We start from the raw sequence: 230,686 nt of genomic DNA on the forward strand, positions 1-230,686 counted from the left end.
GAGATGCGATCAGTCATGCGGTTCTCCCAGGTATTGCGATTGCTTTCCTGTGGAGCGGTTCACGTGATTCGTTATGGATGCTGCTTGGGGCAACCGTATTTGGATTACTGACAGTGTTCTTTATTCAAAGCTTACAGGCTGGAGGATTATCATCGGATGCTTCTATCGGAATAGTGTTCACGGCACTCTTCGCAGTGGGTGTGATTTTGATCAGTTTGAATGCCGGGCATATTGATCTGGATCTCGATTGTGTCTTGTTCGGTGAGATCGCTTATGTCCAGTGGGATACCTTAACGCTTGGGGGGACGGATGTAGGCCCAAGGGCGGTTTGGATGCTGGGCATCACCTTGCTGGTCATCCTCCTTGTAATCGGCCTGTTCTACAAGCAGTTCAAGTTGTGCGCTTTTGATCCGGCGCTGGCTGCGGCCTGCGGTATTCCGGTGGTGTTGTTCCACTATTTGCTTATGGGGCTCGTTTCCATGACATCTGTGGCTTCATTTGAGAGCGTAGGGTCTATTCTCGTGGTAGGCATGTTGATTGTACCTGCAGCGACGGCTTACTTACTCACGGATCGATTGGGCAAAATGATTCTGTACAGCGTGCTCGTAGGAGCAGCTTCCTCGGTAGGAGGCTACATCATGGCTTACGCGTTGGATGCTTCCATTGCAGGTTGTATGGTGGCCGTAGCAGGAATTCTGTTTGTGCTAGCGCTGCTGCTGTCTCCAAAGCATGGTATTGTCTTTCGGTATGCTCGTCGCAAATTCGCGGCACGTTAATGGATAAAAAAAGTAGCAGCCGCCTGCATCGCAGGCGGTTTTTTCATGGCTACGGGTAATTTTATTACATACCAGACTCTTACATGAATTGGAACAGACCCCTGTTGCCATGTTGTAAAGGTTCACCCGTATCGCGGGTTACTTTGTTGCAGGCCGACAATCTGTGGTAAAATGTCGTTAGCTGTGACGTCCGGAGCATCCGCCTACGCGAATGCCGGGCGATCTTTTTGTGAGAGTATGTTAGATAAGATATAAAGAGCATATAAGTTGAACTGGAGATACATTGGGAAACGGAGAGGACAGAAAAGTCCTGAAGAAGCGATTACTTGGTTTTATAAATTTTGTTTTTCCAAACAGGTATATTGGGTTTTATAAATAACAGGCGTAGTGGAGGGAACGGAATCGATCTGAAGAAGCGAAGCGTTCGCCTTTGTATCCAAATTACAACTATTAGAAAGTTGGTTCAAGAAAATTTGGATACAACAGCGATCGGAAGACGATCCGTCCCCGTAACGTTCACCCTGCAGACCCTTAGGAATACCAATGTTGTAGCTATAAAGGAAATATATAAAATCAAAGATAACAGCGATCGAAAGGTTTTCTGTCCACATAGTGTCTATATGTATATCCATGAGTTCAACTTGGAGAGAGACAACTGAGGAGGAAATACGGCATGAGTGAACTAAAATACAAATTGCTTGCATTGGATATGGATGGAACATTGCTTAACGATAATCATGAGATCACACAGGAAACCGCCAAATGGATTCAGATCGCCATTCGCCGGGGAGTGCATGTGTGCCTTTCGACGGGAAGAGCTGTTTTTCATGCGATGCCTTATGCGGTACAGCTTGGGCTGGAGACCCCGATGGTAACGGTCAATGGCAGTGAAGTCTGGAAAGCTCCGCATGATCTGCATATGCGCCATCTGATGGACCCGGCATTGATCCGCAAAATGCAGGAGATTGGCGAAAAATATAATAGCTGGTACTGGGCATATTCCGTGGAAGAGCTGTTTAACCGGGATCGCTGGACGGACAATATTGAAGGTCTGGAATGGCTGAAATTCGGATTCAATACCGAAGTAGATGAAGTCCGTCACCAGATTATGATGGAGCTGCAACAAATGGGCGGCTTGCAAATGACGAACTCATCACCTGTTAATATTGAGATTAACCCTGGTGGTGTATCCAAAGCGAGCGGCGTAGCTGAAGTCTGCAAGCTTCTGGGTATAGAGATGTCCGAAGTGGTTGCTGTTGGAGACAGCTTGAATGATCTGGCTGTTATTGAAGCCGTGGGTCTTGGTGTTGCCATGGGCAACGCGCAGGAACAAGTGAAGGAAGCGGCTGACCTGATCGTAGCGAGCAACAACGAAGATGGCATAGTCGAAGTCATCCGTGATCATATTTTGAAGGGGGAGTAACCTTTGCTCGCAACCGTTGGCTGGATTTTAATTGTACTGCTGTTTGCGGTGGGGATGGCCGGAACGGTATATCCCATACTGCCTGGTGCTGTAGCGATTTTCTTCGCGTTTCTGGTCTATGGCTGGTTCTTCAGCTTTGTTCCGTTCGGTGTATGGTTCTGGATTTTCCAGATATTGATCGTAGTGGTGCTGTTTGTGGCTGATTATGTCGTCAGTGCCTGGGGTGTGAAGAAATTCGGCGGCTCCAAATTATCGACGACTCTCAGTACGATTGGTGTCATCATTGGCCCATTTGTCATTCCGGCATTCGGACTTGTACTGGGGCCATTTATCGGTGCTTTTATCGGGGAACTGATCGGAGGTTCTTCACCAGCCAAAGCTTCTAAAGTCGGATTTGGCTCCGTGGTGGGGCTGTTTACGAGCACCGTAATGAAAATTATTTTGCAAATCGTCATGATTGTTCTGTTTATTATCTGGGTGGTAAGATTCGCATAGACGTTCGGGAGCGGCTTCATCTGGATGTACGTCGGTGTGGGGGAAAGAAGGGGAATTGGCTTGTCTAAGAAGGAAACATTTATTAGAGGTACGCTCATCTTGGCGGCAGCTGCGCTGATTGCGAGGGTACTCGGATTGGTTCAACGGGTGCCGCTGGAGCATATCCTCGGCGATATCGGTAACGCATCGTTTACCATCTCCAACACGGTATATTTAATGCTGTTAACCGTTGCTACAGCAGGCATACCGAGTACACTTAGCAAAATGGTCTCGGAACGTTATGCACTGGGACGCGCAGGTGAAGCTCAACAAATCTACCGTGCAGCCCTGATCTTTGCGGCTGTAGCCGGGGTAGTGATGTCTGCTTTATTATGGTTCGCAGCACCTTATTATGCGACGTACGTATCCAAAGTGCCGGAATCGGTGAGCGCCATTCGGGCCTTGGCTCCAGCGCTGCTTCTCTTCCCGGCCATCGCAATGATGCGTGGATATTTCCAGGGTCGTGGCAATATGACGGCAGGCGGCATTTCACAGATTGTGGAGCAGTTTGCACGTGTAGGTACAGCGATCATCGTGGCGTTTGTTATGCTGCAATGGAATTATGATGATCAAACCATTGCGGCAGGGGCTTCATTTGGGGGCGTATTCGGAAGTATTGGCGCTTTTGCTGTCATGTTGTACTTCACCTTGAAGCTTCGCAAAAATGACCGTGCGGCTCAATTGAATTACGAACGTGCGGAGCAATTGCCCATGCGGGGTATTTACAGCGATATATTCAAACTTTCGATTCCAATCGTATTATCTTCACTCGCTGTTCCAGCGATTAACTTTATCGATTCATCGTTGGTAGTTCCACTGCTTAGCGGACGAATCGGACTGGAAGAAGCGACAGGAGTTCTTGCCATTCTCGGTGCCAAGGCCCAAAGTATTGCAGGCATTCCTCCGATTTTGGCTATCGCACTGAGTCAATCACTTGTGCCAGTCATTTCGGCAGCTTTTGCACGCAAGGATGAAGTTCATCTGAAAAACCAGGTGACGCTTGCTTTGCGCATTTCGATTCTGACCGGGATGCCAATCGTTATCGCTCTATGCGCGGCAGCGTATTCCGTTAACGGCTTGCTGTTTACCAGCCCAGACGGGACACCAATCATTACATTGCTGACGTTTGGTACTATTTTTCAAATTACAATGATGACCACGAACTCCATTTTGCTTGGGGTGGGTAAACCACGGATTACAATGATCAGTGTAGCTGCGGGTATCGTAGTCAAACTCATAGCGAGTTTAATCCTGGCTCCGATTTTTGGCATTTACGGAATCATTATTGCGACCGCATTGTGTTTCTTGGTTATTACGTACCTCAATCTGCGGGTACTTCGCAAAATTGTTGATTTCTCGATCATGGGTGATCGTTGGAAAGGATTCATCATTACCGTGCTGCTTGCAGCAGGTGTTGGTTTTGCAGCGAACTGGGCTGGGAACTCCATCTTTGATTTATTCCTGCCAGCACGTGTATCATTCCTCGTTACCTGTCTGTTTGTGGGTGCGCTTGTGGTTGTCGTGTATCTGGTACTCATGGTTGTTCTACGTGTACTTCGTAAAGACGAACTGGGCAGTTACCCTCGTATTTTGCAAAAAATACTCCGTCCGCTCATGCGTCTACAACGTGGAGCCGGGCAACGTGGCTAATCGTTTCAACACATAATACACACTTCGTTATATTGTTTGAAATAAGTACAAGCTCTGTCTGCTTTCATAGCGGACAGGGCTTTTTTATTTATACCAATAAAGGTAGTCCATTTTTTTCTACTAGACGAGTCCTCGACAAAGCCTCTGTCCTTAATGCGTCAAGGTTTTTGCATCATGGGCCAATGCAGTTTTCAGCATGCCGTACCGATGTTCATGGCTCATCTCAAACAGCCAGGGGCGGCGCGGGGCAGTGAGATGAACGAGGCAATCTCGATTTTGCAGCCAATCCTGCCTTGTAATCGGTTCATACGGCGTATCACCCCATACAGCCAGCAATTCAGGACTATATAACCTTTGTCCTACTGGTAGCCATTCTTGATCCAGTAGCTCCTGACTATAGAGCTCATTTTCTCCGGCTTCATCTTTATGTGCGGTGAACAGACCAGGCCAGTATTCAGCACGTGAGCCACGGTGGGGAACCGAGCGTGCAAACTCCAATACTTGAGTAAACACTTGTTCCACGCCAAACAGCATCGCATATAAACCTTTGCCAAACATAATCCGCTCATCCAGTTTGCCAAAATGTTCAATAACCCGGCCTGCAAGACCTTTTTCCCGTCCGAGTGGAAATACGATATGATTCAGCCCAGCCAGATTATGCAGATGGAATGCGGGTTTGGACAGCACTTGTTTTTGAAAATAGGGATGCTGCACGACCCGGCTCTCGATATAGTTCTGCTCATTAATAATTAATGCCACACTAAGCAGCGAGCTGCATCGCTCCAGCCAAAATCTTTCCCAAAATGGCGTCATGAACGCCGATACATGAAAATGGGACAACAAATGAAAACAGCTCCGGCCGATCCGGCGGCTATTCATATACAACAGAAGCTGGGGATAAGCATCCTGGAAAATGAGGGCATTGCATCGCTCCAGTAGTCGATACATATGCTCACGATCTGTTTGATTTTGCAGATTGTGCATAAGGTCACTCTGGAGATCGGTCATGTGATATCCGCCGTTGCGGGATACCATATGGGCAAGCAGGGCCCAATGCAGCTCTGGATACTGTTCGTAACATTCCAGGTATGCTGCTGTGCGAGTGATGTTACTCCGGTTGTTTTCTTGCGTTAATGTCTTGATTTCTTCCAGAATGATGCAGTCCTCTTCACAGACCAGTGCACTGAGCGTATTTCGGGCAAAAGCATTCTCGTTTCCAGGCAACAGGCGCTCCACTTCAGCTTGTAAGGTAGCAGCCATGTCAGAGTCCCAAGCCATATCACGCAAGGGATGACGAAGCTGTGCAGAAGCCTGCCAAGCCGCCTGTTTGCCCCTCCACACTTCCCGGGCCGCACCGGGGATGGATCGAACCATCTGTAATATTGACCCATGATGGGCAGACTCGGAGGAATCCGATTTAACGGAAGTCATGACATGACCTCCTTTCCTGATATTCTGATTACGGTTTTAGTTTAAGAAGCTGTTGATGTCAGTATGCGCCGAATATTTGACTTCCACTCCGCAATTTGCTTCACTTAGAGGATAAGACAAGGTATAGAAAGGAAGATGTTGTAATGGAAAAGATTACATCGAAACCGGAATTTGATGTGGCAATCCAATCTCCGCGTTTGACTGTAGCTGTATTTAAGGCAGATTGGTGTGGTGATTGCAAGTACATCGATCCGTTTATGCCTGAAGTTGAAGAGAAGTTTGCTCGTGAACTGAAGTTGGTTGAGGTCGACGTAGATCAGGTGGGTACAGTGAGCGAAGAGCAAAATATTCTCGGCATCCCCAGCTTTGTAGCTTACACAGATGGCCGGGAACTTGTTCGTTATGTGAACAAACTGCGCAAGTCGAGAGAAGAGATTGAGCAATTCCTGCAGCGTGCAGTTGAGGTGTATAACACGATTCATAAATAAAACATGACAGGTTAACCATGTTAAAGGTTATAATTAAAGGAACGCCATTTCTCTTGAAATAGGGAAGTGGCGTTTGTATTTTCCGAGTTTTCGGGAGAAACTAAGGTTGTAATAATGTACATATTTGCCGATGACCTGTGGGTCAACTTCTCGACAGACGTTAACATTTTGTCACAAAGCGCGGCGTCAATGACACATTTATCCGGTATAATGAATTTAGTTGTGAAATAAGTGTCAAAGTAACGAATCAAGCGGAGGATGTAGTTCTTCGCCATCTTAAACCAACAGCGGGTGAGAAAAAAATTGAAGCACATAACCTTGTTTAAATGGTTAACCGTATTAACCTGTCTTGTCATGTTTCTGGCCACATTTGGCGGAGGCGTAGTGACCCGAACGGAATCGGGCCTCGGCTGCGGCGCAGAATGGCCTTTATGTAACGGAAAACTTGTGCCTGCACATACTGTTGCCTCACTAATTGAATTTTCCCATCGCGCAGTCAGCGCACTGGCAGGGCTTTTGTCCATAGCCTCTTTTGTAGCATTTTTGCGGTTTGGCAAATCACGCCGTGATCTGCAATTGTTTTCATTGTTAACGCTGATATTTGTTATTGTCCAGGGAATTATGGGGGCTTTTGCCGTCGTATTCTCCCAATCTTCCGCAGTCATGGCACTGCATTTCGGATTTGCCTTAATTGCTTTTGCCAGCTCCTTGATGATGGCGCTTGGTATTCGGCAGGAAGCTCGCCATGGTGGATTGGAAAGACTGAATCGATATCCGCGAGTTAGCAAAGGCTTCCGAAATCTGGTGTGGTTTTCCACGATCTATACGTACCTCGTGGTATATACTGGAGCATTTGTGAGCCATACGGATTCTGCTGGAGGATGTTCAGGCTTTCCGCTCTGTAACGGGCAGATTATTCCTGAGCTCTCGGGAGGCGTAGCTGTTGCTTTTGCTCACCGGGTGGCGGCTGTTTCATTAGTAATCGTCATTGCAATTCTTGGTCATTTTGCGTATCGCAAACATCCGGATAACACGGAATTAAGAGCGTTAGGAGTCATTTCTGTTGTACTGGTTTTGTTGCAAGTGGTGATTGGTTTTGGTTTGATGCTCACGATGAACCGTCCGGAAGTGTATATGTTCGTAGCGCTGGCGCATATGCTTGATATTGCCATTTTATTCGGTGTATTAACGTATATGAGTTTCCTGGTGTACAAGTTGCATCGGCCCGTTAACCGTTTCTAATATATCCGAATTATTGTAGTTCAGGGGATGAATCCAGTGAAGTTCACCATCCGATGATGTACATCATTGGACAGGTGAACTTTGTTTGATGTCAGGCGTGTCAGGGCACCCTATTGTAAGCAGCGGTCATACGTTTACTCTGATTCCGATTTTGTTTAATATGATGAATTATTATTAATTTGATGATCTGCAGAGTGGAAAGAGGAGGCTATATATGCTGCGAACGTTGCTGGGTGAAAAGCCGCGTAAGAACGAAGGCATACTAAAGGACGCGATGGAAGCGATGGCGGATACACTTGAGCTATTTCAGCGACAGATGCATGTGGACCATGATCCTACCCATGATTTTCGTAAACTGTATATATGGACCCAGGGACTGATCTCTTCGCTGGATGAATTGGAACAAAGCTGTTTTGCAGCTTCCCATTTCCGTCAGAAAGTCAAAGCGGGCTCTACGGATGATATGACATTATTAGAAAAAGCGGAGTATGCCCGTTACGTCTATTTTTATAAGGATGGCTTCATCCGATGTTTTGCCATTTTGGATAAATTAGGTACAGTGTTGAATGAAATATTTGAGCTGAATACAACCAATGTTAAAACTCATTATTCATATTTCACCGTATTAAGACAGTTCGGATATGATAAGCTGCATTATGTTCTTGCCAAAGAACTAATTCGGATCAAGGACTCTTACCGTGAGCCAATGAGCAAATTGCGCAGACGACGAAACATGGAGATTCATTACATGAACTCCGAAATGCAGGATGATCTGTGGCAGTTGCACCAGACTTTGCAAGGGAAAGTGAAGCTGGAGGATCTGGATCAACATGTCGTGGAACTCCGGCAGGGTGTGGATATGGTATGTGAGACGTTAAAAGCAGCGTATGGCTACATCAATGAGAAATGGCATAAGCAGGTATTGCATCAACCGAAGAACTGATTGGATAGTAATATTTGCCTTTGACAAATCGGAATACTTGGATTATACTGAGTTCCTGATCGACAGTTAGATGGAATTAACATTTATGACATTAACATTATAACTACTACTGAACTTATAAATTAAATATTTCTTATCGAGAGCGGCGGAGGGACAGGCCCGATGAAGCCCGGCAACCGATTTATAACTGCATGACAGCTGTGTCATACTTTATAGATGTTAGGTGCTAATTCCTACAAAATGGTGCAAGGCACGATTTTGGCAGATGAGAAGGTATAATCTTTCACGTGAAGAGCCCTTTTTGTTTCTGCAAAAGGGGCTCTTTTTTTGTACGATGAAGGGGAGTTTTCCTTTCATTCGGGTAAAGATACATGTAGGCAGTGGGAAGGAGCAGTAATTTTGATTGAATTAAAAGGTTTAACCAAGACGTACGGTAAAGGTTCAAAAAGTACGACGGCCTTATCCGATCTAAATTTGAATATCCGCAAGGGTGAAATATTCGGAGTTATCGGACATTCCGGTGCAGGCAAGAGTACATTGATCCGTTGTATCAATTTGCTCGAACGCCCCACGGCAGGCGAGGTTTGGGTTGATGGAATCAACCTAACCAATCTCAATAAGTCCGATCTACAACAACAACGGCGTAAGATCGGCATGATTTTCCAACACTTTAATCTGTTATCCTCAGCTACGGTATATGATAATGTGGCTTTTCCTTTGAAGCTCGTTAATACGCCCAAGGCTGCAATTGATCGGAAAGTGAAGGAAATGCTTGCATTGGTTGGACTGGAGGACCACAGCAATAAATATCCGGCCCAGCTGTCAGGCGGACAGAAGCAAAGGGTAGGTATAGCAAGAGCACTCGCGAGTGATCCGAACGTTCTGCTGTGTGATGAGGCCACATCGGCACTTGATCCCCAGACAACCGATTCGATTCTGAAGTTATTGCTGGATATCAATGAAAAGTATAACCTGACGATTGTTCTAATTACCCATGAGATGCACGTGATCCAGAATATCTGTGATCAGGTGGCGGTTATCCATCAGGGAGGCATCGTGGAGCAAGGCCCAGTGACGGAAGTGTTCCTCAAGCCGCAGCATGCCATTACGCGTGACTTTATGATGCGGGACCATGAGGTTGGAATTGCATTAGAAGAGACTGCTCTGGCGAGTGCAGATGTCTCATTACAGACGAACGGAGCTTCTAAGCTTGTGAAAATATCCTTCCTGGGCAATAAAACCTATGAGGCGATTTTGTCCAGAACGGTTCGTAAAACAGGAGTGGATTTCGCCATTTTGCAAGGCACCATTTCAACGATCAAACAAGTTCCCTATGGACAGCTGACCGTTCGGTTTGAGGGGCAGTTAGATGAGATTAATCTCACCATTAAAGAGTTAGTGGATCAGGGACTTGATGTGGAGGTGCTTCGTTAAATGGATTTTTCGACGGTACGTTGGGAAGAAATCGGTAAGGCTTCAATTGAAACGCTGCAAATCCTGGGAGCATCGGGCCTATTCACGATCATCATTGGTTTGCCGTTAGGCGTATTGCTGTTTATGACGGCAAGGTCGACTTCAATTCAGTCTCAAGTGGTGTACACGATACTATCGTTTATTGTAAACATTCTGCGATCAGTGCCATTTATCATTCTGATTGTTGCACTCATTCCGTTTACCCGTTCACTGGTTGGCACAGCTACAGGGGTGCTGGGTGTTATACCTCCGCTCGTCATTGCCGCAGCTCCATACTTTGCCCGGTTGGTGGAAACTACACTGCGTGAAGTGGATCGTGGCGTCATTGAAGCGGCACAGGCGATGGGAGCTTCAACCGGACAGATTGTAAGGCGTGTGCTTCTGCCAGAGGCATTGCCGGGTCTGCTAGCCGGGATCACCATTACAATCGTTACCCTTGTTTCCTACACGGCGATGGCGGGAATGGTTGGTGGTGGAGGTCTGGGAACATTGGCAATCAACTACGGATACTTCCGTTATCAGAATGAAATTATGATTATATCCGTAGTATTTATGATCATTCTGGTGCAAGTGCTTCAGATGGCGGGCGATCGTTTGGTTAAATGGTTCACCAGGAAATAACACATATATAGCATTTGCCTGATTCGGTATCGATTTGGGGCAAAATGCAAAAAAAATTTATTGGAGAAGGGGTTTTACACATGAAAAAATGGTCTTTTGCTCTACTTAGCATTATGCTGATTGCGGTTCTAGCGGCTTGCGGAAACAACAAGGATTCCGACAGCGGCGCTGACAATGCTGGAGGCGCACCGCGCACCGTAGAATTGAAAGTGGGAGCATCACCTACACCGCATGCGGAAATTTTGGAAAGCATCAAGCCTGAACTCGAAGCTGAAGGCATTCGCTTGCAAATCGTGACTTTCAATGATTATGTTCAACCTAACCAACAGCTTGAAGATAAACAACTGGATGCGAACTTTTTCCAACACCAGCCTTACCTGGATACAGAGAACAAAGAACGTGGTTTCCACCTCGTTGCTGTAACACCTGTTCATGTTGAGCCATTTGCTGGCTATTCCAAAAAAATCAAATCATTGGATGAGTTGAAAGACGGCGCAAAAGTAGCCATTCCTAATGACCCATCCAACGGTGGTCGTGGACTGTTGTTGCTTGCAAAAGAAGGACTTATCACGCTAAAAGACAACACAAATATCACTTCTACGATTCAAGATATTACAGCCAATCCGAAAAACCTGAATATCATCGAGCTTGATGCAGCCATGATGCCTCGTCAACTGGATGAAGCAGATCTGGTATTCATTAACGCCAACTACGCGCTGGAAGCCAATCTGAACCCAGAGAAGGATGCGCTGCTGATCGAGGACCTGCAAGGTAACCCATATGCAAACATCCTCGTATCCCGTGAAGATAACAAAGATGCAGATGCCATCCAAAAACTGGCTGCAGCTCTGCATTCCGAAGAGGTTAAAAAATTCATCAAAGATCGTTATCAAGGTGCTGTAGAACCTGCGTTTTAAGCTGAACGCTTAAGCTGAAAATAAGTTGTACTCGGAGCCACTTCTTACGGCGTTACTAAAGAAAGCCCTGCATCCTCTTTATAGAGAATGCAGGGCTTTGTTTTGTACATCATGTTATAGAACGTTTTGATGTAAGGGCACTTCGATGTAGTACTTATTATTATAAGTACATTAATTATAAGCTTAACGCTTATTCGGATCAGTATCCGAATGTCCATTTGTCTGTTGGCTATCAGAGCCTGCGGACTCCTGTCCAGCAGCATGCTGTTGGTAAGCTTCCTCTACAGGAGACAGCGAATTCTGATCTCCTGGTTCAGCATCCTTTTTGCGTCCAGTCAGCTTGCGACGAATCCATCCGAAAGCACCAACAATGGCGGCTACGATGACAAACCACCCTTTTTTGAGCAAAAGCAATAATCCGACTTTCTTAGCTACAGCTACACCAGCACCACCGAGAATCAGACTGGTCAGGCCGAGTTCTGATTTTTTGTCAACGGATGCATCAAACTCTTCATAGGTGTTTCCTTTGATCACGTTGAGCTGGTTAAGCACGGAGTTTTCAAACTGTTTGCGGTTTTCTTCAAAATTGGCACTATCCGTAACGAGGATAACACCGATGTATCCTTCACGGGTGAGTACATTCACATTGTAATTGACGAGTTTTTCCCGTTCTGCATCCTCAAGACCAAGAGAATAGATCAATTGATGTTTGCTGCTGTCATAGGCGGGCTCAATTTCCCATCCGGTGATAAACAGCTGATTTTCCGGTGTCGTTTTCTCATTTTGTTCTTCTGTACCTCTTTTGTAGCTATCGAGCAGTTCATCGGCGTCCAGATCGTCTTTTTCACTGTCATCGACATGACCGGTATCGTTATATTCAAAGATAACATACCAGTTGGAGTTTTCGCCGGCGCCATAGATACTTCCGATTTCCGTTCCATTGGGGAAGGATTCCGTGTCTTCAAGGAACCTTTGGGTGTTAGCTGCATCGAGATAGGAGAGATTTTCAGCTACGTTTAATGTTGCTTTGTTATCAAGTACTACGTTTGAAGGCCCGTCAATCCATTGATAATCTTCGGTGGAGCTATTGCTTTCACTTTCTGCAGATGCTGTGGTCGAGAATGGAGCTTGAAATGAGGCGATAAGCAAAATTGCAAGTAGAGAGGCTAACCATCTTTTCATTTACGCTGTATTCCTTTCGAAGTTGTCATGCAATGTTGTCATTTACATGAACATATGTATTGTGTCGTTATATTCATAAGAAAATAAGGACTTATCGACAGTACCATAGGTACTCAAACCCGACAAGGGGAATATGGATATAAAGGGTTATTTTTCCTCCAAAAGACCTAATTCATTTTATTTCAGTGGTTTGAAAGCTAAGTATTTAGTCCTTATTTTACACTTTCTTGCAAATGGTACAGATTGGTGGGAAACGCGAGTTGTGGGGGGATGATAAATCTTTTATACTGGATGAGTGACTGCTCTTTGAAGAGGGGGATGAACGTGAAGGGAAAGATTGCCCTCATAACGGGAAGTGCCAAAGGTCTTGGTAAAATGACGGCCCTCAGTCTGGCGGATCAGGGTTGTCATATTGCTCTGAATTACGTACATAGCCGTACGGAAGCTGAGGCATTACAGGCTCAGATTATCGCCAAAGGAGTGCGGTGTATTGCCATTCAGGCCGATATTTCCAAGACAGAAGAGATCACCATGCTCGTTGCACAGGTTGAAGAGAAACTGGGCAGCATTGATATTCTTGTGAACAACGCAGGCCCTTTTGTCCGTGAACGACGACTGTTTGCCGAGTATTCCGAAGATGAGGTTCAGATGCTTGTGCAAGGAAACCTGCTTGGACCGATGCTGCTGGATCAGCGTGTATTGCCGGAGATGCGGCGCAAGCAGTGGGGACGAATTATACATTTTGGCTTCAGTCATGCGGGAGAAGCGAGGTCATGGCCTCATCGGGCGGTATATGCTGCTGCGAAGGTAGGTCTGGTTTCATTTACAAAGACACTTGCTGTGGAGGAAGCTCCCTACGGCATTACGGTTAATATGGTCTGTCCAGGTGATATTCGCGGTGCCAACAAAGAGAAAACGATTGATGAGATGGCAGGTATAACCGACGAGGAAACGCCGAGAGGACGTCCTGGGAGCGGTGAAGATATTGCGCGGGTGATCACTTATCTGTGTCTGGATCATTCCGATTTTATAACAGGTAACATTATGGATGTATCTGGAGGACTTGACCCGATTCGTCCTAACATACAGCGTGAGGATGCATAGCACAAAAAAAGAGCCCTCCGCTTCATGCGAAGCGAAAGGCTCTTGAGGTTTATTTCGTGAAGGATTGATTAGAATACTTGTACGACTTCTTCGACACCCTCAACTTCTTCGAGAAGGGCGCGTTCAATCCCGGCTTTTAAGGTAATGGTGGAGCTTGGGCAGCTGCCGCAGGCACCGACCAGTTTCAGCTTAATAATGCCGTCCTCCACGTCGACCAGTTCCACGTCACCGCCATCGCGTTGCAGGAACGGACGAAGTTTGTCAAGCACTTCAGATACCTCATCATACATGGTGCTTTGTGCGTTTTCGCTCATTTTTTTCAACTCCTTTCCTCACTATAGTATATTACAATTGGCCACAAATTAAAATGGTCAAACAAAGCAGGTGAACCTACATGAGACCGATTATTGAATTTTGTGCCAATAATATGCATTTTGGCACAGATGAAGTCATGGATCAACTGGAAGAAAATCCAGACTATGATGTGATAGAATACGGCTGCCTCAGCAATTGCGGCCAATGTTACATGACTCCATTTGCACTAGTGAATGGTGAGTTAGTTATCACCGACAAAGTGGAGGATTTATATAACGCCATCTTGGCCAAAATTGCCGAAGCCGATGCCTGGGATGAGTTGGATCTCGATTAACCGAGATGACGCTTGGACATCCAGAGCACACCGCTTTTTAGAATACGTGGAACACGTCCCATCATGGACGTTTTGCCCATCAGCCCAAATCCAGCCTTCTTGCCGAGTGCACCGAGTGTGCCACGAAGCTTGAGTGGCTGCGGATTGGGCTTTTCGCCTTTCCAGAGGGCATGCTGAATATGGGCGATTTGTTCACCCTGTACTTCGGCAGCCTGACCGCTTGGTGCATAAGGCACGCTGGCGCAGTCACCTACTACATAGACATCGGTATATTCCGGAATTTGATAATATTCGTTCAGTACAACACGACCTTGTGGATCCTTGGTCACATCGAGATCCTGTACGACTTTTACGGGCTGAATGCCGGCTGTCCAGACTACCGCATCCGTTAAAATTTCTTCATCCCGGTTGAAAATGGCATTTGGTTCAAGTCGGGAAATAGCAATATGTCCGCGTGTCTCGACCTGATGTTCACCAAACCATTCATGAACATAAGCGGACAAGCGCTGGGGAAAAGCGGATAATACTCGTTCACCACGGTCCAGAATACTGATGTTCAGGTCCGGTCTGCTCTCACGAAGCTCGGCAGCCATCTCGACGCCGCTCAATCCACCGCCGACGATATGCACATTACCATAAGCTTTAACTTCGTTAAGACGAAGGTAGGTTTCCCGTGTTTTGCTGAAGCTTTGAATTGTACAGCTATATTCCTCGGCTCCCGGCGTATTGTGGAATCGGTCTGTACATCCAAGTCCAATTACGAGCTTGTCATACTCCAACGGGTCCTGGCCTTCAAATTCAATCTGACGCTGTTCCAAGTCAATCGAAGTTACTTCTCCGTAACGATAAGTGACTTTGTCGCTGACTGGGAATTGGATACGCAGGTCATAATCGGATACGGTCCCTGCTGCGAGTGCGTAATATTCAGTTTTCAATCCTTGGAAGGGACTGCGGTCCACCAACACGATTTGTGTATCTGACGGGATCTTGCCTTCCAGAAGTTCCTTGATAATCGTGAGGCCACCGTAGCCGCCTCCGAGAATGACGAAATTTTTCATGACTCGGCTTCCTTTCTGCATCAGTCCCGTGTGAACGGGGCTGTAACCTGTGGAGCAGCTATGCAATAACATAGCTGCTCCTGTTTTTTAATCTGGATTTGAAATAATTGAAAATAGGCATTTAAAATTACAGATATGCTTCAGCAATCTGCACCACTCCATGCCAAACGCTCCCGGGTAGAATGAAAGTCGCTTATGGGAATGATGCTCATGCTAACATGTTATTCGTACACTTGAATTTCATTGTAGAACGTATCACGTTCAACCGGAATGCGTCCAGCACCCTTAATTAACCATATAAGCTCTTTACGTGTGAGACCTTCAGGTGTTAGTGCACCTGCAGCATGACTAATCCGTTCGCGAACGATCGTGCCGTGTGCATCCGAAGCACCGAATCCCAGAGCGACTTGAGTCAGCTGTGGACCGATGTTAATAAAGTAGGCTTTGATATGATCAATGTTATCCAGCATCAGACGGCTAATCGCAATCGTTTTGAGATCCTCGTATGCAGAGTTACGACGCATGATGCTGGCGTTTTTGCTTTTCGGCTGCATGGAAAGCGGGATAAAGACCATGAATCCGTTGGTTTCATCTTGCAATTCACGAATCTGTACCATATGGTTCACACGATCTTCATAGGATTCAATGGATCCATAAAGCATCGTGGTATGGGTACGCATGCCCAGATTATGAGCAGTACGGTGCACTTCCAGATAACGGTCAACGTTCGCTTTGTTTACGCGCATTTTTTTGCGGTATTCATCGGACAGGATCTCAGCGCCGCCACCAGTCAGTGATTTCAGACCTGCTTTTTGCAGTTCTTGTAGTACTTCCTTGATGCTCAGTCCGCTGATGCGAGTGAAGAAATCAATCTCGGCAGCCGTGTAGGCTTTCAGCGTAACGTCCGGATATTTCTCGTTTAAAGCACGCAAGGAATCGACATAATATTGAAAAGGAACATGGTTGTTATGTCCGCCTACAATATGGAACTCGCGTACACCTGGGTGAATATGCTGTTCTACGTAATCAATCATTTCCTGACCGGACAATGTGTAAGAGCCATCTTCGCCCTGATCTTTACGGAAGTTACAGAAGGCACAGTGGGCTTCGCATACGTTGGTAAAATAAAGGCTCATGTTTTCAATAAAATAAACTTTCTTGCCATTCTTACGCAAGTTGGCCTCATTGGCCAGTTGGCCCAAAGTCAGCAGATCATCCGATTCATACAGATAAACGCCGTCTTCTACGGTCAGCCTTACGCCGTTCTGCACTTTCTCAACGATCTCAGCCATTCTTTTGTCTGTGAACGGTGTTACCAATGTAGACATTTTGTATCCTCCTATTCTTAACCGGAATTGAGTTGTGTGTAGGACTTACTTACAGAACTACATAGAAAAGATGCGGTCATCTGCCGCTTCTTATATGGACTAACTCTTATTTACCCGGTGCAGCCTGTGCTGCGTACGTAAAGCTAATTTTTCATCAAAATGAGTCTTTTGACTCTATATGCATTGGGGACTGCGTACAGTCTCGAAATGTGAAAAAAATTACAACTCTATATATGATCATCACCTGAATAAGTCATGACAAAAAATCGACATTTCAAAGCGATCACCTACTCATTATAAACCTCGTATCCCGGGGGTTCAATACACTGGGAAGAAAAAGGAGTTAAGGGGGAACGCGGAAACAGGCAAAGATGACTTGAGCCCCTTGACGGGGTGGAGTATAATTTAAAGAAGAGTTAACGAAAAGTTGTTCAAAAAGTACGCTTTTGATTACGAAGGATGCCTAGCGGCATCTCAGCGTCGAATATGGGATTCAGCCGAAATGTCCGTTGCTCACGTAGTTTTGCCTACGCTCCGCTACTCCATTTCTATCTTCATCCCATCTTCTTGGTACTGAAAAGCGCCCTTTTTGAACATGATTTTATATGAAAAAGGAGAGTGACCTGGCATGATTAGCATCAGCGAAACGGCTGCAGACAGATTGAAAGAAATGCTTGCACAGCAAGAGACACCTGGTATGTTCTTGCGTCTTGGAGTAGCACCGGGCGGTTGTACCGGATTTTCGTACGCCATGGGCTTTGACGATAAAGAGTCCGATGAGGACCTCTATATGGATATTCAGAATATGAAGGTTGTTGTAGAGAAGGAGAACCTGAAATATTTGAATGGACTGGAAATTGATTTTGAAGAATCCGGCATGTCCGGCGGTTTCACCATTCACAACCCGAACGCAGTGGCAACATGCGGCTGTGGATCATCTTTCCGTACGAGGGAAGAAGCGGGTGTACCTGATAAGGATTGTTAATCGGGTGCGGGTTTGAGCCTTTCAGTAGTTGATTTTAATCTGTGGGCAAAAGTTGTGAATTGGAATGTTAATTGTATTTGTGGAAAATACAATTCATAATCATTTACTTAGGTGAACTCAACCCTATAATTTATGATTTTGGATTGTTGATTACACCTTCTGAACTTGAGTATAACGAAAATTATACTTAATTCAGGAGGTTTTTTTGTGCTAAAAAAACGTGAGCGAAGAATGGCAATCAATAATAAGGTTTATCCAGCTTACACCTTTGAACAAGGAATAAACTATGTAATTACAACTAAGAAGTCGGAGGGCTTAAGAGAGCGTACTTTAATTGATTATGCTAAGCATTGGGGTTATTTTATAACTTGGGTCGAGAAGAATTATGAAATTCATGAAGTAGGACAGATAACAACTGAAATGATTAGAAATCATGTGAACTATATGAAACATGATGCCAAACGTTACGAAGGACACAAGCACATAATTGGAGAACATGGAACAGGACATAGTGATACCACAATAAATATTCGCTTACGTACTTTAAAAGCAATTTTTAATCAGTTAGAACGAGATGAGATTATTGAGATGAATCCGACAAACAGTATTAAATTAATACGGACTGATGAGGACTTAGTGGAAGCTTTAACCTCAGAACAAATAAAAATCTTACTTAGCCAGCCTAATCAAAAAGATTTTGTTGGGTATCGTGATTATGTAGCTATGGTTCTCCTTCTGGATACAGGAATGCGTGCTAATGAACTGATGAGCTTAAAATGTGAGGACATTGATTTTCAATCAAGACTTATAACATTATCAGGGCAGCAAAATAAAAACAGGAAGCCGCGGATTGTTCCTATGTCTCATCTAACCGTAAAACTCCTGCATCAATTAGTTTCTGAGAACAGAAGAAGTTTTGCGTCGAGTAGACTGTTCTTATCTTGTTACGGTGACCCTTTAGGCCAGAATCATTTTAATAAAAGGTTAAAATATTATGGGCAAAAAGCAGGATTTGGTCGTGATATCAAATGTACTGCTCATATTTTCAGACATACTATGGCGAAAAATTATATTCTTAACGGAGGAGACCCATTTACTCTACAGAGGATTTTAGGCCATTATGACCTAAGAATGACTAGAAGATACATTCAAATGGATAGTCAGGACTTGCTCAAGCAACATGGTGATTTCAGCCTTATTAAAACATTAAGAGGAGGGAATAGAGTTTATTGATTTCTTCTTCCAAGAAATGTTATAATAAGGAGGGACAGCACCTTATAATTTATTTATAATTCAACACCCCCAATTTTGATAAAGGGGGTGTTTTTTGTGCTTTTAAGCGTTTCTTTAACTTATCAAGACAATAACATAGGTGAATTTACAAAAGCCTTTTTAAAGTCTTATTGGTTTGTTATCGGAGCTATATTTGGAATCGTCGTTTATCTTATAGAACAGAAATTTAGGAAGTGAGGTGTTGAACTAATAATGAGTGAAAAAAGGACCCAGATTATCCAATTTGACGAATACAGAAGAGCAAAAGCATTACAGAAGTATGCACTTATGAGACCAAAACCTATTAAGAGACTTACAGAGGAACAAATGAAGTCCTCAAATGAGAAGAAAAGACGAGAAGATTGAAGTCAGCGGAACAACGAATATATTAATTATTAGGAGTGGGCGCCATGAGCACAAAAAAGCCTTTAGAGCAAATTATCGAAGATAAAACAGCTTTGATGTGCTTGAAGATGGCTGGTGATTTTAATCAATATACTGAAAATACTCGCACAAAATTAAACCATTTGATAAAAATGGTTTTTGGGCAATATAGATTTGGGGGAGACGCTAACTACGAGTTAGTTCGTAGATTAGATAGGGTCATTCAAGGATGGGAGACAACGGAAGAGCTCATTGAATTTATTAAAAATCGTGAGGACAAGCAGGACTAAAATTTATCTTTCCCGCCGCCGCAAAGTCCTCGGATTTCAGCAGGAAAGAAAAGACTGTACTTCTCTTTATAATCTAATATTTGATTGTATAGGCGACTTTCTAGACTGAGGTCGTCTTTTTTTGTTTCTGTAACTTTGGCAGTATCAGCATTCCAGATGTTTTGTTCCCGCCTCCCTCTCCAGCATCAATTATGAGTTTGAATTTCATTCGACTATGTGGGGATTTTTGAAGCTGTCTTCTTAAATATATAGATGTGTCCGAATAAGGCATATTAAGTCAGAATCAAAGCTCTTATAGTAGATTATTCAAAGGAGAAGTGGTAATGGAAAGTTTAGTGAGTTCAAATATAGTGTGTGACAAGTACAGCATTTCTAAGCGCACGCTATGCAGATGGAAACATGAGGGATTACCTTCTGTCAAATTATCATACAACATGGTCAGGTATCAGCTTGCTGAAGTGGCTAAATGGATTGAATCTAACAAAGTTATGGCGGCAGGAGCGGGAAAAGAATGAGTATAGCGCGTGGGCTACTCGAAGAAGCAGACAAAAGATTAAAAAGAAGTAGAGTTAATAGAGTAATAGATGGGAATGGGGAAGAACGAACCGATTGCATAGTTATAACCCCTGAAATGCGGGAAGCGGCTAGAAGGAGGGGGAAGCTGGAGACTTACAGGAACAGGACGGAAAATCCATTTACAATGGTGAATATGGAAGGGGCAAGACAAGTAACGACAATGGGAAGGTTGAGTACAAAGGAGCTGGGGTATTTCTTGGTGCTTCAATCATATATAGGATATGACAACATGTTAAAAATGTCGTTAGATGCAAGAATACCTATGACGGAGAAGGGACTAGCGGAAGTACTAAGGATAAGAGATAAGAGAACATATTCCAACTTGCTCAGAAAGTTCATGGAACTAGGCTTAATACAAAGCCAAAGGGTTTCTTTATTTAAGAAAGAATATGAAGCGCTTTACATCAGTAAAGCCTATTGCCTAAGGGGAACAAGCAAAGAGAACAAGCTAGTCAAGATTTTCATTGAAGCTATGCATGAACTGTACTGTCAACAGGATATAAAGCCCGCTGATATTGGTTTCTTATATCGCATACTCCCATATATGCACTTTGAAAGTAATCACCTTGTAAGGCATCCTTACGAAAAGGATTTATCCAGTGCAGAAGCATTATCTCTAAGGGATGTAGTAGAAATCACTGGTATGGATGAAAAGAATGTCAAGGAACATCTTAGAATTAAGCTGTCTGGCGAGCATGTTTTTGGCTCTTTTAAGGCTGGGAAGAACAGTGTTTACAAAGTCAATCCATCATTATTCTATCGAGGTATTGCATCGGAACTAGTGAAAGCAGACTTTACTTTGACGGAACAGAGCCGTAATTAATGCGCTCAATCGAGGGGTGTTTTTGCAGGAATATTGAACAACCGAGGGGTATTTTTGCAAACTTTAAAGTGGTCTCAGCCTTAGAGCCATAAGGGTTTCAGGGATTTTCCGAAAGTAGTATCTCTCTTATCTTAGAAGATATATATAATTATTAAAGTTATAACCCTAGGCAAAGGTGTTAGGTTGTTTGTTACCAAAAAAATCCTTTTACCGCGAAGCGAAGCAAGCAATCGTCAATCTTATTCAAAATGTCCCTGTTGACGATTCAAATTATAGGCATTAGCAAAGAATATATTTGCCGCCTGAACTGGAATGAATTATATGCCGCATGTGTAAAATCAAATTTACATTGGCAGAGGAATAGACAATAAGACGTATTAATATCAAAACAATACTCTACTTGCCAATGGAAGATATATCTTATGCAAGTCGTCGTCTAATCTAAGCGCTCACGTAATCACTCCTATGGGTGACGGGCGCTAAGATTCAGATAGAAGGATGTTATGAGCTTGTCAAAATATTGCCAACCAAAATGTTGCTTAGCAGTATATTGCTTAGCAGAATGTTGTCGTTGGAACCGATGGATACATAATCATGACTTATACTTCATCCAAATAAAGTGCGCTTGGTAAACCGGAGTTTTTGTGTGTGACCCTGCGTAGCCCTAACTTCCTCGTTCTGATTCCGTTCCGGCGAATATCCCCCTCCCCCACTTCAGATAAGGTATATTATCAGAATAAAATCATACTTCTTTCTCACTATCGTAAAAATAGCAAAATCATATCCTATCTATGAGGGGATTTAGAGGATTCGGTTGAAATTACAAATAAAATAATTTAATCCCCATAAAAGCATTTATGGGGAGAATTATTCTTAGATATTCTATTTAGATATATATTTGCTACAAACTAGCTACCATAAATCTTTTGGAGATTTATAATTATTGGAAAGAATAGTTTGATAATTTTCAATCACTAGTAGCATTGATTCTAAGTCAGCAATTATATTTTCAAGAATAGGTTTCTGAACATTTTGTTCATCTTCTGCTAATTTTAACAGAGATAATTTGTTAAATAATGACAGAAACTGTTTAATTTTATCTTCCTCCAAAAGAAGTATGTTTTCGTTTCTTAATCTTTCAATAGCGTTAAAACTTAAGTGTTTTTTTAATTCTAAGTACTTAACATTACGCTCAAGACATTTATTTAATAGTTTTATTATATATTCTATTTCATACTTGGCTAGCAAACATTGAGCTAGATTTTGTTTTATATTTTTTAATTCCTCACTTTGTTTGTTTGCCTTAATTTGTATATAACTTGCATAAAAAGCGATATAACCTCCAATTATTGAAGTACCTAGGGCAGTGAATATTGATAATATAGAATTTAATTTATTAAAATCCTTATCCCCAGATAATAAGGTATAGGCACAAAAAGAAATACCGACAGAGAGAGTTAATATAATAAAAGCACTTGAATTGATTCTGTTCCTAAACATCTTGTATTAAGTCCCCCCACAGACCACTTTCAATTAAGCCTGCAACATCAGCGGTCAGTGGGGGAACCGTAGAGGGGATATTATAAATGTCTGAAATCTTAGCTTGAATTACTGGTCTTTCCAACAATTCAAAGTAAATTTCAATCCTCTCTGGATGACGTAGTGGATAGAAGCCATCGCAATCATCATTACAGTAAACATATTCTCGTGGAAGTTCCTCTAAAGAATAGAAGGTCTGATAAGGTTGATGACAATTTGGACAACTTACAATGTATCTTACTTTAAGTAATGGAGTTGCTTCATACTTTTTGAATATTTTTTCATTACTACAAATTGAAAATAAATTTAATGCTATCTTTTCGTTAATAGAAACATGATAACTAAAGTCTAAAGGATTTAAATAATCAGTTGACATCTGAGGTTTTAGAGCAAGCCATTCGTCTAATTTTTCAACGGCTGAAAAAATCACCTCAGTCTCCTTGCGCAAGTGTTCTAATTTTGGAAAGTACATGGTCAAGTTCATCCTTATTTAAGATATAGTTAAAGAAATGAATTTCATAATATTCTTGTGTGCATTCAATTCTAGTATCAATAATCCGTTTTCCCTCTCCGAACCAATTAATCCATATTTTATCAAAAGTTCTTACCTTATCTATGGTATCCTTTGTATCATAATATAACTCTGATAATTCAATTGCCCTGCCATTTTCTTTTGTTGAGGATTTAATTTTCCCTCCTGAGTTATCTGAAAAAACAAAACTTGAAACCCAACCTAGCTTTCCTTCCTCTTTCTTCTTTAATTCTTCAAAATTACTTTGAATTAGAGCACGTTCTAAAAGCCGAGTTAGTCTAAATTCTAAATCAAATTCTTCTTGTTTAATATCAGGCAGCTTGCTCGATAATGTTTTAGATATTGTTACGACATCATCTTTAATTGCTTCTACTTGCTTTCTCCACTTCTTTTCAGCTCTTTCAGTAAGTTTGATACCAATGTTGTACATACTTCTCTTGAAATGTACAGACTTAATTAAATCCAATCCGATAAATATTTTTTTTATTACATCTTCAAGAATATAAAAATATGCATTCTGGTTGACTTTTATAAGCTTGGAGCCTTCTTGGTCAACAATTCCACCGCGTGGTCTTATTCTAACTGTAAATGTACTCTCCTCGAAGTTAATAGTAACAAAGGCAAAATCAGTCTCTCTTCTAATTACTCCATCATAGTTACAGGAAATAGTTCTAGCAAAGGTTAGAGTGAGTTGGTCCTCATCAAGTTTCAACTCACAGATTTGTAATCCTGTTGGATAATGAACATCTGCAATGAAATTACTCTCCGGTAATGAGTACCCCTTAGTTTTTATTAACCGCTGTACTTCCTCATAAGTTAATGATTTCATATAAGCAATTGAGTTCTTCTCAATGTCTTTTACAAACAATAATCGATGGTGTCCATATCTTATTTCAGAATCAATAAACTGCCCTAGTTGCTCTTTACTAAGCGTTCCTTCATTTACAGCTTCGTTAATGGTATCAACCATTGCGGTTTTAGCTCCATAAGCCTTGAGCTCTAATTCTTTCAAGAATCTGCTAAAAGCAGGATTAGATATATTTCGCACATGCTCTTCGTGGAGAAAGTACATACTTTCAACTTCTAACATAATTTTCACCCCTATGTAATAACAAACTTTAGTTTATGTAGTTCGATTGTACCAGAATTTAACCGGAATTTTTATCCTTTTCTATAAAACAAATCTGTTTAATACTTGTTACTATATAGCAAGTGATTACAATTTCGAAAAGAGGGATATCTATCCGTAGTCAGAGAGATTTACTCTGATGAGGAGATGGAAACTTGTTATAAGTTAAAAAGTACATTAGCGTATTAGAAAGGGCCATGTCAGAGATATAAAAGCTTCACAGTTACATAATTTTAAGAGTTGTTTCTATACATTAAACTATTCTCTTGCTCATCATCTACAAGTTGTATAAAATAAAATTAACGTTATACTCAGTTTAAAAAGAGGGCAGTTAACAATCTATATAACAATCCACAGTATTTAAAAATCAACTCATTGATAGCTAAATTCCTTGGTATATCTCGGTCTTGGAATTGATTTTGAAGAATCCGGCATGTCCGGTGGTTTCACCATTCACAACCCGAACGCAGTGGCAACATGCGGCTGTGGATCATCTTTCCGTACGAGGGAAGAAGCAGGCGTACCGGATAAAGATTGTTAATAGTTGCGAATCGCGACCTCTATAGCGGATTAGTCTTGTGCTAATCCTGTTATGGAGGTCTTTTTTTGCGTGGTGGTTTGGTATGTACTTTGGTTGTTCATATTAAGTGGGAACCTGGACGCTTTTTTATAGAAAGGTTAAGTTGACAAGTTATGTTGTAACTAATATAGTTACATTATGAAATTTAACAGAGCCTAATTACAAAGGAGAGATTATGATGAAGATTGGAATTATTGGCGCGACAGGCAAAGCAGGGAATTTGATTTTGAAAGAAGCATTGGATAGAGGGCATGAAGTGACAGCGATCGTTCGTAGTGCATCTAAGGTAGAAGATAAAAGTCTGAATGTACTTGAAAAAGATGTATTCGACCTCACGGAAGAGGATGCCAAATCATTCGACGTGATCGTCAATGCATTTGGTGCACCAGCCGGTAAAGAGAATCTGCATGTGGAAGCAGGACAAGCCCTGATTAATATTCTGAAAGAGGCGCCGAATACTCGTCTGATCGTTGTTGGTGGTGCAGGCAGTCTGTTCACAGATGAAACCCAAACCTTGCGGGTAGTAGACTCCCCTGGGTTCCCTGATGCATACAAAGCAACAGCAACCAACCAGGGTAAAAACTTGCAGGATCTGCAAGCTTCCTCAGGTATCCAATGGACGTTCCTGAGCCCGGCTGGATTCTTTAATCCAGAGGGTGTACGCACAGGTAAGTACCAGTCCGGTAAAGACCAGATTTTGGTGAACAGTGAAGGCAACAGCTACATTAGCTATGCTGACTATGCCATCGCTTTGGTCGATGAGATCGAAAACCCGCAGCATAAGAACGAACGCTTTACGGTTGTAGGCGAAGCGAAGTAATTGAATTGAACTTGAAGATGAAAAATGGACGCCAATCATTATACTGATTAGCGTCCAATTTTTTTCGTATGAAGTTGAAGCTCTAATATCCTCGATGCTAGTGAAATGTAACGTCATCTGTATTTGGATTTTCTATCAATTCTACGGACTCTGCCGACTCCATACTTTCAACACCATCTACAACCTCAACGAGTCCTACAGCCAATGTAGTGACTGCCGCAGCGGCAATTAGATTCTTGGCCCCGAGCTTTACTCTCTCCATGTCCTCGTCTTTCATGCCGACAACCACATCTTTGCCGCCGTTATACACATACTGAGCTGATACCACTACGCCTTTAGCTGTATTAGAAACAGCACCTCCAATATCGGCAAGTCCCGCATCTAACGTTGTATTGTCTTTTCTGATCACACCACTCGCCATATCATATGTACCGCTGGCAAGTTGTCCTACCGTTTTCCCTGTATTAATCGTAGCTTTTTCTACGCCATTACCAATTTCTTTAATGAATGGACTTCCTGTAAGTTCTCCAGCCACTCGGACGGTGCCGCCCAGTACTTTTCCGGTAACTTCTCCAGCAAACTGACCCAGTTCTTTTAAAAATCCCATATATATTCCCCACCTTTGAAATAAGGTTGCACATGTGTTGTCTGAATCTTTTATCTTTATTATATAAGTATATGAGCGATAAGACTATTTACGTTCAGATTCATCAAGCGTTCCTAATTAACATGAACCAATTCAACAAATTCGATCTAACCTATCTAACCCAACTAGCCGAACCGAAGAAGCTAATCTACCTTCCTAGCTTAACGCAACTACCCAAACAACTAACTACAACCCCCAAAAAAGCGCTACTCCCTAACGGAAGTAGCGCCTTTTTCTTTTATTACCCCAAATTCCTACTAAACACATTTTAGAAGTATCTCATAAGCAACTAGCGTAGTGGAGGGACGGAATCGATTCTGAAGAAGCGGTAGCGTTCGCCTTTATCCCCGGATTTTGTCCTATGAAATAGGACATTCAAAAAAATCCGGGGATAACAGCGATCAGAAGAACGATCCGTACCCGTAACGCCAACCTGCTGCTTACCACTCACTTATCCCCGTGTTTAGTCGATAAATCCTTCCAACATTACAGTCGGCAAGCCGTTAGACTGCCATGCACCTTTACTGTAGCCGCCGTTATAGCCCGGCGTTGCTTCAGGCTCCCAATAGAATACACCTTTACCTTTGCTGCTCGGCAGGTTGCGGAATTGCGTTTTCATCGCTGCGACGAAACTTTTACCAGCTGCCGGTTGGGTATTATCCATCCCGATTTCCGATACGATAATCTCCTTACCATACCGGTTGATCAGATCCTTGGCATTATTCACAGCATTGGTGACAGCCGTGTTCCAGCCGGAAGCGGAAGGATAGAGGGACATGGCAATCATGTCAAAGTTGGCACCGTTATCGATCAGACCACCGATATTCCATACATAGAGGGCATTATCGTCCCCACCTGCGAGGTGAACAATTGTTTTGGTGTTGGTGCTGATGGATTTTACGGCATTATGGCCCGTGTTCACCAGCCACGCATAATTTTTCATGTTGGTGGATGCTTTTCCATCCTCCCATAACATACCGTTGCTTGTTTCGTTACCAATTTGTACCCAGTCCGGGGTTACGCCTTTGCTCTGCATGGCCGTCATGACTTCACGCGTGTGATTCCATACAGCATCCATCAGCTGTTGGAACGTGTAGTTTTTCCAAGCCGCAGGTTTCGTTTGCTGACCCGGATCAGCCCAGGAATCACTGTAGTGTAGGGTCAGCATGACACTCATACCTGCATTTTTGGCACGCAGGGCCAGAGCAGCTGCACGATCTTTATTCATGTAACCGTTACCATAATCATTCGAAGGATTAACAAAGACACGAATACGAACGGAGTTGATCTGGTAATCATTTTTCAAAATATCAATAATATCACGCTGTACGCCGTTTTTGTCTTTCCATTTGTAACCTTGCGCTTCCATCCCAGGCACCCAACTGATGTCGGCTCCTTTGGCGAAGCTCGGTGCAGCACTGGCATGCTGGCCTGCCGGCAGCATAATGGAGGTGAATAACAAAACAAAGACCAGAGCGATGGATGTTTTGAAACCCCTTACATTTTTGAACATTACAATATGCCTCCTCGAATATGGGTTGAGTTGCAACCTAATTATAGCGAGCATCGTTTACTCAGCTACAGGGTCTATTTCCAATATTTTGGTTGTTTTTTTAACCTCTCCCGAAAAAAGACAAAACAAAAAGCCGTCCGAAGACGGCTTTTCTACCCGTGGCGCTTTTTGAAACCTTGATCCGTATCCCGCGCCTCCACCAGAATCAGTTTATTTTGAGCTAGTGGATCGGGTAAGGGACACGTTCAACATGTGATTAGATATGTTGACGCACCTCCTTTCCTTGTGCCAAGAGTATACAACACTCTTTTCCGGAAAGCTAGTCTTTTTTTCATATATACGCAAAATTATTTTTCGGTTTGGAACATCGTGATATCCCGGTCATAATGACTCTTCGTACCGTTGTCGTTGCGAATTCTCACACTGTCTTCGCTGATCTGTTCTACGATGCCACGGCCCACTTCACAATATACGCCAGCCGGATCTTCCTGCCATGCAGTTACCGTGCATTGGGAAAGTGCAGCCGTGAAAAACTCTATATTTTTTTGTAACGTTCTAGGTTTGTTCGATTTCATTATATACTCCTTTAACAAAAACAATTTTAGAATGTGGACAGCAACCGGACATTTTACACTGTAAATCACTTTACTCTGTCTCCTGCTCTTTGTAAAGGGATGGAAAAAGTTATCGTCATGAGGTATCATTTACATAAATTTTACATAGCGTTTACACTACGCTGACGCTTGTAGCCAATCACGAATAGTACAATTAGTTCAGAACATCTAACCAAGAATAGATATGTAACAAATTCGGAGGCCATACATGCATAGAGATGTCAAAACAGGTAACTACGTTAATCGTGATTTAAGTTGGGTAGAATTCAATCGTCGTGTGCTTCAGGAGGCGCAAGATCCAACAACACCTCTGCTGGAACGCATGAGGTTTCTTGGTATTGTCGCCAGTAATCTGGACGAGTTCGTAAGTGTAAGGGTAGCGGAGACGAAAGAGAAGATCAAGGCTGGATTTACGCAAAAGGATTTTACGGGCTACACCCCTGCTGGCTTGTACCGTAGATTAATTAAACGAACGGGGACCATGGTCGCCGAGCAATATAAAACCTATCGAGAGCTGATTCGTCTTCTCGCCAAGAAAGGCGTCCATTTTCAGGAATATACAGATCTGAATATGACCCAACAGCGAGCAATGGACCAGTACTTTCACGAGATCATTTTTCCCGTTTTAACACCGATGGCTATTGATTCGAGCCGGCCATTCCCACTGGTACACAATAAGTCTGTATATCTGTCCGTAATGCTGCAGAAGGAAGAAGAGCAGGAGGGCGAGCCATTTTTGGCTATTGTGCAGGTTCCCTCTAATCTGCCGCGGGTCGTTCAGGTGCCTTTAAGGGCGAATAGTAAAAAGAAAACGTTCATTCTGATCGAAGATCTCATCAAGCATCATATTCATACCTTATTCAGCGGTTATGTTCCGCTGGCTGTTCAGGAGTTCAGAGTTACTCGCAATGCGGATCTTTCCATTAATGAAGAAGAAGCTGAGGATTTACTTGAGGCGATTGAGAAGGAGCTGCGGCGCAGACGCCGGGGAGCACCGGTACGGTTGGAAATTTGCAAGGATTTCCGCCCGGATGCGTTGCTAGAGTTACAGGAAGAGTTCGATATTCAAGACCCTGTGTACGAGATCGATGGACCGCTGGATTTGAGCTTTTTGGCCGGGTTTGTAGATAGTTTAGATGGCTTTTCTCATCTGAAATATAGTCCGGTGCAGCCGGTGTATCCTCTGGAGTTCCTCCCTCGGGAAAGTCACTTCGAACTGCTGCGTAAACGGGACGTGCTTGTGCATCATCCATACGAATCGTTTGAACCGGTAACGGACTTTATTGTGGAAGCTTCGGAAGATCCGCGCGTGATGGCGATCAAAATGACGTTATATCGGGTGAATGGTGATTCCCGTCTTATCCCCGCACTGGCTCATGCGGCCGAGAGCGGCAAACAGGTAACGGTTGTTGTTGAATTAAAAGCCAGATTTGATGAAGAACGGAACATTGCATGGGCCCGCACGCTGGAGAAGGCAGGTTGTCATGTCGTATATGGATTGGTCGGATTAAAGACGCATGCCAAGATTATTCTCGTCGTACGCAGGGAGCAGAGTGGTCTGAGAAGGTACGTGCATGTCGGAACAGGTAACTATAATGAAAGTACAGCCAAAGTGTACACCGATGTGGGGCTGTTTACCTCCAATCCCATCATTGGTGAAGACGCATCGGAATTGTTTAATGAGATTACCGGTTATTCAGGACCCAAAGCGTTGCAGGCATTCCGCGTCGCCCCTGACGGCATGAAGGATGAACTGTTCGCGCTCATTCGTCGGGAAAGGGAACATGCCTTCAAGGGAAGACCGTCCAGGATTATTGCCAAAATCAATTCTTTATCCCATCAGGATATCATTGATGAATTGTATCTGGCATCTCAAGCTGGAGTACAGATCGATCTGATCGTGCGCGGTGTATGCTGCTTGCGTCCGGGGGTAGAGGGACTTAGCGAGAATATTCGGGTGATCAGCATCGTGGACCGGTTTCTGGAACACTCCAGATTGTTTTATTTTGAAAATAGCGGGAACCCGGATGTGTATCTGTCCAGCGCAGACTGGATGACCCGTAATTTGAAGCGGAGAATAGAACTGATGTGTCCCGTGTTTGATCCAGAGCTAAAGAAGATGTTGGTCGACATATTGAATCTGTCACTCATGGATAATGTGAAGGCCAGAGAGCTCATGCCTGGCGGCAATTATGTTTTTGTACAAAATGAAAAGCCCCCGCTGAGAAGTCAGACGGAGGCGATGGGCATTATTCCCTGGAAGCCTGCTGAATGGAGTGCGTTAACGTAACTCCCCAAGCTTCCTGTAAATCCTTGACGGCATCGTCAAGGCCACTGAGTTCCAGTAACGGCTCGGCTGTACAGATCAATTGCATCTGCAGCGAGTCGTTTTCTTTTGCCGCCTTTATGGCGGTTATACTTTCAGAACGATTAATCGCTTCAGTCACGCGCAGTAGAGAGCCCAAACGATGGGCATGCCGTTCGTCCGAATCCTTGAGAATGTCCCTGTGCTTATGCAGCAGCTGGGGCGTTCTTTTTTTTGGATGATAATCGGCTGCAATGGCACTCAGGATGGTCTCCCGGTGAGATAGTCCGTAGATGCTTGCATTCATGATCCAATAAGCCGAGTGCTGCGGATACCGGAAGTAGTTAATCTGTTTTCCAGCCATGTGCAGCATGGAGACCGTGTACAGAATCCGGGCATCCGCTGGATCGGGGGCACTACCTTGTAAGGCGGTATACAGGGTAAGCGCATCATGGTGAATCCGATTCAGACGTTTCTCCGGAATGGGTGGACCAAAATGAATGAAGTTGCGAATGCTGTCCCGCAGCGCATCTGGCACGACTGGCTTACCTTGAGCCAGGAGGTCCCTTAGCAAACCATCCCGTAATCCCGCTCCGCTCACAACATAGCGATCCCCCTGGATGATTCGGAAGACCGTCCGCAATATGAGTACACCTGGAACAATAATGTCGGCACGATCCTTGGCAAGTCCGGGTACTTTCTTGCGTTGTGCCGAGGTTAGATGTGGCAAAGAACGAGCGATATTTTCCATCTCTTCTGCACCGATTTCATAATGATGCGTAACCGGTAGTGAGTATTGTGTTCTCTTCTGCTCCACTTTGGCCAGTGTACGCATGGTGCCACCAAGTCCAATGAGAGGTAGTCCGGGATGCTGTGTAACCCAATCCTGATCGCTTAATGCCTGTATAACTTCATTACATAGTGCAGTCGCATTTGCCTCAGTCCACTGATCTTCGCCACCATAACGGCCATGTGAGTTAACCGCACCAATAGGCAGAGAGATGCTGTGCAGTCTTTTTCGATCACGGAATACAGTGATCTCGGTACTGCCGCCGCCAATATCTACGACATAACCATCTGCCAGATCAATCGATTGAGTGACACCTAGGAAACCGTAATAGGCTTCCTGATCACCGGATACACATTCGATGGTAAGTCCCGTCTCGGCTTCCAACCAACCTATAATTTCTGGGGCATTGCCTGCATTCCGAATGGCAGCCGTAGCTGCAGCCCGGATAAGCTTGGTTTGATATGCTTCGCAAGTAGCCCTGAATTGTCGCAAAATCGTAATGGCCTTGTCCAGTGAATGTCGCAGGATGGTTCCGTCTTGTTCAACCACATTGCTTAGACGAGCGGCATATTTGTCTTCATGAATGATGCGATAGGCTTCATCCTGGTCGAGTTCATAAATAACCAGACGAATGGAATTGGAGCCGATATCGATGATTCCGAGTTTTTCGTTATGTGTCATAAGCATCTCCTTCTACAGAGGTTAATCTACCCGACTTTCAGCAAGGCAGCCATGGCTTCCGGTGAACCCGGAGGCGTCGAGGAGAAGGGCGTGGTCAGCATGACCACAATGATGAAGACGATAAAGCAGGCAAACAGAATACAACTTACAGCAAAACCGCGATTGCTTTTCTTCATAAACAGTCGAATACCTGTAACGAATAGAAGTACCGTAATGGCTACCAGAACGATAGAAATTGCAAAATAGGCTACGCCATACAGTGATTTGAAAAATGATTCCATGTCTTCTGAACGCTCCTTAGATCCTCATATTTAAGCCTCTCCAAACTATTCCTTAGTAGCATACGATAGATTGATGCGTTTGAAAAGCAAACCGGGCGCCTGTTCCGGCCTTGAACCAAGCTGATGGACTATATCAACGGAAAAGGGGCCCTAGCCTTGGACAGACATCCAAGAAAACACGGCTTCTGTTGAGTATGTATAAGGAAGGACTATTGTTCACGAAAGGAGATCAACCCATGTCGAGACAGCTTGCAAGCAAATGGCTGAAGACAGCGGCACTGTTGAAATATCCGGTAGCTGCTGTCCACATCCCACAGACGAAGGCGTTCAACTCGGGGAATCTGCTAAACATGCTTAGTCATTATGGAATGGTGTATATCAAACCTATTGTTGGTGGTGGAGGTTACGGTGTCATTAGAGTATCAGCAAGCGGAGGCGTCTATCGGTACACTCATATGAAAATAACCCGTTCTTTTACTCAGTTTAATCAAATGTACCGTTCTCTAATCCGTGTAAAAGCCAGACGGAGATACCTGATTCAGCAAGGCATTCATTTGGCGACCATTCAAGGCAGACCTGTCGATTACAGAGTCAAAGTCGTCAAGACGGAAAGAGGCTGGGTATTTCGTTCAATAGTGGGACGGCTCGCTCGTCCAGGACTGGTCGTGACCAATCTTAGCAAAGGAGGAACGATGCTGTCCGGTAGGAGAGCGCTTGGTCTGTCCCTACCTCATATTTCTGGAAAACATAAACGTCGCGAGATGCGTTCACTGACACTTACCTGTACGCATATTATGGAAAGGCAGTTCCCGGGTGTGGGACAGCTCGGCTTCGATTATGGACTGGATCATTCAGGCAAGATATGGATTTTGGAAGTGAACACCAGACCGCAATGAAAATGGTGACAAAAGCTAAAAAAATCCAAAGAAAATCCGATAGTAATATAGAAGGAAACTAGATGGAAAACGTTTGAAATTTAACAAATAAGGGTAATTTACTCGCATCAACTCTTGAAACTATGAATTTATTCTAAAAAAAATGCTCTTATAATCGTTCTGTTTGATAGGCTACGATCCTGTGTATAAATACTGTCCACACAATCCACGTTGATCAATCAACATTTTTACCATTTATCAACAAACTATACACAGGATTTCCACATAACGTTGTGGATAACAAGAACGCTTGTTCTCTTTATAAATCTCTGATATGATAGTTTTGAGGAAAAAAAAGGAAAGGTTGTGGCGGGAAATGGCTATGTTATCCGATGAGATGTTGTTGGATTCCTACCATAAGGCGATTGAGTTGAATCTCGAACGAGATTTCATCGCACTGCTGTTGGCAGAAATCCATAAGCGCAAACTGGGTACCGACGTATCTGCCATTCTTCACTAGAGATCCTCATTGCAGGCAATGTTACAGGTTTCCGGACATGTCCCATAGATTGACAGGCCACAGTGTGCTTGTTTGACAATGGTGACAGTACATCATATGATTGCAAACGTTTTCGGCTTCGTCTGCCGTGTCAGAGGAAGTGTGAATGACGTAGGGGCTGTATGGTCCGGTGTAATCGTCCAATTTGCCGCATTCTGACAGTCCCTGAAGGCAGTGGGGACAAGCCTGCTCCGGTACAACCAGACCGTTACACAGCGGGCATATATAAGACAAGGGTATCCCTCCTGATGTTCAATTCATTCAGGAGTAAGATACCCTTTTTTGTGTCTTTTATGTTCTATATGATTCCATAAGGAATTAGCGCTTCATGTTACTGCTGTGTCCCGGGGACAACTTGGCCTCTGGATCGAAGTAAACCTTGGCATTATTGACTGCGGTTGGTGCTTCACCGAATCCGACAGCAATCAGCTTCAGCTTGCCTGGATAAGTTGTAATATCTCCGGCAGCATAGATACCTGGAATCGAAGTTTCCATGCGGGAATCGACCACGATGGAATTGCTATCAATTTCGATGCCCCATTCTGCGATAGGTCCCAGGGAAGAGACAAAGCCGAAATTGACGATTACATCATCGACTTCAATTTCCTGTGTTTCCTTCGTTTTAACGTGAGCCAAAGTGACCTTGGTAATGCTGTCTTCACCGTGAAGTTCCGTAATTTCGGTAGGTGTAACGATGTTTACCTTGGAATTCATCAGGTTTTCGACACTGTGCTCATGCGCGCGGAATTTGTCGCGGCGATGGATCAGGGTTACTTGCTCAGCGATTGGCTCAAGCATAAGCGCCCAGTCTACAGCGGAGTCACCGCCACCACTGATCAGTACTCTTTTGCCTGCAAAGGCGTTCAGGTCACTGATGAAGTAGTGCAGATTGGTTTTTTCGAATTTGGCCGCACCCTCAAGCTCCAAACGACGCGGTTCGAATGCACCCACACCTGCAGTGATAATTACGGCTTTGGCGTGATATTCATTCACATCGGTTTTTACGACGAAGTGACGTTCTTCTAATTTCTCTACGGATACAACTTTTTCCTCAAGACGGATGTTTGGGTTAAAATGGCTCATTTGCTCCACCAGATTATTCACCAGTTCCTGAGCGGTAACTTTCGGGAACCCGGCTACATCATAGATGAATTTTTCGGGATAGAGCGCTGCAAGTTGTCCACCAAGTTGTGGCATACTTTCAACCAGAGTAACAGATGCTTGACGCATCCCTCCGTAAAACGCGGCGAACAGACCCGCAGGGCCGCCACCAATAATAAGTAAATCGGTCATGTCATGACCGGCAGTTTGTGCAGTCAAGAATCAACAACACCTTTCTTATTTTAATAGGTAGTTAACAGAAATAATAAAGCCGGGTACGAATGGTAACCAGCGTTTGTTGCTGAACTGTCTTTTTCATTATAAACGGTGTAAACTGGGTTGCAAAGTTGGCAGTTTGATGAATCTGGGAACAATAGATGAAGATCAGGTGAGAATAGGATGAAATTGGAAATGAAAGGTTATGAAAAATAACAAAAAAAACCTTGATCTTTGCCAGAAATACAGATATCCTTGACCTGTACTATGTGTTTTTTTGTCTAATTTAGCCCCAATTTGTAATGTGAAGACAATACCCGCGTTTTGTTGAATCTTGTGTATAATTTCACAATTTTAATCGATAACTTGCATGCAAAAAGTTCAAATAAATTCGCGAAGTTAACATTTGTCGTCATAATGGATAAGACCTCATCAATATGGGTAAGTAAGAGCCTTTTTACAACAAAACAATCGAATGGCTGATGCGAGCGAAACTGGAAGGGGTATAGACATGAGCAGTATTCCCAAAATCGTCATCCTCGGCGCGGGCTATGGCGGGATTCTGACAGCCCAGCGGCTGCAGAAGGAATTGAACTATAACGAGGCCGATGTCACATTGGTGAACCGGCATGATTATCATTATATCACTACACATCTACATATGCCGGCAGCTGGCACGGATACCATTGAACATGCACGGGTCCCGATTTCGAAGCTGATTGACGAGTTCAAGATTGATTTGGTCAAATCTTCGGTGAAGGAAATCCGCCTGCAGGATCGGAAGATTATTCTGGAGGATGGCACGTTATCCTATGATTATCTGATTATTGGATTGGGTGGGGAACCGGAGACCTTTGGTATTCCAGGCATGCTCGATCATGCCATGACAATTCGCAGCATTAACTCGGTCAGAATGATTCGCGAGCATATCGAATATCAGTTTGCCATGTACAAAAACGATAATAAACGTAACCGCATTCGTTTTGTTGTGGGTGGGGCTGGCTTCAGTGGTGTCGAATTCGTGGCTGAACTTGCGGATCGCATTCCTCAGCTTTGCAAGGAATTCGACGTGAATCCCAAAAATGTGCATATTTATAATGTGGAAGCAGCGCCTTCAGCTCTGCCGGGCTTTGATCCGGAACTGGTTGAGCATGCAATGAACGTGTTGAAGAAAAAAGGTGTTACTTTCAAAATCGGTGTTCCGATCAAGCAATGTCTGCCAGACGGAGTCATTGTGGGTGAGGGAGAAAAACTCGATGCAGCAACGGTCGTATGGACCGGCGGTATTCGTGGGAATGCCCTGCTTGAGCAGGCAGGCCTTGAAGTGATGCGCGGACGGGTGAAGGTCGATGAATTCCTTCGTGCCCCAGGGCATGAGCATGTCTATGTCATCGGTGACAATTCACTCGTGTTCAACAACGAAGGGCGTCCATATCCACCAACAGCTCAGATCGCGATGCAGCAAGGTGTTAACTGTGCCAAAAACGTTGTCGCTGCCATCCGCAAAAAGCAGCCGCAGCCTTTTGTATTTACAAGTAAAGGTACAGTTGCGTCACTTGGAAAAGGTGAAGCTATCGCCGTCGTAGGCGGTAAGAAATACAAGGGGTGGAAGGCCGCTCAGCTGAAAAAGCTGGTGGATCTCCGGTACTTGTTTATCATCGGTGGCATTCCCTTGGTACTGAAGAAAGGGCGGTTTTTTGGATGAGACATTGCAGTGTTCAGGTCAGAGGACTACTCACACGCGAAGAACTGGATCGTTACAACGCCCTGATGCAGGTTGGCGGTTATCTGGAGGAACAGGATCAGTATGATCTGGCTTATATCGTTCAGAAGGAAGTGGATATTCTCATTTTGCCTGCCATTGAGCGGCTTAAGGAGAAGGGACGTGACCGTGACAGGGCAACGGCTGAGTTTTTGGAATCTCTGAAAGCGGTTGATGAAGAGGATCAGGATTAAGCAATCACGTTATCCAAAAGAACCTGAGTCATCCATTTATTATTGAACATTTCATATTCATTCGAGAACGTAAAAGCACCGCTGACCCTATCCTTAATGGAGGTGTCGCGGTGCTTTTTTTTGTAATTTATCCGATTTACAGCTTGAGCATCTCTTCCAATGTTGCTTCGTTCAGCAGGCTTCCCACATAGAAAGAGCCAAATTCGCCATAACGGGCACTGACTTCGTCAAAGCGCATCTCGTAAACGAGCTTCTTGAACTGAAGTGCATCATCCGCAAACAACGTAACGCCCCATTCCCAGTCGTCGAAACCAACGGAACCGGTAATGATTTGTTTCACTTTGCCAGCGTAACTGCGACCAATCATGCCGTGGCTGCGCATCATCGTACGACGCTCGTCCATCGACAGCATGTACCAGTTGTCGTTCAGCTCGCGTTTTTTGTTCATTGGGTAGAAGCAGATGTATTGCCGCTGTGGCAATACCGGTTTGAGACGAGCGATAATTTCCGGGTTCTGCATAGGGTCTTCGCCCTCTTTGCCAAGATAATTGCTCAGTTCCACTACACTGACATAAGAATATGATTTGGTGGTGTATTGGGCAAACATCGTTTTGTTGAACGCGTTCTCAACGGCTTTCAGATCTTCCAGCGTTTCACGCAAGTGCATCATGACAAGGTCAGCCTTCTGTCCCACAACGGTATATACGACAGTGCTTCCTTTGGATGAATCCTCTACAGCTTTCCATTCCTTCCAGAATGCCTGAAGCTCGTCCAGTGCTACGGCGCGTTCCTCATCATCGGCTGCTTTCCAGGCGGCCCAGTTAATCGAGCGGAAGTCATGCAGGGCGTACCAGCCCTCCAGTGTTGATGCGGCTTCGTTCATTGAATTGATTCCTCCTGCAGGTTATATTTCCAAATCCCGGTAAGGGACGGTTGAGTACTTTATCGTCTTCATTGTATCCCAACAGGAAGCAGAAGGGCAAATGAAGAGAAGGTGAATATAGGGAAACTTGTCCAGAAAGTTCGTTGCTTCGCCACATTTTTTGCGGTACACTATCTACTATCCGCAGTAAGAGAAACCGAGTCAGTGAAAGAAGAGGTGAACGTCACCCGATGCAGTTTATACCTGTGCTGGTATTGATGGTGTTATTTTTCGTTATGATGTTTGGTATCGGTTTCATTCTGAATATGCTGATGAAGACAACCTGGTTTCCTTCCTATCTGTTCATTATTGTCATTCTGCCTGTCGTCGTGTATTCCTTATGGGATCATACGGCATCGTTGATGTCGCATTTGGGTTCTTTCCATATTGTAGACTATATGACGGGTGTAGCTGGACTTGCTGGAGCAGTCATCAGTGGCTGGGCCATTCGCAAACTTCGTCTGGGTGGGTACAAAATGTTTTGATAGGCTAGCCAAATGGCAGCAAACGCTGGACTGCATTTTCCGTAAAGGTCTTGCCTTTGTCGTAAACGCTTACGAGTGCAAAGGGAAGGCTTTTTGGCATGCAGTTCAAAAAATGTGCATGATTGTTTGGACATGTCTCATATATATATGAATAACATTTCTCCATATGTTCACTTGTGTTCTAAGGCTGTAGCTTTTATAGTAATCTAGCAACTCTGCGAAAACGTGAATGCTGTCGACCTAGGACGAAACGGAGCGAGAACAGGTCCGTTTTTTACCTGTTTTTGAGCATTTGAGGATCGGACATTTATGATAGAATAGATAAACATACTTTTGGGGAGAAGGAGATCAAGCTATGCGCATGAAGAATTTGCACCATTATACTGAACATCATCGCTACTGCGTATACAGGGAGTTTGGACTTAGTGCCCTGGATGACCGCATGCTCACCGGAGCGTATCAGCCAATGGTAGGTGCCTTTGCGATAGGTTTGTATCGACTGCTGTTTCAGCATCTTCCCGGTGAACAGGTCGGTTACTCGCCGCTTGAACAGCAACGGAGGCTGTTTATGACGTTGGGACTCGAGCCCAGCGAGAAAGGGCGCAAATATTTGGTGGAGCAGGCATCCAAGCTTGAAGCCGTTGGTTTGCTTCAGACTTCACGGCTGTATATTCCGGAAAATGACGACTACATTTATGAATATGAGCTGCAACCTCCGCTCTCTCCGGCAGAATTTTTCCGTACACAGCATTTGACACTGCTGCTTCGTGACAAAATCGGCAAGTTCGCCGTACTCTCACTACGTTCCGGTTTTTCGGCGATAGAGAGCGGTGACGCGCCTTACCCGGCAGCAAATAAAGAGAATATTTCCGTTCCTTTTTACGATATATTTGAATTGAATACGCATGTCATTGATTATGAGCTGGAGCAGGCGTTGTCGGAAGTGTCAACTTCGGCTCAGCGCAGCGGAATAAGTGGTGCAGCCGAAGAGAATAGCCTGAATTATGCCGACATTATATTGCGTTTTCCGCGTGAGTCGGTCAATCGCCGTCATGTGGAGCAATTGCGGTTCGATCACGAACAGCTCGGCATTGTGAATTATGTGGTGAACAAGTTCAATCTCAGCGTACAGGATGTATGTCGATTGTTGGATGAAGATGATATCTTTAACCCTCAGGGGCAGCTCGTGCTGGATGACCTTCAACACAAGGCGAGCCTGCAGTTCAGACAGACCAAGAAGCGACATGAGCAGCAGACGGTGCAGGCAGCGAAGGTTGTTGCCCTCAGACAGCATATGGAGGAGCCTGAGCGGAAAGAGGATTCCGGTGAACCGCCTGTCGAACATGTGGTACAGATGGAATACTACGTCGAAGTGCCACCACAATTTTCGACCAAGTGTGATATTCATCAATACAATATGATGCTGCGTAATGAGCCCTACACACGATTGCTTCAGACGTTCTTCCCTGGGGCCGTACCGGACAACCTGGTGGACATTTTTGAGAAGATCGACCTCAGCTACAAGTTGCCGGGTGAAGTGATCAATGTGCTTATTCATTATTTGATGGCATTGCTTGTATCCGGTGGTGAGCAAAGAATTAACCGTAACTTTGTTGAGGCCATTGCCTCCAACATGCTGCTCAAACAGGTAAATTCCTATGAGAAGGCGGTACAATACATTCGTGACCAAGCCAAGGTCAAAGGCAAACAGGCTGCTGGTGCAGCTGGAACCCGTTCCCGTACATACGGCAAAGGAACCAAAGCCAAACCCGAAATTCCGATTGTACAAGACATAGGCGCCGACGGCGATGCTGTATCCGAAGAAGAGTTTGAAGAGATGATGAGGTTTGCTCAGCAGATGCAGGCAAGCAAACAAAAGGGAACCTCATAATTTTTATAATAATGACCCAAAAGGCGAGTCACCTAAATCAAAGGAGACTCGCCTTTTATTCTTTCGAGGAAAAGAGGAGGGCTCCCGATGGCAAAATGGGATAACATGCTGTCCATGCTTTGGATGCTGCGATCCGGAAGAAAACTCACCGCCGCTCAGATCGCGGACAGTTTGGAGATTAGCGTCCGCACCGTGTATCGATATATCGATGCATTATGCGCGAGTGGCGTGCCGGTCGTTGCGGAATCGGGCCATGATGGCGGTATTCGTATTCTGGAAAATTTCAAGGAAACACCATTGTTCTTCAACTCTGTAGAGTTGAAGGCACTTGTGGATGCGTTTAAATTTGCCCAAGGTGCTGGCTATCCGTATGTGCAGGAGCTGGAGTATGCGTTGAAGAAGGTGGAGAACGGACTGCATGAGGAGCAGCGCCACGATCTGTCTCGCCAGCAGAGCAGCTTGGACGTCGTTTCTTCAGCGCGCGCCCCTTCTATTGTTCCGTTGTTGCGGGAATTGGAACAAGCGACAAAAGACGGGCGAACGGTCCGTATGGTCTATCGCAAAGCGAATGCGGAGCAGGCGGACGAACGTGAAGTCGATCCATATGGGCTTGCTTACGTCCGAAACGAATGGTACGCTGTCGCGTTCTGCCATCGGTCGCAGGCGATGCGGACGTTTCGCGTCGAACGAATCGAACAGCTGGAGTCAACCGAAGCGAGGTTTGATAAGCCGGAGTCTTTCTCTGCGTCCGCGTTTTTCTGTGAGCAGTCCAACCAGAGACGGGAGGCAGATGGACCGCTGACGGTTATCCGTATCGAGGGAGAGCCTGACACGCTTAATGTAGTTTGCGGCCACTGGCATCTGCGCCACTATTTGACGGAACGAACCGATCGGGAGGCACGGTTTCTAATCGATGCTCCGACGATGTACAAATACCTACCGACATATCTCCTGACGTTCGGCACGACCATTCGCATCCGCGAACCACTGGAGTTGAAGCGGCGAATTCAGGAAAAGGCATACGGTATCGCCAAACATTATGAAGACGATCCGAATTGAAGTTTGCTGACAACATTTGTCAGCGAACTTGATATATGATAAAGACACCGCTGCGGTAGCCAAACCATGCGAAGAAGGGAAAGGTGAATTTATCGATGCTTCAACAACCATACCGACTGTATGATTATCATGTTTGGGCAAACAATCGATTGTTTTCACATCTGGAGCAACTCCCGAAGGAAGTATTCCATGCGGAAGTGACGAGCGTGTTCCCATCCGTATCACAAACATGTGCACACATGTACTTGTTTGAACAGCTCTATATGCTCGTGCTCGCGGAAGTTCCGAACGAGGAGATTTTCTCGAAAATCTCGGGCTGGACAGAGGAAGCACAGGGCAAAACCGTGAATGAGATACGTGAGCTGTTTGGCAGCGTTGCCGAACGTTTCCGCGATTTACTGCGGCATACGCCTGACCCGGACAAAAAAATGACAATCGAGCATCCGAAATACGGTAAAATGGAAACACATTTTTCGGACATCCTACAGCATGTTGTTAACCACGGGACTTATCACCGGGGCAATGTGACTGCGATGTTGAGACAGCAAGGTTATACCGGTGTGCCAACCGATTATATATTTTATTTGTTAGAACAGCAGAAAGTTCAAGGGTAGTGCCAAACATCAATTCAGCCCTTCCGACTTCCTGTAGGGAAGCGAAAGGGCTGAATTGATTTCTTGTGAATCTTTTATCGCAGAATCGTCGTTGCTTTATTGCCAGCATAATCTTCGATAACGAGCTTCAGGGAGCTGGTGCTGGATGCAGGCGTGAATGTCATTTCGCTCAGCTTCGTTCTACCCCGAATGATATAAGGGAATTTCTGTGAAACGTAAGTTACTCCGAATTCGCGTGCTACCTCATTTTCATAGACATAGATTTTGTACCAATCCTCCAAATCAGGCAATGCGAGGGTATACTTTCCATCCTTTACCGTAACCTTTTCCTTGGCATATGGTGTAATCTGAGTATCTGCCAGTTGTCCGGTAGTAGTGACTGGATTCTGTTTGCCAATGGCAATATCCAGGACGTAATGTTCACCATTGGTCGGAAGGCCTGTGAGAATGGCAGACTGTTTTCCTTTTTTGAGCTGAAGTGTCTTGGTGAAAGGTTCCTTCGTGTACTCCGTTTGGAGTGTAAGCTGGATCGTCTCTTTACTTGGGTTCTTCTTCGGGTTTTTCCAACTGACAATAGCATCGCCATTGTTCTTGAATTTCACATCAATGTCCTGAACAGCTGCATTCAGATCATAGGACAGGACGGTTGCTTCACTTTCGGTACCATCTGCGCCTACAGCACGAATGGACAGTTCGCCAGCGGGATGTTTGAGCGATTTAATATAAAATGTGGAGTCATACACGCCGCCGACATATGCGCCGTTCTCATACAGATTATATTGCTTAACCTTCGAATAGTCCTCGATATCCCATTCGACAACCAACTCATCGGTGTTGGTCAGTGCTTTGGCAATATGGAATCCGGTTGGAGCATTCGGTTTGGCGGCAGAACCGTCGGATATACGAATCTCACCAATGTTCATCTGATATTTTTCAATCGTAGTACCGTTAGGATTGAAGGATAGACCAAAAGCTGCAACGGTCTTCCCTTGGTATGCACTCAGATCGAGTGAAGTAGTCTTCCAGCCTGCCGTGTGCTGACCTGAATCCGGCACTTTGACTTTGACCACTTTGGTTGGTTCATCCTCAAATATCAGTCCGACATACATGGAGGAAGCGTCGTTGACAGACGGTTTATTATAGGTGAGTTCCAATTTGGATTGGGCGTTGATCGACAGATCCGTCTTGTACAGACGTAGGAAATTGTCCGTATTCAGACTTCCATTTACGACAAGAGAACTGCCGCCAGTGAACGCACCAACGGAATCATAAGTATAACGAGCACCTTTTTCATAGGTTGGACCATAGTCAAAATCAACAGTGAGTTTGTCACCTTGACTATCCATCCACCACTGCCAGGTGACCGGGATATCCTGAATATTAATATTGGACCATTCGGTTGCATTGGAGACGATTCCGCCCTCATAATATTTCAGACCGTGGCCTGTATTGAAGTTGGTCACAAAATTGGAGCCATGAATAACGGAGCGTTCGGTGAGGTAAGCGGCGATGCCGTCCCACTTTGCACCAGAAGCATACACGTCGGATAGATCAACGGATGTCGTACGGCGTGCATTGGTTGGGTCCTGATTCGGACCTGACCACCAAGCGCGGTCACGCACAAAGGTCATCCATTGGTACTTATCTTCGGCTCTATGATTCGTGCTGCCATCGCCCATTTCTTCATCCAGGGCATTATGGGTAAAGTCGGCACCAAGCGTTGCAATACTGTTCATCGGTTGACCGTTCTCATCCAGATTGTTACGCAGATCGTAGAGTTGCTTCCAACGGCCAAACTGGTCATTCCCACCTTCGATACCGGCAAATACCGTTTCCAGTGGGTCAAGACCTAAACCTAGGGCATGATCGCGCGAATCACGCAGCATGTCATGGTTCCACACATAATTCAGGAAGATCGAATCCGAGACTCTGCCTAATGCAGAATCTTGCACAAAAGGGCTGTTAAGTCCATTAAACTGGTTCTGGTATTGAATTTTGCCTGTTGTATTGATGGTGGAGTCATACCACTGAACATATAGTCCTTCGTCTCTTAAATACTTCATGAATTTCTTGTAGGAAGCGATGTCTTCAGGCGCAACGCCTTTGGCAACCTCTTCCTGATTGAAGAAGTATCCGTCGTAATTATAATACTTTGCCATCTCGACCAGCTTTGCAGCGACAGGGAAATTCCCTTGTTCATCTTGCACAAGCATCTGCTTGTAGGTTTGTGGTCCACGATCGTTGTCTGAGAAGAAGATGTTAGCGATGGAACGGACACCGTTTTTGTGTGCAGCATTGGTGTAGGCCGGATTCGGAATGTTCAAAATGCCAAACTCAAAGTACTTTTCCGTCCATTCCTTATTGGGGTCATACAATTCCTCAGGCACGCCAGCAGAAGCCATACCATGCCAATAGCTATAATAATCTGTGTACTGCCAATAATTAAAGAGGTATTCGCTGAATTCATTGGTGTACGGGGTGCTGTCAAAGAATGAATTGCCATAATCGCCACTCATCGTAAACAGCTGGGTGTCCGGGCTGAGTTCGGGGTAAGCCTGCGTGGCCGCAAAGGCATCGTTACGTGGCTGCAAAGGTACATGAGCACGAAGCAGATCACCATGGATATCACTTTCGGGTGTCCAATTCAGAATCTGGGCAGCGGTGTAGCCATGCTGATAAGGCTGATTTACTCCCTTGGCGCTGTCACCTGTGTAAGGAAGCGTGTCTCCGGCAGAAACGGATGAGGCAATGACTTGTCCAAGCAGAGCCGAAGTGAGAACCATTGCGGTTACTTTGGGGATAAGGCCTTTGGGTTTGTGTTTGCGTGTCATGTTGTTCCTCCTTCAAGTCGAATGAATGTAAGGTATTCTTTTACACAAAAATAAACTTATGGTTAACGATAGGGCATGAAAGCATTTTCAAATAGGGCGAAATTAAAGAAACACAGGTATAAACTAAAGAAAAGTTCGAGGTGACAAGTTAATGTTAGAAGGCAAATGATATAATTTAGACAGGAAAACAGCATCGGGGGGAACATGTGACTTGAAAATTGTTAGCGTTTACAAAAATTTCTTTAAAAATAATATGTTTATGAAGATGCTGTTCATCTTCTCCATGATTTCGATTGTAACGATTATTACCTTGTCCTATATCATTTTCCTGTCAGTGTCCGATGCCACGATTCGCCGAGAGCTGGCGATCCAGAAAGCGGCCATGGAGAGCGTTGACCGATATATTCATCAGCAGTATGAATCGGTGCAAAACATGGTGAGGGATATGCATCAGAATGAGGCCTTATCAGCCAATATCACTTATTTGATGAACCACACGTACGCCGAGTATGTACAGCATCTGACGAATGGCTATTATGCGAATCAGGATGATTATTCAGCTGATGTACTGAAACATTTTCAAAATATCATGGATCGCAATTCGGATATCAATCAAGTGATGTTATATAGTGCCGAGCGACAGGATCTGTCCAGCTTCAATCAACATAAGCAGTTCAGAAAGCTAAACACCAATGTGGCTCATTCCTATATTCCTGACGTGATGGCGATGGAGACACCGAATATCAGCGCACCAAACTATTGGATTCGTAAAGAAATTGATCAATGGGACCCGGCACTGTATGCGATTCGTGTGCCTATCAACGATACACAGACCCTTCGAAATTTGGGCCAGTTCCTTGTGTTCTTTGACTCAGCAGGTATTGGCAACGCTTTGGATAGTTATGAAAGTAATCTCAAGGGAGAAATTGTGGTGCTGTCAGCCAAGGGCACAGTATTGTTCGATTCCAACAGTAACTATTACGGCAAGAAGTACCCGTATATCAATGTGGCCGATTCCCTGTTTGATCAGACGGATATGGATTCGATGAAAAAGGAGCGAAATATGTATGTGAACAAGTTTGTCTCGGCGGATCAGGGATATGTGGTCGTTGGCACGGTCCCTGTGGATGAGATGGCAGAGGCCTATGCGGGTACACGCAATACAATCGTTTCGATTAGTATCATATGTATCCTGTTTGCAGTGCTGGTTCCGGCGTTCTTCATTATTAATTTTGCCAAACGCACTCGCAGAATCATTCGTTTCACCCAAAGGGTGAAATACGGCAACCTGACAGCACGCATTGATGATGCCCGTGATGATGAGCTTGGACAGATCTCGCACAGTTTCAACGATATGCTGGATGAACTTAATCAATATATTGAACGCGTCTACAAAGCCGAGATCAAACAAAAGGAGACAGAACTGGTCGCTCTCCAGGCACGGATTAATCCTCACTTTCTCTATAACACGCTGGAGGTCATCCGAATGAGGGCGATCTCGCAGGGGGCGAAGGATGTCGGCGAGATGATTTACAGTTTATCCGTGTTATTCAAGAGCCTTGTTCAACAGAAGAAAAATTATACGCTCAAGGATGAGATGGAAGCTTGCCGTTTGTATCTGGAATTGTTCCGGATCAGATATAAGGACATTTTCATGTATACAATTCAGTTGGACCCCGTTCATAACCAGCATCCGGTGGTCAAGCTGTCCCTGCAGCCCATTATTGAGAACTATGTGGTGCACGGCATTCAGACAGAACGTTCGGATAATCAATTAACGATCGTTGTTGAAGAACTGGGCGATGCTTTGCAGGTAGAAGTCAGAGATAACGGCAAAGGCATTGAGCCTGAGCGCCTGACTGAAATTTTAGAAGAACTGGAACGTCCGGAAGAGTCGGGTAAAATGTTCGGACTGCGCAGCGTTCACACCCGTTTGCGTTTCCTGTATGGACCGGAATTCGGCATCACGATAGAGAGTACACTCGGAGAAGGAACCCTGATCAGGGTTCGTTATCCTCATACAGAAGGGACAGGTATTTAATATGTACAAGGTATTTATTGTGGATGATGAACCATTCATCATTGAAGGATTGTACGATATTTTGGATTGGTCGTCATTTGATATGGAAATTGTAAGCCATGCCGGCAATGGACAGGCCGCATTAAATGCCTTGTCTGCGCAGCCTGTGGACATACTGATCACGGATATATCCATGCCATTCATGAATGGTCTGGACCTGATTCGGGAAGCAAGGCAATTGCAGCCTGACATCAAGGTGATTATTCTAAGTGGTTTTAATGAGTTTGAATATTTGAAAGAGGGCATGCAGCTGGGCATCGAAAATTACCTGCTCAAACCGATCAATGTGGAAGAACTGGAATCGACGCTTCGCAATACGGCGTCCAAGTTGGACCATACGTTGTCTCCTCAAACAGATGATGCTTATGGTGTTCAGATTCTGAAAGACAACATCCTTCATCGATGGTTGACGGGACAGATTGCCGCCACGGAATTCGAGGAACGGGCACAGTTCTTGAACCTTTCGCTGGATGCACCTGATGTTGCAGTAGCTATCTTGCGGACAAAAGGGGAAGTATCCGGCATGTTCGAGCGAGTGGAAGACATGTTGAAGGATAAGTCCTATGTGAATATATTTCATGACATCGATGGAGACATCGTCATCGTTGCCAATGTGCATGCAGGCGAGGATGAGAAAAAGAGGTTTATGGAGTGCCTTCAGGCATTATCCGCTGCGCTATGTGAGACACATCCTACTGTTTTGATTGGAGCAGGAAGTCTGATGCGTGGACTTCACCATGCTCCTGCAAGCTATCAGGAGGCGAAAAAGGCGCTCCAGTATGTGATGATCTATCCCGATCTCAAAGTGATTGATCATGCCATATTGGAGAAAGGTGGAAGCTCTGCTTCTTCCTTCTCGATCGATTGGAAGGAGTACGCGAAGCTCATTCTATCCCGCAATGCAGAGCTGCTTGCAGAGCGAATTAGGTTCGATTTTGAACAGCACCGCGATGGAGTTACTCCGGCTGAGTTGCAGAACATCGCACTGGAAGTGGTCATTCGTTTCAAGATGGAATTGGAGGGCATCAAACATTCGGATGAATCGGCTATTTACCAACGTGGGCTTCGCCTCGTATTGGACAGCGGAACCTTTGATGAGCTCGTGCAGGCGTTGCAGCAGGTTGGTACGGAGACGATTCAGTCTCTGCTTCAGGATTTAAAGAATCCAATCGTCAACCAGGTACTTCAACATATTGACAAACATTACGCAGAAGAACTTTCCCTGAAGCTTCTGGGTGCTCACTACCATCTTCATCCGGTATATTTGGGACAACTGTTCCATAAGGAGACGGGGGAGACTTTTGCCGAATATATCAATAAATACCGGATTGAACGTGCCAAGGAACAGCTGCGCAATTCGAATCTGAAAGTGCATGAGATTGCAAGGAATGTTGGCTACTGGGAGACCGGATATTTCTATAAACAGTTCCGCAAATATGTGGGGATTTCACCAACCGATTTTAAGGTTTTTGGATAATTTTCAGTGGATCACCGATTGGACCAGTGGACTGAACTAAATGAGACATTCTGGGGACAGGAGGGCATGCAGTGGGGTTGGTGCCAAATGTTACTCAGCATGTCTTTTTTATGTAAGCGATTTATTCAAATAGGTACAAATTAATGAATAGGTACTGATTTCTCTTTAATTTGTACCTCGAAATATTAAGTTTATCTTCTTTTTGAAAATGCTTTCATTCGATAAGGTTAAAGCAGTTAGTTTGTAGAGCTAAAGGGAACACGAAAAGGGAGGATCAAGGAAATGAGTAAACAAAGAAAAAGTTTTTCTCTCGTACTTGCATTGTTGATGGCGGTTACACTCGTTCTTAGCGCCTGTGGAGGAAGCAAAGATGCTTCAGAATCAGGAGAAGCAGGAGAGGCACCTGTCGAGCTGATCTGGTACACCATCGGTACCCCTCAGAAAGATGTTAATAAAGTGATGGAAGAAGTCAGCAAGTACACCAAAGAAAAAATTAATGCCACAGTAACGATGAAAATGGTTGACTGGGGTGACTATCCGCAAAAGATGCAAGTTAACGTAGCATCCGGTGAGCCAATGGACATCCTGTTCACCTCTTCAGGCGGATTCGATTATGTTCAAAATGCCAGAAAGGGCGCATTCCTAGAGCTTGATGATTTGCTCCCGAAATACGGTCAGGATCTTATTAAAACCATTGATCCTGCATTCCTGAGCGGTTCGAAAGTAGACGGACACAATTACGGAATTCCGGCCAATAAGGAGCTGCCTCAACAAGAGGTATGGCGTTTCAACAAAACGCTGCTTGATAAATACAAAATGGACATCTCCAATATTCGTACGTTGGACAGTCTGGAGCCTTTGCTCAAAACGATCAAGGAAAATGAGCCAAGCGTGACTCCATTTGGAATGGATAAAAACTTTGTTCCTTATGTTCCTTACGACTACGTCATTCAGAACTTGCCAATGGCAATCAAACTGGATACGACGGATTACAAGATTGTGAACATTCTGGATACTCCGGAAATGAAAGCAGCTCTCAAAACGATGAGCAAATACTACAAAGCTGGTTATGTATCGCCAGAGGCAGCAACAACAGGCTCCACCAATGACCTGACCACATCAGGTAACTGGTTCCTGGATCGTGCACAGACACAACCGCTCGCGGACAACCAGTGGTCAGCAAGCTACGGATACCCGGTAGTTTCCACACCAGCAAGTGACGCGATCATCACCAACACGTCTGTACAAGGTTCGATCATGGCTATCTCAGCCAACTCCGAATATCCGGAGAAAGCAATGGAGTTCCTGAACCTGTTGAATACAGATCCAGTGTTGCGCAATATGGTTGATTCCGGTATTGAGGGCGTTCACTACAAAAAAGTGGATGACACGCACATGGAAAATCTGGCTGAATCCAAGAACTATGATATGCCTTCTTACTCCCTCGGTAACAACATGTTGTTGTATCTGAACAACAATGACCCGGATAACAAATGGGATGAGTTCAAGAAGTTTAATGCAGAGGGTGTAAATTCCCCTATTCTGAGCTTTAACTTTGACTCAAGCAAGGTGTCGTCGGAACTGACAGCAGTGCAGAATGTCAAAGAGCAATACTGGGCCGCATTGATGACAGGTACGCTGGACCCAGAGAACAATTTGGAGCAAGTGATTGAGAAGTTCAATCAAGCCGGACTTGAAAAAGTGATGGCTGAAGCCCAAACCCAGCTTGATGCCTGGAGAGCGGCAAATAAGTAAGGGTAAATTCAGGGATCGGGCCGCTGCTTGTTGCGCCCGATCCTTTTTCATTCAAGCCTGAAGGAGGATCTCCATATGACCGCATTTTTGAAAAATCTGATTAGAAACCGAGTCATGCTGTTCATGGTGCTACCAGGCGCCATCTGGTTCTTCTTCTTTTCCTACTTGCCATTGGTTGGTACAGTAGCAGCATTCAAACAATATCGTTTCAGCCGCGAAGGCTTCTGGGCCAGTCTGATGAAGAGCGAATGGGTGGGTTGGGATAACTTCAAATTCCTGTTCAGCACCAACGATGCTTGGCTCATTACTCGAAACACGCTTTTTTATAACCTTGCAATTATATTTCTGGGGCTGGTATTCGCTGTAGGTTTGGCAATTCTGCTCTCGGAGCTGGTCAATAAACGATTGGCCAAATTGTATCAAACAGGTATGTTCCTGCCGTATTTCCTATCCTGGGTTATTGTCGGTTATTTCGCGTTCAGCTTCCTGAGCATGGACCGGGGGATGTTGAACCAGATTATTGGGTGGTTCGGTGTGGAACCGATTCAGTGGTATTCGGAAGCGAAGTATTGGCCGTATATCCTGGTGTTCGTAGCTTTGTGGAAAACGATCGGGTACAACAGCATTGTCTATCTTGCTTCCATTCTGGGGATTGATCGGTCGCTGTATGAGGCAGCGATGATCGATGGTGCTAATAAATGGCAGCAGATCCGCAACATTACGATTCCTTTGCTCTCACCTATCATTATTATTATGACGTTGCTGGCTGTGGGTCGCATCTTCTATGCCGACTTTGGTCTCTTCTATCAGGTTCCAAGGGATTCGGGTACGTTGTATGCCGTTACCAATGTTATTGATACGTATGTGTATCGTGGCTTGAAAACAAGTGGTGAGATTGGCATGAGTACCGCTGCCGGATTGTATCAATCCGTTGTAGGCTTCGTGCTTGTTATCATTTCCAACTATGTTGTACGCAAAATCGATAAAGATAGCAGCTTATTCTAGGACAAGGGAAAGGAGTGAACCACTGTGGCTCAAATCGTAAAAAAACGCGACTTCCATCATGTATCCAATGGCTGGAACGTCATTATGAATATTTTGGCCGGACTATTCGCTTTAATCTGTGTATTTCCTTTCGTGTTTGTAGTGATCATCTCGTTCACGGACGAGAAAGCACTGGCCCGTGACGGGTATCGACTGATTCCGAAGGAATGGAGTCTCGCAGCCTATCAGTTTGTGTGGCAGAGTGGAGACACGCTGCTGCGTGCTTATGGGGTAACCATTTTGGTGACGGTGCTGGGTACCATCATCAGTCTGATTCTAATGTCGCTGTATGCTTATGCAATTTCCCGCAAGAGTTTCCGTTATCGGAGATTTTTCTCCATATTTGCCATTCTGACCATGTTGTTCAACGGCGGGATGATTCCGACCTATATGGTCGTATCCCAACTTCTTCATTTAAAAGATAGCATATGGGCACTGGTTCTGCCGCTTGCAATGAATGCCTTCTATATCATGATCCTGCGTACGTTCTATTCAACCAGTGTGCCGGATGCAGTCATTGAATCCGCGAAAATTGATGGAGCCGGAGAATTCTATACGTTTATGAAAATTGTCATTCCATTATCACTGCCAGGGCTGGCGACAATCGGATTGTTCAGTACGCTCGGTTACTGGAACGATTGGTTCAATGCACTGTTATATATCGATAATCCCAACCTCGTACCGCTGCAATCAATGCTGATGCGGATCGAGTCCAGCATCCAGTTTATCCAGCAGAACTCGGCGAACAGCTCGATGAGTCTGGCGGCGATGCAATCCATCCCGCAGGATACTTCACGGATGGCCATGGTGGTTCTCGCCACGTTGCCGATTATTTTCGCATATCCGTTCTTCCAGCGTTACTTTGTACAAGGTCTGACGGTCGGAGCTGTCAAAGAGTAACCGAATCACTTCTATAGGGTGGAGGCGTCGAAGGATGATGATATATAAGGATAAAAGCAAATCCGTGGAAGAGCGAGTAGAACATCTGCTGAGCTTAATGACGACGGAAGAAAAGGCGGGTCAACTTATCCAGCCTTTTGGTTGGCAGACATATACGAATGATCAAGGGAACATCACGCTGAATGAATCCTTTAAGCAGCAGGTGGAAAACGGTGGCGTAGGCTCCCTGTACGGTGCACTTCGTGCAGATCCATGGACGGGTGTTACGCTTGAAAATGGACTGTCTGCCAGAGAAGGGGCAGAAGCAGTAAACCTTATTCAGCGTCATGCTGTAGAGCAGTCCAGACTGGGGATTCCCATTCTGATCGGAGAGGAATGCTCGCACGGACATATGGCGATTGATGGTACGGTCTATCCGGTTCCCCTCCTCTTGGGAAGTACCTGGAATGTGGATCTTTACCGTGACATGTGCCGGGCGGTAGCTCGCGAGACGCGTGCTCAAGGTGGTGCGGTAACGTATTCTCCGGTGCTGGATGTTGTACGTGATCCACGCTGGGGGCGTACCGAGGAATGCTTTGGCGAAGACCCGTATCTTATTGGTGAGCTAGCTGTTGCTTCCGTGCAAGGACTTCAGGGCGAGCGTTTGGACCAAGAGGATGCGGTAGCGGCTACACTGAAACACTTTGTCGGTTATGGCAGCTCGGAAGGTGGACGCAATGCGGGACCGGTGCATATGGGCTGGCGTGAGCTGCTGGAAGTAGATCTATATCCGTTCCGCAAAGCTGTTGAAGCAGGTGCTCAATCCATTATGCCGGCTTATAACGAAATCGACGGTATCCCGTGTACGGTTAATACGGAGCTGCTGGATGACGTTCTGCGAAAAGATTGGGGCTTTGACGGTCTGGTAATTACGGACTGCGGTGCCATCAACATGCTCGCAAGTGGGCATGATGTGGCGTCAGATGGATTGGAAGCATCCGTACAGGCCATTCAGGCAGGTATTGATATGGAAATGTCCGGTGAGATGTTTGGACAATATCTGGTGCAAGCGATCTCGGAAGGCAAACTTGAAATGCAAGTACTGGATCAGGCTGTCCGCCGTGTGCTGGCACTGAAATTCAAGCTGGGATTATTCGAGCAGCCTTATGTGGATGCCGATCGAGCGGCAGAAGTCATTGGCAGTGAAGAACATATTCAACTGGCACGCCAATTGGCTGCAGAAGGTGTGGTCTTGCTCAAAAATGAAGCTGCAACATTACCTCTGTCGACGGCAACAGCGGGCAGAATTGCTGTTATTGGTCCTAATGCAGACCAAGCCTACAACCAGTTGGGCGATTATACATCCCCCCAACCGAAGTCCAAAGTGGCTACGGTGCTGGATGGCATCCGCAGTAAGCTTGCTGTAAGTGAGAGTGGGCACGCAGGGGAAGGCTCAGCTGAACATTCAAATAGTGAAAATCAGGTGCTCTATGCACCGGGATGTCGCATCAAGGGTGATTCGAGAGAAGGGTTCGAGCACGCAATAGAAACTGCACGTCAGGCAGATACGGTCATCATGGTCGTTGGCGGCTCGAGTGCCCGTGATTTTGGTGAAGGAACCATCGATCTGAAGACAGGTGCTTCCAATGTGTCCGATAACTCATGGAATGACATGGAGTGTGGAGAAGGCATTGACCGCATGACGCTTGGGCTTGCAGGAGTCCAGCTGGAGCTGATTCAAGAGATTCACAAGCTTGGCAAAACACTTGTCATTGTTTATATCAACGGTCGCCCGATCACCGAGCCTTGGGTGGATGAACATGCCGATGCCATTCTGGAAGCATGGTACCCAGGCCAAGAGGGTGGGCATGCCATTGCGGACATCTTGTTCGGTGAAGTGAATCCGTCCGGTAAACTGACGATATCCATTCCGAAGCATGTGGGTCAATTACCGATTTACTATAATGGCAAACGTTCACGCGGCAAGCGTTATTTGGAAGAGGATCTGGAGCCTCGTTATCCATTCGGATATGGGCTCAGCTATACTACTTTTGATTACAGTGAGCCGAAGCTAAGTACAGAATCGATGACGGCCAACGAGACAGTCACCGTATCAGTAGAAGTCACCAATACAGGGTCTTGCAGAGGTGCAGAAGTCATTCAGATGTATGTATCCGACGTGGTTAGCCGTGTGGCACGTCCAGCCAAAGAGCTGAAGGGGTTTGAAAAAGTGATTTTGGAACCTGGAGAGACGAAGACGGTAGCCTTCCATATTGGAGCGGAGCAGCTGCAATATATCGGTCGTGATCTCACGCCTGTCGTTGAACCAGGACAATTCCATATTCATATCGGAAGACATGTGAAAGATACGCAGTTCGCCGAGCTGACGGTAGAGGAGGCGTAAGGAAATGGAACGCATCAGACGATTTATTCGCGAGTTGTCCGAACGTCAGTGGTTGGAGCAAATGGAGCTGCGCAGCTGGGACATCAGCCGCGCTTATTATAAAGTGCCAGGACAATATGAAGATCAGAAGGCTTATCCAGAAGGAGAGGGGTTGAATCGTTTCCCAAGTGATCAGGGAACGACCTATTTCTTCCGGACACGGTTGGATGTACCTGCCTCCTGGCAGAAAGAACCTTACGGACTTGTATTTGAATCCGGTGGGGAAGGCTTGCTTCGGGTGAATGGACACTCTTATCAGGGGCTGGATCGTAATCATACGTATGTAACACTTGACCCTTCACGAGTAGGGGCTCAGCCTGAACTTGAGATTGAGTTATTCGATCCGGTACCCGAGCCTGTAGATCCACTGAACCAACAAGCGGTTATTCAGCCGCCGATTACATCGATTAGCAGTTTGCTGGTGCGACCGAATGAACCTGTTCGCAGTCTGATGTACACGGTCACGATTGTGCGTGATTCCGCGGTGCTGCTGCCGGAAAGTGATTTCCGTCGTGTACGCCTGCTGGAAGCGATCTATCGGGCAATGGATCAATTTGTTGGCCTGACAGAAGAGGCTGTCAAGCAGGGGAATGACATCCACAGTATCGAAGAAAGATTGATCCATGAAGTGCGAGAGATTGGTGGAAACGCCGAAGGCTTGGAGCATATGGTAGGGCAATCGCACATTGATATTGCCTGGCTGTGGCCTGTACGTGAGACGGTGCGCAAGACCAGTCGTACATTCTCCACGGTGGATGCACTTATGAATGAATACCCGGATTATGTTTATTCCCAGAGCCAGCCTTTGCTGTACGCTTTTCTGAAGGAACATGATCCCGAACTGTATGAACGGGTAAAGAAACGCATTGCGGAAGGACGCTGGGAACTGGTTGGAGGTATGTGGGTTGAGCCGGATCTGAACATTCCGAGCGGGGAATCCCTGATTCGTCAGATGTTATATGGTCAACGCTTCTATATGGAGGAGTTCGGCAAAACATCACAGATTGAATGGCTGCCAGATACATTTGGTTATTGTGCTTCCCTGCCTCAAATTTTGAAGCATGGCAATGTGGAGTACTTCATGACGACCAAGCTCGGATGGAATGATACGAACGTATTTCCATATGATCTTTTCCACTGGGTAGGCATTGATGGTACGTCCATCCTGTCTTATCTCAATCATGGTGTTAACGAGCATACGCTGCCGAAGGATATTCATGATCATTGGCAGTCATACCGCGAGAAGGCGGCGCATCCTGAGCATATGCTTCTGTACGGGCATGGCGATGGTGGTGGCGGCGTGACGCGAGAGATGTTGGAGTACGTGGACCGTTCCGAGTTGATGGTGGGCCAACCGAAGAATGGTTATAGTACCGCCGGAGCCTTTTTTGACGGAATCGAGAAGGCACAGCCTGATCTTCCGAAGTGGCATGGCGACTTGTATCTGGAGCTTCACCGGGGTACCTATACGACCCATGGCCGCAATAAGCGCAACAATCGGAAGGCTGAGGTGCTTTATCGCGAAGCGGAGCTCTGGAACACACTTGCCCTACCGGGTATGGAGCCGCAGCAGGATGCTAAAGTACGTTCGGCGCTGCATGATGGATGGAAGCTGATTTTGCTGAATCAATTCCATGATATTATCCCTGGTTCGGCCATAACAGAATCCTATGTAACGTCGGATGAGGAGTATATTCGGGTATTCGAATTGGGTAGAGAAGGACTGAATCAAGGTGTAGCTGCATTAACGAGGGGAATTAATACGCAGGGGCCAGAGGGTTCTGTTCCTTATGTTGTTTTCAACAGCCTTGGTTGGAATCGAAGTGAAGTCGTTCAACTTCATTTCCACGATGAATTGGATCGTTACGTCATCGATGAAGAAGGTCAGCGTTTGCGCATGGATCGGGAAGATGGCCAAATTTCGGTTCTAGTGACGGATATTCCAGCGTTTGGTCATAAGACGATTTGGCTCGTACCGGAAAATGCAAGGGAAACAAATGTACGGGAAATGGCGAGCATTGCTGGGCAAAAGAACTTTACAGATACATGGGAAACCGAGTATTACCATGTTCAGTTTAACGAGCTTGGCGAGATATCCCGCTTGTGGGACAAGACAGCAGAACGCGAGATTCTGAAGCCAGGTGAACGCGGCAATCAATTTCACTTTTTCCATGACCGTCCGACGCTCTGGGATGCCTGGGATATCGACAGCCGTTATGAGGCTCAGGTTGCTGGAGAAGTGGAGCTCTTGGAGAAAAAACTGGTTTTGGCAGGTACTACGAAGGACGTACTTCGTTTTCAGTGGAAGCTTCATCAGTCTGTGATTACACAGGATATGGTGTTCTATCATGACAATCGACGAATCGATTTCAAGACCCATGTAAGCTGGAATGAAGATCATAAATTGCTCAAAGTGGGCTTCCCGATCGATATAGTGACTTCCAAAGCAACCTATGAAATTCCATTTGGTGCATTGGAGCGTCCAACTCATCGCAACACGAGTTGGGAGCAGGCTCAGTATGAAGTGTGCGGACACCGCTTCGCAGATGTCGCCGAGCACGGATATGGCGTCAGTCTGCTCAATGATTGCAAATATGGATACGACGTACAGGGAAGCACGATTCGCCTTTCCTTGTTGCGTGCACCGAGATGGCCTGACCGGACTGCGGATATTGGAGAACATGATTTTACCTATTCCCTGTATCCACATGAAGGCGACTGGAGAAGTGCACATACAGTACGTCAGGCAGCCGAATTGAACCATGAAGTGCCTGTGCATCAGGTGGACCAGGACGCAGGCGTACGCCCGGCAACTGGAGCATGGATTGAATTCGATAGCAACCATGTCATCTTGGATACGGTCAAACCGGCAGAGGCAGGAAACGGTATAGTGCTCCGTTTCTATGAGTCTTCGGGCACACGTGAACGTGTGACGCTGCAATGGCCGCATGCATTTGAGCAAGCTTATCTCTCCAATGCATTGGAAGAAGCAGGCGAGCCTTTGGATAGCACCAATGGTCAGATTACATTATCTTTTAAACCTTACGAAATAAAAACCGTGCTATTACGGTAAACCTTTTTGAAATATTTTTGAGCTATGTAAGATGAATTAAAACATGTACACGATAACGGAGAGTGCAGAACCAGATGAAGAAACGGAGTATTCGCCTAAAAGCTTTCTGAAAGAAAGCTGCATCGGAAGCATACGCTATCCCCGGATTTTCCCTTTGGAGAAGGGAATCAAAAAAATCGAGAAGGGAACCAAAAAAATCTGGGGATAACAGCGATCGGAAGATGGTACTGCAATCGTAGTGTCCTAGTGTACAGTTAATGGGTTTATCTTGCTACAGCTACACCATTCAATTTGTTTAAGGAGTGCACTCATTCATGGAACAATTCAGACTACCCAAAATACCGATGCCAACTGTTGCATTGCCACAAGCCGTACAGGCTGTAATGGAAGAAGCAGAGCAGAAGCTGGCGCATCGACCGAAGCTGCTTCAACTATTCAAGAACTGTTTCCCGAATACGATTGAAACAACCACGAAATTAATGGACGACGGCACGACCTTTATCATCACTGGCGATATTCCAGCTTCTTGGCTGCGTGATTCCGTCGAGCAAGTGGTGCATTACATTCCATTTGCCAAGGAAGATCAAGACCTGCAACGCATTATAGGTGGTCTGATCAAGCGCCACATCCAGTACGTTCATATTGATCCATATGCCAACGCCTTCAACGAGACAGCGAATGATTGGCATTGGAACACCACCGACGTGACCGAGATGTCACCTTGGGTGTGGGAGCGCAAATTCGAGATTGATTCTTTGTGCTTTGTTGTGCGTCTCGCTTATTTATATTGGAAAGAAACTGAACTGACGGATATTTTCGATTCCAGCTTCAAAGCCGCCATGCGCAAAATCGTGGATTTGTTCCGGGTGGAGCAGCATCACATGGAGCAATCACCATACAGCTTTACCCGCAATAACGGCATTGCTACGGATTCAATCCGCAATAACGGACGAGGCATGCCCGTTAATTACACAGGCATGATCTGGTCCGGTTTCCGTTCCAGTGATGATGCGTGTGATTTCCATTACAACATTCCAGGCAATATGTTTGCCGTTGTTGCCCTGCGTCAGATGCAGGAGTTCGCGGAGTGGGTATTCCGGGATATGGAGTTCCTGCAGGAGCTTAAGGATCTGGAAGCGGAAGTAGATCATGGTATTCAGCTGTACGGTATTTACCGTCATCCTGAATTTGGCCCGATCTATGCTTATGAGACGGATGGTTTTGGCAACTACTGCCTGATGGATGATGCGGGTACACCGGGACTGATGTCCATTCCTTATCTTGGTTACGTCACAGCGGATGATCCGATCTATCAGAATACGAGACGTTTTGCGCTCAGCAAAGAGAATCCGTTCTATTATGAAGGCAAAGTTGCCAAAGGAATCGGCAGCCCGCATACACCGCCGGATTACATCTGGCATATGGGTCTGTCCATGCAAGGATTGACGGCCCAGTCTGCTGAAGAGAAGCTCGAAATCATTCGGATGCTGGAAGCAACGGATGCGGATACAGGATATATGCATGAAGGTTTCCATGCCGATGATCCGACGATTTTTACGAGAAAATGGTTTGCTTGGTCCAACAGCCTGTTCTCCCAGTTGGTCTATAAATCCATGAAGGATGGTTTGCTATGAGTAGCGCACAGGTGAAGAGAACCAAGTTGATTATTTTCTCTGATCCAACGTTTCCAGTGGAGGGTACTTTGCCAACGCAAGGTGCTCTTGATTCATGGAAAGCATCGGAAGAGATCATCGTTGTGGGCGCGGATGAATTGGCTTCGGCTTTGAGCACAGCGGCAGGTGAAGGGTGTTTCGTGAACCTGCATGCGCCTTATTTTCCAAAATCCGCTTGGACCGCAATTGCAGCTTTTCTTCATCAGGGCGGAAGTCTGATCAGCATTGGTGGCGCACCATTCAAACGTCCTGTTCGTCAGGAGAATGGGGCATGGATTTCCGAGTCGGAACAAACGGCGTATCATCAGGAACTTTATATTCATGAGGCGTTAAAGGTATCCGCAGCCAAAGTGGATTCACTAACTTCCTCAGAAGATATTCCACTTCTTGCAGGCAAAGAGGGACTGTTCGAGAGTGCGGATACATGGAATCTCGTACCTCATACAACCAAAACAAGCGATTTGCCACATCAGATGGGTTCCTCAGGTCCGATGAGCACGCAGATTTCTCCGCTGCTTCGCGGCCGTAGCAAGGATGGTCGCAGCATCGCTGCCCCAATCGTATTATGGGAAAACTCCCGCAGTACGTTTGCAGGTTCGCGCTGGCTGTTTGTGCATCTGCCTTTGACGGCTGCCTTCTGGGAACAGAACGGAGCAGCCGAAATGGTGAACTGGGCGCAGTATTGCGCCAAAGGTGTAACCGAGCTATCTCTGAAGCCGAACTATGCTTCGTATGAATTGGGTGAACGAGCTTCACTGATCCTCCAAACCCAAATTCTACAGCGTGCGGGTAGCAGAAGAAGTGAGCCGGAACTTTGGACGTTTGATTTAACCGTTGAACGGGAAGATCGCACAAACGGCACCGTAGAGAAGGTATGGAATCATCAACTGGAGATGGAACTTTCCGGCGAACAGCGTTTTGAACGTATTCTTCTTCCGTTTTCAATCGAGAGCGGGCTGTATCGAATCGTCGGTCGTGTTCAGGCACCGGATGGAGAAGTTCGCATACTGCGGCAGGGCTTCTGGGGTCAGGACGCAGCGTTGTTGGCAGAAGGGGAAGTCATCACACGCAGCAGAGATTATTTTATCAAAGACGGTCGTCCATTGCCTGTGGTTGGTATGACTTACATGACCTCAGACGTGGCACGGAAATTCCTGTTCCTTCCCAATGCGGATGTGTGGGATCGGGATATGGCACAGATGGCGAAAGCCGGCATTAACTGGATTCGGACCGGAATCTGGACTGCCTATCGCAACATGATGCAGGTGGATGGTCACATGTCCGAGGATGTACTGCGTGCTATTGATGCGTTCCTGTTAACGGCAAAACGGCATGGTCTTCAAGTGACGTTTACCTTTTTCTCCTTTACACCCGAGACGTGGGAAGGAACAAATCCATATTTGGACCCGCAGAGTGTAGATGCACAGAAACGATTCATTCGCAGCATTGTTAGTCGTCACAGACATTCCACACATGTGGACTGGGACTTGATTAATGAACCGTCGATGTTTGATCCTGTGCGCATATTCTCCGATGGGCCACGTTCGGCAAGAGATTCATATGAACAGCAGGCGTTTATCGAGTGGCTTCAGCAGCGGCATCAGACGATTGAAGCGTTGCAGGAGGCATGGAACATGTCACCTAAACAGCTCCCTGACTTTACCGCAGCAGTCATTCCTGAACCGGAAGAGATCAATTTCGATGTACAGGACATGCACAAGGCTAAAAAAGGAACACGCTGGCTTGATTACTGTCTCTTCTCGATGGAGATGCATAATGTTTGGGCGAGAGAGCTTGTAGGCACGATCAAGGATCTTGTTCCCCATCATTTGGTTACCGTGGGGCAGGATGAAGCTCTGGGAGCACAGCGTCCTTCACCGTTCTTCTATGAGCGGGAAGTGGATTATACAACCGTGCATTCCTGGTGGCTCAACGATGACCTGATCTGGGACGGCATTTTCGCCAAAACACCACATAAACCTAATCTCATTCAGGAGACAGGCATCATGTATGTGGAAACTCCGGATGGACGGGCCAAACGTACAGAGGAAGAGCTTCATAGCATTCTGGAGCGCAAATACGCTTATGCCTTCTCAACAGGCGGAGCCGGAGCTGTGCAATGGATATGGAATACGAACTTTTATATGGATAATGCCAATGAATCTCATATTGGAGCGCTGAGAGCGGACGGTACAGAAAAACCTGAAGCCGATGTGTCTTACGATTTTGGCCGATTCATGGAGCAGATTCGAGACCTGTTTACCGATCGCGAGCTGGAGGAAATTGCGGTGGTCTTCCCGTATTCCAACGATTTCTCGAACCGTTCCCTGGCCTACGATGCAACCACAAAATTGACACGTGTGATGGCTTATGAACTGAAGCAGCCATTCCGTGCTGTATCCGAGTATCATCTGGAAGCATTGAAGCAGCAACCTCCGAAGTTGATCATGGTTCCGAGCCCGCACAACATGGACAGCGATGCCTTAAGCGAGCTATTGAACTTCGCGGAGAATGAAGGAGCTACGCTGCTTATTACTGGCCCGCTCGGGTTGGATGCTTATTGGAAGAGAAGTGATCGGGCAGACCATCTTGTTGGCCAGCGCAGTCTGGGCAACGTACAACGAGAAGAAATGCTGAATATTAACGGTGTGAATCACCGCGTCACGTATGGTCGTCGCCGTATTGCCGAGGTGGCGAAGGAAACGTTGCTTCATGCGGAGAATCATACACCTGATGAAGTAGTCGTACTACCATTAGGCAAAGGCAAGTTGATCTGGAGCCCGCTGCCGCTGGAGCTGAACGGCCGGGATGAGCCGCTGGCTGACCTGTATCGATATGCGTCAGAAGTGGCTGGTATTGAAAATGAACTTGAATGGATATCTGGCGGTGATCTGGCAGGGATTTATGGCCGGAAGCTGAGCTTCCCGAAAGGCAATCTGTACGTATTTGTATCGGAGTTCGCTTTGAATCATGAGGTGAAAGTCAGAGATACACGTACTGGAGCCATATATACGTTCCTGTTGGAGAAAAATCGCTCCGTGCTGTTTGCCACAGATGCTGCCGGACAGCTGCAAGCCGTATATCGTCCGGATGAAGTAGAGATTGTACAACAAAAGGTAGAGGGGGAATAATACAATGACCAAACCAACAAGCAAATCGAAAAGAGCGCATATTATTTCTCACACGCACTGGGATCGGGAATGGTATTTGCCGTATGAGAAACATCATATGCGATTGGTGCAACTGGTGGATGCCTTGCTGGATCAGCTCGATCAGGGGCCGGATTTTAAAAGCTTCTACCTGGACGGCCAGACGATCATCATCGATGACTATCTTCAGGTTAGACCTGATCAGAAGGAACGGCTAGAGAAGCATATTCGCGATGGCCGGATTGTCATTGGGCCTTGGTATATTTTGCAGGATGCCTTCCTGACCAGTGGTGAAGCGAACGTACGTAATATGCAGGTTGGACATCGTGATGCCAAACGATACGGAGCACCTTCAAAGATCGGATACTTCCCAGATACGTTCGGACTTGTAGGACAGACACCGCAGCTTATGCTGCAATCGGGCATCGATAATGTCTTTTTCGGGCGAGGCGTGAAGCCAACGGGCTTCAACAACATGGTGTCTGACGATGGATACGAATCCAGTTTCTCAGAGCTGATGTGGGAAGGTCCGGATGGATCTAAAGTGCTCGGTGTTTTATTTGCCAACTGGTACTCTAACGGGAATGAAGTTCCGGTGGACGAAGCTTCAGCTCGCAAGTTCTGGGAAACCAAGCTGGCTGACGCGGAGAAATATGCATCGACCAATGAATTGCTGTACATGAATGGATGTGATCACCAGCCGATTCAGAAGGATCTGCCTGAAGCCATCCGTATGGCTGAACAATTGTATCCCGATATCGAGTTTGTTCACTCCAACTTCCCGGACTATCTGTCAGCGTTGAAAGCATCTGCGGTTCAGGAGCTGTCTGTTGTAAAAGGAGAGCTGCGCAGCCAGCGTACCGATGGCTGGGGCACTTTGGTGAACACAGCTTCCGCACGCGTTTATCTGAAACAGATGAACCAACTGGGCCAATCCATGTTGGAAAAGGTGGCTGAGCCCCTGGCTTCGTTCGCGCATCTGCTAGGTCATCCATATCCGCATGATCAATTTACCTATGCGTGGAAAACGTTGATGCAGAATCATCCGCATGACAGCATCTGTGGCTGTAGCGTAGACGAGGTGCATCGCGAGATGGTCACCCGGTTTGATAAGAGCCGTCATGTGGCTGAGGCCCTGATTGAGGATAGCACCAGCCAAATCGCTGCAGCTGTGGATACTTCAACATTTGAACGATATGGTGAGGAAGCGCGGCCTGTGGTTGTGTTTAACACTTCGGGATGGGAGCGCAGCGGTGTAGTTCAGATTGAACTGGATGCGGCCCGTTTGTACTTCCGTGATGGTTTCTCATTGGAAGATATGGCAGCCAAAATGAACGCCATTGACCTGTCAGGTCGTATTTTGGTGGATGAAGAAGGCAAACCAGTTCCATGTACGGTAGAGGATCTGGGTCTGCAATTCGGCTATGATCTGCCTGATGATCGATTCCGTCAGCCATATAGCTGCCGTCGGGTCAGCATTACGTTTGAAGCAGAGAATGTGCCTGCACTTGGCCTGAAGACGTATGCTTTGGTCCGCATGGACAGCAATGCTGCAAATTCAAATACACTGCTGCGTGGTGAACGTGGCATGGAAAATGAATATTTTATCGTAAATATTGCAGACAATGGATCTTTTGCACTCACAGATAAACGAACAGGCCGGACGTATAAAGATCTTGGCGTGTATGAAAATGTCGGTGATATCGGCAATGAGTACATGTTCAAGCAACCGGAGAATGAAGTGGCATTGACTACGAAGGATCTTCGAGCAGAAATTCGGGTTATTGAAGATGCGCCTTACAGAGCTTCGTACGAAATTGTTCATCATTGGGAAATTCCTGAATTCGCTGACGAAACGCTTGATCGTGAGCAGCGGGAACTGATTTATTATCCACATCGTAAAGCTCAACGTTCCAAACAAATGGTTACGCTCAAGATCCGAACCATTGTGTCGTTAAGCCGCAGTGGAAAAGGCATCAAGCTCGAAACAACTTTCAACAATCAGGCGAAGGATCATCGGGTGCGGGCACTCTTCCCGACGGATCTGACATCGGCTGTTCATCACGTTGACTCGATGTTCGAAATTGCTACTCGCGATAATACGCCTGCACCGGAATGGCAGAATCCGAGCAATACCCAGCATCAGCAAAGTTTTGTTGATGTAAGTGAGGATCAGGTTGGGTTGGTTGTAGCCAATCTCGGTCTGAATGAATATGAGGTTCTTGAGGATGGGCGGAATACGATTGCCGTGACACTGCTTCGTGCCGTGGGAGAGCTTGGAGACTGGGGATTGTTCCCTACACCGGAAGCTCAGTGTCTCGGTGAGCATTCCTTCCAGATGGAGATTATCCCTCATGACGGGAACGGAGCAACCTCCGGAGCATACATTGAAGCTTACCAGTTCCAGATCCCATGGACTTTGGCTCAGACGAACGTACATCCGGGATTCCTGACGCCAAGCAACACACCTTTTGAGTGGCAAGGGGAAGGTCTTGCGTTTTCTTCACTGAAGGTGAACGAGGATTCGGGTGATCTGATGTTGCGTTGGTATAATATGGGGTCGAATACAACTGAGCTGAAGTTTGCTGCTTCTGAGTCCATCCCGCAAGCATTGGAAGATGCATATCAGAGCAACATTCTGGAAGAAGAGACAGACAAATTGAATGCTTCGATGGTAAATGAATCTTCCGCTGCCTTGGCTAGCAAAGAATGGGCTCTTCAAGCGGGACCTTGTGAGATTGTTACGGTGGGATTGCGTCGTTAATTTTCCAAGCGTGATCAGATCAATTCGTTGTGTAGTGTCTAACCGAAGTTCTGCGCACTGTCATGGAATGGATAATGCTTTTTCCAGCTGAAAATGTTGAGTTATTCCTCAAGTTTATATAGAATGAACAGTAGAATTACAAGCGATCGAAGGTTACCCTGCCATCATGATGGTCATCGTAAAATTCAATTGTTCATTCTATATTGAAACTATTAAGGGGGCTTGAAGCCATGGAATCCTTGGGAGGACTGCTTCAGCAGCTGAATCCTTCCTTTCGTGAACAGTCGCGGCGGATTGCGGCGGAATTGATGGAAGATCCGTACGTACGCGAATTCCGCGCAGGTCATCCTGAACTGAAAGATGCACAGCTTATTACCGATCTGAGCAAGCTGTATCAGTATGCCAAAGATTCGAAGAACTGTGCGAACTGTCCGGGGCTCGACAACTGTCCTAACGATTTCCAGGGTCACTTTTGCAAACTGGAAGTAGAGCATTTTAACGGTAAACCCGAAATTATAGATAAAAAAGCACCTTGTTCCAAACATATCGCCCGGCAGAATGAGCATGTTATCAAGCAAAGAATCCGCAGCTTCTATGTGGACGAGCGTGCGCTCAATGCAGGATATAACGATGTGGAAATTATGGGCAAGGATCGGATGCGTGCTCCGGCGGTGAACCAGGTTCTGCGTTATATTAACGACACCAAGGAGAATGGATTGTCTCCGCAAGGACTGTTTTTGGAAGGATCATTTGGAACGGGCAAGACGTTTTTGATGTGTTATCTGCTGCATGAACTCGCGGTTGTGGGCCACACAGGTGTTATTATCTACATGCCTGATTTTGTGGAGGATCTGAAATCCATGATCAGTGAAGGAAACAAGCTGAAGGAAACGACGGATATTTTGAAAAGCTGTGATCTGCTCATCTTTGATGATATTGGGGCAGAAAATCTGAACCCATGGGTTCGGGATCATGTGATGGGTTCCATTCTGAACTACCGTATGAATCGCAAACCTACATTTTACACGTCCAACTACAACTTGGATGGGCTGGAGAAACATCTTAGCTTCACCAGTAGGGACGGCGAGGAAATGAACAAAGGCCAACGTTTGATGGACCGGATTCGTCCGTTTGTTGATGTCATCTCGGTTCGGGGTGAGAATCAGCGGGGCAAACGTTAATTTCTAATTATGTTACCGATCTGATCTATTTTTTACTCCTATAGTCCCAAAAAAAGCCTGGCTTTCGCATTGTCGCGAAAACCGGGCTTTTTTGGCCTGCGTGCAACCTGAAGATCCTATTCGGTGATAAATTTGAAAATCACCATTCCGAAAAAGATAACCGTCATCAGGCCGGCCATGCCAGCAACACCCGCTATCAGATCAAACAGATCGTTACGGGGTTCCTCGTTCACATGTTCACGCGGGTCGTTGATCCGCACATTTGCATCCATGGTATTGCCTCCTTATGGGGATAACAGCTTGCCCTTACAGGTAGCTGAAGCCCGGAGTAATTTTAGTATACTTGGAAAAGAAAGCGTTTGTAAAGATTTTGCAGCGAACCTGCAAGTTCTTCAATTGTGAAGATTTGATGTTGGGAAGATGAACATTGATGCGTTCATTTCACAACATTAGAGTACCTGTGTTATACTGGAAGTGTCGTTCACGACGTTACAGGTTAAAATAAACCGTAAGTATATATAAGGAGGACAATTTCATGGCTATTGTTAACGTATCCGATCAATCCTTCAACGCTGAAGTCGAAGGCGAAGGAACGGTTCTTGTTGATTTCTGGGCGCCTTGGTGCGGTCCTTGTAAAATGCTCGCTCCAATCCTGGAAGAGCTGTCCACCGAAGTTGGCGATGCAGTGAAAATTGCTAAAGTCAATGTGGACGAAAATCCGGAATCCGCTTCCCGCTTCGGCGTAATGAGCATTCCAACATTGATCTTCTTCAAAGATGGTCAACCGGTTGATAAAGTGGTTGGTCTGAACTCGAAAGATGCTCTCAAAGGAATTATCGAAAAACACCAATAATTAACCAAGATTTCACATACGCCTCCGGTTATCGCCGGGGGCGTTTTGCGTCGAAACCTTTTATATAGGACAATATAAAGTATACTATTTATTATAAGGTGAACTGAAATTTACATGAACAACGGAGAGGGCAGAAATGACCTGTAGAAACGAAGTGGTCGCCTAAAAGCTTTCTGAAAGAAAGCTACTTCGGAAGCATGCGCTATCCCCGGATTTATACGTTATAAGAAAAGAATCAAAATCTGGGGGTAACAGCGATCGAAAGGTCATTCTGTCATCGGAGTGCCTCATGTAAGGTGAAGCTATCAGCTTTCTCAGTAATCGGGAAGGAGGACCCACCGAATTATGGATGAATTCATTACAAACGTGCAGGAACAGGAGAAGGCACTGGAGCAGATCCGCCACAAGCTGGCTTTGCTGCCTGACATGTCCGGCTGTTACCTCATGAAAAACAGTGAAGGTACCATTATCTATGTCGGGAAAGCCAAAGTGCTGAAGAATCGCGTAAGATCATATTTTATCGGCAGTCATAATGGGAAGACACAGCGCCTGGTATCGGAAATCCGTGATTTCGAATATATCGTTACCGGCAGCAATATGGAAGCACTCATTCTGGAGTGTAACCTGATCAAGAAACATATGCCACGGTATAACGTGTTGCTCAAGGATGATAAGACATTTCCTTACCTTAAAATTACGAATGAAAAGCATCCCCGACTCGAAGTGACCCGGCGGGTGCTCAAAGATAAAGCCAAATACTTCGGACCTTATCCGAATTCATATGCGGCACACCAAACGAAAAAGCTGCTTGATCGGATGTATCCGTTACGCAAATGCGGCGTGATGCCGAAGGAAGTATGCCTGTATTATCATATGGGACAGTGCCTCGCTCCCTGTGTGCAAGAAGTGGGCAAAGAGCAGTATGATGAGATCTCCCAGGAGATCAGTTCATTTTTGAGTGGAGGGCATGAGGAGATCAAAAAGGATTTACAGCGCAAAATGCAGGAAGCAGCTGAGGATCTTTATTTTGAACGTGCCAAGGAACTTCGGGATCAGGTCATTGCCATTGATGCGATGATGGAAAAACAGAAAATTACAATGGCGGACGCCAGAGACCGCGATGTGTTTGGTTTTGCCATTGATAAAGGCTGGATGTGTGTCCAGATTCTATATATGCGTCAGGGGAAAATGATCGAACGACACGTATCAACGTTCCCATTTTACGGTGAGGCGTACAGTGATTTTATGTCTTACGTGACCCAGTATTACAGTGATAATCCTGCGTTGCCACAGGAAATCTTACTGCCGGAAATGCCAAAAGATCTAGCAGCGGGTGACGGTGGTGCGGATGATATATCCGATGCTGATGGAGCGGTACCTGCGGCGGTGACAATCGAGCCAGAAGAGACAACGCGATTGGCGCAAGATTCTGCGGTTGAGCTACGTGTTGCCGAATCCCGTGCATCTTATGGTGATATTCAACCCGAAGCAGAAGCGGAAGAAGCTGCGATGGTTAACCAAGACGACGCTGTTGCTCAGGAAGATGTATCGGCTGATAAACAGCCTCCAGGCTTCGAAGATCCTTCTCAGGTCGCAGCAGCATTGCAGGAATGGCTGGAAATTAAAGTCCACATTCCGCAGCGTGGATTGAAACGCCAGATGATCACCATGGCCGTGGATAACGCACGTGTGGCCCTGGAAGAGAAGTTCCGCCTGATTGAGCGGAATGAAGAACGGACATCCAAAGCTGCTGAAGGACTGGGACGTTTTATTGGACTGGATCAGCTTCACCGTATTGAAGCGTTTGATAACTCGAACATCCAGGGTACGAACCCGGTATCCGCCATGATTGTATTTACCGATGGTAAACCGGATAAGAAGGAATATCGGAAGTACAAGGTCCGTTCGGTTGAAGGACCGGATGATTATGAAACGATGCGAGAAGTTATCCGTCGCCGTTACGAGCGGGTATTGAAGGAAAATCTGACCCAGCCTGACCTGATTGTGGTCGATGGTGGTAAAGGACAGATCTCGGCTGCGGTCGATATTTTGGAGAATGAATTGGGGCTGTTTATTCCGGTATGTGGCCTGGTAAAGGATGCGAAGCACAAGACCTCACAATTGATGATCGGCAACCCGCCGGAAGTCATCTCCTTGCCGCGTGACAGTCAGGAGTTCTACCTGTTGCAGCGGATTCAGGAAGAGGTTCACCGTTTTGCAATTTCGTTCCACCGCGAGCAGCGTGGGAAATCGATGGTGACTTCCCGTCTGGACGCCATTCCGGGTATCGGCGAAAAGCGGCGCAAGCTGCTGCTGAAGCATTTTGGTTCTTTACGCAAAATAAAAGAGGCCAGCGTCGAAGACTTCCGGCCTCTATCTATTGGTGACAAGCTTGCGAATCAGATTATTGCAGCACTTCGTGATGAGGAGTCGTGACATACGGCTTCTCTTTTTGTTTTGGATTCATCTTATAGATGACATAACCAACGATGGCCGGAAGCACAATCCAGAAGAGTCCTGCGGAAATGTTCAGTGCATCACCCATGAAGATCAGGCTTAGCCCCATCAACAGGCTGTCAAAGATAACATGTGCGAATACAACGGCGATGAAGCCGTGGCGCAGCATGATCAGACTGAACAAGAGTCCGATAACAGTAAGCTCAATTGGACGTGTGATGACCGGATAGATTGGGTACAGGGTGTGTCCCAGAGCCCAAATTAATGTTGGGATAAGGCAAGCAATGAACGTATTGCGTACAACCTTCTGCATCATGCGAATTCCGAACAGACGATAGACCGTTTCCTCACCGATCCCGGCCATCCAGGCCATAATCGGGAAAATCCAGGCATAACTCATGTTGTATGTGGACTGGTCAGCCGATGTTGTTGACCAGCTTCCAATACTGCGCTCCAGAATAAAGAACAGTACGGATTGCACACCCAGCAGAATCAACGCCCATAAGTATCCTGTATACATACTGTGCAGGACATATTTGCCGTATCCGGGTTCTTTGGCTCGAGGCCAAGGATTCAGACCGATTTTGCGCCACATGCCGTCACCGGCAACGAGCGACAGATAGATGGTTGCACTCATGACTAGCGTAATCCCAGCTTGCATCACCATCAGGAAGGTCAGCATAAAGTTAGACAGCCCCTGCGCCTGAAAGAGCGGAATCATGTTCAGTGTGCCAATCACGGAAGCTGCAAAGTATACCAGAGACAGAACGATTCCGCGTTTGAATGACGTGTGTGCTCTCGTCAGAATACTGTAGATGATCGCGAGCACGCCAAGCACAAAGGTCAGGAAAGCATAACCGCCATAAGTCATCCAGTTGGCTTGCCGGGTCTGATTTTGTACATAGTCGGTATGGGAGGTAGGAACCGAGAAGACCGATTCGAAGGAGCGAACGGCTCCGTTTTCAAACGTAAAATTCAGTTCCAGCTTGGAATCTCCAATTTGCTTTTCGTTATCCGTGTATTGCAGCCCCGCTTCTTCTTCACGGGTGTCCAGTTGAAGTTTCGGTACATTATACCCGAATTCGCCAAGTACGCCAGCGGCAAGCTGCTCTTTTTCCTTTAGGGAAAGGTTATCTTCAGCTAAACGTTGGGCAGCATTTACTTTGCTTTTGTCCTGCTCAGCCTCAATGGATGCATACAGGGAAGACGGCAGTTCGCGCTTGAAACCGACAACTGTTCCTGTTCTCATATGTACGTCAACATTCAAATAACCGCCTTTGTCCTGATCGGGCAAACGAACGCGGTACACATCGTAAGGATAGGTTGTTTCCCATTTCTTGTTATAGGTTTCTAACTGTTTGGTTTTGGCCATATACCCATAGATGTCGGAATGGGTTTGGTACGTCACAAGCTCGTTTCCGGTATTTGACGGAAGGGTATAATCAGGTAGAGAAGCTGCAAAAGATCGTGCCGACTCCGCCGCTTTCTCCTTGCTTATGAAGGAAGTAGACTGGATATCAGTCGTTTGCGATGAGGTGGCAGGAAAGATTTGAAAAACGAAAAACAGAATCAGGCCAATCGCCGCAAGCAACCCTAAACGCTTGAAGTTAGCTTTGAGTACCAAAGGCTGCCCTAAGGGATTCATTTAATATTGTTCCTCCTTTATTAATATGGATATTAAAGTAAAGATAGCACAGCCCAAGCCCCGAATGCCAATGACGAAACGAGAAGTGGTGCAAATGCATGAAAACGAATGAAAATGATCGAAACAATCTGATCTATCCATCGCCATATCTGAGTTTTTCCCTTTTTGACGGAATTCGATGCTATTTACACAAAAATCGTTTTGTATACAAACGTCGCAGAGCTTATAATTTTGAATCAAATGTCCAATATTCCGCATGTCTTTAGGCTAACAAGGGAACGAATAGAATGTATAAAAGGTATTCCAACCTAATGTATATGTGTTACAGCGAAAATCATACATGTTTACACTCCGAAGTGAAGCTTTCCAAGTGCTTGGCTATTCCGTCAAGTCATGTGGAAAAGCGCTTCGGAGAAAGGCTCCACATCGTGGAGTCATTTTCTTTTTGGCAGAGGTGGATGATACTCAAGTGAAAATGAATGTTCAATGGATGCGTCTATCGCCACCCCGAATTCTGGTCCTAGGGTTCGCGGGTATTATATTGCTCGGGACACTTCTGTTGATGCTCCCGGCATCCAGTCGAAGCGGGGTCAGCCTTCCTTTTATTGACGCACTCTTCACTGCGACTTCCGCAGTCTGCGTAACAGGGCTGGTTGTGGTGGATACGGGTACTCATTTTTCGACGTTGGGTCAGATCATAATTGCAATCCTGATTCAAATTGGCGGCCTTGGCTTTATGACGATGTCGACACTGGTGGCGATTGCATTCAAACGGCGGATCTCTCTGCGTGAGCGGTTGATTTTGCAGGAAGCGATGAATCAGAGCACGATGGAGGGGATTGTCCGCCTTATTCGGAAAGTTGTGATCTACTCGCTCATATTGGAAGGCATATGTGGCACGTTGTTCGCCATTCGGTGGTCGTTTGATATGCCAATGGGGCAGGCCATCTATTATGGATATTGGCATGCCATCTCCATGTTCAACAATGCCGGGTTTGATATGTTCGGAGAATTCCGCAGCTTAACCGGGTATGTGTATGATCCGCTCGTGAATTTTACAGCCATGTTCCTTATTATTGCAGGAGGAATTGGTTTTGTCGTTTTGTCTGATCTGGTGGAGTATCGGAGGACGAAGAAGCTGTCGCTGCATTCCAAAGTGGTATTGCTGACAACAGGATTGTTAATCATATTTGGAGCTTTGGTTATATTTGTATTTGAATTCAGCAATCCCCGGACATTGGGTGGCCTGAACTGGGGTGGTAAAATTCTCGGTTCGTTCTTCCAGTCGGTTTCCCCAAGAACAGCAGGGGCGAATACGGTAGACATTGCTGGTCTGAGACAGGCAACGCAATTTTTCATCATTATATTAATGTTTATTGGTGCTTCCCCCGGTTCTACCGGAGGCGGTATTAAAACAACCACATTTATGATTATGGCCGGAGCTGTCTATGCCATGATGCGAGGACGGGAAGATATCGTCTTTTTCAGATATCGGCTCCTACAGGAGCGCATTTTCAAAGCACTGACGATTACACTGCTTGCACTGTTGCTCATTATTGCCGTTACGATGGTGCTTAGTACGACGGAAGACAGCAGTTTTTTAATGATATTATTTGAGACAACATCCGCCTTCGGTACTGTAGGTTTATCTATGGGGCTTACACTGAAGCTGACCACGATCGGCAAGCTTTTGATCTGTTTCACGATGTTTGCAGGACGTCTTGGACCAATTACGCTCGCGTATGCACTCGGACAGAAAAAGGGTAAAGAGTTGTACAGGTATCCGGAAGGCAAAATGATTATTGGATAAGGGGTTCGTGAAGAACAATGAAAACACAGCAGTTTGCGGTAATTGGGCTTGGGCGCTTTGGCTCCAGTCTGGCACAGGAATTAATGGAGCTTGGTTATGAAGTGCTGGGTATCGATAAAAATGAAGAAGTCGTCGAAGACATGAGTGAATTGGTCACCCATGCCGTCGTCGCGGATTCAACGGATGAGGAAGTGCTGCGCTCCCTGGGCATCCGTAATTTTGACTGCTGTATCGTTGCCATCGGGGCTGATATCCAGACCAGTATTCTCACTGCTATTTTACTGAAGGAACTCGGTGTAAAAACAGTTGTGGCCAAAGCCATTTCAGTTCTTCATGGACGGGCACTGGACAAGCTGGGGATCGATCGTGTTGTTTATCCTGAGCGTGATATGGGAATCCGGGTTGCCCATCAGCTCGTCACCCCAAATCTGCTGGATTATATCGAATTGTCCGATGATTACAGTATTGTGGAGATGAAGGTTCCGGCCTGTTTGCATAATAAAACGCTGTCCACTCTGAATGCTCGAGTACGCTTTGGTTGCAGCATTGTAGCGTTGCAAAAGGAAGCCGGGGTCATCATTGCCCCGACTGCACTGGACTCGCTTCAGATGGGTGATATCATGGTAATTATCGGCATGAATGACGACATTGACCGTTTTGAGGAAGAAGTGATCAGCCAAGAGAGCTAGAGCTGAGTCTATTAAATGAAAGCAGAGCGTTGAGCTCGGCTGATTGATATGAATGCTAAGGCGTCGTAGTCCTCCGTGAGGGCAGCGGCGCCTTTGCTGTAAAGAGCGCAGCCGTTTCTCTGACCCACTGTCTGGAGGTTTGGCTGAGGTCTTCCTTTTCCCCATAGATCATGCAGGTTGTTCGCCGGGTCTGTTGCAATTGCGGCAGATATACCGAGACGAGATCATTGTCCGCAAGCAACTGAGGGCGGAGATATGACTTGGGCAAAAGGGCTGCAGCTTTGCAGGTAGGCAGAAGACGGACAATCGCTTCAAAGGAATCAATCTCCATGCGAATATCCGGCATCACGGCGCAGCGCTGGAACAGGTCGTCGGTTAATTTGCGATACCAGGTTCCTTTGGAGAACGTTATCATCGGCAGATCTTGCAAATGTTCCATTCCGGCTTCTTTACCCGATAGGGGATGCGTTAAGGGCACAACCAGCTCCAGATGATCATCAAAAAGTGGCACACAGTTTAGCCCGGCTTCACTTATAGAAGAGGCAACGATGCCTACATCGGCTTTTTTATCCCGCACAAAAGAGACAATTTCATGCGTTTTCCCTGTCACCAGCTTGATTTCCGCATTCGGATGTTTCTGCATAAAGGCATTTACCAGCGGTGGCAATGTGGTTTGAAGCGTTGTCAGACTGGCTCCAAGCGTAATGGAGCTTTGTTCTTCGTCCTTGTACTGGGCCAGCATGGTCAGAAATTTTTGTTGCTGCTGTTTCTGCTCTACCGCGAAAGTATAGGCGAACTGGCCTACGCTGGTTAACTCAAGTCGTTTACCACGGCGATGAAAGAGCGCTACGCCGAGTTCATCCTCCAATTTGGAGATTTTGCGAGACAGCGCGGGCTGTGAAAGATTCAGCAATTTCGATGCACGGTTCAGACTGGACTGCTCTACAACCGCCGCAAAAGCGTTTAATTCCTCGAACATGAGCACTAACCTCTTTTCTAATGAACGTATGAATGTACTTTGCGTGAGGCATCTCCTTGTCAAATATTTCTTCATGTTGTATGGCCTGCACGACCGATGTTTATAACTTATACCTATAGGTTATAACATTTAATAATTATATTGCAATTCCCTTATAAGAAAAAAAGGAGTAACATGAATCGTGACACAAGTTGTTCACACCTGAAGAAAACGGAACAATTTGTCGAACCTTTCCTTGGGAAAGGTTTGTGTCATGATAAGCGAATTTTATTTATGAAAACGTTGTATTTAGCGAAAGGGGATCGACATTTTATGAAAGGGTTTTACTCCAGAAAGCTGCACTCCTTGCTTGGCGTCATTCCGCTCAGTCTGTTTTTCATTGAGCATATGGTGACGAACTTCTCGGCAGTTGAAGGCGGCAAAGAAGGCTTTAACGATGCAGTTGCATTTCTGAATGGCCTGCCGCTCGTAATTGTACTTGAAACGCTTCTCATCTGGTTGCCGCTGTTCTATCACGGTGTATATGGTTTGTACATTGCCTATCAGGCCAAGCCTAACGTGGGACGTTTTGGCAATGAGCGCAACTGGCGCTATACGTTGCAGCGCGTCAGCGGTGTCATTACGTTTGTGTTCGTCATCTGGCATATTTGGGAGACTCGTTTCCAGGTCGCGCTGGGGAATGTCACACACGAAGAGCTTGGCGGTGTCATACACGGCATCGTGATGAACCCGGTAACGTTTATTTTATATCTGATCAGTGTGGTTGCGGCATCCTATCACTTTGCCAACGGTTTGTGGTCGTTCCTGGTTAGCTGGGGAATTACCGTCGGTCCGCGTGCGCAGCGTGTATCTTCCTACATCTGCATGAGCTTGTTTGCTATTGTAGCTCTCATGTTTATTGCATCGCTGCTTGCTTTCCGGAGCATGGATTTCCAGGTAGCCACTTCTATGATTGACGCAGTTAAGACAGTTCTGATTTAAGCATTTGGACTTTAAATGCTGACTTATAAGGGAGTGAACAGCAATGGCATCATCTAATGTAATTATTGTGGGCGGAGGTCTCGCGGGATTGATGGCGGCGATCAAATCGGCTGAAGCCGGAGTCCATGTTCATTTATTTTCACTGGTTCCCGTCAAAAGATCCCACTCCGTATGTGCCCAAGGCGGTATCAACGGTGCGGTAAATACCAAGGGTGAGGGCGACTCTCCATGGGTACACTTTGACGATACAGTATACGGCGGTGACTTTTTGGCGAATCAGCCTCCAGTCAAAGCGATGTGTGAAGCAGCACCAGGCATCATTCACCTGATGGACCGGATGGGCGTAATGTTCAACCGTACACCGGAAGGTTTGCTCGATTTCCGTCGTTTCGGTGGAACGAAGCATCACCGTACGGCGTTTGCTGGTGCAACGACTGGACAACAATTGCTCTACGCGTTGGATGAGCAAGTACGTCGTTGGGAAGCAGCGGGTCTCGTTACGAAGTATGAGAACTGGGAGTTCCTGCAAGCTGTTGTGGATGACGAAGGCATCTGCCGCGGGATTGTAGCACAGGATTTGAAAACGATGAAGGTACAAACGTTCCCGGCAGAAGCAGTTATTCTGGCGAGCGGCGGCCCTGGTATTATTTTCGGTAAAACAACTAACTCAGTTATCAATACAGGAACTGCCGCAAGTGCGGTGTATCAGCAAGGTGTAAATTACGCGAACGGTGAGTTCATTCAGATTCACCCGACTGCTATTCCAGGCGATGACAAACTGCGTCTGATGTCCGAATCGGCTCGTGGTGAAGGTGGACGGATCTGGACGTACAAAGACGGTAAGCCTTGGTACTTCCTCGAAGAAAAATATCCGTCATACGGTAACCTTGTTCCGCGTGATATCGCGACGCGTGAAATTTTCAGTGTCTGCGTGGATATGGGCCTCGGCGTGAACGGCGAGAACATGGTATATCTCGACTTGTCACACAAAGATCCGAAGGAGCTGGATGTGAAGCTCGGCGGAATCATTGAGATCTACGAGAAGTTCATGGGTGATGACCCGCGTAAAATCCCAATGAAAATTTTCCCGGCAGTCCATTATTCCATGGGCGGCATGTGGGTAGATTATAACCAAATGACCAACATTCCAGGACTGTTCGCAGCTGGTGAATGTGAATACCAATATCATGGTGCGAACCGTCTGGGTGCAAATTCCCTGGTATCGGCAATCTACGGTGGGATGGTGGCTGGACCGAAAGCAGTTGAATATATCAAAGGACTCAAAAAATCGTCCGCAGATATCAGTTCTTCCGTATTCGATGGTTATACCAAGCGCCAAACCGATAAATACGAAGGCATCCTAAATATGCAGGGCAATGAAAATGCATATGTCATTCATAAAGAGCTTGGCGAGTGGATGACAGCGAATATGACGGTGGTACGTTACAACGATAAGCTGGAAGCGACTATCGGCAAAATCAAGGAATTGAAAGAGCGTTACGGTAAAATCAACATGTACGACACTTCCGGTTGGAACAACCCGGGTGCAGCATTTACCCGTCAGCTGTGGAACATGCTTGAACTTGCAGAAGCGATGACTTTGGGCGCACTGCTGCGTAACGAAAGCCGTGGAGCGCATTACAAACCGGACTTCACCGAACGGAATGACGAAGAATTCCTGAAAACAACGATCGCAAGCTGGTCGAAGGAAGGTCCGAAAATTTCGTACGAGCCTGTAGACGTTTCCCTGATCCCACCACGGATCCGGGACTACTCGAAAGATTAAGTAAAGTGAAATTTCGGTCTATTAATAAAGTTAATGACTTAGCAACATAACGGAAAAGCAGTAGACACATAGAGGCAAAGCGTACGCGGAGCTTCTCAATGTTACTGCCACCAGAATGAATGGAGTGCAGTTTCCAACAAAGTGACCCTGCGTGCACGACGTAGCGGAGGAAGCGGAAATGCCCAGAAGAAGCGAAGCGCTCGCCTTTACTGCATAACACCAAGAGGATTTTATTTTATATTTACATGATCTAAAAGTTAACACCTGAACGGAGAAGGCAGAAGATTACTGAAGAAGCGAAGCGTTCGCCTTTATTCCCGGATTTCCACCCTATAAGGTGGATCAAAGAAATCTGGGGATAACAGCGATCGGAAGGATCTTCTGCCAGCGGAGTGACCATTTGTGAACATTGTGGTCTTGTAACGATAGCAATCAATCATCGTCACCAAAGGAGGGGACAACGATATGACGGACACAGCTACAGCAAAAAAAACCGTCAAGTTTATCATCACCCGTCAGGACAGTCCGGAGTCATCTTCGTACAACGAAGAGTTTGAGCTTCCGTACCGTCCCGGCATGAACGTTATTAGCGCCCTGATGGAGATCCAGCGGAACCCGGTTAATACAGAAGGCAAGTCCATTGCCCCGGTTTGCTGGGAATCGAACTGTCTCGAAGAAGTCTGTGGAGCATGCTCCATGGTCATCAACGGCAAGCCGCGTCAAGCGTGTGCTGCCCTGATCGACAAGCTCGAACAGCCGGTTCGCATCGAACCGATGAAAACCTTCCCGGTGGTTCGTGACCTCGTCATCGACCGTACTCGGATGTTTAACGCCCTGAAACGGGTTAAAGCGTGGATTCCGATTGATGGAACCTATGACCTCGGTCCAGGTCCGCGGATGCCTGAGAAGAAACGTCAGTGGGCTTACGAGCTGTCCAAATGTATGACATGTGGTGTATGCCTCGAAGCTTGCCCGAACGTCAATGAAAAGACAGACTTTATCGGTCCGGCAGCTCTTTCTCAAGTACGTCTGTTCAATGCTCACCCAACAGGGGAGATGAACGCTGAAGACCGCTTGGAAGCACTTATGGAAGACGGAGGTATTGAGGGCTGTGGTAACTCGCAGAACTGCGTACGCTCTTGTCCAAAAGGTATTCCGTTGACTACCTCCATTGCCGAAATGAACAAACAAACAACCAAACACATGTTCAAACGCTGGTTGGGTGTGTAATCTAGTCATATCAAATGCAGAACTTCGGATCTGCACCATTAGAAGAAGTCGTGATCCTTGGCATATATAGCCTAAGATCCCGGCTTCTTTTTCTGTACTCGCAAAGGAACCGGGCTAGTCATGCAGAATATGGTATACTAAGGGGATGGATTTGGAGCGGAAGAAGGAGGGGGACGCATGGGAGAAACACCGCGTGAGGGCAGCAAGATCTCGCCGCCCCGGCGCTCGCAGTATGGATCTGATTCGGAGGACTCCATTTTTCCCGGAGAGGAAAAGGATCATGATCCCTCCCGGCGCAGTTTTTTGATGCGCATGATCTTAATGACGGCGAGTGCCAGTTTGCTCACAGGAGGATATGCCTGGTTGTGGGAGCCTCGTCATCTGGAGATCAAGCATGTTGAATTGAAACTGCCCAAGTTTCCAAAAGCATTCGAGGGACTGCGTGTGATTCAGTTCAGTGATGCTCATCTTGGATTCCATACGGGGCTGAAACAAATGGAGAAGCTGGCTGAAACGATACGGGAACAACAGCCTGATCTGATTTGTTTTACCGGAGATATGGTTGAACGAGAGGCAGAACCGATGCGTGAATGTATTCCTGCACTGGCTTCAATGCAAGCGAAGTATGGCAAATATGCCGTATTGGGGAACCATGATTACCGAGGCCATCAGCAGCATGAAGTGGAGCTGATGTTTAAAGAGGCCGGGTTCACGTTGCTCCGGAATAGCCATGTTTTGATTGAACGAGGGGATTCACGTCTTGCGATAGCAGGTTTGGATGACGCGCTTACGGGCAGACCTGATCCTGTTGTAGCAATCAAGGGATTGAGCAGAGAGGTCTGGAAACTGCTGCTTATGCATGAGCCCGATTATGCAGACATTGCAGCACCTTACGGTTTCGGACTACAGCTCTCTGGACACAGTCATGGCGGACAGGTGCGTTTTCCCTGGATTGGGGCACTGACTACACCGAGAGGTTCACTCAAGTATATTCAAGGGTTATATTACGCAGGGGATAAGCATATGCCAGTCTATGTGAACCGTGGCTTTGGCATGACCCAACTGCCGATTCGCTTTTTGTGCAGGCCGGAATTGACGGTTTTTGAATTAAAGGGTTAACAACATAAACAATATAGAGCATAAAGGGAGGTTAGCCGGATGGAACGAATTGCGATTGTATCCGATATTCATGGCAATATGACTGCTTGGGAAGCAGTATTAAAAGATATTCGGAGTCGCGGATTGAAGCGAATCTTTTGTCTTGGCGACCTCGTTGGCAAGGGGCCTGATCCGGTACAGGTAGTTGATCTGGTGAGGGAGACATGTGAGCAAGTTATCCGTGGCAACTGGGATGAGTTGGTTGCGGTTAATCAGGACAATGAGAATTTTACTTGGCAAGCGAAGCGGCTGGGTAAGGAGCGATTGGCATATCTTGAGAGCTTGCCGTTTAGTCACCAATTAGAGCTGAGTGGTCGTACGATCCGCTTGGTGCATGCCTCTCCCCAAAGTGTATATCACCGTGTACAGCCGTGGGATGAGATCGAGAAAAGGTTAGCGATGTTCGATGCTCCGGCAGATGAACCTGAGCTTGGTGTGGCGGATGTTGTAGGATATGGGGATGTGCATAATGCATACTTGCAATTTATGAATGGGAAAATGTTGTTTAATGCGGGCAGTGTGGGTAACCCGCTTGATTTTACCCAGGCTTCTTACTGTATCCTTGAAGGAGAGAACAGCACTGATCGAAACAACCCGTTCAACCTTCAATTTGTAAGGGTTCCTTATGATATTGAGCAGGAAGTACAGATTGCTCAGCAGGCTCAGGTGCCTTCCCTTGATTTTTATATCCGGGAACTTCGTACGGGCGTTTATCGCGGGCTGCAAACGGATTAGTTATGTCAGGAATAATCCGCTGTAATGAATTGGCATACTAATGTTCGGGCTACTGAGCGGAGTACTGTGGAGTATAGTGATGTTTCATTGTTTATCCATGTATTTTATTTGCGCCGGATCATCCTCAGAGCATGCTTGTCTTACCGGACTAGAACCCGTTAGGCAAAAGGAGCGATTGTCATGCTGACCCGAAAAATGCTGGGCCAAGGATTGCCTGCTTTATGGACAGAGCGCCTTGTTCTTCGATCATTACGTCAGAGTGATTACAGCACGTTGTCGGAGCTGTTTTCCGACCCGCAGGTGATTCGTTATGTAAACAGGGGGAGTCAGCCCACGCCAATCCGGGCTCGGCGATTATTGAATCAGATTCGCAGCAGCAGCGCCAAGCTGGATTCACTGCATTACGGCATCTGCTGGAAAGGCAGCGAACAGATCATCGGCATCACTTCATTCCAGCATTGGAACGACCAGAACGGTACCGCACAGATTGGATATATTCTGAACAGGTCATGCTGGGGTAAGGGAGTCGCAACTGAGGCAGTACAGCGTTTACTGGAATTCGGTTTTGCCGAACTTAATTTGTGCAAAGTAGAAGCGCGCTGTTACGAGGCAAATGTATCATCCGAACGGGTTCTCTGCAAAAGCGGTATGATTTATGAACGGACTCTGCCTTCGTTTGTTTTGAATCATGAGGATGGTGAGACGCCGGATACTCTGCTGGATGTTAAGGTTTATAGTCTGTATCGTGAACAGCATGTCCGTTCTCATTGGGAAAATCGCCTGCAAACGTTGGTATCCGACAAGCACGAGTAACATAGAATAGAAGCATATTGCATAAATCCAAAGAGCGTCTTTCCTTCAGCAAAATATAGATCGTTTTTAATGAAACAGCAGGGGCTTGAAACGAACTTCAATTATTTGTTACACAAATGAAATATAGCTGCAATTGAACTCTAACAGACAGCGGGTAAACTTATCTCATGACCCCCTTTTTGATAATAGATAATGCTGTTGGGACCCGCACTTAGCGGGTTCATTTTTTTTGTCTATATAAGTTTAACTATGGAATTTCTATACCAACACTCCGATACAGAACTACATTCCGCTATCGTGTAAATATTTAGTTGAACTTATATAACATTTTTTATATTAGGATACAAAGAAAAACCCTCACAGCGTTATTTTTACGCCGTGAGGGCTATTGTGATGTTCTATGTTTAAAACGGTACAACTTGTATTTGTTTCTGCTTGAAGTATACCCATTCGGTGAATCCAATCTCTTGCAAACGTGTACGCACGTCATCCAGTTCATCGGCAACACGCTGCGGTTTGTGGGCATCAGATCCGAAGGTCACTTTCACTCCATAATGATGCGCACGCTCCAGAATGGCATCGGAAGGGTACCAGCCCCCACTGAGTTTGGTTTTACCTGACGTATTAATTTCAATAGCCACGTTCGATTCTGCAATGACCTGCAACGTTTCATCGATGGCTTGATCCGCGATAATATCCGAGAAAGGTGGATAATTTCCTTTCATGGCATCAATATGTCCGAGAATCTGGAACATACCGCTTCGGGCCGATTGCCGAATCAAAGCATAGTAACTCTCTTTCACTTCAACCTTACGCGCATCGCTTAATCCGTTCCAGCGGGTTTTGTTGAATATGCTGACATCTTCCGTATGATGAACTGAACCAATAATATAATCAAAAGGATATTGCCCCAGTGTATTGCGATACAAATCGGCATGGACAGGGAAATAGTCGGATTCAATGCCAAGCAGCACATCAATTTTGCCCGCGTATTCTTCCTTCAGAGCCAGAACTTCTTCCACGTAATGACGCAATTCCGACTTGCCCATCGCGATCCGGGGAAAAGCCTGCTCCTCGTCACTTCCAAAGTAAGGTGTATGATCTGAGATACCGATGACCTGAAGTCCAGATTGAATACCTGCCTCAATATAGTCGCGAATATTGCCGTCTGCATGACCACAACGAAAATGATGGGTGTGAAGATCAAATTTCATATGGAAATCCTTCCTTTCTCATGGCTCATTTGTCATTCTGAACTGATGAACTGGGTCTCCGGCATGCCTTTGAGATCGCTCAGGAATTGCTGCATAGCCGAATTGAGATAACGACTTGATTTGTAAATGACTCCGACAGGGTGACTGACCTCCAGTTCACTGAGTGGAATCATGCGCAGTGTGCCTTGCCGTAACTCGTGGGCAACGGATTGTTTGGATATAACGGCTGCCCCGAGATTAATCTCAACCATCCGTTTTACTTCCTCGCTGCTCGACAACTCCATAACGATATTGGGCTCAATATTATGTTTTTTGAAAATGCCTTCCGTAAAGCGGCGCCCTACCGTATCCGGAGATAGCAAAATCAGAGGTGTGCTGCGCAGGACATCCACCGCCGCATGCTTTTGCTTTGCCAGTGGATGGAATGGAGATACGACAAGTTCGAACGTATCATAATACAGCACGGATGTATTCAGGTTAGGATTCCGTTCCGTGAGATAACCGATACCGATGTCTACCATTCCATTCTCGACCTGGGTATAGATCTGGGAGGAAGGCAGGGATTGGATACTGGTTTTGATGAGTGGAAATTGATCCTGAAAGTAGGATAAGACCCGTGGCAAAATCTGAATGGCAATGGACGTGGTTGTACCGAGTCTGATATGTCCCTGAGGAGTCTCATCGAGATCCATCAGCTTCTGTTTCAGCTCACCCACGATGTCCAGCATACGTTCGGCATGTTGAAGAAACACCTGTCCGCGATCGGTAAGGGTGACCGGTTGGTTCCGATCGACAAGAACGGTACTGAATTCATCCTCCAGGCTCTTGATTTGGGCCGAGACGGCAGGTTGAGTCAGATTTAGAAGTTCTCCGGCTTTGCGGAAACTCATCGTTTTCGAGATGGTAATCAGCGTCTCCAGTTGACTGATATTCATGTATGGCCTCCTTGCACGTAAAATGTCTTCTGTCTATCCATAGGTGGAATCCCGTAACTGGTCATTGTTCCGTTCCTTAAATTATAGGTGATTCAGGACAGCAGGGCAATGAAGGGAACATCATGGATTTGGGGAGGTCCATAAGAACGAGAAATTAATTTTATTTCAAGAAATTAAATTTTTAACATTTTAAGAAACAGTAAAAAAGTCCTAAATGCCTTTTGCCATGCCTCTTCATGGCAATTGTTCTTGCAACAGATGCGAAAAGCCTCGTTTTTTCGCTAGAATCAGCTATAAACATTTGCCCCGCGGATGACGATAAATTATAGTACACATGCCTTGCCGAATTCTTGGTGAATTCTTGTACGTGATAAAGTATAATAAATTTATGAATATGGGACTTTTGGTGTGTGACCAATAACCCAGTGTAAGGGGGACATTAGACAGTGAAAGCGGAAGTGATTAATCCTTTCCTGGAATCCGCACGGAACGTATTCGAACAGCTCATCCAGGTTTCGCCTTCCACCGGGAGTCTTGGCGTGAAAAATGTGGAGTACATCGCAGACCATGTCTGGATCGTGATCGGAATGACTGGACAACTGAGCGGAAACATCGTGTTTGGAATACAAGAGTCGGTAGCATTGAAAATCGTTTCTGCCATGATGGGCGGCTTTGTCATTACAGAAATGGACGAAATGAGTAAAAGTGCTATTTCTGAACTTGGCAATATGATTAGCGGCAATGCAAGTACCATCCTGTCCAATCAGGGTGTCGTTGTTGATATTACACCTCCACAAGTGATGAATTCCGAATACGTGAGTTCTTTTAGTGCAACGAAGGCATTGAGTATTCCTTTGCTGATGGATGGAATCGGTGAGATGGATATTCAAGTGATGATCTCGTAGAATAGAACCATACGCCTCTTGGGGCAATATGTGTTCAATACGGGAGGACATCGGGTATGTTGAAAGATCAGGTTGTTTTTATCACAGGTGCGTCGAGCGGAATTGGTGCGCTCTGTGCACAGATGCTGATAGAAGAAGGAGCCATCCCGATTCTGGCTGCCCGCTCGCGGGACAAGCTGGAAGAGATTGGTGCTTCGCTGAAAGGGCAACATGAACTACTCACGTTAGATGTAACGAATACTGAGCAAGTTCAGACAGCCGTGGATGCGATGTTGCAGAAATACGGACGAATCGATATTTTGCTGAATAACGCTGGTTACGGAAAATTTGCAGCGATGACGGATATGTCTGTGCAGGAATTCGATGAGATGATGGACGTTAATTACATGGGCATTGTTCGCTGCACCAAGGCAGTGCTTCCGCAGATGTTACAACGAGGCAGAGGACAAATCGTGAATGTAGCTTCCATGGCTGGCAAGATCGGAACTGCAAAATCCGCTTCATATACGGCAACCAAACATGCTGTACTTGGCTTCAGCAATGCCCTGCGCCAGGAACTTCGCAAGACTGGAGTCACGGTAACGACCATTAATCCCGGACCCATCGATACACCGTTCTTCCAACGGGCAGACCCCTCCGGTAACTATGTTAATAATGTACGCTGGATGATGCTGAAGCCGGAAGAGGTTGCGGGGCATATGATCCGTGCGATGAAGAAGCGCAAGGAAGAAGTGAATCTGCCCAGACTGGCTTCGGCTGGAGTGTGGCTGTATCAGCTATTTCCGCGTCTCGCTGACAGGCTGTCGCACGGTGTAATGAATCAGAAGTAAGATGCAACAATGGGCATCATATATCGGATAAAAGAAGGGCTCCGCCGAGGGGCTTTTCTTTTTTTTGTCTGCAAAGACATGTTTCATGAATAAGATTTGGTCCGTAGGCTTTTTTCGCATATAATGAAAGGTAATGTGATGACAGGCTTCGGTTTTATTAGTACAAGCAGGGCTATATATGTTCAACTAAACATTTACACGATAACGGAGAGGACAGAAATAACCTGAAGAAGCGAAGCTACAAGCTTTCTGCAAGAAAGCTACTTCGAAAGCATCCACTTCGCCAAAAAGCTTTCTGCAAGAAAGCTGCATCGGAAGGTTGTTCTGTCATCGGAGTGTTAGTGTAAATATTTATTAGTTGAATGTATATAGCGTCATAACGAATAAATTTAAAGGATGGACATACATGACGAATCAAACATTTGCTTCAATTGGCGTAGAACAGGATCTTGAGGCTGTACTCGCCAAACATGGCATCAACGAACCTTCACCGGTACAGGCACAGACGATCCCGGTTATTTTGGAAGGCCGTGATGTGGTTTCAAAATCTCAGACGGGAACAGGCAAGACACTCGCCTATTTGCTGCCACTGCTGCAATCCATCAAAAGTGATGTAAAAGGAACACAGAAGCTCATCATAGCTCCTACACAAGAGCTGGCGATGCAGATTGTACGCGAAGCACAGCGATATGGAGAAGAACGCAAAATTGGCGTTCTGGGGCTAATTGGTGGCGCCGCAGTAAAACGTCAGATCGAGAAGCTGCGTGAACACCCGGAACTGGTTGTAGGAACGCCAGGACGTCTGAAGGAACTGATCACGCTGAAAAAGCTGAAAATGCACAATGTCTCCACGATTGTTATTGACGAGGCAGACCAGGTATTCCAGCTCGGTGGGGTAAGTGATGTGGACTTCGTATTGCGCAGTGCCCTGCGCGACCGTCAGCTGATTTTCTTGTCAGCAACGATTGATGAACATACTGCTGGACTCGCGAAGCGGGAGATGAAAGAGCCGGTACAGATCGGAATTGAACCGGACCGGGCAACTGCGGCGGGACTTGAGCATTTTTATTTTGTGGAAGAAAACCGCAACAAAATTGATATGCTGCGTCGTCTGGTTAGACAGTATAACCCGGATCGCGCCATTGTTTTTGTGAATGCTACCGAGGATATTGGCGAGGTTGAAGCGAAAATGAATCATCTGGGCTTCTCCGCAGCTGCGCTGTATGGCGATGCCGACAAGGTGACGCGTAGCAACGTGCTATCCGCTTTCCGTAATGGAAAACTGCAACTATTGATCGCGAGCGAAGTTGCAGCCAGAGGACTGGATATTGAAGGTTTGCCGATGGTCATTAACTATGACCCTGCATTTGATTCGGAACACTATGTTCACCGTGCAGGAAGAACAGGTCGTATGGGTCGCAGTGGTATCGTGTTGTCGATCGTGGACGAAACGCAAATTTTCATTATGCGCAAGTTTGCGCGGGAACTTGGAATCGAATTGCCGGAACGTGTATTGTTCGGGGGTAAAGTGCTGGAGGCTGATCCGCGTCCGGATACGCGGCCTGAAGGCCATTCTTTCTCTAGAAAACCAGGGCAGTCCCGGGATCGTAGACCTGGTCAGGCGAGCCGCAATGGCGGTGCTAGAACTGCTGCATCGAATCAACGTCCGGCGGGCAGCAAGCCAGCTGGCAATACTGGCAGAACTGAACGGGACCAGGATCGCAAGAACAAGGGCGCTCCCAAATGGAGCAAAGGTAAAGAGACACGCTCTGAAGAATAAAACCTGACGAAAGAGGTGCAGGGATAGATGGATAACGTTCAACCACCCGTATTGAAAATCAACGGGCTAAGCGGAGGATACAGTGCCAAGCGGCCGGTCCTCCACGGCATCGATCTGGAAGTTGGACGCGGAGAAATGGTCGGACTGATCGGATTGAACGGTGCTGGCAAAAGTACTACGATGAAGCATATTTTAGGATTGATGACCCCTCAACAGGGAGAAGTGCGGGTCATGGGCAAGAAGCGGGACGAAGATCCACAGGTATATCAATCTGCCATGGCCTTTGTACCGGAATCTCCTGAACTGTATGACGAGATGACAGTCATGGAGCATCTGGAGTTTACGGCCAGAGCATATGGTGTTTCTGAGGCTGATTTCAAAAAGCGTACGGAGAAACTGCTGGACTTGTTCCGCATGAATGAGAAAAGCACAAGTCTGTCGACCCACCTGTCCAAAGGTATGCGGCAAAAGGTCATGATCATGTGTGCTTTTGTGGCAGGTCCGCCACTCTATATCATTGATGAACCTTTCCTGGGACTTGACCCGCTCGGAATCCGCTCTTTGCTTGATTTTATGCTTGAAATGAAGGCTTCGGGATCATCCATTTTGTTGAGTTCACACATTCTGTCCACCATTGAAAATTACTGTGACCGTTTTATAGTCCTGCACCGAGGACAGGTCATTGCTCAAGGGACGCTGAATGAGCTGCGTACTCAATTCGGGGAATCGAATGCCACGTTGGAGCATATGTTCTATTCCCTTGTACAAGGCAGGGATTAAGCATGGATCTGAAGCAGTTATGGAAGCAAAGACGCACGGGATTTTGGAATGGAATTCTTCCTTATCTGGGTTATGTCATTCAGAGCGGCGTAGCCATGGTTTTCTTATTTCTCGTCATTGCGTTCTCCGCCTGGTATACATCGTTTGTACAGCATATTCCGGCGGGATTTCCGATTCGCTGGATTACGTTGCTGTTGCTGGCACCCCTGGTGCTGTTTAGCAGTTATCGTACATATCTGCATCCGGCAGACATCGTATTTTTACGTCCGCAGGAATATCGGATGCATGAATATCTGAAAAACAGCTTCGCTCGTGGCATGATCTATAAAACCTTGGGTATGCTGCTCGTATTTGTAACGTTGTGGCCGCTCTATGTTCGAGCAGATCAGGATGCAAGGCCATTTGGCTGGTTTATCCTGCTTCTCCTGTTGTGGAAAGGGTTATCGAGCTATGGGGCTTGGCAGGAACTGCGCATGGTGCAAATCGGTGCCGCTAGAGGATATCGTTTGCTCCGGTGGGCGTTGGCTGTACTGGCGATTGCCGCCTGGTTGTGGCAGTCTCCACAGCGCAGCATCTGGTTCCTGCTGTTGCTGGCTGTTGTATATATCGTTGCTCTGCGTATCCCTCTGAAACATCGGGTTTCATGGGAACGTCTCATTCAGGTGGAGCAGGGCCAGGCAGGACGAGTGATGCGTACGCTGGGATGGTTCGTAGATGTTCCTTCATCAGGCCAAAAAGTAAGTTCTCGCCGCTGGCTCAGCAAATGGGGGAGTGGTCTTCCGTGGAATGCAGGAAAAGCCTATCGCTATTTGATTACCAAAACGTTCATCCGAACTGAAGTGTTCTCCATCGTGGTGCGCTTGGTTGTACTGGGCATGTTGCTGTCCTGGTGGACGGCAGGCAGTTATTTCGGTATTGGTGTATACCTGTTCTTCCTTCTGCTTGCAGGTGTGCAACTGGGTGCGCTGCGACGCAGTCATAGTGAATCGTTCTGGATTATGATTTATCCCATCTCGGGAGAGAGTCGTCGATCCCAGGTGCTAGGGTTCATCTCGAATCTACATGCGCTGGTTGCTTTGCTTATGTGGTTGCCGATGCTGGCTGCGGGATGGAGTGGACTGAGCATGACCATAGCAGCACTGGTCCTTGGTGTGCTGGTCATCTACTTGATGCGACGTTCTCAGGGTAACAAGTGGTTGAAGGAAGAAGAGGATGAATGAACGGTTGGGCGTATGACTAGTTAGCGTCCAATGGCAACGCCGACTAGGGACGCTTGCGTAACATAACAAAAGAAGGGTATTCCGAGCTGTATCCCGGAATACCCTTCTTTGTGCTACAGTCAGCTTACCTTGTTCCGACTCCTGGTGAGGACGTATGGACTAACAGAGGAACGATTTTGTGATAATGACGAGCAAGATGAACAGAACGAGAATGGCACCTGTATTTGTAAATCCTCCTCCGTAACCGTAACCGCCGCATCCATAACCGCCTCTTGTTTCTTCAACTACTCCAGACATATGGTCATTCCCCTTTCAAGTGGTGTTAGGCACGCCCTTGCGTACATCGTATATTATGTGCCTTGGGGATAGGCTGATTGGGCCGTTGCCCGGTAGAGCCTGAAAATCATCGTTTTGGGCATTTGCCCGTCAAGATAGCCATACGTTTTCAGGTTGGAAAACAAAACACCCCCTTTGTATCTAGAGGCATTCATCAGGATACAAAGGGGGTTATATTTGTCAGGCAACGGATGCAAGTCCGCTCCCTGACTTATTTATTTGGATAAGCATTACTGCATATAAATTAAGTTGTCTGTAGATCCAAAACTCCACGATAAATCGTATCGAACAGATCTTCCAGTCCGGATTCTTCAATACAGGAGAAGGCAATTCGCAGATCGGCTTCACCCAGCGCAATAGTACCGACGCCGTATTTCTGTAGCAAATGGGTCCGGAGCTGCTCTGCGCCGACATCCTTCAGCTTCAGGCACATGAAGTAACCGGAGTTGAACGGATAGTAATCCCATACCTCACCGTATTTACCGCTATCGAGGATGGATTTTACTTTGTTGGCGCGGCCTTTCATGATTTCAAACTTCTCCAGTTTCTGTGCTTCGAACTCAGGTGCTTTCAGCGCATCCAATACAAAGGTTTGGGAAGGATGCGGACCACTTGAGATGGTTGCCCGGATAATACCGAGTGTTTTTTGCTCCAGAGCATGGAGAACTGCAGCATCTTCATGAGCGTACGTGATGAATCCAACACGGAAGCCCCATACAAATTCTTCCTTTGTGGCACCGTCAACTTTGACAGTCAACACACGTGGGTGGAGGTTCGCCAGTTTGCCAAACAGGGATTCGTGAATGGAATCTTCGAAGAAGAGACCAAAGTAAGCATCATCTGTCACAGCAACAACGTTCACACCAGCCTCAGCTGCTTGACGAATCGTATCCACGATTGCATCTGCTTCTTCAGCTCCAGGTGTATAACCTGTCGGGTTGTTCGGGAAGTTCAGCAGCACGATGGCTTTGCCTTTGTCCTTCTGCGCAAGCAACGCTTCTAGCAGGCCTGCACTGTTAAAGTTCAATTGATCATCGAACAGGGGATAATGAACTAACTCGCCATGACGACGAATTCCGAAGGTTAGCTCATAATTTTCCCAGTTTTTATCCGGATATATAACAGCGTCCCCTTCTTCGGCGAACAGGTCGGCTACGATACTCAGTCCATGAGTTAATGCGTTAGTCACAATGGGGTTACCAAACGTTTTACCTTCAAGGGAAGGTGTTTCCTTCAGCATCTTGTCTCTCCATACGGTCCGCAACTCAGGCTTTCCTGCAGGCGGAGCGTAAGGGTACAAATCCTTCGGTTGATATGCAGACAGCTTATCCTGAATAACAGCTAAGTGCATCGGCACACCGCCCTCCAGGGCAATACCAATCGTAGCATTGTAGGTTTTGGCCAGACTTGCTGCTTCTGCAGACTGACTCAAGATACCTTCTTTTGGAAAATAGATTTCTTTGCCGAGCTGCGACAGCATGGAGTAGACGTGACTGCTGCCTGCCTGAATACTTTCGTTCAACTGTTCAGCCAGTGGATTCATTCTTTTCATCCTTCCAAGTCTTTGGGATTCAACTGCCTAACATTATAACACCTTACATTGCCCCCGTCACGGAAATTACGCATAATGACAGTTTTATCACTTTACCGCGTTGTTGCAGGTGTTTTTGAGTGAGGTTAATGTCACTTCTCCCGATTGATTATACGATAGAAAATGGATGTTATTTCTGATGAAAAGGACAGTATTTCCGCATCATTTCGGCAGTTTCCGCATCTCGTCCTTCGTTACGCTGTTCCAGTTCGCCGCTAATATGATCAAAGCGTTCAGCCGAGAGGTTCTGTCCAAATTTGAACTTGGCACTGACCCGTTCAGGAACAATGCGGACCACAGCAACCGCTTTGAGATTACCCTTGTAGCGGGGATCAGCTGCATTAATGGGGATATATCCGCCCTGCGGTTGGAGTTTCTCCATAAAACGTTGAAGAACCTTGCCCTTGATATCCAGATCCTGAACCGGCTCTGCCTGTCCGAATGCCATTACACTTTTGAAAAAAGAAGTTGCCGGACAAGCTAACTCGGGATCACTGAAATAAGATGGAATCAGGGAAAACTCTTCTGCAACGGTAAAACTGACGGAGGAATCCTGCTTGATCTGTTTCATTTTTTCTCCTGCAAGACTGCCGTGGAAATAAAAACAACCGTCCATATATACGAAGTTTAGCGGTGTTACCCTTGGCTGCCCATCTGGACTGACCGTTCCCAGAAAACCAAAGGAGCATTGATCCAGAAATGTTATCATTTCCTGCTCTTCATCTACATTGAATTCTTTTCTTCTCATCGGTGTTCCCCCTTGAATGGCATGTGGATAAGATCGCTGTACCTTAGCCATAACAATAGAACCTGCATTGACATATAAAAAGATCCAATTTACATTCACTTTAATAGACCAATTTTTTCGGAAAAAGAGGTGCACGATGGAATTGTGGCTGCCTATGGATTCATACGTGGTTCAACACCGTTACAAATACGAGGCATTGTACCATGCTTTGCGTGACGCCATCCATGCAGGGACGCTGGTTGGAGGCACAAGACTGCCTTCCACCCGAGAGCTGGCACGTCAATATGAAATGTCACGCGGCTCCGTGGCCCAGGTATATGACATGCTGCTCGCGGATGGTTATGTGCGGGCACATAGGGGGAGAGGAACTTTTGTTTCGGACACCTTAACAGCGCAGGAACATGAGGAAGAGGAGGCAATCATTCAACTTTCTCCATGGGGAGAGCGGGTGAGTACGCTGAATATTCAGAATCAAAAGCAACAACCGTCAGCCCTTGCACCGGAGCAACGAGTCATCAACTTCCATGTACAGCGTATGCCTGCCGAGCATTTCCCACAAGCGGAATGGAAAAGTGCGCTGGCCGCCGTTCATCGAAGCGGGTCGCATGAACAAAGTGGTGCTGCCGGAGACCCTGAACTGCGTGAGGCCATCGCATCACATCTAAGGTGGACACGAGGCATTCAGGCTGAGGCATCACAGATCGTGCTGTTTAGTGGTTCCATGCAGGGCATCACTTTGCTGGCGCAGCTGCTTATTCCTGAGGGGGCCGCTGTCGTATTGGAAAATCCGGGATATCAGGGAATCGCTCATGCCGTTAGGTCCTGCGGAGGAAAGATTATTCCAGCGGAAGTAGATACCGGAGGGATTGTTCCGCAGTCCTGGGAAGCACAGACGTTATTTGTGACACCAACCCGCCAGTTTCCTACAGGGGCTGTCCTTGGCTTGGATAGACGGAGAGCCATACTTGAATGGGCCTCCGAGCGAAATGCCGTCATTATTGAAGATGATTATGATAGTGAATTTCGCTGGGGAGGTAGGCCGATTGAACCGCTCAAAGTACTCGATCGTGAACAACGGGTCATCTATGTCGGATCGTTCTCACAAACGATGGTTGCATCCTTCCGGCTTGGTTACGCGGTTCTGCCACCCAGTCTGGTGCAGCCACTGGTCGCTGCAAAAGCACTGTATGAACCCGTACCTCCAGCCCTTCTGGAGCAGCGTGCACTTGCGAAGTTTATGGCCCGAGGAGGGTATTTGCGCCATCTAAGAAGGTTAACCCGTCTCTATGGGGAACGGCATGCTTTTTTTGTCAGTGAGATGAAGCGGGAATTACCGGAACCTTTCATCATGCAGCCGGGAGATGCTGGATTGCATATTTATGCTACGTGGAAAGGGGATATCAACAGTTACGAGCGGTTCAAGGCACTGGCTCAGGAAGAAGGTGTCCTGTTCCGCGATGCGGGGCGTTATCGGCTGACTTCAGGTCATCCGGCTGTGTGTTTTGGCTTTGCACATCTGGAGAAAGGGGAGATTCAAGAGGGGATAAGAAGAATGCGGTTAGCATGGGAGAAGTGCACATTTTCGTTTCGGTGAATTCCGCTGTATAATGGGATAAGGCGTTTCGCTCCAGCAGGAGCAGAAATTATATATAAACACATATCTCATCATTTTTGATGCAGTATGCAAAAGAGATTAACTTTCAAGGGGGAGTGGCGACATGCTGCAGGCATCGCCGTCATCTTTTGTTATTTTGCCCGCCGTCGCCAAAATTGTCTGCGAACCGGGATGGAAGTGGCAGAAGCGGGAAAAACCGATGCAAAACTATGACTTATTTTATGTATGGAGTGGTGAAGGGACCGTTGTGCTGAATGACCGGTCGTATGAAGTTGGCAAGGGTAGTTGTTTTCTGTTCAGGCCAGGCGATCATCCTACTGCAACACATAATAAGCAAAAACCGTTGGTACTTACGTATATTCATTTTGATGTAGATATACCCGTTAATGATGTTCCCCAGTCCTATCGTGAGGTACTGGAAACGGTGGAATTCGAGCATTTGCTGGCTCGGTATGTAAGACTGTTTCTATCCGATGTATATGGGCGGGATGAGGAGAGCCGACTGATTCTGAAACAGCTGATGATTCATTTGCTGCGCGCGGACACGGAATCTCCTGTGGAGAAAAAGGTGAGCAACCAGTTGTCTGATGTCATCCAGGAGGTTGCTAACTATGTACGTCAGCATCCGGGGATAACACATCGCGTGGAAGACCTCGCGGCAAGGGCTGGATTATCGCCTCGATACTTCTCGATTAAGTTCAAGGAATTGATTGGTTCGTCCGTGCAATCCTATATCATTCGCATGCGCATTGAGCGGGCCGAGCATCTGTTGGTGCACACTGGCATGAATGTGACCGAAGTGGCAGATGCCCTTGGGTACCGCGATATCTTTTTCTTCAGTCGTCAGTTCAAGCAGTACACCGGCAAAAGTCCGTCCGAGATTCGATAGGACTTCTCTCTGACCGGAAGAATATGGCAACGTTTCAAAGCTGGAAAGCAGGGGTAAGTATGTAGCATTCCAGACGAAAGGGGGAACTTGTGATGAACGGAAAACGTCGGGTCCGCAACCGGGGATGCTCTATTAAGGGCTTTAATATTTTCCGGAACCGCCTGCGCCGCTCCAAACCGGCAGAGGAAATGCAGGACGTATGGTTTTAAGGAATGGTCTGAAAACCAATATGACGAAGCTTAGCTTCGTATTGCATGTATACATGGAATGGGAACGGTAATCATCCTGACTTCTACATAGCTCTGAAGCGGATAATCGAATTCTCTGATTAGCAAAAGGTACTCATAGCCTGGACACTTTACCCTAAAAAGGTGTTCCGGCTGTGAGTACCTTTTTATATAGGCCAAAGTTCTGTGTAATCTCTTTCTTTAGATCGGAAATTAAAAAAGATGACTCCTGTTATTCAGGAATCATCTGCGCATTGCTCAATGGATTGGTTTTAACCGACCTAGCAACTCTCCCATTTTGACGGAGTCGCCAGGCTGCAAGCCTGGTTTCGGTTCGAATGTGCCGCTCTGCGTTAACAGTACGACGGTGGAACCGAATTCAAAATATGCGAGATCATCGCCTTGTGCCCATGAACTTACATCTGCACCAGCGTACTGTATGCTGCTCACATTCATTGCGCCTACTTTCACGACAGCAACTTCTCCAAAGTCATGAGCAATATACGTAATGAGCCTTTCGTTGCGACTCAGCACCGATTTCATATGGGTCAGACCAAAATCATTTACAGGATATACCTTGCCCTTAATATGTTCACTCTCAATGCGGCGACCGCTAACAGGCGCATGAATGCGATGATAGTCGCGTGGGCTGAGATACAGGACAAAGGCATAACCGTGCTTGTACTTCTCCAGATGTGGCGAGTGGTTTAATAATTCAGCAAGTGTATAATTTTGTCCCTTAACATTCAGGAGCGTTCCAGCAGATACAGGACCGGCTGCCGTAATTTTGGCATCTACCGGACTGATCAGAGCATGTTCTGAAAGTTCAAGCGGGCGCATGCCCGGTTTAAGTTTACGGGTAAAGAAATCATTCAAAGAACGATATTCCTTCCAGTCTTTCTCAGCTTCCTGAACAGGGATGTCGTAGGTCCGGACAAAATAAGGGATAAATGCCTTGCTTCCCCGGCTCTTAGAGAAGGCTCCCACAGTCCGGGAGATCCATTTGCGAGAAGAAAGCTCGGTCATTAACCGCAACAGCGTTTTTGCCATGAATATCCCCCTTAGGGTTAGTGCGAACTTCAAGGCCGGCAGGACCGGCCGTTCTGCATAATATTGACACAGAATGCCCACGAAATCAATATAGGCCACGATCATACGTCTGGGGCTGCCGCGGTATGCGCGAATTCTGCTCCAGAAGCAGACGTCCATAAGCCATCGGTTGCCGGTAGCTGGCTTTCCAAGTCTCCGTCATTCCGGCCTTCCGGAAACCGTAGCGCTGATCCCTTCCGTTGCATTCGATAAAATAAATCTGGCCCTTCGCTGTTATCCCCAGATCAAGTCCAAGGTCCGCAAGATGAGGCAGGCTGGAAGCCAGCGTCCGTGCGATTCGGAGCCCGACAGATCGGATTCTGGCCTCCAGTTCAAGTGCATGCCAATCGGTTGCCTGCAAGTCAAGGGCTTCAGCCAGCGTCATGACTTTGCTACCTTGGGCGATATTGGTAACAAACGTATGAGCCGGAGCCACCTTAGCGAATATGCCCGTGATCCCCCACAAACCGTCGCTTCCACGCTGCACGGATACCCGCAGATCTACGGGTCTTCCTTCATAACGGACCAGAGGTATCCGCTCTTCAATGAGATAGGCATGCCGGAAAATACGGCGCAGGGTGGCTGATGGCAGTTGTCCCTTATTCAGTCGAAAGGTGGCCCATCCCTTGCGTGAAGTCCTTGTCTCACATGTCAGTTTCCACTGACCATCCTTTTCAAATATCCGCATAATGCCGTGACCGATGCTTCCGCTGCAAGGCTTGATCACCAGATCATCGTAATTTTCCATCATATATGCCAAAGACTCAGGTGTAGCCTTGACCGCACGGGGGAGGTGCTGCCTGAGACCGGGGTCCTGATAAAGCATCTCGTGAATGTGGTCTTTGCGGTATCGATTGCGTACATTGTATACCTGTATGCCCTGCAACAATAGTTTGGTTACCTGATGCTGCTCCGAACGGCGAAGCTGGAGAGCCCGGTTATGAATAACGGAGGGCAAGGGCATTCTTTGACGAACGTATATGCCCTCTTTTTTTACATAAGCAATACAGGTTTTGGTATCCGCATCCACGTCCTCCAGCCGCAAAAAACAAGGGGTTAATCCATAACAGGCCGCTGCCTGTTCAACATTCGCAAGTGATTCCTGACCTGTCCTCCCAGCTGGTATCCCCCGGTACATGCGTGAATCGAACATAATACCGATCGTTTCTTGTAGCATGACCGTTCCTCCTTCAATGTTATCGCGACCATGGATCGTCCATCCATGGAATGCCGGCCTGTCACCGCATGGTTGGACATCACGATAACGCAGACCGGATTCATGATGCTTCGATATGCATCAACGAGTTCTCCTAGCAGCTCCTTTGCATCATATGGATTTATGCAAATGGCTTACAGGATATCGTATGACATCTCGGGAGCAGGGGCGTGGACAGCCGCCTTACATAAGTGAACGGGTACAGCCTATTTCAGTAGGGACAGCTCAATCATTCATGCCTTGAAGCTTGTGCGGCGATGAAATGTAACCCACTAAAGTCAGGAATTACAGTGGCAGATGCCCATACTGACGCATATGATGCCGGAGACGAACGTTAGAGGAAGGAGCTAGCTGCATGAGTAAAAAGGGCAATAAGAAGGTTCCTACGCCAAAACTGCGGCATGTGAGTCCTAAATTTAAGGAACTGGATCTGACCAATCGACGGTCAGACACAATGGACTCGGGTTTCACTTCGAATAGGGAAGAACGCTTGAATACAAATAAACGAAATTCGAAGGCCATTCAGGCATCAGAAGAATTCCTATCCGAATCAATGGAGCTACCTGCTTCAACGAACGAGCTGGAAGACCTGGAGATCGTAACCAAATCGATCAAGCCGGAACCCGTAGAGTCTGATAGCGAGAAAGTCGTCGAGACGCAAGATATCCTGGAAAAGCAGATTCAGGTTAGCAGCGTGGCTCCGCCTGCTCTGGAAGAAGAGCAGGACATCAACAAACAGGAGATAATAAGCAAGGACCGGCTGCAGATCCTGAACCAGAACCAGATGCCGGGTCATACCGGACACTACATCTACACGGACGACTTGAGTGAATTTGCTGTTACAGAGAGCAAACTGGCTCCTTTCTCTGTGGATGCCTCCAAGCTGAAACCGGATGCGGTCGGCAGTGAAGCATTGCAGGATTATGCGGTGACCAGCATTCACATTGCAGACGGGGCCATTGTTTCAGCGAAACTTGCAGAAGCGTCTGTATCTGAGGAGCACCTGATTGACGGCTCTGTATCTGGTCACAAAATACGTAATGCTTCTATTGCAGGTGAGAAAATCAGAGATGGCAGTATTACTTCTCAGAAGCTTGGCAACCAGGTCATCGATTCGGCCAAAATTGCCGACGGTTCCATCAGCACAAGACATCTCAGCCGCATGCTGGTAACGGAAGAATTAATCAAGAATCATGCCGTAACTGGAGACAAGATCGCGATTAGCGGCGTGGACACAAGGCATCTCACGGGAGGAGCTGTGAATACTTCCAAACTGGCTGATGATGCAGTGACTACATCCAAAATTCGTGAAGCTGCTGTCACAGGCAGCAAAATCGAAGAACACTCCATTGAGTCTCACCATATTCAGGCAGGTGCTGTTAAACAGACACATCTGGCAGAAGGGTCTGTCGGTCGTTCACAACTATTAAATGGCAGTATTGGAAGTGACCAGATAGAGGATGGATCCATACAAACAAGACATTTAGCTGAGGGTTCATTAAGTGGAAGACATCTACTGGACGGTTCAATTGGTTCAAGCCAGATTCGAGCTCATTCCGTTGGCAAGGAGCAGATTGGCAATGGAGAAGTGGGCAGTGAGCATTTGACAGAAGGTGCAGTAACCAGCAGCAAACTTGCAGACCAGTCTGTTGGAACAGCAAAGTTGCTGGAGCAGTCCATTACGGCATCCAAGATCTCTGATCAGAGCGTCATTTCTTCCAAAATTGCGGATGAAGCCATACATGGTAAACATCTTGCCAAAGGGTCCATTCGTGCGGAACACATTGCGAATCGGGGAATTACGCCGGTACATGTGGACAATTCCGCAATTCACTCCATTCACATTGCAAGTGGAAGCATCGAGGCAACTCATCTATCTACCGGAAGTGTGTCCGGAGATGCTCTTGCAGACGACGTGGTGTCTGAGCGGCATCTTGCAGAGTCGGCCGTGGGTACGTATGAATTGCAGGATGCTGCCGTTACAGACGTTAAACTCGCGGATGGAAGTGTGACAACAGAAAAGCTTGGAACGGCATCGGTGAGTAGCAGAGCGCTTGCCCCGGGAAGTGTTATATCCTCGCATCTTGCGAGTGGTGGAGTCACAGGGACACATTTGGCTCCAGGCAGCGTGGGTTCCGAGGCCCTGAGACCTTATGCAGTGAAATCGGAACACCTGACAGAACATGCCGTAGGTGTACCTCATCTTCAGCCGGGCAGTGTTGAAACGGATGCGATTGCACGGGCCGCGGTCACAACAGATAAATTGGCTATTGATAGTGTAACTTCAGCCCAGCTGGCTGGCGGGTCCATTTTTCCGCCTCATCTAACAGATCATGCGGTTACCTCCCCCAAGCTTTCACCAGAGAGTGTTGCCACAGATAAACTGGCGGATTTTGCTGTCACGTCAGCTAAACTGGCAGACGGCAGCGTGACTTCTTCCAAGATTATGGCAGAGAGCATTAACGCCAAACATATTCCATCAGGAACCATTCGCGGATATCACCTGAAGCAGCATGCCGTTTCCCTGGAACATTTGTCGGAAGAAATACGCTCGCCGGAATTATTCGCTGATGGCAGTATTACTGGCAACAAACTTCGGCATGGCTCCATAAGTGCGGACCATTTGACAGCAGACTCGGTATCCGGAACAGAACTACAACAGGCCGCTGTAGGTAGCGAGCACTTGCAGCCATCCGTTGTACAATCCGTCCATCTGGCTGAAGGTAGCGTGAAATCTGACCATTTGGGAACTCAAGTAGTGAGCTCACAGCATCTGAAGGCAGACATCATTCATGAGGAGCATATTGCTGAACAGGTGGTCACATCGCATCACTTGGCACCTGGATCTGTTGAAACAGACCATCTGGCACCTTTATCCATTACAGCGGCTCATCTTCAGCCAGGTTTGATTAGTGGTTTGCATCTTCAGGCAGAGTCGACAAGTGCTGTTCACCTGCAGCAAGGAGCTGTGCATTCCCGTCATATTCAAGATGGTGAGATTCTTCCTCATCATATCCATGAACGCAGCATCGGAACGTCTCATCTGGAAGAAGAAGCGGTAAGTACGATTATTTTGCAGGATGAATCTGTAACACGCTCCAAACTAGCAACGGGTAGTGTGGATGGCAGCAAATTAGCCGCTGGAACCGTATCGGCTACTCACATTGCCAATGAAAGTGTGCAAACCCGTCATATCCAAGAAGGAGCAATCCTTGCTGATCATATTCAAGAGGGCAGTATTGGCTCAGTTCATCTGGATGAGGAGTCTGTAAGTGCGGTTCATTTGCAAAATGGATCTGTAACCAGTGCTAAACTGGCGGATGGCAGTATAAACGGCAGCAAATTGCTTGAAGGGACCGTATCGGGAATTCATATTGCGTCCGAAAGCGTGCAATCCGAGCATATTCAGGCAGACGCCATTCATGCTGACCATATTCAGGAGCGGAGCATCGGCACAACCCATCTGGAGGAGGAAGCAGTAAGTGCGATTCACCTGCAAAATGGGTCTGTCATCAGTGCCAAACTGGCCGACGGCAGTGTAACCGGCAGCAAGTTGCTCGAAGATGCGGTGTCGGGAATCCATATCGCCTCTGAAAGTGTGCAATCCCGCCATATTCAGGCAGGAGTAATCCTTGCTGACCATATTCAGGAGCACAGCATTGGCATGCTTCACTTGGAACAGGAAGCAGTAAGTGCCATTCATCTGCAAAATGGATCTGTAACAAGTACGAAGTTGGCCGACGGCAGTGTAACCGGCAGCAAGTTGCTTGAAGGAGCAGTATCGGATATCCACATTGCAGACGATAGTGTGCAATCCCGTCATATTCAAGAGGGAACAATTCTTGCTAATCATATTCAAGAGCGGAGCATCGGCACAGCACATTTGGAAGAGGAATCGGTAAGTGCCATTCATTTGCAAAATGGATCTGTAACGAGTGCCAAACTGGCGGATGGCAGTATAACTGGCAGCAAGTTACTCGAAGGTACGGTATCCGGGATTCATATCGCATCGGAAAGTGTGCAATCCGGGCATATTCAGGCAGGAGCTATTCATGCTGGTCATATTCAGGAGCGAAGCATAGGCACAGCCCATCTGGAGGAGGAAGCGGTAAGTGCGGTTCATCTGCAAAATGGGTCCGTAACAAGTGCCAAATTGGCTGACGGTAGCATTAGCGGCAGCAAATTGCTCGAAGATGCTGTATTGGGGAGCCATATCGCATCGGAAAGTGTGCAAACTCGCCATATCCAGGCAGGAGCGATTCTTGCTGATCATATTCAGGAGCATAGCATTGGTACGTCCCATCTGGAGGAGGAAGCAATAAGTGCGGTTCATCTGCAAAATGGGTCCGTAACGAGTGCCAAACTGGCCGATGGCAGTGTGAGCAGCAGCAAACTGCTTGAAGATGCGGTGTCGGATGTCCATATTGCCAATGGAAGTGTGCAATCCCGTCATATCCAAGAGAGAGCCATCCATGCTGACCATATTCAAGAGCGTAGCATTGGAATCTCCCACCTCAAAGCGGAATCAGTCAGTTCGATTCATCTGCACAATGGTTCCATTACAAGTGCCAAATTGGCCGACGGCAGTGTAAACGGTAATAAATTGCTTGAAGGTGCGATATCGGCAATCCACATAGCAGACAAAAGTGTGCAATCTCGGCATATTCAGGATGGAACGATTCTTGCTGATCATATTCAGGAACGCAGTATTCGCACAACCCATCTGGAAGAGGAAGCAGTAAGCGGGGTTCATCTGCAAAATGGGTCTGTCACCAGTGCCAAATTGGCCGACGGCAGTGTAACCGGCAGCAAACTGAGTGAACAAAGCATTACCTCCAATCACTTGAATGCGGGAATTGTAGGTCCGGCCCATTTGAGCGAAGAGATATGGAATGCGATTCGTCAGTTCAGTGGAGAAACGCTCGAACAGCTGGCAGCGATCAAAAAACAAGAGGTATTGCTTCAAACAGGAAGTGAGGCTGTACCGCCATCACAGCCGGCAATTGTCGTGGAACACTCAAGTGTCGATCTGAAGGAAACGCAGTTTATCCAGACGTCGGGTCAGGAGCTGGGGCAACAACAAGAGCATCCATCGCAAGCTAACCAGCTTGGAGATTCATTGACGACAGCTGGCACGGTCCAGCCACAGCTACCGCTACCACAGCCTGAATTTTCACATGAGATCGATGGAAATAAGGAGTTCAAGCTGAGGGAGCAAGCAGTTAAGCAGGAGCATTTGAGTGATGGAGCTGTTGGAAGCAGCCAGTTACAGCATGGAGCTGTGGGTCCTGAACACCTGTCATTCCAGCCTGTACGAAGTGTCAGCCGTCAGCCTGTGGTGCAGCAGTTCGGTATGGAAGCCTTTATATTGCCTGAGAATGAACAGTGCGTGGAAGTAACGGTAGCTTTTGAGGAGTCTTTTATTTCCGAGCATTATGTGATTGTAGCTATGTGTAATGATCGGGGATTCCAGGTGTCACTCCTCTCCCAGAGTGAGGATGAAGCCGTGCTGGAAGTGTCACGTACTGCGGGCTCCACACACACCTACGGATTGTTGTCATGGATTGCCGCTGGGCCTTCGAAGTAAAAATGGGAGATCATGTGTCTTCATTCAAGATAACTGTAGAGGAATGGATTTCACATGTTTAAATAGACAAAAGCGGTTCCCGGATATGTCCGGGACACCGCTTTTTTTCATATATAAGCTTGATCCGTTCGGACGATGAGGGGTGCCTGAACGATTGAATATGAGTTCAACAACGAATGATTCTTACAATCCTACAGCTTGATAAGCTTTGGTAATTGCAGTAGCTTCAGCAGAAGTTGCTCCGTACAGATCTTTAGCGGCTTGGATTGTCGCTGTTTTGGCAGCAGCGAATTTGGATGTAGGCGTCAGGTAGTTCACAAGTGTGCTGTAGAAAATCTGAATGGCTTTATCACGCCCGATTCCAGTTACAGTCACACCATTATGTGTGCCGCCTTGGGCTGCAAGATAGTAGGCTTTGTTGATGATACCGCTGTTGATATGAACACCACCGTTGTCGGATGTTCCGGTATAACGATCACTGTATTTGTCAGGTTGTCCATAGAGTGTAGGATTGGACAGGGAGCGCAGTGCATCACCTGCAATGTTAGGAGTGTATACATCGTCGCCAAGCAACCAGTTTTTGCTTTGAATGGTATTTCCGAAAATATCAGCGAAGGCTTCATTTAATGCGCCTGGCTCATTGCGGTACTCCAGATTGGCTGTGTACTCAATGACACCGTGTGTCAATTCGTGGCCTACTACATCTAGATCACCAGATAGGGAGCGGAAAGTCGTTCCATCACCGTCACCAAATACAATCTGTACTCCGTTCCAGAAGGCATTATTGTAGTTGGAGCCGTAATGCACCGTAGATTTAATTAGCAAACCGTTGCCATTGATACCGTTGCGGTTAAATTTGCTTTTGTAGAAATCATACGTGGCAGCAGCATGGGCGTGAGCATCTACGCCAGCACGATCAGTCCATACGTTATCTGAATCTGTCAGGAGCGTACCTGGAATGGAAGAGCCATTGTTTGCAGTGTAAGTTTCAATGCCATTACCGCGAGTGGTATCTTTCAGTTGGAAGCTACTGCCGGATTGGGTGGTTGTAAGGGTTTTGGTATCACCAAGTACACCTGTACCTGTTCCTGTTGCGAAATTGATGAGGTCATATTGAGATACGATACTGCCGTCAACGGCATTCACGAAATATTTGGTACGTAACGGGGCGGGGTCCAGCACATTGACTTCGGTAATGTAAACAAGGTAGGTTTGGTCATCTTCCTCATTGTGGTAAATGTTTAGTTCCGCTTCAGGGGTTTTCTGTGGTTCGCCAAGTTCTCCAACGCGGGAAGTGGCTTCTTCGGATGCGATCTTGATCGCGTCTTCTGCGCTGATTTCAGCGACACCGTCATTAGGGATAGCTTGTTCTTCAACCGGTGGAAGATCACCAAGTGCGGATGAAACCTGGCCAGTCTTGTCTAAGTGGATCGTTTGCTCGGCACCGTATACTGGAATTCCTTTAATGTACTGTTTCAGGCGGAAGTGTCGTACACCAGAGGTGTCTGTAGTTCTTTTAATAATTTTGAGTTGGGATTTCACATCGGAGTTCAGGAATTGTTCCTGTTGTCCAAGGAAATTGAAGATTGTTTCGTCAGAGCCGCTGTTCAACTGGATACCCTCCTCAGAGGCATAAGGGGCCTGCAATGGAATGGACTGATCAGACAATGGAGCTGCAGCAGAAGATACGGAAGCGAGCAAAAGAGCTCCTCCAAGAATTGTTGGCATAACTTTAGCAAATTTCATAGTAAACTCTCCCATTCTCAATATGATTTTTTGAATAACAAATGATTATGCCAATCTCGGTTGGAGTTCCGTCTGCAACATGGGCAGCGCGGAGTGTGGGGGCTGAATCTGAAACGTGGAATATGACAAGAAACGATAAGGAACAAAGTCGGCAGAGCCTGTATGTCTGTGGTGGGACTTGACAAAGGAGTACCGTTTATTCGGTTCAGCCATGAGGCTTTCCTCTCTCAGAAGCCAGGGGTCTTGTCCACTTGCGAAGCAGAAGATGTTCTTACGGAGCCGAGGTGTTCGTTCCGGGTTCACATAATAAAGCCTGAATTACGTATTGAACGGCATCACTCCTCTCAAAGTACATGTAACAGAGCAAAAACGGTCTCCTGTATCATCCTGTATGCATAAATTAACCTAAGGTCAATTAACAGGAATAAAAAAGTAATTATAGAGAACGTTTGTTCCTTTTTAGGATTTTTTTGTCAATCTACTGCTTGCAACGTATATTATCACAATGTAAAAGTTTGGAAAAGATGCAATTTTAAATTTTTTTTAAAATTGTGTCTGAAGTAGGGGAGCCGTAGCATATTTCGCATTTTTTGACGAATCATGTCTAAATAAATGGATTGACTGATCCTGGTAGCAGACAGAACCTGCTCAGTTCAAGGACATACGCCGTTTCCACTGCTCCATGAATACATAGAATAACGTGTACTCCCTTTGCATGGCATTGATGTACACCCGGGAGGTGACTGTGTTGCAAAAACGCGGCAATACAGCTTTTTATGCAGCCAAATCGAAGCTGGTACAAAGAAAAGCGCAATTAAAGAAGCGTCGTTTGAAATCTGCTTACAAAAAGGGTACAAAGGCCTACAAGTACGTGATTCCACCCGTGGAGCAAACGGAATTGCCAGCATTCGGAGCTGAGCATGCGATGAGAGAGACACTCGCACAAGGTTCGACGGACTCGCATAACCCACTGCTTTCGGTCATTATACCTGCCATGAATGAAGAGCGAACCATTGGTGCAGTCGTCCGTCAGGCGCTGCGGATATGCCGTGATGCTGAAGTGCTTGTTATTGTGAATGGTTCCACGGACGGGACGGCAGCAGCGGCAAAAAGGGCGGGGGCACAGGTGCTTCGTTATGCCGAGGCTTTGGGACATGATGGAGGCAGAAGAATCGGTGCAGCGGCAGCTCGTGGCAGGGTGCTGTTGTTCACGGATGCAGACATTCCAATTCCGGCAGAACATCTCGCGCCTTATGTGCGAGCGATTCTGGATGGGACGGATGTGGCGCTTAATGATTATAACGGACCGGTGGCGCGTATCCCTGTTCACCCTGTGGTAGAAGCCAAACATGTGCTGAACAGCATGCTTGCTAGACCTGATCTGCAAGGAGCTTCCATGACAGCCATTCCGCATGCATTAAGTCGCAGGGCACTTGAAGTGATTGGTACGGACACACTGGAGATTCCACCGTTGGCACATGCAAAGGCGGTTACCAGCGGGTTAAAGGTGCGTGCCGTTCATCATGTGCCTGTAGGTAAAATGAACGCAGTTCGAGTCAAGAAACGAAAAGGACCGGACCCGCTCAGTCAAGTGGTATGGAATGATCATCTGACAGCGATCAGGTGGATAACCGATACGCTTGGACCACGCGGAGGACATTCCGATCTGCAGCGTGTTCGTAGCCTGACGAGGTGAGCATGTTGCCTAAAACAAGCAAGAAACCTCGTCAAAAGATAGAACATGCTGGAGGTGAGGAAATGAAGGAGCGTTCAGGGCGTATCCGTCGTCAACGGACAGCAGGCAGACAAACAACAAGGAACAGAGCCAGAACAATGGGCAGGAAGAGTCTGATTAAATCGCCGCTAAAGAGTTCGACAGCGAGCAGGTCTGCTACGAACAGCTCCGTATTGCATGAAGCATTCCGCGCAGGGCAACGGGCAGGACGCAAGGCGTTTGAAAATGAACAATCGATTGAACAACATGCACGTTCAACATGGCATGAGTATGAGGCTGCGATCTCAGTGGAGCTAAGGGGATATTCTGCTGCAATGCACGCAGGGAAAGCATTCATGCAGGGTTATGCTCATACTGCAGGGCGTTCATTAAATATCGTTCCACTTGCCCTGAGAAAACCTGCCGCTGCAGTCGTCTGTGCATGCAATGAGGAACTCACACTGGGCCAAGTGCTTGTACAACTGAAACGGTTACCTCTGACGGATATCGTTGTGGTATTGAATGGAACAACGGACAACAGTCTGACACAGGTGCTTGAACAGCCTGGTATCACGCTGGTCTATGAACCTGACCGGGCGGGACATGATGTGGGCCGCGCCTTGGGGGCCAAGATGACGGAGGCAGAGACCCTTCTCTTTGTGGATGGGGATATGGTCGTCCCGGCAGAGCAGCTCGCCCCATTTCTGTATGCGGTTGACCGGGGAGATGATGTGGCGCTGAACAATCTTTCATCCCTTTTGCCTCCATTTGCTCGCCAGGATGAAGTGAGCCGCATCAAGGCATATCTCAACCATGTGCTTAATCGTTCGGATCTGGGTTCTAATTCGTTGACGGCCGTACCTCATGCCCTTTCGCGTAATATGATCCAGATCGTAAAACCGGAGGCGCTGGCCGTTCCTCCCAAGGCGCAAAGTCTAGCCATCCAGCACGGATTAAGAGTGACTGCACCCAGTCAGGTGGATGTCATTCGTTCCAATCGCCTGCGTTCCACCAATACGGGCAGTGGCAACGAAGTCGCCAGATTGATCATTGGCGATCATCTGGAGGCGATTGCAACCTGGCTGGATATGGGCGGAAATAAGTCACAAGCCCGATCCATATCCCGTGCTGAAGTGGCCTACAGGAGGAACGCCAGATGACACTGACGAGTATTATTATTCCGACGTACAATGGGTTGGATTTGCTGAAGCCATGTATCGATGCCATTCGAAAATATACCGATCATCATACAGCTTATGAAATCATCGTAGTGGATAATGGCTCGGTTGATGGAACGGCAGCGTATTGTGCCCAGGAACGAATTCGCTTTGTCCGGTTACCGGACAATCGGGGTTTCCCGGCGGCTTGCAATGCCGGGCTCCGCGCAGCCTGTGGTGATGAGCTGTTGCTGCTGAATAATGATGTTACAGTTACCACCCGCTGGCTCGATAATCTGCGGGCAGCACTCTACAGTGATGTAAACATTGGTATTACAGGTCCGGTGACCAACTACGCAAGTGGTATCCAGCAGGTGGAGCTTGAGTTCCGGGACATGGAACATTTTCAGGAACTGGCTGCTGTCAACAATATAGTCGATTCTTCCAGATGGAAGGAAGTCAGACGGATCGTCGGCTTATGTATGCTCATACGGCGAAGCGTGATGGAGAACATTGGTGTGCTTGACGAAGTCTATTCGCCGGGACACTATGAAGATGACGATTATTGCTACCGGGCCTGCCAGAAAGGGTATCGTTTGCTGGTATGCGGGGATGTCTTGGTACATCATCGCGGCAGCGCGAGTTTCCTGAAGACCGATCCTGTAGCATGGAAACAGTTGCTTGAGCGTAATCGATCCATTTTTATCAACAAATGGCATGTCGATCCCCTTAAATATATTGAGACATCTGATGAAGGAGGGATAGTGGAATGAAAGGTGTAATTCTTGCTGGCGGAACAGGAACACGACTGTATCCTCTCACCCGGCTGATTAACAAGCATCTGATTCCAGTCGGCAAGCATCCGATGATTATGTATGGCATCGACAGACTCCGCCAGGCAGGCATTGAAGAGATATTGATCGTGATCAACAAACATTCCGCTGGGTTATACACGGAGTATTTGGGTGGTGGAGCAGATCATGGCGTCAAGCTGACGTATCGGATTCAGGAAAAGGCAGGCGGAATTGCTGAAGCATTGGATCTGGCGACGTCGTTTATCCTTCCTGGAGAGAAATTCGTTGTGCTTCTGGGAGACAATCTGTTTAGCGACGATTTGAAGCCTTACGTGGATCGGTATATGCAGCAGTCTGCGGGTACAGCTCGTGTCTTGCTCAAAGAAGTGGACGATGCACGGCGGTATGGGGTACCGGTGTTTGATCCGCAGCATCCGGAACGAATCTCATACATTGAGGAAAAACCGAGTGATCCGAAGACCTCTTATTGTGTTACTGGCATATATATGTATGATGACCATGTCTTCAACCTCATTCAGAACATTACACCTTCTGCACGCGGCGAACTCGAAATTACGGACGTGAACAATCATTATGCAGCAGCTGGAGGACTGGAATACGATATTTTGCAAAAATATTGGAGTGATGCCGGGACGTTCCAATCGCTTCAGGAAGCAGCCATCCGCATGAAGGGTCAATTGCCCTAAAATATATGCGCCTGATGCTGCCGCTGTGAGAGGTCCCATGAGAGCAGAACAACTTGCGCCGGAGCCGGAAGAATGCTCCGGCGCTTTGTGCAGCGGCGGCACTCCTCGTGCATGCCAAGGGAGGGAATGCCGTGAGAGTAGCAAAACGCAGCGACTTGGGCAGAAAGAAGACACTGGGCGGTCATGCCGGCTCCTTGTACGTATCTGTGGGAGTGCAGCCCAAAGCAAGTTCGAATCACGAATGGGGAAACCAAGGCGCGAAGCAGGGGAATGTGGAACTCACAGGAATAGAGCGCAAGCTTCTTGCAGAACCGAAAGGCAAAGCCAGCGGGCGCACCGGCGCAAGACGTGCGAGCGCTGGAACACGAACCAGAACGGGAGCGAAAACAAGCGAAGGGCGTGGCACTGCAGGCACCCGCGTGAAAGCAGGCGAGCGTACAGGCGTGAGCCGTGGCCGTAAAGGGGCGCGAGCCAAAACGGGCAAGCGCGCAGTTGCAGGCCGCGGGCATGCTGCGCCGCGGGGCGGGCGGGCCCCAGGTGCCCGCGCCAAACAGCGCACGGCTGTGCAGCGTGCGCCCGGGGCAGCACCGCAAGCCAGCACGCCACAGGCGCTGCCTGCCAGCGGTGCTGGCACCGCCCCGCCGAAAGCGACACACCGACGCGGTGGTGTCGCCCCCGCGGGGCGGGAAAGCGCTGCCGCGCATGCTGGCAGCGCAAGGGCACTTGCGCCTGCGCAGCCGGCGGCAGCGCCCGAGAGCGGCTACGCCGAGGGCTTCCGCGACGGCGTGTTCGCGGGCGGGGAGGCGCTGGTGGCGCAGCACATCCCGCCTGATCATATTCTGCCTGCCGTGGCGGCAGATCTGATCGAGGCGGGATTCCGCCAATATGCGCCCACCCTAACCCGGCTGGCCAGCCCTCATGAGATGGCTGGCCATATCCAGGGGGCGCTGGATGCGCAGCGCCCCCTGTCCGTCGTTCGCCTCGGAGATGGCGAACTGCTAACCTTGGCAGCCGATACGGTGCTGCCAGGCGAGCAAGTGCAGGAGCTGGCACCGTTTCTGCCTTATGCAGGGGTGCCACGCTCCACCCCGGACATCCGCGCTGAGCTCGCGGAAGCCATTCGCGGCGCTGATTGGATCGGTGTTCCCATCTCGCGTGCGCCTACTTTTCAGGGGCTGTTATTTCCAGTGTTACGTCATTTCGGCATTGATTGGTCCCGTCTGAATCTGACCAGTTCCACGATTAACTACAGCCTGCATCATTCGGGTCTGTTGTTGCCTGTGGTACAGGGGCGTCGGGTGCTGCTGATTGGAAGCCAGGCTGTGGAGCTTGGGGCGTTATTGATCGGCCGCGGCGTTCATGTCACAGGCATCATAGGTACAGTGGAGGGAGTTGCGGATATCCCGAGAGTGATGCAGCAAACTGCGGAGCATTCGTTCGATATCGCTCTGGTAGCTGCGGGAATTCCGGCCGTCATTCTGTGTCGCCGAATCGCTGGTGAGCTGGGTCGGGTTGCCATAGATTTTGGACATTTGGCTGACAAATTGGTTACAGGAGAGCTTCATCTCTAATGGACGATCTGGTGCGACGTTCATCGTAACGCGCATTTGGATGAGGAGAAATGGAGGAAGCAACATGAGCACATCAGGCAAACGTTCAAAACAGCGGAAAGCATCGTCATCCGAAACCGTTGTTTTGCATGCAGCTCGAAGCCGGAGTGGTGGGAAGATTAGACGCCAAGGCTCAGGTAAACGGGCAGCCAAGAACGCAAAACTGTATAAGCAGGGCTACCATAGAGGCTACGATGAGGGCGTGCGACAGGGGGAAAGCTCATTCGGGCTGGTATTCGAAGGCGTAAGCATTGTTATTCCGACGTATAACCAGCGCGAATATGTCTTGCAATGTGTGTCCAGTATTGAAAAGCATACCCCGGCCCCCTTTGAAATTATTGTTGTGGATAACGCGTCAAAGGATGGCACGGCGGAAGCCATGCTTCGCAAAGGTGGCATGGTAAGGGTCGCTGCGCTGGATAAGAATCGTGGTTTCGCTGGCGGTGTGAATCATGGACTGATGATGGCGAGGGGGCGACATATCGTCGTGCTGAACAACGATATACTGGTCACCCCGGGCTGGCTGGAAAACATGATGACCTGTCTGGACAGTCATCCCGAGATGGGAGTTGTGGGTCCGGTTACGAATTACATTGGTGGAGATCAGCAGATTGAAGTCCCGTACAGGGAAGTGGAGGATATGTGGTCGTTTGCTGCTCGACATAATCGCCCGGATGCCACGAAACATCGAGAGACCGAAAGGCTGGTCGGATTTTGCTGGCTGTTCTCACGGGAATTGCTGGAGCGGGTAGGTTATCTTGATGAAGGTTACGCCGTGGGCAATTTTGAAGATGACGACTGGATCATCCGAGTGAAGCTAGCGGGATACAGGCTGGGGGTGGCTGGGGATGCCTTCATACATCACTACGGAAGTGTAAGCATGAAGGCGCTGGGAGAGCAGGATTATGAAGTCGTGAATAAGGATAACGAACAGTTTTATACACAAAAATGGGGAGATCCTCATGCGCTGGTTGCCGATACTTCCCGGCTCTCGCTGTATGCCGAGGTGTCGACCAGTCAGCAGGAAAACAAAAACAAGACGACCCAGGGCAAGTTAGATTCCCCCGATCTGCGACAGCGCATTTCCACCAAGGGCAGCAGCGATGTAACACATAAGCTGAGACGCAGCACGGACTTTTACCCGGAGGGATGTTACATCTCTGATATCAAGGGCGATGTCTATCGACTGATGCGTGGACAGCGACGCAAGCTGAACATCCCCGTTCCACGCGGCATTTCTCCCGTTCTGGTTGCGAAACCGGATCTGCTCGGGGCATCTGAAGGTGAGCCACTGATATCTGCGGGTGAGGTACAAGGCTGGCCCCTGGAAAGAAGTCATGTTCACGCTCAACCCGTTCAGAGCAACCGCGATGCACTGGAGGAAGGTATGATTGTTGCCGCGACGAATGAGCGGGATATATGGTACCAGATTAGTGGCAGTAAACGCAGGAGGTTTGCAACCCCTTATGCTGCGGAACGGTGGGGAGTGCAGTCTGGGCATATCGTTCATGTATCTGCGAACCAATTGCGTACGATCGAAGAAGGCTGGCCCATTATTGCTCCTCCCCAGCTCTTGAACGAAGATTTGTAATGACCGGGTTCGGCTGCCATGTATATCGGCACGACAGCATGATGCGGAATATGATGTACAGCGTATCGTAACGCTACACATCTTTCCGCATCCGAACTTTACATATATCACGAATCATGAGATGTAATGATTGAAAGATTAGCGATTTACTTTTACACTATGACCAATTCAATTTTCTAAAGCATATTTAAGTATACCGAGATAGGGGGAATACACGATGAAAGACACCATGGTAGTACAAGCCCAAACTATTGCTGGTGAGTTTCTTCAGGAACAAGTGAGATCCTCATACCCGATTATCGGAAAAGGTTTTGTGAATCAGGTGTGCTTGGTTGAGACGGAACGTCATAAAGTCGTGGTCCGCATGAACAACAAGGTTAATTATCCTACCTTTATCAAAGAGAAATGGTGTATTGAGCAGGCAGCCGCAACGGGTATCCCAGGGCCATCTACATTGTCCGTTGGGGTTAAGGATGAGTTGGCATATATGATTCAAACGTTTGTCGAGGGGGATAACGGATTGGATAGTAAAGTAGCCCCGACTGACATCTGGAGGAAGCTCGGTGAATATGCGAGACGTATACATTCCATTCAAGTGGCCGGTTTTGGCGAGGAGCTGATTGATCCCATTCTCCGCCTCATCCAGGATCAGATGGCAGCTGGAAAGGATATGTGCAGTATAACATCGATAGTTTGACAGAGCGTGATCCGTTGCTTGAGTTGGGCGTAATCAAGAAGAGTGAATTGGGGATTGTACGACAATGGTTCGAGCAATTGCAAGATGAAAAGTTCCGATTCGGTTTATGTCATGGTGATATTTCATTAAAAAATACGATGGTTCATCCGACAGGTCAGTTGATACTGCTCGATTGGGGGAGTGCCGAAGTTACGGTTGTGCCCTATGGAGATGTCATCCATCTGATGCGGTGTCAGCTCCGTGATGAAGACCCTGATGCGGAACAATTGAAAGCGTTCTCGGAAGGATACGGAATGAGTGTGGAGGAACTGGATCTGGCGAGGCATGTATTGCTGTTAAAAGCCTTTGATACCCTCCGATGGGCTATGGATAAACGGCCGGACCAGGTTAACGATTATGCCAGTTCTGCCAAACAGGTCTTTAACATGGTTAGTGATAGGTTCAGGAATTAGAGAGCTCTTGAAGCGCTCTTTTCAAATTTTAAATTTAATCTTTCTATGTTCTTATAGGTTTATTCTATTGGAAGATCCATTGACGCTTGAAGAGGTGAGGAGTACATTTATAGCCATAATTCTTATTTAACAGATAGGAATTAATGGTCTGGGTGGTGATCCATCCCTGATCTGACAATGAAACAATCAGGAGGTATGCCGATGTCTTCTACATCGAAAAAAGTAGTGCTCTGGAGCAAAACAGGCTGTCATTTCTGCGGGGAGGTTAAGGCATTCCTAACGGCCCGCAACCAGCCTTTTGAGAACATCGAAGTGCAAGGCAACGATGTGCTGAGGGACGTGCTTGAAGCCAAATATGGCATTCGAAATGTACCAGTCATTGAGGTGGGTGGAGACGGCAAGTATGAAGCATTGCTGGAGCCTGATTTGGAGAAACTGGCGGAACTTCTCGCCCAGCCCGATGAAGCAGCAGTCTGACCGGACGTGGCGGATCTCTTGATAAAGCAGTTTCCGGCTGCTAAAGGCTGTCATATCAGTGTGCAGCAGTCGGAGACTTTTATAAGCTCTAATCCATCCTCTTATTTAGATATCCAATCCTTATATAGAAAAGTTCTATAAGCAACGCTGTTGACCGATGTGCGGGGCAGTGATAAGATTTGTGAAATTAAAGCTGACCAAACTCATAGGAATAGTTAACTTTTGAATTTTCTTCTTTCGTTATCCGTATCAGATCGGACTTTAGAAATTTTTTGATATATCCTAATCCAAGGAAGGCGGAATGTAATATGACGGCTCAGCGCAGTTTGAAATTTGGAGCGATTGTCCACGGTGTCGGAGGCAGCATGACGACTTGGAGACATCCGGAGATTCAATCGGATGCCAGTGTGAATTTTGAATTTTACAAACGCCAGACGTTGAAGGCAGAAGAAGGCAAATTCGATCTCGTTTTTATCGCTGACGGTCTTTATATTACCGAGAAATCCATACCTCACTTCTTGAATCGATTTGAGCCAATCAGCTTGTTGTCCGCCCTGGCCGCCATTACGTCACGGATTGGTCTGGTTGGAACACTTTCCACCTCCTATAGTGATCCATTCACAGTTGCCAGACAGTTCGGTTCCCTTGATCTGATTAGTAACGGCCGCGCTGGCTGGAATGTGGTTACATCCCCGCTTGAAGGTTCAGCCAAAAACTACAGTAAAAGCAACCATCCTACCCACCCGGAACGTTACCGGATTGCAACCGAATATTTGCAGGTGACCAAGGGCTTGTGGGATTCGTGGGAAGATGATGCCTTTGTAAGAGACAAAGAAAGCGGCGTTTTCTTCGATCCATCCAAGCTGCACACACTCAATCATGAAGGAGAGTTCTTCTCCGTACAGGGCCCACTTAACATTGCACGTTCAAAGCAGGGGCAGCCGGTTATTTTCCAGGCAGGTTCTTCAGAAGATGGCAAGACCCTTGCTGCCAAAGAAGCGGATGCTGTTTTTACAGGACATGATTCAATTGAGGATGCACAGGCCTTCTACAAAGATGTCAAAACCCGCGCAACAACCTACGGACGTTCCACACAGGATATCGTCATTTTGCCAGGGATCAATCCAATCATTGGACGGACAGAAGAAGAAGCAGAACAGAAATATCAGGAGATTGCCAGCCTGGTCACTATCGATAAAGCGCTGGACTACCTGGGACGTTTCTTCGAGCATCATGACTTCTCCCAATATCCGCTGGATGAACCATTCCCTGAATTGAATGGCATTGGCAGCAACAGCTTCCGCAGTGGTACGGACAAAATCAAGCGGGATGCCAGAGAGCAAGGATTGACGCTGCGTGAAGTAGCCCTGCGGGCAGCTACACCGAAGAGCAAATTCCTTGGCACACCGGAGCAGGTGGCTGACAAGATCCAGGAATGGTTCGAAGCCGAAGCGGCGGATGGATTCATTATTCATTCCGAACTGCCAAGTGGATTGGCCGATTTCGTAGAACTGGTTGTTCCGATTCTGCAAGAGCGTGGTATCTATCGCACCGAATACGAGCATGACACATTGCGTGGCAATCTCGGTGTGCAAATTCCCGTGAATCGTTACACGGCTGCCCGGGAGCAAGTGGGAACCGAGGCTTAAGAAACTGGGAAGCCGAAATTCGGCACAGTCAAGGAATGAGGCGTCTGGATAAACTATTCAGATTGCATATGCGGAAAGTGCCGAATGATGCTGCAAAACCAAGTTAACGGATAGGTTATGTAGATAAAAACCTATAATTCATTAAATCATTAATTCAATGAATCAATGACACCTGTATACACAGAGGGGGAAGCTATATGAACAGGTCTATCTCATGGATGAAATATATGGCAGTGGCGGCAGTATTGGTACTGGTATTATCCGGTTGCGGAGCGGCAGGTAACTCGAACAGTGCAGTTCAGGCTTCCGGTGGGGAGCAGGCGGCTGGGCAAGCAGAAGGTGGGAACCTGACCTACGCACTCGCCACCTCGCCGGATACGCTGGACCCGCATCGAAGTGGCCTTGCCGTAACCGTACGTGCGATTCGAACGATCTATGACAATCTGGTGGTACAGCTGCCGGATGGCTCCATCAAACCTTGGCTCGCCAAGGAGTGGAGTGTATCGGAGGATGGCAAAAGTTATACGTTCAAACTGCGTGAAGATGTGAAGTTCCATGATGGCACACCATTTAACGCGGAAGCTGTGAAGTTCAATCTGGATCGGGTGATCGATCCGGCAACCAAAGCCGCCAATTCCCTTGCCCTGATTAGACCTTATAGCTCCTCGGAGGTTATTGATGAATACACCATTAAGGTGAATCTGGAACAGCCTTCACAAGCTTTTCTCGGTAACTTGAGTCAGGCCCTGCTGGGGATTGTATCTCCTACGGCCGCCAAAAAGTATGGCGATCAACTGGGTAAAAATCCGGTAGGGACCGGTCCGTATACCTTCGTGAAATGGGATGAAAATGCGGATATCGTTGTCGCCAAAAACAAGGATTACAACTGGGCTCCTGCAACCGTTGAAAATGAAGGTGCCCCTCATATTGATACGATTACGTTCAAAATTGTACCGGAAGAAGCAACACGCATCGGCAGTGTACAGAGTAAGCAGGTGCTTGCTGCCGAGACCGTTCCGCCGCAAAATATTGCAGCCCTGAAGAACGATCCGAACCAGCAATTGTTGCAGGCCAATACCGTTGGTTTGCCATATACCCTCTTCTTCAATCTGCGCAAAGCGCCTTGGGATGATGTGAAAGTCAGACAGGCGGTGCAATCTGCAGTTGATGTGGAATCCATCGTGAAGACACTGTATCTGGGCAACTACGAACGAGCGTGGTCTGCGCTGTCTCCGGGAATCCTCGGTTATAATGCTTCTCTGGAAGGAAGTATCAATCCGGATATTAACAAGGCCAATCAGCTGCTTGATGAGCAAGGTTGGATCAAGGGAGCAGATGGCATTCGTGAAAAAGATGGTAAGAAGCTGACTCTGCATTATGTGGATGGTTCGCCGAACCGGGAGAAACGTAACGACATTGCAGCGATTATTCAGCAGCAGCTCAAGCAGGTCGGCATAGCAGTTGAAGTTGAAATTACGAAGGACGTTGCTACGGTCATCTATCAGAACTGGGATTATGATCTCTATGGCAACAGCCAGGTCAATTCTGATCCGAATGCGCTCTATGCCTTCTATCATACGAGTGCAGAAGGTGAACGTCCGACCTTATCCGGTTTATCTGATCCGAAGATCGATAAACTGCTCGAACAGGGAGCGGTAGAGACTGATCAGGATAAACGCGTGGATATCTATAATCAGATTCAACAATATCTGATCGAGCAGGCTGTAATTCTACCGATCTACGTGTTCCCTTATACGGTGGCTGCATCCAAGTCGGTGCAGGGTATCAAGTTTGATTCACTTGGGTATCCGTTGTTCAACGATGTTCGGATTCAGCCATAACACGAAACGTCAATTATGCAGACAGGAAGGAGACGACCCGGTATGGTTCAAACGATACTGACAAGACTTGCTACATCGCTTCTGGTTATTTTGGGAGCTTCGGTGCTGGTGTACTGCATCATGTATCTGCTGCCGGGTGATCCGGTCCTGCTTATGCTGGACCCGTCATCGGCAACACCCGAGATGATTCAGAACCTACGGGTTCAGCTCGGTCTGGATCAGCCGTTTTATATCCAGTTTGCCAACTATTTCGGAGACATGCTGCGTGGGGATTTCGGCAAATCCATGATTAATTCCGATCCGGTGCTGCCCAAAATTCTGGAACATTTCCCTGCCACACTGGCGCTGACCGCGCTCAGCTCAATCATAGCGATAACCATTGGCATTACGCTCGGCGTACTGTCTGCCATTCATCGTAATGGCGTGATTGATTTTATCGCCCGGCTTGTTGGATTGTTCGGCATCTCTATGCCGACCTTCTGGACCGGCATTCTGTTGATCCTGTTGTTCTCGGTTCAGCTCGGCTGGTTCCCGGCGATGGGCTCCGACGGATTCAGTTCATTGGTGCTTCCTGCTGCAACACTGGGCCTCGTCGGTGCGGGTTTCATCGTACGTATGGTGCGTAACAGCATGCTGGAAGTGGTGAACGAACCGTTTATCGTGGCATTACGAGCAAAAGGTCTTTCACAGCGGACCATCATGTACGGTCATGCGCTGCGTAATGCACTGATTCCTGCGGTGACGGTCATCGGCATGTTGATTGGTGATTTGCTTGCAGGAACCGTCGTGGTGGAGACGGTCTTCTCCAGACAGGGTATCGGCAGAATTATCGCGGATGCATTGATGGCCAAAGACCTGCCTGTTGTGCAGGGCGTAGTCTTTTTCACAGCAATTATCTATGTCGTGTTGAATTTATTGGTGGATATCTCTTATGCGTACATTGATCCCAGAGTTAGGCGTGCAGTCCGAACGTGAGGACGGATGGAACAGTCTGAAACATCTGAACGCGTAGTGAGGAAGGAGGAGTCTTATGAGCATGAAACCATTGGTGGGTGACGAAAAAGGTTGGACGGCCAGAACAGGGCGTTTACGCCTCTGGAGTCGCCGTCCCCTGCGTCACCGCGTCTCATTCGCGGTATCCCGTTTATTCTTTTATGCAGCTTTGCTGGTTGTGGTGTTTACCGTCACTTGTGCAATCGTGCCGGGATGGATTGCTCCTTATGATCCAACTCAGATGATGACGGATGCCATCCTGCAGGCTCCCTCTGCTGCGCACCTGTTTGGGACCGATTATTTTGGCAGGGATATCTTCAGTGTGGTTGTGCATGGCAGCAGGGATTCACTGCTGATTGGATTTGCCTCGGTACTGGTGGGTGGTCTTGTGGGCAGCGCCCTTGGCATTATTGCCGGCTATGCCGGAGGGGTTTTGGATACAATCACCATGCGAGCCGTCGATATTCTGATGGCTGTTCCAGGTGTGTTACTGGCATTATCCGTCGCGGCAGCGTTGGGGCCTGGACTGCTTAACATTGCACTGGCTGTTGCGGTATCCTCCATTCCGGGGTATGCACGGGTAATGCGTGGGCAGGTCATGTCCGTTAAAGGTTTGCCTTTTATTACAGCTACACGTTCACTTGGGGGCTCCAATGCCCGTATTTTCTGGAAGCACGTACTGCCTCATTCGTTGTCACCTTTGCTGGTTATGGCGACGCTGGGTGTGGGTACCTCCATTCTGACTGGCTCCGGGCTCAGCTTTCTCGGACTTGGCGTGTTGAAGGAAATTCCCGACTGGGGAGCGTTGCTCTCGCAAGGGAGAGGTTATCTGACGGTTGCCTGGTGGATCTGTACCTTCCCGGGACTGGCAATTACCATGTTTGTACTGGCGGTTAATCTGATTGGAGACGATATCCGCGATCGGCTGGACCCCAAAGTAAATGGAGCGGCTTGACCGCTATTCCAAGGAGGAATCATGATGTCACATGTCGTTATTATTGCCGGATCGCCTTCCAAACGTTCGCGTCTGACAGGCCTTACGGATTACAGCAGCAATAAATTAAGAGAGGCAGGCATTACCGTTGAGGTGATTCATGTAGCCGACCTGCCAGCGGAAGATCTGGTGCAGGCCAAGTTCGATAGCTCATTCATTCGGGATGCGCTCGCTGTTGTTGAAGCCGCGGATGCAGTCATCGTGGCAACACCGGTATACAAAGCGTCGTACTCTGGCGTGCTGAAGCTGTTCCTGGATCTGATTCCACAGGAAGGACTGCGGGGCAAGCTGGCTCTTCCATTAGTCATCGGCGGCTCGATTGCCCATCTGCTCGCCATCGATTATGCATTGAAGCCTGTTCTGGCAGCACTTGGCGGAAGACATATTCTCGGCGGAGTGTATGCAGTTGATCAGGGAATTGATCGACTTGATGACGGAAAATATGTGCTTTCGGCGGACATCACTACAAGATTGGATCGTTCCCTGGAAGAATTGATATTGACTCTGGAAAAGAATGGTATTACGATATCATAAAACCAAGTAAATTCATTGGATAAATAGATATAGATAACGTCTGCGGACGTGGATTCGGGGGGCGCTTATGAATATTGAGAACATTGAAGCATTTGTATATATCAATCATTACGGAAGCTTCAATAAGGCTGCCGAGGTACTCTTTTTGTCCCAACCTTCTGTCACCGCTCGTATTCAGTCCCTTGAACGTGAACTCGGCTGCAAATTGTTTGACCGTCTTGGCAAACAGATTGTGCTCACGGAAGAGGGGAGAAAGTTCCTTCCCTACGCCCAGCAGGTACTGCAAGTGATTCAGAAGGGCAGACAGAAGATACAGCAACGCCGTACGACGCCCGATGCACTTCGACTTGGCAGTACTGTATCCGTATCCAACTATGTCATTCCCGACTTTCTGCCCAAAATCAAGGAAGCTTACCCTGAGGTGAACATCAAACTGACTACAGCGACGACGGACCAACTCGTCGCCAAGCTGCTGGGTCAGGAAATCGATCTTGCTTTTGTGCGGAAGGTCATGCACCCGGCGATCCGTACAGTTGCTTTTTATGAAGATCCAATCCAGTTATACGTGTACAAAGGCCATCCATTTATTGAACGCGGGCATGTCAGCATGGAGGCGATCAGGAATGAGCAGCTGGTCTTTTTTGAATGTGGTTCACTGGACTGGCTGCGCATACACCGGGCCTTTGACTCGCTGGAACACCCGCCGGATATTACATATCACGTTGATAATTCGGAAACGGCGAAGAAGCTAGTGAAGCAAGGAGCAGGTATTGCGTTTCTCCCAGGTCTGACAGTGCAAAAGGAAGTGCAGGATCAGGAGTTGTTCCCCATTCAGGTACATGAGGTTGCAGGTGTATCGTTGCAGATCAGCGTCGTTACGTTAAAAGAAGAACATTCGCCTTTTGCAGAGCCTTTCGGGGAACTGTTGCGGCAGCTATAGATAGAGTCATTATGGAAGCCAGGAAGGGTTTATTCAGTCAGGTTCGGCATGATCGAAGGAGGAGAATAGGATGGGTATTCGTGTTGGCATATTGGATCAAACCCCGATCTATGAAGGGGAGACGCCGATTGATGCTTTTCGGCATACGATTGAATTGGTTCAGCGGGCTGAACAGCTTGGATTTCATCGTTTCTGGGTATCGGAACATCATGATTCAGGTCATGTTGCCGGCTCCTCACCGGAAGTGCTCATTTCCCACTTGCTGGCGCATACAGAGCGGATTCGTCTCGGTTCTGGCGGGGTGATGCTGCAACATTATAGTCCTTACAAAGTGGCCGAGAACTTCAATGTGCTTTCTGCGCTTGGTCCGGGGAGAATTGATCTGGGTATTGGACGTGCACCGGGAGGATTGCCCCGCTCCACGCAGGCACTACAGCAAGGGATTCAGGAGGCCGCTTCACTGAAGGAGAAAATTAATCAGGTAAAGCAGTTCATCCATAATGAACCGCATGAAGATGAAACACATCCTTTGGCCGGCTTAAGCGCTGCACCAGTATCCGAAAATCCTGCCGAGCTATACGTGCTTGGAGCAAGTATCGATAGCGCAGGCATGGCGGCAGAATTGGGACTGCCTTATGTATTTTCATTGTTTATTAATAGCAATACGGAGGTTGCTCTGGAGGCTCTGCGAACTTACAGGGAACAATTCGACCGCTCACTTGGACGGGAGCCATATGCCATCCTCGCTATATCACTGATTGTGGCGGAGAGTGTGGAAGAAGCCGAAGGACTGGCAAGTGAACATATGCTAGTCAAGATCCATCTGGAGAATGGCAAGGTATTGACGGTTGGTTCCGTCGAGCAGGCGGAAGAATTCGGACGGCAATCGAACGAGAAGTATCGGATCGAGATTCTGGAGCCAAGTGTGACGAGAGGTACGAAGGAAACGGTTGGTTCGGCTCTGGTGAAATTCCAGCAGGATTTTGCCGTGGATGAACTGATTGTTACCACAGCCACATGTGATTTTGCCAAACGCATTCGTTCATTTGAATTATTGCGTGAGGCGCTGGATGAGCAGGGACTGGGCGAATTTGCACATGAGTCGACACCTGCGCAAGCGGTGATCGGTTAGGCATATATATGATATAGAGCATACCTGTTGAAGTGACCCGTGTATTATATTAACCCATCTTACATGGCACATACGATGATAAAAGGAGGCAATATCGTGAGCAGTGATCTGAAACAGCCTGAGCAACAGGCAGAGCAAGAAGAACAGAGCCGCAAGCATGAACTTTACGTTGGGCAGGATGCAGGATTCGCAGAGCACTTAACCGCGATTCGGCGACATTTGCATCGTAACCCCGAGCTATCCGGAGAGGAACGGGAAACGACAGAAGCCATTCGAGGCTGGCTGGTGGAGGAAGGGGTACGGATTGCAGATGAATATTCACTGCGAACGGGCCTTATCGCTGAAATTGGGCTGGACGATGGCCCGGTCGTGGCATTACGCGCAGATATTGATGCGCTACCGATCCAGGAAGAAACAAAGCTGGAGTATGCTTCGCAAGTCGCTGGCCGGATGCACGCCTGTGGTCATGATGCACACACCGCCATTCTGATCGGTGCCGCACGATTGTTGAAACAGCGAGAGTCCCGGCTGCCGGGCAAAGTTCGTTTGATTTTCCAGCCTTCGGAGGAGAAGGCGACGGGGGCACGGCAGGTTATTCAGAGCGGAGCGCTATCCGAAGTTCAGTCTATTTTTGGATTGCATAACAAACCGGATCTGCAGGTCGGTACGGTAGGTATTCGTGAAGGAGCGCTGCTCGCAGCGGCAGATGGTTTTGTGGTTAAAGTGGAGGGTGTCGGAACTCATGCGGCAGTGCCGGAAGCGGGCATTGACCCGATTGTAGTGGCATCTCATATTGTGACTGCATTACAGGCTATCGTGAGTCGTAATGTTGGAGCACAGGAGAGTGCCGTGATCAGTGTGACCAAAATTAACAGCGGCACCGCCTGGAACGTCATTCCCGAAGAAGCCATATTGGACGGCACCGTGCGTACCTTTGACGAGAAGGTGCGTGCCCGGATTCGCGAACGTTTCAACCAGGTGGTTGCCGGTGTCGCAGCAGCCTATGGTACACGGGCTACTGTGCGCTGGATTCAGGGACCACCTGCCGTAGTCAATGATGCCTCATTGGCTGCTGCGGCTGAGCAGGTCGCGAGTGAGGTTGGGTTGAACAGTATTCGACCGATCCCTTCCCCGGCTGGCGAAGATTTTTCCTTTTACCAAAAGGAGGTTCCGGGACTGTTCCTCTTCCTCGGAACGTCAGGTCCGCACGAATGGCATCATCCTGCATTCGATGTGGACGAACGGGCGCTGCCGCTTGGCGCACATCTTCTGGCAGCGCTGGCTGAAGAGTCACTGCAGAAGTTGCAGTCCAACGGAGGATAAGCGATAACTGCTACGTAAATGCGCGAATAATGATTAATTAATAATACAATAGCGAATGGACGCAAAAAACGGTGACCTCAATCAGGTGGCCGTTTTTTGCTGTTTTCGTTCAGGCTCAGATTCTCGAACTGCTTCGTGCTCTTCAGTATGAAATGAACATGATCTATCTCTTTGTTGCACAAGATCTTCAGGCCGTGGCGAATCGGTGTGATCGGGTACTTTTTCTGTATCGGGGAACGATCGTGGAGGAGCTTGAACGGAATTGTCTCTCGGACGCAAAGAATGAATATGCAAAAGCATTGCTGGCATCCGTTATGCCTTTTAATCGTCACTGATGTATCTCTAATTGCAAACGTTGGGCTAAATTGAGTTGACGCAAATACGTCAGATCCCTTCCCGTTTACGCATGAAATTACAGTCACAATGCTCACTTTTTGATATGGAAATATTTGTTGACGCTCCCAAGTGGGATGTGCTATATTTTTCTCGACTGTTAATCGTAATTATTACTATTAAAATTATTTTTATAAATTATATACACATTTACATGAACGTAGAGGACAGAAAAAACCTGAAGAAGCGGAGCTAAAAGCTTTCTGAAAGAAAGCAGCATCGCAAGCATACACCTCGCCTTTATCCCCGGATTTTCCCCTTTGAAAAAGGGAATCAAAAAAATCTGGGGATAACAGCGATCGGAAGGTTGTTCTGTCATCGGAGTGGCAAGTGTAAATCTTCTTTAGTTCAATTTATATAGCTAAGTGAGCTCAGGCTTAATTCCATCACAAGAATAGGAGTAGCGGCTGCGATGAAACAGGAGATTGATTTTATCAAGTTTAATCCTACGCAAAATATGACGGTTCTGGTGAAGACGAATCATCCAGCTGAGAGATATTCACACATCGCCGCCCAAATTATGTCCTATGACAACGTATACGCTGAACAAGTGGGGTTTATTGGCGGATCGGATAAACCGGAGGCGGCTGCCCATTTGGAAATGGCCGGTGGAGAGTTCTGCGGGAATGCTTGCATGGCCTTGGCTGCGTATATCGCGTCCGAGAACGAGTTGAAATCCACCGATTTCACAGAAATCATCTTGGAAGTTTCCGGGACAGATCGATTAATCAGGTGTCAGGTGAAGCAGCAGCAGAATGAATATTTTTGCCAAGTCACGATGCCCATACCTGAGCAGATTGAACAACGAACCGTAAAGTATGAGGGAATCGATATGGATATGGTGATCGTGCGGTATCGGGAGTTCATCCATATCGTCGTCGAAGTGGAAGCGTTTGATGAAACGATGAGAAAGAGGGCACAAGCGCTGGCGCGATTATTAGGCTTAACCTTGGGAGATAAGCTGATTGGCATTTTATTATACAACTCCCAATCGGAGGAGCTGGCACCGCTCATATTTGTCCCACAGCTGGATAGTCTGATCTGGGAAAGGGGGTGCGGTTCAGGTACAGCCTCGGTGGGAGCCTATCTGGCATGGAGCAGGCAAAAGGAAATCGTTCAGCATATCAAGCAGCCTGGTGGTGCGATTAAAGTGATGGCTGAGTGGAATGGAGCAGAGCTTGAACGAATTACGATCGAAGGATCGGTTGGAATCGTGGCCCAGGGCAAAGCATTTATAGATGCATGATTATGACGAGTTAGAGGAGGAAAAGGAATGGAGACATTGATTGATTTTCAAACATGCTTGAGTGAATTTTCTGAGAAATTCGATGAGTTGGCAGGCAGATATGATCATACGGTTCAGCATAGCTCAGAGCTGGAGGCTTTAATTGATGACTATTCCACGTTTATAACGGACAAGCAAAATGAACGAATCTGGGAACAACTCGCTCAAGAGGAATCAGGTAGCATGCACCAGCTGGTCCTTGATCTGCGAGATAAATCTGCACGGTGTGTGGCGGTCATGGAGAAATATCGCGCATTGAAGCTGCAAGACGGAGATGTGGAAATCGCGGATTATTTCAGAAATATAGAAGAATGTATTGAAAAAGAGTTTGGCAGCTTTCATGTCACCTCGGACTCCAAAGTGCTGCTGGTAGGCTCGGGGTCATTTCCCATGACACCTTTGTTTATTGCCAAGCGAACAGGGGCAGAGGTGGTTGGCATCGATATTGATGCAGAAGCTATTACACTCGGGCAGCAGGTTGTGGAGAAGCTGGGTGCGGGCTTGAACATCCATTTGGAGCAAACATTGGTGCAGGACCTTGCTTTTACGAGAAAAGCAACACATATCATTTTCAGTTCCACGGTTGCCAATAAATATGATCTGCTCGATCAATTGCACGCATTGACGAATGATCATGTGGTGGTGGCGATGAGATACGGTAACCAGTTAAAGTCATTGTTTAACTATCCACTGAGAGAAACCGACAGCAGCAAGTGGAAAATGGTCGACAATATTCTGCGTCCGGATGATGTGTTCGATATTGCATTATACCAAAAAGCATAGCTCACTTGAGCTTGGGAAAGAGAGGTACATATGAGCGGATTTCAACGAGTGCTGTTGCTCGGAACAGGCCCTGCATCCATTCAGCTGGCAGTATTGCTCAAAAAGCAATTCAATTGCACCGTAGGCATAGCGGGAAGAGAATCGGTGCGCTCAGAATTTTTTTATGAAGCAGTTCGGCAAAGTAACGGATTCATTGGAGCAAGCATTCAAAATGAAAAGCATCGAACGTTGGCAGGTGAATGCTTCGTCGATCAGGTGTTTAAGGGATACGAGACCATTGAAGGCGAATGGGATACGCTCATCTTCGCTGTGACAACGGATGCTTATGTCGATGTATTGAAGCAAATGAAGAATAACTTCATCAAACAAGTAAAATACATTATTTTGGTTTCTCCAACCTTTGGCTCCAACCTGCTGGTAAGCCATTATATGAAGCAGCTGTATGCGGATACGGAAGTGATCAGCTTCTCTACCTATTTGGGGGATACCCGATGGATGACTGACCAACCGTCCAATCATGTCATTACAACTGGAGTCAAGAAAAAGGTCTATATCGGTTCTACTTCATCTCCTTCTGAACATGTGGACGGACTTTGTAGGATGTACGAGCAATTGGGCATTGCGCTGGAAGTTATGCCATCTGCACTCGAGGCGGAAACAAGAAATATTTCTTTATATGTGCACCCGCCATTATTCATGAATGACTTTTCATTGGACGCTATCTTCGGAGCGTCAGACACTCGGAAATATGTATATAAAATCTACCCCGAAGGTCCTGTAACCCAATATTTGATTCGGGACATGCGGACACAGTGGAACGAAATGATGAAAATCACGGATAGGCTCCGTATCCAGGGTGTTAATCTGCTTCAATTCATGACGGATGATAATTATCCGGTACGTTTGGAGAGTTTATCACGTCACGATATAGAGAATTTCAATCAGTTGCAGGACATTCATCAAGAGTACTTATTATACATACGGTACACCTCGTTGTTGATTGATCCCTTTTCGGAGCCCAACCCGGAGGGCAAGTATTTTGACTTTTCGGCTGTTCCCTTCAGGAAGATATTTGTCAATCAGGATGGAGCGTTGGACATTCCCAGAATGCCCAAGGAGGATTATTATCGCATCAAAATCATTCAGGGCATTGCGAGACATTTACAGGTAAGCTGCCCAACCATCGATTCGTTTATTGAAACTTATGAGGCGAAGATTCAAGAAGTCGCTCGGGCTCACCCGGATCAGGATCTATCCGAAGCATTTGTTGTTCAAACCTTCAATGAAGACATTCGGATGATCTGCACAGGGCTGGCGAACAGCACGGTTTAATTACATCTCAATCTATACAAGTGAACCTGAATTTTACATCTTAACGGAGAGTGCAGAACCAATCTGAAGAAGCGAAGCTACAAGCTTTCTGAAAGAAAGCTGCATCGGAAGCCTACGCTGCGCCTTTATCCCCAGATTTCTCCTTTTATATAAGGGAATCAAAAAAATCTGGGGATAAGAGCGGTCGGAAGATGGTACTGCAATCGGAGTAGCACGATGTAACATTTTTGAAGTTAACTTATATATATCTTTCATGATCAGGAGGAAATGTTGTGAAAAAGGGTAGTGCTTTAGGTTTAATGTTGCTGTTATTGTCTGTCATTACCGCGCTCGCAGGATGTGGGCAGGATGGGGGAACAACAACGGAGTCAGCGAAAAGCGAGGTGAAGTCTGAACTCATTTATGCATCCGCCAAGGATATTAATGATATGAATCCTCATTTATACACCGGTTCCATGCCCGCACAAGGGATGGTTTACGAATCCTTGGTTGAAAACACGGTCGATGGAATCAAGCCATTATTGGCAGAATCATGGGATATTGCCGAAGACGGGAAAACGTATACGTTCCATTTGCGACAGGGTGTGAAATTCCATGATGGTGAACCGTTTAACGCGGAGGCGGTCAAACAAAATATTGATGCGGTTCAGGCGAATGCTGAAAAACATGCCTGGATTAAGCTCTCCACCAAAATCGTAAGTACAAAAGTCATGGATGAATACACATTTGAACTGGTGCTTTCCGAGCCCTATTATCCAGCTCTGGTGGAGCTGTCCATGACCAGACCGTATGTATTTATATCACCCAAAGATTTTACGAATGGTGGCACAAAGGATGGGGTAAGCGGCTATCACGGCACAGGGCCCTACAAGCTGACAGGACATAAAATCGATGAGAATGCGACATTTGAAGCCAATGAAGAATACTGGGGCGGCGCACCTATGATCCATAAAATCACGTCCAAGGTTCTCCCAGCAGGCGAAACGACATTACTGGCATTACAGAAGGGCGAAATCAACTTTATATTCACCGATGATCGGGGTGCGGACAGCATTGATGTTGAAGCCATGAATCAGTTGGCTGACTCGGGTGATTTTCAAGTGATCCGAAGTGAAGCGATGAATACAAATATGATCGTAGCCAATAGCAGCAAAGTGGATAACCCTGTCCACGAAACGGCTGTTCGTGAAGCGATATGGGTTGCCATTGATCGGGAAACGATCAGCAATGACATTTTTAACGGAACCCAGACCGTAGCGGACACCTTATTCTCGTCCAATGTGAACTATGCGGATGTTGAATTGAAAAAACGGGAGTATAGCCCGGAGACTGCAAAAGAGCTTTTGGAGAAGGCAGGATGGACATTAGCAGAGGGCAAGGCTGTGAGAGCAAAGAACGGCCAGCAACTAGCTCTGACATTGTATTATGACAGCAATTCATCTTCGCAAAAAACACAGGCAGAATTGATCCAGCATGCCTTAAAAGGATTGGGCATTCAGCTGGAGATTGTCGGTGAGGAATCCACTTCCATTGCGAACAGAAGGGCAACCGGGGAATATGATCTGCTGTTCAATCAAACCTGGGGACTGGCGTACGATCCACAGAGCACCATCTCTGCGTTTACTTCGGATTCCGCCTATAAACACACAACAAGCGGCATAGCCCAGGCGGATGAACTATATAACAAAATTGATGAAGTCATGGTCTCTACAGATGAGGAATCCCGCCAATCCCTGTACGCCGACATTATGAAAATGGTTCATGATGAAGCGGTGTTTATTCCGATTACCAATGGGCGGGTTACTGTCGTGGCTCCCAAAAATCTGGACGGAATCACATTCAAACAGACTCAATATGAATTGCCATTTGAGCAAATGAAATTTAAATAGAGCGGGGATGGATATGGGAAGTTATATAGTCAAACGGATATTGCTCGCCATACCCTTGCTATTTGTCATTTCATTGATAACGTTTGTTCTCATTAACCTTTCGCCCCTGGATCCCGCTGTAGTTGTATTACAGGCACAGGAGGTTCCTCAGATCACGGATGAATTAATCGCCCAAACGAATGAAGCATTGGGGTTCGATAGACCATTCATCATTCAGTATGTGAATTGGTTGATTGCCTGTATGCAGTTTGATTTTGGTAGCTCGTATGTATCCGGTGAACCGGTGTGGTCCTTGGTTGGTCCAGCATTCCTGAACACATTAAAATTAACGCTGGTATCATCGGTGTTCATTATTGGATTCTCCATCCTGTTGGGTGTGATCTGCGCCATGAGAGAAGGGAAAGCCGTCGATAAATCGGTCAGAGGCCTCTCATTTGTCCTGACCGCAATGCCATCTTATTGGCTCGCAGCCATCATGATCTGGACTTTTTCCGTCAAGCTGGACTTGTTGCCTACGAGCGGAATGGATTCGTTGAAGAGTTATATTCTGCCAGTGGTTGTGATTACGGTGAGTTATACAGGTATTTATTTTAGAACGGTCCGGAGTTCGATGCTAAGCAACATGAATGAGGATTACGTGCTCTATGGAAGGGCAAACGGCTTAAGTGAGCGGAAGGTGACCCTGCATATTTTACGTAATTCGCTGCAAGTAGCGGTATCCATATTTTGCATGGCGATCCCCATTGTGCTCGGCAGCACGGTTGTGATTGAAAATGTGTTTGCCTGGCCGGGACTCGGAAGATTAAGCGTGCGGTCCATCCTCAATCGGGATTTCCCGATTATTCAGGCGTATGTTCTTATTTTGGCCGTAACCTTTGTGCTGTTTAATACAATTTCTGACGTGATCAATGCGGCGATGAATCCCCGATTAAGAAAGGATCTCTGATGCGATTATTAAAAAATTTGAGCAAAGACAAGCTTGCGATGACATCGCTTGTTGTTATTGTGATCATTGTTGCTATGGGCATATTTGCCCCATTGTGCGCACCCCATGACCCGGAGGAAGTAAATATGAAACTTCGATATGCTACCTCCTCCTGGAGTTATTGGTTAGGAAATGATCATTTGGGCAGATGTGTGTTATCCAGACTCATTTATGGAATTCGCCCCAGTGTTCTATGGGTTTTAGTAGCCTTGATGATATCTGTTCTGGTCGGAGCTGTCGTCGGATTTATCGCAGGGTACTTCAAGGGGAAGACAGATGCCTGGATCATGAGACTTTGTGATATCATGCTGTCTTTCCCGGGATACGTCATGACACTGGCAGTGGTCGGTATTTTGGGTGCGGGACTTGAACATATTCTGATCGCGTTTGTGGTCATGAAATGGGCGTGGTTTGCCCGCGTCATTCGAACCTCCGTGATGCAGTTCTCCGAAATGGAATATGTGAAATTCGCCAAGGCCTCTGGTATCGGCAGCTTTAGAATTATAACCAAGCATATTGTTCCGGTTACATTTGCCGATGTAGCGGTGATTGCTAGTGGTTCCATGTGTTCGATGATGCTGCAGATCTCAGGACTTTCTTTTCTGGGTTTGGGAATCCAGGCCCCTCATGCCGAATGGGGGATGATGTTGAATGAGACAAGGGAAGTCATGTTCTCCAGACCAGAGTTAATGCTGGCACCTGGACTAGCCATCGTAATCGTGGTGTCGGCCTTTAATTTTTTATCGGATGCACTTCAGGTCGCGTTGGACCCCAAATTAATGACTTCCCAAGGTAAGCTTTGTAAAAAAGAGGTGGGAAAAGCCGTTTATGAATATAGTAGAGGTTAAACATTTGAAGATCTGGGACGCCAATACGGACAAGGTCATTATTCATAACAGTTCATTTCAGGTCAAACAGGGAAGCTGTCTGGCCATTGTCGGAGAAAGCGGAAGTGGTAAGTCCGTCACATGCAGGTCTATTATGCGTTTGAATAAACCCTGGATTCGCCAGTCCGGAACAATTCTCTTCAAAGGTGAGGACGTGAACCAGCTTTCTGAACAAGAGATGAGACGAAGAAGAGGAAAAAACCTGTGCATGATTCTGCAAAATGGCATGAGCGCATTTGACCCTTCTTGTGTAATCGGTGTGCATATCCGGGAGACGCTACAGACGCATTTCGACTGGAATAACAAAGAAAGCGAACGGAAGATCATTAGCGCCATGGAAAGTGTCATGTTAAAGAATCCGCAGGAAATCCTGAATCAATATCCACATCAGCTATCAGGTGGCATGTTGCAGCGCATTATGATTGCATTGGCACTTGTGTTGGAGCCGGATCTGATCATTGCGGATGAACCCACAACGGCATTGGATACGATCTCTCAATATGAGGTGGTTGAACAATTGATTAAATTACGCGAACGAATGGGCTGTTCCATGTTGTTTATATCCCATGACCTCGGTGTGGTCCAGAAGATTGCAGATGAAGTGATGGTCATGAAAGACGGTGCCATTGTCGAAAGTGGGCCTATTCGGTCTGTTTTTAAGAAGCCGAAGCATGCCTATACTCAATATTTGGTTTCCACCCGGTTGGAGCTGAGCAATCATTTCAGGAAATTGATGCAGGGAGGGGATGCAGATGCTCAAGGTGGATGGGATCGAAAAGTCCTATAAACAAGGCGGATTGTTCTCCAAACAAAGACAGAAGATATTGAGAAAAGTTGCATTTGAATGCCAGCATGGCGAATGTCTCGGCATCATCGGTGAAAGTGGGAGCGGCAAGTCGACATTGGGCCGTCTGATCCTGGGTATCGAGAAGCCTGATCGCGGGCGTATTTTATTCGAGGGGAAAAACGTGAATGATCGCCGCGTGAGAAGGGGAAGCATCAGTGCCGTATTTCAAAATTATACGTCCTCCATTAATCCATTTCTCACGGTGGAGGAAGCCATTATGGAGCCTTTGAAAGCTCATAAAAAAGTGGAAGCGGATATGCAAAGCAAGGTGGATACATTGTTGCATCAAGTGGGATTAGACTCGTCCTACAGGCTCAAATATCCGCATGAATTATCCGGTGGAGAGGCTCAGAGAGTATGTATTGCGAGAGCCATATCTACTGAACCCCGATGCATTGTATTCGATGAAGCGATCAGTTCTCTGGACGTGTCTGTGCAGATTCAGGTGCTGCGATTGTTAAAAGAATTAAAGCAATTCTATCAGATGAGCTACGTGTTCATTACGCATGATATTCAGGCGGCAGCCTATATTTGCGACAGGGTTATTATTTTCAGGGACGGTCAGATTGAGGAAATGGTGCCTATTGAGCAGCTGAAGGATGTTCAGTCCGATTATGCCAGGAGATTATTAACCTATTTAATTACGTTTCAGGAGGAGGACCAGGGATGAGTGGAGCGATGTCATGGCCGTTTCTGCGTTTGTACATCCTGGTTCTTCTGTATTTTAGTGCAAATGCAATTCTTAATGTCATTATTCCTTTACAGGGTGAATCCTTGGGGGCGAGTAGTACAACCATCGGGCTGATTATGGGTGCCTATATGTTCACGACCATGTTTTTCAGGCCATGGGCAGGTCATATCATTCAAAAGCGCGGACCGATCAAAGTACTTCGTTTTATTCTGATTATCAATGGTTTTGCCCTTATTCTATACACGTTTACAGGGCTTGGAGGTTATTTGGTCGCTCGTATTTTACAGGGGGTATCCACTGCTTTCTTTTCCATGGCGCTGCAGATTGGCATTATTGATGCCCTGCCGGAGAAAGACCGTTCCCAGGGCATATCCTATTATTCGTTGTTCAGTTATATTCCAGGCATTGTGGGACCTATCTTGGCGCTAGGGATCTGGCAGACAGGCGGCATGGACTATTTTACAGTCGTTCTGATCGGTATTGCTATCTGTACAGGCGTCTTCGGGTATACCGCCAAAATGGACAAGAGCAATGAGCAACATCCTGATGAGAATTCATCGGTGCAGAACGTAAGCATGTTTCAATCCTTCCGTCAGTTGGTACAAAATCCATTCTTGTTTAGATGCAGTGTACTGATGCTAAGTGCTTCCGTTGTATTTGGTGCCATCACGACCTTTATTCCCCTGTACACCAGTCAATTGCCAAGCGGCAATGCGGGTGTCTATCTGATGCTTCAGGCAGGAACTGTTGTGATCGCCCGGATGTTGTTACGTAAAAAAATCCCCTCCGATGGCAAATGGCATGCACCTTTTATCATGGGAACGATGCTGCTGTTGGCAATAGCCGCACTATGTGTAAGCTGGGCAATCACAGGAGGAGCTGCCCTTTTGTATGTGGGGGCCATCTTGATGGGTATCGCTCAATCCATTCTCTATCCAACGTTAACTACCTATTTATCCTTTGTGCTACCGCAGTTGAATCGGAATGTGTTAATCGGTTTATTCATAGCGACAGCAGATCTAGGCGTATCTCTGGGTGGTGTGTTGATGGGACCGCTCGCTGATCTATCCTCCTATTCGTTTATGTACATGATTTGTGCTATCTTAGGGGCGGTAATGATAGCTTTTGCCTATGAACGAAGAAAACCAGTCAAAGATGTGTCTGTGATTGCACGAGAAAAGCAAAAATGATTTGACAACATCGTTCAACAGGATTATAGTCATTGTTGTTAATCGTAATAATTACTATTAAGGTCGGAGTTATACGGACCACACCATAAGGAGTAGATACACATGACACAAAAGCGGGTTCCGGTAACTGTTCTTAGCGGTTACCTCGGTTCAGGTAAAACAACCGTTCTTAATCACGTACTGCACAACCGCCAGGGGCTCAAGGTCGCCGTCATCGTTAATGACATGAGCGAGGTCAACATCGATGCCGCTCTGGTGAAGGGTGAGGCGACATTGTCGCGCACCGAAGAAAAGCTGGTGGAGCTGTCCAATGGCTGCATCTGCTGCACTTTGCGGGATGATCTGCTGCAGGAGATTGAGAAGCTGGTGAATGAAGGCAGGTTTGATTATATCCTGATTGAATCCACAGGCATAAGTGAACCTGTTCCGGTAGCGCAGACCTTTACATATGCCGACGAGGAATCGGGTATTGATCTGACAAGTCTGGCGAAGCTGGATTGTCTGGTAACCGTCGTGGATGCGCATCGATTCTGGCATGATTTTGCCTCAGGGCAGAGCCTGCTGGATCGGAACCAGGCCACAGGTGAGGAAGATACCCGCGATGTTGTGGACCTGCTGATTGATCAGATTGAGACTTGTGATGTTCTGCTGCTGAACAAATGTGATCTGGTCGATGACGTGGAGCTGAACAAGCTTGAAGGTGTCATCCGCAAACTTCAGCCTAATGCCAAAATCATTCGGATTGTGAACGGTCAAGTCAACCCGTCTGAAATTTTGAATACAGGTCTCTTCAACTTCGAGAAAGCAAGCATGTCCGCCGGGTGGATTCAGGAACTGGAGAAGGAATCACATACACCGGAGACCGAGGAATACGGTATTGGTTCCTTCGTGTATCGTCGTCGGAAACCATTTCATCCTTCTCGTCTAGCTGAATTCATGAGCTACTGGCCAGAAGAAGTGGTGCGTGCCAAAGGGCTGGTCTGGCTCGCGGCTGAAGGAGATGTGGCTGCAAGTCTGAGTCAGGCGGGATCGTCGATTCAGTTTGGCCCCGCAGGACATTGGGTTGCGGCTTTACCGGAAGCGGACAAGGAAGAAATTTTGCGTACAGAGCCAGATGTACTGGAGAAATGGGATGCGCAGTGGGGAGACCGTCAGACTGAGCTGGTCATGATCGGGATTGAAATGGAGCGCACCATTATTGAAGATGAACTCGACCAATGCCTGCTCAGTGATGAAGAAATGCAGGCCGACTGGGGGCATTTTGACAATCCCCTGCCTTGGCCAGTTGAAGTCGTATAGAAATTTAACTCATACAAAGGAGCTGTAATCCATGGCCAAAAAATCAAAAGTGGTACGTGAGAAACAACGTCAGGCAATCGTAGCCAAATATGCAGAGCTGCGCAGGGAACTGAAAGAAAAAGGGGATTATGAAGCACTGCAGAAACTGCCGCGCAATGCTTCGCCGACCCGATTGAAAAATCGGTGTGAACTGACAGGCCGCCCAAGAGGATATTTGCGCAAGTACAAGGTATCGCGGATTGTGTTCCGTGAGCTGGCTCATCAAGGGCAAATTCCGGGTGTCACGAAGTCAAGCTGGTAAGCCCCATGCATGATCCATATGATTATGATTGTGTAATTGTTGGAGGGGGGCCAGCCGGGATCGGCATGGCCTCTGTCCTGCAGGATATGGGGATGCCACGTTTTACCGTGCTGGAACGCAGTGAGGTGGGGGCAACTTTTCTGGCGTGGCCGGAGGAAATGCGTCTGATCACCCCTTCGTTCACCAGCAATGCCTATGGCATGATGGATCTGAACGCTGTAGCTTTGAACACGTCTCCGGCGTATACACTGGGAACAGAACATCCAACAGGGCTGGAGTATGCGAAGTATTTGCAGGTGGTGAGCCAGTTCAAGAAATTGCCTGTGCAAACGGGGGTAGACGTCACGGAGGTTATTCCGGAGGAGAATAGCTTCCAGGTCGTGACATCCATTGGACAAATGCGCACACGTTATGTCATCTGGGCAGCAGGTGAATTTCAATATCCGAGACTGGACCTGTTTCCTGGGGCTGAGTATGGTGTGCACAGCAGCTTATTTTCCAGCTGGACGTTGGTTCAAGGAGAAGAATGTGTCATCGTTGGTGGCTATGAGAGCGGTGTGGATGCAGCCATTCACCTGAGTAAACTGGGGAAAAACGTAACGGTAATTGACCGTAATGGACGAGGACTCGCCAAGGGCAGCAGTGATCCCAGTGTGGAACTAAGCCCCTATACGAAGGATCGCCTGCGCGCGGCGATGATGGATAAGCGAATACACATGATGCAAGGTTATGAGGTCAAGTGGATTGAACCGGATGAAACGGGCGGTTATGTTCTCTATTGCGAGAACGATTCCGGAGAGTCTCACTTGCTTAAGACGGGTCAGGCTCCTATTCTGGCGACCGGGTTCCGCAGCAGTTTGCAACTGATTGAAAATCTCGTCGAGCGCAACAAGGAAGGTCAGCTGCAATTGGGAGCGGCGGATGAATCGACGATTGCCCCCGGACTGTTCATTACTGGACCACAGGTCATGCATGGTCAACTCCAATTTTGCTTCATTTATAAATTCAGACAGCGCTTTGCGGTTGTGGCCCAGGCCATGGGTGAGAGACTCGGGTTGGATCTGGCTCCACTGGAAACTTATCGCAAAGAAGGCATGTTTCTTGATGATCTGTCCTGCTGCGGTGAAGACTGCACATGCTGAATTCGGTTGTGGAGCAACCCGAAGAACTTCGTAAAGTGGTGCTGGTTGGCTTCGAATCTGCGGGCAAATCGGCTCTGTTTCGGGGACTTACGGGTAGAGATACAGGCGAGGAATCTAATGTACGGGGCTCCACGGTAACAATCCGCAGAGCGGAGTTGCTTGAGCACCAGCTTGAATTGCTCGATACACCCGGAATCCGGATGAAGGATGATAGCGTAACGACCATGCTGACGTTAAAACAGCTCGCAGCTGGTGACACAGTAATCTTGGTCATCCGCGGCACGGATGTGGTGCAGGAACTGCCTTTACTGCTCGGTATGCTGGATGTCACAGGCAAAAATGCTGTATTGGTGCTTACGTTTGCCGACAAATGTGGTCCCGAATTATCGGCTCAGGTTAACTATTACCGTAAAGGTCTGGGCATTTCCGTTCTGCCGCTCAATACAAGGGAAATGGATGGAAACGCTCAAGACCTGATATGCCGTGCGATTGTTGCCGCCAGATCCATGAAGAGGCATCCTGAGCTCGCATCACCTCCTGAATCCTCTGTGATCGAACCGCAGACTACGATGTTTGAGCATACGGTTTGGGGACGTTTTGTGGCTTTGGCTGCATTGGTATTATTATTTGCAGCACCAGTGTATGTGGCCTATCTGTTCTCCGGCTGGATACAACCGCTCGCAGATGCCTGGATTCTTGAACCGCTCCATCGCATGACTGCGGGATTATGGAGCCCGCTGCAGGCGATAATGCTCGGAGATTACGGCATGATTAGTCTGGGCTTGTATTCGTTTATATGGGCATTTCCGGTCGTATTCCTGATTGGGGTTAGTGTGGCAGTGACGGAGGAAAGTGGACTGAAAGATCGGATTACCGACTCGCTTGATGGGTGGATGCGCAAAATCGGCTTGAACGGCAAAGATCTGATTCCAGTCCTCAGTGGTTTTGGATGCAATGTTGTGGCTGTGTTCCAGAGCCGTACCTGCAGCTCCTGTACACGAAAGGCCTGTGTTTCAATGATCTCCTTCGGTTCTGCATGTAGCTACCAGATTGGAGCTTCTCTATCCATATTCAGTTCCGGCGGCAAGCCGTGGCTGTTCTTTCCTTATATGCTTGTACTGGTACTTGCAGGCGCACTTCATACACGTCTGTGGAATCGAAATCGGCTGGATGACACGCTCCCGTTACATGCCAACCGTACATTTCTGCAAAAGCCATCATGGCACTCTGTAAGCTGGCGTGTTCGGTCTGTCATGAAACAGTTTCTCGTGCAGGCGATGCCTATTTTCATCGCTATTTGTGTGGTGGCCACGTTGCTGGAGCAGACAGGGGCACTGTCTGCCCTGACTGACGCGTTGACGCCGGCACTTGCAATCTTTCATCTGCCGGGCGATGCCGCGGGCGGCATTCTATTTTCCATTTTGAGAAAAGACGGGTTGTTGATGCTGAATCAGGATCAGGGTTCCTTCATTGAAGACTTGAGCGGCGAGCAGCTGTTTATTCTTGTGTATCTGGCTTCCACGTTAACGGCATGTCTGGTGACGATGTGGACCATTCGCAAGGAGTTGGGAGCAGTCTTTGCCATGCAACTGGCAGGCAAACAGCTCGTAACATCACTGGGCAGTGCATTTGTACTGGCATGGCTATGGAACTGGATTGCATAACGATGTTGATGAAAGGGTGTGATCTCCATGCTGGACTCGTTTACCATTCGGAGAATTCAATCGGTGATGAACGGTTATATCCATGAGAAGGTCCCGGCACCACTGCGCACCATGGTGAAATTAACGTATGAGATGAATGATAATGAACTGATTTTGACCGAGGAAAGGCCCGCTGAAGAACGATATCAGTGGGACAAACTGCATATTGCCCGATTTTACTGGGAAGAGAATCAGTGGAAGGTATATGCCAAAGACGAACGCAGTAGCTGGAATGTGGTAGACGTTATTGAGCCTTGTCCTGATTTTGAAGATCTGCTGGAGCAGGTTGAGCGGGACGAAGCGGGTCTGTTCTGGCGCTGAATGCGTGGTTTTTAACGCAATTATGTGCTGGAGGGAGGGTTTGCAATGCAAAAGGTACAACAGAATAACAGGATTAGCCGAGTAGTGAACGATTCTTTTATCATGCCGGATAAAGCCGAGCGCTTGCGGTTATTCGGCTCCGTTGATCCGATACAGGGAGATAAGCCTGTACGGAAAGAAGAGATGCAAGATTTGCAGAATAGCAAAAATGATTTTCTATTTGGGCTGCAGCAAGTCGGTATTGATCAGGTGAAGTATCCTTTGGATGTCATTTCGGCCAAAGATCCCGTTCGATTGTCCAGCATCGGAACGTTCCGGCTGACGACTTCGCTGGATCGCGAATCAAAAGGCATTAACATGAGCCGCTTGATGGAGCAGCTTCAGCACAGTCGCGGAGAAGGGTTAAGTGACCGGATTCCGGATCTGGTTGCGCTGACGCAGCGGATGGCTGAACAGATGAATCAGGCGAAGGCAGAGCTGAAAGTGACCTATCCCTGGTTCTACGAAAGAACCGCCCCCGTAACCGGTTTGTCTGGACTAAATCATTCTTTGGCTACGGTTCATGTCATCTGGGAAGCTGGAAAATCCCCTGTTCTGAGAACAGGTTTACATATACAGATCACGACGTTATGCCCATGTTCGAAGGAGATCAGCGAATATAGCGCGCACAACCAGCGGGGGTCATTGCGTATCCAGGTACAAGCCAACCCGGGAGACGCGCTGCCGGGCTATTGGAAGGAAGAACTGCTGAATGTGGCCGAATCCAATGCAAGCAGCTGTCTTTATCCCATACTCAAAAGGCCTGATGAGAAACGGGTCACGGAACGTGCATATGAGAATCCGCGGTTTGTGGAAGACATCGTCAGGCTGGTGGCGGCAGATCTGTATGAGAAGCATTGGGTAAATAAATTTAAGGTAGATTGCAAAAATGAAGAGTCCATTCATCAGCATGATGCCGTAGCTCGTATCGTATATGACAAGTCGAGATAACGATAGTATGAGGGCTAAGGAATTCATTTCATTTTATATCACATTACAAAATGAAGAGTAAACAGAAGAACCACCGTCAGAGCTTCAGCGGCGGTTCTTCTGTTTTTTTGCGATCCTATGAGCAATCCAAGTGCCATTACGCTAGACTTCATACAAAATTTCACCCGTTCGCGATACATCATATCCTTCAAATGATTGCAGTTCCTGCCTGAATGCCGGTGATTGCAGAATGCGCAGTACCGATTCGATCCACGCTTCGTTCCCTTGTTTCTTCAGCATTACCAGATCATAACGTTCCTGAACAAGTGGAATAAAATCAACCTGACCGACAAGTCGTGCGGCCTTTTCGCTGCCGATTCCTACATCGGCTTCACCGGAACTGACCTTGGCAGCTACACCCATATGACTGGTTTCTTCCACGTCATACCCAATCAGATGTGAAGTAGCGATACCATGCAGACGTAATTGTTCATCCAGCAATACACGTGCACCCGAACCTTTCTCACGGTTAGCCAATCGCAGTTCAGGCTGCTTCAGATCTGTCCAGTTCTGCAAGCCCCGCGGGTTACCTCGTTGTACATACAACCCGGCAGGCCGTGTTAGCAGATTCACGACGACATACGACCAGCCAATCAGGATTTTGCGAATGTAGGGCAGATTATACTCTCCTGTATCTCCATCCAGCAGATGGGTGCTGACCAGATCCGATTCCCCGCGGTACATGGAGATCAAGCCGTCGAGGCTGCCCATGAACGAACGCAGTGGACGAATATCCCGTGTTTGTTTTTCCATATATCGCATGAGAATATCGAGGCTAACATCTTGTCCCGTAATGACCAGATGACGGGCCGAATGCGCTGACAAAGGGTTGCCCGTCATGGAGCTTGAAGCTGGGAATGTCTCTCTGGATAGAGGAGTAGCACTTGCAGCGGAATGAACGGTATGATTGGTCAGATCACTTCCCGTCCCGGAATAAGATTCAGAGGGGGGAACTGAATCCACAGCGGCCCGGTGCGCTGGCGATTGAAGCTGCTTGGAGCGCTGTTTATAAGCCTCCAGATCGGTGGCGTCAACTCGCATTTGTTTACCGACGCGATAAGCGACGAGGTCTCCCTTTTTGATTAGATCGTAGACCGTCAGTTTTGATATTTTGAGTAGCTTGGATATTTCTTCGGTGGTATAGGATTGCTCCTCCGTCATCAGTGAAGATCCTCCTTCAAGGTGCAGATCATAACTATATAACCTCAACTAATGGATATTTACACTGGCACTCCAATGACAGAACAATCTTCCGATCGCTGTTATCCCCAGATTTCTTTGATCCCTTTATCAAAAGGGGAAATCCGGGGATAAAGGCGAACGCTTCGCTTCTTCAGATTATTTCTGTCCTCTCCGTTATGGTGTAAATGTTAGTTGAACATATATATTCAGATTTTAAACTATATTCGTTCATCAACGCTCATCATCCCGGATAAACGCGGGGGTCTCTTGTACTATACCATTAACAGCCAGAGGGGAAAAACTCGCCCACCACAATTCAGCTATTGATGGTTTGGCTTTCAACGAGTGCGCCAAAGACTACCTTCCTATTTCAATGATCTTATGTATAATGAAATATAATTAATTATATCTAGTTATAACTAAACATAACATCGGGGGAGAAGTAGATGAAAAAGAGTATTGGATATGTGTTGGGGAGTATGTCACTTGGACTGGCTCTTGTATTGGCCGGTTGCGGTGCAAGTACGGACAGTAAGGATACATCCACAGCAATGGAACAAACCGGTTCAACACCAGCGACATCAGGTGACAGTTCAACGGCTGGGGCAACAGATCCTCAGGAAAAGGTGGAGCTAACGATCTCAGCGGCAGCCAGTCTCACGGATGCCATGAAGGAAATTGAAACGAATTTTGAAGCCGCGAATCCCAATGTAGAGCTTAACTTCAACTTTGGCGCATCCGGTGCATTGCAACAGCAGATTGAACAAGGCGCGCCAGCAGATGTTTTTGTATCAGCTGCGACCAAAAATATGAACGCGCTCGTGGATGAGAAATTGATTGCATCCGGTGATCAGAAGAATTTGCTGCAAAATTCATTGGTAGCCATTATTCCAGCGGATCGTTCAGATACCGTATCAAGCGAGAAGGATCTGACGGCGGATTCCATCAAGACCGTAGCGATTGGTATACCGGAAAGTGTACCTGCTGGAACCTATGCGAAGGAAGCATTGACCCATGCCAAACTATGGGATCAGTTGGAGGGTAAGCTTGTACAAGGCAAGGATGTCAGACAGGTTCTGCAATATGTAGAAACAGGCAATGCGGATGCGGGGTTTGTGTACAAAACGGATGCACTCACTTCTGATCAGGTGAAAATTGCATTTGAAGTGGACAAGAACAGCTATACACCAGCCAATTATCCAGTAGGGATTATTGAAGGTACGAAGCACCGGACAGAAGCAGAACAATTCTACACGTATTTGCAAACGCCTGAAGTGCTTGATGTATTTGCCAAGTACGGGTTCTCCATTCCGGAATGAATGTGAGCGCAATAGACTGGGCGGTATTCTGGCCACCGGTTCGTCTATCCCTTCAAGTTGCGCTGTTGTCCAGTGTGATCGCAGCAGTGTTTGGCATCGCTGTGGCCTGGAAGATGTCGCGTACCTCGTTCCGTGGCAAAATTGTTCTGGAAACGGCATTTATGCTTCCGCTCGTGCTTCCGCCGACCGTGGTCGGATTTATATTGCTCGTGTTACTGGGGCGTAAGAGCCTGCTCGGACAGTGGATTGAAGCCATCTTCTCCGCACCTGTCATTTTCTCTTGGTGGGCTGCCGTGATTGCCTCGGTAGTGGTTGCTTTCCCATTGGTATATCAGACGATGAAATCCGGCTTTAGCGGGATTGATCGGGATCTGGAAGATGCAGGCCGCTCCATCGGAGCGAATGAATGGCAGGTATTTCGTTATATCTCACTTCCGCTTGCAGGGAGAGCGTTGATGACAGCTTTTATCCTGGGTTTCGCTCGTGCACTGGGGGAATTCGGGGCCACGCTCATGATCGCAGGTAATATTCCGGGCAAAACGCAAACCGTACCCACTGCGATCTATGTTGCTGTGGATTCGGGCAATCAGACGATGGCCTGGATGTGGACCGGCTCTATTATTATCATTTCGTTTATCATGCTGCTCTTAACCCGACAGCCGCGCGACGGGAAAGCATGATGTGGGCTATTTAAAGTGAAAGCGATAAGGATTAGCATTCAAAAACCCGCTCAAGGAATCTTTCCTCGGAGCGGGTTTTCATTTACACAGGCCACGTATATCGTATATCATGTATGTTTACGTTCATCCAAGCCGCTATTTGTTCAGCCTGTTTGAACAGAAGGCGTCTCATAACGGGAAGGGTCGAGCGTTTTGATCATAAATACAATCTCTTCCTGCCGTTCAGGTGTCTGTACCGTTTTGTGATGAAAAGGTTCATATCCCCGCCGTTCATACATGGGAGCAAGCCAGGGATGGCGGGTCGCCGTTGCCAGAAATACGGCAGGAGCATCAAGCTTCTGTAGAATGATATTTTGCTCAACCCAATCCAATAGTTTAGAGCCATAACCCTGGCTTTTATGGTCCGGACTTACCGCGAACCAGCGGATAAAAGGATAAGGACTGATAGCTTGCCGCTGTACATCTTCAGCTCGATCAAGGGTAACCGTGGCAATGATTTCTCCCCCTTTTTCAAGAATGTAGCATTCATGCTGTACAATATTATTCTGGATGACTTCCAGTGTAGCGTGTCCGGCTGGAAAAGGAATGTTCAGAGCCCGAATTGTCTCATAGGCATCAACGGTAACAGCCTGCAATTGTTCAGCATCTTCAAGCGTAGCCAATCGGTATTGTTCGGTCATGATCGATCAATCCTTTCTATGAAAATTAACTATTCCAACCTGTTAAGTTGGTTTAATATTTTGGTGTTATTTTATCATGAAATTCATGGTTGGAATATAATTCTCGAATCAGATCTGTCTATAAGTCCATCGAAAGCTTCTATATGTAAAAATGACAAAACTTTTTCCAATTTTACTCGTTTCAGGACTCGCCTAAACCATGCTCTATCCTGTAAAATAGAACTAACTGATTCCAGCCAAGAACTGAAATAAGGAGAGACGACTAATGAATACGAAACCTGATTGCGGTATATCGTTGCAAATCGACGACTATCTGGATCTTTTGCATTTTGCCATCCAAATCGAGGATCAGGAATGGCAGCAGTCCCTTATCCACCAGCTCAAAATATTTCAGCCGGAAGCGGAGCAGCGCACACCTGAAGAAGAATTATGGATGAGATTTGATTATATCAACAGTAAACTGACAGGTCTCTGCCACCAGATTCACGCGGCCCATTCAACGGATGAACGCAAGAAGTTTGAAGAACGAATCGGACTGTTGCAACTGCAGCGTATAGAAGTAGCTCGCAAAATTAAATGGGCTAGTCGCAGATAGATGCGTATTAGAATTTAATGTGATCTGCAATTGAAGAAGCGATCCCCAACCCCGTTGGAGGATCGCTTCTTTTGGTTTATTTTTTGATCAGGGAATTGGTGAAGCATAGAGAAGTTCTATAACGTTATCAGGATGTCCTATTAACATACATATTGCCTAGGTATGATATACGATGCTATTCTTTGTTCAACCTAATTCCGACTATACAAGTGTGAATGGTTAGTTAAATCGAAGATGAGGAATGGGAGTACACATCATATTGGCTGAAATGACAGCCTGTGGAGGAGATCGGGAATGGTTAATCAATGGGGGATTCAGAAATTTCGGACAGCATTGCTGTTCATTACTATGTTGGCGGTACTGGCGGGTTGCAGTTCAGGCAATGCATCGAATGAATCGGATTCCGCATCTGCGTCCGGTCAAGATAAAGTGAAGAAGATCATAGTGGGTACAGGCACTCAATTCCCGAATGTTTGCTTTATTGATGAGAATGGCAAGCTGACGGGATACGATGTAGAACTGATCCGCGAGATTGATAAACGATTGCCAGAATATGAATTCGAGTTCAGTACGATGGAATTCAAAAACCTGCTGCTCAGTCTTGAAACGAAGAAAATAGACCTGATCGCTCACCAGATGGAAGTGAATGAAGAGAGACAGGCCAAGTTCCTTTTTAATGATGAGGCATATAACATTTTTCCTAATAAAATCGTTGTGAGCGAGAAAAACCAGGATGTAAAATCCATCGAGGATCTGAAAGGTAAAAAACTGATTGTTGGCGCTACGAGTAATGCAGCTGTACTGGCTGAGAAATGGAATGCAGCGAACGGGAACGCCATCGACATTGTGTATTCCGGAGCAGGGGAAGATACGAATACCCAAATCAAAACAGGTCGGGTGGATGCAACCATCAGCACGCAGTTTGCCATCGATTATCAGAATAAAGTGGTGGATGCACAGTTAAAGACTGTCGGAGAGGCTCTGTCCAACTCCAAAGTGTATTTCATTCTGAACAAGGATGAGGAAGAACTCAAAACGAAAATTGATGAAGCGCTCAAATCAATCAAGGAAGATGGAACATTGAGCAAATTGAGCACAGAGTGGCTGGGAGCCGATTACACGGTTGAGGAATAGTTCGTTGAGAAAGGTGAGCGACGGTTATGGGTAAATCATTCGATCTGTCATTGGTTCTGGATTTCGTCCCTGAACTGCTGCGATATTTGCATATTACACTGATTGTACTGGGTGGCTCCATTGTGCTCGGTCTGGTGGGCGGTGTGCTTCTGGCGGTTCCGAGGTTATACCGGATTCCGGTGCTGAGCCAGCTCGCGACCCTGTACGTCTCTTTCATGCGGGGCACACCGATTCTCATCAAGTTGTTTCTGGTCTACTACGGATTACCTGAATTGCTCAAGCCTATAGGAGTCGATCTGTCCAGGACTGATCCGCTGGTATTTGTCATCGTGACTTATGCGTTAAGTGATGCAGCGTCCTTTGCGGAAATCTTTCGCGGAGCTGTGCGCAGTGTGGACAAGGGACAGACGGAAGCAGCTTATGCAGCGGGCTTAACCACGTTTCAGTCGTTTCGGCGGATTGTGGTTCCGCAGGCACTCATTGTTGCTTTTCCGAATATGGCAAATACGTTGATTGGCTCGTTAAAGGATACGTCACTTGCATTTTCGATTGGGGTTATGGATATGGTGGGCAGGGGGCAAACGCTGATCTCGGCTACATCGCATGCACTTGAAGTGTATATCAGTCTGTCGGTTGTCTACTATGTTATTGTGCTGGTACTTGAAAAAGGATTTGCTGTCGCTGAACGCAGACTCCAGCGTCACGAACGTAAGAAAGAAGTCCGTGGGCCAGCGGTAAGAGCTGAACGCCTGAAACGAATAGCGGGGTGAGCGAATGTCTATTGATTTCAACTTTATCTACACATCTTTTTTCCAGATTCTAAAGGCATTGCCATTGACACTCGTCATTACGATTGTACCGTTGATCGCAGGCTTTGGCGTTGGTCTGGTCACGGCTTTAATTCGAATCTATAAAGTTCCCTGGGTCTACCGAATCGCTGATTTCTATGTCTCGTTTTTCCGGGGGACACCGATGCTGATGCACTTGTTTCTAATCTATTACGGGATTCCGCTGATCATCGACAAGCTTGCAGCCCGGTACGGCTGGGCCTTTCAGTCGTCTTCCATTCCGATTCTGGTGTTTGTGCTATTCGCCTTCTCCTTAACTGCGGGAGCTTATATGTCTGAGATTATCCGTTCCGGCATTCTGGCGGTGGATACCGGGCAGATGGAAGCTGCACATGCCGTGGGCATGAGTACCTCCCAGGCGTTGAGACGCATTATTTTACCTCAGGCTGTTGGTGCGGTTCTACCGAATCTGTGCAGCATGTTTGTTGGTTTCCTGCATGGATCAACTCTTGCATTTACCGTGTCACAGATGGATATTCTCGGCAAAGCGGATGTAGTGGCTTCAGTCAGTCTGAAATTCCTGGAGGCTTTCATTGCTGCCGCATTGATCTACTGGGGTCTGACGGTAATTGCCGAACGAATTACAGCTTTGCTGGAACGCAGAGTTGCCGTGTACAGCAAAGGAGGGGTGTCATGATATCACTGACGAATATACACAAATCTTTTGGTCAGCAGGAAGTGTTGAAAGGTATTGATCTGACTGTGGAGCAGGGGGATGTTGTTGCCATTCTTGGACCGAGCGGATCCGGCAAAACGACATTGCTGCGCTGTGTAAATTTTCTTGAACGTGCCGATGAGGGCAAGGTACAGATCAGCGGGTTAACCGTAGACTGTAAGCATGCCCGCAAACATGACATTGTGCAGTTGCGGCGAAAAACGGCAATGGTGTTCCAGCATTATAACCTGTTCAAACATAAAACGGTGCTGGATAACGTAACGGAAGGGTTAATCATTGCCCAGAAAATGTCCAAAGCAGATGCTCGTGAACGAGCCTTGCGTGTACTTGAACAAGTGGGTCTGTCCGCCAAAATTAATGAGTATCCCAGCATGCTGTCAGGTGGCCAACAGCAGCGGGTAGGCATTGCTCGGGCGCTGGCACTGAATCCAGAGGTAATTCTGTTCGATGAACCAACCTCTGCGCTTGATCCTGAACTTGTAGGTGAGGTGCTGTCGGTCATTCGATCGATTGCCCAGGAAGGCATCACCATGATTGTTGTCACCCATGAAATGGGTTTTGCCCGTGAGGTGGCAAATCGAGTTGTATTCATGGATGGGGGTTCCGTAGTGGAAGAAGGCACACCGGAGGAAGTGTTTGTGCGGCCCAAACAGGAACGTACCCGCCAATTCCTCAGTCGATATTCTTCCGATTGGAGTTATGTCATCTGACGATATAGGCGCAAGCTGGAGTAACTGACGATCCCGGCCCGGCATATGCTGTAGCAGGCAAATGCTGATAGGCCGGGTTTTTCTATGGGTGAAGCAGGCCGTGACGGTAAGGAGGAGGACCATGCAGAGCAAAATCGATGAAATACTCACACATATTGCACATTCTCACCAGCAGGTTGCGCGTGTACTGGATGCCAAACGTCAAGTCGCTGTGCGCATGTCTGAAATCATCAATCATTTGCCGGATATCGAACCGGAGCTGGATGGCGTTGACGGTCTGCTGGACAGCTCGGGACAAATCAACAAAAGCATCATCTCCTATTTGGGAGGCCTGGCAGACTTGGAAGAAGCCGTAGCCGAAACGCTGACCCAGGTGATGCGGGAAATGGCGGATCAAGAGGAAGAATAAGCCCGGAAGGCGGGTGAATGGACATGAGCAGAGAACAAAGTCTCATACTGATGCTGGACGCAGCAGCCAAGATGCAGTGGAATATTGCCCTGATTTTGGAGGCCAAGGCGATTGAAGCCGAGAAGGTAAGGAACTGGGCGTTAAATCATTTGAATGGTGAGGCTTTTCTGACGCATAGCGATCAGGTGGCAGAGCCACTCAAAATGCATGATCAGCTGGTGGAAATACTGGAAGGATTGACCCGAATGGAAACCGGATTATGCAACAACCTGAAGGCCATCATGGTACAGAACGATAGTGAAGAAGGCGGCATGGACGGTGGCATGTTTGGCGGTATGGATATGGGGGATCTCGGAAAATGAGTCTGTTGCGGCGTGAGCAGGAAGCGAAACTGTCCCTCATTGAGTCCATTGCACACAGTCAGCAGGCGCTCGCCCGCATTCTGGACAGTGTGGCCAGCGTGTCTGCCCACTCGGAAGTATCCGCCCGCAGTCTGGCCGAGAACATTCGTTTGCTGAGCCGTTATCAAGAAGAGATGTCCCGGATGGTTACGGGGATTCAATTGGCCCGAATCCAGCATGGGGAGCCTGGTGTGCCATGGCTCAAAGACCCTGGATATGCGATACGCATGGTCCGGAACATACAGGAGGAATGTTGACATGTTAAAGAAGAAAAAAATACGTCTGAGAACCAAAAGAGCTCTGCTTGCTCGCGGGGCCCGTCTGCGTAAAATCCGTAAACTACGTGCGGTCAAAGGCAAACGTGTACTGCACAAACGTACCCTCAAAGGACGCAGTGCGTGGCTCAAAAAAAAGAAACGTGCGGTACGACGGCACCGGAGTGTGAAGCCGGCGCAACCGTTCGTCCCGGCTACCCCTACCGATCCGAACCCGGACAGCGCGTACAGCCAGGGGTACAACGAGGCGTACAACGAGGGATTCAACGCGGGTTTCGCCAAGGGATTCGAGGACGGACATCAGTTGGCTTACAAAGCACAGTAACAGAGTAGGTGTGCATTTTCGGATGACTATAGATGCATGTCCAGTGTATGACGATTGCCCGGGGGGACGGATCCCTCCGGGTTATTTGTATCGCCGCAAAAGCGGACATGCCCGTGCAGGCGGATGTGGAGGGCAGACGCCAATTTTGCGCCTTGCAGGACACCCGTCCATGATGCATCTGACCCCGGGGCATATCCTTTAGAGGGAACACCAATCTCGGGGAGAATCTGAAAGTGGGATCTCCTGAAGGAAGACAGGGTGAAGGATGTGGCAAAACGACGACACCGGCCGCCTACAGAAGCGGAGACGGCTTACCGTGGCGGATATGCAGAAGGCCGCAGATTTGGCGGCTGTCAGGCCATGATGGAGCGAGTGCAGATGTTTGAGCCGACCGTGCGGAATATGAAAGTGCTGTACATTCCGCAAGGATTCGATGCCATCGATGAAGGCGTCATTGGAGCCTTGCAGCAATCTGTTCGTGAATGTGTTGTCGGATCGCCGGCAAACATGCTGCAGGAAGCCAGCCAGCACAGGCCCGATCTGGTGCTGGTCATGAATGGACTACACGTATTTCCCCCCGATCATCTGGAACAGGTGAATGGCATAAGGGGACTGGGAATTCGAACAGCAGTATGGTTTGTGGATGACCCTTATTTTACCGAAGATACGACAAGCATTTGCCAGCATTATGATGTTGTGTTCACGCATGAGGAAGCGGCTGTGCCGTTCTATACTGCACATGGAGCGGGTCGGGTGGTCTATATGCCGCTGGCAGTGAACCCGGGGATGTTTCAGCCAAGGCGTACGGGGCCGCAGCATCAGTATGACATTTGTTTTATCGGTACCGGATTCTGGAATCGGATTGCACTGTTCGACGAGCTGGCTCCTTTTCTGGCGGACAAAAAGGTATTCATTGCCGGCAGTCAGTGGAACCGGCTGAAACGCTTCGACATCATGGGCCAATTTATCCATGAGGGTTGGATTGATCCGGGAGCAACAGTGGATTATTACAATGGCGCCAAAATCGTGATTAACGTTCACCGGACTTGTGAGAATGGGGAAGACAATCGCAATACGCATCATCTTCAAGGTCATTCCATTAATCCGCGGACGTATGAGATCAGCGCCTGTGGCACGATGCAGATAACGGATGCACGCAATGATCTGCCACGCTACTACCGGCCTGGATATGACATCGAGACCTTTACAACCGCGGCTGAACTTCAGCGCAAAATCAAATATTATCTGCACCATGAAGAGGAACGGCGAGCCCTAGCTTGGCGTGGGCTGCTTACCACACTGAACCAGCATACGTTCACTCGTCGTATTGCTCAGCTGCTGGAACACGTGTAAATCACTTTCTGCAGAACAGCAAGAGTTAGAGAATCCTATCCCAAAAATAAAAGGAGTGGCGGTATGTCTCTCAAACACCGTAAAACGAGAAAGTCTCATGCACCAGTGCTCAGTCTGGCTGACCAAGCACGCAAAAACGGGCAACATGCCGGATATGATGCGGGTAAGGAAGAAGGATATCTTCGCGGCCGTGCCAACTATATAGTCAATTGTGCACAGGAACCATTGCCTTTTCGACAGATCCACGTCCTGTACGTATCTTCAGGTAAAGGTTTCCCGTACTCTCCACTGGATGAGGCAATCATGGCCACATTACAGGGCATGGTTGCTCAGGTAACTCTTTCCGATCCACGCCAGCCTGTATCGGAAATTGCATTGCAAACCCGGCCTGATCTTGTGCTTGTGTTGGATGGCATGGATATTCCAATGGAGCATCTGGATGCAATTCGGCAAGCAGGCATTCGGACGGCGATCTGGCTTACCGATGATCCGTACTATACGGATATGACGCTTGAGACAGTGCAGCATTTCGACCATGTGTTCACCTTGGAACTGAACTGTGTGGATCTGTATCGGCAGAATGGTTGCCCTTCAGTACACTACCTGCCGTTTGCTGCCTTTACCAACCACTACTTCCCAATTACAACGCCGTCTTCACTCCACCGGGAAGTCAGCTTTATCGGTTCGGCTTACTGGAACCGGGTGTATTTCTTTAATCCGATCATGGCACAGCTGATGTCACACAATACTGTGTTTAATGGCATCTGGTGGGACCGTCTGCCTGATTATGCTGCTTACGGTGAGAAGATTGAATTGGGTCGCTGGATGAGTCCTCAGGAAACGAACGATGTTTATAACGGTACCAAAATTGTCATCAACCTTCACCGTTCCCACGAAGACGATTCCGTCAATAACAACCATGTTAAAATTCCACCAGCCTCTCCGAATCCGAGAACATTTGAAATTGCGGCTTCCACGACCCTTCAATTGACCGATGCACGGGATGATCTGGCACGTTTCTATAAACCAGGTGTAGAGATCGAGACCTACTCTTCCCCTCAGGAGCTGCTTGATAAGGTTGAATACTATCTCACTCATGAGAAAGAGCGCCGTGAGATTGCACTTCGAGGGCTGGAACGGACATTAAAGGATCACACGTATGGAAAAAGAATCAACGAACTGCTGAGTATTATATTCCCTTAATCCTGTCCGGAAGGAGGTGTGCACAGAACCCTGACATTCGTATTCAGGGTCCGTGCAGCCATGGCGACTAAACCCAAACTCATGTTGTTTTCCCATGTGTGCAACACCCGCAGCATTACGGGGGCGGAGAAGCTGCTGCTTCATTTTATGAGGGAAATGGGTACCATCTTCGATTGTGTACTTGTCGTGCCTCAGGAAGGTAAGCTCGCCGGATTTGCGCGGAGGTTCGGTATTCAGGTCAAAATATGTTTCCTGCCGATGCTTCACGGTGTGTACACACCTTACCGGGGAATCGCAACGGATGCAGAACAGCTTCGCCAATCACCAGCCTATCAGGATGTGGTCTCCCTTATCCGGGAGACTGCGCCTGAACTGGTGTTAACGAATACCTGTGTCAACGTGATGCCAGCTGTAGCAGCAAAGTCTCTGCAAATTCCGGTTATCTGGAAGATTACCGAAATTATTCAGGAGAATGAACATACAAACGAGGCTGTACAGATGATTGGTCGTTACTCGGATTGGATCATAGGCATTTCCGAAACGGCGATAACCCCATTCAAACAAGCGGGCATGAGCGAAAAACTCACCGTGATTTCCCCAACCTGTGATCCGTCTCTGCCAGCTCCAGATCGATGGGTGCACTTAAGAGAACGCAAACGCAAAGAGCTTGGTTTCAAGCCATCACAGATCTGCATTGGTTACATCTCTTCCTTTATATATGATGCCAAAGGTCTGAAACCTTTTGTGGATATGGCTCTGCAATTGTGCGAAACCCATCCACGCTGCCGATTCTGGATCATTGGTACATCAGCGGACAAAAAGTACTATGACGAATGTGTATCACGGGTGAAAAAATCCGGCTATTATCGGAGATTTACCTTTACGCCGTTTGAAGAGAACGTATCACTGGCCTATACGGCTATGGATATCGTTGTTATCCCGAGTATGGTCAAAGAAGGATTCGGAATGACCGCGCTGGAGGGGCTTTATTTTGCCAAACCGGTTATCGCATTTGCCCAGGGCGGATTGAAGGAATTGCTGGAATCGGTAGGCAGTGGTGCATTTCTGGCTCCGCCGGGTGATACTCAAGCGCTGTTCACGCTGGCCACAACGTTGTTGAATGATCCTGAACTGGCTTCCGACACCGGATGGCGCAATCGGACAGAAGCGGAAAAGCTCTATGGTATTGAAACCTACAGGGCAAAGTTGCATACGATGGTGACACAGTGGTTAACGCGTTTTCCCGGATGGTTTCCGTATATTCAGCCTCCGAATGGTCCAGTGTACGCATGGGGCGAGGGGCAATTGCGAACCGTGCTGGTTCTGGAACCAGCTACAGTTCGGGCACTTTTATTTCCACTGAATGTGATCCAGACGTTGCCGCTCTCACCGTTACCTCCGCTTGCGATAGGTCAACTTGTCCATGAAGCAACAGACACCCGATCAAACGGCAGAACGGGACGGAGCCGTCACCAGCGATTATCCCATCGCAGTGGGGTTCATGACAGAACGAAACGGGTGACGGGAACAGGTAGAAGGAAGCTGAAGACGCGTAAAAAGAAACGTGTACGCGTGGGGCAACCGACTGCTCGCAAACGTGCTCCTGGCAAAGCCAGACGAAGCCGGGTACGCCGGAGAGTATCCAATAGACGATGAAGGCAGGGATTACGATGAAGATCATGACGGTGCTGGGGACGCGACCTGAAATCATACGGCTCAGCCTGATCATTTCCAAGCTGGACCAGTACGCGTCCAAACATATTCTGGTACACACGGGGCAGAACTTCACGGAAAGTCTCAGCGGTCTTTTCTTCAAGGAAATGGGCTTGCGGGCGCCGGACTACGTCCTTCAGGATGAAGCGGCCTCGTTGGGTCGGCAGTTATCCTCGATGTTTACGCAAATGGAAGATTTATTAAATCAGGAGCAACCGGATAAAGTGCTGCTGCTCGGCGATACGAACAGTGCATTATGTGCTGTGTTGGCTGAACGGATGGGCATACCCGTCATTCATATGGAAGCGGGCAACCGATGTTTTGATCTGGATGTGCCTGAGGAGAAAAATCGCCGGGTCATCGACGCCATTTCAACCATTAATATGCCTTATACCGAACAGAGCAAGAAACATTTGGTTAGTGAAGGGGTTCCCAGTCGACGAATTGTGCTGACAGGCAATCCGATCTATGAAGTGATGCGTCACTACGACACACAGGTGAGTACCAGCAAAATATTGAAAAAATTGAAGCTGAAGTCCGGGCAATATTTTTTGGTTACGGCCCATCGGGCAGAGAATGTTGATCACCCTCCTCATTTGCTGGAGATCATGAAAGGCTTGAACCAGGTTGCTGAAGAACATGCCATGCGAGTCATATGCAGCATTCACCCTCGAACGGCTATTCGAATTGCCGAGCATCTGCAACTGGAGATGCACCCGCTGGTGGAATTTCACGAACCATTCGGTTTTTTCGACTTCGTGATGCTGGAACGACATGCACGCTGTGCACTTACGGACAGTGGTACCGTACAGGAGGAGTGCTGCATTATGGGTGTGCCTACGGTAACCATGCGTCGCACAACAGAACGACCGGAGACGGTGGATTGCGGCAGCAACGTGGTCTCAGGTCTGGATGCGGAGCGTATTGCGGGCTGTGTGAAAGTAATGATCGAAATGTCAAACGACTGGGATTGTCCACAAGGCTACAAAGCAACCGATGTATCCAGTAAAGTGGTCAAATTTCTGCTTGGAGGGAAAATGCATGTTTGAAAATAAGCGTATACTCGTAACTGGCGGTACGGGATCATGGGGTTATGAACTTGTGGCTCAACTGTTGCCCCAGCAGCCCAAGGAGATTATTGTATACTCCCGGAATGAGTCCAGCCAAGTGGCGATGAGCCGTGAATTCGAAGACCCGCGTCTTCATTTTCGCATTGGTGATATTCGAGACAAGGAAGCGTTGACGGTTGCCTGTCAACAGGTGGATTATGTGTTTCATCTCGCAGCGCTCAAGCATGTTCCAGTGTGTGAAGATCAACCCTACGAAGCACTCAAAACCAATGTGATCGGCACACAAAATGTCATCGAAGCTGCAATTGAAAATAATGTGGAAAAAGTCATTTACATCTCGACCGACAAGGCCGCTAATCCATCCAATTTCTACGGCATGACTAAGGCGATCGGAGAGAAGTTGATCGTATACGCCAATCTGCTCCACAGCAATACGCGATTTGTCACTGTACGTGGTGGCAATGTACTTGGAACGAATGGCAGTGTTGTGCATTTGTTCAAAAATCAGATTCGTCAGAAAGGTCAAGTTTCCATTACCGACATGAACATGACGCGGTTCTTTCTGACCTTGAAAGATGCCATCACCTTGCTTTTCAAAGCATCGGTGGAAAGCGTGGGTGGCGAGATTTTTGTTATGACTATGCCGACGTGCAAAATTGTGGATCTCGCTGAAGTGTTGATTGAGGATTCAGGTGTGGAGAATGTGTCTATTGTGGAGCGTGGCACCCGGCCTGGTGAGAAGATTCATGAAATACTGATGAGTGAATTCGAGAGTATGACAACCGTTGTATACGATGAGCAATACTTGGTGATTTTGCCTACCCTCGGCATACCGGGGTTGAAGGAGCATTATACGAATTGTCCTCCAGTATCCTTCAGCAGCTTCAGTTCTGAGCATCAGCTAATGACCAAACAGGAGATTCGTGACATTCTGCAACGTGGAGGGTTCCTGTCATGAAGTTGCTGATACTTGGGGGGAACGGAATGGCCGGCCATATTCTGGTCGACTATTTCCGCCGTCAAGGCGTGCATAGCGTTTTCTACACGACCCGTGATGTATCGGACCCTAATGGTCTTCTGTTGGATGTAAATGACTGCTTTATGGTCGACCGTCTGGTGGAGGTGGTGCATCCGGATGTCATCATTAACGCAGTGGGTGTTTTGAACAGCTTTGCAGATGAAGACAAAATTACCGCTTATCACATTAATGGATTCCTGCCGCATCGTTTGCGGCGGGTTGCCGACACGATTGGGGCACGTCTGATTCATATCAGTACGGACTGTGTGTTTAGTGGGGATCGAGGGGCGTACCGAGAGGATGATGTTACCGATGGAACATCTGCCTATGCAATTACAAAAGCATTGGGTGAAGTCCAGGATGCTGGACATCTGACAATTCGCACTTCCATTATTGGACCTGAAATTCGGAAGGGTGGCATCGGTCTGATGCATTGGTTCATGTCCACTACAGGGGAAGTTGGCGGATATACACGTGTCTTCTGGAATGGGGTAACCACCCTTGAATTGGCCAAATGGGTAGATCATTATCTGTCGTCCCCGCTTAGCGGTCTGATTCATTTGGCTCATCCGAAACCTGTCAGCAAGCATGATCTGCTTCTCCTGTTCCAACAGACATGGAATAAGCAGGATGTTGTTGTCGTACCGGATGATAGCGTAGTACAGGATCGTACGCTGGTGTCCACACGTGAGGACGTGAAGACAGACCTTCCGGATTATTCTACAATGCTGAAGGAGCTGGCATTATGGATGGAGCAGAGCTGACAGGCAAAAAGGTGCTGATCACAGGTGCGTCCGGTTTTACCGGACGGCATGCGGTCGCTTATTTCCGGGCAGCTGGTGCAGTAGTTACAGCGGTGGTCAGGCGAGTCGGAGTGCATTCGTTCGGCGATGGTGTAGCTGTGCATGTCTGTGATCTGAATGATAAACAGCAAGTTCGTCATTTGATTGACGAGGTGAAACCGGACTATGCCCTGCATCTCGCAGGCAAAAATTCGGTGCCGGAGTCCTGGTCCGATCCGCTACTAGTATTGGAGACCAATGTGATGGCTGTACTGTATCTGCTAGATGCTCTCCGGAGCTGCCCAGCGGCACGGACCGTTATTGTAGGTTCCCGGTTAAAATACACGCCTGAACCCGGTCGGCCTCCGCACCCTCCCCACCCGTACAGTCTCAGCAAAGCACTGGAGGAGATGGTGTCGCTGTCGTGGATGTCCCTCTTTGGACAGCAAATTATGCTGGCAGAGCCGGGCAATCTGATCGGTGCAGGTCCTTCAACAGGGATATGTTCGCTGCTGGCACGTCATGTTGTCGCCTGTGAACAGGAAGGTAAAACGGAGCCTTTCCGTCTATCTGGCCGGGATAATACCCGTGATTTTCTGGATGTACGGGATGCGGTTCGGGCCTACGCAACCTTGCTTGTTCAGGGTACGTCAGGCACCGTTTACCCCGTCGTATCGGGCAAAGAGAGAAGCCTGGGTGAAATAGCGGATACGCTGCTGACCATGACTGAAGCGAAAGTACCCGTACGCTGGGACGGAGCTTCTTCTGGTCCGGACGGCGCTGGAGAGCAGGAGGAGATGTCACTGCTGCGCAAGTTGGGCTGGCAGCCACTGATTCCTTTTGCCCAATCTCTTCAGGACATTCTGAGCGATGTTCGTACTCAGCAAGGGAGGTCCACTGGATGAATCCAAGAGTGTCCATTGTCATTCCGTTTTACAATTGTCCATATGTGCCTCAAGCGATTCAAAGTGCGATGAACCAGACGTATCCCGATGTGGAAATCATTATCGTCAACGATGGCTCCACCCGGCATGCGGATCTGCTTCAGCCTTATCTTCCATACATTAATGTTCTGGGCAAAAGTAATGGCGGCACAGCTTCAGCTCTGAATCACGGCATCCGTCATGCCTCCGGGGACTATGTCGCCTGGCTGAGTTCGGATGACCTCTTATATCCGGATAAGATTCGTCATCAGGTTGAATTTATGCAACGGGAGAATGTGCTCATCTCACATACCAACTTTAATTACATTAATGAGCATTCAGCGGTGACCAAGTTAAACGGGGGAGCAGAACCGGTGGCCGAACCGGAGTGGCTGCGCCTCTTCGTATACGGCAATCCGGTGAACGGCTGTACTGTGATGATTCGCAAGGATCTCTTTAGTGGGGTGGGCCTGTTCAATGAACTGTTGCCTTATACGCATGATTTGGATCTATGGATGCGCATTTTGCTGAACGGCCATCGGTTTCCATATCTGAACGAATCGCTTACGGCATATCGACGGCATGGGGGAATGGGGACAGTACGCCATGCGGATGCCATCGGTCGGGAGGCCTCCATGGTATGGTCCAGATATCGGGAGCCTTTGTTGCAGCGGATTGCTGCCATGGGGGGATAAAGAACTTTGGTGGGGGTTATGGAGGCCGCAAGTTGGCCGAATAACGCCCTCTTTATTTATATGCATTTCTATCAGAATCTTACTGATGGAAAGCCACTCTTTGGATTAATGCAAAATGCTCATATACGTAATTTATGAGTCGTTATGCAACGGATGCCCGATACCTAACGGATCTATCCTCATATAATAGGGAGAATGGTAATATTCACGCGGAGAAAGGGGAGGACCGAATGGAGCCCAAGGTATCAATTGTCATTCCTTTTTATAATTGTGCGTATATCGAGCAGGCTGTTCACAGCGCCATTCACCAGACGTATCCGCATATTGAGGTCATTGTGGTGGATGACGGCTCTACGAAGCATGTGGAGCGGCTGCAACCATTCATGGATCGCATTCACTATATTCGAAAAGAGAATGGTGGAACAGCAACCGCGTTAAACGAGGGAATCAAACAGGCGACAGGTGATTACTTTGTCTGGCTCAGCTCCGATGATGTGATGTTGCTGGACCGGGTAGAGAAACAACTGAAGTTCATGCTTGACGTCAAGGCTTCGTTCTGTCACGGTGCCTATCATTATGTAGATGCGAACAGCGAATGGATGGACACGGTTAGACCAGAGGTAGGGAGTCGTCTGGAGATGCTTCAGGTGCTGACCGAAGGTTGCCCAATCAACGGTTGCACTGTGATGCTTGAGATGGATGCATTTCGAAAGTTCGGCATGTTTGACACCGATTTTCGCTACACGCATGACTATGAGATGTGGCTGAGACTGTTTCCGCTCTATGAGCTGTTCTATTACAATGAGCCACTGATGTGTTATCGGGTTCATGAATCAATGGGAACCAAGAAACACTTTGAGGCATTGAAAGCCGAGATGGAACTTGTTCAAGCGAAGCATCGGCCCGTATTACTCAATCTGCTGCAGGTTGGCGGTTACTGGAAGTAGATGTGACAAGTGATGGAAGAAATCACGAATAGCTAGCTAGTGAACCGCAAGAAAAAGAGGGTATTCGGTTGCCGTAAAGTGATTACGGCATGAACGAATATCCTCTTGTTTGTTCCTGTTTGTAAAGTTACTTGACTCTAATTTTTTTCGGAAGTGAGTATGTGCATGGTTGCCGGATCAGGAAAAACGTATCCTTTGGGCAGCTTCCTCATCAATTCGTTCATTACAGCGTAATCCACCTCGATATGCGTCGTCGACACAGGGGTGGAGAACCAACGATTATACAAATCACTAGGGACGAGCAGTGTCATATTCTCTGACCTCCCAACTGAATGGCTTCCTGATAGACATGCAGCGTGCGCAACCCCATCTCCTCCAGTGATCGATGTTGTTCAGCCCATGCTTTGGCTGCTGCTCCTACCTTTGCACGGGTAGCATCATCCTGCAGAAGGGCATTTAACAGTGCGCTAAGGGCTTCGACATCCTGTGGTGGAACGACCCAACCAGTATGTTCAGGCTGCACCATCTCAGGCATGCCTGCCGTACCGCTGACAATGACAGGCAATCCGGCGAGCTGAGCCTCTGTAACCGAGAAAGGCTGCGTATCCTGCAAGCTGGGCTGTACATAAATGTCAGCATGGCGTAGGAATGAAGGGATGTTGTCGAGTTTCCCCCAGAAAACGATGTCAGCACCTACCCCAAGATCATTGGCTAGGGAGCGCAAATCCTCCATCAGATTGCCTTCCCCAGCAATCCAGCAGACCCAATCCGAGCGATTCTTCTTAAGGCTGGAGAGTGCTTTGACCAGAATATGAACCCCTTTGATGTGTTCCAGTCTGCCCGTAAAGGCGATCACTTTTTTGCCCGCTGTCTTCCTCTGACGGAACTTGACTGCTGCTTGGGCACGGTAGGCCGGAATATCTACAGCATAAGGAATAATTCGAAATTTGGACTCGGGAACATGGAGGTCCGTAAGTGTGCTCTTAATCCAATGGCTGGAGACCAGAATAAGCTGGGATTGTTCAGCGCTTCGCTCTTCCAGTGACAGGAAGTAACGTCCGCGTTTGGATTGCAAGTATTCGGGAAGTGTGAGCTTCGCGTTAGAGTTCTGAGCATCGTAAAAGGCTTCGCGCGCAAGCGCTCCGTGATAACTCGTTACCATGGGTGTGTTGCGGTTTAATATACGTCTCATTGCAACCGCTGCTACCGGGTCCTGCGCGTGGATGACATCGTAATGATCAACGCCGAGATAGGCAGCTCCCATTTCAAAGGCATACCTGTTCAATTCATAATAAGCCACGAGAGAATCGGCAGTGAATTGAGGCAAATCTGTCGGATTCAGCTTGGCTTGAAGCATGGGCCATACCTTATCTTTGGAGAAGGAACGATTGAGATTGCGAATGTACACTTCATTTTTGGCTCCGTTGGTGCCCATAATATCCACCTCTACGCCAAGAGCCATCAGCCTGTCAGCCAGCTGTTTCACATATGTCCATATTCCACCCATCTGTGTAAGCTCCCAATAAGTCACGAGCAGAACTCTCATAGGTACCTCCTTGTCACGGCCTGTACAGGCCGATCTTCTATCCTGTTAGTTTATGAAAAAAAGCAGACAAAAGGGTGGGCATTTCGTTGGAATTAATTAAAATGGGTGATTGCAAATAGCAATGGACGAGAGCAGGCATACCATATCTAGAGAAAGGTTCAACTCTGCTTTAGAGGAGGGATATACCGTGGCCGCATATGTACTGGAGATTCACGAAAACTTGCTGCAAACCGTTGTACCGGTGAGATATATGGACATTGAATTGTCATTTGTGGGAAATGACGATGTGGATATCTTTGTCGGAGGAATCAGTCAGACCCGTGGGGAGTTGTATCGCTATCTTTGCCGGATTGGGGCTGACACAGGAAATCACATTATTCATAATCTCGCGGTCTCATCCGATCCGTGCGAACTGCGCATCATTAGCAACAGTTCTATACCAAGTCATCTGGTTATTCGAATGTACTGTAGAAGTGACCAAGGCCAGACCTTGGGTATACTTTCGGAGCATCAGATGATCAAATTGGCAGATTAGCAGAGGTCACCATAATGAGCATCGATTAACCAATGGGGTGGGGCAGGAGAAAACCTGGTCCATTTTTTGGCATACATAAGTGATTCGTTATCCAATAAAAAATAGCTTGACAGCAAAGGTATTTTCATTAGAATTAACCTATGCTTAAACAAAAGTTTAAAACGACGGTTTAAAACAAGGGTTTGAAAACGTCGTGAATATAAGGCCGATGGAGAGACACATACAAAGATAATGCCTCCAGGCCGGAAAAGAGAGTGGAGAGAGTGAAACAACAAACAGCAGTGCCCCAGGACCCGGCGGAGTTCTCAATTAAAACGATTATTCTGCCGCTACTGGCTATTATTGTTGGGATGATTATGGTCATCTTGGACAGCACGGTGGTTAACGTGGCAATTCCGAATCTGGTTCAATATTTTGAGACCGATTTGAAGACCATTCAATGGACGGTTACAGGATATACGTTGGCCTTGTCAGCCGTCATTCCGCTGGCGGGATGGTTGACCGACCGATTTGGTGCCAAAAGAGTATTTCTGTTCACGATCGCGATGTTTACTCTGGGTTCAGTCTTGTGTTCGATTGCGCAATCTCCTGAACAATTGATTATTTACCGTATCATCCAAGGGCTTGGCGGAGGTATGGTTGCGCCGATTGGTATGGCGATGGTATTCCGTCTGGCTCCTCCTGAAAGAAGAGGTTCTATCATGGGTATGCTCGGGATTCCGATGCTGTTGGCCCCTGCGCTGGGTCCGGTATTATCCGGCTGGTTCATTGAGTCATTCAGCTGGCACTGGATCTTCCTGATCAATCTGCCGATTGGTATTGCCGCGTTTATTCTATGTATCAAATTCCTGCCGGATACGGATCGTGGACGCACGCCTGCGCTTGATCTGCTTGGTATGATTCTGGCACCAATTGCATTCTCGATGCTCGCATACGGTGTAAGTGAAGGCGGAACAAGCTGGACGTCTGCAACAACACTGACAGGTGTGATTGTCGGAGGCGTAGCGCTGATCTTATTCGTTATCGTGGAGCTTCGTCACAAAAATCCGCTGTTGGAACTTCGGGTGTTCAAATCATCTGATTTCACACGGGGTATTATTCTGGCATGGGTATCACAAGTCGCTTTATTTGGTGCAATGATTTTGATTCCACTTTATCTGCAACAAATTAAAGGCTATACTGCATTGGAAACAGGGCTCATTCTGCTCCCGCAGGCGCTGGCTTCGGGTGTGGGTATGCCGCTTGGTGGACGTTTGTTTGATAAAATTGGTGCAAGACCACTCGCTTTCGTGGGTCTGGGTATCATCTCGGGTGCACTGTTTATTCTGTCATCGATTACGGCGGAAACGGGCCTTGGCCTGATCATTCTTAGCCTTGTCATGATGGGATTGGGTATGGGTTTCTCCATGATGCCACTCAATACGCATGTACTGAATGCTGCTCCACGTAAGCTGGTAGGTCGGGTTACCCCGCTTACTGCTGCTGCACAACAAGTGGTTGTGTCCTTTGCAGTTGCCGGCTTGACCGGATTCCTGACCTCCCATATTGCAAGCAATACAGCTGGAGCTACTGATGCTACAAGTGTGGTGAATGGCTTAGTGGCTGGTTTCAACGATACCTTCTTCCTGGCAGCGTGTATTGCCTTGTTTGGATGCCTGCTTAGTCTGATCTTGCGCAAACCAAAACGGATGGAGGAAGAATCCCTTCAAACAGGGGATCAGCCTGATCCTGCAATGATGATGGGACACTAATTCTTATAATCTGATTTCATGAATTTAATGTTTAGGCAGTTCAGAGCATCTTTCTGAACTGCCTTTTTGTTTTGTTTAAAAGAAAATGCTCAAGGCAGTCATCATTTCCCGAAATGAAGTGGCGTATCGGTCAGGGGAGAAGGAGATGGCCATATGCTGTCTGCCTTGAATGCGTATATATTCCCGCAGCTTTTTGTTGCGCATAAGGTCTACCGCTTCAGATACAGCGGTTTTCACGTTGCCTATCGGATAGAATTTTCCTGTTCGGTTATGAGTAATAAAGGACCTTACGCCATCCGAATCGGTACTGAGAACCGGGCATCCGCAGCTGATGGCTTCAGCAACGGCATATCCAAAGCCTTCAAGTAGGGAGGTGGACAGCATGATACCCCCGGAAGCTGCAACCATGGAGTAGAATGTAGGCATCTGGGAATGGGGCACGTTGATAAAGATGCCAATCCGATCTTCAAGCCCGTATTCTGCAAGCATGTGACGGAACATGACCTCGTCCTCCGGATTAGCCAAGGTCGGATCATGGAAAAACCATAGTCTGGCTTTTGGAATTTTTTTAATGATTTCGCTGGATATCATCAAATACTCCCGCCAGTTTTTATTGTGTTCGAGCCTTCCTACCCATGCTAGTACCGGATAGGGAGGAGTATCCACCGAAATTGGGGCAAAGGTATTGGTATCCAGCATATTGGGAATGACAAACCGGTGAAGCCAAGGGCACATATGAATGAACAGCTCCAGTAAATGATCTGTTGGAGGAATGACCGCAGCATTACAGTGGGCTTGAAGATAAGGTACTCCCATCTGAATGGTTTCCATAGCCTGTTCACGCGTCCCGAGTCCCTGTGCTTCATAGATAATGCGTCCTTTATACCCGAGGGCTCTTAATCTGCCCGGCATGGCAATATCGGAGGTAACAATAATGGCATCATAACGATGATGATGAATCAAACTGTGAATTTCCTCATCACTGGAAGCGGTGAAGACCGGCGTGCTGGTATTGTTCTGCATTCCCGAGCCAGGGTACAGATACAATACATGCGCTTCGATGCCATGGCGTTGCAGAACGGCTGTACGCAATCGGTTTAAAGTATCCACACCGCCGCTTGGAACAAAAAATGTGAATAGTACTTTCACACGGTTCACCCTCTGACTTTTGTGCAGGTGCTCATGCCCCTGTACTGTAAGGTACGTTGCCTCAGAGTGCAGGGTGTGGGTGAATGAAGTGGTGTTCACATTTTAGACACATATTTTTAAGCTCTCTTTTAAGTGACATTAAGCTGCATTTAGGATACAACACGTAAGATACAAGGAACTTCCCGTGTTGACCATCTGAAGAAAGCGATGATGGCACACGGGTATTTTAACGGGAAAGGATGAATGATGTGCTCGAAGTGAAACAGGTCAGCAAAGTATTTGATGGGCGGCGCGGCGTGCATCAACTGGATTTCACAATGGAGCGCGGTGAGATTGTTGGATTTTTGGGACCGAATGGTGCCGGAAAAACCACAACGATGCGAATGATTACGGGCTATTTGCATCCTACGGCAGGCTCCATTGCAGTGGATGGCATATCAGTGCATGATCAGGGCAGAAACGTTCGTTCCAAGATCGGCTATCTGCCGGAGACACCGCCGCTTTATCCAGATATGACGGTACAGTCGTATTTGAAGTTCGTCGCTAATCTGAGGGATGTCCCGACCCGTGAAGTGAAATTGCGGATCAGTGAGATGGTCAGCAGGCTGGGTCTTCAAGGTCGCGAAAAGCAATTGGTTCGCGGACTGTCCAAAGGGTACAAGCAGCGTCTGGGTCTGGCTGGAGCCATTATTCACAAACCGGATCTGCTCGTGCTGGATGAGCCGACTTCAGGACTCGATCCAAATCAGATTATGGAGATACGGGATCTGATCCGTGAACTGGGTGAGAATCATACAGTACTGCTCAGTACACATATTTTGCCGGAAGTGAGCACGCTTTGTAATCGGATGTTGATTATTAATCAGGGTCAGCTCGTATTGGATGGTTCACCGCAGCATTTTGGCTCAGCAATGGGGGATCAGTTTAAGGTATCTATTGAAGTGAAGGCAACAGAGCAGCAATTACATAATGTGCTGACACCATGGGAGGAGGTACGGAGCGAAGTCATTCAAGCAGCGGATGGACAGGCATCCAATGGTTCTGCTGATACGGTTAAAATGCTGCTTACCGGCGAATCTTCTGAAGATTTCCGGGAGGAACTATTCTACCTTTTGTCTGGTGCAGGCTTGCCGATCCTGGAGATGAAGAAAGAAAATCTTAGTCTGGAACAAATTTTCCTGAAGCTTACCACAACGGAAACGGAATCCGAAGTGGAACTGGCAACACAGGAGACTGAAACTGATAAAGTGCAGCTCGCCAATCATGCGACAGATGAAGAGGCCAATTTGGGCACGACGTCAGATCTGAAGCAATCGACTAGTTCCGAGAGCGCTTCATCTGATTCCCACACAGGGGAGGGTTCCAAATGAGACGAATGATGGCGGTTTGCAATAAAGAACTGCAGGCATATTTCCTGTCACCGACTTCGTATTTCGCTTTTGCAGTATATGTACTGATGACAAGTTTGCTGTTCTATTCCAGCTTTGTGTATTACCAGCCAAGCATTGTAGATTATCGTCTGGTGCTGGGAGACACGTTATCCATGCTGCTGTTTGTGGTGCCGTTGCTGACGATGCGACTGGTGGCAGAGGAATTCCGGCAGGGAACGGACGAATTGTTGTTGACTTCACCTGCACGGGTGACCGAAATTATTTTCGGTAAATATTTGGCGTCACTCGCCATTCTTGTTGTCCTTATTCTGTGCAGTCTCGTTTACCCGTTTATTATGTCCTTCTTTGGTGAACTGGATCTGACATCCGTATGGTTGTCTGCACTGGGTCTCTTTTTCCTGGGCGGAAGCATGATGGCGATTGGATTGTTTGCTTCCACGTTATCTCAGCACCAGATGGTGTCTGCGGTAGCCGGTTTTATTATTTTGCTCGTATTGTGGATGCTTGATTCATTTGCAGGCAATTCCGGATCTGCGTTACAACAATGGCTGGACCCGTTTGCGTTGACGAACCGGTTTGACAGCTTCACGAAGGGTGTACTTAGCGGCCCAGATATATTGTATTACGTGACGCTCTCAGGTGTGTTTCTGCTGTTAAGCATTCAAATTGTGGAACGGAAGCGGTGGAGGTGAGAAGATGAAAAAATGGTTGAGTCATACCAACAGTACCGTGCTATCTGTAGCGGTGATTGGCATCTTTATTTTGCTGACCCTGTTTCTGAATTCGCTTGGCGGGTTCCAACTGGATCTGACCTCGAATAAACAATATACCTTGTCTGACCAGTCTCTTACCGCGATCAAAAATGTAAAGGAAGACGTCAACATTCTGGTGTTAACCGTCGAAAATGCGAATAATACGGTCTTGAACCGGGAAGTATCGGATATGGTTCAGGAATATACGAAACGCAACAGCAAACTGACGATGAAGCAATATAATCTGACGCAGGAGCCTACGCTGGCCTCCAAATATGGTATCACAGGCAGTTCCATTGTATTAGAGCAGGGCGATCAATATAAAGTCATTGATATCGCCAGTCTGTTTACGGCTGTCGGGGATGGAAGCGATGGATCGTACCAGTTCACAGGTGAGGAAAAGTTGACACAAGCGCTAATGAATCTGTCTTCAACGGAGATGCACAAAATGGTCTTCCTGACAGGACATGAGGAGCTTGGCCTGGATCAACTGACTACGCTGCGCTCATCTTTGGAACAGAATAATATCACGACAGAAGAACTTCAGCTGAATCAGGCAGGTCAGGTTCCAGAAGATGCGGACGTACTCGCAATTATTGGGCCACAGCGGGATATTAGTGATACTGAACTGAAAGCTATTCGGACATATCTGAGTAACGGCGGTAAATTGCTGTTATCCCTCGGTTTTCACGAAGACATGAAGTTGACTTGGAAAAATATCGATGCACTCATGACGGATTATGGTGTGGTTGATGAGCATGCAGTCATGGTGGATAACCAGCAGGCCAGCACAATGGGCCCACTGTGGGTTGTGCCGGAGTATGGCACACATGCCATCACGGATAAACTATCAGAAAGCAAACTGTACCCGATGTTATCCCTGTCCATTGCTTTGACGAGCAAAGAGCAGGATAAATACACGTTGTCGCCGCTTATTCATTCATCGAATGACAGTTATGGCGAGACTAATATTGCAGGTTTATTGCAAAACGAAACAACCAACGATCCGGATCAGGATGTACAAGGTCCTGTTGAGCTTGGATATGCGGCGGATACAACAGATGGCAAACCGAAGGCTGTAATTCTGGGATCATCCATTTTCATGCAGGACTCGGAAATAGTGAACGGTGGTAACCGAGATTTTATTTTGAATACCGTCAACTATTTAAGTGAAAAAGAAGATGGAGTAACGATTCGGCCACGGGTGCAATCCGGTTATCAAACGGCGTATCTGGATGGTAAACAAGCCAGAACCATTTTCTTCGTGGCGATTGTCGCATTCCCGCTCATCTTTGTTATGATAGGTGTACTCTTATGGTGGAGGCGCAGACGTGTATGAAAAAATGGGTCCCAACGATTTTAGTCTTATTGGTCTTGATTATCGGGTGGGTCTATGCGGCCAGTCAAAATTATTTTCGTGAAGAGGAAGCGGAGAAGGTCAAGTTGCTCGGTATAAAGTCTGCCGATATACAGTCGATCACGATTCATGATAACAATACAGACACATCAGGTGCTTCAAAACCCTCATCTTCACAATTGGAACTAAAGAATGGTGTATGGAGTATGGTGGAACCCAAGGCCTATCCTTTGAATGGGTATACGGTTAGCAGCTGGCTTGATGCCTTAAGTGGTGCGGATCAGGAACTGGTTGTAGAGAAGGAGCCGAAGGACCTCGATAAGTATGGATTGGGTTCAGATGCAACGTTGCTCGATATCCAGCTAAACGATAACCGTGAGATCAAACTGAGCATCGGTGGCCAGCTGCCAGCTGCTGACGCTCGTTATGTACGGGTAGACTCCGGACCTGTTGTAGCTGTACAGACGGAATCCATCAGCAATATAGAATTATCACGGCAGGATCTGCTGGATACGACTCCGTTTAATTTGGATGAAACGAATGTCATTACATTGGAATGGGAAGGCGAAGCAGCCACTTGGATGCTCAAATCTTCGTCAGAGGAGGGTGCGGCAGATCAGACGTGGACGCTTAATGGTGAAGCGATTGAAGCTACAGATGCTGTATCTCTGATTGGCAAAATCAAAAACCTGTCCACAGCTGACGAAGTGCGCAAAGCTTCTGAACTGAAGGGAACCGTGCCACGCTTTACTTTATCCGTTGAGCAAAAGGTTAATGGAGAAGCTGTTACGGATGTGTACCGAGGGCTTACTATTCCATCAGAACCGGATCAGATCTGGGTAGTCACGCCGGACGGTCAGTGGGCCTATCCAATGGATGCAGCTAGTTTGAAGGAAGCAGAGCAGTTTCCGAATTCGATCAAAAAATCAGAATCAGATGTAACATCATCTTCGAGTGAAGATAATGCTGATGCTGATGCGAATTCCTCCTCCACATCCAATTAAGTGAATGGCTCCTTCAACATGATAATGAAGGTTCACACTAGAACAGGAAATCGAAGGTTATATGGAGCGGTGCTGCACTTTGTGCAAGCATCGCTTTTTTTATTTTTTATGTAATAAAGAAATCGTTTGAGCCCAGATAAAGGAGGCTAATGTTCCATATCCTTTCAGCATATCGCATTGTACAGAAGAGCATCCTATCCTTGTGACCAAAACCAACATAATTGGAGGATGAGACATGCCAGCAGCCAAAAAGGCGACAGCAATCAGCTTATCTTTGTCTACTGCAATCTTCGTAATGGCTGGATTGACGGGTTGTGGAACGAGCACAAAAGATAACAATCTGCATACCCAAAGTGTTCGTCACGAAGTGAAAGGCATCAACCGTTATGGTGTTGAGTCCAATGGGATGGATGGTATTCGTGCGAAAAGCTATCGGACGCATAACGTCACTGACCTGAAATCAAGTGACGAGCTGGCTAAACGTATTTCAGAAATGAAGGAAGTAAAGTCCGCAAGTGTTATGCTGACTGATCGTAACGCATATGTTGCAGTCCGTTTGACAGATGGTCACACTGGCAAATTGGAAAGCAAATCTTTGCGTAACCGTGCAAATGGCACTATGCGTACAGAAAGCATGGGTCAGGATATGGGCGGTTTGCGTGTAAATGGTGGTAATGGAACCATGTCTCCATACAGCACCAGCGGCATAGCTCCGGGATTGAACACGGATGCAGCTACGGATCGCAGCCACATGGGCAATGACCGCAGCATCTATGGAACCATGGGAACTGGATCGTATGGAATGATGCGTGGTCTAACCAACAGTGGCAATGCACGTACAATCACAGAAGGTCCACGTACAATGAGCGAAGGTCGCTACGGAATGAAGAGTGAAACATCGCGTATTGATAGCACGGATGATAACACCTCCGAAGAGATTAAATCCAAAATCTCGGCGAAAATCAAACAATTTGCACCTCACGTGGAGAACGTATACGTATCAGCTAACCCGGACTTTGTACAACATGTGGAGAGCTACGCCACAGATATCCGTAACGGCAAACCGGTTAGCGGCATGATTAACACGTTCCAATCGATGGTTGAACGTATTTTCCCAACGAATGCGTTGAACACAAATCACCGAGACGGCGTGCTTGATGATGGCATCATGAATCGTAATAACAAAGACGGCATGATGAATCGCATGAATCGGTAATTTAGATTGAACAATATGCCTTTGCGCTGATGGTTAACATTAGTCGCGAGGGCATGTTTTTTTAAAAGGAATATTGATAATAACGATTAAGAAGATGATTCATAGTATGCCCATATGATACTTAGTCCCAATTGACGATTTCAGATTACTACGTTTGTGACCTTCATAGTGATTATTCATTCAAATTGCAATTCACTGCCCATTTTTTTGATAAAACTGAACCAACGCCCTTGACCTTACATAAGATGAGTTGACTGTATCCCCTTAACCTTGTTACACCAACACAACCCAGGCAAGGAGGGGTGAACATTGAAGGGTATCGATCATAAAAGCAAATTTCTGTTGACCCACCGTGAACGCGAAGTATTCGAATTACTGGTTCAGGACAAAACGACGCGTGACATCGCAGGGCAGTTATTCATCAGCGAGAAAACGGTGCGCAACCATATTTCGAATGTGATGCAAAAACTCAATGTTAAGGGTCGTTCGCAAGCAGTTGTCGAGCTGATTAAGCTCGGAGAACTGAAGATCTGACGCGATACTGCACAGTTGATTGAAGCAGCATGAAAGTCTTTTTCTATTCTTCATGATGAAGAATGGGGAAAGGCTTTTTTGTTTTAGGTGGAAAGCAAAAACAAGCGAATTCCAAAAGTAAAGGAATCGCTTGTTTTGAATAGATATTCTCAGAAGTCTGGATTCAGAAGCTGCTGACTGCAGTCCGCTATTCTGCTTAGCTCAGATTTTCGATAGCCTAGCCGCTTTGTCTTTTCGCAGCACCACCAGCAGGAACAATGTATTTTCCCTTTTGCAAAAATACCTTCGAACTTGTAGGACCAACCGTATCGTACAGCAAGCTGTTTTTTTCGTTGAATAACACGCTTTCTGTGATGCCTGTAATAGGCTTGATTTCTTTGCTGAGATTTCATGGATCATCACGCTCCCTTGGGAAAGGCTCAGCCCGCAGAAATTCCAAGGGTACAGATTGCTACGGGCAGAGCGTGATGGGAATCACAGCCGTAATCGTATATGGCATAAGGGTTCACCTACATATGGTTATTGGAATGCACCTCAATAAAGGATCTCCATTGTTTCTTTGAAAAAGGCTGATAGAAGAGCTGCTCCAATTCACCGTATTGTGTTTCATCTAAGTGCAGATAGAGTGCTTTTTTTGCAATTTTGGCAGGAGGTTGGAAGGAAGATTTTGAACCGCCAGTTTTACGTTTGATTGGAATATGAAACTGCAGCAAGTCTGCGAGGTTATTCCAACCTTCCCAGCTCAGTCGCGCTCCACGCTTCCAGTCGATGGCATAGAGGACATAGTATTTACGAGCTTCGGTCTGTTTTATGGCAATAATCCAGGTGGAAGGAATCATTTTTTGACGTTGTCGTCGATTCATCGAGTGTACTCCTTCCTTAGAAATGAAATGTCCACATTCACTTCAAGGTTTATCTCCAATATAAGCGGAATCCCACTCCGTAATCAAGAAGATACATTTTTAAAAAATTTATCATACATACCGTGAATACATGGTTAAAATCCTCTTGATTTGCAACAACGTATTGATTAAAATGAAAATATAAAAATAATTTTCTTTATTTATAATGAATTAATAAAAATAATTTTCATAAAAGGAGAGCCCATGGCAGCCATACTACATGCGTTGCAGCAAGAGCTGAATGAACTTCCGTCTCAGGAACGACGAATTGCAGAGGTGATTTTACAGTCCCCATCTGATATTCCTGGCTGGACCATTAACCATCTTGCACAGCAAAGCGGAACAAGTGCGGCTACGGTAACCCGCTTTTGCAAATCATTCCATTTCAAAGGTTTTCCTGATTTCAAAATGAAGCTGGCCGCAGAATTGTCCCATTCCACCAATGAAACAGCATATCAGGATATCGTGGCAGGTAATCCTTTATCCAAAATTGTGGAAGCCATTGAAGCCAATCATATTGCATCCATTGCGGACACCACCCGTTTGCTGGATCTAGGAAGGCTGGAGCATGCAGTTCAGTTACTATGTCATGCCCGTCGTATTGATCTCTACGGTGTCGCAACCTCTTCCATTGTTACGCAGGATTTCTACCAGAAACTTGTGCGGATCGGCAAAAGCTGTACTGCCTTCTCGGATTCACATATGCAAATTACGTCGGCTTCTTCACTGGGTGAAGGAGATGTGGCGATGGCGGTATCTTATTCGGGTGAAACACCGGAGACGATCGATGCCTTGCATTGTGCCAAACATGCGGGAGCTTCTACCATTTCACTGACATCCTATGGCAATAACAAACTCGCGGCGGTGTCGGATATTCCGCTCTTTACGTCCTCGTTGGAAGAAGGCATGAGGCGCGGGGATATGGCTTCACGTATTGCACTGCTGCATGTCGTCGATATTCTGTTCACGGGCATGGTTAGTGCCGACTTTGACCGTTTTATCCCCAAATTGGAACAATCGTATCACAATGTACAGTCTTATCGAGTTCAACATAACGGAGGTGCCTAAGAAGATGAATATACGTATTTTTGAAAATGAAGAAGATTTGAACGCAACGGGTGCAGGTGTGATTGCCAGTTTGCTACAGACGAAACCCCGGGCTGTACTGGGGCTTGCGACTGGAAGTTCTCCTGTGGGTATCTATAAACAGCTTATTGCTTTGTATCAAAAAGGTCTGGTCAGCTTTGCGCAGGCATCTTCCTTCAATCTGGATGAATATGTCGGTCTTCCTGTAGACCATCGCGAAAGCTATCGCAGCTTTATGAATGAACAATTGTTTTCCCATATTGATATTGATCTCGCCAGAACCCAGGTGCCGAATGGACAGGCTTCGGATTTAAATGAGGAGTGTGTTTCCTATGAACAACGGATTGATGATCGTGGACCAGTAGATCTGCAACTGTTGGGTATCGGGCATAATGGCCACATTGGCTTCAATGAACCCGGAACCGAACTCACAGGACGAACACATGTGGTGGATCTCAAAGAAGAGACAAGAAAAGCAAACGCCCGCTTTTTTAATCATATTGATGAAGTTCCGACTCAGGCCATCACGATGGGTGTAGGTACGATTCTAAAAGCCAAACAAATCTTGCTGATCGCCCGTGGTGAGGAGAAAGCCGAAATTATTCGTGAAGCCTTTATGGGGCCGATTACAACACAATGTCCCGCTTCGCTGCTGCAATGTCATCCCAATGTGGTGGTATTGCTGGACCGTGCTGCGGGGAGGTTGGTGAAATGAACGTAGAACCTATGGAAAACCAGGAGCAAGAGAGTGAAAAAAACATTTCTCTTCTTCGAGGTAAAATCGTACTGCCCGATGGTGTAATGGAGGATGGTGTACTCGTCTGGACAGAAGGGAAAATCCTTTATGCTGGCGCACCCGAGGGACTATCTGAACAGATTCGCCGTGAAGCCGTATCTGTGCCTGTTTCCAAACATGGCGTCATTGTGCCTGGATTTATAGATATCCACGTACATGGTGGTAATGGAGAAGATTTTATGGACGCAAGTAAGGAAGTATTGGATAAAATCACTTCATTCCACAGCACACAGGGAACTACTGCAATGCTCGCAACGTCCATGACAGCGCCCAAAGACAGTCTCGATCGGGTATTGTCTGAAGTGGATAGTTATCGTTCCGGTGACATGCCTTTTGCACAGTTGGAAGGTGTACATCTGGAAGGCCCGTTTTTCAGTCCTAAGTGGCCCGGCGCACAAAACCCGGATCATATCGTGTTGCCTAATGTGTCCTGGCTTGAGGCGTGGGAAAAACAATATCCGGGCCTGATTCGTCAAGTCACCCTGGCGCCGGAACGTGAGGGAGCGCTCGAAGTCATTTCGTGGCTGCGTGAGCAGCGAATTACAGCGGCATTAGGACATACAGATGCGACCTATGAAGAAGTACAGCTTGCGGTCGAAGCCGGGCTGCACCATGCCGTGCATACATTCAATGCGATGACACCGCTGCATCACCGCAATCCCGGAGCTGCCGGCGCAGTGCTTAGTGATTCCCGCATCAGTGCAGAGGTCATTGCAGACGGTATCCATGTGCATCCGGCGGCGATGTCTATTTTGGCTCAACTGAAAGAACAAGCAGATCAGCTTGTGTTAATCACAGACGCGATGTCTGCTACCGGGCTGGATGATGGTGAATACAAAATTGGCGATCTGCCTGTGATTGTTACGAAAGGTGTGGCACGTTTGAAAGACGGAGGCGCACTGGCAGGAAGCACGCTCACGATGATTCGTGGTTTCCGCTATCTGGTACAGGAAGTAGGCTTGAATCTGAATGCAGCTTCACGCGCAGCCAGCCTGACGCCGGCACGTCTGCTCGGCATTGATCACCGCACGGGTTCCTTTGCTAAAGGCAAACAGGCGGACGTCGTTTTGTTGAATGGTGATTTGAAAATTGAGGAAGTGTGGGTCAAGGGAAGACGAATCGGCGGTTAATTCTACATTTGTAGTGTTGTCGTGTGCCTCAACAGGCAATAGCTTGCGTAATGTGTTAAAATAGATCTCAAAAAAGCCGGGATCTGCGGATCACGCATTACGGAGGCGTGAAACATGGAACGTAACGCTATGCTCGAATTCGACCCGTTCATCACAGAGCTGGCGGAAAAGCTGCACGTACACGGATATTATGCCTTTTATGGCGAGCACTACAATGAGACCGATATGGAGCAGTACCGTAGACACCTGTTCACCTCATTCAGCAATATCGTATGGGTGGAGCTGGATGCACGCAAAAAGTATATGATTGTGGATCATCGTGGACGCAACACGGTCATGAAGTTAATCGACGGTATGCTGAACACCCGTAGAACGCTGCGGGCCAATCTGGCGATGGCTGGTACAGACACCTCTGAAGTTCAGCAGGAAATCACGCACATGATGCAGCTTGTGCATATGTTAAATTTCACAACGTTTCGCTCATAAGTAGAGGATACAGGATTAAAATCTAGAGGATGTCTCCGGAAGTTTGTATACTTCTTCTAGTCACAACGCTAACGAATCTGTCGCACCAATTATAAAAGGGGCGTGCCGTCATGAATATAGACGGCACACCCCTTTTATCTATCTATATATCTACCTACTATCCTTCATTTGTAAAGTAGGTTCAATCTTAAAATAAGTCATGGAAAAGCTGCAAAGTAGTGAAGGAGACGAAATCGATTCTGAAGAAGCGAAGCGTTCGCCTAAAAGCTTTCTGCAAGAAAGCTACTTCGGAAGCATATGCTATCCCCAGATTTCACCTTTGTCAAAAGGGAATCAAAGAAATCCGGGGATAACAGCGATCGAAAGAACGATTCGTATCCGTAACGGCCACTTCGCACGCTGACCAGCACTTATTTTTGAAATGAACTAAACTTTACAAACTCTTCAAAAACTGAACAATCGTCAACAACCCTTTATCAAAATTCTCCAGGTTGAAATGCTCATTCGGTGCATGCAGATTCTCATCTGGCAAACCGAAGCCCATCATAACAGCCGGAATACCAAGCACGCGTGAAAGTTTCTCCACGATCGGAATGGAGCCGCCATCTTTCGTAAACAGGGCACGAACGCCGTACACTTGTTCATAGGCATCAGCTGCTTTTTGCAGTACTGGATCAGATGGATCAGTGTTGAACGCAAAGGCTTTCTCAATCTGTTTCACATGTAGCGTTGCGCCTGGTTGAACATGAGCGCGCAGATGTGCTTCGATACGGTCCAGCACCTGCTGTGGATCTTGATCCGCAACAAGGCGGCATGTAATTTTGGCATGAGCTTCCTTCGGAATAACGGTTTTGGTGCCTTCACCTTGGAATCCGCCCCATACGCCATTCAGTTCCAGCGTTGGACGTGCGCCAACACGTTCAACGAACGAGTAGCCTTCTTCTCCATACAATTGCTCCAGTCCGAGGTCTTGACGAAGCTGTTCTTCATTGAAGCCTTGCTTCACGAACTCTTCTCTCATCTCAGGAGAGAGCGGCAGAACGCCATCATAGAAACCATCTACGCTTACGCGGCCTTGCTCATCATGCAGCGAAGCGAGCAGGGATACCAATGCGTGCAGTGCGTTCGGTACACCGCCTCCAAATGAACCAGAGTGCAGGTCGGTATTGGCTGTGTTCAGATCCACTTCGAGTGAGCAAAGACCACGCAGACCTGTGGAGATTGCCGGTTTTCCTTTTTCGAGCAGGGACGTATCCGAGATCAGTACCATGTCTGCACGCAGCTTGTCTGTATTGTCATTCAGATAGATCGGCAGATTCGGGCTGGAGATTTCCTCTTCGCCTTCGATGCAGAATTTCACATTAACGGGAAGTTCCTTGTTTTCGGCAAGCAGTGCTTCAACCGCTTTGATATGTAAGAAGATTTGTCCTTTGTCATCCGTAGCACCACGTGCAAACAGTTTGCCATCACGAACGGTAGGTTCGAATGGAGGTGTTTCCCACAGGTTAAGTGGATCGACAGGTTGTACATCATAGTGTCCATAGATCAGTGCAGTAGGTTTGCCGGGTGCATGCAGGTGATCTGCATATACAATCGGATGTCCCGCTGTTGGAATAACCTCTACATTTTCCATACCTGCACGAGTGAGTGCATCTGCAGCCCATTGTGCTGCACGGTTAATATCCTCTTTATGCGTCGAAATGGCTGAAATACTTGGAATGGACAACCATTCATTCAATTCTGCCAGGTGTTTCTCTCTATTTTCTTGAAAATAAGTTTGTTCCTTCATTAAAAGGCCTCCTTCATGTTTTGCTTTATCCTATTGTAATCCATTTTGATGCGTTAATAAAACATTGGTTAAAAAATGATCTGATACATACCGTTTCATTCCCCTGGAAATTATGCGTATAATACAAGAAACGGATTTCATCCATATATTCTCATGTAAACCATTCCGCAGGGGAGTTGAGGGAGTTCCCATGACAGTCAGACCTTACGCAAACAGGCAGGTGAGCGCTAATGGAACCAGTTAGGAAGGGAAGACCCTCCAGCAGACTCACGCGTTGGCCAGGGTTAACCACAGGACGACATAAAGGGCGTTTTTATCGAAATAGTTTGATGCTTATTTTGCTGATTGCCAGCATTCCCGGACTGATTACAGGCATCGTGATGTACCAGTTGGTCGTTGGTCGGATGGAAAATGAATTTAATCAGATGCACCAAAGCCAGATTGAGAACCGGGCGCGCAACGTGGACGACCAACTCGCTTATCTGGAGATGACCTTGTCCCATTGGGCTTTTGAACCCAGGTTTGGCAATGCGCTGCGAACGCTGGATTTTGTGTATTATTTCAACGAAACACAGGAGATCGTCACCACACTGTACGTGCTGCAAGGCTCTCATCCGCTCATCAAATCCGCGCAGCTATATTTACAGGAACCGAAACCGATTTTGTTTAATCGGGATTATAACGAGTTGAAGGATGATGCAAAAATACAGGCCTACGACCGCTATCTGACGATGGGGAACCATGTGTATTGGACAGACTGGATTGCGAGCCAAAGCAGTGATAAAGCATCTCAAACGAATGATAGTATACTGCATACCGATCCGGGTAATGCAATGGTTCTTGTACATAAGATTCCGGGTGAAAGCATTAATCCATTTGGTGCGCTGATCATTACGCTGGATAATGAGAAAGTCGCCAGTTTGTTGAAAACGCTTACTCCTTATGATGAAGGGTTAACGTTCCTCATGGACCAGCAGGGCAATACACTGCTTACCGGTAATCCGGTTGCAGGGAAGGCTGACCTTGCTTTTGAGCAGCAGCTCAAAGAAGAGGTAACCCTGCATGCAGACAACCATTCATTCCTGTTCAAATATGAGGACGAGACCTATTCCGTGTCCTATGGATCACTGAGTCGAATTGATTCGGACTGGACATATGTCTCCGCAGCTCCGCTGACATCGGTGACCTCGCCAGTGAAGCTCGTGTCCAAAATCATCGTCATTGCAAGTGCCGGCAGTCTTGTCCTGGGGTTGCTATTATCCTGGTTTGCTTCACGCAGAATATATTCTCCCGTAGCAAGGATGCTCCATTTATTGACGCCGGGCAGGAATGAAGCGACAACAGACACCAGGCTGGATGAATTCCAGCTGCTGGAACAACAGTGGAACGAATTGACCTCGCAGAGCCTGACCGCCCACCGGCAATTGCAGGAGCAGCTTCCCCATTTGCGGGATAGTTTTGTATTACAACTGGTGCAGGGGCATCTGTATGCCTATAATGAGCAGGATCTTCAGCAGCGGATGAGGAATCTTGGGTTTGAGGTGGACGACCAGCAGTTTTTGCTGCTTCAGATGTATTTTACGGGCTATGCCCAGCTGCAGGGGAGATTTGGGAGCCAGGACACGGGGCTGGTTACCTTTGCGGCGGTTAATATCATTGAAGAAGTTGCCAAAAATTATTTTAGTCAAATTAGTGTAATGAACTTTCACGACCTGTCTTCAGCCATGCTTGTGATTGCACCTGACGACGAGCCTGTGAAGTCACAAGCATTGTTATGGGGTCAGGAATTGGTGGAGGTCATTGGTCAGACATTGAGAATGAACGTGACCGTGATGGTGAGCCGTCCGGCCGCGTCTCCTCAGGAATTGCCGGGATTATTCATGGAGATGGAGCAGGCGGTTGCCTACCGCAGCGTGGAAGACGGGAGCCAGATTCTTGATCTGGAGGATGAGCAATGTTTCCGCAGAAAGGAAGAAGCCTCGTACCCATTGGGGCTGGAACGTGAGATCCTTCAGGCGATCAGACTTGGGAAGAAAAATGAGGCTGAGCGCGTACTGGAGCAATTTATGGCCGAGATCACCCGAGCAGGCAGTTCCGAATTCCAGGTGCAGCAGATGATGCTTCAATTGCTGGGAAGTATTCAGCATATGATGCTGCAGACTGGGGTAACGCCTTACAAGCTGTTTGGTGGCTGCAACATGTATGAGCGCTTATCTACGATTCGCGAACCAGCACAAATGATGAAATGGATGATCGGAGAAGTATTGCTGCCATATGTGCAGGAGATCGAGATGCGTTCCCAGGAGCCGATGAAGCAGGTCGTGGAACGTACGATGTTGTTTATTGATGAGAATTATAGAAACGAACTTTCCCTGGAAAGCTGTGCAGATGCGGAGCAGATGACCCCTTATGCATTAAGCAAGGCATTCAAGCAAGTATCGGGCATGAATTTCATTGATTATTTAACACGAGTACGAATGGATGCGGCGAAGCAATTGCTGCGTGAGACCACGATGAAAATCAATGATATCGCAGGCGCTGTTGGATACCAGCACAGTTACTTTAATCGGATTTTCAAGAAACAGGAAGGCTTAACGCCGAGCCAGTATCGGGATCAATGGCTAGGTAAATAAACCTGTTCATAAGAATTCATCATTGACCGGAATCCCGATTCATGGGACTCCGGTTTTTCATGTTTTATCTCGGAAACAAAGAAGGATAATGCTGCAAAAATGTGCAATAACCTCTGCCAAAATATATCCAAATTGAAGGAGGAATGGCGTTATAGCGGGCTTTCGGACCACTTTGCACAACCATGCAAAAAATGAAGGTTGCCGGAAACAAGGCAGCTGTATAGTCTGAGTAACAGGTCAATTGATAACGCTTACATAAATAGGGAGGGGAGACATTATGAACGGGAAGACGGACTGGAATGGAAATGGCGCTACAGCAGCTCAAGTGGAAATGGCCGCATTGCCGATGAAGCGGGAGTCCAACTGGAAGAGGCAGATCAAACGAAATAAATGGCTGTACGTGCTTGTGCTTCCCGGATTTTTGTACTTTGTCATTTTTAAATACTTGCCCATGTGGGGGATCGTTATTGCCTTCCAGGACTATCAGCCTTTTCTGGGTATTCGCGACAGTCAATGGGTGGGCATGGAGAACTTTATGAATTTCTTCTCCAATCCAGACTTTTTCCGATTGCTGAGGAATACGCTCGTCCTTGCCCTATATGATCTTATATTCTTTTTCCCGGCACCGATTATTATCGCTTTGTTACTCAATGAAATCCGGGTCGCTTTCTTCAAAAGAACGATTCAGACGCTGGTCTATGTACCTCACTTCGTTTCCATGGTCATTATCGCGAGTATCACTTATGTATTCCTGACTCCACAAGGTGGGGTACTCTATGACCTGATCTCCTGGATCACAGGCAAACCGATCGATGTATTGGCAAGTCCGGGGTCATTCCGTCCGCTCATTATTATTCAGATGATGTGGAAAGAGATGGGCTGGGGAACGATTATCTTCCTGGCGGCATTGGCAGGTGTGGATACAGAGCAGTATGAAGCTTCGATTGTGGATGGTGCAGGACGATTACGACGCATGTGGCATATCACGCTTCCAGCGATTCGCACAACCATTGTCATCTTGCTCATTCTCAGGCTGGGGAACTTTCTGGATACCGGTTTTGAACAGATCTATCTGATGACCAACTCGCTGAATCGTGATGTGGCAGATGTATTTGATACGTATGTATACACCGTCGGGATTACGCAAGGTGCATTCAGTTACAGTACCGCGGTTGGGTTATTCAAGTCTGTGGTCGGAATTATTCTGGTGCTGGGCAGCAACAAACTGGCCAAGAAATTCGGGCATCCCGGAATCTATTAAGAGCATGTACGTCATCCATTGATAAGGAGGAAATCGCCCATGAACAGCCGTCTATACAACAGCCCTGCCGGCAGAGTATTTGATATTTTCAATTACGTCATGCTGGGGATTCTGGGCATATTAACCGTCCTTCCTTTCCTGTATATTATAGGAAATTCATTCGCGACCGAAGCAGAGATTACCGAACGCAGTTTTTTCCTTATTCCGAAGGTGTTTTCATTCAGTGCGTATGAGTATATTTTTTCCTCGTCCACCATCTTCCGCAGTATAGGGGTATCAATATTTGTTACGGTTGCAGGTACATTGGTCAATCTCTTCTTCACGCTGACGATGGCTTACCCGCTGTCCCGAAGTGACTTCTGGGGCCGGAATGTCATGATGAACATGGTGATTTTCTCCATGCTGTTCGGCGGCGGGATGATCCCGACCTATCTCGTCATTCGTGGACTTGGACTGCTGAATTCCTACTGGGCCCTCATGCTTCCTGGCGCGATCAGCGCTTTTAACTTAATTGTTGTCAAAAACTTCTTTCAACAAATGCCGCCAGGGCTGGAGGAAGCGGCCCGCATCGACGGCTGTTCGGATCTAGGGGTACTGTGGCGAATTGTTCTGCCATTATCCAAACCGGTGATTGCCACATTTGCGTTATTCTACGCCGTAGGGCACTGGAATAACTTTTTCTCGGCACTCCTGTACATCTCCGACAGTGACAAATGGCCATTGCAAGTCATGCTGAGACAGATCGTATTGCTCTCGCAAGCCAGTGTCGGAGATATGGCGAACATGGACCCTAATTTTGTACAACCACCAGAGCAGTCGATCAAAATGGCAGTTATCGTCGTAGGTACTATTCCGATTTTGCTGGTTTATCCGTTTTTGCAGAAGCATTTTGCCAAGGGTGTCATGTTAGGTTCAATCAAAGGCTAAAGCCAAGGGGGAGAACGTATGGGACAAAAGACGGGATTCAAAAAAGGTGCATTGCTACTCTCTGCATCATTGGTACTGAGTACGGTTCTGGGAGCTTGCTCCACGGACAAAGCAGGTTCAGGAACAGCTGCGGGAGGCACGGATCAGATCACGATTATGCTTCCGAACTTTGAAGCGGAGAATCCGCCCGATAACAGCCCTGTGGTTCAGAAGCTTGAAGAATTGACCAAGGTGGACGTGAATCTGCAATGGGTACCGAGCAGCTCTTATGAGGACAAATTCAATATCACGCTGGCCTCGGGCAAGCTGCCAGATGTTATGGTTGTGCTTGGTAAGTCCCCAAGTTTTATTAATGCGGCTCGTACCGGAGCTTTCTGGGAGCTTGGACCTTATTTGAAAGACTATCCGAACCTGAGCAAAATGAATGAAATTATCACTAACAATGCTTCTATCGATGGCAAAACCTATGGCATCTACCGCGCACGTGCTCTGGGACGTAACGGAGTCACGATCCGCAAGGATTGGCTGGAGAAGCTCGGTCTGGAAGAGCCAAAGACCATTGACGAGTTCTACAATGTATTGAAAGCGTTCACGAAGGATGATCCAGACGGCAACGGTAAAGACGATACCTACGGTCTGGTGGCGAGCAAATTCACGGGCCCTTGGGATAATATGCAGATTTGGTTTGGTGCACCCAACAAATGGGGCGATGATGGTAACGGAGGTTTAATACCGGCACATGAGACTCCAGAATATATGGAAGCTCTGAAATTTTTCCGCCAAATCTATAGCGAAGGTCTGGTCAACAAGGACTTTGCCGTGATGGATGCGACGAAACTTCCTGATCCTTTTGTTAACGGGCAAGCAGGTGTCATGGTGGATGTAGCGGATAACGCACAGCGGATGGATCAGAAGATACTGGAGAAAGATCCGTCAGCGACTGGACATGTGGATGTGCTTCAAGCGATGGAAGGTCCAAAGGGATTGCGCGATATGCCAACTTCGGGCTATTCCGGCATGATTGCTATTTCCAAAAGCAGTGTCAAAACGGAAGAAGACCTGAAAAAGGTGCTGAGTTTCCTGGATCAACTGAATGAACCTGAATTGCAGGCGCTGCTAGGGAACGGTCTGGAAGGCAAGCAGTATGAGAAAAAAGAGGGTTACGTCATTCCGACCACTGACAAACTGGCGCTGCGAGATGTACAGGGTCTGAATCAGATCCTCATGTTTATTCCAGAGGACAAAACACTTCGTGTGCAGCAGACACCTGTTCGCGAAAAGGTTGCACAGGTGCAGAAAGCCAATGAGGAAATCGTCATTGCTAATCCTGGCGAACCACTGATTTCCGATGTGTATGCCCAGAAAGGACCACAGCTGGATAACATCATCAATGATGCCCGTATCAAATTCATCGTGGGGCAAATTGATGAAAAAGGCTTCCAGGATGCTGTTGCATTGTGGAAAAGCAGTGGCGGCGACGACTATGTCAAAGAAGTGAATGAGCTGTACGCTGCACTGAAGTAGTTTGATGTTCCAGAGCCCGGCAGCCTTGCTTGTAGTGCAAAGGTGCAGCCGGGCATTTCCGTATATGCATAATTCAGGACAATTAAAACCATCTTCCTCTTTTTTTGTGAATTGTAGCTTCCAGTCTTTGGATTTTGATGTATAATCATTGCGAAACAAACCTATTTGAACTTAAATGAACGTTATCGGTAAATGGACGACCACTCTTGCACATACAGGGAGGAAGCGACATGTGGAACAGGGATGCATTTGAAAATCCCGAGGCGCAGTACCGGGTTCATCCCTTTTGGTTTTGGAATGGGGATATGGAAGAAGGGCAAATCAAACGGCAAATAGCCGAAATGTCTGCACAGGGCGTAGGTGGTTTTTTCATCTGTCCACGTCAGGGGCTAGAGATTCCCTATCTGTCCGAAGCATGGTTTGACAAGGTACGGATTGCAGTGGAAGCGGCGGCCGCCTGCGGCATGCAGGTATGGTTATATGACGAGTATCCCTATCCAAGCGGGATGGCCGGCGGTGAGGTGACACTTGATTTTCCTGAGGCGAAGCAGCGCCAGCTTGTACATCAGCAGATTTGTGTTCATGGCGGAGAAACAGTGGATCATGAGTTGCCGTGGGGTCGATTTTTAGTGGCGAAGGCAATACCCAAGGATGCGCAGGGCAAACGATTGTGGCATGAATCCATTGATTTGCGCAGTAACATCGGCAATATCCAGACTGATCAGGTATATCAGGAGACAGGACTCACGTCGTATAATCGCAAGCGGTTTTTTACATACCGAACGGCCTTTCGCCTGTTATGGAAAGCTCCCGCTGGGGAATGCGACGTGATTATATTTCAGGAAGAAGAGATGGATGATTTCAAATATTACGGCAACTTTGTAGACCCTTGTCACAAAGAAGCGATGAGCCGTTTTATTGAACTGACCCACGAACGGTATAAGGAAGCCGTTGGAGAACAGTTTGAAAGCGTAATCAAAGGCATGTTCTCTGATGAAATTGCGCCGCTTGGGCGTATTCCTTGGTCTCCACAGCTTCCTCGGTTTTTTAGCGAACGCTGTGGTTACAGTCTGATCGAGTCCCTACCTGCTCTGCTGCATGGCGATGTCCCAGACGCAGAACGTATCCGGTATGACTATTATCAGTCGCTACATCTGCTGCTCAGGGAGTCGTATCACAAACAGGTACATGACTGGTGTGAAGAGGCAGGGATTCAGTATGCGGCAGAAGTGCCCGGGGTACGGATGACCACGCAGTTGTTCAGTCATATGCCAGGTGGAGATTCGGCACATGAGAAAATCGGACGCCCCTTATCCTGGATTCTGGAACGGTATGGCAAAAAAATGCGCGACAATCCGAAGATGGTCAGCTCGCTTGCCAGACAGCTTGGCCGAAGCCGTAATCTGATTGAGTGTTTCCACAGTGTAGGCTGGTCGATGACCTTACAGGATGCCAAATGGATGATTGACCGGATGGCAGCCATGGGCACCAACTTTTTTAACTTCCACGCCTTTTTCTATACCATCGGCGGACTTGCCAAGCATGATGCACCGCCATCCCAGTTTATACAGAACCCGTATTGGCGTCATTTCCGGCAGCTGGGAGATTACACGGGACGTTTAAGCTATCTGATGAGCACCGGGACTGCGGACATTCGTATTGCTGTGCTTGATCCAACGACTACGTTCTGGAGCCTGATGGGCAATCCGCTTCACGGATTCGAATATGGCGGAGAAGACGAAGCAGAACGGGCGAAGCTGGATCGTCTCACGAACGACTGGATGCGGATCACCTCGCATCTGGTCGAAAACAGACGTGACTATGATCATCTGGACCCCGAGCTGTTAGCGGAAGCTGTGCTGAATGAGGGCACAATTCAGATTGGCGTTGCACGTTATGAAGTGCTGATTCTTCCACCGATGCTGAACCTGGAGGCAGCAGCCTGGCAGCAGGTGAAGCTGTTCGTAGAACAGGGGGGAACGGTCATATCGGTAGGCATGCCTCCGCATGTAGCGATCCAGCCAGGAAGCCCTGCAGGAAATGAGGCCGCTCAGTTCTTTGGCGCAGGCAACCAGTCGCACGAGGCATATTGGGGCAATGCGGAAGAAACAGGTCATGAGAGCAGCGAATTGATGTGGCAGCAGGGACAGGGGAATGCCTATTTTCTTCCTGCTGGAACAGGTCGCGGGGATGACTTCTCCTTGGAACTGATCTCCCTGCTGCTGGATCATGTACTACCCGAACCGATCTGTTGGATCATGGAAGAAGAAAGTGCGTCGCTGCTTATGCAGACCCGTCAATTATCGGACGGAGAGTTTATGATCTTTTTGTCCAACCAGGAAGGACAACAACTTGAAGGGCAATTGAAAATAGTAGCCAAGCGCTTATGGACGGATTTGGATCTTTCAGCGGGTACACGTCTGCTGGCGGAACGCCTCGATCTGGAGACAGGACAGCGTGAATTATTGCCGTTTACCAGCAGTGGTGGTGAATGGTGCATTTCGTTAAAGCTTGCTCCCTATGAAGCACATGCGGTGAGGCTTACTTTACAACATGCTCAAGAGGCATCAGAGGAGAATTCTTTTGCTCTGAACCAAACAGGGACGAAGTCTGGAGCGGATCGTTTAGTTACTGAGACTGAGAACGCACCCCATACCATTCAGCTTCCTTCGGAAGGGCCATGGCGTCTGGAAACCGTGCAGTCCAACACACTTCGAATGGGACAGTTCAACGTAACAGCTTCCAATGACAACGGTGTAATTTTTGAACGTAATCATGCTGCAGTCAAACCGTTTATTGACCAGGCGGCTGAATTGTCGGAGAACCATCATCTGCCGCTCCAGTTTAATCAGGTATTTGGTACACCGAAGAAAGCATCCGTTGCCTATCCAATCCAGTGTAAGTATACGACTACATTTGAGCTGAGAACGGCATTGGAAGAATGTCTGTTATTCATGGACAGGGCAGCGATATCAGGTGACTGGACCATGGAAATCAACGGAAAACAGATCGGACCTGATCAATTTGAGCCGATTGAAATTACTGATCACCATAATATTGGCTGCAATATAACAGAATTGTTGCGCAATGGTCTGAATGAAATGACCGTTACCGTACAGGTCATGAGGGATGAAGAAGGTATCGTTGATCCACTGTATCTGCAAGGGCGGTTTGGCGTGGAATTTCATCATGAAGGCATGGTCTCTCTCGTTCGTGAGCCGGATACGTCGAGCCGAATTGGGCCTGAGCCACAGCCGTTTTATCCCCATTTTGCAGGAGAGATGAGTTACAAACGAAGCTTCTGGGTGGATCAGTCTGCTGAAGAGGTTGCGTCCTTTGAACTGGAATTCAATGATTGGCAGGTGCAGGATGTGGTCGAGGTACGGGTGAATGGTCACACTCTGGGCGTTCGATGCTGGTCTCCATATCGCTGGACGGGAGAAGCCTCGTGGCTGCGAGCAGGGGATAACGATATTGAAGTACGAGTTATCAATACACTAATTGGACTGCTGGAAGGTACGTATTTTGACTCGGGCAGCCACAGTTTGCAGGAAGCCGATCATATATCAGCTGAAGAATAAGCCTCACAAGATAAACGGATATATTCCTTATGGAGATAGAAGGATAAGCAGTTGAAATGGGAGGAGTAAAAAGATGGGGCATCGTATCCAGTTTGACCGCTACCCAGGTGGCGTGATGAAGGCGTTGACGTTCAGTTATGACGATGGTGTGGTGCATGATCGCAGACTGGTGGGAATTTTCAATCAGCATGGGCTGCGGGGCACATTCAATCTGAATTCCGGTACGCTGAGTAAGCCTGGCCGAATTGAGACGACAGAAGTTGCGAAGTTGTATGCCGGGCATGAAGTAGCTGTGCATACGGTCACCCATCCCACATTGCCTTATGTTCCGGATGAGCTGCTGACCGAAGAGATCATGGAAGATCGGAGATCGTTGGAACAGCTTGTCGGTTATCTGGTAAGAGGTATGGCCTATCCGAATGGCAGTTATGACCGTTCACTCAGCACCAAGCTCGAATGGCTTGGCATCGATTATGCACGCACGGTTGAATCCCATGGCAGGTACACACTGCCTGAGCGGCCGCTTGAATGGCACCCAACCTGCCACCATAACCATGATTTGGCGGCCCATGCCGAACGATTTATCCAGCATACGAAGACAGGTACGCCACTCTTGTTATATGTATGGGGTCACAGCTACGAATTCAATGATAACGACAATTGGCAGATTATAGAGCAGTTTGCTGAGCAGATTGGTGGCCGAGATGACATCTGGTACGCGACGAACATCGAAGTGATTGCATACTGGAAAGCGGTCAAACGTCTGGAGTGTTCAGCAGACCGGTCGATTATCCATAACCCATCGGCTATCTCCGTCTGGTTTACAGCGGATCAGCAGGTGGTTGAAGTGAAGGCTGGAGAGACATTGCGACTAACCGAACGAATCAAGGTATAGGAAGGGAGCTGACGATCATTCGTTATTTTCATGAGAACGAGGCGATTGCAGGCAAGGTGTATGATTCAATTCCGGATATTTTGACTACCGTGGCACAGCGTTATATTGGAGACCATCCGAAACACTCCTTTCTGTTCCGAGCGTACCATCGTGGAGGCTTCCGCAGACTAGGAGATTATCGTTATGATCTGAATCTGGATGCCAAGTGGAAAGAGGCTCGTGCAGGACAGTATGTGTACGTATGGGGCAAGTTGTGGAGCCAGCAGGAGGCCACGTTAAATACGGGACTGAACTGTTATAGTCCGGTGACGGTCTATGTGAACGGAGAAGAGACTTTCAAATCGGAGCTATTGCAGGAGTTATTTCCCGAGCGAAGAACCCAGATTCCGATTTCCGTGAACTATGGCTGGAACGATGTGCTGCTTTGTTTTGTAAAAACAGAGGTGGGATTCGGCGGGATTTACGGAACAGCCTCATTTAAAAACTTTCCGCTTCACTTCCTCACACCAGGCATGAATCGACAAGGACAGGAGGGCTGGCTGTACTCGGAACCAGTCGATGAACCTTTATCATCACTCCCTCGTGATGGCATGACTGAAGAAGAAACGGGCCTCTCCTGGTACCCGCGCAGGGACTGGACAGAAGGGGAACAGAACGCTGGAGCTTTCGCCAGAATTTTTGGGACAGAGCAGCCTGCTGTTGCGTACGCATGGTCCAAACTGGATGTCATCCAACCGGGATCGACACCTGTTCTTCTGCAAGGAAAACATGAAGGTGCCCTCACCCTGTACGTTGATGGCAAGGAGATATATTCCGCTGGGCAAAGCGGTAATTTCCGCATTGAACTGCCCCGCCGCTACGGTCCATCTGATCTGGTAGCGAAAGGTGAAACCAAGGCTGGGAGCGAGTTGTGGGGATTTACACTGGAGGATGTGGACGATTCCACTGCAAAAGGCTGGAGACTAAGACCACCTCATCCGGTTGCAGGATGCCCCGATGCGTGGCTGTATACGGGTGGATTTTCCCCAGGCTCTGAACCATCTCCCCAAGACATCGTGGTAACAGATACTGTATTTGATGATGGAGCCCAAGGTGTATACTGGCATGTTGATCTACCTGAAACGAGTGTCCGGCCCTATTTGGAAAATACCCATTATGGCAAATGGAATTATCCACTCGGTGTTACCCTGCTTGGACTTCTTCGGATTGGCCAGGAGTTGGGACGTGACGACTATGTTCAGTATGTGCGGGACCATATCGGCCTGAGTACGTCGTTTGACCGTTATGGTCTATGGGATCGGGAAGGGTACGGCGCCGCGGGAATCAATAATCAGCTGTCTGCAATCGACAGTCTGGATGATTGCGGTTCGTTTGGATCTACTTTGCTGGCAGCGATGGAACTTGGCGACATTCGTGGAGGCAGGGATACCGCAGATCGTATTGCGGGCTATATTACGGATGAACAGGAACGTCTGGAAGACGGGGCCTTTTACCGTGTTCGTGGCAGCGGGGAGATGCGCCAGGAAACGATGTGGTGTGATGATCTGTATATGAGCACACCTTTCCTGATGCGGTACGGCCAGTTAACGGGAGATACTTCTTATTGGGAGGATGCAATCAACCAGTTCCTTATGTTTCGCAAATATCTGTATATTCCCGAACACCAGATCATGTCCCATGTGTATGATTTTGTGCGTGGACGGGCGACAGGTATACCATGGGGGCGCGGGAACGGATGGGTTCTATTTTCGCTAACCGAACTACTGACGATTCTGCCAAGTGATCACGTCAAACGGCCAGAACTGCTGAGCTTCTACCGGGATTTATGTCAGGGGTATCTGGCGCTGCAAGGTGAAAATGGACTCTGGCATCAGGTGCTGAACCGCCCGGATTCATATGAAGAAACCTCCTGCACGTCGATGTTCATCTACGCTTATGCCCGCGGTATTCGTGAAGGCTGGCTGGAGCAGCCAGAGGCCTACCTGGATGCGGTGCGCAAAGGATGGGAGGGCATGACCCATCTGTCCATTGATTATAAAGGCAACGTCTACGGTGTATGCCGGGGTTCCGGTTACTCCTTTACCGCACTCTATTACCGGGATGATTTGGGATGGATTCTGAACGATACGCACGGTATCGGCATTGTGCTCCTGGCTGGGATTGAGGCGTATAAAATGAACCAGCAGCTCTGCGAGCCGTCTATAGATTCTTCGGTTACAGCTGCACAACGCTAGTGCAGCAACCATGTTGTTCATCTGCGTACAACCTAACAAGAAATAAAAGCGGCACGCCTTAAGGGCGTGCCGCTTTTTTCGTTATGAATGGAAATAATCAATTCAGATTACAAATTAAACGTGTTGTTAAAACAGCTCCAATTGCTCCGGTCCCTCTTCCTCCTCCGGCTCCGTACGGTCAGGGAAGGGCTTCACGGGTTGCTCCAGCAGCTTCATCATCATCTGTGCATTAGCAGCCGCGTCGCCGCCCGAGTTGTTGTTGAAAATCACAAATACATCTTTGCTCTGCTCCTGCAATTGCTCCAAATAACCTTTCCACTCCAGCAGCTCTTCCTGGTTGTAGCGATACAGATAACGGGTCTCACGCCAATTGGGTGCACCATTCTGATGCCAGCCTGATACATTGCGCCCATGCATACGCACCAGCGTCATTTCGGCATCGGTAGCCTCAGGTACGATAGGGATAGATCCTGGCCCCGCTTGGGGTTCATCACAGACGCTGTGAATCCAGCCTTGTTCCTTCAGGAATGCCAGCGTCCGTTCGCGCATGCCTGCTTCATACCAGCTGCGATGACGAAATTCGAGGGCACACGGAATACCTTCCATTCTCAGTTTTACTTCACGCAGTTCATTGACGTTGTCCCGATTGCATTCAAACCACGGCGGGTACTGGAACAAGGCCGCTTGCATCTTGCCTGCTTCCATGACAGGCTCCAGCGATTCGCGAAAAGCCTTATACATCTCTGAGGTGCTTGTGAAATAGGGTTTTCCCCGCAGATGTCCTGTCATCCCTTGATAGGCTTTGACGATAAAAGCAAAGGATTCCGGCGTTTCTGCTGCCCAGCGTGCCATCCGGTCCCGAGGCTGAACGGCGTAGAAGGAACTATCTACCTCCACGGTCGTAAAATATTGTCCATACAGACGGAGCTTGTCTTTCGCTTTGGTACGGTTCGGGTACAAATCCTCCTGATCTCCCCAGCCCGTAAGTCCAATCCGAATCATAAATAACACCTCCTGCTGCCTCTTCTTATGTTAGCGTTATATTTCAGTCGTCTCCTGTACGTCCATGAAGTGAAAAAAACGTCATACTGGTTTGTGAACAATCTCTATGTATAGTTAACCGATTCGCGTGGGCCTGACTATGTTTAACATTATATCGTGTGGTTTCCGGCCGTTCAATGTGGACGATCCTTGGAAATTTTTGAGTTTGAAGGATAAAGACGATACAATGGCTAAAAGCTATAGAGATATGATCCGGCTGATAGAACAGCGTATTACGGATAGTTGGGCCAGTGACCATGTGGAGGGCGATACGTAATGACGGAATGGTATGAAAAGAGTTTTGGAGAAGACTACCTTCTTGTGTACAAACATCGGGATGTGCAAGGTGCATATCAGGAAGTACATAAAATGATCAATTGGTTAAAGCTTCAGCCAAAGTCCAAGGTACTTGACCTTTGCTGTGGTATGGGCCGACATTCTCTGGCCCTTGCAGATGCTGGTTTCCAGGTGACCGGAATCGACCTGTCTGATGTGCTTCTGCGTGAAGCACGCAATATGGACACCGAACATCGTGTTGAGTGGTATCATGCCGATATGCGTGAGCTTCCCCTGAAAGGCGGATTTGACGCCGTTGTCAATCTATTTACCTCATTTGGTTATTTCCGAGAGGATGGAGAGCAACTAAGAGTGTTACGCGCCATTCGTCGGATGCTGAAGCCGGGCGGTAGCTATATTATTGATTTTATGAACACGGCTTATGTGACTCGTCATCTGGTGCAGCATTCAACACGTGAAAGCGAAGGACAGAATATTGAGGAGTTTCGCAAGATCCAGGATGGATTTGTGCAAAAAGAAATTCACATCACCGATACCGCATCGGGCCAAAAACCAAGAATCTATCAGGAACGCGTCAAGCTGTACACCCGTGAACAACTACGTGATCTGCTTCACGAGGCAGGACTTATGGTGGATCAGGTACACGGTGGTTATGATGAAGAGAAGTACGATGAGCAGACATCGCCGCGGATGATTTTTGTCGGTCATCGGCCGGAGCAGTAGAGTTGGAGGAGAATATTTAATGAAGCGAACGGAATCCATTTCCATGCCAGTAGGCATGCATCGTGTCAAGATTACTATGGCTTTTCCTCTACGTTGGGTGAACAGCTATGTGCTCTATGAACCGGATGGAACAATAACGATAGTTGACCCGGGACCACGCAGTACTGAGACGGAACAGGAGTGGCACGAAGCACTCGCAGATTTCAATTTAACTTTTCAGGATATTAGTCAGATTGTACTGACCCACCATCACCCCGATCATCTGGGGTTGTCTGGCTGGATACAGCAGCAAACGGATGTGCCTGTTCGAATGTCCACACGATCCCGCCAGGAAGCGGATTACATGTGGGGAACGGAGGCAACCATCCATACAGTGTTGCCTGAATATTATGGTCGCCATGGAATGCCGGAAGACAAGACGCAGCAGATACGTGAACATATGGAGGGATTTATCTCACAGATTACGCCACTTCCGGTAGTGACACCGATTGAAGATGGAGATTGGCTGGTTATGGGCGGGAAAAAGTGGCTTGCTGTAGAAACAGGTGGACACGCGCCAGGACATCTATCCTTCTATGCGCCGGATTCCAGGGAGATCTTGTGTGGAGATGCCGTATTGCCGCAGATCTCACCGAATATTAGCCTGCAGCCGGGAAGTGACGATCAGCCTTTATTGTCTTATATGGAAGGACTGCATCGACTGGGGGCATTGGATGTAGGAGTGGCATATCCAGGGCATCGGAATCCGTTTGGCCATTTTGCCGATCGAACGGTTCATCTGCTCACTCATCATGAAGAGCGCCTTCAGAAAATGATGGAGCGAATCCGGGAAGCACCGACGAATGCGTATGAAATCTGTATGTTTATGTTTGGTGACCGATTGGGAACACATCAGCTTCGTTTTGCGATGAGCGAAACTTTGGCGCATCTGCAAGAATTGATCCGGCGAGAGCATATTATACAGGAGCAGCAGCCCGACGGAGTATTCTTTTTTATTGAAAATACTTAGGATTACAAGACTTTGACCAGGAGAACTGCCTGTTCAGAGTCTTTTTTTGCGTGTAACGACTCAAATAAATGAAAGCTTTAATCTCTCTTAACCGTTCATTCATCTTCTTTTAAGGCAGCACTTCTATGATAAATGTATGAACTTCGCCAGAGAAAGCAGGGAAGAGCGATGACTAGGAAAAAACGAAATCAATGGAGAAAATGGCAAGCCTCAGCGGCAGCAACGTTGACCGTGGCTGCACTCTTTCAATATGTAAGAACTTCTGATGCCTTTGATGTCGCTTATGCGGCGGCTAATGGTACCGATATAAGCAGTACAGCTTCTACCCAGATAGATGCTCAGGATGATGTCATGGACGAATGGACGAACAACACAGATAACAATCCCGATGCATCGTCCAATGAGGGCTATAGCCTGAATGAGGAAACGACTGATGGAAGCACTGCCATCGGTTCGAATCAAGGCAGGTCGTCGGGTGGCTGGATAACAGATCAGAACAGCAATCAGGATACAGACTCCGGATATAGCCGTAGCAATTATCAGTCACGCACGGGTGCATCATGAGCCGCACGGAGCAAGTCTCCCGTCTTCTTAAGTTCCGCTTCCGGGCGATGAACACGGACGTGGAAGTTCAGTTAGCCGCAGGACGGGAAGAGGCTGAGCATGCGGCAGCCTTGGTGAAGAATTGGTTCGAAGCGCAGGAACAGCGTTTCAGCCGATTTGTGGCAGACAGTGAATTGAATCGTCTGAATTGTTGCACAGGATGGATGCCAATCTCCGCAGCAATGGATGAAGTGTTAAGTTTGGCATACGGTTATATTGGACAGACGGAAGGGATTTTTCAGCCAGGTATCTCTCAGGCTCTGCGGGCTTCGGGTTACGATGTCAGTTTTGAGCAGCTGCTGCAACAAAGAGAGCTTCAGCAATCTGGAACCGAACGCAGATTGGACATCCGACCATCGGATACAACAGATATGCTGAGAGACGAATATGACTATAGCCGCCCACGTTGGATTCAAAGGGAAGGCAGCCGAATGGTTCATAAGGACCCTGGGACTGAGCTGGACCTTGGGGGCATTGTTAAGGGTTGGGCCGTTGAGCGTATCGCCGATTGGCTGCAACGTACACTTCATATTTCGGCCGGATTAATTAATGCAGGTGGAGACATTCAGGCATGGGGGACAACACTTCATCCGATGTGGTCCGTGCAAGTCACCGATCCTTATCAGGAGGAGCGAAATCTGATAGGGAATATTCAATTGAGGAAAGGTGCAATTGCCACTTCAGGAGTGGGACGGAGACAGTGGCAGAATACGGACGGAAGCCTTTCACATCACTTAATTGATCCCCGGACGATGGAGCCAGCAGATACGGATGTGCTGCAGTGTACAGTTCTGGGCCAGCATGCCTCGCAATGTGAGATTATTGCCAAGACCGTCTGTATTTTGGGAAGTGCCGATGCAGTAGGTTGGTTAAACCGTCATTACGATCGTCATGACGTCCTGTGGATGACCAGAGATGGGAGCACTTATTTTAGAGGAAATACCGATATGCTCGCTGAACGCTGGCCTGGTTTCGATCCGGATCACCGCTTCAGTCTTATATAAACGACAAGTCTATCAGATGTGGGGGAGCCGGTTATGGCGCAATGGATTGTAGATTACCTGCCGACGTGGAATATCATTCGAATTAGTGGGATCGCCGCTTACTTGCTGCTCTTTGCCGGTGTGTTTCTGGGGATTGCCCAAGGGATGCCCATGGCTAAAGGCAAACCTAAAGCGGCCATGTTTAAATGGCATACCCGAACGACCTGGCTCGCCTTTGGACTTGGACTTGTGCATACGTTAACCCTATATATTGATCACTATAGTCCATTCACCTGGAGTGAACTGCTCATTCCGTTTACGGCTTCAGTACATCCGATCGGCAGCGGACTGGGCACATTATCCTTTTATGGTTTGGTGATCGTACTGCTATCCAGTGATTTGCGTAACAAGCTTGGCCGCAAATGGTGGTTTATGTTCCATATGTTGTCTTATCCCGTATTCATCGGTTTACTGTTCCATGGCATGGTTACCGGTTCTGATTCAGGCAATGTGATTTTTCGTCTGATGTATGTGTTTACTGGCTTGAGCATTCTTGGTATTACGGTACTTCGTGGCATGCTGAGAGAACGCAAAGGCCCGGAAATTACAATTGGACCCAGTCGTGTACAGCCTAAGCCAGCAGCGGAACAGAAATGGGCTGAGGTGTATCGTTTGGCGGGAGCCGGAAGACAGGAGCATCTGAAATAACGTACTACAAAAATAAGTGAATCAACACAAAAGAAGCGGCCTTCTTGGCCGCCTTTTTGTCATGATCAGAAGAAGTCTGATTGTTGAATTTACTTGGTTCGTTCATTTCCAACTCCTATTACACATGCAAATTATACGATATCATCGCTGACAGGTTTTTCTCCCAAAGCTTCTTCAAGCTCCGATTGTTTGCGATGCGCAATCCGGCTGCTGGCTGCTGAAGCGATAGCCCCCACAATATCATCCAGAAACGTATGCACAGGCCCAAGGCTCTTGTCGTTCAAACGTTCAAGCACACCGGGTTTGAGCTTGTCTACATAACCGTAGTTCGTAAATCCGATACTGCCGTATACGTTGACGATAGAGAATGCGAGAATCTCATCCACGCCATATAATCCTTCATCATTTTCTATCATCTCCTGCAAAGGAGAAATGAGTTTGCCTTGCTCTGCCAGCAAGTCCAGTTGAATGCCTGTCAGGACTGCGTTCTGCACCTCACGTTTGCGTAATACTTTCTCCACATTGTCGATACATTCTTCCATCGTAAGACCTGGGTAATACTTTTTCTGTAGCATCATGACCAGTTCTGCGATCTCAGGGATCGTAACGCCCCGCTTTTGCAGCCATTCCCTCGTTGCCTCAGCCACTTTGCGGCTATTCAGGCTGTAAGGGATTTTTTCTTGCTCCGGATGTTCCATGGGCGATTCCTCCTCTGAAGTTAGCAATGTCCCTATACTTATATCCTAATACGTTATTAACCGTTTTGGGTTTCTTTGCTAACCTTCGACGGGGATGGAAGGCCAGTTTTCAGCTTTATGCATGGTGAGCTTGTTTAAAAAGTAGTTATTTTTTGGGCAAAGGCTCGTATACATGGTAGTACAAACTGTAAAAATGATGAGGGGGAACGTGATCATGAGTAAGATCCGTTATTTGCGTACAGCTTCTGCAGCTGCGCTGTTGAGTATTCCTGTGGTGTTATCTGGATGTGGCATGTTTGGGGCACAGTCCTCCGAGGCTATTGATCCACCGCCGCCGATTCAGGAAGCGGCCATGATTCAGGCGGCTGAAGGCAATGGATCACTTGCCAAGCTGCCACTTACAACCGTATATCTGCAGGATCAACAAGGTTTGCTAGCTCCGGTATCCATGACACTCCCGTCAGGCACGGACGTCAGCAGCCCCAAAACAGCCTTGGATACACTTGTGACGGGTGGTCCATATGCAGGGATGTTGCCTGAAGGATTTCAGGGCGTTCTCCCGCAGGGTACCGTTGTTCAGAACGTAACGATTCATCCGGATGATAAACTGGCAGTCGTGGAGTTCTCCGGCAATTTTGCCAAGTATGATGCCAAGAACGAGCGCAAAATGCTGGAGGCAGTTACCTGGACACTCACGGGTACACCGGATGTGCAGAACGTACAGATCTGGGTAGACGGCAAAAAGTTAACGCAAATGCCAGTAAACAGCACGCCATTGCCGGAACCGTTGAATCGGGCGGTGGGTATCAATCTCGATTTGGGTGATACATTCACGACTAACAGCAGCCCGGTAACGGTTTATTTCTCAGCCGCTTCGCCAGCAGGCATTCAATATTATGTCCCGGTTACGCGTCTTGTGACACCAGGTGGAGACCGGGTGCAGGCGGCGCTGAATGAACTGATCAAGGGACCAGCCAAAGGCGGGGAGCTGGAAGAGGTTATGACAGGCGGAACGCAGCTGCAATCGGTCAAAACGTCTGAGGATGGAACGGTAACGGTTGCACTCAAAGACGATATGTTCACTGAGGGAGATGTCGTGCCAAGTGAACTGCTGCAATCCGTCGTATTGACTACGGCCGAAAACACAGCTGGCAAGGAAGCTAAAGTCCAGATCGAATGGAATGGACAAAAGACAGTCATGAGTGATGATAATCGGGATTACAGTGCCCCAGTATCGAAGCCTGAATATATCAATGAAATTCCAATTTAAGTCACAATAAGCGGTCTGATGTACGGTTGACAGAACTCTTTGGTGGACAGGATGCTTTTAAGTGAACTCTTTGGTAAAATAGAAGGGATTAGTAAAAGTGTGAACAAGCTCGACATTACAGGATGCTTAAGTCGTAGGAGGCAGAAATGATGAGATCTAACGGACGAACCAGCGACCAGCTGCGCCCGATGAATTTAACAATTAACACGAATAAATACGCCGAAGGTTCTGTACTGATTGAAGTGGGAGATACCAAGGTTATTTGTACAGCTACGGTGGAGGAACGTGTTCCTCCCTTTATGAAAGGGCAGGGTAAAGGCTGGGTAACGGCTGAATACTCCATGCTGCCACGTGCAACACATACCCGTAATCAGCGTGAAGCGAACCGCGGCAAATTGACTGGACGCACCATGGAAATTCAGCGTCTGATTGGCCGGGCACTGCGCTCGGTCGTTAACTTGCAGGCTCTTGGTGAACGTACGATTACACTGGACTGTGATGTAATCCAAGCTGACGGCGGTACACGCACAACGTCCATTACTGGTTCGTTTGTAGCTCTGGCGCTCGCAGTGAACAAAATTGCCCAACAGCATAAATTGCAAGTATTCCCGATTACGGATTTCATTGCAGCGGTTAGTGTGGGTGTAGTTGGAGAACAACCTGTGCTGGATCTGAACTATGATGAAGATTCCAAAGCCAAGGTAGATATGAACCTCGTGATGACAGGCGGCGGGAAATATGTGGAGCTTCAGGGAACAGGTGAAGAAGCACCATTTGATCGTCGTGAACTGAACGCGATGCTGGAGCTGGGTGAGCAGGGTATTCTGGAGATGATTGAGCGTCAGAAAGAAGTTCTCGGTCCCATTGCACTCAAGATTGGTGCTCGTGGATTAGGAGAAGCCTAACATGAGTCTGGATAGCCCAATTATCATTGTCGCAACCCGTAATGCAGGGAAAGTACGTGAATTCGCTCATGCATTCGCTCCGCTGGGCAAAGAGGTCAAAAGTATGTTTGACTATCCAGAGCTGCCGGATGTCGTTGAAGATGGCGTAACCTTTGCAGAGAATGCCTGGAAGAAAGCCAAAACGGTGGGCGATGCTCTTGGTTTGCCTGTCCTGGCTGACGATTCGGGATTGTGCGTGGATCTGCTGGATGGTGACCCGGGAGTGTATTCTGCGAGATATGCAGGCGAGGGTGCAACCGATGCGAAGAACAATGCCAAATTGCTTGAGGCGCTGGAATCGCTCAAATCCGGTGAGGATACGGAGCAACCGCTTTTGAGTCCGGCAAGTTTCGTCTGTGCATTGGTGCTGTATGATCCCGCAACCGGACACAAGTACGAAGCGGAAGGTACGGCTGAAGGCTGGATCACTGCTCAAGCAGCCGGTGCAGGCGGTTTTGGATATGACCCACTTTTCTATGTGCCTGAATACGAGATGACGATGGCCGAGCTTACGCTGGAGCAAAAGCAGGCGATCAGTCACCGGGGCCATGCCCTGAGAGCACTCGTATCCAGCCTGAAAGGCTGAGATTCAAACGAATCGGCTCATATGATTATGAATGTATAAGGTGAATTATTGCCTTGCTTAAATATCAAAGCGTTAGTGGAAGGTAAGAGTCATTCCTGTGGAATGCTTCACCGACCATTAACGTTTTTTTATTTTTATGGAGTAGAGCCGATGTTAATAAAGCCAGTGCGGGGGACCCAAAATAAATCCCGCTTTTTTTAGTGAAAACATCAGAACGTACGTTCTTATGCCTATATAAAAAATGCGGAAATTTCACGTTTGAGCAGCGCATTAGGACCCGGGTTGGAAGAAGTTGCAAGTCTTATGCCGTATGGGTTAACATTCAAGTTAACGAATCATCAATGAACTCAAACGGAGGGGATTTGCTTATGCAAGAAGTGAAGCTTACGGTGTCTTATGATGATTATGAGGACGGTATTCGTATGGAAACACTGATCAGGGAACTGGCTGCCAAACCGGAGGCTGGTTCGCTGGAGAGTCTGATTATTGGAGACTGGGGGCAGGCCTATGAAAATTCGCCGGAAGAATTTATGGGCGCGCTCATCGAGCTGGCTCCAAGCTTTCCTTCTTTGAAGAAACTGTTTATCGGAGATATGGGCTTTGAAGAATGCGAAGTATCATGGATTATTCAGACGGATCTCACGCCACTATTGGTTGTTTTCCCTGAATTGAAGTCATTCACAGTGAAGGGCAGTAGCGGACTAAGTCTGGAACCCATCGAACATGCCAAACTTGAAGAATTAATCATTATTTGCGGTGGTCTTCCCAAAAGTGTGTTAGCTTCAATTGCCCGGGCTAAATTGCCTGAATTGCGTAAGCTTGAGCTGTATCTGGGCGTGGATAATTATGGATTCGACGGTTCACTTCAAGATGTACTTCCACTTTTGGAACAGGGTTTATTTCCAAAGCTCGTATACCTGGGTCTGAAAGACAGTGAAATTCAGGATGAGATTGCGAAAGCTGCAGCTGAGGCGCCAATTCTGGATCAACTTGAAATCCTGGATCTGTCAGAGGGCACGTTGTCTGATGAAGGGTCTGAGGCGCTGCTTGCCAGTGACAAGATCAAAGAACTGAAACATCTCAATCTCAGTTACCACTATATGACAGACGAAATGCTCATTCGTTGGAAACGTTCCGGTATATCTGTAGATGTTAGCGAGCAACAACAGAGTGATGAAGATGACTGGCGTTACCCGTCGTTAACGGAATAAATGATGTCAGGCATGACGGAAATGGAAGAAAATTTGCAAAGCCCAGTTAAGGATTCGGATATGACTCTGGAGCAGCCGTTATTGTTAATTGGAAACCCGAATAATCGCCGTACCCTTGGATTACAGGAGGCAAGACAGCGTATTGGCTTACAACCTGCATTTGTGTTGCCTTATGCGCATTTACTAAAGACTTGGAGACGGGGCGGAACCATGGTGGATGCCGTACAGCAATGTCTGGAAGGGCGAGGGACTACGTGCATGCAGGGAGAGCCGTGGATATCTTCACCAGCATCGATGTTATATGCGAATCATGATTCAGTTCATGGCGTGAATAGTATACCTCTTATTCGACTGGATGCCCCTGGTGAGGAATGGGAAGTAGAGCGTGAGCTGCTCTTTCTTGGAGCTGTGAATGATGTATCTTCGTTAATCGATGGCCTTTCTGCGAGAATGATTCCGGCAGAACAGACACTCACTCTTGAACAGGAGTGGGGGCGGATCTACGCGCCCAACCAATGGTTTCGTGGTTGGAAAGCCTGTTTGGAACGAATTCGTCAGGAAGCTCTGGAATATTGGCCTAATGCCCGGTTCATGAATGATCCCGATGACATTGCGATTATGTTTGATAAAAGGAAATGCCAGCAGCATCTATCTGCTCATAGCGTTCACGTTCCCCCAACACTCCAACCTTCGGAGCCGATCCGCAATTATGCGGACCTGCGTACAGCGATGAAAACAGCGGGTATGAATCGCGTTTTCGTGAAGCTTGCATGTGGCTCCGGTGCTTCAGGCGTTGTTGCCTATCAAATTAATCCACGAACGGGTGCTGAAATTGCCATAACCACTGTGGGAATGGAACGGATTCAGGGAAAGATCAATTTTTATAATGAAGGCCGGTTGCGCAGGTACACACATACTTCAGAGATTTCTGCGCTTATGGATTGGCTGTGTGCTGAGGGGGCCCAGATTGAACGTTGGATGGCAAAAGCGTCCCTGGGTTCAAGCGTGTTTGATATACGCCAGCTTGTGGCCGGTGGACAAGCAGGTCATGCCATCGTACGGCTTAGTCAGACACCAATCACCAATCTGCATTTGCGCAATGAGCGGTTGCTTCCCGCAGAAGCAGGGCTGGATGAACAGCAGATGAATGGAGTTCAGACGGCAGCGAAAGCAGCAATGGCTGCCTTCCCCAACTCATGGTCTGCCGGGATTGATGTAATGCTCAGTGGAGATACTGAGCCGCGTGCCTATATTTTGGATGTGAATCCGTTCGGAGATTTGTTGTACAGAGTGCAGCATAACGGACTTGGAACCTATGAATGGGAAATGGAACTTTTGCGAAAGGAGCCTTACAACTATGACTGATATGAACACCATCGTAGGCTCCCATGATCTATTAATGATTACATTGGACACGTTAAGGTATGACGTAGCCAAGCTGGAGGAACAGAATTGCCCCAACCTGTGCGGTACGGGTCCTTGGGAGAAGCGTCATACTCCGGGAAGTTTTACATATGCGGCACATCATGCTTTTTTTGGTGGCTTCATGCCTACACCTGCTAATACAAACAAAGCATCCCACGTGCGGCTTTTTCATTCCCGGAATACCGGATTAAAGACGCATCCGCATACGTGGCTGTTCGACACACCGGATATCGTATCCGGTTTTGCAGCTGAAGGATATCGTACAATTTGTATAGGTGGGGTCATTTTCTTCACCAAGAAAAATCCGCTCGCCAAAGTGTTGCCAGGTTATTTTCAACAGAGTTACTGGCGGATGAATTTTGGGGTAACCAACCCCAATTCGACTGAGCATCAGGTTCAGCATGCCTTGAAGCTGCTGGAGCAAAGCGCACCAGATGAGAAGCTGTTTTTGTTCCTGAATGTGTCTGCCATCCATGGGCCCAATCGCTATTTTGTGGAGGGTGCAAGAGAGGACTCGGTAGAAACACAGCGTGCAGCTCTTCGGTATGTGGACGAGGCCCTTGGGCCATTGTTTGATGCAATGAGGCAACGTTCAAGGCCTACGTTTTGTTTAGCTTTTTCCGATCATGGCACGGCGTATGGTGAGGATGGCTATCAGGGGCATAGGCTCGCGCATGATGTTGTTTGGAATGTGCCTTACCGTGAATTTATTTTATAGAACAAATAATAAATAATTCATATCATCAATAACTACACACCGGATACAGGGAGGAAACCGATGGACGATCAATCTCAACATACGACAGCAGGTCATTCCGCACAGTCCGGATCCAACACAGCTTCAGGTCTCAGAGAAGTACTTGCTTCACCCTATCGCTCTTATTTATATTCCTATCCCCATAAGACCGCATATCGGGAGTTGAACCCGCCTTTACCGCTCGGTCCATTGTGGGAACGTGAGAATACCGATACGTATTTTTTATATATGCACATTCCGTTTTGTGCCGCTCGTTGCGGATTCTGCAACCTGTTCACGCTGCCGGATCGTCGTGATGACACCCATGTGCGTTATGTGGATGCGCTGGAACGGCAAGCCAAACAGTGGGCACCACTCACATCACGCAGACCCTATTCAAGGTTTGCCATCGGTGGTGGGACGCCCACATTATTAAATGAGATTCAGTTGAACCGTTTGTTTGATATTGCTGAACAGGTGATGGGGCTCGATCCGACGCAAGCTTCGATCTCGGTAGAAACGTCACCGGATACCGTGACAGAAGCCAAATTGGCCATCATGAAAGAGCGGAGCGTGGACCGGGTAAGCATGGGCATCCAAAGTTTTATTGAAGCCGAAGCCTCAGCCATCTACCGTCCGCAGAAACCACAGGAAGTGGAACGAGCGCTTGAGAAACTTACACGGTATGAATTCCCTTTGTTGAATCTGGATCTGATCTATGGTCTGCCGGGACAAACGGTGGAATCATGGCTGTATTCGCTGGAACGTGTCCTTTCATATGAACCGGGTGAGATTTTCATTTACCCACTGTACACCCGCGAGAATACCATTGTGAAACCGGATGATATACAACGTCAGGGACCGGATATTCGGATGGAGTTGTATAAGGCTGCGCGTGAGACTTTAAAAAGCAGAGGCTATGTCCAGTATTCCATGCGCAGATTTGCCAAAGAACAATCATCTTCTGGAAGCAAAGAGCTTCTACCCTACAGCTGTCAGGAGGAAGGCATGGTTGGTCTCGGTTGCGGTGCACGCTCTTATACTAGTGAAGTACACTATGCTTCCAAGTATGGTGTTAGTTATAAGGCCACACAGAGCATCATCGCCGATTATGTGGCAACCGAGCGTTATGATGTGGCCGATTACGGCATTGTACTCAGCCTAGAGGAGCAGAAGCGCCGCTTTATTCTGAAAGCTCTGCTGCATCGGGAAGGATTGGCGCTATCGGATTATGATCAACGATTCGGAACGGAAGTCCTGTCAGACTACGGATGGTTGAGTGAACTATTGTCTGAGGGCATGGCTGAGCTTGAGCAGGACGATAAGGGTAACCAGGTGCTGCGTCTGACAGAAGAGGGATTAGGCTACTCGGATGCTATTGGAGATTGGCTCATCTCCGCTGAGGTTCGTGAACAAATGGAAGGGTTTGTATTCTCATGAGAGCAACCTTGTATTATCGGGGGAAGCTGTCGTCCTGTAATTACGACTGTCCATATTGTCCGTTTAGCAAAACGGTAGATTCCAAGGAGACGTTAGAAGTGGATGAACAACAACTGCGTCAATTTGTGAATTGGGTGAGGGATCAGGAGAGTGCTGGTCATCAATTTTCCATTTTCTTTAACCCGTATGGAGAAGCGCTGGTAAGACGTTGGTATCGTGAAGCGATGATTGAGCTATCGCATATGCCACATGTGGACAAAGTTGCAGTCCAAACCAACCTATCTGTCAAACTGGACTGGGCCCGTGAATTGAACCGAGATAAAGCGGCTTTCTGGGCGACCTATCACCCACGTGAGACGAAGGAGTCTTCCTTCGTCAAACAATGTTTGACTTTACGTGAGATGGGACTTGCTTTTAGTGTGGGGACAGTTGGATTGCGCAGTGCATTCCCTGCTATTGAATCGATGAGGCAGGCTTTACCCGATGAGGTGTATATGTGGATCAATGCATTTAAAGATCGACCCAAATATTACAGCGTGGAAGAGGTCGACTTTTTACGATCCATTGATCCACTGTTTGAAGGGAACCTGCGGGATTATGAGAGTCTGGGCAAGCGTTGTTCCGCTGGTTCGGAGGTATTTTATGTGCAAGGGTCAGGGCATGTAAAAAGGTGTTACAAGGACCGTCGAATTATTGGACATTTATACCGCGATGGTTTGCAGGCTTTGGCCGTAGATCGGCCATGTGGCATGAAGAAGTGTGGCTGTTACATCGGTTATATTCATATGGAGGATTCACCGTTCAGAGATATTTTTGGCAATGGGTTGCTTGAGCGTAATCCGGTTCTAATTAATCGATAGATAGAGGTCAGCAAGTAGTAGGAAGATGCAACGGAAGAATTGCAGCAGTCACTTGATATTTTAAAGTGGGATGATGTATAGCCATACCATAATTTAGTCGTGTACGACGAAGGGGTGCCTGATGAACAGCTATTATGCTGTTCATCGGCACCCTTTTACGAATGAAAAGATAGCCTTATTTATCTTATTGCCACTTTGTACGTACGCAACCACGAGTTGATCTGTGTCAGATAAGCAAACAACTGTGGACCGGACATTAACTGTCCAAACCAGGGCAAATTCGATGAAGCATCCGGTGAGGAGGCCAATTTGCGAATTTGATCTTTGTCGATTAATGGCAAGATCGGTGAGCTGGCGTCATCCAGAATATCAAGCACCTGCTGTTTAACGGCAGCAAGATACTGCGGGTTATGTGTTTTCGGGTACGGACTCTTTTTCCGGTACAACACATCGTCAGGCAGAACACCCTCCAGCGCTTTACGCAGAATGCCTTTTTCCCGTCCGCCTGTCATTTTCATGTCCCATGGGACGTTAAATACATATTGAATCAAACGATGATCACAGTAAGGTACCCGAACTTCAAGCCCAGCTCCCATACTCATCCGATCTTTCCGATCCAGTAGTGTAGGCATGAACCGGGTGATGTTCAGATAGGACATGACTCGCATTTGGGCTGCCTTACCGGTCTCCCCATCGAGTAAAGGCACTTCAGCCACAGCATCCGAGTAGCGGTCCGCGAGGTAGTCGAGAGGCCTGATCCATTCGCGAATGTCCGGGGATAACAATCCTGCTCGCATATCAGGCGCAACAGACCATGGGAATGTACCGGAGTTCAGCATTTCTTCCCGATGGAACCATGGATAACCGCCAAATACTTCATCCGCTGCTTCGCCTGAAATGGCAACGGTGGCTCCTTTTTTGATTTCTTTACAGAAGAGATAGAGGGAGGAGTCTACATCTGCCATCCCCGGCAAATCCCGCACAAGCATCGCCTGGGTCAGTGCATGAACCAACTCGCCATTTTCAATCTCAATCCAGTGATGGTCTGTCTTCAGTTCATCTACCATACGCTTAATCCATGGACCATCTGCACCAGGTTGGAAGGAATGGGCCTGAAAATGCTTTGCATTATCCACATAGTCTACAGAATACGTGCTGACCTGACCTTGACCTGTACGGTTATAATAATCCACCGCTAACGCAGATAGAGCACTTGAATCCAATCCTCCCGACAAAAGGGAGCAGACCGGGACGTCTGAAGCTAGCTGCCGTTCTAATGTATCTTGTAGCAGTCTGCGTACTTCGGCAGCTGTCTCTTCCAAATTATGTTCGTGATTCTGACTTTCCAGCTTCCAGTAAGCATAGGTTTTAATCCCGTTTCGGTTGTAGATAAGCGCATGCGCAGGTTTAAGTTCGTTAAGGGAGGAGTATACGCCGTGTCCAGGTGTCCGGGCAGGACCAACAATAAATACTTCTGCCAAGCCTTCAGGGCCTACCGCAGCTTCAACATCCGGGTGGATGAGCAGTGCTTTGGGTTCTGAGCCAAATATGAGTGCATCCTTTGCATGACTGTAGAACAGGGGTTTGACACCCAGCCGATCACGGGCGATAAAAACCTGTTCGCGTCCGCCATCCCATATTGCAAAAGCAAAAATTCCGTTAAACCGGTCAACGCAGGCCGGTCCCCACTCAATATAAGAGGCGAGCAGCACTTCCGTATCACATTGTGTGCGGAAATGGTGTCCGCGCTGGAGCAATTCCTTTTTCAACTCGGGTGCATTGTATAGTTCTCCGTTATACACGACGGTATAGGAGGTGTCTCCCTGTAACGCATGCATGGGCTGTGCCCCGTTCTCCGGGTCCATAACGCTGAGACGCCGATGTCCGAACGCACAAGGATTGGAGATCCATGTACCTGAAGCGTCGGGCCCCCGGTTCGACAAGCTGTCCGTCATCCGGACCAGCAGCTCTGATTCCTGGGTCAAATCCCGATTCCACTGTATGAAGCCGGTTATACCGCACATGGTTTGTTCATCCTTTCTTAGTCGAGTCATTCATCCGTATGGCTGCTTAGTTGCTAACAGCCAGCAAATGTTGTCTTTTTCGTCAGAAGTCGTAACAAATATATGCCGAAAGCAGGCATAAAATGTCTGTCCTCTTCGGAAACTATATCTAGGGACAACGGCCTCAACATGCCTGTGAAGGAGAGAACTTGCAAATGGACAGTATGACCTATTATGTATCTGTCATGGGGCGCTCCGTTATTCCGGACCCGCACGTAACGTCGTATGAATGGGTGATCCAGGCGACGCCTCAGGAGGCGGAACAATTACTGGGACTGCTTAATCTGATGCAGGAAAAAGAGGAAGAGGCCTTTCCAGGAATGGTATTCCCTTGGCCAGATACGCCAGAGGATTCTGTAAACCGTGCATATGAAGCTGTGTTACAGCAGGTGTATCGGGAGATTTATCGCCTAGGAACACCAGAGACCCGATACCAGATTGAACAAAGTACATGAAATGGACAAAGGAGCGAGATAACAAATGTATGCTATTCAGGATGCCAAAATACGCAGATTAACCGAAGTGGATGGATTGTCTTGTGCAGAAGTTGAAGTACAGCCTGGAAATACGGGTGATCCGTCTCTACTTGTATACGTTGCGGCTACCCAGCCAGGGAATTCGCTTGAAGTCGTTCGGATTGTACGCAATCATTCGGATGCAGTCCTGGATTGGTACAATAACAATATGCATACAGCGTTTGAAGATGCCACGGAAACGGCGTTTGAGAACAGTGAAGGCATTGCAGCAGGGGAAGATAAAGCACGGTTTCAGAGTGAGTTACTTGCTTTTGGATTACTGGGACCGACACTTCAACGCTATTTGGTGGGGCAAGGTTAAGGCGGTCGTTCCAACAAATGCCGATAGCTGCAAAGGATAAGCGAAATTACCCGGAGCCATACTATATACAAGTTCCGGGGAGGTGATAGCAATGGCTTCCAAGTTCAAGAAAAACAAAGGGAACCTTTATGCGCATCATACCGAGTTTGCCGAGGAAGTGCTCGCCATTAACAGCAAGCGTCCTGCCCAGAGAAATCCGTGGCGTCAGGGGAACAAGTAACCGGAATGCAGAAACCCGCCCTTCTTTTGAAAGGCGGGTTTTTGAATGTTTATTTTAACTTGGTTGTGGAGCTTGTGGTTAGGCATACTCACGCAGCACTTGAATGCCTTTGACGATATTGTACACAAAACTTAATGCATAAATAACAAAGAAGAGTATTACAAATCCGACAGCGGAACCCAGACTGTGGGCGGTAACGAAGAAATAAAGTAGCGGGATTGCCGCAAGAAACGGGAATATATGCGAGAATAAGGCTCGTTTCGCATGTCCCTCAATATAGTTGTCTTTGGCTACAATCCAAATGATGATGGGAAACAAGAACGGTGCGAAGAAAATACTAAAATAGGATAATGCTGATAAAAGTTGTCTCATAGCGGTTTCTCTCCTTTATTTGGTTCAATTGAATGTATGTATGCAAATGATTACCCAGCAAGTCTCATCCTGAATATGTCTGCCCATTTTAAATGCACTGAGCTTGATATCCTCAATATTGCCTGCTTAAAGCATTCATATTCTGTACCTGTGTTGAGTATGAAAATAATACGTTTAAGCCATGTGGAATGATGCAATTATTAATTTTTTTATAAAACTATTGAAAAATATAGAAATCAGAGTATAATAGGAATCGCGCGGTATTTTTATTATACATATTTGTCTCAGTAGCTCAGCAGGATAGAGCAACGGCCTTCTAAGCCGTCGGTCGGGGGTTCGAATCCCTCCTGGGACGTTAGAAAAAGCTTCCTTCGGGAAGCTTTTTCGCGTACAAGGGATGAGAACCCCGATGGTTCGTCGGAGTTTGGTGATATTTTATAGGTATAAACTATCAAATGTATAGAATTTATATATTTAAATAATAAACCATCTTGTGACACAATGAAGATATCAATCATGAAAGCGATGGTGGTATCCATGCAATCGATTAATCAATGGCAAGCAGATGAGTATGACAACAAACTGGCTTTTGTATCGGGTTACGGCAAAAGTTTAATCTCATGGCTTCAACCTCAAAAAGGGGAGTATATCCTTGACTTGGGATGTGGAACGGGGGATTTGACGTACGAGCTTTCTGTAACGCAGGCTGAGGTAGTTGGCATGGATGCATCACCGGACATGATTCGCCGTGCAAAAGAGAAGTTTCCCAATATCGAGTTTATGGAGGGTGACGGACATCAGTTTGCGACGAACGAGCTCTTTGATGCCGTCTTTTCCAATGCAGCTCTGCATTGGATGCGAAGTCCTCGACTTGTAGTGGATAGTGTATGGAAATCTTTGAAGCCTGGGGGACGTTTTATAGCGGAGTTCGGTGGCAAAGGCAATGTACAGATCATTGTAGATGCATTAGAGGAAGTGTTTGAACGACACACTGGCATTCGTGGATCAGAGCGAAACCCTTGGTATTTCCCGACGATCGGGCAATATAGCAACATTCTGGAACAATGTGGATTTTTGGTGCGACAGGCCTATCACTATGACCGTCCTACCAGATTGGCGGATGGTGAGCAGGGTATAGAGGGGTGGTTGACTCATTTTGGAGGGGACTATTTTGAAGGTTTGAGTCAGGAGCAAATTCAGAAGATCTGTCGTGAAACTAGCCAAATCGTTGTGCCGAAGCTCTGGAAAGAAGATGCAATCTATGCCGATTATAAGCGTCTTCGAATTGAAGCAGTGAAGCCGGGATGTTAAATAGGAAAAAGATGTGTCACTGTTAAATGAATTAATAATATATTTTTCATGAAATCCATCGATCACATATAGGCTGGGAATCTCTTTCAGAATGAAGAGACTCTTGGCCTTTTTTCCTATGTTGTATTTAAAAATTGAATTATTCAATCGACAAATAAATACAAGTTCACATTTTTCTCTTACTCAAGAACTATATAAGTAATTTTTATATCATATTTGTAATTATTTAGAAGGTAAATGTGCTATTTTAGTAGAATAATTTACCAAGGGTCAATCTACTTGCAGATAGGGCGGTGAGTTGTCACAGGTATTGCAGTACTTGTCATTGCAGGACCCAAGCGATTGGTGAGGTACTTTCATATTGAGAAGGAGGGGCATAGCCTTGAATAAACGATTGATATCCATATTGTTAAGTATCCTGATGACTTTTTCTATCATCATGCCAGCGGCCGGAGCCGCTCCTGTAGGTGTACAGCTTGAGAATTCGCTAAGCAAGGCCGAAGCCAAACAATGGCGAGAAATTCTTGCCCAGCGGGAAGGCAAGCTTGCAGCAGATCCATTTTTGGACAAGAGCCTGGAAGGTCTTGGAGGGGAGAATACAAGAGTAATTGTTGAACTCTCCAATAAACCAGTTGCTGTTGCGCAAGGCGAATCTACCCTCTCAGGAAAATCTTTTACCTCCTCTATGGAAACAAAGGCTGTGAATCAAGTCGAGCAACAACAACAGTCATTTGTACATAGCCTCACTCAGAATAAAATCAAACACGTAGTATTGGAAAATTACGCATATGCTCTGAATGGTGTAGCCATTGAACTTAAGGGTAACCAATTGGGGCAATTGCTTCGCATACCGGGCGTTGTCAGTGTATACCCTGACCTTGAAATTAACGTAGCCCCGGAAACTGATGAAGTGAATCCTTATATGAAAGATACCGCACCATTTATTGGCGCCCCTGAAGTATGGAATCTGGGATACAAAGGAAAAGGCGTCAAAGTTGGTGTTATTGATACAGGAATCGATTATGAACATCCTAATTTGCAAGACGCCTACAAAGGTGGATGGGATTTCGTTGAAAATGACAATGATCCTTATGAGACAACACGTGAAGAATGGAAAGGATCTGGCGCCCCTGAATTTAATGCGAATGGAAGCGCCTATTACACATCCCACGGTACTCACGTAGCCGGTACCATTGCTGCTCGTGAAGCAGGGGACTACGGCATTGTCGGGGTTGCACCCGAAGCTGACATCTATGCCTATCGTGTGCTTGGGCCCTACGGAAGTGGTCAAACTTCATGGGTGCTTGGTGGAATTGACCGTTCCGTTGCCGATGGCATGGACGTAATCAATCTCTCGTTGGGTAACGCTGCCAATGATCCAAGTTATATCACTTCAGTTGCACTGAATAATGCCATGCTGTCTGGCGTGACTGCAGTTGTGGCAAGCGGAAATGATGGTCCGAATCGTTATACATTAGGTTCTCCAGGAGCATCTGCTATGGCAATCACTGTAGGTAACTCCACAGGGCCTAGCCAGAGTATAACAGCCAACACGCATTTCTGGATTGGTGAGGAAGGTGAAGGAACGCTTCCTGAAGAACAACCTGTCCCTGAAGTTGAGCCGTCTCCTGAACTGGGTACAGCACCGGGTACGGATACTCCTGAAGTTCCGGCTCAAGGTGAATTATCAACCACACCGGAAGATGTGACAGGTGATGAAGCTTCATCAACAAACGAAGCTGCATTGTCTGAATCAGCATCTGACGATGATACAGCTTTAGATGTGGAAGCCAGCCAATCAGAAGAGGGTGTTCAGCCAGCCTCGCCTTCGGCACCAGTCGAAACCTCTCCAGAGGTTGCACCTGTGAAAGAAGAGCCTGCGATTGCTCCAACTGAAACGGAGCAAAATCCATTGGCTGTTACTGAGTCGGTGTACCGACTTGATGTAATGGGCTGGAGTCTTTCAGCCGATCCGGAATCGGTTTTGACGGATCAATATGATCTTTTATTCGCAGGGTTGGGTAAACCGACCGACTTTGAAGGCAAGGATTTTACAGGCAAAGTGGCTTTTGTACAGCGCGGTGAGCTGGCATTTGTAGAGAAAGTAGCCAATGCCAAAGCTGCTGGTGCAGTTGCTATTATCGTATACAACAATATTCCAGGCCCGATCGGTGTGAGTTTGGGAGATAATTTTGAACTTATTCCAACCTTGAGCATGTCGAAGGAAGATGGAGAAAGTATCAAGGCTGAGCTGGATGCTGGTCAAAGCGTTGAAGTGAGTTTCAGTGACTTCGTTAAAGGTCAAACGGCTGGAGATGAAATGAATCCATCCAGTTCCCGCGGACCAGCCAAGGTGAATCTGGATATCAAACCGGATATAGTTGCACCCGGTACCAGCATTCTGTCTACTGTTCCTGCCTATGGCAAGGACGAGCCTGAAGCAGATTATTCACAGGCTTATGATCGTAAATCAGGTACAAGTATGGCCACGCCTCATGTTGCCGGACTAGTTGCCCTGTTGATTGAAAAGCACAGTGACTGGACACCATTTGATATTAAAGTAGCACTCATGAACAATGGTAAAGTGCTCAACACAACCAATTACGATGTGTTTGATCAAGGTGCAGGGCGTATTCAAGCGGTGAAAACGATTGATCCTGCTGCATTTGTTAAAGTATTGGATGTAACGAAATACACAGAGAATGGCGTGGCTGTCGAGAAACCAAATGTAACGGGTAGTGTCAATTTTGGCAACTTCCTCAGCACGGACGAAAAAACCGTCAGCAAAACGATCAAAGTGGAGTCGCTGAATGGCAGCGGTGGAAACTACACTGTAAGCGTGAATCCGACACGTACAATCCCTGGTGTATCCGTTGCGGTGGACAAGAACTCTTTTACACTGAATGGTGAGGAAGAGTTACAGGTTACTATTACAGTTCCAAAAGGTGTTACTGCGGTAACAGAAGCGCAAGGATACCTTCAGTTGTCTAATGGAACGGACACATTCAGTGTTCCATATGTCGCACATTTCAACCTTACCCTGGCAGGCGTTAAATACATTGAGACTGTATATGGTACAGAGAAGAACCCGTTCCATTATCCATTGAAGTCTGATGGTACGCTGGATACACTCAATGTAGCTATGGAATTCTACAATCCTATGAATTTTGCCCTTATTGAGATCTTTGATGGCCTTAACCCGGATGGTGGCTATTATGGAGATGGATATATTGGATCTATTTTTGGGAACTACTACAATTTTGCTGCCAACACAAGATATAATTTAGCTTGGGATGGACAGTATGCAGACTACACTACCGACGAGGTAACAACTATTCCAGATGGTCTTTATACGGTTGACATCACTACAATCGGTGTTGATGGCAAAACGTATATCGAAGATACTTCTCCATTTTTGGTGAAAAAAGCAGCGCCTGTTGTAACAGCACCAGAAAATTTGGAAGTGGTGCAGGCGGACAAAGAAGCATTGACAGGTAATGTTGATGATCTTTATATCGTAGCCGCTCCAGCGCTAAAAAATGGATGGGATACTGAACTTGATGTAACAGCTTCATTGAAGGCTGGGTACACTGTGAAAGATACAACGAATAAGAAGATTGATGAAGGTGCCTTTGAAGTTGAAACAGACGGCTCATTCACTCTTAGACTCGGCAAGTTGTTAGCTGGGGAGTACATTGTGGAAATGTCCGTTGAAGACTTACAAGGTTTGACTGGAACAGCATCTACATCACTTCTGGTGAAAAAAAATCCTGATCCGGAAGTTCCTAATCCTGGTACACCTTCACCGGGCTCTGGTTCAGGGTCTTCAGGCGGATCGGGTTCTTCCAATTCTTCTCCATCACCTGCACCGACGCCTACAATTAAAGGTGACGCATCTATATCTGAAAAGAAAAACGCTGACGGAACTACACAAGCTACGGCAGCAATTTCCGAAACGGTAATCAATACACAGTTGCAGAATGATAAGAGGGAAATCAAGCTGGATTTATCAAGTGTTGAGTTTGACAAATATAGTCTAGTAGATCTGACAATCAGTAAGGCCACTGCTGATAAAATTCAAGCCTCAGGTAAAAATCTGATTATTGAGGGCAAAACGTTCAATGTGACTATTCCTGCTGCTTCTTTAACGGATTACGTCACAGATACAGGATTCAGCTTGAAGTTGCATGTTGCAGAAGGTAAGGATAGCAAACAAAATGAGAACATTGTTTCTCAAATTGTGTCTATTGATCTTGATGCTGACAAATTCAAGCACAATATTGGGCTTACTTTGAAGTATGATGTGAAGTCTGTAAAAGACGTACGTAAAGTTATTGCTTATCATCAGACAACAACAGATACTTGGCAGCCTGCATCTTTGTCCAATGCGTCTCAAAAAGGACAATTGGAATTCAATGTAACACAACCAGGTTCTTATGTTGTTGTAGAAAATGCTGTAACTTTTGGAGACATCAACAGCCACTGGGCTAAAGATGAAATTGAAGTTATAGCCTCTCAACAAATTGCTAAAGGTATTAGTGCTAGCACATTCTCACCGAATAGTACCATTACTCATGCAGAATTTGCGACGTTGCTAGATCGCATTTTCGAAACGGGAACCGATTGGGAAACACGTAGTAAAGAAGTGAATGCACAGGACCAATTGACACGCGAAAATATGGTTTTGATGATTGCAGATGCTTTGGAAATAAAACAAGGAGTAACATCCATTGGATTCAAAGATGAAAATCAAATTTCAGATGGAGCGAAATCAGCTGTTCATTTTGCTGTAGAGAATGGTTTGGTAAAAGGTATGTCTGGCAACAAGTTTGCTCCAAAAGCTACATCAACTCGTGCTCAAGTATCTGTCGTTCTATACCGTCTACTTGAATATCTGGATAAGCTTTAATAACTATTCTGATCACGTGTGTGAGTTTTTCAAAAAAAGAGACCTTTCCATTGGAAAGGTCTCTTTGCTTATATAATGGAAGGGCCTACTCATCATGAACCAATCAAACGGTTGGCACTTGCTTTCAATCCCATGAAAAGTAACAGAACAGCAAGTGTAACTTGCAAAAGCAAGGGAAGGGTCCATCCTTGTGTCCAATCATGAAGCACGCCGAACAGCAACGGCCCGACGGCTGCCAGCATATACCCAAAGGATTGAGCCATACCTGAAAGTCCCGCAGCCTGTCTTGCATCAGACGTACGCAGTACAAAAAACATGGTTACAAGTCCGAACGAAGCCCCGGCTCCAACGCCGGCCAAAGCAACACCGACGGTTACGAGAGAGGAGATGCCGCTCAAAAGGAATGCGTACCCCAGAATCAGACATGAACCTGTAATTGCTGTCAGCCCACGTTGATCTTTCATTCGTCCAGCCAGAATGGGAACGATGAACGTTACCGGAACACTAACCATTTGCATCAGGGATAACATCCAGCCCGCTGAAGAGGAACTGAAACCCTGATCAGATAGAACCTCTGGCAGCCAGGTAATTGTAGTGTAAAAAATTAAAGATTGCAGTCCCATGAACAATGTGACATACCAGGCTAAGGAAGATGTAATAAGGCGAACCGGTTTCGCTTCCGTTTTCGAAGCCACGTAAACTTCGCCGCGACGTCCAGAACGGACGTGAGGCAGCCAGAGAATGAGGGCCAAAATGGACAGTATAGCCCACATGCCGAGTGAAGCATGCCAACCCATGGAGGTTAAGCCTGCCGCAGGAACGCTGATTCCTGAGGCGATAGCGCCCCATATATTCATGGACACAGAATAAAGTCCGGTAACGAGCCCCACTCGCAATGGGAAATCCCTTTTGATTAGACTGGGCAGCAATACGTTGCTCAGGGCAATGCCACATCCAAGGATCGCTGTTCCTGCAAAGAGAACGGGTACAGAGGGCATAAACCGGAGGGATACGCCTATGGTCACGAGGATTATGGCAGTTAACAGAGCGGTTTCTAGTCCGAATCTTCGCGCCAATTGTGGAGCGAACGGAGAGATTGCCGCGAAGGCAAGCAAAGGAAGAGAGGTGAGTAAGCCTGCCAATGTATGACTTATTCCTGTATCTGTACGGATCAGTTCCACAATGGGACCTGTTGCCGTAATAGGTGAACGCATTGTTGCTGCGATAACGATAATGCCTGCCAGCAAGAGCCCAAGTTTCATGGATGCTGACGATGAATTATCGACTGCAGAGCGGTCAGGTGAGTTTTGACGTAAAGATGATGGCATGGTAAATCTCCTATAGTTTATTTGTCTAATATGTATACTTTGATACATACATATACATAAACAAGCATAACATCCCGTGTCAACATCAGCCGATTAACGTATTCAATCATCCCCAGAACGCAAAAAAATGCTTCCCGAAGGAAGCATTTCTTTAATTACGTCCCAGGAGGGATTCGAACCCCCGACCGACGCCTTAGAAGGGCGTTGCTCTATCCAGCTGAGCTACTGAGACATGAAATTTTTCAAGCAAAATTGATTTTATCATAAATAATGATGAATATCAAACATTTTATTTTAATATATTTTTCGTATATGATATTTGGCGGCAGTAACGTTTTTTTCATTATAATTAAGGTTATGTTAGAATATCAGAAGAACTCAAAAAATAGATCGACTTTCGTTTAATATACATCTATTTATGGTTGATTGCGACTGGAGATTCAGGATACAGAGGAGGTGCTCCTATTAAGGAATCCACGACCCCGGAAACCGAGCACAGTAACAATATCGTGCTGTTTCCTAAGACGCTGGACTATTACCAGATTCAATTGACGGTTATGCTAGAAAATGAACGATATGGTGAAGCGATGGACCTGCTTCGCTTTTTGCTGCAATGCCAAGGGCAGGAAGAACGGCATTACGACGAATGGCGAGCCCTGCTCGAATGGCTTGAAGCTGCATTCCCTCATTATGGGGAAGATTTACCCGAGGTTCGTGAAGAGCGTGAGGAAGAGGAAATCAGCGAAGAGGACATGGCACGTCAACATGCCCGATCCAAGCTTGAGCAGGATGACGGCTATGCGGATAAACTGCTTCGTACCGTGATGGAGGAACCTTTATCTGAACAAACGATGCTGGCGCTGGAGCAGCTTGCATATCTCGATCGGCCAGAAATTGATGATTCGCTTACCGGTTGGCTCAAAGACAAGACGCTGCATCCTTTACTTCAGTTCCGTGTGCTTCAGACATTACGACGCCGAGGTGTTCAAGGCATTATTGCGTTTACTCGTGGGGAAGAGCCGGTTGAAGTGGAGATTGATACGGTTCCGCTGAGACCTGAGGATTTCCCGATTCAGATCGTTCAGATTCTTGAAAGAGTGGCAGATCAGACGGAGGTTCATGAACCTACGCTCTTTTATTTTGCACAAGAACTATGGATTCAATATGTCATGGCCGTGTATGGAACCCGTGATTACCTGTCCATGCTGGAAGAAAATGATTCCATGACAGATATATGGGCAGCTGCTCTACATATGACCGTTGCAGACAGTCTGGGCGGTTCGCATGACGAGGAAGATACTCGCTCAATGTATGCTGTGACAGGGGCGATGCGCTTTCGTCTGGAGCAAGCATATCGATCGATGAAGCAGTTTGTTTCTGCCGGTTTGGATGGTCAATAGGACCCGGAAACGTTTTCCTCAAACCGTATCAAGGGATTCCCCTTGAAAAAGAATCTAATCTTGTTTATACTAAAATGGTTATTTTGTACGTGATTGCCTACGTGAACATGCGAATTTTGGAGGGGAAAGTATACAATGAAAGCAACTTGGGAAAAGATAGAGAAGAACCTTGGGGTTCTTGAGGTTGAAGTGGGTGCAGATCGTGTAACTGCAGCACTCGACAAAGCTTTTAATAAAGTAGTTAAACAAGCAAACGTACCTGGATTCCGTAAAGGTAAAGTTCCACGTTCGATCTTCGAAGCTCGTTTTGGTGTGGAAAGCTTGTATCAAGAAGCAATTGACATTTTGCTTCCTGAAGCTTACACAGAAGCAATCGACCAAACGGATATCTTCCCGGTTGATCGTCCTGACGTAGACGTCGAGCAATTCGCTAAAGGACAAGTATTCAAGTTCAAAGCGAAAGTAACCGTTAAACCTGAAGTTACACTGGGTGACTACAAAGGCGTTGAAGTTGCTGTAGCCAAACATGAAGTAACGGATGTAGAAGTGACTGAAGAGCTCGAGCGTCTTCAACAACGTCACGCAGAACTCGTTGTTATCGACGAAGGCGCTGCACAAAACGGCGACGTTGCTGTAATCGACTTTGACGGTTCCGTTGATGGTGTACCGTTCGAAGGCGGACAAGCTGAGCGTTATTCCCTGGAACTTGGTTCCAACACATTCATCCCAGGATTTGAAGAGCAGGTTGTGGGTCTTTCCACAGGCGACTTCAAAGACGTTGAAGTAACTTTCCCAGAGAGCTACCATGCAGCTGAACTGGCTGGCAAAAAAGCGGTATTCAAAGTGAAAGTACATGAAATCAAACGTAAACAACTTCCTGAACTGGATGACGAGTTTGCAAAAGATGTTAGCGAATTCGATACGCTTGAAGAGTACAAAGCTGACCTGAAAACGCAATTGGAATCCCGCAAAGCAGATGAAGCCAAAGCAGCTCAAGAAAATGCTGTTGTAGAAAAAGTGGCTGAAAATGCTGAAGTGGATATTCCTTCTGCAATGATTGACAGCGAAGTACAAAACATGATGCGTGATTTCGACAACCGTCTGCGCAACCAAGGTATGAACCTGGAAATGTTCCTGAGCTTCTCTGGTCAAACACAAGCTGACCTGAGAGGACAAATGCAGGAAGATGCTTCCAAACGTGTTCGTAACAACCTGGTTCTTGAAGCAGTTGGTAAAGCGGAAAACATCGAAGTGTCTGACGAAGAAGTTAACCAAGAACTCGAAAAAATGGCTGAGTCTTACAAGCGTCCTGCTGAAGAGATTCGTGGCATTCTCGAGGGTAATGGTTCCCTGGACAGCCTTCGTGACGAAGTGAAACTGCGTAAAACGATCGATGTTCTCGTTGAGAACAGCAAAGTCGTTGAAGCTGTTGAAGCTCCAGCTGAAGAAGTTGCTGCAGAAGCTGACGAAAAATAAGACAAGCTGTTATGTAATGAACAGCTGAATAAACGATAAGGCACGTGAATCATTGCGTGCCTTATTTTTAAATTATGGCATCCATTTTATAGAGGATTCAGTAATAATATGGATGGATTTCGTTGTGGCATTGGTTATGCACATTCAACGTTCTATGGTTCTCCTGCAAATAAAAAAAAGGTGAAACGGCATAGGATTGCTCCGATTTGCACATACATAGAAAACATGGTTAAATATGATCAGGCAAAAAAGTAAACTCACTCTGTCTTGACACCACTTGTGAAAAATGACATTGTCACAGGAACGTGTTAGAATGAATTTGGGTTTGCTTTACAGGTAGCCTATGTCTAATTACATGTAGAAAAGAGGTTGGTCTCATGAGTCTGGTGCCAATGGTTGTTGAACAAACCAATCGAGGCGAGCGGTCTTACGATATATATTCGCGTTTGCTGAAGGATCGCATTATCTTTTTAACCAGTGCGATTGATGACGATGTAGCCAATCTTGTCATAGCGCAGCTTTTGTTTTTGGCAGCCGACGATCCTGAGAAGGATATCAGCTTGTACATTAATTCACCTGGTGGTTCTGTCACCGCAGGGATGGGTATATACGATACGATGCAATATATCAAGCCGGATGTATCGACCATTTGCGTAGGTATGGCAGCAAGCATGGGCTCGTTATTGCTGACAGCCGGTGCTCCTGGCAAACGATATGCGCTGACTAACAGCGAAGTGATGATTCATCAGCCGCTTGGCGGCGTTCAAGGACAGGCTGCGGATATCAAAATTCACGCAGAATGGATTATTAAAACACGTCAGAAACTGAATCAAATATACGTCGATCGTACAGGTCAACCCCTTGAGAAAATCGAGCGGGACACAGACCGTGACTTTTTCATGAGTGCTGAAGAAGCCAAAACGTACGGCATTATTGACCAGGTGCTCAGCAGACCGATCAATTCCTAAAGGGGTGGTTTCATGTTTAAATTTAACGATGAGAAAGGGCAATTGAAATGCTCTTTTTGCGGTAAATCTCAGGAACAGGTGCGCAAGCTGGTCGCTGGACCGGGCGTTTACATTTGTGATGAATGTATCGAACTGTGCACTGAAATCGTAGAGGAAGAGCTCGGTCATGACGAAGAACTGGACCTCAAAGATATTCCAAAACCGAAAGAAATCCGCGACATTCTTGACCAGTACGTCATTGGACAGGATCAGGCGAAGAAGTCTTTGTCTGTAGCGGTTTACAATCACTATAAACGGATCAACACACAAAGCAAGATTGAGGACGTTGAATTGCAAAAAAGTAACATTTTGCTGTTAGGACCTACGGGTTCTGGTAAAACGTTGCTTGCGCAAACGATGGCCAAAATCCTTAATGTTCCTTTTGCTATTGCTGATGCAACTTCATTGACTGAAGCAGGTTATGTCGGCGAAGATGTAGAGAACATTCTGCTCAAGCTGATTCAAGCTGCTGATTATGATGTGGAAAAAGCAGAGCGCGGCATTATTTATATCGATGAAATTGATAAAGTAGCGCGTAAATCCGAGAACCCATCCATTACACGTGATGTATCGGGTGAAGGTGTTCAACAAGCGCTCCTGAAAATCCTGGAAGGAACTGTAGCTTCTGTACCGCCACAAGGTGGTCGTAAGCATCCACATCAGGAATTCATCCAGATTGATACCACCAACATCTTGTTTATTTGTGGCGGTGCCTTTGATGGTCTCGAGCAAATGATCAAACGCCGGATCGGTAAAAAAGTCATCGGCTTTAACACCGTTGCGGAACAAAAAGATCTTAAACCAGGTGAATATCTGGGTATGGTATTGCCGGAAGACTTGCTGAAATTCGGTCTGATTCCGGAGTTTGTAGGCCGTTTGCCAGTTATCTCCACTTTGGAGCCTCTGGACGAAGATACATTGGTACGGATTCTGTCCGAGCCAAAAAATGCGCTTACGAAACAATACCAAAAATTGCTTGAACTGGATAATGTAAATCTGGTGTTTGAACCAGGAGCATTACTGGCGATTGCGAAGGAAGCCATTAAACGTAACACGGGTGCACGTGGTCTGCGCGCAATCATCGAGGGCATTATGCTTGAGATTATGTACGAAGTACCTTCCCGTGATGATGTTACGAACTGTGTCATTACCGAAGAAGTCGTTGAGAAGAGAGTCGTGCCTGAACTAAGCCAATCCAAGGACGACAAGCAGGAAGAAAGTGCCTAACTAAAGGTTAATATTCCGTTTCAACACTGAAATATAGACTTGTCAGTTCTCCACTCCTGGCAGAAGGCGAATTCATGTCTCTGTCAGGGTGGAGCTTTGACGTTGTGGGGAGAGAAATCACTCATGTTTTTAAGACAAGATACACGACCCGTAAAAGTGGGTAACTTAACGATTGGTGGCAGCAACGAAGTCATCATCCAGAGCATGTGTACAACGAAAACGGCAGACGTTGAGGCGACCGTGGCAGAGATTTTGCGTTTGGAAGAAGCAGGATGCCAAGTGGTGCGTGTAACAGTGAACAATGAGGAAGCTGCAGCAGCCATCAAGGAAATCAAAAAACGGATTAATATTCCGCTCGTAGCGGACATCCATTTTAATTATAAACTGGCGCTCCTTGCGATTGAGAACGGCATCGATAAAGTACGGATTAATCCCGGCAATATCGGTAAACGTGCAAAAGTAGAGGAAGTCGTCAAAGCTTGTAAAGAGAAGGGTATTCCGATTCGAATCGGGGTAAACGCAGGATCTCTGGAAAACCATTTGCTTGAGAAATATGGTTACCCAACAGCTGATGCTATGGTAGAAAGTGCACTTTATCACATTGGTATTTTGGAAGAATTGGATTTCCATGATATCATCGTGTCTCTCAAAGCATCGGATGTGCCGATGGCGATTGAGGCGTATACCAAAGCAGCTCAAATCATTCCGTATCCGTTGCATCTGGGGATTACCGAGGCGGGTACATTGTTCTCGGGTACAATTAAAAGTTCTGCCGGTATGGGTGCTTTGTTATCGATGGGTATTGGTTCGACGATGCGGATATCGCTTAGTGCAGACCCGGTTGAGGAAATCAAGGTCGCTCGTGACCTGCTCAAAACCTTTGGTCTAATTTCCAATGCAGCTACGCTGATTTCCTGTCCTACCTGTGGGCGTTTGGATATCGATCTGTTCTCCATTGCGAATGAAGTGGAAGAGTATATCTCCAAACTCAAGGTGCCGATCAAAGTATCGGTGTTGGGTTGTGCCGTTAACGGTCCGGGTGAAGCCAAGGAAGCGGATATCGGTATTGCCGGTGCACGTGGAGAAGGCTTGTTGTTCCGTCATGGTAAAATGATCCGTAAAGTTCCGGAAGAAATCATGGTTGAGGAATTGAAAAAAGAGATCGACAAAATCGTGGAGTCCTATGAAACGACAGGCGTTATTCCTGGTCGCTCGCACTGATTGATTTATATATCGTTATGTAACAGTCCGTCATCATTGACGGGCTGTTTTTTGTTCTCAAACATACAATTTCCTGATCACCCGTTTACGTCTCGGTGAAAAGGCTATACTACCAAGTATTAGCATGATCTCATATGAGAATAGGGATAGAACAGGAGGATGTTGAGACATGGAATTTGGTATGGTCATAATGATGATTCAGTTATTTTTTGGTGTGGTGATCGGTTTGTATTTCTGGAATTTGCTTCGTGGTCAGAAAACGAATCGCGGTGCGGTTGAACGTGAATCACGCAAGGAACTGGAGAAGCTGCGGAAGTTGCGCTCCATTTCACTCACCAAGCCCCTGTCAGAGAAGACACGTCCGGCAACCATTAATGACATTGTAGGGCAAAAAGACGGACTTCGCGCCCTTAAAGCCGCACTATGCAGTGCTAATCCTCAGCATGTCATTATATATGGACCTCCAGGAGTAGGTAAAACAGCTGCGGCAAGGGTGGTTTTGGAAGAAGCCAAAAAGAATCCGTCATCTCCCTTCAAGGCCGATGCCAAATTCACGGAACTCGACGCCACGACGGCGCGTTTTGATGAACGTGGTATTGCTGACCCATTGATTGGTTCAGTGCATGATCCGATCTATCAGGGAGCAGGAGCGATGGGCGTAGCTGGTATTCCTCAGCCGAAACCCGGTGCCGTTACGAAAGCGCATGGAGGGATGCTTTTTATTGATGAGATTGGTGAATTGCATTCCATCCAGATGAATAAACTGCTGAAAGTGTTGGAGGACCGCAAGGTCTTTTTGGAAAGTGCGTACTATAACTCAGAAGACACGCATACTCCTGCTTATATCCACGATATTTTTCAAAATGGTCTGCCAGCCGATTTTCGTCTGGTCGGAGCGACGACCCGTTCGCCCCATGAACTGCCTCCAGCCTTGCGCTCGCGGTGCATGGAGGTCTATTTCCGTCCATTGCTGCCCGAAGAGATTGGGCAAATCGCGGAAGATGCCGTTCAGAAAATCGGATTCAGTCCGTGTCCAGAAGCAGTGGATGTGGTTAAGCGCTATGCAACCAATGGTCGTGAAGCGGTGAATATCATTCAGCTCGCTGCTGGGCTGGCTTTGACTGAAAAACGTGAAACGTTGCAGGCTTCGGATGTGGAATGGGTTGCTGGCAGCAGCCAGATTCAGCCCAGACCAGATCGCAAGGTGCCTTTGCGGCCGCAGATCGGTTTTGTGAATGGCTTGGCCGTATATGGACCGAATATGGGCACCATTCTGGAGATCGAAGTATCCGCTGTTCCGGCTCTTCGAGATCAGGGACGAATTAACATCACGGGAGTTGTGGATGAAGAAGAGATTGGAGGCGGTTCGCGCACACTCCGGCGAAAAAGCATGGCTAAAGGCTCGGTTGAAAATGTGTTAACCGTATTAAAGGCCATGGGTATTCGTCCTAACGATTATGATTTACACGTCAACTTTCCAGGTGGAACGCCAATTGATGGCCCATCTGCCGGGATTGCTATGGCGACAGCCATTACATCAGCCATCCAGGGGCGTCCGATTGACCATGAGACAGCGATGACTGGCGAGATCAGTATTCATGGCCGGGTAAAACCGATCGGCGGTGTACTCGCCAAAGTGGAGGCTGCATTCCAGGCGGGTGCGAAGACGGTCATTATTCCGGCAGAGAACTGGCAGTCCATCTTTGAAAATCTGGATGGCTTACGTGTTATCCCGGTCGATACTGTTGAAGACGTATTCCGAGAAGTATTTGACTGGGTGCCCAATGAGGAGCAAGCCAAACAAATCAACCTTGCGGAGGAGACATCGACACCGGCACCGGAGATTTTCCCACCGGCATCCGCATCCTATTTGCGTGCTGACTTGCCCCGTCCAGGACAGGTTACAGATTCGGGAAGCTGCTAAGCGCTTCCCTTCATTGGTTTTTTATGTGAACATTTGATAGAATAATGAATGACTACAACCTGAGAGCCATTGGAGGTGCGAAAGCGATGGGACCGAGCAAAGCGAAAGGTCGTCGTTTTCCTTTACTGCCTTTAAGAGGACTTCTCGTCTACCCGAGTATGGTACTGCATCTCGATGTGGGCCGGGAGAAATCGGTCAAGGCTTTAGAAAAAGCGATGGTAGAAGAACATTTGATTCTCCTATGTTCCCAAGCCGAGGTAAATATTGAAGAACCAACACAAGAGGACATTTTCAGAATCGGAACCGTTGCCAAGGTCAGACAGATGCTGAAACTTCCAAACGGGACGATTCGTGTACTTGTGGAAGGCTTGGAACGGGCTGAAATCATTGAATATACGGACAACGAGGAATACTATGAGGTTCTGGCTCAAGAGCTTCCTGAAGAGGAGAACAGTCATCCGGAAACGGATGCGCTGATGCGTACAGTTCTGAACCAGTTCGAAAATTATATTAATCTGTCCAAAAAAGTTACACCTGAGACACTTGCGGCTGTGTCCGATATTGAAGAACCAGGGCGCTTGGCCGATGTTATCACCAGTCACCTGTCTTTGAAGATCAAGGACAAACAGGAGATTTTGGAGACCATCGACGTTCGTGAACGGCTGGAGAAGCTGCTGGACATCCTGAACAATGAGCGGGAAGTGCTGGAGCTTGAACGTAAGATCAGTCAGCGCGTGAAGAAACAGATGGAGAAAACCCAGAAAGAATATTATCTGCGTGAGCAGATGAAGGCGATTCAAAAAGAGCTGGGTGAGAAAGAAGGCCGTGCCGGGGAAGTTGAGGAACTCCGAAATCAAATGGAGGCTCTTGACTTGCCGGACAAGGTGAAGGAAAAGGTTGAGAAAGAAATTGATCGTCTGGAGAAAATGCCATCAAGTTCTGCCGAAGGTGGCGTTATCCGCAACTATGTGGATTGGCTGCTCGGACTGCCTTGGACGCAGATGACAGCCGACGATCTGGATATTCAAAAGGCTGAAGATGTGCTAAATGCAGATCACTACGGTTTGGAAAAACCGAAAGAACGTGTACTTGAATATCTGGCTGTTCAGAAGCTGGTGAAAAAGCTAAAAGGACCGATCCTCTGTCTGGTTGGACCTCCAGGGGTCGGGAAAACGTCACTTGCCCGCTCTATCGCCAGATCCCTTGGACGCGAATTCGTCAGAATATCGCTGGGGGGCGTGCGAGATGAAGCAGAAATTCGCGGTCATCGTCGCACCTATGTGGGTGCAATGCCAGGACGTATCATTCAGGGCATGAAGACGGCGGGTTCACTCAATCCGGTGTTCCTGCTGGATGAGATCGATAAAATGGCTTCGGACTTCCGCGGAGACCCTTCCGCAGCGTTGCTCGAAGTTCTTGATCCCGAACAGAACAACACGTTCAGTGATCACTTTGTAGAGTTGCCGTTTGACTTATCTAACGTTATGTTTATTACAACTGCCAACACAGTGCATAACATTCCGCGTCCGCTTCTGGACCGGATGGAGATGCTCAATATTCCGGGATATACCGAACTGGAGAAGCTGCAAATCGCCAAAAACTATTTGCTGCCGAAACAGAAACAGGACCATGGCCTGGAAGAAGATCAGCTGAATATCGGGGATGACAGCTTGCTGCGTGTCATTCGTGAATATACACGAGAGTCCGGCGTACGGAATCTGGAACAGCAGATGGCTTCGTTGTGTCGGAAAGCGGCCAAAAACATCGTGTCTGGTGTAGAAGGTCAGATTAACATTACACCAGATGAAGTGAAGGATTACCTTGGTCCGGGTAAATTCCGCTATGGTATGGCCGAACTGGAAGATCAGATTGGTACGGTGACGGGACTAGCGTGGACTGAAGTGGGTGGAGATACCCTCGTGATCGAGGTTACCGTTGTACCTGGTACAGGCAAGCTGACGTTGACGGGTAAACTGGGCGATGTCATGAAGGAATCGGCTCAGGCGGCATTCAGCTACACCCGATCCAAAGCTGCACAGCTTGGCATTCCGTCCGACTTCCACGAGAAGAACGATATCCATATCCACGTTCCGGAAGGAGCCATTCCGAAGGATGGACCATCTGCCGGAATTACGATGGCGACTGCGTTGATCTCTGCTCTAACAAACAAACATGTCTCCAAGGACATTGCCATGACTGGCGAAATAACGCTTCGTGGTCGTGTGTTGCCGATCGGCGGACTTAAGGAAAAATCACTGGCGGCTCACCGTGCCGGTTACAAAAAAATATTATTGCCCAAGGATAACGAACGGGACCTGCGGGATATTCCAGACAGCATCAAAGAAGATGTGGAATTTGTTCCTGTAGCTCATATGGATCAGGTGCTGCAACATGCGCTTGTGGAACAGGCAGGAATTCACCTGTAGTCCGTTAAACGAGGGATCGTATGAAGAGTAAACCGTTCTGCGGAAGCTTTGGCGTCCGCTGGAACGGTTTTTTTGGTATGATAGAACAATCCATGGCATAATACCAACAGCAGCTCTAAGTAAGAGCACAGGAGTTAAAGAGAGGACAGATACATTATGAAAGTAAATCAATCCGAATTTATTATCAGTGCCGTTCGGCCTGAACAATACCCCGAGGACGGCCTGCCCGAGATTGCCTTGGCGGGGCGGTCCAATGTAGGGAAATCATCTTTGATCAACCGTTTGATTAATCGCAAAAACTTGGCGCGGACAAGTTCTACCCCTGGTAAGACACAGCAACTGAACTATTATAAGATCAATCAGGATCTCTACTTCGTCGATTTCCCGGGATATGGCTACGCTAAAGTTTCCAAAGAGCAACGCTTTGCCTGGGGCAAAATGATGGAGAAGTACTTGTTGGGACGCGAGGAATTGAAACTGGTCATGCAGATGGTGGATATGAGACATGAGCCGTCCAAGGATGACAAGATGATGAATGAGTGGCTCCGCCATCATGGCTTGCCTCTGGTAGTGGTTGCGACGAAGATGGACAAGATTCCAAAAACGCGTAGAGCCAAACATATTAAAGTCATCAAAGAAGCTTTGGATCTTCGTCCTGGCGATCTGTTTGTACCGTTTTCATCGGAAGAAGGTTTAGGTAAAGAAGAGTTATGGGAGATCATCACTCGCTTTGCCGGAATCGGTCAAGAAACAGTGGAAGAAGAGTCACAGGCTGAGAAAAATCACGAAGACAACGAAATTAACGGATAACCGGGGATTACGCCATTTGATGTAGGAAAGCGAGCAACTGGGGTGGATCTTTGATTCGATCAAGGATTAATCCATATTTTATGGATTTTCGTGAACATTCATTGTTTTATTTTGGGGCGAAATAGCTATACGGTAGTGTATAATGAGTATAGGTGCATTTGTGCCAACAGTACCAAAGTAGCGGCCTTGCCGACCTGAAGAATTTTGAGATCACTGCCACAAGTGCAGGAAGACAAAACAATCGGGAAAGAATTGAGGAGATTTTATGGCTCAGCGATTAGCCACAGAGTATGTTAAAGCCACTTTGAAATTGTCAGAACCCCAGATGCATCAGTTTTTACGCATGACAGAAGATGGCCGGATTCATCAACGAGTGAAGGTGATGGAGAATGGCTGCCAGGAAATTGTGCTCGTGGATGTGAGTGGAGAAGAAGTTCATTTCCCTTTTGACCGTAGGGAAGGGTTTTACATCTGTGAGTTATCTTGCCGCCTGGTAAACCATTATCTGACGAACGTAGTTCGGAAGCTCTTTATGACCTTTAAGGGTGATGGCGTTGTTCATCGCATTTATGAGGAGTTCACCATGACGTATGTTTATACTCAGGGCGTTGTCCGTAAAATTGTGGAGCAGACCGGCGAGAATACCCGTGTCATCTACGAATACAAAAATACGTTGCTTGAATTGCAACGTGTGTTCCAGGCTCGAGATATTGAACGCGAGATAAACAGGTTATACGCCGAAGTTGATTCGTTACTCGATTCAAGATTGGATGCATCTACTTCTGATCAAGTTCAGCAGATTGATGAAAAGCTTGCGCGCCACCAGAAACGGCTGTTTGAGCTTGAAGCCTACTGACTCAAAAGAGTGAATTATACAAGTATCTAACTAACCATCCCCTAATGCTCTGATCTGGCATATTCCAGGCAGAAGCGAAAGGGGATTTCTTGATTTTGGGAGCTTGATGGACACGAATCTTTTATTTTTTGATCTTCCTAAAAGGGGTTGCATTCCCTTTGGATAGATGTTATTTTTAATCTCGAATTGCAAATGGAGTTACCAGAAATGAAACCAAATGAAATGTTATACATGATTTAATTCGACAGCATGAATAATGTTCACATATCGGGATGGAACGAAGATCATCCCAAACCTGAATAGTCATGGAGCCATCCATGGCTATTTGTTTTATATGGGATTTTCCTGAATCTTTATCATTAAAACAAGTATTTAACGCATAACGGTGAAGATTGGTGAGACACTACAATAAATGACAATGCATAAGATGATTTACATGGGGATTTCATAAACATTTCATAAAAATGGCCCAGTCATACTATGGATGTGTGATATAATTAACCATGTCAATCATAAATGGATGAACATATGTAGAAAACACTTTGATTGGAAATTTATTAGGCAGGTGAACTTGCAATGCACATCGTTGTCGTTGGTTTGAATTATCGCACGGCGCCTGTAGAGGTTAGGGAACGATTCACATTTGCAGAAAAGGACTTGTCTGAAGCGCTGCAGCAGCTCAAGCTGACCAAGAGTGTATTGGAAGGTGTAATCGTAGCCACATGTAACCGTACCGAGTTGTATGTTGTGGTAGACCGTCTTCACATGTGTGGTTATTTTATTCGGACGTTCATGGAACAATGGTTTAATGTTCCGCGGGAAGAATTTACGCAACACTTATATATATATGAAGATGATCAAGCCATGCGCCATTTGTTCCGTGTCATTTGTGGGCTGGACTCAATGGTTATTGGCGAGACTCAGATTCTTGGACAGGTGAAACAGGCTTTTTTCAAAGCACAGGAAGAGAAAGCTACGGGGACCTGGTTTAACATGCTGTTCAAACAGGCTGTTACATTGGGCAAACGGGCTCATTCGGAGACTTCGATCGGAGAGAGTGCGGTATCTGTAAGTTATGCTGCTGTAGAACTAGGCAAGCGTATCTTTGGTATGTTCACGGATAAGAAGGTGCTGATTCTGGGTGCCGGCAAAATGAGTGAACTTACAGTAAAACACCTGTATACCAACGGAGCCTCCGAAGTCATTGTGGCGAATCGGACACTTGCGCGTGCTGAGGAATTGGCAGCGAAGTTTCGGGGGACCCCTTGTACGATGGAACAGGCACTAGAACGACTGAACGAGGTTGATATTGTCATCAGTTCGACGGGGGCCGAAAGATATGTACTGGATGCCACTGTTGTTCGGGAGAGCATGAAGCGTCGTCAATCGCGTCCACTGTTCCTCATTGATATTGCTGTTCCACGGGATATTGATCCGGCAATCGGCGAGTTATCCAATGTATTCCTTTATGATATTGATGATTTGGAAGGAATCGTGGAGAGCAATCTGGAGATGCGTAAGGTAGAAGCTGCTAAGATCGAGAAAATGATTGAACTTGAGATGGAAGATTATTATCAATGGCTCAAAACCTTGGGCGTTCGTCCTGTCATTCGGGCATTGCAGGAAAAAGGTGCTTCCATTCATGAAGAGACGATGGATAGTCTGTTTAATAAATTGCCTGAACTGGATGAACATCAACGTAAAGTTATCCGCCGTCTGACGAAAAGCATCGTCAATCAAATGACGACAGATCCGATTAACCGGATTAAGGAAATGGCGGGTACCAAGCACGGTGATGAAGCGCTGCGCATGTTTACTCAGATCTTTGCTCTGGAGGATGCAGTAGAGGTGGCCGCTGAGAAAGTAAGTCAGAGTGATGCGACGGCTCTGCGCAAACCGGATGCCGTTCATCTTAACGATTCCCGGCAAGACCCCGTGCCGGCTTATGCTCCGGCAGGCGTATAAGGCGGGTGGGCAGCTTGACCCTAGCTGAACAAATCTATGAAGCTTTAATCTATATGTATGCCCTGAGCCTACTGTTCTATTTCTCGGACTGCATTCGACGCAATGCGGGGGCGAAGCGGACAGGCACAGGGTTTCTTGTTGTTGTGTGGGCGCTTCAGGTGTTCCATGTCATTTTACGCATGTTAACTGAAGGGCATTTTCCAATCTACACCACGTTTGATTTTTTGTTTATCTTTTCATTTAGTATTGTGTTGATGTCTCTGGTAATGACTCGTATTCAGCGTTCCGAATTTGTCATTTTATTGCTGAACGTGGTAGGTTTCTCCGTTACGGTGTTGAACCGGTTGTGGTTTACAGCAGGTGAGATATCTCTGCATAACTGGCAGACTGTGCATGGATTGCTTATTATGCATATTACGTTGGCCAATCTTGGTTTTGCGGCTCTGACGGTGGGTGCTGTATTTGCCATGTTATATCTGTTCTTGCACCGTAAGCTGAAGAATAAGAAATGGAATGATACCGTACGTCGTCTGCCGAGCCTCGAAGTGATCGGCAAATATATGGATGGGGCTACACTGATAGGCACACCACTTCTTGGTGTTTCTATCATGCTCGCGGTATTGTCCATTGTAGCTGAAACGCGCTGGAGCCTGCTCTTGGATCTCAAGGTTATTGCAACGGGACTGGCCATAGCGATCTATGTGGGATATTTCGTCTTTAAGAGAAGAAAACAGTTTTCCACAGTTATTATGGCGAGATGGACGCTGATCGGATATGGCTTTGTCATTATCAGTTTTTTATCCAATGCGTATTCAGCGTTTCATCGTTGGACGGGAGAGTGAAGGGGATGGAACGGTACACGCCAATATTTGTGGATATATCAGGGAAATCCTGCTGCGTGGTTGGAGGCGGACGTGTTGCTGAACGGAAAATAAAAGGTTTGCTTCATGCGGAAGCGCAAATCAAGGTGATTAGTCCGGAAGTTACGCCAACGTTACAACAATTGCATCATGATTCCCGAATTCAATGGCTGGCCCGGTCCTACCGCAATGGAGATTTGCGGGGGGCCTTTCTCGTATATGCAGCAACGGACCATAGTGAAGTGAACACAGCTGTTGTCCAAGAAGCTGAAGATGCGGGTATACTGGTTAATGACGCCATATCTTCTGAGCGTAGCACCTTTATTACACCAAGTGTGGTCAGGCGTGGAAGACTGAGCATTGCGATATCAACCGCTGGGGCAGGACCCGTGGCCGCAGCAGAAATTCGTGACACCTTGGAGCAGCAATTCGGAGATGAGTACGAGACATATATTGAATTTTTGTATCAGATGAGGATGGAAGTAAAGGCGCGTGTATCTTCTTCAGGTATCAGAGCTAAATTACTTCGTCGTTTAACCGAAATGGATGTGCTGGAAAAGATCCGTACAGGTCAGTTTGAGTGGTGGACCGAAGAACAAATTGGGGACTGGATATCCCATAATCAGGAGGACGTGTAGACATGCGGACAATTAAAGTGGGAAGCAGACAAAGCGCACTTGCTTTGACCCAGACAGGCCATGTAATTCAAGATTTACGTGATATTTGTGAACGGGAAGGATTAGCTTTTGATTTTGAAGTACATAAAATTGTTACAAAAGGAGATTTGATTCTCGACGTAACCCTGTCCAAAGTCGGAGGCAAAGGACTATTTGTCAAAGAGATTGAACAGGCGATGATGGATCGCACGATTGATATGGCTGTTCATAGCATGAAGGATATGCCTTCTGAGCTGCCCGAAGGGTTGACGAACGGGGCTGTCCCGCGTCGTGCGGATCCTCGTGATGCACTGATTTCGAATGGTGGACTCACATTGGATCAATTGCCAGAAGGTGCAAGAGTGGGGACGAGCAGTCTGCGTCGATCTAGTCAACTGAAAGCATACCGTCCGGATTTGCAACTCGAATCGCTTCGTGGCAATATTGATTCCCGACTGCGCAAGCTGGAGACAGAAGGTTTGGACGCTATTATTTTGGCTGCCGCTGGTTTGTATCGAATGGGCTGGCAGGATCGGATTACGGAGTATCTGTCAGAGGAAGCTTGTCTTCCCGCAGTTGGTCAGGGTGCGCTCGGCATTGAATGCCGTGAAGATGATGCCGAACTGCTCCATCTGTTGCAGTTGTATAACGATCCGGAAACCGCATTTCCTGTGTTGGCTGAACGTCGCTTCCTTAGTGTGTTGAATGGGGGTTGTCAGGTTCCGATTGGAGCTC

The 230,686-nt window shown here is 47.2% G+C and carries 203 protein-coding genes, 2 tRNA genes, 1 pseudogene and 1 riboswitch (2 of these 207 only partly in view); of the genes and pseudogenes, 164 read left to right on the forward strand and 42 right to left on the reverse strand.

The window, feature by feature from the left end; all coding sequences use genetic code 11:
• From HP548_RS05430 to HP548_RS05445, 4 genes are all read left to right on the forward strand, one after another.
• A protein-coding gene (locus tag HP548_RS05430; protein WP_063566127.1) for a metal ABC transporter permease crosses the window boundary here: on the forward strand, positions 1-776 show its 3' portion. The gene continues 97 nt to the left of window position 1, outside the view; the window shows 776 of its 873 coding nt (coding positions 98-873); its start codon lies off the left edge, out of view; the stop codon is at positions 774-776.
• 673 nt (positions 777-1,449) lie between these two features.
• Complete coding sequence (locus HP548_RS05435) at positions 1,450-2,199, forward strand: Cof-type HAD-IIB family hydrolase (RefSeq protein WP_076290920.1); 750 nt, start codon at positions 1,450-1,452, stop codon at positions 2,197-2,199.
• A 54-nt stretch (positions 2,200-2,253) separates the two neighbouring features.
• Positions 2,254-2,694 carry a DUF456 domain-containing protein gene (locus HP548_RS05440; protein ID WP_175381202.1) on the forward strand — a complete coding sequence of 147 codons (441 nt, stop codon included), beginning with the start codon at positions 2,254-2,256 and terminating at the stop codon, positions 2,692-2,694.
• A 60-nt stretch (positions 2,695-2,754) separates the two neighbouring features.
• A complete protein-coding gene (locus HP548_RS05445) occupies positions 2,755-4,383 on the forward strand; it encodes a putative polysaccharide biosynthesis protein (protein ID WP_099858137.1) in 1,629 nt (542 codons plus the stop codon).
• Between the two features lie 150 nt (positions 4,384-4,533).
• Here the strand turns inward: HP548_RS05445 and HP548_RS05450 are convergent, their stop codons facing one another.
• Complete coding sequence (locus tag HP548_RS05450) at positions 4,534-5,814, reverse strand: DUF2515 family protein (protein WP_099858027.1); 1,281 nt, start codon at positions 5,812-5,814, stop codon at positions 4,534-4,536.
• 143 nt (positions 5,815-5,957) lie between these two features.
• On the opposite strand from HP548_RS05450, the gene HP548_RS05455 reads away from it, so the two are divergent.
• From HP548_RS05455 to HP548_RS05480, 6 genes are all read left to right on the forward strand, one after another.
• Positions 5,958-6,302 carry a thioredoxin family protein gene (locus tag HP548_RS05455; protein ID WP_063566123.1) on the forward strand — a complete coding sequence of 115 codons (345 nt, stop codon included), beginning with the start codon at positions 5,958-5,960 and terminating at the stop codon, positions 6,300-6,302.
• 291 nt (positions 6,303-6,593) lie between these two features.
• Complete coding sequence (locus HP548_RS05460; RefSeq protein WP_310854580.1) at positions 6,594-7,544, forward strand: COX15/CtaA family protein; 951 nt, start codon at positions 6,594-6,596, stop codon at positions 7,542-7,544.
• 214 nt (positions 7,545-7,758) lie between these two features.
• Entirely contained in the window at positions 7,759-8,487 is a 729-nt protein-coding gene (locus tag HP548_RS05465; protein ID WP_175381120.1) for a Cthe_2314 family HEPN domain-containing protein, read from the forward strand.
• Positions 8,488-8,617: 130 nt separating this feature from the next.
• Positions 8,618-8,759, forward strand: a riboswitch (SAM riboswitch).
• 127 nt (positions 8,760-8,886) lie between these two features.
• Complete coding sequence (locus HP548_RS05470) at positions 8,887-9,921, forward strand: methionine ABC transporter ATP-binding protein (RefSeq protein ID WP_076290914.1); 1,035 nt, start codon at positions 8,887-8,889, stop codon at positions 9,919-9,921.
• Entirely contained in the window at positions 9,922-10,581 is a 660-nt protein-coding gene (locus HP548_RS05475; protein WP_076290913.1) for a methionine ABC transporter permease, read from the forward strand.
• Positions 10,582-10,661: 80 nt separating this feature from the next.
• Positions 10,662-11,498 carry a MetQ/NlpA family ABC transporter substrate-binding protein gene (locus HP548_RS05480; RefSeq protein ID WP_076290912.1) on the forward strand — a complete coding sequence of 279 codons (837 nt, stop codon included), beginning with the start codon at positions 10,662-10,664 and terminating at the stop codon, positions 11,496-11,498.
• A 183-nt stretch (positions 11,499-11,681) separates the two neighbouring features.
• On the opposite strand, the gene HP548_RS05485 is transcribed toward HP548_RS05480, so the two are convergent.
• Positions 11,682-12,680, reverse strand: a complete 999-nt coding sequence (locus tag HP548_RS05485) for a DUF2167 domain-containing protein (RefSeq protein ID WP_083679042.1) — start codon at positions 12,678-12,680, stop codon at positions 11,682-11,684.
• Positions 12,681-13,004: 324 nt separating this feature from the next.
• On the opposite strand from HP548_RS05485, the gene HP548_RS05490 reads away from it, so the two are divergent.
• The gene (locus tag HP548_RS05490; RefSeq protein WP_099858029.1) at positions 13,005-13,784 is read left to right on the forward strand and encodes an SDR family oxidoreductase; all 780 of its coding nucleotides are present in this window, start codon (positions 13,005-13,007) and stop codon (positions 13,782-13,784) included.
• A 68-nt stretch (positions 13,785-13,852) separates the two neighbouring features.
• On the opposite strand, the gene HP548_RS05495 is transcribed toward HP548_RS05490, so the two are convergent.
• Positions 13,853-14,098, reverse strand: coding sequence for a NifU family protein (locus HP548_RS05495; RefSeq protein WP_024632664.1), 246 nt, complete (start codon positions 14,096-14,098; stop codon positions 13,853-13,855).
• An 80-nt stretch (positions 14,099-14,178) separates the two neighbouring features.
• Here HP548_RS05495 and HP548_RS05500 point away from each other — a divergent pair, with 80 nt between their 5' ends.
• On the forward strand, positions 14,179-14,433 hold the full coding sequence (locus tag HP548_RS05500) for a YuzB family protein (RefSeq protein ID WP_063566116.1): 255 nt from the start codon (positions 14,179-14,181) through the stop codon (positions 14,431-14,433).
• Here the strand turns inward: HP548_RS05500 and HP548_RS05505 are convergent.
• A complete protein-coding gene (locus HP548_RS05505; protein WP_076290910.1) occupies positions 14,430-15,491 on the reverse strand; it encodes an NAD(P)/FAD-dependent oxidoreductase in 1,062 nt (353 codons plus the stop codon). The two genes, HP548_RS05500 and HP548_RS05505, sit on opposite strands and share 4 nt — an antisense overlap.
• Before the next feature lie 221 nt (positions 15,492-15,712).
• Positions 15,713-16,819, reverse strand: coding sequence for an aminofutalosine synthase MqnE (gene mqnE, locus HP548_RS05510; RefSeq protein WP_053783250.1), 1,107 nt, complete (start codon positions 16,817-16,819; stop codon positions 15,713-15,715).
• Between the two features lie 628 nt (positions 16,820-17,447).
• Here mqnE and HP548_RS05515 point away from each other — a divergent pair.
• The 5 genes from HP548_RS05515 (at position 17,448) to HP548_RS05535 (ending at position 21,149) form a co-directional block, all read left to right on the forward strand.
• A complete protein-coding gene (locus HP548_RS05515) occupies positions 17,448-17,804 on the forward strand; it encodes a HesB/IscA family protein (RefSeq protein ID WP_064635713.1) in 357 nt (118 codons plus the stop codon).
• A gap of 207 nt (positions 17,805-18,011) precedes the next feature.
• A complete protein-coding gene (locus HP548_RS05520; RefSeq protein ID WP_343054771.1) occupies positions 18,012-19,037 on the forward strand; it encodes a tyrosine-type recombinase/integrase in 1,026 nt (341 codons plus the stop codon).
• Between the two features lie 449 nt (positions 19,038-19,486).
• Entirely contained in the window at positions 19,487-19,750 is a 264-nt protein-coding gene (locus tag HP548_RS05525) for a hypothetical protein (protein WP_175381121.1), read from the forward strand.
• A gap of 323 nt (positions 19,751-20,073) precedes the next feature.
• Positions 20,074-20,265, forward strand: coding sequence for a helix-turn-helix transcriptional regulator (locus tag HP548_RS05530; protein WP_175381122.1), 192 nt, complete (start codon positions 20,074-20,076; stop codon positions 20,263-20,265).
• Positions 20,262-21,149, forward strand: a complete 888-nt coding sequence (locus tag HP548_RS05535) for a hypothetical protein (RefSeq protein ID WP_175381123.1) — start codon at positions 20,262-20,264, stop codon at positions 21,147-21,149. Before HP548_RS05530 ends, HP548_RS05535 begins: the two co-directional genes overlap by 4 nt.
• Positions 21,150-22,061: 912 nt before the next feature.
• Here HP548_RS05535 and HP548_RS05540 read toward each other — a convergent pair.
• The 3 genes from HP548_RS05540 to HP548_RS05550 are packed head-to-tail and all read right to left on the reverse strand — an operon-like array spanning position 22,062 to position 24,310.
• Complete coding sequence (locus HP548_RS05540; RefSeq protein WP_175381124.1) at positions 22,062-22,649, reverse strand: hypothetical protein; 588 nt, start codon at positions 22,647-22,649, stop codon at positions 22,062-22,064.
• Positions 22,642-23,160 (reverse strand): hypothetical protein, encoded by a 519-nt coding sequence (locus tag HP548_RS05545; protein WP_175381125.1) that lies wholly within the window; start codon positions 23,158-23,160, stop codon positions 22,642-22,644. The genes HP548_RS05540 and HP548_RS05545 overlap by 8 nt, the downstream gene beginning before the upstream one ends.
• Entirely contained in the window at positions 23,120-24,310 is a 1,191-nt protein-coding gene (locus HP548_RS05550; protein ID WP_175381126.1) for a hypothetical protein, read from the reverse strand. Before HP548_RS05550 ends, HP548_RS05545 begins: the two co-directional genes overlap by 41 nt.
• Before the next feature lie 427 nt (positions 24,311-24,737).
• Here HP548_RS05550 and HP548_RS05555 point away from each other — a divergent pair.
• Positions 24,738-24,890, forward strand: a pseudogene (locus HP548_RS05555) (HesB/IscA family protein); the annotation flags it as partial.
• Between the two features lie 217 nt (positions 24,891-25,107).
• On the forward strand, positions 25,108-25,749 hold the full coding sequence (locus HP548_RS05560; protein WP_175381127.1) for an NAD(P)-dependent oxidoreductase: 642 nt from the start codon (positions 25,108-25,110) through the stop codon (positions 25,747-25,749).
• 97 nt (positions 25,750-25,846) lie between these two features.
• Here the strand turns inward: HP548_RS05560 and HP548_RS05565 are convergent, their stop codons facing one another.
• From HP548_RS05565 to HP548_RS05575, 3 genes are all read right to left on the reverse strand, one after another.
• On the reverse strand, positions 25,847-26,356 hold the full coding sequence (locus HP548_RS05565; protein WP_175381128.1) for a hypothetical protein: 510 nt from the start codon (positions 26,354-26,356) through the stop codon (positions 25,847-25,849).
• Positions 26,357-26,858: 502 nt separating this feature from the next.
• Positions 26,859-27,839 (reverse strand): glycoside hydrolase family 53 protein, encoded by a 981-nt coding sequence (locus HP548_RS05570; protein ID WP_236703614.1) that lies wholly within the window; start codon positions 27,837-27,839, stop codon positions 26,859-26,861.
• Between the two features lie 416 nt (positions 27,840-28,255).
• A complete protein-coding gene (locus HP548_RS05575) occupies positions 28,256-28,483 on the reverse strand; it encodes a hypothetical protein (RefSeq protein ID WP_072735535.1) in 228 nt (75 codons plus the stop codon).
• 247 nt (positions 28,484-28,730) lie between these two features.
• On the opposite strand from HP548_RS05575, the gene ppk1 reads away from it, so the two are divergent.
• Positions 28,731-30,812: a polyphosphate kinase 1 gene (gene ppk1 / locus HP548_RS05580; protein ID WP_076290907.1), complete on the forward strand. Its 2,082-nt coding sequence runs from the start codon at positions 28,731-28,733 to the stop codon at positions 30,810-30,812.
• On the opposite strand, the gene HP548_RS05585 is transcribed toward ppk1, so the two are convergent.
• Positions 30,772-32,298 (reverse strand): Ppx/GppA phosphatase family protein, encoded by a 1,527-nt coding sequence (locus HP548_RS05585; protein WP_175381129.1) that lies wholly within the window; start codon positions 32,296-32,298, stop codon positions 30,772-30,774. The genes ppk1 and HP548_RS05585 overlap by 41 nt on opposite strands.
• A gap of 26 nt (positions 32,299-32,324) precedes the next feature.
• A complete protein-coding gene (locus HP548_RS05590; protein WP_063566109.1) occupies positions 32,325-32,579 on the reverse strand; it encodes a hypothetical protein in 255 nt (84 codons plus the stop codon).
• 236 nt (positions 32,580-32,815) lie between these two features.
• Here HP548_RS05590 and HP548_RS05595 point away from each other — a divergent pair, with 236 nt between their 5' ends.
• Both HP548_RS05595 and sda read left to right on the forward strand, forming a co-directional pair.
• The gene (locus HP548_RS05595; protein ID WP_076290905.1) at positions 32,816-33,475 is read left to right on the forward strand and encodes a YheC/YheD family protein; all 660 of its coding nucleotides are present in this window, start codon (positions 32,816-32,818) and stop codon (positions 33,473-33,475) included.
• Between the two features lie 355 nt (positions 33,476-33,830).
• Entirely contained in the window at positions 33,831-33,974 is a 144-nt protein-coding gene (sda, locus tag HP548_RS05600) for a sporulation histidine kinase inhibitor Sda (RefSeq protein WP_017692430.1), read from the forward strand.
• A gap of 21 nt (positions 33,975-33,995) precedes the next feature.
• Here the strand turns inward: sda and HP548_RS05605 are convergent, their stop codons facing one another.
• Positions 33,996-34,247 (reverse strand): hypothetical protein, encoded by a 252-nt coding sequence (locus tag HP548_RS05605; RefSeq protein WP_072735483.1) that lies wholly within the window; start codon positions 34,245-34,247, stop codon positions 33,996-33,998.
• An 84-nt stretch (positions 34,248-34,331) separates the two neighbouring features.
• Positions 34,332-35,306 carry an NAD(P)/FAD-dependent oxidoreductase gene (locus HP548_RS05610; RefSeq protein WP_217504637.1) on the reverse strand — a complete coding sequence of 325 codons (975 nt, stop codon included), beginning with the start codon at positions 35,304-35,306 and terminating at the stop codon, positions 34,332-34,334.
• A 535-nt stretch (positions 35,307-35,841) separates the two neighbouring features.
• Between HP548_RS05610 and HP548_RS05615 the strand changes: the two genes are divergently transcribed.
• Both HP548_RS05615 and HP548_RS05620 read left to right on the forward strand, forming a co-directional pair.
• Positions 35,842-37,035 carry an NAD(P)/FAD-dependent oxidoreductase gene (locus tag HP548_RS05615; RefSeq protein ID WP_024632649.1) on the forward strand — a complete coding sequence of 398 codons (1,194 nt, stop codon included), beginning with the start codon at positions 35,842-35,844 and terminating at the stop codon, positions 37,033-37,035.
• Entirely contained in the window at positions 37,032-37,286 is a 255-nt protein-coding gene (locus HP548_RS05620; protein WP_024632648.1) for a hypothetical protein, read from the forward strand. Before HP548_RS05615 ends, HP548_RS05620 begins: the two co-directional genes overlap by 4 nt.
• A gap of 136 nt (positions 37,287-37,422) precedes the next feature.
• Here the strand turns inward: HP548_RS05620 and hemQ are convergent, their stop codons facing one another.
• Positions 37,423-38,169, reverse strand: a complete 747-nt coding sequence (gene hemQ, locus HP548_RS05625; RefSeq protein WP_076290903.1) for a hydrogen peroxide-dependent heme synthase — start codon at positions 38,167-38,169, stop codon at positions 37,423-37,425.
• A gap of 230 nt (positions 38,170-38,399) precedes the next feature.
• Here hemQ and HP548_RS05630 point away from each other — a divergent pair, with 230 nt between their 5' ends.
• From HP548_RS05630 to HP548_RS05645, 4 genes are all read left to right on the forward strand, one after another.
• Positions 38,400-38,693, forward strand: a complete 294-nt coding sequence (locus tag HP548_RS05630) for a YuiB family protein (protein WP_053783239.1) — start codon at positions 38,400-38,402, stop codon at positions 38,691-38,693.
• Positions 38,694-39,048: 355 nt separating this feature from the next.
• Positions 39,049-40,584, forward strand: coding sequence for a replication initiation and membrane attachment family protein (locus HP548_RS05635; RefSeq protein ID WP_163761056.1), 1,536 nt, complete (start codon positions 39,049-39,051; stop codon positions 40,582-40,584).
• Positions 40,585-40,671: 87 nt separating this feature from the next.
• The gene (locus HP548_RS05640) at positions 40,672-41,643 is read left to right on the forward strand and encodes a helix-turn-helix transcriptional regulator (RefSeq protein WP_175381130.1); all 972 of its coding nucleotides are present in this window, start codon (positions 40,672-40,674) and stop codon (positions 41,641-41,643) included.
• Positions 41,644-41,738: 95 nt separating this feature from the next.
• Entirely contained in the window at positions 41,739-42,257 is a 519-nt protein-coding gene (locus HP548_RS05645) for a DinB family protein (protein WP_175381131.1), read from the forward strand.
• 74 nt (positions 42,258-42,331) lie between these two features.
• Here the strand turns inward: HP548_RS05645 and HP548_RS05650 are convergent, their stop codons facing one another.
• Positions 42,332-45,088, reverse strand: a complete 2,757-nt coding sequence (locus tag HP548_RS05650) for an endo-beta-N-acetylglucosaminidase (RefSeq protein WP_175381132.1) — start codon at positions 45,086-45,088, stop codon at positions 42,332-42,334.
• A 211-nt stretch (positions 45,089-45,299) separates the two neighbouring features.
• Between HP548_RS05650 and HP548_RS05655 the strand changes: the two genes are divergently transcribed.
• The 12 genes from HP548_RS05655 (at position 45,300) to dnaI (ending at position 66,606) form a co-directional block, all read left to right on the forward strand.
• The gene (locus tag HP548_RS05655) at positions 45,300-47,129 is read left to right on the forward strand and encodes a sensor histidine kinase (protein WP_076290898.1); all 1,830 of its coding nucleotides are present in this window, start codon (positions 45,300-45,302) and stop codon (positions 47,127-47,129) included.
• 1 nt (position 47,130) lies between these two features.
• Positions 47,131-48,645: a response regulator transcription factor gene (locus tag HP548_RS05660; protein WP_175381134.1), complete on the forward strand. Its 1,515-nt coding sequence runs from the start codon at positions 47,131-47,133 to the stop codon at positions 48,643-48,645.
• 282 nt (positions 48,646-48,927) lie between these two features.
• Complete coding sequence (locus HP548_RS05665) at positions 48,928-50,400, forward strand: ABC transporter substrate-binding protein (protein ID WP_076290896.1); 1,473 nt, start codon at positions 48,928-48,930, stop codon at positions 50,398-50,400.
• Positions 50,401-50,475: 75 nt separating this feature from the next.
• Positions 50,476-51,405 carry an ABC transporter permease gene (locus tag HP548_RS05670; protein ID WP_076290895.1) on the forward strand — a complete coding sequence of 310 codons (930 nt, stop codon included), beginning with the start codon at positions 50,476-50,478 and terminating at the stop codon, positions 51,403-51,405.
• An 84-nt stretch (positions 51,406-51,489) separates the two neighbouring features.
• Positions 51,490-52,344 carry a carbohydrate ABC transporter permease gene (locus HP548_RS05675; protein WP_205525065.1) on the forward strand — a complete coding sequence of 285 codons (855 nt, stop codon included), beginning with the start codon at positions 51,490-51,492 and terminating at the stop codon, positions 52,342-52,344.
• 34 nt (positions 52,345-52,378) lie between these two features.
• Positions 52,379-54,727 (forward strand): glycoside hydrolase family 3 N-terminal domain-containing protein, encoded by a 2,349-nt coding sequence (locus tag HP548_RS05680; RefSeq protein WP_175381135.1) that lies wholly within the window; start codon positions 52,379-52,381, stop codon positions 54,725-54,727.
• Positions 54,728-54,731: 4 nt separating this feature from the next.
• Positions 54,732-57,839: an alpha-mannosidase gene (locus tag HP548_RS05685; protein WP_175381136.1), complete on the forward strand. Its 3,108-nt coding sequence runs from the start codon at positions 54,732-54,734 to the stop codon at positions 57,837-57,839.
• Positions 57,840-57,882: 43 nt separating this feature from the next.
• Positions 57,883-58,047 (forward strand): hypothetical protein, encoded by a 165-nt coding sequence (locus HP548_RS05690; RefSeq protein WP_175381137.1) that lies wholly within the window; start codon positions 57,883-57,885, stop codon positions 58,045-58,047.
• A gap of 106 nt (positions 58,048-58,153) precedes the next feature.
• The gene (locus HP548_RS05695; RefSeq protein WP_175381138.1) at positions 58,154-59,473 is read left to right on the forward strand and encodes a glycoside hydrolase family 125 protein; all 1,320 of its coding nucleotides are present in this window, start codon (positions 58,154-58,156) and stop codon (positions 59,471-59,473) included.
• On the forward strand, positions 59,470-62,643 hold the full coding sequence (locus HP548_RS05700; RefSeq protein WP_175381139.1) for a beta-galactosidase: 3,174 nt from the start codon (positions 59,470-59,472) through the stop codon (positions 62,641-62,643). Before HP548_RS05695 ends, HP548_RS05700 begins: the two co-directional genes overlap by 4 nt.
• A gap of 4 nt (positions 62,644-62,647) precedes the next feature.
• Positions 62,648-65,425 carry an alpha-mannosidase gene (locus HP548_RS05705; RefSeq protein WP_175381140.1) on the forward strand — a complete coding sequence of 926 codons (2,778 nt, stop codon included), beginning with the start codon at positions 62,648-62,650 and terminating at the stop codon, positions 65,423-65,425.
• Positions 65,426-65,655: 230 nt separating this feature from the next.
• Positions 65,656-66,606 (forward strand): primosomal protein DnaI, encoded by a 951-nt coding sequence (gene dnaI, locus HP548_RS05710; RefSeq protein ID WP_053783224.1) that lies wholly within the window; start codon positions 65,656-65,658, stop codon positions 66,604-66,606.
• Between the two features lie 116 nt (positions 66,607-66,722).
• On the opposite strand, the gene HP548_RS05715 is transcribed toward dnaI, so the two are convergent.
• Entirely contained in the window at positions 66,723-66,878 is a 156-nt protein-coding gene (locus tag HP548_RS05715; protein WP_090810527.1) for a YqzM family protein, read from the reverse strand.
• Between the two features lie 263 nt (positions 66,879-67,141).
• Between HP548_RS05715 and trxA the strand changes: the two genes are divergently transcribed.
• Positions 67,142-67,459, forward strand: a complete 318-nt coding sequence (trxA, locus tag HP548_RS05720; protein WP_036605788.1) for a thioredoxin — start codon at positions 67,142-67,144, stop codon at positions 67,457-67,459.
• A gap of 345 nt (positions 67,460-67,804) precedes the next feature.
• On the forward strand, positions 67,805-69,895 hold the full coding sequence (gene uvrC / locus HP548_RS05725) for an excinuclease ABC subunit UvrC (protein ID WP_076290890.1): 2,091 nt from the start codon (positions 67,805-67,807) through the stop codon (positions 69,893-69,895).
• On the opposite strand, the gene HP548_RS05730 is transcribed toward uvrC, so the two are convergent.
• Complete coding sequence (locus HP548_RS05730; RefSeq protein ID WP_175381141.1) at positions 69,864-71,561, reverse strand: CPBP family intramembrane glutamic endopeptidase; 1,698 nt, start codon at positions 71,559-71,561, stop codon at positions 69,864-69,866. The two genes, uvrC and HP548_RS05730, sit on opposite strands and share 32 nt — an antisense overlap.
• 475 nt (positions 71,562-72,036) lie before the next feature.
• On the opposite strand from HP548_RS05730, the gene HP548_RS05735 reads away from it, so the two are divergent.
• On the forward strand, positions 72,037-73,371 hold the full coding sequence (locus HP548_RS05735) for a TrkH family potassium uptake protein (protein WP_076290973.1): 1,335 nt from the start codon (positions 72,037-72,039) through the stop codon (positions 73,369-73,371).
• A 17-nt stretch (positions 73,372-73,388) separates the two neighbouring features.
• Positions 73,389-74,060: a potassium channel family protein gene (locus HP548_RS05740; protein WP_076290888.1), complete on the forward strand. Its 672-nt coding sequence runs from the start codon at positions 73,389-73,391 to the stop codon at positions 74,058-74,060.
• A 55-nt stretch (positions 74,061-74,115) separates the two neighbouring features.
• Here HP548_RS05740 and HP548_RS05745 read toward each other — a convergent pair whose 3' ends face one another.
• Positions 74,116-75,039, reverse strand: coding sequence for a LysR family transcriptional regulator (locus HP548_RS05745; protein ID WP_076290887.1), 924 nt, complete (start codon positions 75,037-75,039; stop codon positions 74,116-74,118).
• Positions 75,040-75,351: 312 nt separating this feature from the next.
• Here HP548_RS05745 and HP548_RS05750 point away from each other — a divergent pair, with 312 nt between their 5' ends.
• From HP548_RS05750 to HP548_RS05775, 6 genes are all read left to right on the forward strand, one after another.
• A complete protein-coding gene (locus HP548_RS05750; RefSeq protein WP_076290972.1) occupies positions 75,352-76,020 on the forward strand; it encodes a succinate dehydrogenase cytochrome b558 subunit in 669 nt (222 codons plus the stop codon).
• A 43-nt stretch (positions 76,021-76,063) separates the two neighbouring features.
• Entirely contained in the window at positions 76,064-77,806 is a 1,743-nt protein-coding gene (gene sdhA / locus HP548_RS05755; protein WP_175381142.1) for a succinate dehydrogenase flavoprotein subunit, read from the forward strand.
• A 465-nt stretch (positions 77,807-78,271) separates the two neighbouring features.
• Complete coding sequence (sdhB, locus tag HP548_RS05760) at positions 78,272-79,036, forward strand: succinate dehydrogenase iron-sulfur subunit (RefSeq protein WP_053783217.1); 765 nt, start codon at positions 78,272-78,274, stop codon at positions 79,034-79,036.
• Positions 79,037-79,213: 177 nt separating this feature from the next.
• Positions 79,214-80,155 (forward strand): metallophosphoesterase, encoded by a 942-nt coding sequence (locus HP548_RS05765; protein ID WP_175381143.1) that lies wholly within the window; start codon positions 79,214-79,216, stop codon positions 80,153-80,155.
• A gap of 39 nt (positions 80,156-80,194) precedes the next feature.
• Entirely contained in the window at positions 80,195-80,929 is a 735-nt protein-coding gene (locus HP548_RS05770) for a metallophosphoesterase family protein (protein ID WP_076290884.1), read from the forward strand.
• 180 nt (positions 80,930-81,109) lie between these two features.
• A complete protein-coding gene (locus HP548_RS05775; protein ID WP_099858056.1) occupies positions 81,110-81,742 on the forward strand; it encodes a GNAT family N-acetyltransferase in 633 nt (210 codons plus the stop codon).
• A gap of 404 nt (positions 81,743-82,146) precedes the next feature.
• Here HP548_RS05775 and HP548_RS05780 read toward each other — a convergent pair whose 3' ends face one another.
• Positions 82,147-82,956: a histidinol-phosphatase gene (locus tag HP548_RS05780; RefSeq protein WP_175381144.1), complete on the reverse strand. Its 810-nt coding sequence runs from the start codon at positions 82,954-82,956 to the stop codon at positions 82,147-82,149.
• A 32-nt stretch (positions 82,957-82,988) separates the two neighbouring features.
• Positions 82,989-83,891, reverse strand: coding sequence for a LysR family transcriptional regulator (locus HP548_RS05785; RefSeq protein WP_076290883.1), 903 nt, complete (start codon positions 83,889-83,891; stop codon positions 82,989-82,991).
• Positions 83,892-84,337: 446 nt separating this feature from the next.
• Between HP548_RS05785 and HP548_RS05790 the strand changes: the two genes are divergently transcribed.
• The 5 genes from HP548_RS05790 (at position 84,338) to HP548_RS05810 (ending at position 89,406) form a co-directional block, all read left to right on the forward strand.
• Positions 84,338-84,796, forward strand: a complete 459-nt coding sequence (locus tag HP548_RS05790; protein WP_063566082.1) for a chemotaxis protein CheX — start codon at positions 84,338-84,340, stop codon at positions 84,794-84,796.
• Positions 84,797-84,852: 56 nt separating this feature from the next.
• On the forward strand, positions 84,853-85,626 hold the full coding sequence (locus tag HP548_RS05795) for an SDR family NAD(P)-dependent oxidoreductase (protein WP_063566081.1): 774 nt from the start codon (positions 84,853-84,855) through the stop codon (positions 85,624-85,626).
• A 406-nt stretch (positions 85,627-86,032) separates the two neighbouring features.
• Positions 86,033-87,406, forward strand: a complete 1,374-nt coding sequence (locus HP548_RS05800; protein WP_076290882.1) for a DEAD/DEAH box helicase — start codon at positions 86,033-86,035, stop codon at positions 87,404-87,406.
• Between the two features lie 27 nt (positions 87,407-87,433).
• Entirely contained in the window at positions 87,434-88,186 is a 753-nt protein-coding gene (locus tag HP548_RS05805) for an ABC transporter ATP-binding protein (protein ID WP_076290881.1), read from the forward strand.
• 2 nt (positions 88,187-88,188) lie between these two features.
• Positions 88,189-89,406 carry an ABC transporter permease gene (locus HP548_RS05810; RefSeq protein WP_099858058.1) on the forward strand — a complete coding sequence of 406 codons (1,218 nt, stop codon included), beginning with the start codon at positions 88,189-88,191 and terminating at the stop codon, positions 89,404-89,406.
• Positions 89,407-89,565: 159 nt separating this feature from the next.
• Here HP548_RS05810 and HP548_RS05815 read toward each other — a convergent pair whose 3' ends face one another.
• The 3 genes from HP548_RS05815 to HP548_RS05825 all read right to left on the reverse strand — a co-directional run bounded on the left by HP548_RS05815 (position 89,566) and on the right by HP548_RS05825 (position 92,081).
• Entirely contained in the window at positions 89,566-89,703 is a 138-nt protein-coding gene (locus HP548_RS05815; RefSeq protein WP_162842448.1) for a hypothetical protein, read from the reverse strand.
• Between the two features lie 283 nt (positions 89,704-89,986).
• Positions 89,987-91,285, reverse strand: coding sequence for an aminotransferase class I/II-fold pyridoxal phosphate-dependent enzyme (locus HP548_RS05820; protein ID WP_076290879.1), 1,299 nt, complete (start codon positions 91,283-91,285; stop codon positions 89,987-89,989).
• A gap of 178 nt (positions 91,286-91,463) precedes the next feature.
• On the reverse strand, positions 91,464-92,081 hold the full coding sequence (locus tag HP548_RS05825) for a pyridoxamine 5'-phosphate oxidase family protein (protein WP_076290878.1): 618 nt from the start codon (positions 92,079-92,081) through the stop codon (positions 91,464-91,466).
• Positions 92,082-92,217: 136 nt separating this feature from the next.
• Here HP548_RS05825 and pdxR point away from each other — a divergent pair, with 136 nt between their 5' ends.
• On the forward strand, positions 92,218-93,675 hold the full coding sequence (gene pdxR, locus HP548_RS05830) for a MocR-like pyridoxine biosynthesis transcription factor PdxR (protein WP_175381145.1): 1,458 nt from the start codon (positions 92,218-92,220) through the stop codon (positions 93,673-93,675).
• A gap of 124 nt (positions 93,676-93,799) precedes the next feature.
• On the forward strand, positions 93,800-94,585 hold the full coding sequence (locus HP548_RS05835; RefSeq protein ID WP_076290876.1) for a helix-turn-helix domain-containing protein: 786 nt from the start codon (positions 93,800-93,802) through the stop codon (positions 94,583-94,585).
• Positions 94,586-95,070: 485 nt separating this feature from the next.
• Here HP548_RS05835 and asd read toward each other — a convergent pair whose 3' ends face one another.
• Entirely contained in the window at positions 95,071-95,862 is a 792-nt protein-coding gene (asd, locus tag HP548_RS05840) for an archaetidylserine decarboxylase (protein WP_076290875.1), read from the reverse strand.
• Between the two features lie 85 nt (positions 95,863-95,947).
• Positions 95,948-97,078: a YheC/YheD family endospore coat-associated protein gene (locus HP548_RS05845; protein WP_076290874.1), complete on the reverse strand. Its 1,131-nt coding sequence runs from the start codon at positions 97,076-97,078 to the stop codon at positions 95,948-95,950.
• Between the two features lie 394 nt (positions 97,079-97,472).
• Between HP548_RS05845 and HP548_RS05850 the strand changes: the two genes are divergently transcribed.
• Positions 97,473-102,704: a WIAG-tail domain gene (locus tag HP548_RS05850; protein WP_175381146.1), complete on the forward strand. Its 5,232-nt coding sequence runs from the start codon at positions 97,473-97,475 to the stop codon at positions 102,702-102,704.
• A gap of 183 nt (positions 102,705-102,887) precedes the next feature.
• Here HP548_RS05850 and HP548_RS05855 read toward each other — a convergent pair whose 3' ends face one another.
• Both HP548_RS05855 and HP548_RS05860 read right to left on the reverse strand, forming a co-directional pair.
• Entirely contained in the window at positions 102,888-104,450 is a 1,563-nt protein-coding gene (locus tag HP548_RS05855; protein ID WP_175381147.1) for a M4 family metallopeptidase, read from the reverse strand.
• A gap of 45 nt (positions 104,451-104,495) precedes the next feature.
• Positions 104,496-104,663 (reverse strand): hypothetical protein, encoded by a 168-nt coding sequence (locus HP548_RS05860; protein ID WP_175381148.1) that lies wholly within the window; start codon positions 104,661-104,663, stop codon positions 104,496-104,498.
• Between the two features lie 535 nt (positions 104,664-105,198).
• Between HP548_RS05860 and HP548_RS05865 the strand changes: the two genes are divergently transcribed.
• The 33 genes from HP548_RS05865 (at position 105,199) to folE2 (ending at position 139,093) form a co-directional block, all read left to right on the forward strand.
• Entirely contained in the window at positions 105,199-106,146 is a 948-nt protein-coding gene (locus HP548_RS05865) for a glycosyltransferase family 2 protein (protein ID WP_175381149.1), read from the forward strand.
• Between the two features lie 62 nt (positions 106,147-106,208).
• Positions 106,209-107,324, forward strand: a complete 1,116-nt coding sequence (locus tag HP548_RS05870; protein WP_246317949.1) for a glycosyltransferase family A protein — start codon at positions 106,209-106,211, stop codon at positions 107,322-107,324.
• On the forward strand, positions 107,321-108,094 hold the full coding sequence (locus HP548_RS05875) for a glycosyltransferase family 2 protein (RefSeq protein ID WP_175381150.1): 774 nt from the start codon (positions 107,321-107,323) through the stop codon (positions 108,092-108,094). Before HP548_RS05870 ends, HP548_RS05875 begins: the two co-directional genes overlap by 4 nt.
• Positions 108,091-108,822 carry a sugar phosphate nucleotidyltransferase gene (locus HP548_RS05880; RefSeq protein WP_076290869.1) on the forward strand — a complete coding sequence of 244 codons (732 nt, stop codon included), beginning with the start codon at positions 108,091-108,093 and terminating at the stop codon, positions 108,820-108,822. The genes HP548_RS05875 and HP548_RS05880 overlap by 4 nt, the downstream gene beginning before the upstream one ends.
• Positions 108,823-109,631: 809 nt before the next feature.
• Positions 109,632-110,393, forward strand: a complete 762-nt coding sequence (locus HP548_RS05885) for a GT-D fold domain-containing protein (protein WP_256716886.1) — start codon at positions 109,632-109,634, stop codon at positions 110,391-110,393.
• Between the two features lie 64 nt (positions 110,394-110,457).
• On the forward strand, positions 110,458-112,023 hold the full coding sequence (locus HP548_RS05890) for a glycosyltransferase family 2 protein (protein WP_175381151.1): 1,566 nt from the start codon (positions 110,458-110,460) through the stop codon (positions 112,021-112,023).
• Positions 112,024-112,240: 217 nt separating this feature from the next.
• The gene (locus HP548_RS33660) at positions 112,241-112,720 is read left to right on the forward strand and encodes a phosphotransferase (protein ID WP_281364806.1); all 480 of its coding nucleotides are present in this window, start codon (positions 112,241-112,243) and stop codon (positions 112,718-112,720) included.
• Entirely contained in the window at positions 112,717-113,172 is a 456-nt protein-coding gene (locus HP548_RS33665) for a phosphotransferase family protein (RefSeq protein ID WP_281364807.1), read from the forward strand. Before HP548_RS33660 ends, HP548_RS33665 begins: the two co-directional genes overlap by 4 nt.
• Before the next feature lie 201 nt (positions 113,173-113,373).
• The gene (locus tag HP548_RS05900) at positions 113,374-113,649 is read left to right on the forward strand and encodes a glutaredoxin family protein (protein ID WP_175381152.1); all 276 of its coding nucleotides are present in this window, start codon (positions 113,374-113,376) and stop codon (positions 113,647-113,649) included.
• A 308-nt stretch (positions 113,650-113,957) separates the two neighbouring features.
• Complete coding sequence (locus tag HP548_RS05905; RefSeq protein WP_175381153.1) at positions 113,958-115,298, forward strand: LLM class flavin-dependent oxidoreductase; 1,341 nt, start codon at positions 113,958-113,960, stop codon at positions 115,296-115,298.
• Positions 115,299-115,495: 197 nt separating this feature from the next.
• A complete protein-coding gene (locus HP548_RS05910; protein ID WP_175381154.1) occupies positions 115,496-117,139 on the forward strand; it encodes an ABC transporter substrate-binding protein in 1,644 nt (547 codons plus the stop codon).
• Positions 117,140-117,181: 42 nt separating this feature from the next.
• Positions 117,182-118,114 carry an ABC transporter permease gene (locus HP548_RS05915; protein ID WP_062324145.1) on the forward strand — a complete coding sequence of 311 codons (933 nt, stop codon included), beginning with the start codon at positions 117,182-117,184 and terminating at the stop codon, positions 118,112-118,114.
• Positions 118,115-118,169: 55 nt separating this feature from the next.
• On the forward strand, positions 118,170-119,087 hold the full coding sequence (locus HP548_RS05920) for an ABC transporter permease (protein ID WP_076290866.1): 918 nt from the start codon (positions 118,170-118,172) through the stop codon (positions 119,085-119,087).
• Between the two features lie 24 nt (positions 119,088-119,111).
• Positions 119,112-119,660 (forward strand): NADPH-dependent FMN reductase, encoded by a 549-nt coding sequence (gene ssuE / locus HP548_RS05925; protein WP_076290865.1) that lies wholly within the window; start codon positions 119,112-119,114, stop codon positions 119,658-119,660.
• A gap of 67 nt (positions 119,661-119,727) precedes the next feature.
• Positions 119,728-120,600, forward strand: coding sequence for a LysR family transcriptional regulator (locus tag HP548_RS05930; protein WP_063566647.1), 873 nt, complete (start codon positions 119,728-119,730; stop codon positions 120,598-120,600).
• A gap of 70 nt (positions 120,601-120,670) precedes the next feature.
• Entirely contained in the window at positions 120,671-121,732 is a 1,062-nt protein-coding gene (locus HP548_RS05935; protein ID WP_175381155.1) for an LLM class flavin-dependent oxidoreductase, read from the forward strand.
• A 207-nt stretch (positions 121,733-121,939) separates the two neighbouring features.
• The gene (locus HP548_RS05940; protein WP_076290967.1) at positions 121,940-123,055 is read left to right on the forward strand and encodes an amidohydrolase; all 1,116 of its coding nucleotides are present in this window, start codon (positions 121,940-121,942) and stop codon (positions 123,053-123,055) included.
• A gap of 71 nt (positions 123,056-123,126) precedes the next feature.
• Complete coding sequence (locus HP548_RS05945; protein ID WP_175381156.1) at positions 123,127-123,390, forward strand: hypothetical protein; 264 nt, start codon at positions 123,127-123,129, stop codon at positions 123,388-123,390.
• Between the two features lie 470 nt (positions 123,391-123,860).
• Entirely contained in the window at positions 123,861-124,694 is an 834-nt protein-coding gene (locus HP548_RS05950; protein ID WP_076290863.1) for a diaminopimelate epimerase, read from the forward strand.
• 27 nt (positions 124,695-124,721) lie between these two features.
• Entirely contained in the window at positions 124,722-125,516 is a 795-nt protein-coding gene (locus HP548_RS05955; RefSeq protein ID WP_076290862.1) for a nicotianamine synthase family protein, read from the forward strand.
• A 30-nt stretch (positions 125,517-125,546) separates the two neighbouring features.
• Entirely contained in the window at positions 125,547-126,848 is a 1,302-nt protein-coding gene (locus HP548_RS05960; protein WP_076290861.1) for an opine metallophore biosynthesis dehydrogenase, read from the forward strand.
• A gap of 299 nt (positions 126,849-127,147) precedes the next feature.
• Positions 127,148-128,737, forward strand: a complete 1,590-nt coding sequence (cntA, locus tag HP548_RS05965) for a staphylopine-dependent metal ABC transporter substrate-binding lipoprotein (protein ID WP_175381205.1) — start codon at positions 127,148-127,150, stop codon at positions 128,735-128,737.
• A gap of 13 nt (positions 128,738-128,750) precedes the next feature.
• Positions 128,751-129,683 (forward strand): nickel/cobalt ABC transporter permease, encoded by a 933-nt coding sequence (gene opp1B, locus HP548_RS05970; protein ID WP_076290860.1) that lies wholly within the window; start codon positions 128,751-128,753, stop codon positions 129,681-129,683.
• The gene (gene cntC, locus HP548_RS05975) at positions 129,683-130,570 is read left to right on the forward strand and encodes a staphylopine uptake ABC transporter permease subunit CntC (protein WP_175381157.1); all 888 of its coding nucleotides are present in this window, start codon (positions 129,683-129,685) and stop codon (positions 130,568-130,570) included. The genes opp1B and cntC overlap by 1 nt, the downstream gene beginning before the upstream one ends.
• On the forward strand, positions 130,551-131,396 hold the full coding sequence (gene cntD, locus HP548_RS05980) for a staphylopine uptake ABC transporter ATP-binding protein CntD (protein ID WP_076290858.1): 846 nt from the start codon (positions 130,551-130,553) through the stop codon (positions 131,394-131,396). Before cntC ends, cntD begins: the two co-directional genes overlap by 20 nt.
• Positions 131,362-132,126 carry an ABC transporter ATP-binding protein gene (locus tag HP548_RS05985; RefSeq protein ID WP_175381158.1) on the forward strand — a complete coding sequence of 255 codons (765 nt, stop codon included), beginning with the start codon at positions 131,362-131,364 and terminating at the stop codon, positions 132,124-132,126. Before cntD ends, HP548_RS05985 begins: the two co-directional genes overlap by 35 nt.
• The gene (cntE, locus tag HP548_RS05990) at positions 132,123-133,337 is read left to right on the forward strand and encodes a staphylopine family metallophore export MFS transporter CntE (protein ID WP_175381159.1); all 1,215 of its coding nucleotides are present in this window, start codon (positions 132,123-132,125) and stop codon (positions 133,335-133,337) included. The genes HP548_RS05985 and cntE overlap by 4 nt, the downstream gene beginning before the upstream one ends.
• A 102-nt stretch (positions 133,338-133,439) precedes the next feature.
• Complete coding sequence (locus HP548_RS05995; RefSeq protein WP_076290855.1) at positions 133,440-134,636, forward strand: GTP-binding protein; 1,197 nt, start codon at positions 133,440-133,442, stop codon at positions 134,634-134,636.
• Positions 134,637-134,667: 31 nt separating this feature from the next.
• Positions 134,668-134,937, forward strand: coding sequence for a 30S ribosomal protein S14 (gene rpsN / locus HP548_RS06000; protein ID WP_076290854.1), 270 nt, complete (start codon positions 134,668-134,670; stop codon positions 134,935-134,937).
• 5 nt (positions 134,938-134,942) lie between these two features.
• Positions 134,943-136,079 (forward strand): NAD(P)/FAD-dependent oxidoreductase, encoded by a 1,137-nt coding sequence (locus HP548_RS06005; protein WP_175381160.1) that lies wholly within the window; start codon positions 134,943-134,945, stop codon positions 136,077-136,079.
• Entirely contained in the window at positions 136,073-137,743 is a 1,671-nt protein-coding gene (locus tag HP548_RS06010) for a nucleoside recognition domain-containing protein (RefSeq protein WP_175381161.1), read from the forward strand. Before HP548_RS06005 ends, HP548_RS06010 begins: the two co-directional genes overlap by 7 nt.
• 27 nt (positions 137,744-137,770) lie before the next feature.
• A complete protein-coding gene (locus HP548_RS06015) occupies positions 137,771-138,103 on the forward strand; it encodes a DUF3024 domain-containing protein (protein ID WP_175381162.1) in 333 nt (110 codons plus the stop codon).
• A gap of 45 nt (positions 138,104-138,148) precedes the next feature.
• On the forward strand, positions 138,149-139,093 hold the full coding sequence (gene folE2, locus HP548_RS06020) for a GTP cyclohydrolase FolE2 (RefSeq protein ID WP_175381163.1): 945 nt from the start codon (positions 138,149-138,151) through the stop codon (positions 139,091-139,093).
• Between the two features lie 141 nt (positions 139,094-139,234).
• Here folE2 and HP548_RS06025 read toward each other — a convergent pair whose 3' ends face one another.
• Positions 139,235-140,293, reverse strand: coding sequence for a substrate-binding domain-containing protein (locus HP548_RS06025; RefSeq protein ID WP_175381164.1), 1,059 nt, complete (start codon positions 140,291-140,293; stop codon positions 139,235-139,237).
• 467 nt (positions 140,294-140,760) lie between these two features.
• On the opposite strand from HP548_RS06025, the gene modA reads away from it, so the two are divergent.
• Both modA and modB read left to right on the forward strand, forming a co-directional pair.
• The gene (gene modA / locus HP548_RS06030) at positions 140,761-141,633 is read left to right on the forward strand and encodes a molybdate ABC transporter substrate-binding protein (protein WP_175381165.1); all 873 of its coding nucleotides are present in this window, start codon (positions 140,761-140,763) and stop codon (positions 141,631-141,633) included.
• Positions 141,630-142,313, forward strand: coding sequence for a molybdate ABC transporter permease subunit (gene modB / locus HP548_RS06035; RefSeq protein ID WP_175381166.1), 684 nt, complete (start codon positions 141,630-141,632; stop codon positions 142,311-142,313). Before modA ends, modB begins: the two co-directional genes overlap by 4 nt.
• Before the next feature lie 143 nt (positions 142,314-142,456).
• Here modB and HP548_RS06040 read toward each other — a convergent pair whose 3' ends face one another.
• Positions 142,457-142,993, reverse strand: coding sequence for a GNAT family N-acetyltransferase (locus HP548_RS06040; RefSeq protein ID WP_099858078.1), 537 nt, complete (start codon positions 142,991-142,993; stop codon positions 142,457-142,459).
• Between the two features lie 265 nt (positions 142,994-143,258).
• Here HP548_RS06040 and HP548_RS06045 point away from each other — a divergent pair, with 265 nt between their 5' ends.
• From HP548_RS06045 to HP548_RS06135, 19 genes are all read left to right on the forward strand, one after another.
• Positions 143,259-143,588, forward strand: a complete 330-nt coding sequence (locus HP548_RS06045; protein ID WP_063566659.1) for a hypothetical protein — start codon at positions 143,259-143,261, stop codon at positions 143,586-143,588.
• 294 nt (positions 143,589-143,882) lie between these two features.
• Positions 143,883-144,722 (forward strand): transporter substrate-binding domain-containing protein, encoded by an 840-nt coding sequence (locus HP548_RS06050; RefSeq protein ID WP_099858079.1) that lies wholly within the window; start codon positions 143,883-143,885, stop codon positions 144,720-144,722.
• Positions 144,723-144,748: 26 nt separating this feature from the next.
• Positions 144,749-145,492, forward strand: a complete 744-nt coding sequence (locus tag HP548_RS06055) for an amino acid ABC transporter permease (protein ID WP_076290845.1) — start codon at positions 144,749-144,751, stop codon at positions 145,490-145,492.
• A 4-nt stretch (positions 145,493-145,496) separates the two neighbouring features.
• On the forward strand, positions 145,497-146,207 hold the full coding sequence (locus tag HP548_RS06060; protein ID WP_099858080.1) for an amino acid ABC transporter permease: 711 nt from the start codon (positions 145,497-145,499) through the stop codon (positions 146,205-146,207).
• Positions 146,204-146,956, forward strand: coding sequence for an amino acid ABC transporter ATP-binding protein (locus HP548_RS06065; RefSeq protein WP_064635771.1), 753 nt, complete (start codon positions 146,204-146,206; stop codon positions 146,954-146,956). The genes HP548_RS06060 and HP548_RS06065 overlap by 4 nt, the downstream gene beginning before the upstream one ends.
• Positions 146,957-147,077: 121 nt before the next feature.
• Positions 147,078-147,365 carry a hypothetical protein gene (locus tag HP548_RS06070; protein ID WP_024632560.1) on the forward strand — a complete coding sequence of 96 codons (288 nt, stop codon included), beginning with the start codon at positions 147,078-147,080 and terminating at the stop codon, positions 147,363-147,365.
• A 23-nt stretch (positions 147,366-147,388) separates the two neighbouring features.
• Entirely contained in the window at positions 147,389-147,727 is a 339-nt protein-coding gene (locus HP548_RS06075) for a restriction endonuclease subunit S (RefSeq protein ID WP_076290964.1), read from the forward strand.
• The gene (locus HP548_RS06080) at positions 147,724-148,023 is read left to right on the forward strand and encodes a hypothetical protein (RefSeq protein WP_076290843.1); all 300 of its coding nucleotides are present in this window, start codon (positions 147,724-147,726) and stop codon (positions 148,021-148,023) included. The genes HP548_RS06075 and HP548_RS06080 overlap by 4 nt, the downstream gene beginning before the upstream one ends.
• Position 148,024: 1 nt before the next feature.
• Positions 148,025-148,366, forward strand: a complete 342-nt coding sequence (locus tag HP548_RS06085) for a hypothetical protein (RefSeq protein WP_076290842.1) — start codon at positions 148,025-148,027, stop codon at positions 148,364-148,366.
• Between the two features lie 22 nt (positions 148,367-148,388).
• Positions 148,389-148,568, forward strand: a complete 180-nt coding sequence (locus tag HP548_RS06090) for a hypothetical protein (RefSeq protein WP_125477307.1) — start codon at positions 148,389-148,391, stop codon at positions 148,566-148,568.
• A 56-nt stretch (positions 148,569-148,624) separates the two neighbouring features.
• The gene (locus HP548_RS06095) at positions 148,625-149,719 is read left to right on the forward strand and encodes a CgeB family protein (protein ID WP_343054779.1); all 1,095 of its coding nucleotides are present in this window, start codon (positions 148,625-148,627) and stop codon (positions 149,717-149,719) included.
• Between the two features lie 63 nt (positions 149,720-149,782).
• On the forward strand, positions 149,783-150,922 hold the full coding sequence (locus HP548_RS06100; RefSeq protein ID WP_246317951.1) for a CgeB family protein: 1,140 nt from the start codon (positions 149,783-149,785) through the stop codon (positions 150,920-150,922).
• Positions 150,923-150,940: 18 nt separating this feature from the next.
• On the forward strand, positions 150,941-152,578 hold the full coding sequence (locus tag HP548_RS06105) for a glycosyltransferase family 4 protein (protein ID WP_343054780.1): 1,638 nt from the start codon (positions 150,941-150,943) through the stop codon (positions 152,576-152,578).
• Between the two features lie 14 nt (positions 152,579-152,592).
• Positions 152,593-153,684 carry a non-hydrolyzing UDP-N-acetylglucosamine 2-epimerase gene (wecB, locus tag HP548_RS06110; RefSeq protein ID WP_076290961.1) on the forward strand — a complete coding sequence of 364 codons (1,092 nt, stop codon included), beginning with the start codon at positions 152,593-152,595 and terminating at the stop codon, positions 153,682-153,684.
• Positions 153,677-154,663 carry a polysaccharide biosynthesis protein gene (locus tag HP548_RS06115; RefSeq protein WP_076290840.1) on the forward strand — a complete coding sequence of 329 codons (987 nt, stop codon included), beginning with the start codon at positions 153,677-153,679 and terminating at the stop codon, positions 154,661-154,663. Before wecB ends, HP548_RS06115 begins: the two co-directional genes overlap by 8 nt.
• On the forward strand, positions 154,660-155,487 hold the full coding sequence (locus HP548_RS06120) for a dTDP-4-dehydrorhamnose reductase family protein (protein WP_076290839.1): 828 nt from the start codon (positions 154,660-154,662) through the stop codon (positions 155,485-155,487). Before HP548_RS06115 ends, HP548_RS06120 begins: the two co-directional genes overlap by 4 nt.
• On the forward strand, positions 155,469-156,410 hold the full coding sequence (locus HP548_RS06125) for an NAD-dependent epimerase/dehydratase family protein (RefSeq protein WP_175381167.1): 942 nt from the start codon (positions 155,469-155,471) through the stop codon (positions 156,408-156,410). The genes HP548_RS06120 and HP548_RS06125 overlap by 19 nt, the downstream gene beginning before the upstream one ends.
• A complete protein-coding gene (locus HP548_RS06130; RefSeq protein ID WP_076290837.1) occupies positions 156,407-157,123 on the forward strand; it encodes a glycosyltransferase in 717 nt (238 codons plus the stop codon). Before HP548_RS06125 ends, HP548_RS06130 begins: the two co-directional genes overlap by 4 nt.
• 230 nt (positions 157,124-157,353) lie before the next feature.
• Entirely contained in the window at positions 157,354-158,070 is a 717-nt protein-coding gene (locus tag HP548_RS06135; protein WP_099858082.1) for a glycosyltransferase, read from the forward strand.
• A gap of 137 nt (positions 158,071-158,207) precedes the next feature.
• Here HP548_RS06135 and HP548_RS06140 read toward each other — a convergent pair whose 3' ends face one another.
• On the reverse strand, positions 158,208-158,381 hold the full coding sequence (locus HP548_RS06140; protein WP_170867946.1) for a hypothetical protein: 174 nt from the start codon (positions 158,379-158,381) through the stop codon (positions 158,208-158,210).
• Complete coding sequence (locus HP548_RS06145; protein ID WP_076290835.1) at positions 158,378-159,616, reverse strand: glycosyltransferase family 4 protein; 1,239 nt, start codon at positions 159,614-159,616, stop codon at positions 158,378-158,380. Before HP548_RS06145 ends, HP548_RS06140 begins: the two co-directional genes overlap by 4 nt.
• Positions 159,617-159,803: 187 nt before the next feature.
• Between HP548_RS06145 and HP548_RS06150 the strand changes: the two genes are divergently transcribed.
• Positions 159,804-160,151 carry a hypothetical protein gene (locus HP548_RS06150; RefSeq protein WP_099858083.1) on the forward strand — a complete coding sequence of 116 codons (348 nt, stop codon included), beginning with the start codon at positions 159,804-159,806 and terminating at the stop codon, positions 160,149-160,151.
• 263 nt (positions 160,152-160,414) lie between these two features.
• A complete protein-coding gene (locus HP548_RS06155) occupies positions 160,415-161,902 on the forward strand; it encodes a DHA2 family efflux MFS transporter permease subunit (protein ID WP_076290832.1) in 1,488 nt (495 codons plus the stop codon).
• 75 nt (positions 161,903-161,977) lie between these two features.
• On the opposite strand, the gene HP548_RS06160 is transcribed toward HP548_RS06155, so the two are convergent.
• A complete protein-coding gene (locus HP548_RS06160) occupies positions 161,978-163,051 on the reverse strand; it encodes a glycosyltransferase family 4 protein (RefSeq protein ID WP_175381168.1) in 1,074 nt (357 codons plus the stop codon).
• Positions 163,052-163,290: 239 nt separating this feature from the next.
• Between HP548_RS06160 and HP548_RS06165 the strand changes: the two genes are divergently transcribed.
• The 6 genes from HP548_RS06165 to HP548_RS06190 all read left to right on the forward strand — a co-directional run bounded on the left by HP548_RS06165 (position 163,291) and on the right by HP548_RS06190 (position 169,305).
• Positions 163,291-164,421, forward strand: coding sequence for an ABC transporter ATP-binding protein (locus tag HP548_RS06165; RefSeq protein ID WP_175381169.1), 1,131 nt, complete (start codon positions 163,291-163,293; stop codon positions 164,419-164,421).
• Positions 164,418-165,134: an ABC transporter permease subunit gene (locus HP548_RS06170; protein WP_076290830.1), complete on the forward strand. Its 717-nt coding sequence runs from the start codon at positions 164,418-164,420 to the stop codon at positions 165,132-165,134. The genes HP548_RS06165 and HP548_RS06170 overlap by 4 nt, the downstream gene beginning before the upstream one ends.
• Before the next feature lie 4 nt (positions 165,135-165,138).
• Entirely contained in the window at positions 165,139-166,533 is a 1,395-nt protein-coding gene (locus tag HP548_RS06175; protein WP_175381170.1) for a GldG family protein, read from the forward strand.
• On the forward strand, positions 166,530-167,555 hold the full coding sequence (locus HP548_RS06180; protein ID WP_175381171.1) for a DUF4340 domain-containing protein: 1,026 nt from the start codon (positions 166,530-166,532) through the stop codon (positions 167,553-167,555). The genes HP548_RS06175 and HP548_RS06180 overlap by 4 nt, the downstream gene beginning before the upstream one ends.
• Positions 167,556-167,790: 235 nt before the next feature.
• Entirely contained in the window at positions 167,791-168,771 is a 981-nt protein-coding gene (locus tag HP548_RS06185) for a YhcN/YlaJ family sporulation lipoprotein (RefSeq protein WP_175381172.1), read from the forward strand.
• Between the two features lie 309 nt (positions 168,772-169,080).
• A complete protein-coding gene (locus tag HP548_RS06190; protein ID WP_017692532.1) occupies positions 169,081-169,305 on the forward strand; it encodes a helix-turn-helix domain-containing protein in 225 nt (74 codons plus the stop codon).
• Positions 169,306-169,814: 509 nt separating this feature from the next.
• Here HP548_RS06190 and HP548_RS06195 read toward each other — a convergent pair.
• Positions 169,815-170,168, reverse strand: coding sequence for a hypothetical protein (locus HP548_RS06195; RefSeq protein WP_175381173.1), 354 nt, complete (start codon positions 170,166-170,168; stop codon positions 169,815-169,817).
• Positions 170,169-170,411: 243 nt separating this feature from the next.
• On the opposite strand from HP548_RS06195, the gene HP548_RS06200 reads away from it, so the two are divergent.
• From HP548_RS06200 to HP548_RS06220, 5 genes are all read left to right on the forward strand, one after another.
• Positions 170,412-171,275, forward strand: a complete 864-nt coding sequence (locus tag HP548_RS06200) for a MurR/RpiR family transcriptional regulator (RefSeq protein WP_175381174.1) — start codon at positions 170,412-170,414, stop codon at positions 171,273-171,275.
• 4 nt (positions 171,276-171,279) lie between these two features.
• Positions 171,280-172,008, forward strand: a complete 729-nt coding sequence (nagB, locus tag HP548_RS06205; protein WP_099858091.1) for a glucosamine-6-phosphate deaminase — start codon at positions 171,280-171,282, stop codon at positions 172,006-172,008.
• A complete protein-coding gene (gene nagA, locus HP548_RS06210) occupies positions 172,005-173,219 on the forward strand; it encodes an N-acetylglucosamine-6-phosphate deacetylase (protein ID WP_246317952.1) in 1,215 nt (404 codons plus the stop codon). Before nagB ends, nagA begins: the two co-directional genes overlap by 4 nt.
• 114 nt (positions 173,220-173,333) lie before the next feature.
• Positions 173,334-173,705 (forward strand): hypothetical protein, encoded by a 372-nt coding sequence (locus HP548_RS06215; RefSeq protein WP_053783145.1) that lies wholly within the window; start codon positions 173,334-173,336, stop codon positions 173,703-173,705.
• A 199-nt stretch (positions 173,706-173,904) separates the two neighbouring features.
• The gene (locus tag HP548_RS06220) at positions 173,905-174,108 is read left to right on the forward strand and encodes a hypothetical protein (protein WP_175381175.1); all 204 of its coding nucleotides are present in this window, start codon (positions 173,905-173,907) and stop codon (positions 174,106-174,108) included.
• Positions 174,109-174,138: 30 nt separating this feature from the next.
• Here the strand turns inward: HP548_RS06220 and HP548_RS06225 are convergent, their stop codons facing one another.
• On the reverse strand, positions 174,139-175,494 hold the full coding sequence (locus HP548_RS06225; RefSeq protein WP_099858092.1) for a dipeptidase: 1,356 nt from the start codon (positions 175,492-175,494) through the stop codon (positions 174,139-174,141).
• 230 nt (positions 175,495-175,724) lie between these two features.
• Between HP548_RS06225 and HP548_RS06230 the strand changes: the two genes are divergently transcribed.
• From HP548_RS06230 to HP548_RS06260, 7 genes are all read left to right on the forward strand, one after another.
• Positions 175,725-178,127 (forward strand): AraC family transcriptional regulator, encoded by a 2,403-nt coding sequence (locus HP548_RS06230; RefSeq protein ID WP_175381176.1) that lies wholly within the window; start codon positions 175,725-175,727, stop codon positions 178,125-178,127.
• Positions 178,128-178,458: 331 nt separating this feature from the next.
• Positions 178,459-179,388: an ABC transporter permease gene (locus HP548_RS06235; RefSeq protein ID WP_076290959.1), complete on the forward strand. Its 930-nt coding sequence runs from the start codon at positions 178,459-178,461 to the stop codon at positions 179,386-179,388.
• Positions 179,389-179,427: 39 nt separating this feature from the next.
• On the forward strand, positions 179,428-180,315 hold the full coding sequence (locus tag HP548_RS06240) for a carbohydrate ABC transporter permease (RefSeq protein ID WP_175381177.1): 888 nt from the start codon (positions 179,428-179,430) through the stop codon (positions 180,313-180,315).
• Positions 180,316-180,333: 18 nt separating this feature from the next.
• The gene (locus tag HP548_RS06245) at positions 180,334-181,839 is read left to right on the forward strand and encodes an extracellular solute-binding protein (protein WP_076290818.1); all 1,506 of its coding nucleotides are present in this window, start codon (positions 180,334-180,336) and stop codon (positions 181,837-181,839) included.
• A gap of 230 nt (positions 181,840-182,069) precedes the next feature.
• On the forward strand, positions 182,070-185,420 hold the full coding sequence (locus tag HP548_RS06250) for a glycosyl hydrolase (RefSeq protein ID WP_175381178.1): 3,351 nt from the start codon (positions 182,070-182,072) through the stop codon (positions 185,418-185,420).
• Between the two features lie 73 nt (positions 185,421-185,493).
• Positions 185,494-186,315 (forward strand): polysaccharide deacetylase family protein, encoded by an 822-nt coding sequence (locus tag HP548_RS06255; protein WP_175381179.1) that lies wholly within the window; start codon positions 185,494-185,496, stop codon positions 186,313-186,315.
• Between the two features lie 89 nt (positions 186,316-186,404).
• Positions 186,405-188,549, forward strand: coding sequence for a glycoside hydrolase family 88/105 protein (locus HP548_RS06260; protein WP_343054782.1), 2,145 nt, complete (start codon positions 186,405-186,407; stop codon positions 188,547-188,549).
• Between the two features lie 126 nt (positions 188,550-188,675).
• On the opposite strand, the gene HP548_RS06265 is transcribed toward HP548_RS06260, so the two are convergent.
• Positions 188,676-189,551, reverse strand: a complete 876-nt coding sequence (locus HP548_RS06265; protein WP_175381180.1) for a DUF72 domain-containing protein — start codon at positions 189,549-189,551, stop codon at positions 188,676-188,678.
• A gap of 315 nt (positions 189,552-189,866) precedes the next feature.
• Between HP548_RS06265 and HP548_RS06270 the strand changes: the two genes are divergently transcribed.
• The 5 genes from HP548_RS06270 (at position 189,867) to HP548_RS06290 (ending at position 193,913) form a co-directional block, all read left to right on the forward strand.
• Positions 189,867-190,610 (forward strand): class I SAM-dependent methyltransferase, encoded by a 744-nt coding sequence (locus HP548_RS06270; protein WP_175381181.1) that lies wholly within the window; start codon positions 189,867-189,869, stop codon positions 190,608-190,610.
• A gap of 19 nt (positions 190,611-190,629) precedes the next feature.
• Positions 190,630-191,619: an MBL fold metallo-hydrolase gene (locus tag HP548_RS06275; RefSeq protein ID WP_175381182.1), complete on the forward strand. Its 990-nt coding sequence runs from the start codon at positions 190,630-190,632 to the stop codon at positions 191,617-191,619.
• Between the two features lie 168 nt (positions 191,620-191,787).
• Positions 191,788-192,183 carry a hypothetical protein gene (locus tag HP548_RS06280; protein ID WP_175381183.1) on the forward strand — a complete coding sequence of 132 codons (396 nt, stop codon included), beginning with the start codon at positions 191,788-191,790 and terminating at the stop codon, positions 192,181-192,183.
• Positions 192,180-193,226 carry an FAD:protein FMN transferase gene (locus HP548_RS06285; protein WP_175381184.1) on the forward strand — a complete coding sequence of 349 codons (1,047 nt, stop codon included), beginning with the start codon at positions 192,180-192,182 and terminating at the stop codon, positions 193,224-193,226. The genes HP548_RS06280 and HP548_RS06285 overlap by 4 nt, the downstream gene beginning before the upstream one ends.
• A gap of 33 nt (positions 193,227-193,259) precedes the next feature.
• Entirely contained in the window at positions 193,260-193,913 is a 654-nt protein-coding gene (locus HP548_RS06290) for a ferric reductase-like transmembrane domain-containing protein (RefSeq protein WP_175381185.1), read from the forward strand.
• 131 nt (positions 193,914-194,044) lie between these two features.
• Here the strand turns inward: HP548_RS06290 and HP548_RS06295 are convergent, their stop codons facing one another.
• Positions 194,045-194,611, reverse strand: coding sequence for a phosphatidylglycerophosphatase A family protein (locus tag HP548_RS06295; protein WP_175381186.1), 567 nt, complete (start codon positions 194,609-194,611; stop codon positions 194,045-194,047).
• A 214-nt stretch (positions 194,612-194,825) separates the two neighbouring features.
• On the opposite strand from HP548_RS06295, the gene HP548_RS06300 reads away from it, so the two are divergent.
• The 8 genes from HP548_RS06300 to HP548_RS06335 all read left to right on the forward strand — a co-directional run bounded on the left by HP548_RS06300 (position 194,826) and on the right by HP548_RS06335 (position 203,083).
• Positions 194,826-195,881 (forward strand): GerMN domain-containing protein, encoded by a 1,056-nt coding sequence (locus HP548_RS06300; RefSeq protein ID WP_090904407.1) that lies wholly within the window; start codon positions 194,826-194,828, stop codon positions 195,879-195,881.
• A gap of 146 nt (positions 195,882-196,027) precedes the next feature.
• Complete coding sequence (rph, locus tag HP548_RS06305; protein WP_053783129.1) at positions 196,028-196,786, forward strand: ribonuclease PH; 759 nt, start codon at positions 196,028-196,030, stop codon at positions 196,784-196,786.
• A 1-nt stretch (position 196,787) separates the two neighbouring features.
• On the forward strand, positions 196,788-197,411 hold the full coding sequence (locus HP548_RS06310; RefSeq protein ID WP_099858111.1) for an XTP/dITP diphosphatase: 624 nt from the start codon (positions 196,788-196,790) through the stop codon (positions 197,409-197,411).
• Positions 197,412-197,779: 368 nt separating this feature from the next.
• The gene (locus HP548_RS06315) at positions 197,780-198,622 is read left to right on the forward strand and encodes an STM4015 family protein (RefSeq protein WP_175381211.1); all 843 of its coding nucleotides are present in this window, start codon (positions 197,780-197,782) and stop codon (positions 198,620-198,622) included.
• A gap of 3 nt (positions 198,623-198,625) precedes the next feature.
• Positions 198,626-199,987, forward strand: a complete 1,362-nt coding sequence (locus HP548_RS06320) for an STM4014 family protein (RefSeq protein ID WP_246317955.1) — start codon at positions 198,626-198,628, stop codon at positions 199,985-199,987.
• Positions 199,980-200,765: an STM4013/SEN3800 family hydrolase gene (locus HP548_RS06325; protein WP_175381187.1), complete on the forward strand. Its 786-nt coding sequence runs from the start codon at positions 199,980-199,982 to the stop codon at positions 200,763-200,765. Before HP548_RS06320 ends, HP548_RS06325 begins: the two co-directional genes overlap by 8 nt.
• A 60-nt stretch (positions 200,766-200,825) precedes the next feature.
• The gene (locus tag HP548_RS06330; protein ID WP_175381188.1) at positions 200,826-202,223 is read left to right on the forward strand and encodes an STM4012 family radical SAM protein; all 1,398 of its coding nucleotides are present in this window, start codon (positions 200,826-200,828) and stop codon (positions 202,221-202,223) included.
• Positions 202,220-203,083: an STM4011 family radical SAM protein gene (locus HP548_RS06335; protein WP_175381189.1), complete on the forward strand. Its 864-nt coding sequence runs from the start codon at positions 202,220-202,222 to the stop codon at positions 203,081-203,083. The genes HP548_RS06330 and HP548_RS06335 overlap by 4 nt, the downstream gene beginning before the upstream one ends.
• Before the next feature lie 179 nt (positions 203,084-203,262).
• Here HP548_RS06335 and asnB read toward each other — a convergent pair whose 3' ends face one another.
• On the reverse strand, positions 203,263-205,107 hold the full coding sequence (gene asnB, locus HP548_RS06340) for an asparagine synthase (glutamine-hydrolyzing) (protein WP_175381190.1): 1,845 nt from the start codon (positions 205,105-205,107) through the stop codon (positions 203,263-203,265).
• 194 nt (positions 205,108-205,301) lie between these two features.
• On the opposite strand from asnB, the gene HP548_RS06345 reads away from it, so the two are divergent.
• From HP548_RS06345 to HP548_RS33670, 3 genes are all read left to right on the forward strand, one after another.
• Positions 205,302-205,601 carry a hypothetical protein gene (locus HP548_RS06345; protein WP_076290800.1) on the forward strand — a complete coding sequence of 100 codons (300 nt, stop codon included), beginning with the start codon at positions 205,302-205,304 and terminating at the stop codon, positions 205,599-205,601.
• A gap of 25 nt (positions 205,602-205,626) precedes the next feature.
• Entirely contained in the window at positions 205,627-205,983 is a 357-nt protein-coding gene (locus tag HP548_RS06350) for a hypothetical protein (protein ID WP_053783121.1), read from the forward strand.
• 91 nt (positions 205,984-206,074) lie between these two features.
• Positions 206,075-206,203, forward strand: a complete 129-nt coding sequence (locus tag HP548_RS33670; protein WP_256336669.1) for a hypothetical protein — start codon at positions 206,075-206,077, stop codon at positions 206,201-206,203.
• 78 nt (positions 206,204-206,281) lie between these two features.
• Here HP548_RS33670 and HP548_RS06355 read toward each other — a convergent pair whose 3' ends face one another.
• On the reverse strand, positions 206,282-206,575 hold the full coding sequence (locus tag HP548_RS06355; RefSeq protein WP_053783120.1) for a DUF4870 domain-containing protein: 294 nt from the start codon (positions 206,573-206,575) through the stop codon (positions 206,282-206,284).
• Positions 206,576-206,856: 281 nt separating this feature from the next.
• On the opposite strand from HP548_RS06355, the gene HP548_RS06360 reads away from it, so the two are divergent.
• From HP548_RS06360 to HP548_RS33675, 3 genes are all read left to right on the forward strand, one after another.
• Positions 206,857-206,930: transfer RNA gene (locus tag HP548_RS06360), tRNA-Arg, on the forward strand.
• A gap of 161 nt (positions 206,931-207,091) precedes the next feature.
• Complete coding sequence (locus HP548_RS06365; RefSeq protein WP_246317957.1) at positions 207,092-207,886, forward strand: class I SAM-dependent methyltransferase; 795 nt, start codon at positions 207,092-207,094, stop codon at positions 207,884-207,886.
• Positions 207,887-208,268: 382 nt separating this feature from the next.
• The gene (locus tag HP548_RS33675) at positions 208,269-212,795 is read left to right on the forward strand and encodes a S8 family serine peptidase (RefSeq protein WP_281364809.1); all 4,527 of its coding nucleotides are present in this window, start codon (positions 208,269-208,271) and stop codon (positions 212,793-212,795) included.
• Positions 212,796-212,887: 92 nt separating this feature from the next.
• On the opposite strand, the gene HP548_RS06375 is transcribed toward HP548_RS33675, so the two are convergent.
• Both HP548_RS06375 and HP548_RS06380 read right to left on the reverse strand, forming a co-directional pair.
• Positions 212,888-214,123, reverse strand: coding sequence for a CynX/NimT family MFS transporter (locus tag HP548_RS06375; RefSeq protein ID WP_163761114.1), 1,236 nt, complete (start codon positions 214,121-214,123; stop codon positions 212,888-212,890).
• A 158-nt stretch (positions 214,124-214,281) separates the two neighbouring features.
• Positions 214,282-214,355 (reverse strand) — tRNA-Arg (locus HP548_RS06380).
• 325 nt (positions 214,356-214,680) lie between these two features.
• Here HP548_RS06380 and HP548_RS06385 point away from each other — a divergent pair.
• The 13 genes from HP548_RS06385 to hemC form a co-directional block, all read left to right on the forward strand.
• Entirely contained in the window at positions 214,681-215,523 is an 843-nt protein-coding gene (locus HP548_RS06385) for a hypothetical protein (protein ID WP_099858152.1), read from the forward strand.
• Positions 215,524-215,658: 135 nt separating this feature from the next.
• Positions 215,659-216,999: a trigger factor gene (gene tig, locus HP548_RS06390; RefSeq protein WP_076290796.1), complete on the forward strand. Its 1,341-nt coding sequence runs from the start codon at positions 215,659-215,661 to the stop codon at positions 216,997-216,999.
• A 377-nt stretch (positions 217,000-217,376) separates the two neighbouring features.
• Positions 217,377-217,967, forward strand: coding sequence for an ATP-dependent Clp endopeptidase proteolytic subunit ClpP (gene clpP, locus HP548_RS06395; RefSeq protein ID WP_024633993.1), 591 nt, complete (start codon positions 217,377-217,379; stop codon positions 217,965-217,967).
• 12 nt (positions 217,968-217,979) lie between these two features.
• Positions 217,980-219,233 (forward strand): ATP-dependent protease ATP-binding subunit ClpX, encoded by a 1,254-nt coding sequence (gene clpX / locus HP548_RS06400; protein ID WP_063566713.1) that lies wholly within the window; start codon positions 217,980-217,982, stop codon positions 219,231-219,233.
• 123 nt (positions 219,234-219,356) lie between these two features.
• On the forward strand, positions 219,357-220,454 hold the full coding sequence (gene ispG, locus HP548_RS06405; protein WP_076290795.1) for a flavodoxin-dependent (E)-4-hydroxy-3-methylbut-2-enyl-diphosphate synthase: 1,098 nt from the start codon (positions 219,357-219,359) through the stop codon (positions 220,452-220,454).
• A gap of 169 nt (positions 220,455-220,623) precedes the next feature.
• A complete protein-coding gene (gene lonB, locus HP548_RS06410; RefSeq protein WP_175381191.1) occupies positions 220,624-222,378 on the forward strand; it encodes an ATP-dependent protease LonB in 1,755 nt (584 codons plus the stop codon).
• Positions 222,379-222,464: 86 nt separating this feature from the next.
• Positions 222,465-224,804: an endopeptidase La gene (gene lon / locus HP548_RS06415; RefSeq protein WP_076290793.1), complete on the forward strand. Its 2,340-nt coding sequence runs from the start codon at positions 222,465-222,467 to the stop codon at positions 224,802-224,804.
• A 156-nt stretch (positions 224,805-224,960) separates the two neighbouring features.
• Positions 224,961-225,614, forward strand: a complete 654-nt coding sequence (gene yihA, locus HP548_RS06420; RefSeq protein WP_076290792.1) for a ribosome biogenesis GTP-binding protein YihA/YsxC — start codon at positions 224,961-224,963, stop codon at positions 225,612-225,614.
• 265 nt (positions 225,615-225,879) lie between these two features.
• Positions 225,880-226,470 (forward strand): non-ribosomal peptide synthetase module, encoded by a 591-nt coding sequence (locus HP548_RS06425; RefSeq protein ID WP_076290791.1) that lies wholly within the window; start codon positions 225,880-225,882, stop codon positions 226,468-226,470.
• A gap of 576 nt (positions 226,471-227,046) precedes the next feature.
• On the forward strand, positions 227,047-228,435 hold the full coding sequence (gene hemA / locus HP548_RS06430) for a glutamyl-tRNA reductase (RefSeq protein WP_076290790.1): 1,389 nt from the start codon (positions 227,047-227,049) through the stop codon (positions 228,433-228,435).
• A gap of 14 nt (positions 228,436-228,449) precedes the next feature.
• Positions 228,450-229,277 (forward strand): cytochrome c biogenesis protein CcsA, encoded by an 828-nt coding sequence (ccsA, locus tag HP548_RS06435; protein WP_371121670.1) that lies wholly within the window; start codon positions 228,450-228,452, stop codon positions 229,275-229,277.
• A gap of 5 nt (positions 229,278-229,282) precedes the next feature.
• Positions 229,283-229,933 (forward strand): precorrin-2 dehydrogenase/sirohydrochlorin ferrochelatase family protein, encoded by a 651-nt coding sequence (locus HP548_RS06440; protein ID WP_175381192.1) that lies wholly within the window; start codon positions 229,283-229,285, stop codon positions 229,931-229,933.
• 2 nt (positions 229,934-229,935) lie between these two features.
• Positions 229,936-230,686, forward strand: the 5' portion of a protein-coding gene (hemC, locus tag HP548_RS06445; RefSeq protein WP_099858122.1) for a hydroxymethylbilane synthase. The gene runs 206 nt beyond the window's last position; the window shows 751 of its 957 coding nt (coding positions 1-751); it begins with the start codon at positions 229,936-229,938; its stop codon lies off the right edge, out of view.

The sequence above is a fragment of the Paenibacillus taichungensis genome (assembly GCF_013359905.1).
Taxonomy (GTDB): domain Bacteria; phylum Bacillota; class Bacilli; order Paenibacillales; family Paenibacillaceae; genus Paenibacillus; species Paenibacillus taichungensis.

What these genes read in the sequence shown, in the direction of transcription:
- HP548_RS05435 (WP_076290920.1), top strand. Translation starts at nt 1,450, where the DNA reads ATGAGTGAACTAAAATACAAATTGCTTGCATTGGATATGGATGGAACA.
- HP548_RS05440 (WP_175381202.1), top strand. Translation starts at nt 2,254, where the DNA reads ATGGCCGGAACGGTATATCCCATACTGCCTGGTGCTGTAGCGATTTTC.
- HP548_RS05450 (WP_099858027.1), bottom strand. Translation starts at nt 5,814, where the DNA reads ATGACTTCCGTTAAATCGGATTCCTCCGAGTCTGCCCATCATGGGTCA.
- HP548_RS05455 (WP_063566123.1), top strand. Translation starts at nt 5,958, where the DNA reads ATGGAAAAGATTACATCGAAACCGGAATTTGATGTGGCAATCCAATCT.
- HP548_RS05465 (WP_175381120.1), top strand. Translation starts at nt 7,759, where the DNA reads ATGCTGCGAACGTTGCTGGGTGAAAAGCCGCGTAAGAACGAAGGCATA.
- HP548_RS05475 (WP_076290913.1), top strand. Translation starts at nt 9,922, where the DNA reads ATGGATTTTTCGACGGTACGTTGGGAAGAAATCGGTAAGGCTTCAATT.
- HP548_RS05480 (WP_076290912.1), top strand. Translation starts at nt 10,662, where the DNA reads ATGAAAAAATGGTCTTTTGCTCTACTTAGCATTATGCTGATTGCGGTT.
- HP548_RS05485 (WP_083679042.1), bottom strand. Translation starts at nt 12,680, where the DNA reads ATGAAAAGATGGTTAGCCTCTCTACTTGCAATTTTGCTTATCGCCTCA.
- HP548_RS05495 (WP_024632664.1), bottom strand. Translation starts at nt 14,098, where the DNA reads ATGAGCGAAAACGCACAAAGCACCATGTATGATGAGGTATCTGAAGTG.
- HP548_RS05500 (WP_063566116.1), top strand. Translation starts at nt 14,179, where the DNA reads ATGAGACCGATTATTGAATTTTGTGCCAATAATATGCATTTTGGCACA.
- HP548_RS05505 (WP_076290910.1), bottom strand. Translation starts at nt 15,491, where the DNA reads ATGAAAAATTTCGTCATTCTCGGAGGCGGCTACGGTGGCCTCACGATT.
- mqnE (WP_053783250.1), bottom strand. Translation starts at nt 16,819, where the DNA reads ATGTCTACATTGGTAACACCGTTCACAGACAAAAGAATGGCTGAGATC.
- HP548_RS05515 (WP_064635713.1), top strand. Translation starts at nt 17,448, where the DNA reads ATGATTAGCATCAGCGAAACGGCTGCAGACAGATTGAAAGAAATGCTT.
- HP548_RS05525 (WP_175381121.1), top strand. Translation starts at nt 19,487, where the DNA reads ATGAGCACAAAAAAGCCTTTAGAGCAAATTATCGAAGATAAAACAGCT.
- HP548_RS05530 (WP_175381122.1), top strand. Translation starts at nt 20,074, where the DNA reads ATGGAAAGTTTAGTGAGTTCAAATATAGTGTGTGACAAGTACAGCATT.
- HP548_RS05535 (WP_175381123.1), top strand. Translation starts at nt 20,262, where the DNA reads ATGAGTATAGCGCGTGGGCTACTCGAAGAAGCAGACAAAAGATTAAAA.
- HP548_RS05540 (WP_175381124.1), bottom strand. Translation starts at nt 22,649, where the DNA reads ATGTTTAGGAACAGAATCAATTCAAGTGCTTTTATTATATTAACTCTC.
- HP548_RS05545 (WP_175381125.1), bottom strand. Translation starts at nt 23,160, where the DNA reads ATGTACTTTCCAAAATTAGAACACTTGCGCAAGGAGACTGAGGTGATT.
- HP548_RS05550 (WP_175381126.1), bottom strand. Translation starts at nt 24,310, where the DNA reads ATGTTAGAAGTTGAAAGTATGTACTTTCTCCACGAAGAGCATGTGCGA.
- HP548_RS05560 (WP_175381127.1), top strand. Translation starts at nt 25,108, where the DNA reads ATGAAGATTGGAATTATTGGCGCGACAGGCAAAGCAGGGAATTTGATT.
- HP548_RS05565 (WP_175381128.1), bottom strand. Translation starts at nt 26,356, where the DNA reads ATGGGATTTTTAAAAGAACTGGGTCAGTTTGCTGGAGAAGTTACCGGA.
- HP548_RS05570 (WP_236703614.1), bottom strand. Translation starts at nt 27,839, where the DNA reads ATGCTGCCGGCAGGCCAGCATGCCAGTGCTGCACCGAGCTTCGCCAAA.
- HP548_RS05575 (WP_072735535.1), bottom strand. Translation starts at nt 28,483, where the DNA reads ATGAAATCGAACAAACCTAGAACGTTACAAAAAAATATAGAGTTTTTC.
- ppk1 (WP_076290907.1), top strand. Translation starts at nt 28,731, where the DNA reads ATGCATAGAGATGTCAAAACAGGTAACTACGTTAATCGTGATTTAAGT.
- HP548_RS05585 (WP_175381129.1), bottom strand. Translation starts at nt 32,298, where the DNA reads ATGACACATAACGAAAAACTCGGAATCATCGATATCGGCTCCAATTCC.
- HP548_RS05590 (WP_063566109.1), bottom strand. Translation starts at nt 32,579, where the DNA reads ATGGAATCATTTTTCAAATCACTGTATGGCGTAGCCTATTTTGCAATT.
- HP548_RS05595 (WP_076290905.1), top strand. Translation starts at nt 32,816, where the DNA reads ATGTCGAGACAGCTTGCAAGCAAATGGCTGAAGACAGCGGCACTGTTG.
- sda (WP_017692430.1), top strand. Translation starts at nt 33,831, where the DNA reads ATGGCTATGTTATCCGATGAGATGTTGTTGGATTCCTACCATAAGGCG.
- HP548_RS05610 (WP_217504637.1), bottom strand. Translation starts at nt 35,306, where the DNA reads ATGACCGATTTACTTATTATTGGTGGCGGCCCTGCGGGTCTGTTCGCC.
- HP548_RS05615 (WP_024632649.1), top strand. Translation starts at nt 35,842, where the DNA reads ATGAGCAGTATTCCCAAAATCGTCATCCTCGGCGCGGGCTATGGCGGG.
- HP548_RS05620 (WP_024632648.1), top strand. Translation starts at nt 37,032, where the DNA reads ATGAGACATTGCAGTGTTCAGGTCAGAGGACTACTCACACGCGAAGAA.
- hemQ (WP_076290903.1), bottom strand. Translation starts at nt 38,169, where the DNA reads ATGAACGAAGCCGCATCAACACTGGAGGGCTGGTACGCCCTGCATGAC.
- HP548_RS05630 (WP_053783239.1), top strand. Translation starts at nt 38,400, where the DNA reads ATGCAGTTTATACCTGTGCTGGTATTGATGGTGTTATTTTTCGTTATG.
- HP548_RS05635 (WP_163761056.1), top strand. Translation starts at nt 39,049, where the DNA reads ATGCGCATGAAGAATTTGCACCATTATACTGAACATCATCGCTACTGC.
- HP548_RS05640 (WP_175381130.1), top strand. Translation starts at nt 40,672, where the DNA reads ATGGCAAAATGGGATAACATGCTGTCCATGCTTTGGATGCTGCGATCC.
- HP548_RS05645 (WP_175381131.1), top strand. Translation starts at nt 41,739, where the DNA reads ATGCTTCAACAACCATACCGACTGTATGATTATCATGTTTGGGCAAAC.
- HP548_RS05650 (WP_175381132.1), bottom strand. Translation starts at nt 45,088, where the DNA reads ATGACACGCAAACACAAACCCAAAGGCCTTATCCCCAAAGTAACCGCA.
- HP548_RS05660 (WP_175381134.1), top strand. Translation starts at nt 47,131, where the DNA reads ATGTACAAGGTATTTATTGTGGATGATGAACCATTCATCATTGAAGGA.
- HP548_RS05665 (WP_076290896.1), top strand. Translation starts at nt 48,928, where the DNA reads ATGAGTAAACAAAGAAAAAGTTTTTCTCTCGTACTTGCATTGTTGATG.
- HP548_RS05670 (WP_076290895.1), top strand. Translation starts at nt 50,476, where the DNA reads ATGACCGCATTTTTGAAAAATCTGATTAGAAACCGAGTCATGCTGTTC.
- HP548_RS05675 (WP_205525065.1), top strand. Translation starts at nt 51,490, where the DNA reads ATGAATATTTTGGCCGGACTATTCGCTTTAATCTGTGTATTTCCTTTC.
- HP548_RS05680 (WP_175381135.1), top strand. Translation starts at nt 52,379, where the DNA reads ATGATGATATATAAGGATAAAAGCAAATCCGTGGAAGAGCGAGTAGAA.
- HP548_RS05685 (WP_175381136.1), top strand. Translation starts at nt 54,732, where the DNA reads ATGGAACGCATCAGACGATTTATTCGCGAGTTGTCCGAACGTCAGTGG.
- HP548_RS05690 (WP_175381137.1), top strand. Translation starts at nt 57,883, where the DNA reads ATGTACACGATAACGGAGAGTGCAGAACCAGATGAAGAAACGGAGTAT.
- HP548_RS05695 (WP_175381138.1), top strand. Translation starts at nt 58,154, where the DNA reads ATGGAACAATTCAGACTACCCAAAATACCGATGCCAACTGTTGCATTG.
- HP548_RS05700 (WP_175381139.1), top strand. Translation starts at nt 59,470, where the DNA reads ATGAGTAGCGCACAGGTGAAGAGAACCAAGTTGATTATTTTCTCTGAT.
- HP548_RS05705 (WP_175381140.1), top strand. Translation starts at nt 62,648, where the DNA reads ATGACCAAACCAACAAGCAAATCGAAAAGAGCGCATATTATTTCTCAC.
- dnaI (WP_053783224.1), top strand. Translation starts at nt 65,656, where the DNA reads ATGGAATCCTTGGGAGGACTGCTTCAGCAGCTGAATCCTTCCTTTCGT.
- HP548_RS05715 (WP_090810527.1), bottom strand. Translation starts at nt 66,878, where the DNA reads ATGGATGCAAATGTGCGGATCAACGACCCGCGTGAACATGTGAACGAG.
- trxA (WP_036605788.1), top strand. Translation starts at nt 67,142, where the DNA reads ATGGCTATTGTTAACGTATCCGATCAATCCTTCAACGCTGAAGTCGAA.
- uvrC (WP_076290890.1), top strand. Translation starts at nt 67,805, where the DNA reads ATGGATGAATTCATTACAAACGTGCAGGAACAGGAGAAGGCACTGGAG.
- HP548_RS05730 (WP_175381141.1), bottom strand. Translation starts at nt 71,561, where the DNA reads ATGAATCCCTTAGGGCAGCCTTTGGTACTCAAAGCTAACTTCAAGCGT.
- HP548_RS05735 (WP_076290973.1), top strand. Translation starts at nt 72,037, where the DNA reads ATGAATGTTCAATGGATGCGTCTATCGCCACCCCGAATTCTGGTCCTA.
- HP548_RS05740 (WP_076290888.1), top strand. Translation starts at nt 73,389, where the DNA reads ATGAAAACACAGCAGTTTGCGGTAATTGGGCTTGGGCGCTTTGGCTCC.
- HP548_RS05745 (WP_076290887.1), bottom strand. Translation starts at nt 75,039, where the DNA reads ATGTTCGAGGAATTAAACGCTTTTGCGGCGGTTGTAGAGCAGTCCAGT.
- HP548_RS05750 (WP_076290972.1), top strand. Translation starts at nt 75,352, where the DNA reads ATGAAAGGGTTTTACTCCAGAAAGCTGCACTCCTTGCTTGGCGTCATT.
- sdhA (WP_175381142.1), top strand. Translation starts at nt 76,064, where the DNA reads ATGGCATCATCTAATGTAATTATTGTGGGCGGAGGTCTCGCGGGATTG.
- sdhB (WP_053783217.1), top strand. Translation starts at nt 78,272, where the DNA reads ATGACGGACACAGCTACAGCAAAAAAAACCGTCAAGTTTATCATCACC.
- HP548_RS05765 (WP_175381143.1), top strand. Translation starts at nt 79,214, where the DNA reads ATGGGAGAAACACCGCGTGAGGGCAGCAAGATCTCGCCGCCCCGGCGC.
- HP548_RS05770 (WP_076290884.1), top strand. Translation starts at nt 80,195, where the DNA reads ATGGAACGAATTGCGATTGTATCCGATATTCATGGCAATATGACTGCT.
- HP548_RS05775 (WP_099858056.1), top strand. Translation starts at nt 81,110, where the DNA reads ATGCTGACCCGAAAAATGCTGGGCCAAGGATTGCCTGCTTTATGGACA.
- HP548_RS05780 (WP_175381144.1), bottom strand. Translation starts at nt 82,956, where the DNA reads ATGAAATTTGATCTTCACACCCATCATTTTCGTTGTGGTCATGCAGAC.
- HP548_RS05785 (WP_076290883.1), bottom strand. Translation starts at nt 83,891, where the DNA reads ATGAATATCAGTCAACTGGAGACGCTGATTACCATCTCGAAAACGATG.
- HP548_RS05795 (WP_063566081.1), top strand. Translation starts at nt 84,853, where the DNA reads ATGTTGAAAGATCAGGTTGTTTTTATCACAGGTGCGTCGAGCGGAATT.
- HP548_RS05800 (WP_076290882.1), top strand. Translation starts at nt 86,033, where the DNA reads ATGACGAATCAAACATTTGCTTCAATTGGCGTAGAACAGGATCTTGAG.
- HP548_RS05805 (WP_076290881.1), top strand. Translation starts at nt 87,434, where the DNA reads ATGGATAACGTTCAACCACCCGTATTGAAAATCAACGGGCTAAGCGGA.
- HP548_RS05810 (WP_099858058.1), top strand. Translation starts at nt 88,189, where the DNA reads ATGGATCTGAAGCAGTTATGGAAGCAAAGACGCACGGGATTTTGGAAT.
- HP548_RS05815 (WP_162842448.1), bottom strand. Translation starts at nt 89,703, where the DNA reads ATGTCTGGAGTAGTTGAAGAAACAAGAGGCGGTTATGGATGCGGCGGT.
- HP548_RS05820 (WP_076290879.1), bottom strand. Translation starts at nt 91,285, where the DNA reads ATGAATCCACTGGCTGAACAGTTGAACGAAAGTATTCAGGCAGGCAGC.
- HP548_RS05825 (WP_076290878.1), bottom strand. Translation starts at nt 92,081, where the DNA reads ATGAGAAGAAAAGAATTCAATGTAGATGAAGAGCAGGAAATGATAACA.
- pdxR (WP_175381145.1), top strand. Translation starts at nt 92,218, where the DNA reads ATGGAATTGTGGCTGCCTATGGATTCATACGTGGTTCAACACCGTTAC.
- HP548_RS05835 (WP_076290876.1), top strand. Translation starts at nt 93,800, where the DNA reads ATGCTGCAGGCATCGCCGTCATCTTTTGTTATTTTGCCCGCCGTCGCC.
- asd (WP_076290875.1), bottom strand. Translation starts at nt 95,862, where the DNA reads ATGGCAAAAACGCTGTTGCGGTTAATGACCGAGCTTTCTTCTCGCAAA.
- HP548_RS05845 (WP_076290874.1), bottom strand. Translation starts at nt 97,078, where the DNA reads ATGCTACAAGAAACGATCGGTATTATGTTCGATTCACGCATGTACCGG.
- HP548_RS05850 (WP_175381146.1), top strand. Translation starts at nt 97,473, where the DNA reads ATGAGTAAAAAGGGCAATAAGAAGGTTCCTACGCCAAAACTGCGGCAT.
- HP548_RS05855 (WP_175381147.1), bottom strand. Translation starts at nt 104,450, where the DNA reads ATGAAATTTGCTAAAGTTATGCCAACAATTCTTGGAGGAGCTCTTTTG.
- HP548_RS05860 (WP_175381148.1), bottom strand. Translation starts at nt 104,663, where the DNA reads ATGGCTGAACCGAATAAACGGTACTCCTTTGTCAAGTCCCACCACAGA.
- HP548_RS05870 (WP_246317949.1), top strand. Translation starts at nt 106,209, where the DNA reads ATGAAGGAGCGTTCAGGGCGTATCCGTCGTCAACGGACAGCAGGCAGA.
- HP548_RS05875 (WP_175381150.1), top strand. Translation starts at nt 107,321, where the DNA reads ATGACACTGACGAGTATTATTATTCCGACGTACAATGGGTTGGATTTG.
- HP548_RS05880 (WP_076290869.1), top strand. Translation starts at nt 108,091, where the DNA reads ATGAAAGGTGTAATTCTTGCTGGCGGAACAGGAACACGACTGTATCCT.
- HP548_RS05890 (WP_175381151.1), top strand. Translation starts at nt 110,458, where the DNA reads ATGAGCACATCAGGCAAACGTTCAAAACAGCGGAAAGCATCGTCATCC.
- HP548_RS33660 (WP_281364806.1), top strand. Translation starts at nt 112,241, where the DNA reads ATGAAAGACACCATGGTAGTACAAGCCCAAACTATTGCTGGTGAGTTT.
- HP548_RS05900 (WP_175381152.1), top strand. Translation starts at nt 113,374, where the DNA reads ATGTCTTCTACATCGAAAAAAGTAGTGCTCTGGAGCAAAACAGGCTGT.
- HP548_RS05905 (WP_175381153.1), top strand. Translation starts at nt 113,958, where the DNA reads ATGACGGCTCAGCGCAGTTTGAAATTTGGAGCGATTGTCCACGGTGTC.
- HP548_RS05910 (WP_175381154.1), top strand. Translation starts at nt 115,496, where the DNA reads ATGAACAGGTCTATCTCATGGATGAAATATATGGCAGTGGCGGCAGTA.
- HP548_RS05915 (WP_062324145.1), top strand. Translation starts at nt 117,182, where the DNA reads ATGGTTCAAACGATACTGACAAGACTTGCTACATCGCTTCTGGTTATT.
- HP548_RS05920 (WP_076290866.1), top strand. Translation starts at nt 118,170, where the DNA reads ATGAGCATGAAACCATTGGTGGGTGACGAAAAAGGTTGGACGGCCAGA.
- ssuE (WP_076290865.1), top strand. Translation starts at nt 119,112, where the DNA reads ATGTCACATGTCGTTATTATTGCCGGATCGCCTTCCAAACGTTCGCGT.
- HP548_RS05930 (WP_063566647.1), top strand. Translation starts at nt 119,728, where the DNA reads ATGAATATTGAGAACATTGAAGCATTTGTATATATCAATCATTACGGA.
- HP548_RS05935 (WP_175381155.1), top strand. Translation starts at nt 120,671, where the DNA reads ATGGGTATTCGTGTTGGCATATTGGATCAAACCCCGATCTATGAAGGG.
- HP548_RS05950 (WP_076290863.1), top strand. Translation starts at nt 123,861, where the DNA reads ATGAAACAGGAGATTGATTTTATCAAGTTTAATCCTACGCAAAATATG.
- HP548_RS05955 (WP_076290862.1), top strand. Translation starts at nt 124,722, where the DNA reads ATGGAGACATTGATTGATTTTCAAACATGCTTGAGTGAATTTTCTGAG.
- HP548_RS05960 (WP_076290861.1), top strand. Translation starts at nt 125,547, where the DNA reads ATGAGCGGATTTCAACGAGTGCTGTTGCTCGGAACAGGCCCTGCATCC.
- cntA (WP_175381205.1), top strand. Translation starts at nt 127,148, where the DNA reads ATGTTGCTGTTATTGTCTGTCATTACCGCGCTCGCAGGATGTGGGCAG.
- opp1B (WP_076290860.1), top strand. Translation starts at nt 128,751, where the DNA reads ATGGGAAGTTATATAGTCAAACGGATATTGCTCGCCATACCCTTGCTA.
- cntC (WP_175381157.1), top strand. Translation starts at nt 129,683, where the DNA reads ATGCGATTATTAAAAAATTTGAGCAAAGACAAGCTTGCGATGACATCG.
- cntD (WP_076290858.1), top strand. Translation starts at nt 130,551, where the DNA reads ATGAATATAGTAGAGGTTAAACATTTGAAGATCTGGGACGCCAATACG.
- HP548_RS05985 (WP_175381158.1), top strand. Translation starts at nt 131,362, where the DNA reads ATGCTCAAGGTGGATGGGATCGAAAAGTCCTATAAACAAGGCGGATTG.
- cntE (WP_175381159.1), top strand. Translation starts at nt 132,123, where the DNA reads ATGAGTGGAGCGATGTCATGGCCGTTTCTGCGTTTGTACATCCTGGTT.
- HP548_RS05995 (WP_076290855.1), top strand. Translation starts at nt 133,440, where the DNA reads ATGACACAAAAGCGGGTTCCGGTAACTGTTCTTAGCGGTTACCTCGGT.
- rpsN (WP_076290854.1), top strand. Translation starts at nt 134,668, where the DNA reads ATGGCCAAAAAATCAAAAGTGGTACGTGAGAAACAACGTCAGGCAATC.
- HP548_RS06005 (WP_175381160.1), top strand. Translation starts at nt 134,943, where the DNA reads ATGCATGATCCATATGATTATGATTGTGTAATTGTTGGAGGGGGGCCA.
- HP548_RS06010 (WP_175381161.1), top strand. Translation starts at nt 136,073, where the DNA reads ATGCTGAATTCGGTTGTGGAGCAACCCGAAGAACTTCGTAAAGTGGTG.
- HP548_RS06015 (WP_175381162.1), top strand. Translation starts at nt 137,771, where the DNA reads ATGCTGGACTCGTTTACCATTCGGAGAATTCAATCGGTGATGAACGGT.
- folE2 (WP_175381163.1), top strand. Translation starts at nt 138,149, where the DNA reads ATGCAAAAGGTACAACAGAATAACAGGATTAGCCGAGTAGTGAACGAT.
- HP548_RS06025 (WP_175381164.1), bottom strand. Translation starts at nt 140,293, where the DNA reads ATGACGGAGGAGCAATCCTATACCACCGAAGAAATATCCAAGCTACTC.
- modA (WP_175381165.1), top strand. Translation starts at nt 140,761, where the DNA reads ATGAAAAAGAGTATTGGATATGTGTTGGGGAGTATGTCACTTGGACTG.
- modB (WP_175381166.1), top strand. Translation starts at nt 141,630, where the DNA reads ATGAATGTGAGCGCAATAGACTGGGCGGTATTCTGGCCACCGGTTCGT.
- HP548_RS06040 (WP_099858078.1), bottom strand. Translation starts at nt 142,993, where the DNA reads ATGACCGAACAATACCGATTGGCTACGCTTGAAGATGCTGAACAATTG.
- HP548_RS06045 (WP_063566659.1), top strand. Translation starts at nt 143,259, where the DNA reads ATGAATACGAAACCTGATTGCGGTATATCGTTGCAAATCGACGACTAT.
- HP548_RS06050 (WP_099858079.1), top strand. Translation starts at nt 143,883, where the DNA reads ATGGTTAATCAATGGGGGATTCAGAAATTTCGGACAGCATTGCTGTTC.
- HP548_RS06055 (WP_076290845.1), top strand. Translation starts at nt 144,749, where the DNA reads ATGGGTAAATCATTCGATCTGTCATTGGTTCTGGATTTCGTCCCTGAA.
- HP548_RS06060 (WP_099858080.1), top strand. Translation starts at nt 145,497, where the DNA reads ATGTCTATTGATTTCAACTTTATCTACACATCTTTTTTCCAGATTCTA.
- HP548_RS06065 (WP_064635771.1), top strand. Translation starts at nt 146,204, where the DNA reads ATGATATCACTGACGAATATACACAAATCTTTTGGTCAGCAGGAAGTG.
- HP548_RS06070 (WP_024632560.1), top strand. Translation starts at nt 147,078, where the DNA reads ATGCAGAGCAAAATCGATGAAATACTCACACATATTGCACATTCTCAC.
- HP548_RS06075 (WP_076290964.1), top strand. Translation starts at nt 147,389, where the DNA reads ATGAGCAGAGAACAAAGTCTCATACTGATGCTGGACGCAGCAGCCAAG.
- HP548_RS06080 (WP_076290843.1), top strand. Translation starts at nt 147,724, where the DNA reads ATGAGTCTGTTGCGGCGTGAGCAGGAAGCGAAACTGTCCCTCATTGAG.
- HP548_RS06085 (WP_076290842.1), top strand. Translation starts at nt 148,025, where the DNA reads ATGTTAAAGAAGAAAAAAATACGTCTGAGAACCAAAAGAGCTCTGCTT.
- HP548_RS06090 (WP_125477307.1), top strand. Translation starts at nt 148,389, where the DNA reads ATGACTATAGATGCATGTCCAGTGTATGACGATTGCCCGGGGGGACGG.
- HP548_RS06100 (WP_246317951.1), top strand. Translation starts at nt 149,783, where the DNA reads ATGTCTCTCAAACACCGTAAAACGAGAAAGTCTCATGCACCAGTGCTC.
- wecB (WP_076290961.1), top strand. Translation starts at nt 152,593, where the DNA reads ATGAAGATCATGACGGTGCTGGGGACGCGACCTGAAATCATACGGCTC.
- HP548_RS06115 (WP_076290840.1), top strand. Translation starts at nt 153,677, where the DNA reads ATGTTTGAAAATAAGCGTATACTCGTAACTGGCGGTACGGGATCATGG.
- HP548_RS06120 (WP_076290839.1), top strand. Translation starts at nt 154,660, where the DNA reads ATGAAGTTGCTGATACTTGGGGGGAACGGAATGGCCGGCCATATTCTG.
- HP548_RS06125 (WP_175381167.1), top strand. Translation starts at nt 155,469, where the DNA reads ATGGATGGAGCAGAGCTGACAGGCAAAAAGGTGCTGATCACAGGTGCG.
- HP548_RS06130 (WP_076290837.1), top strand. Translation starts at nt 156,407, where the DNA reads ATGAATCCAAGAGTGTCCATTGTCATTCCGTTTTACAATTGTCCATAT.
- HP548_RS06135 (WP_099858082.1), top strand. Translation starts at nt 157,354, where the DNA reads ATGGAGCCCAAGGTATCAATTGTCATTCCTTTTTATAATTGTGCGTAT.
- HP548_RS06140 (WP_170867946.1), bottom strand. Translation starts at nt 158,381, where the DNA reads ATGACACTGCTCGTCCCTAGTGATTTGTATAATCGTTGGTTCTCCACC.
- HP548_RS06145 (WP_076290835.1), bottom strand. Translation starts at nt 159,616, where the DNA reads ATGAGAGTTCTGCTCGTGACTTATTGGGAGCTTACACAGATGGGTGGA.
- HP548_RS06165 (WP_175381169.1), top strand. Translation starts at nt 163,291, where the DNA reads ATGAATGATGTGCTCGAAGTGAAACAGGTCAGCAAAGTATTTGATGGG.
- HP548_RS06170 (WP_076290830.1), top strand. Translation starts at nt 164,418, where the DNA reads ATGAGACGAATGATGGCGGTTTGCAATAAAGAACTGCAGGCATATTTC.
- HP548_RS06175 (WP_175381170.1), top strand. Translation starts at nt 165,139, where the DNA reads ATGAAAAAATGGTTGAGTCATACCAACAGTACCGTGCTATCTGTAGCG.
- HP548_RS06180 (WP_175381171.1), top strand. Translation starts at nt 166,530, where the DNA reads ATGAAAAAATGGGTCCCAACGATTTTAGTCTTATTGGTCTTGATTATC.
- HP548_RS06185 (WP_175381172.1), top strand. Translation starts at nt 167,791, where the DNA reads ATGCCAGCAGCCAAAAAGGCGACAGCAATCAGCTTATCTTTGTCTACT.
- HP548_RS06195 (WP_175381173.1), bottom strand. Translation starts at nt 170,168, where the DNA reads ATGAATCGACGACAACGTCAAAAAATGATTCCTTCCACCTGGATTATT.
- HP548_RS06200 (WP_175381174.1), top strand. Translation starts at nt 170,412, where the DNA reads ATGGCAGCCATACTACATGCGTTGCAGCAAGAGCTGAATGAACTTCCG.
- nagB (WP_099858091.1), top strand. Translation starts at nt 171,280, where the DNA reads ATGAATATACGTATTTTTGAAAATGAAGAAGATTTGAACGCAACGGGT.
- nagA (WP_246317952.1), top strand. Translation starts at nt 172,005, where the DNA reads ATGAACGTAGAACCTATGGAAAACCAGGAGCAAGAGAGTGAAAAAAAC.
- HP548_RS06215 (WP_053783145.1), top strand. Translation starts at nt 173,334, where the DNA reads ATGGAACGTAACGCTATGCTCGAATTCGACCCGTTCATCACAGAGCTG.
- HP548_RS06220 (WP_175381175.1), top strand. Translation starts at nt 173,905, where the DNA reads ATGGAAAAGCTGCAAAGTAGTGAAGGAGACGAAATCGATTCTGAAGAA.
- HP548_RS06225 (WP_099858092.1), bottom strand. Translation starts at nt 175,494, where the DNA reads ATGAAGGAACAAACTTATTTTCAAGAAAATAGAGAGAAACACCTGGCA.
- HP548_RS06230 (WP_175381176.1), top strand. Translation starts at nt 175,725, where the DNA reads ATGGAACCAGTTAGGAAGGGAAGACCCTCCAGCAGACTCACGCGTTGG.
- HP548_RS06235 (WP_076290959.1), top strand. Translation starts at nt 178,459, where the DNA reads ATGGCCGCATTGCCGATGAAGCGGGAGTCCAACTGGAAGAGGCAGATC.
- HP548_RS06240 (WP_175381177.1), top strand. Translation starts at nt 179,428, where the DNA reads ATGAACAGCCGTCTATACAACAGCCCTGCCGGCAGAGTATTTGATATT.
- HP548_RS06245 (WP_076290818.1), top strand. Translation starts at nt 180,334, where the DNA reads ATGGGACAAAAGACGGGATTCAAAAAAGGTGCATTGCTACTCTCTGCA.
- HP548_RS06250 (WP_175381178.1), top strand. Translation starts at nt 182,070, where the DNA reads ATGTGGAACAGGGATGCATTTGAAAATCCCGAGGCGCAGTACCGGGTT.
- HP548_RS06255 (WP_175381179.1), top strand. Translation starts at nt 185,494, where the DNA reads ATGGGGCATCGTATCCAGTTTGACCGCTACCCAGGTGGCGTGATGAAG.
- HP548_RS06265 (WP_175381180.1), bottom strand. Translation starts at nt 189,551, where the DNA reads ATGATTCGGATTGGACTTACGGGCTGGGGAGATCAGGAGGATTTGTAC.
- HP548_RS06270 (WP_175381181.1), top strand. Translation starts at nt 189,867, where the DNA reads ATGACGGAATGGTATGAAAAGAGTTTTGGAGAAGACTACCTTCTTGTG.
- HP548_RS06275 (WP_175381182.1), top strand. Translation starts at nt 190,630, where the DNA reads ATGAAGCGAACGGAATCCATTTCCATGCCAGTAGGCATGCATCGTGTC.
- HP548_RS06280 (WP_175381183.1), top strand. Translation starts at nt 191,788, where the DNA reads ATGACTAGGAAAAAACGAAATCAATGGAGAAAATGGCAAGCCTCAGCG.
- HP548_RS06285 (WP_175381184.1), top strand. Translation starts at nt 192,180, where the DNA reads ATGAGCCGCACGGAGCAAGTCTCCCGTCTTCTTAAGTTCCGCTTCCGG.
- HP548_RS06290 (WP_175381185.1), top strand. Translation starts at nt 193,260, where the DNA reads ATGGCGCAATGGATTGTAGATTACCTGCCGACGTGGAATATCATTCGA.
- HP548_RS06295 (WP_175381186.1), bottom strand. Translation starts at nt 194,611, where the DNA reads ATGGAACATCCGGAGCAAGAAAAAATCCCTTACAGCCTGAATAGCCGC.
- HP548_RS06300 (WP_090904407.1), top strand. Translation starts at nt 194,826, where the DNA reads ATGAGTAAGATCCGTTATTTGCGTACAGCTTCTGCAGCTGCGCTGTTG.
- rph (WP_053783129.1), top strand. Translation starts at nt 196,028, where the DNA reads ATGATGAGATCTAACGGACGAACCAGCGACCAGCTGCGCCCGATGAAT.
- HP548_RS06310 (WP_099858111.1), top strand. Translation starts at nt 196,788, where the DNA reads ATGAGTCTGGATAGCCCAATTATCATTGTCGCAACCCGTAATGCAGGG.
- HP548_RS06315 (WP_175381211.1), top strand. Translation starts at nt 197,780, where the DNA reads ATGCAAGAAGTGAAGCTTACGGTGTCTTATGATGATTATGAGGACGGT.
- HP548_RS06320 (WP_246317955.1), top strand. Translation starts at nt 198,626, where the DNA reads ATGTCAGGCATGACGGAAATGGAAGAAAATTTGCAAAGCCCAGTTAAG.
- HP548_RS06325 (WP_175381187.1), top strand. Translation starts at nt 199,980, where the DNA reads ATGACTGATATGAACACCATCGTAGGCTCCCATGATCTATTAATGATT.
- HP548_RS06330 (WP_175381188.1), top strand. Translation starts at nt 200,826, where the DNA reads ATGGACGATCAATCTCAACATACGACAGCAGGTCATTCCGCACAGTCC.
- HP548_RS06335 (WP_175381189.1), top strand. Translation starts at nt 202,220, where the DNA reads ATGAGAGCAACCTTGTATTATCGGGGGAAGCTGTCGTCCTGTAATTAC.
- asnB (WP_175381190.1), bottom strand. Translation starts at nt 205,107, where the DNA reads ATGTGCGGTATAACCGGCTTCATACAGTGGAATCGGGATTTGACCCAG.
- HP548_RS06345 (WP_076290800.1), top strand. Translation starts at nt 205,302, where the DNA reads ATGGACAGTATGACCTATTATGTATCTGTCATGGGGCGCTCCGTTATT.
- HP548_RS06350 (WP_053783121.1), top strand. Translation starts at nt 205,627, where the DNA reads ATGTATGCTATTCAGGATGCCAAAATACGCAGATTAACCGAAGTGGAT.
- HP548_RS33670 (WP_256336669.1), top strand. Translation starts at nt 206,075, where the DNA reads ATGGCTTCCAAGTTCAAGAAAAACAAAGGGAACCTTTATGCGCATCAT.
- HP548_RS06355 (WP_053783120.1), bottom strand. Translation starts at nt 206,575, where the DNA reads ATGAGACAACTTTTATCAGCATTATCCTATTTTAGTATTTTCTTCGCA.
- HP548_RS06365 (WP_246317957.1), top strand. Translation starts at nt 207,092, where the DNA reads ATGAAAGCGATGGTGGTATCCATGCAATCGATTAATCAATGGCAAGCA.
- HP548_RS06375 (WP_163761114.1), bottom strand. Translation starts at nt 214,123, where the DNA reads ATGCCATCATCTTTACGTCAAAACTCACCTGACCGCTCTGCAGTCGAT.
- HP548_RS06385 (WP_099858152.1), top strand. Translation starts at nt 214,681, where the DNA reads ATGCTAGAAAATGAACGATATGGTGAAGCGATGGACCTGCTTCGCTTT.
- tig (WP_076290796.1), top strand. Translation starts at nt 215,659, where the DNA reads ATGAAAGCAACTTGGGAAAAGATAGAGAAGAACCTTGGGGTTCTTGAG.
- clpP (WP_024633993.1), top strand. Translation starts at nt 217,377, where the DNA reads ATGAGTCTGGTGCCAATGGTTGTTGAACAAACCAATCGAGGCGAGCGG.
- clpX (WP_063566713.1), top strand. Translation starts at nt 217,980, where the DNA reads ATGTTTAAATTTAACGATGAGAAAGGGCAATTGAAATGCTCTTTTTGC.
- ispG (WP_076290795.1), top strand. Translation starts at nt 219,357, where the DNA reads ATGTTTTTAAGACAAGATACACGACCCGTAAAAGTGGGTAACTTAACG.
- lonB (WP_175381191.1), top strand. Translation starts at nt 220,624, where the DNA reads ATGGAATTTGGTATGGTCATAATGATGATTCAGTTATTTTTTGGTGTG.
- lon (WP_076290793.1), top strand. Translation starts at nt 222,465, where the DNA reads ATGGGACCGAGCAAAGCGAAAGGTCGTCGTTTTCCTTTACTGCCTTTA.
- yihA (WP_076290792.1), top strand. Translation starts at nt 224,961, where the DNA reads ATGAAAGTAAATCAATCCGAATTTATTATCAGTGCCGTTCGGCCTGAA.
- HP548_RS06425 (WP_076290791.1), top strand. Translation starts at nt 225,880, where the DNA reads ATGGCTCAGCGATTAGCCACAGAGTATGTTAAAGCCACTTTGAAATTG.
- hemA (WP_076290790.1), top strand. Translation starts at nt 227,047, where the DNA reads ATGCACATCGTTGTCGTTGGTTTGAATTATCGCACGGCGCCTGTAGAG.
- HP548_RS06440 (WP_175381192.1), top strand. Translation starts at nt 229,283, where the DNA reads ATGGAACGGTACACGCCAATATTTGTGGATATATCAGGGAAATCCTGC.